Annotated in this window: 216 protein-coding genes and 1 pseudogene (2 of these 217 only partly in view); 90 read left to right on the forward strand and 127 right to left on the reverse strand. The window is 50.7% G+C overall.

Annotated elements, in window-relative coordinates:
* Positions 1–620: the 5' portion of a DUF1631 family protein gene (locus QWY82_RS17870; protein WP_290265095.1), read on the reverse strand. 1081 nt of this gene lie to the left of the window's left edge; only the first 620 of its 1701 coding nucleotides appear in the window; it begins with the start codon at positions 618–620; its stop codon lies beyond the left edge, outside the window.
* 428 nt (positions 621–1048) lie between these two features.
* On the opposite strand from QWY82_RS17870, the gene QWY82_RS17875 reads away from it, so the two are divergent.
* The 4 genes from QWY82_RS17875 (at position 1049) to QWY82_RS17890 (ending at position 4320) form a co-directional block, all read left to right on the forward strand.
* On the forward strand, positions 1049–1510 hold the full coding sequence (locus QWY82_RS17875; RefSeq protein WP_290265098.1) for a DUF4389 domain-containing protein: 462 nt from the start codon (positions 1049–1051) through the stop codon (positions 1508–1510).
* A gap of 62 nt (positions 1511–1572) precedes the next feature.
* Entirely contained in the window at positions 1573–2379 is an 807-nt protein-coding gene (locus tag QWY82_RS17880) for a LiaF transmembrane domain-containing protein (RefSeq protein WP_290265100.1), read from the forward strand.
* A 46-nt stretch (positions 2380–2425) separates the two neighbouring features.
* Positions 2426–3511: a sensor histidine kinase gene (locus tag QWY82_RS17885; protein ID WP_290265102.1), complete on the forward strand. Its 1086-nt coding sequence runs from the start codon at positions 2426–2428 to the stop codon at positions 3509–3511.
* Positions 3512–3519: 8 nt separating this feature from the next.
* On the forward strand, positions 3520–4320 hold the full coding sequence (locus QWY82_RS17890; RefSeq protein ID WP_290265104.1) for a LytR/AlgR family response regulator transcription factor: 801 nt from the start codon (positions 3520–3522) through the stop codon (positions 4318–4320).
* A 20-nt stretch (positions 4321–4340) separates the two neighbouring features.
* On the opposite strand, the gene QWY82_RS17895 is transcribed toward QWY82_RS17890, so the two are convergent.
* On the reverse strand, positions 4341–4682 hold the full coding sequence (locus tag QWY82_RS17895; protein WP_290265105.1) for an FKBP-type peptidyl-prolyl cis-trans isomerase: 342 nt from the start codon (positions 4680–4682) through the stop codon (positions 4341–4343).
* Positions 4683–4992: 310 nt separating this feature from the next.
* On the opposite strand from QWY82_RS17895, the gene QWY82_RS17900 reads away from it, so the two are divergent.
* Positions 4993–6552, forward strand: coding sequence for an FG-GAP repeat domain-containing protein (locus QWY82_RS17900; protein ID WP_290265106.1), 1560 nt, complete (start codon positions 4993–4995; stop codon positions 6550–6552).
* A gap of 37 nt (positions 6553–6589) precedes the next feature.
* On the opposite strand, the gene QWY82_RS17905 is transcribed toward QWY82_RS17900, so the two are convergent.
* From QWY82_RS17905 to QWY82_RS17930, 6 genes are all read right to left on the reverse strand, one after another.
* Positions 6590–7114, reverse strand: a complete 525-nt coding sequence (locus tag QWY82_RS17905; RefSeq protein WP_290265109.1) for a YgjP-like metallopeptidase domain-containing protein — start codon at positions 7112–7114, stop codon at positions 6590–6592.
* A 43-nt stretch (positions 7115–7157) separates the two neighbouring features.
* On the reverse strand, positions 7158–8354 hold the full coding sequence (locus QWY82_RS17910; RefSeq protein ID WP_290265111.1) for an Nramp family divalent metal transporter: 1197 nt from the start codon (positions 8352–8354) through the stop codon (positions 7158–7160).
* 484 nt (positions 8355–8838) lie between these two features.
* Entirely contained in the window at positions 8839–11961 is a 3123-nt protein-coding gene (locus QWY82_RS17915; RefSeq protein ID WP_290265113.1) for an efflux RND transporter permease subunit, read from the reverse strand.
* A 12-nt stretch (positions 11962–11973) separates the two neighbouring features.
* Positions 11974–13215: an efflux RND transporter periplasmic adaptor subunit gene (locus tag QWY82_RS17920; protein WP_290265115.1), complete on the reverse strand. Its 1242-nt coding sequence runs from the start codon at positions 13213–13215 to the stop codon at positions 11974–11976.
* A 20-nt stretch (positions 13216–13235) separates the two neighbouring features.
* Positions 13236–14459 carry a TolC family protein gene (locus QWY82_RS17925; protein ID WP_290265116.1) on the reverse strand — a complete coding sequence of 408 codons (1224 nt, stop codon included), beginning with the start codon at positions 14457–14459 and terminating at the stop codon, positions 13236–13238.
* A gap of 770 nt (positions 14460–15229) precedes the next feature.
* The gene (locus QWY82_RS17930; protein ID WP_290265119.1) at positions 15230–15505 is read right to left on the reverse strand and encodes a metal/formaldehyde-sensitive transcriptional repressor; all 276 of its coding nucleotides are present in this window, start codon (positions 15503–15505) and stop codon (positions 15230–15232) included.
* Between the two features lie 66 nt (positions 15506–15571).
* On the opposite strand from QWY82_RS17930, the gene dmeF reads away from it, so the two are divergent.
* Positions 15572–16510, forward strand: coding sequence for a CDF family Co(II)/Ni(II) efflux transporter DmeF (gene dmeF / locus QWY82_RS17935; RefSeq protein ID WP_290265122.1), 939 nt, complete (start codon positions 15572–15574; stop codon positions 16508–16510).
* Positions 16511–16634: 124 nt separating this feature from the next.
* Here the strand turns inward: dmeF and hrpB are convergent, their stop codons facing one another.
* From hrpB to QWY82_RS17970, 7 genes are all read right to left on the reverse strand, one after another.
* A complete protein-coding gene (hrpB, locus tag QWY82_RS17940) occupies positions 16635–19187 on the reverse strand; it encodes an ATP-dependent helicase HrpB (RefSeq protein ID WP_290265124.1) in 2553 nt (850 codons plus the stop codon).
* A 97-nt stretch (positions 19188–19284) separates the two neighbouring features.
* Complete coding sequence (locus tag QWY82_RS17945) at positions 19285–20694, reverse strand: alpha-amylase family protein (protein WP_290265125.1); 1410 nt, start codon at positions 20692–20694, stop codon at positions 19285–19287.
* A gap of 467 nt (positions 20695–21161) precedes the next feature.
* The gene (locus tag QWY82_RS17950; protein ID WP_290265127.1) at positions 21162–21650 is read right to left on the reverse strand and encodes an NUDIX hydrolase; all 489 of its coding nucleotides are present in this window, start codon (positions 21648–21650) and stop codon (positions 21162–21164) included.
* Positions 21650–22018 (reverse strand): hypothetical protein, encoded by a 369-nt coding sequence (locus QWY82_RS17955; RefSeq protein ID WP_290265128.1) that lies wholly within the window; start codon positions 22016–22018, stop codon positions 21650–21652. Before QWY82_RS17955 ends, QWY82_RS17950 begins: the two co-directional genes overlap by 1 nt.
* A gap of 55 nt (positions 22019–22073) precedes the next feature.
* Complete coding sequence (locus QWY82_RS17960; RefSeq protein WP_290265131.1) at positions 22074–22676, reverse strand: IMPACT family protein; 603 nt, start codon at positions 22674–22676, stop codon at positions 22074–22076.
* A complete protein-coding gene (locus QWY82_RS17965; protein ID WP_290265132.1) occupies positions 22666–23241 on the reverse strand; it encodes a DUF6942 family protein in 576 nt (191 codons plus the stop codon). The genes QWY82_RS17960 and QWY82_RS17965 overlap by 11 nt, the downstream gene beginning before the upstream one ends.
* Positions 23232–24446: a methyltransferase gene (locus QWY82_RS17970; RefSeq protein WP_290265134.1), complete on the reverse strand. Its 1215-nt coding sequence runs from the start codon at positions 24444–24446 to the stop codon at positions 23232–23234. The genes QWY82_RS17965 and QWY82_RS17970 overlap by 10 nt, the downstream gene beginning before the upstream one ends.
* 207 nt (positions 24447–24653) lie before the next feature.
* Here QWY82_RS17970 and QWY82_RS17975 point away from each other — a divergent pair, with 207 nt between their 5' ends.
* Both QWY82_RS17975 and QWY82_RS17980 read left to right on the forward strand, forming a co-directional pair.
* A complete protein-coding gene (locus QWY82_RS17975) occupies positions 24654–28268 on the forward strand; it encodes an EAL domain-containing protein (protein WP_290265136.1) in 3615 nt (1204 codons plus the stop codon).
* Positions 28269–28271: 3 nt separating this feature from the next.
* Positions 28272–28964, forward strand: coding sequence for a DUF5020 family protein (locus QWY82_RS17980; protein WP_290265138.1), 693 nt, complete (start codon positions 28272–28274; stop codon positions 28962–28964).
* Between the two features lie 61 nt (positions 28965–29025).
* Here QWY82_RS17980 and QWY82_RS17985 read toward each other — a convergent pair whose 3' ends face one another.
* Positions 29026–29517 carry an FKBP-type peptidyl-prolyl cis-trans isomerase gene (locus tag QWY82_RS17985; protein WP_290265141.1) on the reverse strand — a complete coding sequence of 164 codons (492 nt, stop codon included), beginning with the start codon at positions 29515–29517 and terminating at the stop codon, positions 29026–29028.
* Positions 29518–29667: 150 nt separating this feature from the next.
* Here QWY82_RS17985 and QWY82_RS17990 point away from each other — a divergent pair, with 150 nt between their 5' ends.
* Both QWY82_RS17990 and QWY82_RS17995 read left to right on the forward strand, forming a co-directional pair.
* Positions 29668–30561 carry a VOC family protein gene (locus QWY82_RS17990; RefSeq protein WP_290265143.1) on the forward strand — a complete coding sequence of 298 codons (894 nt, stop codon included), beginning with the start codon at positions 29668–29670 and terminating at the stop codon, positions 30559–30561.
* A complete protein-coding gene (locus QWY82_RS17995; protein WP_290265144.1) occupies positions 30558–30755 on the forward strand; it encodes a hypothetical protein in 198 nt (65 codons plus the stop codon). The genes QWY82_RS17990 and QWY82_RS17995 overlap by 4 nt, the downstream gene beginning before the upstream one ends.
* Here QWY82_RS17995 and QWY82_RS18000 read toward each other — a convergent pair.
* Positions 30730–31083, reverse strand: coding sequence for a DUF6122 family protein (locus QWY82_RS18000; RefSeq protein WP_290265146.1), 354 nt, complete (start codon positions 31081–31083; stop codon positions 30730–30732). The two genes, QWY82_RS17995 and QWY82_RS18000, sit on opposite strands and share 26 nt — an antisense overlap.
* Before the next feature lie 217 nt (positions 31084–31300).
* Here QWY82_RS18000 and speA point away from each other — a divergent pair, with 217 nt between their 5' ends.
* The gene (gene speA, locus QWY82_RS18005; RefSeq protein ID WP_290265148.1) at positions 31301–33190 is read left to right on the forward strand and encodes a biosynthetic arginine decarboxylase; all 1890 of its coding nucleotides are present in this window, start codon (positions 31301–31303) and stop codon (positions 33188–33190) included.
* A 310-nt stretch (positions 33191–33500) separates the two neighbouring features.
* On the opposite strand, the gene QWY82_RS18010 is transcribed toward speA, so the two are convergent.
* From QWY82_RS18010 to QWY82_RS18030, 5 genes are all read right to left on the reverse strand, one after another.
* Entirely contained in the window at positions 33501–34097 is a 597-nt protein-coding gene (locus QWY82_RS18010; protein ID WP_290265151.1) for a DUF3313 family protein, read from the reverse strand.
* A gap of 123 nt (positions 34098–34220) precedes the next feature.
* The gene (locus QWY82_RS18015) at positions 34221–35051 is read right to left on the reverse strand and encodes a universal stress protein (protein ID WP_290265735.1); all 831 of its coding nucleotides are present in this window, start codon (positions 35049–35051) and stop codon (positions 34221–34223) included.
* A gap of 188 nt (positions 35052–35239) precedes the next feature.
* Positions 35240–36019 (reverse strand): co-chaperone DjlA, encoded by a 780-nt coding sequence (gene djlA / locus QWY82_RS18020; protein WP_290265153.1) that lies wholly within the window; start codon positions 36017–36019, stop codon positions 35240–35242.
* Between the two features lie 19 nt (positions 36020–36038).
* Positions 36039–37118 (reverse strand): hypothetical protein, encoded by a 1080-nt coding sequence (locus tag QWY82_RS18025; protein WP_290265154.1) that lies wholly within the window; start codon positions 37116–37118, stop codon positions 36039–36041.
* A gap of 95 nt (positions 37119–37213) precedes the next feature.
* The gene (locus QWY82_RS18030) at positions 37214–37921 is read right to left on the reverse strand and encodes a YbgA family protein (RefSeq protein ID WP_290265157.1); all 708 of its coding nucleotides are present in this window, start codon (positions 37919–37921) and stop codon (positions 37214–37216) included.
* Between the two features lie 390 nt (positions 37922–38311).
* Between QWY82_RS18030 and QWY82_RS18035 the strand changes: the two genes are divergently transcribed.
* Positions 38312–39295: a response regulator transcription factor gene (locus QWY82_RS18035; protein ID WP_290265160.1), complete on the forward strand. Its 984-nt coding sequence runs from the start codon at positions 38312–38314 to the stop codon at positions 39293–39295.
* Between the two features lie 44 nt (positions 39296–39339).
* Here the strand turns inward: QWY82_RS18035 and QWY82_RS18040 are convergent, their stop codons facing one another.
* The gene (locus tag QWY82_RS18040) at positions 39340–40713 is read right to left on the reverse strand and encodes a glutamine synthetase family protein (RefSeq protein ID WP_290265162.1); all 1374 of its coding nucleotides are present in this window, start codon (positions 40711–40713) and stop codon (positions 39340–39342) included.
* Positions 40714–40847: 134 nt separating this feature from the next.
* Positions 40848–41678: a helix-turn-helix transcriptional regulator gene (locus QWY82_RS18045; protein ID WP_290265164.1), complete on the reverse strand. Its 831-nt coding sequence runs from the start codon at positions 41676–41678 to the stop codon at positions 40848–40850.
* Between the two features lie 289 nt (positions 41679–41967).
* Here QWY82_RS18045 and QWY82_RS18050 point away from each other — a divergent pair, with 289 nt between their 5' ends.
* The 3 genes from QWY82_RS18050 (at position 41968) to QWY82_RS18060 (ending at position 45274) form a co-directional block, all read left to right on the forward strand.
* Complete coding sequence (locus QWY82_RS18050; RefSeq protein WP_290265166.1) at positions 41968–42654, forward strand: GntR family transcriptional regulator; 687 nt, start codon at positions 41968–41970, stop codon at positions 42652–42654.
* Between the two features lie 185 nt (positions 42655–42839).
* Complete coding sequence (locus tag QWY82_RS18055; protein WP_290265168.1) at positions 42840–44213, forward strand: aspartate aminotransferase family protein; 1374 nt, start codon at positions 42840–42842, stop codon at positions 44211–44213.
* A 500-nt stretch (positions 44214–44713) separates the two neighbouring features.
* Complete coding sequence (locus tag QWY82_RS18060) at positions 44714–45274, forward strand: aminoacyl-tRNA deacylase (RefSeq protein ID WP_290265170.1); 561 nt, start codon at positions 44714–44716, stop codon at positions 45272–45274.
* A gap of 8 nt (positions 45275–45282) precedes the next feature.
* Here QWY82_RS18060 and arfB read toward each other — a convergent pair whose 3' ends face one another.
* Positions 45283–45696, reverse strand: coding sequence for an alternative ribosome rescue aminoacyl-tRNA hydrolase ArfB (gene arfB / locus QWY82_RS18065; protein WP_290265171.1), 414 nt, complete (start codon positions 45694–45696; stop codon positions 45283–45285).
* 142 nt (positions 45697–45838) lie between these two features.
* On the opposite strand from arfB, the gene QWY82_RS18070 reads away from it, so the two are divergent.
* Genes QWY82_RS18070 through QWY82_RS18080 form a run of 3 tightly spaced genes read left to right on the forward strand, consistent with a single transcriptional unit; the run spans position 45839 to position 48822 of the window.
* Positions 45839–46783 carry an HlyD family secretion protein gene (locus QWY82_RS18070; protein ID WP_290265174.1) on the forward strand — a complete coding sequence of 315 codons (945 nt, stop codon included), beginning with the start codon at positions 45839–45841 and terminating at the stop codon, positions 46781–46783.
* Positions 46784–46786: 3 nt separating this feature from the next.
* Positions 46787–47731: an ABC transporter ATP-binding protein gene (locus tag QWY82_RS18075; RefSeq protein WP_290265175.1), complete on the forward strand. Its 945-nt coding sequence runs from the start codon at positions 46787–46789 to the stop codon at positions 47729–47731.
* Positions 47731–48822, forward strand: a complete 1092-nt coding sequence (locus tag QWY82_RS18080) for an ABC transporter permease (protein WP_290265177.1) — start codon at positions 47731–47733, stop codon at positions 48820–48822. Before QWY82_RS18075 ends, QWY82_RS18080 begins: the two co-directional genes overlap by 1 nt.
* A gap of 120 nt (positions 48823–48942) precedes the next feature.
* Here the strand turns inward: QWY82_RS18080 and dcd are convergent, their stop codons facing one another.
* Positions 48943–49512, reverse strand: coding sequence for a dCTP deaminase (dcd, locus tag QWY82_RS18085; protein ID WP_290265179.1), 570 nt, complete (start codon positions 49510–49512; stop codon positions 48943–48945).
* Positions 49513–49680: 168 nt separating this feature from the next.
* On the opposite strand from dcd, the gene QWY82_RS18090 reads away from it, so the two are divergent.
* The 5 genes from QWY82_RS18090 to QWY82_RS18110 all read left to right on the forward strand — a co-directional run bounded on the left by QWY82_RS18090 (position 49681) and on the right by QWY82_RS18110 (position 54007).
* Positions 49681–51504 carry a DUF885 domain-containing protein gene (locus tag QWY82_RS18090; protein ID WP_290265181.1) on the forward strand — a complete coding sequence of 608 codons (1824 nt, stop codon included), beginning with the start codon at positions 49681–49683 and terminating at the stop codon, positions 51502–51504.
* Between the two features lie 81 nt (positions 51505–51585).
* Positions 51586–52275 (forward strand): VIT1/CCC1 transporter family protein, encoded by a 690-nt coding sequence (locus QWY82_RS18095; protein ID WP_290265183.1) that lies wholly within the window; start codon positions 51586–51588, stop codon positions 52273–52275.
* A gap of 27 nt (positions 52276–52302) precedes the next feature.
* Entirely contained in the window at positions 52303–52617 is a 315-nt protein-coding gene (locus QWY82_RS18100) for a YbjQ family protein (protein WP_290265185.1), read from the forward strand.
* 3 nt (positions 52618–52620) lie between these two features.
* Complete coding sequence (locus tag QWY82_RS18105; RefSeq protein WP_290265187.1) at positions 52621–53070, forward strand: YbjQ family protein; 450 nt, start codon at positions 52621–52623, stop codon at positions 53068–53070.
* A gap of 58 nt (positions 53071–53128) precedes the next feature.
* Positions 53129–54007, forward strand: a complete 879-nt coding sequence (locus QWY82_RS18110; RefSeq protein ID WP_290265189.1) for a M48 family metallopeptidase — start codon at positions 53129–53131, stop codon at positions 54005–54007.
* A gap of 19 nt (positions 54008–54026) precedes the next feature.
* On the opposite strand, the gene dbpA is transcribed toward QWY82_RS18110, so the two are convergent.
* The 8 genes from dbpA to QWY82_RS18150 all read right to left on the reverse strand — a co-directional run bounded on the left by dbpA (position 54027) and on the right by QWY82_RS18150 (position 64766).
* Positions 54027–55418: an ATP-dependent RNA helicase DbpA gene (gene dbpA, locus QWY82_RS18115; protein ID WP_290265191.1), complete on the reverse strand. Its 1392-nt coding sequence runs from the start codon at positions 55416–55418 to the stop codon at positions 54027–54029.
* Between the two features lie 122 nt (positions 55419–55540).
* On the reverse strand, positions 55541–57025 hold the full coding sequence (locus tag QWY82_RS18120) for a sugar porter family MFS transporter (protein WP_290265193.1): 1485 nt from the start codon (positions 57023–57025) through the stop codon (positions 55541–55543).
* A gap of 6 nt (positions 57026–57031) precedes the next feature.
* Complete coding sequence (locus QWY82_RS18125) at positions 57032–57790, reverse strand: DUF6445 family protein (RefSeq protein WP_290265195.1); 759 nt, start codon at positions 57788–57790, stop codon at positions 57032–57034.
* On the reverse strand, positions 57790–58500 hold the full coding sequence (locus QWY82_RS18130; protein WP_290265197.1) for a SapC family protein: 711 nt from the start codon (positions 58498–58500) through the stop codon (positions 57790–57792). The genes QWY82_RS18125 and QWY82_RS18130 overlap by 1 nt, the downstream gene beginning before the upstream one ends.
* A 63-nt stretch (positions 58501–58563) precedes the next feature.
* On the reverse strand, positions 58564–60108 hold the full coding sequence (locus tag QWY82_RS18135; protein WP_290265199.1) for a tryptophan halogenase family protein: 1545 nt from the start codon (positions 60106–60108) through the stop codon (positions 58564–58566).
* A 68-nt stretch (positions 60109–60176) separates the two neighbouring features.
* Entirely contained in the window at positions 60177–62972 is a 2796-nt protein-coding gene (locus QWY82_RS18140) for a TonB-dependent receptor (protein WP_290265201.1), read from the reverse strand.
* Positions 62973–63172: 200 nt separating this feature from the next.
* Positions 63173–64177, reverse strand: coding sequence for a FecR family protein (locus QWY82_RS18145; protein WP_290265202.1), 1005 nt, complete (start codon positions 64175–64177; stop codon positions 63173–63175).
* A 1-nt stretch (position 64178) separates the two neighbouring features.
* Positions 64179–64766 carry an RNA polymerase sigma factor gene (locus tag QWY82_RS18150; protein WP_290265203.1) on the reverse strand — a complete coding sequence of 196 codons (588 nt, stop codon included), beginning with the start codon at positions 64764–64766 and terminating at the stop codon, positions 64179–64181.
* A gap of 438 nt (positions 64767–65204) precedes the next feature.
* Here QWY82_RS18150 and QWY82_RS18155 point away from each other — a divergent pair, with 438 nt between their 5' ends.
* Entirely contained in the window at positions 65205–68000 is a 2796-nt protein-coding gene (locus tag QWY82_RS18155) for a TonB-dependent receptor (protein ID WP_290265204.1), read from the forward strand.
* Here the strand turns inward: QWY82_RS18155 and QWY82_RS18160 are convergent.
* Positions 67997–68236 (reverse strand): hypothetical protein, encoded by a 240-nt coding sequence (locus tag QWY82_RS18160; protein WP_290265205.1) that lies wholly within the window; start codon positions 68234–68236, stop codon positions 67997–67999. The genes QWY82_RS18155 and QWY82_RS18160 overlap by 4 nt on opposite strands.
* A 282-nt stretch (positions 68237–68518) precedes the next feature.
* Between QWY82_RS18160 and QWY82_RS18165 the strand changes: the two genes are divergently transcribed.
* Positions 68519–69907, forward strand: a complete 1389-nt coding sequence (locus QWY82_RS18165; protein ID WP_290265208.1) for a DEAD/DEAH box helicase — start codon at positions 68519–68521, stop codon at positions 69905–69907.
* An 83-nt stretch (positions 69908–69990) separates the two neighbouring features.
* On the opposite strand, the gene QWY82_RS18170 is transcribed toward QWY82_RS18165, so the two are convergent.
* Together QWY82_RS18170 and QWY82_RS18175 are read right to left on the reverse strand one after the other, a co-directional pair.
* Complete coding sequence (locus QWY82_RS18170; protein WP_290265210.1) at positions 69991–70713, reverse strand: diguanylate cyclase domain-containing protein; 723 nt, start codon at positions 70711–70713, stop codon at positions 69991–69993.
* Positions 70714–70948: 235 nt separating this feature from the next.
* Positions 70949–71734 (reverse strand): hypothetical protein, encoded by a 786-nt coding sequence (locus QWY82_RS18175; RefSeq protein ID WP_290265212.1) that lies wholly within the window; start codon positions 71732–71734, stop codon positions 70949–70951.
* Between the two features lie 273 nt (positions 71735–72007).
* Here QWY82_RS18175 and QWY82_RS18180 point away from each other — a divergent pair, with 273 nt between their 5' ends.
* Complete coding sequence (locus QWY82_RS18180) at positions 72008–73825, forward strand: ExeA family protein (protein ID WP_290265213.1); 1818 nt, start codon at positions 72008–72010, stop codon at positions 73823–73825.
* A gap of 4 nt (positions 73826–73829) precedes the next feature.
* Complete coding sequence (locus QWY82_RS18185) at positions 73830–74660, forward strand: general secretion pathway protein GspB (RefSeq protein WP_290265215.1); 831 nt, start codon at positions 73830–73832, stop codon at positions 74658–74660.
* Between the two features lie 26 nt (positions 74661–74686).
* Here the strand turns inward: QWY82_RS18185 and QWY82_RS18190 are convergent, their stop codons facing one another.
* The 3 genes from QWY82_RS18190 to hisC form a co-directional block, all read right to left on the reverse strand.
* Entirely contained in the window at positions 74687–76069 is a 1383-nt protein-coding gene (locus tag QWY82_RS18190) for an SLC13 family permease (protein ID WP_290265217.1), read from the reverse strand.
* Positions 76070–76225: 156 nt separating this feature from the next.
* A complete protein-coding gene (locus QWY82_RS18195) occupies positions 76226–76990 on the reverse strand; it encodes an ATP-binding protein (protein ID WP_290265218.1) in 765 nt (254 codons plus the stop codon).
* Positions 76987–78060 (reverse strand): histidinol-phosphate transaminase, encoded by a 1074-nt coding sequence (gene hisC, locus QWY82_RS18200; protein ID WP_290265220.1) that lies wholly within the window; start codon positions 78058–78060, stop codon positions 76987–76989. Before hisC ends, QWY82_RS18195 begins: the two co-directional genes overlap by 4 nt.
* Positions 78061–78223: 163 nt before the next feature.
* Here hisC and QWY82_RS18205 point away from each other — a divergent pair, with 163 nt between their 5' ends.
* Entirely contained in the window at positions 78224–78976 is a 753-nt protein-coding gene (locus tag QWY82_RS18205; RefSeq protein WP_290265222.1) for a hypothetical protein, read from the forward strand.
* A 180-nt stretch (positions 78977–79156) separates the two neighbouring features.
* The gene (locus QWY82_RS18210; RefSeq protein ID WP_290265224.1) at positions 79157–80671 is read left to right on the forward strand and encodes a PilT/PilU family type 4a pilus ATPase; all 1515 of its coding nucleotides are present in this window, start codon (positions 79157–79159) and stop codon (positions 80669–80671) included.
* 320 nt (positions 80672–80991) lie between these two features.
* On the opposite strand, the gene QWY82_RS18215 is transcribed toward QWY82_RS18210, so the two are convergent.
* Positions 80992–81138: a hypothetical protein gene (locus QWY82_RS18215; protein ID WP_290265226.1), complete on the reverse strand. Its 147-nt coding sequence runs from the start codon at positions 81136–81138 to the stop codon at positions 80992–80994.
* Between the two features lie 61 nt (positions 81139–81199).
* On the opposite strand from QWY82_RS18215, the gene QWY82_RS18220 reads away from it, so the two are divergent.
* The 3 genes from QWY82_RS18220 (at position 81200) to QWY82_RS18230 (ending at position 86583) form a co-directional block, all read left to right on the forward strand.
* Positions 81200–82570 carry a polysaccharide lyase family 7 protein gene (locus QWY82_RS18220; protein WP_290265228.1) on the forward strand — a complete coding sequence of 457 codons (1371 nt, stop codon included), beginning with the start codon at positions 81200–81202 and terminating at the stop codon, positions 82568–82570.
* 66 nt (positions 82571–82636) lie between these two features.
* A complete protein-coding gene (locus QWY82_RS18225) occupies positions 82637–85612 on the forward strand; it encodes a chondroitinase-B domain-containing protein (protein ID WP_290265230.1) in 2976 nt (991 codons plus the stop codon).
* A 251-nt stretch (positions 85613–85863) separates the two neighbouring features.
* The gene (locus QWY82_RS18230) at positions 85864–86583 is read left to right on the forward strand and encodes a substrate-binding periplasmic protein (protein ID WP_290265232.1); all 720 of its coding nucleotides are present in this window, start codon (positions 85864–85866) and stop codon (positions 86581–86583) included.
* A 158-nt stretch (positions 86584–86741) separates the two neighbouring features.
* On the opposite strand, the gene QWY82_RS18235 is transcribed toward QWY82_RS18230, so the two are convergent.
* Entirely contained in the window at positions 86742–87917 is a 1176-nt protein-coding gene (locus QWY82_RS18235; protein ID WP_290265233.1) for a saccharopine dehydrogenase family protein, read from the reverse strand.
* A 435-nt stretch (positions 87918–88352) separates the two neighbouring features.
* Between QWY82_RS18235 and QWY82_RS18240 the strand changes: the two genes are divergently transcribed.
* Together QWY82_RS18240 and QWY82_RS18245 are read left to right on the forward strand one after the other, a co-directional pair.
* Positions 88353–89786, forward strand: coding sequence for a carbohydrate-binding protein (locus QWY82_RS18240; RefSeq protein ID WP_290265235.1), 1434 nt, complete (start codon positions 88353–88355; stop codon positions 89784–89786).
* Positions 89787–90262: 476 nt separating this feature from the next.
* Positions 90263–92806: a choice-of-anchor D domain-containing protein gene (locus QWY82_RS18245; protein WP_290265236.1), complete on the forward strand. Its 2544-nt coding sequence runs from the start codon at positions 90263–90265 to the stop codon at positions 92804–92806.
* A 447-nt stretch (positions 92807–93253) separates the two neighbouring features.
* On the opposite strand, the gene QWY82_RS18250 is transcribed toward QWY82_RS18245, so the two are convergent.
* Positions 93254–94210 carry an esterase/lipase family protein gene (locus QWY82_RS18250; RefSeq protein ID WP_290265238.1) on the reverse strand — a complete coding sequence of 319 codons (957 nt, stop codon included), beginning with the start codon at positions 94208–94210 and terminating at the stop codon, positions 93254–93256.
* A gap of 663 nt (positions 94211–94873) precedes the next feature.
* On the opposite strand from QWY82_RS18250, the gene QWY82_RS18255 reads away from it, so the two are divergent.
* Positions 94874–97831, forward strand: coding sequence for a TonB-dependent receptor (locus QWY82_RS18255; RefSeq protein ID WP_290265240.1), 2958 nt, complete (start codon positions 94874–94876; stop codon positions 97829–97831).
* A 106-nt stretch (positions 97832–97937) separates the two neighbouring features.
* Here the strand turns inward: QWY82_RS18255 and QWY82_RS18260 are convergent, their stop codons facing one another.
* Positions 97938–98615 carry a type 1 glutamine amidotransferase domain-containing protein gene (locus tag QWY82_RS18260; protein ID WP_290265242.1) on the reverse strand — a complete coding sequence of 226 codons (678 nt, stop codon included), beginning with the start codon at positions 98613–98615 and terminating at the stop codon, positions 97938–97940.
* Between the two features lie 142 nt (positions 98616–98757).
* Here QWY82_RS18260 and QWY82_RS18265 point away from each other — a divergent pair, with 142 nt between their 5' ends.
* Together QWY82_RS18265 and QWY82_RS18270 are read left to right on the forward strand one after the other, a co-directional pair.
* On the forward strand, positions 98758–99639 hold the full coding sequence (locus QWY82_RS18265; RefSeq protein WP_290265244.1) for a LysR family transcriptional regulator: 882 nt from the start codon (positions 98758–98760) through the stop codon (positions 99637–99639).
* 177 nt (positions 99640–99816) lie between these two features.
* Positions 99817–100398: a hypothetical protein gene (locus QWY82_RS18270; protein ID WP_290265246.1), complete on the forward strand. Its 582-nt coding sequence runs from the start codon at positions 99817–99819 to the stop codon at positions 100396–100398.
* A gap of 108 nt (positions 100399–100506) precedes the next feature.
* On the opposite strand, the gene QWY82_RS18275 is transcribed toward QWY82_RS18270, so the two are convergent.
* The gene (locus QWY82_RS18275; RefSeq protein ID WP_290265248.1) at positions 100507–101172 is read right to left on the reverse strand and encodes an START domain-containing protein; all 666 of its coding nucleotides are present in this window, start codon (positions 101170–101172) and stop codon (positions 100507–100509) included.
* Positions 101173–101519: 347 nt separating this feature from the next.
* Here QWY82_RS18275 and QWY82_RS18280 point away from each other — a divergent pair, with 347 nt between their 5' ends.
* The 4 genes from QWY82_RS18280 to QWY82_RS18295 are packed head-to-tail and all read left to right on the forward strand — an operon-like array spanning position 101520 to position 104738.
* Positions 101520–102095 carry an RNA polymerase sigma factor gene (locus QWY82_RS18280; RefSeq protein ID WP_290265250.1) on the forward strand — a complete coding sequence of 192 codons (576 nt, stop codon included), beginning with the start codon at positions 101520–101522 and terminating at the stop codon, positions 102093–102095.
* The gene (locus QWY82_RS18285; RefSeq protein WP_290265252.1) at positions 102092–102835 is read left to right on the forward strand and encodes an anti-sigma factor; all 744 of its coding nucleotides are present in this window, start codon (positions 102092–102094) and stop codon (positions 102833–102835) included. Before QWY82_RS18280 ends, QWY82_RS18285 begins: the two co-directional genes overlap by 4 nt.
* Positions 102836–102841: 6 nt before the next feature.
* Complete coding sequence (locus tag QWY82_RS18290; protein WP_290265253.1) at positions 102842–103504, forward strand: leucine-rich repeat domain-containing protein; 663 nt, start codon at positions 102842–102844, stop codon at positions 103502–103504.
* A 4-nt stretch (positions 103505–103508) separates the two neighbouring features.
* A complete protein-coding gene (locus QWY82_RS18295) occupies positions 103509–104738 on the forward strand; it encodes a hypothetical protein (RefSeq protein WP_290265255.1) in 1230 nt (409 codons plus the stop codon).
* A gap of 142 nt (positions 104739–104880) precedes the next feature.
* Here QWY82_RS18295 and QWY82_RS18300 read toward each other — a convergent pair whose 3' ends face one another.
* From QWY82_RS18300 to QWY82_RS18315, 4 genes are all read right to left on the reverse strand, one after another.
* Positions 104881–105519 (reverse strand): YopT-type cysteine protease domain-containing protein, encoded by a 639-nt coding sequence (locus QWY82_RS18300; protein ID WP_290265276.1) that lies wholly within the window; start codon positions 105517–105519, stop codon positions 104881–104883.
* A 350-nt stretch (positions 105520–105869) separates the two neighbouring features.
* Positions 105870–107252 carry a class II fumarate hydratase gene (locus tag QWY82_RS18305; RefSeq protein WP_290265279.1) on the reverse strand — a complete coding sequence of 461 codons (1383 nt, stop codon included), beginning with the start codon at positions 107250–107252 and terminating at the stop codon, positions 105870–105872.
* 141 nt (positions 107253–107393) lie between these two features.
* Positions 107394–107681, reverse strand: a complete 288-nt coding sequence (locus QWY82_RS18310) for an encapsulin-associated ferritin-like protein (protein ID WP_290265281.1) — start codon at positions 107679–107681, stop codon at positions 107394–107396.
* A gap of 331 nt (positions 107682–108012) precedes the next feature.
* Positions 108013–110577 (reverse strand): ExeM/NucH family extracellular endonuclease, encoded by a 2565-nt coding sequence (locus QWY82_RS18315; RefSeq protein ID WP_290265282.1) that lies wholly within the window; start codon positions 110575–110577, stop codon positions 108013–108015.
* 432 nt (positions 110578–111009) lie between these two features.
* On the opposite strand from QWY82_RS18315, the gene QWY82_RS18320 reads away from it, so the two are divergent.
* Positions 111010–112632: a methyl-accepting chemotaxis protein gene (locus QWY82_RS18320; RefSeq protein ID WP_290265283.1), complete on the forward strand. Its 1623-nt coding sequence runs from the start codon at positions 111010–111012 to the stop codon at positions 112630–112632.
* A 72-nt stretch (positions 112633–112704) separates the two neighbouring features.
* On the opposite strand, the gene QWY82_RS18325 is transcribed toward QWY82_RS18320, so the two are convergent.
* The 9 genes from QWY82_RS18325 to QWY82_RS18365 form a co-directional block, all read right to left on the reverse strand.
* Positions 112705–114018 carry a sensor histidine kinase gene (locus tag QWY82_RS18325; protein ID WP_290265284.1) on the reverse strand — a complete coding sequence of 438 codons (1314 nt, stop codon included), beginning with the start codon at positions 114016–114018 and terminating at the stop codon, positions 112705–112707.
* Between the two features lie 77 nt (positions 114019–114095).
* Complete coding sequence (locus QWY82_RS18330; protein ID WP_290265285.1) at positions 114096–115496, reverse strand: sigma-54-dependent transcriptional regulator; 1401 nt, start codon at positions 115494–115496, stop codon at positions 114096–114098.
* A 104-nt stretch (positions 115497–115600) separates the two neighbouring features.
* A complete protein-coding gene (locus tag QWY82_RS18335) occupies positions 115601–116812 on the reverse strand; it encodes an ABC transporter permease (protein WP_290265286.1) in 1212 nt (403 codons plus the stop codon).
* 12 nt (positions 116813–116824) lie between these two features.
* Positions 116825–118126 (reverse strand): ABC transporter permease, encoded by a 1302-nt coding sequence (locus QWY82_RS18340; RefSeq protein ID WP_290265289.1) that lies wholly within the window; start codon positions 118124–118126, stop codon positions 116825–116827.
* 11 nt (positions 118127–118137) lie between these two features.
* Positions 118138–118869 (reverse strand): ABC transporter ATP-binding protein, encoded by a 732-nt coding sequence (locus tag QWY82_RS18345; RefSeq protein ID WP_290265290.1) that lies wholly within the window; start codon positions 118867–118869, stop codon positions 118138–118140.
* A gap of 84 nt (positions 118870–118953) precedes the next feature.
* A complete protein-coding gene (locus tag QWY82_RS18350; protein ID WP_290265293.1) occupies positions 118954–119139 on the reverse strand; it encodes a hypothetical protein in 186 nt (61 codons plus the stop codon).
* A complete protein-coding gene (locus tag QWY82_RS18355; RefSeq protein ID WP_290265295.1) occupies positions 119139–120401 on the reverse strand; it encodes an efflux RND transporter periplasmic adaptor subunit in 1263 nt (420 codons plus the stop codon). The genes QWY82_RS18350 and QWY82_RS18355 overlap by 1 nt, the downstream gene beginning before the upstream one ends.
* Before the next feature lie 323 nt (positions 120402–120724).
* Positions 120725–121063: a hypothetical protein gene (locus tag QWY82_RS18360; RefSeq protein ID WP_290265296.1), complete on the reverse strand. Its 339-nt coding sequence runs from the start codon at positions 121061–121063 to the stop codon at positions 120725–120727.
* Positions 121064–121190: 127 nt separating this feature from the next.
* Positions 121191–121832 (reverse strand): hypothetical protein, encoded by a 642-nt coding sequence (locus QWY82_RS18365; protein WP_290265297.1) that lies wholly within the window; start codon positions 121830–121832, stop codon positions 121191–121193.
* 182 nt (positions 121833–122014) lie between these two features.
* Here QWY82_RS18365 and QWY82_RS18370 point away from each other — a divergent pair, with 182 nt between their 5' ends.
* A complete protein-coding gene (locus tag QWY82_RS18370) occupies positions 122015–122260 on the forward strand; it encodes a type II toxin-antitoxin system CcdA family antitoxin (RefSeq protein ID WP_290265298.1) in 246 nt (81 codons plus the stop codon).
* Positions 122260–122577, forward strand: coding sequence for a CcdB family protein (locus QWY82_RS18375; protein WP_290265299.1), 318 nt, complete (start codon positions 122260–122262; stop codon positions 122575–122577). Before QWY82_RS18370 ends, QWY82_RS18375 begins: the two co-directional genes overlap by 1 nt.
* A gap of 169 nt (positions 122578–122746) precedes the next feature.
* Here QWY82_RS18375 and QWY82_RS19980 read toward each other — a convergent pair whose 3' ends face one another.
* The 14 genes and pseudogenes from QWY82_RS19980 to QWY82_RS18435 all read right to left on the reverse strand — a co-directional run bounded on the left by QWY82_RS19980 (position 122747) and on the right by QWY82_RS18435 (position 132670).
* Positions 122747–122965 (reverse strand): transposase, encoded by a 219-nt coding sequence (locus QWY82_RS19980; protein WP_353958714.1) that lies wholly within the window; start codon positions 122963–122965, stop codon positions 122747–122749.
* Between the two features lie 9 nt (positions 122966–122974).
* Positions 122975–123952 carry a transposase gene (locus QWY82_RS18380; RefSeq protein WP_494338154.1) on the reverse strand — a complete coding sequence of 326 codons (978 nt, stop codon included), beginning with the start codon at positions 123950–123952 and terminating at the stop codon, positions 122975–122977.
* A gap of 30 nt (positions 123953–123982) precedes the next feature.
* Positions 123983–124114: pseudogene (locus tag QWY82_RS20030) on the reverse strand (transposase); the annotation flags it as partial.
* Between the two features lie 9 nt (positions 124115–124123).
* On the reverse strand, positions 124124–124300 hold the full coding sequence (locus tag QWY82_RS18385; RefSeq protein ID WP_290265302.1) for a hypothetical protein: 177 nt from the start codon (positions 124298–124300) through the stop codon (positions 124124–124126).
* Between the two features lie 176 nt (positions 124301–124476).
* Positions 124477–125322 carry a trypsin-like serine protease gene (locus QWY82_RS18390; RefSeq protein WP_290265303.1) on the reverse strand — a complete coding sequence of 282 codons (846 nt, stop codon included), beginning with the start codon at positions 125320–125322 and terminating at the stop codon, positions 124477–124479.
* A 99-nt stretch (positions 125323–125421) separates the two neighbouring features.
* Positions 125422–125883: a hypothetical protein gene (locus tag QWY82_RS18395; RefSeq protein WP_290265304.1), complete on the reverse strand. Its 462-nt coding sequence runs from the start codon at positions 125881–125883 to the stop codon at positions 125422–125424.
* Between the two features lie 87 nt (positions 125884–125970).
* Entirely contained in the window at positions 125971–126351 is a 381-nt protein-coding gene (locus QWY82_RS18400; protein WP_290265305.1) for a DUF6331 family protein, read from the reverse strand.
* Between the two features lie 107 nt (positions 126352–126458).
* Positions 126459–126764 (reverse strand): hypothetical protein, encoded by a 306-nt coding sequence (locus QWY82_RS18405; protein ID WP_290265306.1) that lies wholly within the window; start codon positions 126762–126764, stop codon positions 126459–126461.
* Positions 126765–126899: 135 nt separating this feature from the next.
* Positions 126900–127640 carry a hypothetical protein gene (locus tag QWY82_RS18410; RefSeq protein ID WP_290265307.1) on the reverse strand — a complete coding sequence of 247 codons (741 nt, stop codon included), beginning with the start codon at positions 127638–127640 and terminating at the stop codon, positions 126900–126902.
* 98 nt (positions 127641–127738) lie between these two features.
* The gene (locus QWY82_RS18415) at positions 127739–128146 is read right to left on the reverse strand and encodes a hypothetical protein (RefSeq protein WP_290265308.1); all 408 of its coding nucleotides are present in this window, start codon (positions 128144–128146) and stop codon (positions 127739–127741) included.
* 522 nt (positions 128147–128668) lie between these two features.
* Positions 128669–129223: a hypothetical protein gene (locus QWY82_RS18420; protein ID WP_290264351.1), complete on the reverse strand. Its 555-nt coding sequence runs from the start codon at positions 129221–129223 to the stop codon at positions 128669–128671.
* A 592-nt stretch (positions 129224–129815) separates the two neighbouring features.
* Positions 129816–131006: an aminotransferase class V-fold PLP-dependent enzyme gene (locus QWY82_RS18425; RefSeq protein WP_290265310.1), complete on the reverse strand. Its 1191-nt coding sequence runs from the start codon at positions 131004–131006 to the stop codon at positions 129816–129818.
* Positions 131007–131187: 181 nt separating this feature from the next.
* Positions 131188–131979, reverse strand: a complete 792-nt coding sequence (locus tag QWY82_RS18430; protein WP_290265311.1) for a tryptophan 2,3-dioxygenase — start codon at positions 131977–131979, stop codon at positions 131188–131190.
* Between the two features lie 25 nt (positions 131980–132004).
* Positions 132005–132670, reverse strand: a complete 666-nt coding sequence (locus QWY82_RS18435; protein ID WP_290265312.1) for a nitroreductase family protein — start codon at positions 132668–132670, stop codon at positions 132005–132007.
* A 238-nt stretch (positions 132671–132908) separates the two neighbouring features.
* Here QWY82_RS18435 and QWY82_RS18440 point away from each other — a divergent pair, with 238 nt between their 5' ends.
* The 5 genes from QWY82_RS18440 (at position 132909) to QWY82_RS18460 (ending at position 137506) form a co-directional block, all read left to right on the forward strand.
* Positions 132909–133415 carry a MarR family winged helix-turn-helix transcriptional regulator gene (locus tag QWY82_RS18440; protein ID WP_290265313.1) on the forward strand — a complete coding sequence of 169 codons (507 nt, stop codon included), beginning with the start codon at positions 132909–132911 and terminating at the stop codon, positions 133413–133415.
* A complete protein-coding gene (locus QWY82_RS18445; protein WP_290265314.1) occupies positions 133408–134610 on the forward strand; it encodes an amino acid aminotransferase in 1203 nt (400 codons plus the stop codon). Before QWY82_RS18440 ends, QWY82_RS18445 begins: the two co-directional genes overlap by 8 nt.
* A gap of 85 nt (positions 134611–134695) precedes the next feature.
* Entirely contained in the window at positions 134696–136036 is a 1341-nt protein-coding gene (locus QWY82_RS18450) for a class II 3-deoxy-7-phosphoheptulonate synthase (protein ID WP_290265316.1), read from the forward strand.
* Positions 136037–136220: 184 nt separating this feature from the next.
* Positions 136221–137150: a metallophosphoesterase gene (locus tag QWY82_RS18455; protein WP_290265317.1), complete on the forward strand. Its 930-nt coding sequence runs from the start codon at positions 136221–136223 to the stop codon at positions 137148–137150.
* Positions 137151–137152: 2 nt separating this feature from the next.
* Positions 137153–137506 (forward strand): hypothetical protein, encoded by a 354-nt coding sequence (locus tag QWY82_RS18460; RefSeq protein WP_290265318.1) that lies wholly within the window; start codon positions 137153–137155, stop codon positions 137504–137506.
* A 109-nt stretch (positions 137507–137615) separates the two neighbouring features.
* Here QWY82_RS18460 and QWY82_RS18465 read toward each other — a convergent pair whose 3' ends face one another.
* The 20 genes from QWY82_RS18465 to QWY82_RS18560 all read right to left on the reverse strand — a co-directional run bounded on the left by QWY82_RS18465 (position 137616) and on the right by QWY82_RS18560 (position 154724).
* Entirely contained in the window at positions 137616–138200 is a 585-nt protein-coding gene (locus QWY82_RS18465) for a YceI family protein (protein WP_290265320.1), read from the reverse strand.
* A gap of 111 nt (positions 138201–138311) precedes the next feature.
* Positions 138312–139535 (reverse strand): beta-ketoacyl-ACP synthase, encoded by a 1224-nt coding sequence (locus QWY82_RS18470; RefSeq protein WP_290265321.1) that lies wholly within the window; start codon positions 139533–139535, stop codon positions 138312–138314.
* Positions 139535–140260 carry a 3-oxoacyl-ACP reductase FabG gene (gene fabG, locus QWY82_RS18475; protein ID WP_290265322.1) on the reverse strand — a complete coding sequence of 242 codons (726 nt, stop codon included), beginning with the start codon at positions 140258–140260 and terminating at the stop codon, positions 139535–139537. The genes QWY82_RS18470 and fabG overlap by 1 nt, the downstream gene beginning before the upstream one ends.
* 28 nt (positions 140261–140288) lie before the next feature.
* Positions 140289–140795 (reverse strand): hotdog family protein, encoded by a 507-nt coding sequence (locus QWY82_RS18480; RefSeq protein WP_290265324.1) that lies wholly within the window; start codon positions 140793–140795, stop codon positions 140289–140291.
* Between the two features lie 72 nt (positions 140796–140867).
* On the reverse strand, positions 140868–142022 hold the full coding sequence (locus QWY82_RS18485) for a beta-ketoacyl-ACP synthase (RefSeq protein WP_290265326.1): 1155 nt from the start codon (positions 142020–142022) through the stop codon (positions 140868–140870).
* Positions 142019–142600: a DUF3261 domain-containing protein gene (locus tag QWY82_RS18490; RefSeq protein WP_290265328.1), complete on the reverse strand. Its 582-nt coding sequence runs from the start codon at positions 142598–142600 to the stop codon at positions 142019–142021. The genes QWY82_RS18485 and QWY82_RS18490 overlap by 4 nt, the downstream gene beginning before the upstream one ends.
* A gap of 74 nt (positions 142601–142674) precedes the next feature.
* Positions 142675–143766, reverse strand: a complete 1092-nt coding sequence (locus tag QWY82_RS18495) for a class I SAM-dependent methyltransferase (RefSeq protein ID WP_290265330.1) — start codon at positions 143764–143766, stop codon at positions 142675–142677.
* A 2-nt stretch (positions 143767–143768) separates the two neighbouring features.
* Positions 143769–145976: an MMPL family transporter gene (locus QWY82_RS18500; protein WP_290265333.1), complete on the reverse strand. Its 2208-nt coding sequence runs from the start codon at positions 145974–145976 to the stop codon at positions 143769–143771.
* Positions 145977–146046: 70 nt separating this feature from the next.
* Positions 146047–146619, reverse strand: coding sequence for an outer membrane lipoprotein carrier protein LolA (locus QWY82_RS18505; protein ID WP_290265335.1), 573 nt, complete (start codon positions 146617–146619; stop codon positions 146047–146049).
* The gene (locus tag QWY82_RS18510; RefSeq protein WP_290265336.1) at positions 146616–147059 is read right to left on the reverse strand and encodes an acyl-CoA thioesterase; all 444 of its coding nucleotides are present in this window, start codon (positions 147057–147059) and stop codon (positions 146616–146618) included. The genes QWY82_RS18505 and QWY82_RS18510 overlap by 4 nt, the downstream gene beginning before the upstream one ends.
* A gap of 43 nt (positions 147060–147102) precedes the next feature.
* Positions 147103–148632 carry an HAL/PAL/TAL family ammonia-lyase gene (locus QWY82_RS18515; RefSeq protein WP_290265339.1) on the reverse strand — a complete coding sequence of 510 codons (1530 nt, stop codon included), beginning with the start codon at positions 148630–148632 and terminating at the stop codon, positions 147103–147105.
* A 27-nt stretch (positions 148633–148659) separates the two neighbouring features.
* Positions 148660–149610, reverse strand: a complete 951-nt coding sequence (locus tag QWY82_RS18520; protein WP_290265341.1) for a lysophospholipid acyltransferase family protein — start codon at positions 149608–149610, stop codon at positions 148660–148662.
* The gene (locus tag QWY82_RS18525; protein WP_290265343.1) at positions 149607–150398 is read right to left on the reverse strand and encodes a glycosyltransferase family 2 protein; all 792 of its coding nucleotides are present in this window, start codon (positions 150396–150398) and stop codon (positions 149607–149609) included. Before QWY82_RS18525 ends, QWY82_RS18520 begins: the two co-directional genes overlap by 4 nt.
* Positions 150395–150772, reverse strand: a complete 378-nt coding sequence (locus QWY82_RS18530; RefSeq protein WP_290265344.1) for an ApeI family dehydratase — start codon at positions 150770–150772, stop codon at positions 150395–150397. Before QWY82_RS18530 ends, QWY82_RS18525 begins: the two co-directional genes overlap by 4 nt.
* A gap of 10 nt (positions 150773–150782) precedes the next feature.
* On the reverse strand, positions 150783–152153 hold the full coding sequence (locus QWY82_RS18535; protein ID WP_290265345.1) for an AMP-binding protein: 1371 nt from the start codon (positions 152151–152153) through the stop codon (positions 150783–150785).
* Positions 152150–152719: a COG4648 family protein gene (locus tag QWY82_RS18540; protein WP_290265346.1), complete on the reverse strand. Its 570-nt coding sequence runs from the start codon at positions 152717–152719 to the stop codon at positions 152150–152152. Before QWY82_RS18540 ends, QWY82_RS18535 begins: the two co-directional genes overlap by 4 nt.
* A gap of 3 nt (positions 152720–152722) precedes the next feature.
* The gene (locus tag QWY82_RS18545; RefSeq protein ID WP_290265347.1) at positions 152723–152968 is read right to left on the reverse strand and encodes an acyl carrier protein; all 246 of its coding nucleotides are present in this window, start codon (positions 152966–152968) and stop codon (positions 152723–152725) included.
* Position 152969: 1 nt separating this feature from the next.
* Positions 152970–153230, reverse strand: coding sequence for a phosphopantetheine-binding protein (locus QWY82_RS18550; RefSeq protein WP_290265348.1), 261 nt, complete (start codon positions 153228–153230; stop codon positions 152970–152972).
* Complete coding sequence (locus QWY82_RS18555; RefSeq protein ID WP_290265350.1) at positions 153205–153978, reverse strand: lysophospholipid acyltransferase family protein; 774 nt, start codon at positions 153976–153978, stop codon at positions 153205–153207. The genes QWY82_RS18550 and QWY82_RS18555 overlap by 26 nt, the downstream gene beginning before the upstream one ends.
* 8 nt (positions 153979–153986) lie before the next feature.
* The gene (locus tag QWY82_RS18560; protein WP_290265352.1) at positions 153987–154724 is read right to left on the reverse strand and encodes a beta-ketoacyl synthase chain length factor; all 738 of its coding nucleotides are present in this window, start codon (positions 154722–154724) and stop codon (positions 153987–153989) included.
* A gap of 138 nt (positions 154725–154862) precedes the next feature.
* Between QWY82_RS18560 and QWY82_RS18565 the strand changes: the two genes are divergently transcribed.
* Both QWY82_RS18565 and QWY82_RS18570 read left to right on the forward strand, forming a co-directional pair.
* Positions 154863–155297 carry an excinuclease ATPase subunit gene (locus QWY82_RS18565; protein ID WP_290265354.1) on the forward strand — a complete coding sequence of 145 codons (435 nt, stop codon included), beginning with the start codon at positions 154863–154865 and terminating at the stop codon, positions 155295–155297.
* A gap of 85 nt (positions 155298–155382) precedes the next feature.
* The gene (locus QWY82_RS18570) at positions 155383–156066 is read left to right on the forward strand and encodes a 4'-phosphopantetheinyl transferase family protein (protein WP_290265356.1); all 684 of its coding nucleotides are present in this window, start codon (positions 155383–155385) and stop codon (positions 156064–156066) included.
* A gap of 23 nt (positions 156067–156089) precedes the next feature.
* On the opposite strand, the gene QWY82_RS18575 is transcribed toward QWY82_RS18570, so the two are convergent.
* Positions 156090–156455, reverse strand: a complete 366-nt coding sequence (locus QWY82_RS18575; protein ID WP_290265736.1) for a DMT family protein — start codon at positions 156453–156455, stop codon at positions 156090–156092.
* On the reverse strand, positions 156448–156948 hold the full coding sequence (locus QWY82_RS18580; RefSeq protein ID WP_290265358.1) for an MgtC/SapB family protein: 501 nt from the start codon (positions 156946–156948) through the stop codon (positions 156448–156450). Before QWY82_RS18580 ends, QWY82_RS18575 begins: the two co-directional genes overlap by 8 nt.
* A gap of 602 nt (positions 156949–157550) precedes the next feature.
* Here QWY82_RS18580 and QWY82_RS18585 point away from each other — a divergent pair.
* Both QWY82_RS18585 and QWY82_RS18590 read left to right on the forward strand, forming a co-directional pair.
* On the forward strand, positions 157551–158720 hold the full coding sequence (locus tag QWY82_RS18585; protein WP_290265359.1) for a type III PLP-dependent enzyme: 1170 nt from the start codon (positions 157551–157553) through the stop codon (positions 158718–158720).
* 175 nt (positions 158721–158895) lie between these two features.
* Positions 158896–160914 carry an alkyl/aryl-sulfatase gene (locus QWY82_RS18590; protein ID WP_290265361.1) on the forward strand — a complete coding sequence of 673 codons (2019 nt, stop codon included), beginning with the start codon at positions 158896–158898 and terminating at the stop codon, positions 160912–160914.
* 74 nt (positions 160915–160988) lie between these two features.
* Here QWY82_RS18590 and rimO read toward each other — a convergent pair whose 3' ends face one another.
* Entirely contained in the window at positions 160989–162320 is a 1332-nt protein-coding gene (gene rimO / locus QWY82_RS18595; protein WP_290265364.1) for a 30S ribosomal protein S12 methylthiotransferase RimO, read from the reverse strand.
* Between the two features lie 154 nt (positions 162321–162474).
* On the opposite strand from rimO, the gene QWY82_RS18600 reads away from it, so the two are divergent.
* Complete coding sequence (locus tag QWY82_RS18600) at positions 162475–163185, forward strand: glycerophosphodiester phosphodiesterase (protein WP_290265366.1); 711 nt, start codon at positions 162475–162477, stop codon at positions 163183–163185.
* A 16-nt stretch (positions 163186–163201) separates the two neighbouring features.
* Here the strand turns inward: QWY82_RS18600 and QWY82_RS18605 are convergent, their stop codons facing one another.
* From QWY82_RS18605 to QWY82_RS18695, 19 genes are all read right to left on the reverse strand, one after another.
* Entirely contained in the window at positions 163202–163531 is a 330-nt protein-coding gene (locus tag QWY82_RS18605) for a hypothetical protein (RefSeq protein ID WP_290265367.1), read from the reverse strand.
* Positions 163528–165600 carry a thioredoxin domain-containing protein gene (locus QWY82_RS18610; protein ID WP_290265369.1) on the reverse strand — a complete coding sequence of 691 codons (2073 nt, stop codon included), beginning with the start codon at positions 165598–165600 and terminating at the stop codon, positions 163528–163530. Before QWY82_RS18610 ends, QWY82_RS18605 begins: the two co-directional genes overlap by 4 nt.
* A gap of 158 nt (positions 165601–165758) precedes the next feature.
* Positions 165759–166520 carry a substrate-binding periplasmic protein gene (locus QWY82_RS18615; RefSeq protein ID WP_290265371.1) on the reverse strand — a complete coding sequence of 254 codons (762 nt, stop codon included), beginning with the start codon at positions 166518–166520 and terminating at the stop codon, positions 165759–165761.
* A gap of 467 nt (positions 166521–166987) precedes the next feature.
* Entirely contained in the window at positions 166988–168004 is a 1017-nt protein-coding gene (locus QWY82_RS18620; RefSeq protein WP_290259239.1) for an IS110 family RNA-guided transposase, read from the reverse strand.
* A 202-nt stretch (positions 168005–168206) separates the two neighbouring features.
* Positions 168207–168692 (reverse strand): GNAT family N-acetyltransferase, encoded by a 486-nt coding sequence (locus QWY82_RS18625; RefSeq protein WP_290265373.1) that lies wholly within the window; start codon positions 168690–168692, stop codon positions 168207–168209.
* A gap of 9 nt (positions 168693–168701) precedes the next feature.
* On the reverse strand, positions 168702–169718 hold the full coding sequence (lipA, locus tag QWY82_RS18630) for a lipoyl synthase (RefSeq protein WP_290265374.1): 1017 nt from the start codon (positions 169716–169718) through the stop codon (positions 168702–168704).
* A 40-nt stretch (positions 169719–169758) separates the two neighbouring features.
* Positions 169759–170457, reverse strand: coding sequence for a lipoyl(octanoyl) transferase LipB (gene lipB / locus QWY82_RS18635; RefSeq protein ID WP_290265376.1), 699 nt, complete (start codon positions 170455–170457; stop codon positions 169759–169761).
* A complete protein-coding gene (locus tag QWY82_RS18640; protein WP_290265378.1) occupies positions 170447–170731 on the reverse strand; it encodes a YbeD family protein in 285 nt (94 codons plus the stop codon). Before QWY82_RS18640 ends, lipB begins: the two co-directional genes overlap by 11 nt.
* Positions 170732–170957: 226 nt before the next feature.
* Positions 170958–172139 carry a D-alanyl-D-alanine carboxypeptidase family protein gene (locus QWY82_RS18645; protein ID WP_290265380.1) on the reverse strand — a complete coding sequence of 394 codons (1182 nt, stop codon included), beginning with the start codon at positions 172137–172139 and terminating at the stop codon, positions 170958–170960.
* A gap of 124 nt (positions 172140–172263) precedes the next feature.
* A complete protein-coding gene (locus QWY82_RS18650; RefSeq protein ID WP_290265382.1) occupies positions 172264–173214 on the reverse strand; it encodes a septal ring lytic transglycosylase RlpA family protein in 951 nt (316 codons plus the stop codon).
* A complete protein-coding gene (gene mltB, locus QWY82_RS18655) occupies positions 173211–174191 on the reverse strand; it encodes a lytic murein transglycosylase B (RefSeq protein ID WP_290265384.1) in 981 nt (326 codons plus the stop codon). The genes QWY82_RS18650 and mltB overlap by 4 nt, the downstream gene beginning before the upstream one ends.
* A gap of 118 nt (positions 174192–174309) precedes the next feature.
* A complete protein-coding gene (rodA, locus tag QWY82_RS18660) occupies positions 174310–175458 on the reverse strand; it encodes a rod shape-determining protein RodA (protein ID WP_290265386.1) in 1149 nt (382 codons plus the stop codon).
* Positions 175455–177338: a penicillin-binding protein 2 gene (mrdA, locus tag QWY82_RS18665; protein ID WP_290265388.1), complete on the reverse strand. Its 1884-nt coding sequence runs from the start codon at positions 177336–177338 to the stop codon at positions 175455–175457. Before mrdA ends, rodA begins: the two co-directional genes overlap by 4 nt.
* Before the next feature lie 97 nt (positions 177339–177435).
* Positions 177436–177903 (reverse strand): 23S rRNA (pseudouridine(1915)-N(3))-methyltransferase RlmH, encoded by a 468-nt coding sequence (gene rlmH, locus QWY82_RS18670; protein ID WP_290265390.1) that lies wholly within the window; start codon positions 177901–177903, stop codon positions 177436–177438.
* Positions 177903–178241, reverse strand: coding sequence for a ribosome silencing factor (gene rsfS / locus QWY82_RS18675; RefSeq protein ID WP_290265392.1), 339 nt, complete (start codon positions 178239–178241; stop codon positions 177903–177905). Before rsfS ends, rlmH begins: the two co-directional genes overlap by 1 nt.
* A gap of 105 nt (positions 178242–178346) precedes the next feature.
* Positions 178347–178991, reverse strand: coding sequence for a nicotinate-nucleotide adenylyltransferase (gene nadD, locus QWY82_RS18680; protein ID WP_290265395.1), 645 nt, complete (start codon positions 178989–178991; stop codon positions 178347–178349).
* 3 nt (positions 178992–178994) lie between these two features.
* The gene (locus tag QWY82_RS18685; RefSeq protein ID WP_290265398.1) at positions 178995–180248 is read right to left on the reverse strand and encodes a glutamate-5-semialdehyde dehydrogenase; all 1254 of its coding nucleotides are present in this window, start codon (positions 180246–180248) and stop codon (positions 178995–178997) included.
* A gap of 103 nt (positions 180249–180351) precedes the next feature.
* Positions 180352–180957, reverse strand: coding sequence for an LON peptidase substrate-binding domain-containing protein (locus tag QWY82_RS18690; protein ID WP_290265399.1), 606 nt, complete (start codon positions 180955–180957; stop codon positions 180352–180354).
* Positions 180958–180963: 6 nt separating this feature from the next.
* On the reverse strand, positions 180964–183546 hold the full coding sequence (locus tag QWY82_RS18695; RefSeq protein WP_290265400.1) for an efflux RND transporter permease subunit: 2583 nt from the start codon (positions 183544–183546) through the stop codon (positions 180964–180966).
* Positions 183547–183892: 346 nt separating this feature from the next.
* Between QWY82_RS18695 and QWY82_RS18700 the strand changes: the two genes are divergently transcribed.
* Complete coding sequence (locus QWY82_RS18700) at positions 183893–184729, forward strand: FHA domain-containing protein (protein WP_290265401.1); 837 nt, start codon at positions 183893–183895, stop codon at positions 184727–184729.
* Positions 184730–184841: 112 nt separating this feature from the next.
* On the forward strand, positions 184842–185822 hold the full coding sequence (locus QWY82_RS18705; RefSeq protein WP_290265402.1) for a D-2-hydroxyacid dehydrogenase: 981 nt from the start codon (positions 184842–184844) through the stop codon (positions 185820–185822).
* Positions 185823–185892: 70 nt separating this feature from the next.
* Here QWY82_RS18705 and QWY82_RS18710 read toward each other — a convergent pair whose 3' ends face one another.
* On the reverse strand, positions 185893–186627 hold the full coding sequence (locus QWY82_RS18710; protein WP_290265403.1) for a PP2C family protein-serine/threonine phosphatase: 735 nt from the start codon (positions 186625–186627) through the stop codon (positions 185893–185895).
* Positions 186628–186681: 54 nt separating this feature from the next.
* Positions 186682–188061: a UDP-N-acetylmuramate:L-alanyl-gamma-D-glutamyl-meso-diaminopimelate ligase gene (gene mpl / locus QWY82_RS18715; RefSeq protein ID WP_290265405.1), complete on the reverse strand. Its 1380-nt coding sequence runs from the start codon at positions 188059–188061 to the stop codon at positions 186682–186684.
* Positions 188062–188333: 272 nt separating this feature from the next.
* On the opposite strand from mpl, the gene QWY82_RS18720 reads away from it, so the two are divergent.
* Positions 188334–189596, forward strand: a complete 1263-nt coding sequence (locus QWY82_RS18720; protein WP_290265406.1) for a 6-phosphofructokinase — start codon at positions 188334–188336, stop codon at positions 189594–189596.
* Positions 189597–189953: 357 nt separating this feature from the next.
* Here QWY82_RS18720 and msrA read toward each other — a convergent pair whose 3' ends face one another.
* Positions 189954–190538 carry a peptide-methionine (S)-S-oxide reductase MsrA gene (gene msrA, locus QWY82_RS18725; RefSeq protein ID WP_290265407.1) on the reverse strand — a complete coding sequence of 195 codons (585 nt, stop codon included), beginning with the start codon at positions 190536–190538 and terminating at the stop codon, positions 189954–189956.
* A 208-nt stretch (positions 190539–190746) separates the two neighbouring features.
* Positions 190747–192768, reverse strand: coding sequence for a sodium-translocating pyrophosphatase (locus QWY82_RS18730; protein WP_290265409.1), 2022 nt, complete (start codon positions 192766–192768; stop codon positions 190747–190749).
* A 300-nt stretch (positions 192769–193068) separates the two neighbouring features.
* Here QWY82_RS18730 and ppa point away from each other — a divergent pair, with 300 nt between their 5' ends.
* Positions 193069–193617: an inorganic diphosphatase gene (gene ppa / locus QWY82_RS18735; protein ID WP_290265410.1), complete on the forward strand. Its 549-nt coding sequence runs from the start codon at positions 193069–193071 to the stop codon at positions 193615–193617.
* Positions 193618–193745: 128 nt separating this feature from the next.
* Here the strand turns inward: ppa and QWY82_RS18740 are convergent, their stop codons facing one another.
* Positions 193746–194429 (reverse strand): hypothetical protein, encoded by a 684-nt coding sequence (locus tag QWY82_RS18740; RefSeq protein WP_290265412.1) that lies wholly within the window; start codon positions 194427–194429, stop codon positions 193746–193748.
* 169 nt (positions 194430–194598) lie between these two features.
* On the opposite strand from QWY82_RS18740, the gene QWY82_RS18745 reads away from it, so the two are divergent.
* The 4 genes from QWY82_RS18745 to QWY82_RS18760 all read left to right on the forward strand — a co-directional run bounded on the left by QWY82_RS18745 (position 194599) and on the right by QWY82_RS18760 (position 198155).
* Positions 194599–194802 (forward strand): hypothetical protein, encoded by a 204-nt coding sequence (locus QWY82_RS18745; RefSeq protein ID WP_290265413.1) that lies wholly within the window; start codon positions 194599–194601, stop codon positions 194800–194802.
* Between the two features lie 122 nt (positions 194803–194924).
* Complete coding sequence (locus QWY82_RS18750; protein WP_290265414.1) at positions 194925–195593, forward strand: ATP-dependent zinc protease family protein; 669 nt, start codon at positions 194925–194927, stop codon at positions 195591–195593.
* 58 nt (positions 195594–195651) lie between these two features.
* A complete protein-coding gene (locus QWY82_RS18755) occupies positions 195652–197196 on the forward strand; it encodes an inactive transglutaminase family protein (protein ID WP_290265416.1) in 1545 nt (514 codons plus the stop codon).
* 2 nt (positions 197197–197198) lie between these two features.
* Positions 197199–198155 carry an alpha-L-glutamate ligase-like protein gene (locus QWY82_RS18760; protein ID WP_290265417.1) on the forward strand — a complete coding sequence of 319 codons (957 nt, stop codon included), beginning with the start codon at positions 197199–197201 and terminating at the stop codon, positions 198153–198155.
* On the opposite strand, the gene cysE is transcribed toward QWY82_RS18760, so the two are convergent.
* Genes cysE through QWY82_RS18775 form a run of 3 tightly spaced genes read right to left on the reverse strand, consistent with a single transcriptional unit; the run spans position 198156 to position 200345 of the window.
* Positions 198156–198938, reverse strand: a complete 783-nt coding sequence (gene cysE, locus QWY82_RS18765; protein WP_290265418.1) for a serine O-acetyltransferase — start codon at positions 198936–198938, stop codon at positions 198156–198158.
* Positions 198935–199657 carry an HAD family hydrolase gene (locus QWY82_RS18770; protein WP_290265419.1) on the reverse strand — a complete coding sequence of 241 codons (723 nt, stop codon included), beginning with the start codon at positions 199655–199657 and terminating at the stop codon, positions 198935–198937. Before QWY82_RS18770 ends, cysE begins: the two co-directional genes overlap by 4 nt.
* Before the next feature lie 19 nt (positions 199658–199676).
* Entirely contained in the window at positions 199677–200345 is a 669-nt protein-coding gene (locus QWY82_RS18775) for a M15 family metallopeptidase (protein WP_290265420.1), read from the reverse strand.
* A 116-nt stretch (positions 200346–200461) separates the two neighbouring features.
* Here QWY82_RS18775 and QWY82_RS18780 point away from each other — a divergent pair, with 116 nt between their 5' ends.
* The 4 genes from QWY82_RS18780 to QWY82_RS18795 all read left to right on the forward strand — a co-directional run bounded on the left by QWY82_RS18780 (position 200462) and on the right by QWY82_RS18795 (position 203088).
* A complete protein-coding gene (locus QWY82_RS18780) occupies positions 200462–200737 on the forward strand; it encodes a TfoX/Sxy family protein (protein ID WP_290265421.1) in 276 nt (91 codons plus the stop codon).
* 86 nt (positions 200738–200823) lie between these two features.
* Positions 200824–201600, forward strand: a complete 777-nt coding sequence (locus tag QWY82_RS18785; protein ID WP_290265422.1) for a Crp/Fnr family transcriptional regulator — start codon at positions 200824–200826, stop codon at positions 201598–201600.
* An 88-nt stretch (positions 201601–201688) separates the two neighbouring features.
* Positions 201689–202582, forward strand: a complete 894-nt coding sequence (gene htpX / locus QWY82_RS18790) for a protease HtpX (RefSeq protein ID WP_290265423.1) — start codon at positions 201689–201691, stop codon at positions 202580–202582.
* A 155-nt stretch (positions 202583–202737) separates the two neighbouring features.
* Positions 202738–203088: a Rieske (2Fe-2S) protein gene (locus tag QWY82_RS18795; protein WP_290265424.1), complete on the forward strand. Its 351-nt coding sequence runs from the start codon at positions 202738–202740 to the stop codon at positions 203086–203088.
* Positions 203089–203170: 82 nt separating this feature from the next.
* Here the strand turns inward: QWY82_RS18795 and sfsA are convergent, their stop codons facing one another.
* Entirely contained in the window at positions 203171–203881 is a 711-nt protein-coding gene (sfsA, locus tag QWY82_RS18800; RefSeq protein WP_290265425.1) for a DNA/RNA nuclease SfsA, read from the reverse strand.
* A 203-nt stretch (positions 203882–204084) separates the two neighbouring features.
* On the opposite strand from sfsA, the gene dksA reads away from it, so the two are divergent.
* The 13 genes from dksA (at position 204085) to QWY82_RS18865 (ending at position 217271) form a co-directional block, all read left to right on the forward strand.
* Positions 204085–204528, forward strand: coding sequence for an RNA polymerase-binding protein DksA (dksA, locus tag QWY82_RS18805; protein ID WP_290265426.1), 444 nt, complete (start codon positions 204085–204087; stop codon positions 204526–204528).
* A 122-nt stretch (positions 204529–204650) separates the two neighbouring features.
* On the forward strand, positions 204651–205562 hold the full coding sequence (gene gluQRS / locus QWY82_RS18810) for a tRNA glutamyl-Q(34) synthetase GluQRS (RefSeq protein WP_290265427.1): 912 nt from the start codon (positions 204651–204653) through the stop codon (positions 205560–205562).
* Between the two features lie 98 nt (positions 205563–205660).
* Complete coding sequence (locus tag QWY82_RS18815; protein WP_290265428.1) at positions 205661–205843, forward strand: hypothetical protein; 183 nt, start codon at positions 205661–205663, stop codon at positions 205841–205843.
* Entirely contained in the window at positions 205833–208793 is a 2961-nt protein-coding gene (locus tag QWY82_RS18820) for an ATP-binding protein (RefSeq protein WP_290265429.1), read from the forward strand. The genes QWY82_RS18815 and QWY82_RS18820 overlap by 11 nt, the downstream gene beginning before the upstream one ends.
* Positions 208794–208845: 52 nt before the next feature.
* Positions 208846–210234 carry a sigma-54-dependent transcriptional regulator gene (locus QWY82_RS18825; protein ID WP_290265431.1) on the forward strand — a complete coding sequence of 463 codons (1389 nt, stop codon included), beginning with the start codon at positions 208846–208848 and terminating at the stop codon, positions 210232–210234.
* An 842-nt stretch (positions 210235–211076) separates the two neighbouring features.
* Positions 211077–212450: a polynucleotide adenylyltransferase PcnB gene (gene pcnB / locus QWY82_RS18830; RefSeq protein ID WP_290265433.1), complete on the forward strand. Its 1374-nt coding sequence runs from the start codon at positions 211077–211079 to the stop codon at positions 212448–212450.
* Positions 212447–212959 carry a 2-amino-4-hydroxy-6-hydroxymethyldihydropteridine diphosphokinase gene (gene folK, locus QWY82_RS18835; protein ID WP_290265435.1) on the forward strand — a complete coding sequence of 171 codons (513 nt, stop codon included), beginning with the start codon at positions 212447–212449 and terminating at the stop codon, positions 212957–212959. Before pcnB ends, folK begins: the two co-directional genes overlap by 4 nt.
* A 3-nt stretch (positions 212960–212962) precedes the next feature.
* Complete coding sequence (locus QWY82_RS18840; protein WP_290265437.1) at positions 212963–213643, forward strand: deoxynucleoside kinase; 681 nt, start codon at positions 212963–212965, stop codon at positions 213641–213643.
* Between the two features lie 12 nt (positions 213644–213655).
* On the forward strand, positions 213656–214483 hold the full coding sequence (panB, locus tag QWY82_RS18845; protein ID WP_290265439.1) for a 3-methyl-2-oxobutanoate hydroxymethyltransferase: 828 nt from the start codon (positions 213656–213658) through the stop codon (positions 214481–214483).
* Between the two features lie 46 nt (positions 214484–214529).
* Positions 214530–214787: a CBU_0592 family membrane protein gene (locus QWY82_RS18850; RefSeq protein ID WP_290265440.1), complete on the forward strand. Its 258-nt coding sequence runs from the start codon at positions 214530–214532 to the stop codon at positions 214785–214787.
* A gap of 764 nt (positions 214788–215551) precedes the next feature.
* A complete protein-coding gene (locus QWY82_RS18855; RefSeq protein ID WP_290265442.1) occupies positions 215552–215980 on the forward strand; it encodes a GTP pyrophosphokinase in 429 nt (142 codons plus the stop codon).
* A 61-nt stretch (positions 215981–216041) separates the two neighbouring features.
* A complete protein-coding gene (locus tag QWY82_RS18860) occupies positions 216042–216308 on the forward strand; it encodes a hypothetical protein (protein ID WP_290265445.1) in 267 nt (88 codons plus the stop codon).
* 651 nt (positions 216309–216959) lie between these two features.
* Entirely contained in the window at positions 216960–217271 is a 312-nt protein-coding gene (locus tag QWY82_RS18865) for a hypothetical protein (RefSeq protein ID WP_290265447.1), read from the forward strand.
* Positions 217272–218056: 785 nt separating this feature from the next.
* Here the strand turns inward: QWY82_RS18865 and QWY82_RS18870 are convergent.
* The 3 genes from QWY82_RS18870 to QWY82_RS18880 form a co-directional block, all read right to left on the reverse strand.
* A complete protein-coding gene (locus tag QWY82_RS18870) occupies positions 218057–218434 on the reverse strand; it encodes a hypothetical protein (protein ID WP_290265449.1) in 378 nt (125 codons plus the stop codon).
* 492 nt (positions 218435–218926) lie between these two features.
* Positions 218927–219301, reverse strand: coding sequence for a hypothetical protein (locus tag QWY82_RS18875; RefSeq protein WP_290265451.1), 375 nt, complete (start codon positions 219299–219301; stop codon positions 218927–218929).
* Positions 219298–220275 (reverse strand): hypothetical protein, encoded by a 978-nt coding sequence (locus QWY82_RS18880; RefSeq protein ID WP_290265453.1) that lies wholly within the window; start codon positions 220273–220275, stop codon positions 219298–219300. Before QWY82_RS18880 ends, QWY82_RS18875 begins: the two co-directional genes overlap by 4 nt.
* A gap of 233 nt (positions 220276–220508) precedes the next feature.
* On the opposite strand from QWY82_RS18880, the gene QWY82_RS18885 reads away from it, so the two are divergent.
* The 10 genes from QWY82_RS18885 to QWY82_RS18930 all read left to right on the forward strand — a co-directional run bounded on the left by QWY82_RS18885 (position 220509) and on the right by QWY82_RS18930 (position 228187).
* On the forward strand, positions 220509–221186 hold the full coding sequence (locus tag QWY82_RS18885) for a class I SAM-dependent methyltransferase (RefSeq protein ID WP_290265455.1): 678 nt from the start codon (positions 220509–220511) through the stop codon (positions 221184–221186).
* A gap of 122 nt (positions 221187–221308) precedes the next feature.
* Positions 221309–221887 carry a DUF6151 family protein gene (locus QWY82_RS18890; protein ID WP_290265457.1) on the forward strand — a complete coding sequence of 193 codons (579 nt, stop codon included), beginning with the start codon at positions 221309–221311 and terminating at the stop codon, positions 221885–221887.
* 51 nt (positions 221888–221938) lie between these two features.
* Positions 221939–222325: a hypothetical protein gene (locus QWY82_RS18895; RefSeq protein WP_290265459.1), complete on the forward strand. Its 387-nt coding sequence runs from the start codon at positions 221939–221941 to the stop codon at positions 222323–222325.
* A 184-nt stretch (positions 222326–222509) separates the two neighbouring features.
* On the forward strand, positions 222510–222875 hold the full coding sequence (locus QWY82_RS18900) for a hypothetical protein (RefSeq protein ID WP_290265461.1): 366 nt from the start codon (positions 222510–222512) through the stop codon (positions 222873–222875).
* A gap of 167 nt (positions 222876–223042) precedes the next feature.
* Positions 223043–223582 (forward strand): YdeI/OmpD-associated family protein, encoded by a 540-nt coding sequence (locus QWY82_RS18905; RefSeq protein WP_290265463.1) that lies wholly within the window; start codon positions 223043–223045, stop codon positions 223580–223582.
* Between the two features lie 326 nt (positions 223583–223908).
* Positions 223909–225639: a hypothetical protein gene (locus tag QWY82_RS18910; protein ID WP_290265465.1), complete on the forward strand. Its 1731-nt coding sequence runs from the start codon at positions 223909–223911 to the stop codon at positions 225637–225639.
* Positions 225639–226241 carry a hypothetical protein gene (locus QWY82_RS18915; RefSeq protein WP_290265466.1) on the forward strand — a complete coding sequence of 201 codons (603 nt, stop codon included), beginning with the start codon at positions 225639–225641 and terminating at the stop codon, positions 226239–226241. The genes QWY82_RS18910 and QWY82_RS18915 overlap by 1 nt, the downstream gene beginning before the upstream one ends.
* Positions 226242–226641: 400 nt before the next feature.
* Positions 226642–227235: a hypothetical protein gene (locus QWY82_RS18920; protein ID WP_290265467.1), complete on the forward strand. Its 594-nt coding sequence runs from the start codon at positions 226642–226644 to the stop codon at positions 227233–227235.
* Between the two features lie 127 nt (positions 227236–227362).
* A complete protein-coding gene (locus QWY82_RS18925; RefSeq protein ID WP_290265468.1) occupies positions 227363–227728 on the forward strand; it encodes a hypothetical protein in 366 nt (121 codons plus the stop codon).
* A gap of 174 nt (positions 227729–227902) precedes the next feature.
* Positions 227903–228187 (forward strand): immunity protein Tsi6 family protein, encoded by a 285-nt coding sequence (locus QWY82_RS18930; RefSeq protein ID WP_290265469.1) that lies wholly within the window; start codon positions 227903–227905, stop codon positions 228185–228187.
* A 432-nt stretch (positions 228188–228619) separates the two neighbouring features.
* Here the strand turns inward: QWY82_RS18930 and QWY82_RS18935 are convergent, their stop codons facing one another.
* A complete protein-coding gene (locus tag QWY82_RS18935) occupies positions 228620–229330 on the reverse strand; it encodes a pseudouridine synthase (protein WP_290265470.1) in 711 nt (236 codons plus the stop codon).
* A gap of 380 nt (positions 229331–229710) precedes the next feature.
* Here QWY82_RS18935 and QWY82_RS18940 point away from each other — a divergent pair, with 380 nt between their 5' ends.
* On the forward strand, positions 229711–230686 hold the 5' portion of the coding sequence (locus QWY82_RS18940; RefSeq protein WP_290265471.1) for a 2-hydroxyacid dehydrogenase. It continues 11 nt past the right edge of the window; 976 of the gene's 987 nt are visible here — the first part of the coding sequence; the start codon lies at positions 229711–229713; its stop codon lies beyond the right edge, outside the window.

The raw sequence follows: 230686 nt of genomic DNA on the forward strand, positions 1-230686 counted from the left end.
TTAAGGCTATCTTTTAGCGTGCTCAGTAATCCCTGCTGCACGGACTCGGGCAAGAAGCACTGGCCTAATTGCTGATTGAACAGATCCAATACCGCACACTCTGCCGCTAAGGTGCGGTATTCGCTTTCGGTAGTTTCGCACAGGCGGGCTTCGGCAATGCCGGCTCTGCGGGCTTCGCTAAGCAGCTTTTTATCCATGTCTTTTAACCCCAAGGCCACCGCATCCCAAGCAGATAGGGTCAGGGTTTTACAGTTGGCGAGCGCCGTTATCACGCCATCACATTGGGCCAAGTAGGTCTGGCTGGCGCGGCTATCGGATGGATACCATAAAATCGCTTTACTTAACCAATGGGTTAAAAACGCATTAAAGGGATGAGTGGGGTTGGCGACCAGTTGCTCTATCTGGGCGGCCTGCGAGGTGAGTAACTGAGAGACCGCGGCAAATTTTTCACCAAGGCATTGATGATGCTTCTGCGGCCCCAGGGCGATTAATGTATCGGCCACAAAGCGGGCTCGAATCTTATCTTCGCCTTGCCCCATAGCCTGCGCAAGTTGAGCGAACAGGGCCGCCAACTGCGCAACGTCGCCATCAACAATGGCCTTCGGGTCGAATACCTGCATAGGGTTCAGTGTTTAAAATCAACTTTCGCAAACAAGCTGTCACTATAGTAAACACTCACAACCCGCACCGAACTTTCAGCGCAATTAACCATTTTTCCAAAACCACCCATAGGAGCGCCAGAACTTGCTGCCCTCCACGACCACCGCGCGCTGATGCCCATACAAGCATCGGCCCCAACCCCTTCAGCGGCTGCAATTACCCCGTGAACCTTTTGCCTTGTAGGTCGCCGCCCCCCGCCTTGCGCATTGCGGCTTTCGGCTTGCGGCTTGCGGCTTGCAGCCCAATCACCCCCCCCCATTCACCGATGAGCACTCGCCATTGACCGATTTAAGCGCCAAATACCCGCTCCTAGGCACTAATCTACAAACGTACCAACACCAAACCCCAGAGCGGGCACTAACACTACTGAGTACTCAAGGAGAGCCTCATGAACCAGTCGACAATCAGCCAAGAACAAGTGATCGAAAACCTCAGCAATAAACGCAACTGGGTTCGCCTCGTGTATATGCTGATCTACGGCCTAGCCCTGCACATAGCCGGCATTATCATGTGGCTGCTTTGCACCGTTCAATTTGTCATTACCATGATATTCGGCCAAGACAACGAAAACCTGCGCAAAATGGCGGCCAGCATCAGCGACTATATCCACGAGGCCCTCGCCTTCGTTAGCTACAACAGCGAGGAAAAACCTTTTCCCTTCGCCAAAGATGACAGCAAAAATACGGGAGAAGGCGCCAACAAGGACGAACCACAGGAGACGCCTGCCCACGAGGCGCAAGAAAACAACACGGCCAAGGTAAAAGATGAGCCCGTAACTATTGATGTAGAAGCCCAAGCCGTGGAAGATGGCCCTACAGATTTACCCGATGAACCAAAGTCGGAAAAATAAACCTAGGCTTGCAGTAATCAACACCGGCAAACCACGACCAAACTATTCGCGAGATAGACGCTATGAACAATCATAAAGGTAATTTCACCCCGCGCACAGCCTTTGGCTTAGGCCTGATTGCGTTTGCCGTACTGCTGTTTCTTAGCAATATCGGCATCCCCTTTCTGGGCGTGGTGTTGCGCAACTGGCCGGTGGTGTTAATCGTGGTGGGCGCGGTGATGTTTCAACATGCAAAAAAGCAAAAAATCAAAAGCGGCAAAGCCCAGTACCTACCGCACACCTTAATTGCCGTGGGCATATTATTTCAGCTCGCCAACATGCACATCTTGAACTTCGGTATTGGCGCCATCGTCGTGCCTGTGGTACTCGCCTTTGTTGGCATTAACTTACTGAAAAGTAAATCAGACAGCGCTAAACAGCGCGATAGCGAAGCGAGCGATTCAAAAGGCGAAATCATCGACGGCGAATGGATCGATGACTTTACCAATGAGCAAGCGAGCGCAGCGCAAGCCAACAGCGGCACCGACGACACAAAAATTGATGTATTTACCGTGTTGGGCGGCGGCAATTTTTCCACCCGCTCCAAGCGTTTAACCGATGGCAATATCATTGCCATTTTAGGGGGTGCTGAAGTGGATATTCGGGAGGCCGATAGCCTAAAAAACACCTTAGAGATTGATATCATCGCGCTCATGGGCGGCGTAGAAATAAAAGTGCCGCCTCACTTCAATGTCACCGTAAAGCTATTGCCGTTGCTGGGCGGTGTGACCAACAAAACCACCTGCTTAGCCGACAAGATGGGCGTACCACCCAAGCACCTGGTGTTAACCGGTATGGCGCTGATGGGCGGCGTGGAAATAACGAATTAGTTTTCCACGTAAAATATAGACATAGCACTCAACCTTAGCGCCTATTATGCATCCCATTTTCAGCTCCAACCGCACTCTACTCAGCGTGGCCATACTCTGGAGCCTTCTGTGTTGCCTGATCGCGTTTTTATTAGTCAAGCTGGATCAGCAGAGCCATGGCGCACTGCTGATTATTTTTCAAACCCTACCGCTCTATGGTTTGCTACTGTTTTTCGGCGCCTCCAATTACTACTTATGCTTGCGCCTACCACTGGCGAACACACCGATGCCCCTCATCTTAGTGGCGCAAAGTCTGGCCGCCGCGATAACCATTGGTTTGTGGTTATTGGTGGCGCTAGGTTGGAATTGGCTATTGGATCAAATGAGTTTCCACCGAGCCGAAGCCATGTACTTCGACTTACTTATTGCCAATATTCTTATCTCACTCGTGCTCTACGTGGTTTGGATTTTAGTGCACTACGCCTATTTAGGCGCAAAAGGCGACGAGCAAACGAGCGCCCGCTCGCTCGAACATCAACTGTTAATTAAAAGTATTGAACTTGAGGCGATTAAACTTACCGTACACCCACACTTCATGTACAACAGCCTGACCATGGTGGCTAACTTATCCTTAGCAGCACCGGAAAAAATTCACGACATCTGCGTAAAGATGTCCGACTTTTTACGCTACAGTGTCACTTACGGCAAACAAGACAAGGTGACATTTGGCGACGAAATCACCCACATCGAGAATTACCTCAGCATCGAGAAAGAGCGTTTCGGCGAACGCTTGCGGGTTGATATGGCGGTTGCGCCCGAGGCGCGCGATAAACCTACCATCGCGCTGGTGCTATTTCCGCTAATAGAAAACTGTATAAAACACGGCATCGGTTCGCAGTTCGAACCGGGCTTTATCAATATTGCCATTAGCCAACAAGACAATTTCACCCATATCTGCATTGAAAATAGTTTTGACCCCAGCGGGATAAAACCACGCAGCACAAAGCTGGGATTATCGTCACTGGAAAAACGCCTTGCGTATAGCTTCGGCCCCGCCGCGCAGATGAAAATACAAAAAAAGACAGGGCTATTCACGGTCGAACTCATGCTACCCGCGCTGATTCAAAACAGCATCAGCCTAACAGGAGGTTAAGTGCCCTTATGACTACCGATAGCAATGCCGATACCAATACCGAGAAGGCCAAAACGATTACCGCCATCGTTATCGATGATGAAGCGCACGCGCGGCAAGCGCTAATCCACCAGCTAAATGCCCACCCGCACATTGAGATTATTGCGCAATGTGAAAACGGCCTAGCTGCCGTTAAGGCCATCAATGACCTTCAGCCACAGTTGATTTTTCTCGACGTGCACATGCCAAAGCTCGACGGCTTTGAAGTGTTAGAGCTATTGGGTGACAGCGCACCGATCACCGTGTTTGCCACGGCCCACGACGAGTACGCTATCCAAGCCTTTGAAAATAATGCCTTAGACTACCTGCTCAAACCCATCAACAGCGCCAGGTTAGAAAAAACCATCGAGCGAATCGCGCAGCGTTTAAACCTACGGGATACCGACACCAGCGCAACCAAAGCGCTCATTCAAGACATCCGACAACAGCAAGCACCACTGCAGCGGGTGCTCATTCGAGATAAGGGCGACGTTCATGTTGTTGCCGCTAATGACATTATCGCGATCGAGGCGGCCGACGATTATGTGGTTATTCACACCAGCGCGGCCACGCACATTAAACAAGATAGAATCAATAACTTCGAGCAGCTCTTAGACCCAAGCCAATTTTGCAGAATTCATCGTTCCACCATTATTAACCTCGATTATCTAAAAGGCATAGAAACAGAGGGCAAAGATAATCGCTACGCCAATATGAAATTAACCGATGACAAGGCGAAACAATTTTCCATTAGCCGAAGTGGCTACACCAAACTTTTAGCGGTACTGTAAACATGCCGAACAATAAGCGACTATTCATCGCGGGTCAGTACCTCAAGCAACTCTATCTCAAACAGCAGATTCGAATTGGGCGCAATATGTTGACCGACTTGACGCTCGCCATAGGCCAAATGTGCAGGCACAAAGAGCTTTCGCTTTCCACCCACGCGCATCCCTTCTAGCCCCAAGTCCCAGCCTTTGATCACACGTCCGGTGCCAAAGACACACTGAAAGGGCCGACCCTTCAATGCGCTTGAATCAAACACGGTGCCATCTTCTAGCCGGCCGGTATAATGGGTTTTGATCAACGCGCCTTTGCTGATGAGTTTACCCTCACCAAGCACAATATCTTCGGCCTGCAAATCCTTGTTCATATATTTTATGCCCCAAGCAATAGGTAAATAGCTCGCCAAGATTACTCACCACGCATCGAAATGTCTAAACTAGAGCTGCGGTGAATGTACAGCTCTAGTGCTTAAATTGAGGCGATGATTACATATAACCGCTATTGAACCCAAACATCGCCGGTTCGCATCCCACACACCGTCACCTAGGCCGAATTCCATCTATCTGACGCCAACCACAACTCATCCCCGATCAGTTAAAGGGCGATTGTTCTCACTCCCCGCCTTGTGCACAATAGGCCGCAGACGAAATCCGCTACTATTTGGCTAAGGAATGAGCATGACGCAACTCAAGGCAGGAATGATCAACAGGTATTTGTCGATCGCAACGCTGTCATTGGGCTTTACCGCCTTAACACAAGCCGCTAGCTTCGACTTTGAAGAACACGAGATCGACACCAAATTGCCGCTTGTCAGCGCACCTTTCGCGGCTGATCTCATCCCAGGCCATGGTAAGGAAATCGCAGTTATTGTTAACGATGAAAAATCTGGCCGGCTGCTGCTAATCTACCAATACGAGCCAAACACTAGCACCTATATCGAGCGAGACCGCGTTGCCGTGGGCAGAGAGTTTCACACATTTGACCTGAGTAAGCCTGCTGCGATCCAGCAAGACACCTCAGAGCACGCCAAAGCCACACTGCAATCGCTATATTTTCTAAGCAGCCATAAGCTTTATAAGTACGCACCGGCGGACATAGATAAACCGAGTGCGTTAACCCCGGCGCTGACGTTAAACACGCTCATTCTTAAAGCCGAAGCCGATTTTCTAGCGCGCGGGCAATTCATCAAAGACATTAATCAAGATAACTATCCCGATCTTTTAGTAGCTGACTTTGAATCCACGCAGGTTTTTATTGGCACACAAAACGGTTTTGAATCGCAATCACTGCCCATAAAAGCCGATGTGATTGTCGACAACCGCGGCGCCACCTACGCTAGCCCGAAGCTTTTTTTGGCAGATATGAATCTAGATCAACGCTTGGATATCGTAAAAGCTGAAACCGGCTTGCTACTTGTTTATCTGCAAGACCAGCAGGAGCGCTTCGCTGAACAGCCAACCCAGGTGGTCACCGACCCGAGCATCAATGGTACAGATTGGTGGTACAAGCGCGACAACAACGGTGAAGAATTAGACCAAAGTGACTTAAGCTATCGAAAAGTTGATGAAATTAAAGACATTAACAACGATGGCCTATCTGACATGGTCGTGCGTTTCACCCAGAGCGCTGGCGTATTGGATAGAACCAATGATTACGAAATTTACCTAGGCCAGCTCATTGAAGGGAAGTACGCACTTCCCCTCAAACCCAACAGTAGTATTCAGGCCGAAGGCACCCTATCGGGCATAGAACTGGTTGATATTAATGGCGATGATATATTCGAAGTGATGCTGTCGGGTTTCGACATCGGCCTGACCCAAATTATCGGCGCCCTGATTTCGGGCAGCATCAATCAAGATGTCTACATCTTCGCCCAAGATCAGGCCTCTAACTTCAATGATACGCCGCTAATAAAGGAGAACGTAAATTTGAATTTCAGTTTGAGCTCTGGGCGCTCTGGCAGCGCCGTGGTTGAGCTCGCCGATCTCGATGGCGATGGCCATAAGGAGCTACTGCTGTCGAAAAACAATAAAGCTTTATCCATACACGCAGGGCTTGCAAAAACAGCGCAGTTTGAGCGCAAGGCAATTCGCTACAAAACGTTGTTACCCGAAGACAACAGCAAAATCAGCGTAATAGATATCAACCATGACAACAAAGAGGATATTATTTTTCACTACGGCAGGCTCGATAGAAAACAGCTATCGAATACCATTAAGGTTCTTATTTCGAAATAGGCTTTTCAAACTAGCAGGCTATAAAAAATTGCTGAAGCTACTCCTGGGGCTCGGCCCCTGTATAGACAGGGCCAATCAATTCCAAGTGGGTTAAGTAGACGCGGGTATCGAACTCAACTTGATGATAGTTCGGCAGCATATGGCAACACAGCTGGTAGAACGCCTTATTGTGTTCACTTTCTTTTAGGTGTGCCAATTCGTGCACGCAAATCATTTCCAGAAATTCCTCTGGTACTTGCTTGAACATACTGCTGATACGGATATCCCTTTTTGTTTTTATCTTATTACCTTGAATTCGCCCTTGGCTGCGATGCACGCCTAAGGCGTTGTGAACAACGTGCAGTTTATTGTCAAAAACAACGTTACTCAGCGGCGAGGATTGTTTTAAATAGCGGTTTTTTAACGCCAACACATAATCGCGCAGCTGCTTGTCATTGCCAACACTATGGGTAACGGGGTACCTTTCTCGCAAGAAACGGGTCAGATTTTTACCGTCAATTAACGCCTGCACCTGTTGCTGCAATCCAGTCGGATAATGAGCGAGGTATCTAGACACGGTCATTGATGGCAACCTACAGCGACATAATCATCAGCAGTGGCAATACTCATAGCACACCAAAAATTTTCCAAGCACCTAAACCCAGCACGGTTAACACCACCAAAGCGCCACAGGCATTGGCCCAGGGGCCATTCACATAAGCGCCTAAGATTTTCTTTTGGTTCATGATATAGAGTAGAAAAATGGCAACAACGGGTAGCAGAAAACCGTTGAATACTTGGGCAAAAACAATAGCCACCAATGGCTTAGTACCGAGTGCTGAAAACAAGGTACCCACAGCAACGATGGCAAGCGCCACCGCGCGGTACAAACGCGCTTGGCCAAGCACTGTTAATGAAAAAGCGCCACTCACCGCAAAAGCCGCCGCCATAGGTGCGGCAATGGCGCTGGTTAAACCGGCGGCAAACAATCCGAGTGCAAAAAACAGTTTTGCGCTGGCACCTAATAAGGGCTCTAACTGATGGGCCATGGTTAAGGCTGAATACACAAGGTCGGTCGAGAAAAAGGCGGTGGCCGCCGTGCCCATGATGGCAATGCTAATTAACCCACCCAAGGAAATAGACAGGCCGGTATCCCAGCGCGACAGCCTAAGCGCCTCGTCTTTATTGGCAGCACCGGCCCATTGCTTAGCACTGCTACTGGCGTGTAAAAATAAATTGTAAGGCACCACCGTTGTGCCGATTAAGGCGATTGCTACCAATAAACCGCCGTCCGGCAATGTGGGTTGCAACAGTGCATTTGCCATCGCCCCCCAGTTTGGCGATACCAATAAAAAAGTCAGTAAAAAAACCAAGCTCATCAGCACAACCAGCGCGATCAATACGCCTTCGAGCAAACGATATTTATTGATCCACAACAACATGGCCGCCAACAGACCAATGGCAATGGCCAGTACACTTTGCTCAATTTGCACAATGCTTGAAATGCCGAGTGACGCACCGGCAATATTGCCCGCCTCATAGGCAGCGTTGCCAAAGCCGATGGCACCAAGCACCAACAATATAGCCGCGCGCGACAACCAAACTGAGCGGATGTGCCGCTTCAAAGCTTCTGTGAGGCCATAGCCGGTAACCAAACCTAAACGCGCGGCCATTTCCTGCAGCACCCAGGTGGCGAAAATCGAAAAAACTAAAGCCCACAAGAGCGTAAAGCCAAAATTGGCCCCAGCCTGACTCGCCGTGGCGATAGTGCCTGGGCCGATAAACGCCGCGGCAACCAATAAACCGGGTCCAAATTTTTTCATCTGTTTACGCTTTCCAATAAAGAAGAAATATTTGCCAGCATTAGTATCGCTTAGAATACCAAAAACTAATACCGCTGCTCAGACCAAACCAGGTACCCACTTCTAATAACGTAAAATTGGTATTCTGAGCTATCCAATAGCGAGACATTGGCTATTCAAAGCTAATTTAAGGCTAACGTAATTTTACTAAGTAAAAGCTAGCAGCAATCGAAATCTTCCCGAATCCCCTACATTTAGCTGTGCCAATAGAGCCTTCAAGAGCATGATCAATTCTATCTGCCATGTGAAACCTCAATATGCCTCAGCAAGAGATTTATACTCAATAGAAGTGTACGTCAGATTAAAATTCGCTCATACGCTAATAATACCGTGTTTAAAAATTCAAAAATCAACCTAATATTCAGCAGTCGCAATCAATTGAATGCTAAGTACAGTAGCAGCTCAAAAAGTCGGTGGTGTTGAACTTATTCAACACCACCATTTACTAGGCGGATGCCCGTTCTTTATCCCTACGATGCACCCACTGATACAGTATGGGTAACACGAATAAGGTCAAAAGGGTTGAGGAAATAATGCCCCCGATAACCACGGTGGCAAGTGGCCGTTGTACTTCCGCACCGGTACCGGTATTGAGAGCCATAGGGATAAAGCCAAGACTTGCGACCAAGGCTGTCATTAACACCGGACGCAACCGAATCAGCGCCCCGTCAATCACAGACCTAGCCAGATCACCGGTTTCGTGCCAAAGGTCTCGAATAAAGGCCAACATGACTAAGCCGTTCAATACAGCCACACCAGACAGGGCAATAAACCCCACGCCAGCCGAAATCGACAGTGGCATATCCCTGAACCAAAGCGCTAACACCCCGCCCGTTAATGCCAGCGGTACACCCGTGAAGATAATCAACGAATCTTTCAATGAGCCGAAGGCCATGACCAATAAGCCAATGATGATCAACAGCGTTACTGGCACCACAATAGCCAAGCGCTGGCTGGCTGACTCCATTTGCTCGAAGGTGCCACCGTAAGCCAGCCAATAGCCGCTGGGCAATTCCAACTGCTCGTTGATTTTCAGCTTGACCTCATCGACAAAGCCGCCAAGATCCCGTTCGCGGACATTGGCGGTGACCACCACCCGACGTTTGCCGTTTTCGCGACTAATTTGCGCCGGTGCCGGTTTCAACTCCATGTCTGCCACTTCACTCAAGGGAACAAAATCGCCATTGGGTAAAGCAATTGGCAAGAAAGCCAAACTGTCGATATCCGTGCGCAATAGCTCGGGCAGCCGGACCATCAGCTTGAAACGACGGTCGCCCTCATAGATCAAACCAGCCTCTTCTCCGCCAACACCTGCAGCCACAAAATCCTGCAACTCATCTAGGCTCAAACCATAGCGCGCCAAGGTCATTCGCTTGGGCACAATGGACAGCATAGGCAAGCCTGTGACCTGCTCGACACGAGCATCCGCCGCCCCGTCAATTGCTTCAACAATTTCTAAAATATCGTTAGCCGTCGCAACTAATTGATCAAGATCATCGCCAAAAACTTTGATACCCAGATCCGTGCGCACACCAGAAATCAATTCGTTGAAACGCATTTGAATAGGCTGGGTAAATTCATAGTTGTTGCCAGGCAACTGGGTAACGGCCGCTTCCATCGCGGTAACTAAATCGGCTTTTGAGCGATCGGGATTCGGCCACTCACTGCGCGGTTTTAGAATAACAAAATTATCCGCGACGCTGGGTGGCATGGGGTCGGTTGCCACCTCCGGCGTGCCGATTTTCGCGTACACTTTATCCACCTCGGGAAATTCTTTAATCCGGCTCTCAAGAATTTCCTGCATTTTAACGGACTGCTCCAAGCCAGTACCGGGAATACGCAGTGCATGCAGCGCGATATCGCCTTCGCCTAGTTGCGGAATAAACTCCGAGCCCAGCGTTGTTAGCAACCATGCACAGAGCAACATTAGCGCAGATGCGCTGCCCAGTACTAACCAGCGCAATCGAAACGCGGCTTCTAGTACAGGACGATACAGCGATTTGCTAACAACAATGATACGACTTTCCGTTTCACTGATCTTGCCCCCCATAAACAACGCAACCGCGGCGGGTACGAAGGTGAGAGACAGTAGCATCGCCGACAGCAAGGCCATCACTACCGTTGCCGCCATGGGGTGGAACATCTTGCCTTCCACACCAGTGAGCGAGAATATCGGGATATACACCACGGTGATGATCGCCACGCCGAATAAACTTGGCCGAATCACTTCACCTGTCGCTGAGTAGACCAAATGCAAGCGCTCGCGCAAGTCCAGCTGCTTGCCGTTTTGATGCTGGGATTCCGATAGCCGTCGAATGCAGTTTTCAACGATGATGACAGCGCCATCCACAATCAAACCAAAATCCAGAGCCCCTAAACTCATCAAGTTAGCGGATACACCTGTGCGCACCATGCCCGTTAAGGTCGCCAACATCGACAGCGGAATCACAGCGGCAGTAATAAGCGCCGCACGGATATTGCCTAGCAAAACAAACAGTACAAGGATCACCAGCAAAGCGCCTTCCACCAGATTTTTTTGCACGGTGGCGATGGTTTTATCAACTAGCGTGGTTCTGTCGTAAACCGCCTCAACCTTGACGCCGCTTGGTAGTGATGGCCGAATAGCTTCCAGCTTGCGCGCCACATCTTGCGCTACAATGCGCGGGTTTTCGCCGACCAACATCATCGCCGTACCCATAACGGTTTCGCGGCCATCCCGCGTGGCCGCACCCGTGCGCAGCTCTTTGCCAATGGCCACGTCCGCCACATCTTTAACGGTGATAGGTACGTTGCCGAGCAGCCCTACCACTACGTTTTCGATCTCCGTAATGCTGGCCAATTGACCGGGCGAACGCACCAGTAGTTGCTGCCCATTGCGTTCGATGTAGCCAGCACCGCGATTACTGTTATTGCGGCGCAGCGCGTTGGCTACTTGATCCAAGGTCGCACCCATTTCCAACAAACGCTGAGGATCTGGTAGCACATGATATTGTTTGTCGTATCCACCAATAGTGTTTATCTCAACCACGCCAGGTACTTGAGCTAATTGCGGTTTAATAACCCAATCCTGAACTTCTCGCAGCGCCATGGCGTCGTAGGGTTCGCCGTTTTTCTGCGTCGCACTCGGCGAAGCCTCAATGGTATAGACAAAAATTTCGCCGAGGCCGGTCGCAATCGGACCCATCTCTGGCTCCAGCCCCAGCGGCAGGGCACCTTTAATCGCGGACAATCGTTCGTCGATCAGATTGCGAGCGTGATAGATGTCCGTGCCCTCTTTAAACACCACGGTAACTTGTGACAGTCCGTAGCGCGACAAGGAGCGAGTGTAATCCAGTGCCGGCAACCCATAGAGCGCGGTTTCTACCGGAAAGGTAATCCGCTGCTCCGCTTCCAAGGGCGAAAACCCAGGTGCTTCGGTATTGATTTGCACTTGCACATTGGTGATGTCTGGCACGGCATCGATGGGCAGGTGTTGATAACTCCAGACCCCGATGCCAATCAAAACCAGCATCAGACTCATAACGAGGTAGCGCCGCTCGATGGAGAGGCGCACGATTGCATTGATCATGTCTATCTCCAATTAATGATCGTGTGAGGCGCCGGATTTTTCAATATCGGCTTTGATTAAATAACTGTTGTCCACCACATAGTCGTCGCCAGCGTTCAATCCACCGATGACTTCCGTGTAGCGACCATCGCTGCGCCCCAATTCCAGCGGGCGTATCTCATAGCTGTCGCCAACCTTGATAAACACCACGGTCCAATCGCGAAACGTTTGTAAGGCGCGGTTGTCCACCACAAGCGGCACCTCTACTTCTTCTACATCTATCGTGCCGTTCACCAAATCTCCCGGTGCCATATCCCCTTCCGTATTAGTTAACAAGGCTCTGGCCAATACGAAGGGCGCGCCATTGGCGCTGGCTGTCATGTGGCTAATCTGGCTGTCATGTAGATGTTTATTGTGTTGTATATGAACACTTTGCCCGGCCAAAACTTGCTCGCGCTGGCTAGGAAAAACTTTGAGTTCAGCCCAGAGCGTTTCATTATTGACCAGTGTAAACAGGCGGGCATCGGACACGGATTCGCCCCGGTTAGCCGAACGCTCTTGAATAACGCCAGCCATGGGCGCACGCAGCTCATAGCTTTGTAAACTTTCGTTCGATTCAATAACCGCCAAAAGCGCGTCCTTTTTTACCGATTTACCCACGTTCACATACACCGCTTTCACCACGCCAGGAAAGCGGGCACGCAGCTCTGCCTTTTGATCGGGTGGTGTTGCCAAGCGACCAAAAACTTGTAAGTGGCGCTCGATCTTGCCAGCGCCTGCAACCGCGGTAGCAATACCCACTTTTTTCGCGATATCAGCGCTAATTTCAACCCGACCCTCGTGAGATTCCCATTGCCATTGGTGAGTTTTGCCTGCCAAGCGCAAATTCACCAACACATCAAAAGAATGAGGTTCAGTAACAACGCCAGCGCCTAACCAATACGCGTCTCGCGGGCGCTTGCTAAAGCTGAACACATCCTGCTGCCCGCCCAAGCGGGTCAGCGTCACGGTCAGTTCCGCATCGTCAACGGGTTTGCCATCAAGGCTAATCCAAGCGCGATATTCGGGCGGAACACCGCGTTCAAAAATAGCCAATTCCAATTTAATGCGGCCGTCTTGCATTAACTTTCCACCATTCGGGCCTTTTTGTCCTTCCTGCGGTGCATTTGCATTACTGGCTTGACCCGCGCTGTATGCATTCAGCGCTAAACCCAAAAACGGAATCAGCAACACTAGGGCCCAGCGTTTAAAAAATTGTGTCTTTTTTACGTTCATATCAACATCCTAAAATTGGTTTAGCGCAGCGATGACTCAGTCTGCTGATCATTGTTTTGTCCGCGCCCTGAAGCCAAAGACTCGGCCGTTAGCTGTTCAATTTCAGCGCCAAAGGTTAAGGCCGCTGCAGCGGCTTCAATTTGAGTATTTCGAGCGTTCAATAATTCCTGTCGGGCACTGACATAGTCGAGATACCCGTAGCGGCCACGCTGATAGGCAGCCTGAGTTTCTGTTAGCGCTTGCTCGAGTGCAGGAATGATGGTGCTACCTAGCGCCTTAACCGTAACAATCGCTTGTTTGCGGTTATGAAAAGCTCGAAACAGCTGCGTATGCAGATCGAGCAGCATCACCTCGCGCTGCGCAAATACTTGATTTTTTTCCGCTAGAGCTGTGGTCACCGCGCCTGAATTTCGCTGGCCGGAAAACAGCGGCATGCTGAAACCTGCCACCAATGCTGTGTCATCGGTTTCCTGCATTTGACGCACGCCCAAAGACCAACGGATGTCGGCGCGGGATTGGGTTTGTGCAAGCCGCAGCTCAGCGTCTTTTAGCCGCGACTCGGCCGCGAATATTTCGATTACCGGATTTTTTTCAACTTTGGCAAACAAGCTATCGAATGCCACGTCCTCGCCAAACTCAAATAGATTCCCTTCTACCTTGTCAAAGTCAGGCGTAGTCGAACCCCACAAAGCAGCGAGTGCTACTTTCATATAGATAAATCGTTGCTGCTGCGCAAGTAAAGCGAGTTTTGCTTGCTCAGCCGCGGCCTGTGCTCGCCTCACTTCAGCCTCGGGTGTTGCACCCGCAGCCGCTCGCTTTGTCACAATGCGCAAACTCTCGCCCGCCAAATCGCTGGCCTCGCCGGCTAATGCCAACTGCTCCTGCGCGGCAAGCACTTCGACGTAGCGGCGCGTCACTTCACCAAGCAAGGCTAGAGACGCCACCTGAAGCTTGGCATCAAGAACCGACCGACTATAAGAAACAACGCCCTGCCGAGCCTCCCGCTTATCGCCCATTTCGATCACAGAAGACAGGGCAATGGTTAGCTCACCGCTATCCACACCACTGAAATTTCCCGTGCCTGCAATATTTTCTGCCTCAAAACTCAACTCATATGCCGGCCGCAGCTGAGCAATTTCTGCTTGCCCTGTTAAGGCCGCATAACGATAGGGGAAAACCTTTAAAGACGGGTTTTGTGAGAGAGAGCGCTGTACGGCTTCTGTCAATGTAACGGTGGGTTTCACAGCGGTCGCGTTAATGACTGAAGAATACGTTAGAAACAATAAACCGAAGAGTGCGCAGCGAATTTTCAATGGTCGCCGCGCCAACGCGCAAAATATGGCCGTCGTATATGTTGAAAACATAGACTAGATCCTACTTATTTAAGATGATTTAAACCGCGCATGGCAGATAACTGCGACACGGAAAAACTTAATGAGTAAGATCAGGCTATCGGAGGGCGGTAAAGTGTCGACGCGGGGGCTTCGGGGAAAACAGAAGGATAATCATTGGGCAATAAACGTTTATGCAGCTCATTTATTTGCGTCAGATTACTGAACAAATAAATATGAAAATGGCAACTATGGTGATGGCAATCTGCTAGTGGATCGACAGGCAGGTTTTGATCCGAGCTTACGCTCGATTTTGTGGGTAATTCCGTTGAGCTAGGCTCCGAATGACTCTCTAGGTGGCGATGGGAATGGGACTCCAAGCCAACATGATCAGTGGGGTGCACGTCCGCCATAGCTTCCAAGGATTGGAAAACAATCAGTAATAGAAGCAGAAAGGACACGGCTTTTCGAATCATTGGTGGACTATACACTCAGCGGAATGAAATTGCTTGAGGGACTTTGCATTTTTGCCAATAGCATCAACCATCAACCTCGCCCTCTCATTTCTAACTCAATTTTAGTTAATTCACAGACACTGGAACACAATATTATTTCAATTCGGCGACGACGCATACAGTAGGAAGTTTGCAAAATGGCACTGGTAAAAAGATACTCAGCCAAGGTTATTTGAGGTAAGAGCGCAACACGCTTACAACTTCTTCAACATCGGCTTCGCGCGCTTCGGGTGTAATATCATGAACGCCTAAGTGCTCGCGAATATGGCTTTCCAATACTTCAGCCATCAAGCCATTCACGGCGCCTCGAACGGCAGCGATTTGCTGCAACACCTTGCTGCAATCACCGTCTTGCGCAAGTAACTTTTCCAACCCCTCGGCTTGGCCTTTAATCCGGCGAACCCGTGCGAGCAATTTTTGGCGCTGTTTGGCTGTGTGTGACATTGATTAGCTTCATCCTTATCATATACTGGGGTATAGTATATTCGTCACAAACCTGAGGAGCAACCCATGCCAACAGAACCAGCACAGCGCTATCACGATCATGTTTTTGACCAAGGCAACCCCTTGGCCGAGCGCAACACCCGCTGGGCAGTAATGCTGACTGTTGTCATGATGGTGGTAGAAATTACCTGTGGTTGGCTGTTCAACTCCATGGCGTTACTGGCCGATGGTTGGCACATGAGTTCGCACGCGTTAGCCTTGGGCCTATCGGTAGCGGCCTATGCAGCAGCGCGGCGGTTTGCGCAACACCCACGCTTCGCCTTTGGCACCTGGAAAATCGAAGTGCTGGGCGGATATACCAGTGCAATAATTCTGGTGGGCATTGCCGGGCTCATGTTTTTTCAATCGGTAGCACGGCTCTTAGCGCCCACCCCAATTCAGTATGATCAGGCAATTTTGGTAGCCATCCTAGGCTTGCTGGTCAACCTTATATGTGCCTGGCTGTTAAAGGGCGGGCATCATCACCATCACGACAGTGAAGATCATGACCATGACCATGACCATCATCACGACTTAAACTTGCGCGCGGCTTACCTACACGTAATAACGGATGCACTAACCTCATTGCTCGCCATCATTGCACTGTTCGGCGGCAAACTGTGGGGGGCAAGTTGGCTCGACCCGGTAATGGGTATTGTGGGCGCCATACTGGTAAGCATTTGGGCTGTTGGGCTCATTAAGAATACCGCCAAGATATTACTGGATGCAGAAATGGATAAACCCATCGCGGCCCAAGTAAAAGACCGCGTGCACGCGCAAAGACCAGCAACTGAAATTACTGATTTTCACCTATGGCGCGTTGGGAAAAAACATTATGCCTGTATTTTATCGGTGACTACGAGCTCGGCAGTGACAGCTGATTTGGTGAAGGAGTGGCTGAACAGCATCGAAGAATTAGTGCATGTGACGGTTGAGGTAAACCATGGCAGATCAAATGTATCCTAGATTCAGAAAAGCCAACGGCATTACATGAAACAAAAAATGCCAGCATTTTAATTTTACCAGTCCCGTTTGCGCCTGCGGCCGACAGAAAGGTAGGTTCTATTGCGCCGGTTGAAATGAGCCGCTGCTACATTTTATTTTTTACTTTTGCCGTTGCTATCGCCTGCAGTGGATCATCTGGCCATGGGTGTTTCGAATAGCGGCCCTTCATGTCTTTTTTCACCGCTTGGTAACTGCCGCGCCAGAAGCCCGCGATATCCTGGGTAATTTGTATCGGCCTGCGCGCTGGCGACAACAAATGTAACAACAAAGTGACCTTGCCGTTAACCAACGCAGGGGTTTCTTCGCAACCAAACATTTCCTGCAATTTGACCGCCAGCACCGGCGGGCTTTGATCATAGTCGATAGCAATAGCATTGCCAGACGGCACCAACCAGTGGCTCGGCGCTAATTGATTCAACGCTTGTTGTTGATGCCAATCGAGCTGGTTGCACAACAAACCGTGGAGATCGAGTGCTTTAAAATCCTGCAACTTATTAATTTTGTCGACATAGGGCGCCAACCAAAGATTCAGGTTATTTAACAGACCGGTATCGGAAAAATCTGGCCAGCTTAGCTCAGACTGGTTGATGGGTTGCTGTGTGTGCTCGCGCACTAACATAACCCGCGCCCGCAGTTGACGCGCGGCTTCACTCCACTCGAATAACCCTAAACCTCTATCGCGCACCAACTGCAGCAATGCCTGTTGCTTGGCCTCGCCGGTCAGGGGCGGCAATTGTTTACTGGCAAGGATGAGTGCGCCAACACAGCGGCGCTGCTCTGCAACAAAGCGCTCGGCGTTGTTGTCCCAGCCCAGTGACTGCTCAACGCGCACCAGTGTTTTTAACGGCCCGTCGAACAAGCTTGGCGCCAGTGCGGCGGCTAAAAAAATGCGCTCACCCGTGTGCCCGCCGGTTTCCGCAACCACTAGCCAGGGCTGACTGCGCAAACTATCGGTTTCGGCTAACACGGCACTTCTACCATTACTCAAGCGATAGTGATGCCCCTGCTCGGAGCGCCGCTGGGCGATGCGATCGGGGAAGGCAAAGGCTAACAACAAGCCGGCGATTTGATCTGGTGGCACCGATAACTCGCCTCGGCTCACCCTAGTCGCTTCGGCCCGCTGGCCCAAGGCGCGCTCAAATTGACTGGCCAGTTGGCGCAAGCGCTTTGCCACACCGCCAGGCCCTTGGCGATCGCCCTTAAGCCAATCGAGGCGCAACTGTACATCTGCGCCACCGGCGTTGACATCGCGCTCACTGAGTAAAGCCGCAATCAATGCCGCTTGAGGTAACTGGCCCAGCGCTTGCGCGCACACGAGCATGTGTGCCAAGCGCGGATGAGCAGGCACATCGCTCATCATGCGACCTTGCTCGGTAATCTGTTGCACGCCGCGCTCATCCACAGCGACGGCTTGTAAACGCAACAGTAAATCGACGGCCTGCTGCCAAGCCCCCGTGGGTGGCGGGGTTAGCCAACGCAGTTCCGCTGGGCTTGTTACACCCCAGCGAAACAACTGCAAGGCCAGGGGCGATAGGTCCGACTGCTCAATTTCCGGCGGCGTGAATGCCGCCAACTCTTGCTGCTGCGTCTCGCTCCAGAGGCGATAACAAACGCCCGGCGCTAAACGACCCGCGCGACCCGCGCGCTGGGTACTCGACGCCTTAGAGATTCGCTTGGTCACTAGGTGGGTCAAACCGGTATTCGGGTTAAAGCTGGCTTGGCGATACAAGCCACTATCAATCACAACATCGACGCCATCGATGGTCAAACTGGTTTCGGCAATATTGGTTGCCAGCACAATTTTGCGAAAGCCCGGCGCGCAGGGCTCGATCGCTTGGCGCTGCTGATCGAGACTTAAATCACCAAATAAGGGCGCCAACATTACATTATTCAACGCACAAGAATCACTGCCCAAGCGATGGCTTAAGGTATCGGCAACGCGACGAATTTCGCTTTGCCCAGGCAGAAATACCAACACACTGGCATCGTGATGTTGCAGTGCAATAAAAATAGCGGCCACGATTCGCGCCACCAGATCTTGATTAAATTGCCAGGGTTCACTGTAGTGAATTTGAATGGGGTAACTTCGCCCCTCGCTGCGAATAATGGGCGCGCTATCGAGTAAACGGCTAATGTCTTGACCGTCTAGGGTGGCCGACATCAGCAAAAGTTTCAGTGGCTGCTGACGTAAATCGCCATAGAGATCGCGCGCCATTAAGGCTAGAGCTAAACCTAAATCGCCATCCAAACTGCGCTCGTGAAATTCATCAAACACAACGATGCCATAACCCTCGAGGCTTGGATCATCCTGCAGCATGCGGGTCAAAATACCTTCGGTAACCACCTCGATTCGGGTGCGGCGGCTGATTTTTGATTCCATACGCACGCGAAAACCCACCTGCTCGCCCACCGCTTCATTGAGTAAGCTCGCCATACGGCTCGCCGCAGCGCGCGCCGCTAAACGGCGCGGCTCCAATAGCAGAATTTTCTGACCCTTGAGCCAAGCTTCGGTTAACAGTGCAAGCGGTACATAGGTGGTTTTACCGGCGCCGGGCGGCGCCTCCAGAATGCAGTCATCGCTCTGGCGCAAAGCGGCGAGTAAGTCGGGTAACACGGCGTTGATAGGTAAAACGTGCATCTTGGGCATCGCGCTAAAAATGCCAGTTTACCGGAAACTGAAAAGGGTGCCAAAGCACCCTTTACATACGTTGATCACCAACGTCCCGCATAGAAAATTAACTCGCCGCCCAGAGCCTCGCACTGCGCGCGGGGATGCGAATCCATTTGACACTGGCGTCGATGGAGAAGGTATCGCCCGTCAAGGTATCGACATAATTGCGATACCAATAATACTTGTCGTTGGTGTTGAGTTTTATCCAGCGCTCTTCACCGCACTTATTGATCCCCACAACGCCCTCTTTACCACGGCGGAAAGCCACCACGCAATTGTCGGCCCACACACTTTCTTGGGCCTGGCCTTTAACGCGGTTGTGAAATTTCACCATGGCTTTGATGTCCGACTGTTTATAGTCATCCACCCAGCGATTATTGTCGGTGCCGGTTTTATCGCTAAATACCATGGGCGCGCCGTCTCTGCGACCCAACACATAGGCATAGGCCAAATGTTCGTCGGTGCTGTTCATGATTAGATAGCGAAAACCACTGTTGGTGGGAATATCGTGGGTAATTGGCATAGTCACTGCGCGATCACCCGCCAAGGCATTGCCGTTTGCATAGGGGTTATCCAAGGCCGCCATGGAGCCACTGGGTTGCAGGGCATTGCGCATAGCATTCAACAAGGGAAAGTCATAGGCATCGTGATCGGTGCCGTTGAGGTAGGGACCTAAATAATTTTGATAGTCGCTGGTGTTGGTGCCGCCACTGGTGATCACCTCGCCAAAAACATGCATGCCTTGTTTAATACTGGCGGTAAATATTTGATTAATGTGCCAGTTGGTCATGTGTTTTGCAGCATCGACGCGAAAGCCTTTTACGCCTAAGTTTTTTAAGCCCTGCAAATAAGATCGTTGCGATTCGACAACATAGCTATTGGGGTTCAGATCCGGCAGGCCTTTATCGGGGTAAGCGCCGCATAAACGCCAATTCTGCACCTGCCATACGTTGTTGTAATCGCTTATACATTTAGCCTCGTGAAAATCCCAGCTACTCAGCAAGCCGTTATCGAGATTGCCAAATAATTTTTGCTTGTTCCAATAGGTTGGGTTACTGGCATAGTCGGTAAGCGCCGCGCTGCCGGGGAAATCGGTGGCGCCATTGCGCTCGTTGGCCATGTGATTCAGCACTATGTCTGCATACACCACAACGCCTTTGGCTTTTAAAGCATTGACCATCGCCACAAAAGATTCTTTATTGCCAAGGCAATGATCGATCACACGCCAGTCCTGCGGCTGGTAGCGTTGCCACCATTGGCAACCGGTTTTTGACGACTTCAATGGCGGTGCAACCAATACGGCTTTATAGCCGAGATTGGAAATTTCCGTGGCTTTATTCTTAACGTCCGTATAGGTCCAATTAAAGGCGTGTAAAATAACATCGGCCTTGGCTGGGCCGGCCAAGCAGAAAAACAATAACAGGGTACACAAGTGGAACAGGCGCGGGGATAAATTAACCAGACTCTTATTCATTATTTTCTCCTAGTTAGCTGTGTGAAAAAACACCATCGCAGTTAAAGAGAAATATCTATAAACAACAATGTTTATGCATACGTATTCAATTTACGAACTCTGATCCTGTTTAAATACAAAAATCAATTTGAAGAAAATCAAGGTGTTAGTCGATGGCGGCTCAGTAGTCCGACAGCCACACGGCTCGCATGTGTTCGAAATTATGAAACACAACACACAATTACGCCGCCACCAACTGGCACGGCTGTCCATATGACTACGCAGTCTCACTGGTGCAACTTACAGCTATTAGCTAAAACAGTGCCGTAACAGAGATAGAGTCAGAGTCAGAGATAGAGTCAGAAAAAGACGACGAAAGGTAAGTCAAACAACGTACCAGTCTAGGAGGAGAAAACCGATGCGGGTTGATTAGCTCTATTAAACGACGAGATCATAGCCCGCGCCTGTAGAGATGATCTCAAGTCTTGCTAGGGCTGCGCTGTCAACCAATCTTCAATGACTTGACGCTGATTGCTAAAACGCCAATTCAAGCCATCAAATTTTTCTACACCCACCCAAGCAACATCTAAAACCTCAACCGTAAACGGCCGCTTTTCATTTAACTTAGGCTGGTCAGCTCGGCGTTCGCAACGGAACAAATGAAAGCCGTTTTCGTAGATGTGAATTAGCCCACCTACGTTCACTTTCAAACCCGTCTCTTCCCAGGTTTCACGCAACGCGGTGCACTGCGCCGCCTCACCCGCCTCTGCCGTGCCGCCCGGCAGCGCCCACTTTGCGTTCCACTGCTTCAGCATCAAGACTTCTTGGTTTTCAACAATTAAACAACCGGCATTTGCCGATGCCATGGGCGTTTCGAAAGCGGGGCAGGCCTCGGCCATAACAGCCACAGAAAACATTGGGGTAAAAACGGCAAGCCAGAAAATCGCTGCGTTTGGTGCTAGAGACTTAAACAGCATTATTTCAATGCCGCGCCGGCTAGCGGGTTACAATCTTTAATGACCACCTTACCCTCTAAAACATTGCCCTTGGAATATTCATAAAAATAACAGGTATTGGTTTTAGGGTCGTAATTTTCAACCCACAGGTTGTCATCTTTCCATGTGGTTGCAATATGTAGCTGACCACTCGGGATAGTAATAGACATAACCCCGCCAAAGCGTTTGACGAAAACCTGCTCAAAATGAAACACATAACTAGCCCAGCCAACCAACAGAATACCGGCTGCACAGCCCGCGGCAGCGCGCCAATAGGTTCGCTTTGCTAGGAGAAAGAAAGCGCCAAAGGCGAGCCCTAAAACAACAATCCAATACAGGTAAGTAATCATAACAAGGTCCTTTTAGATAAAATCGTACGCGCGACTATTCTACCAGCTACAGCGCTCACTCGGATGCCAACTTAGCGCCCTGGGCGGATACAAAATCGAACAGCTCTTGTTCACATTCCGCCGGCACCTGTAGGTCGAGTGTTACGCAATCACTGTAACGCACCTGCCGTACAGCGCCACCGTGGGTTTCCAGCCAATGCCGGATCGGCTGTTCAAACTTAAAATCACCCGCAACGGTGTAATCACTCAGGGCGACAATAGCCCTCGTGCGGAGGCCATCTATGGCCAATTGCGCGGCATGACCGTAGGCCCGCACTAGCCCGCCGGCACCGAGTTTCACGCCGCCAAAATAGCGGATTACTATTAACATCAGGTCGCCAATATTTTTATGTTGCAGCACATTTAAGATTGGCTTACCCGCCGTACCCGATGGCTCGCCGTCGTCGGAAAATGCGACTAGGCTGGGCGCTTGCGGGTGGCCGATATAATAAGCCCAACAATGGTGGCGGGCATCTGGATAGGCGAGCCTGGCCTGCGCTAACAACGCCAGTGCCTGCTCGCGCGAACTGGCAAAGTGTGCTTGGGCAATAAAGCGGCTTTTTTTCACTTGGTATTCAATTTCAACCCCGTCAGCCGGCACTCGGTATTCAGCTGACATGTCGAGCACCGAAAGATTGCACCAAGGCGACAAGCTGATCGATGCGCGCATTGCTCAGTTGGCGATAATCCAAATAGGGGCAAACAATTATGCGTCTTATGGGGTCTACCGCAAAGTGCGCATCGAGCCAGGTGAGATTATCCACCGATAAGGTTTGCGCCCAGGTCTTTCCCGCGATGATGTGAATACACGGATCAGAAAAATGGGGCCGCGAAAATACCAGCGCCTGATCGCAGCCCGCCTGCAATAAATAATCGTCGCGGAAGGCCTGCCAAGAGCTAGCGCCGCGCGCGCAAAAACGCGAGTCCGATTGGCACAAAGCGAACCAAAACTTGGCAAATACATTAAACACTTTGCGCCAATGGTTACTGGTATTAAATCCGATATGAGCCAGTTCACCCGCAACCACCGGGAAGCAACCTTGGCGGTTTAGGTAGGGCGCGATGGGTGGGCGGTTGGCAATATAAATGGCGAGTTTGGGTGATACACTGCCCAGGCTGGACACATTTTCTATCTGCGCTGGCGCGAACATCATCGGCTCTAGCGGCATAGGGGCTAACGGCATAGGGTCACGGCTCGAGGGTTATTGGCCCTGATCATAAAGTTGCGCGGGGTGAGTTGGTAATCACAAAAGGTAAACACATCAACCTCTGCGCCCTGCTCTTGCAGATACAGTGCGCGATCTAACACCAACCACAGCTCTATGGCGCGCCGAAAAAGCTTGCTCACTAACTCGGTGCGCCGCACCTCAAGCAAGCGCCGTTGGCCGCGCAGCAAACAAGCCGCAATGTCTAAGCCCGCCGGTAATGGCACCGCTTTTTGGGTCGCGGCCCAGGCCAGAAACGCGTCGAAAGGCCCTGCCAACATCGCCTTCTTGATGCTGGGCAAGGGCAGATATTCATCCACGCCTCGGATCTGGCGCTGCAACATATCAAAGCTGAGGCGCCAATTGGCCTCTAGGTCACGCAGGCGTTGCACGCGCTTGCCGCCGGTGACGGTGGATTGCAGCGGCAAACTCAAATCAGCTTTGCTTAACCGGATAGCGCTGGCTTTAGCCGCTTGGCTAAGCGGCAGATAACGCGCGTCTTTGGTCAAATGGTAACAACAAGGTGCCAGCAGCAATTGTTCGCCCTTCCGCACCACCCAGGCTTTTAATAACTGTGTGTGTAAGTCGCCACAGGCGTGTAGCGCAATGCTCATGCCGCCTCGAGGAATATGCTCCTTGGTTTCGGCCATTAATGCATCGGCACACAGGAAGGTTTGATCTACTCGGTATTTATCTCGGTATTTCGCGGCCAATTGCTCGCCCTCGTGGCACAAGCCTCTATCCCACTCTAGGCTCTGTACCTCACAGCCGTGTACCGAGGAAACCACGCGGCCTAAATGGCCTTTGCCGGCACACCACTCCAACACGGTGCCTGCGGGCTTGGGCATAGATTCGACGAAGGCCGCAATTTGGCGCCATTTGCGCCCTGGAATACCCACCCCCAAGCGCGCTTCCACGTCCTTGTGATCGTTCGACTCAGGCCGTTGAAACTGCTCAAGCAACTGATTTAGCGCTTCGCCCACGGGTAACCAAGGGGAAAAAAGCGCCACTAGCTCGTCTTCCGCGCCATCCAACTGCCAAATTTGCTCAATACTCAGGCTATCGACGCACTGCTTAAGCCCTTCGGGCCAGAGCCTATCAAAGGTGGCAAAGGCCCGTACCTGCCAATACTGACGGTGTTCGGTCAACAACCGATCGAGATGGTGAAATTGTTCAGTTAGCACAGAGGGTATCTTTTCTAGGCAAAGGCGCATTTTAGCCAGATAGACCGGCTTCGTCATAGCGGATAACAGTTGCCCGCCGCGCGCTGGCTAAATGTCAAATCCTAGGTACAAACTAAGTTATTGAAAAACGGCAGTAAATGACGCCTGTGCTAGGCTCCTATAATACATATTCCGGTTATCTTTCCCTTAGGTCTAGGATCTACAGCTTTGACTAACGCCCTCTTTCGCCTCTTTCTTATGCTACTCGCTGGGTTCTGTTCCACCACCGCGAGTGCCGAGCAACAGGTCAGGTTACAACTCAACTGGGATCACGAGTTTCAGTTTGCAGGCTACTACGCCGCAAAAGATTGGGGGCTCTATCAAGCCAATGACCTAGACGTAAAAATTCAAAGTGGTTTTACCCGCGACGGCCACAGAATTAACGCTATCGAGCGCGTGCTTAGCGGCGAAGCTGAACTCGGCATTGCAGGCATTAACCTGCTGGTTCACCCTAAATTTGAGTCAGATCTTCTGATTCTAGCGCCTATATTCCAACAAAGCGCCGCGACGTTATTTAGTTTAAAGAAACAACGGCTGACCAGTCTGAAGGACCTTCTGGACAAGAAAGTCGCCTACCAAGAAAATAGCAGCCTTATTTTTGAACTCAAGTCCGCGCTAAAGCAATTAGGCATAGATGAAGAGCGCATTCACTTTGTAAAAAACACCATCGATATTAAAAACCTCGTCGCACAAGATGTCGATTTCGCGCTCACCTACGGCCCATCTCTGCGCTACCAAGCAAAAGCTGAAAACATGCAAGTCAATGAGTTAGCGCTCAATAAACTGCATAAACGCTACTATGGCGACATTCTGTTCACGCGGAAAAATTTTGCCAACAGGCACCCAGATATCGTCAGGCATTTCGTTCAGGCCAGCCAACAAGGTTGGCAACACGCGCTGGGCAAACCCAATGATGTTATTAATACTATTTTGAAAAGTTACCCAAGAAATTACTTAATGCTAAGTAATGTGACCGCCTACAACCAATTTTTCGCCAATGAGATAGGACAATATATACAGTACCCAACCGTACCCATTGGTTACTCAGACAATATCCGCTGGCAGCAAATCGCCGATCGCCTTGTCACTGTGGGCGCCATTAGCCAGCCCCTAGTCATGCATCGATCCATCTGGCAGCCACACCACTCGCCCGACATTTCGAAGAGCCTACTGCCGTTTATCACCGCCATTAGCCTGTGCTTTCTACTCATACTCCTACTGGTAGCAAAAGGCTTTTACCAACCGCTACTCGTCGTTCTAGGCGTCACTATTTTAATCACTGCAGTGGCCGTAGAGCGCTGGTTAACCATTCAGTTAAACGATCGGCTTTACATTTCACAATTAGAGTCCAACATGCAGCTGCGCGCGCAGCTAGAAGGCACACTAAACAATATACTGACTGGAGTTTATGGTATTGCGGTGCATATCAGCGGCACACCCGATATCACCCAGCGACAATTTGCCAAATTCTCTGCAGCAATTATGCGGCACGACCCAACCATTAGAAATCTAGCGGCAGCACCAGATCTTGTCGTAAAATTTGTATACCCTTTGGAGCCCAACAAATCCGTCTTAGGCCTCGACTACACCACAAATGCCGATCAAAGAGACGCCGCGCTGGCCGTACGAGACCGTGGCGAACTGGTACTTGCCGGCCCACTCAATTTAATTCAAGGCGGCCTAGGCTTCGTCGCAAGAGCGCCGGTATTTACCACCTCAGATTCTGGTGAGGACAGCTTTTGGGGCCTAGTTGCCGCGCCTATTGATGCCGAAAAGCTCATGCTGCGCGCAGGCCTCGACCCCCAAGGCTTTATTACGCCGGAAAATCCCACACCAAATACCAACATTGCCTTACGCGGTAAAGACGGCAAAGGTAGCATTGGTGATATATTCTACGGCAACCCGGCGCTGTTTGAAGATCCGAGAGCCTTAACCGTACCCATCAGCATCGGCGGCGACAGCTGGATACTGGCGTCAGTACCTCCCATTGACGAAGGGCTTTCCTACGCCACACTGGCGGCGACTCGCACCACTGCGCTGCTCGCCTTCTTTCTTTTCGCCGTTATCATTCGAGTGCTGCAACAACAAAATATAAAGCGTAAAAAATCCGAAGTTCAATTGCAGCAAAACCAAGGTTTACTCACCGAGATTGGCGATATTGCCCAAGTTGCAGGCTTGCGTATCTCCGGCGCCAAACTGATTACCCAAATAAACCCGCAAGCATTTTCCATTCTGCGCATTCCACCGCGCGAAGCACCTTTCTCAACCGACGATTTAACCCACGCCTTGAGTCGAGTAGCCGCGTTAAAACTACTATTTATTATTCGAAAATGCCAAGAATCTGGCGAGCGGCAACAGACTGAAATTGAGGTCATCCGAGACAACGATGAGTCACAGTGGATTAAAATTATCTTTAGCGCGGTGAATGGAACGGAAATAATCGGCGCTATTCAAGATATTACCCGGCAAAAAAACAACGAGATAACAATCCGTGAACAAGCCACTATGGATCGGGTTACACAGCTACCAAACCGCTGGTTCTTCACTGAACAAACGGCTATCGAGCTAAGTAAGGCCAAGCGCGAGAATGCCAAAATCGCGCTACTATTTATTGATGTAGACAATTTCAAATCCATCAACGACAGTCTTGGCCACGCCACCGGCGATGAATTTTTGCGCGCCATTGCCAGCCGTTTAAAGGCCTGTACCCGCGACTCTGATCTCGTGGCTCGCTTAGGAGGCGATGAATTCACCGTATTACTCACTAACATAGACGATTATAAAAATGCCTTTAAAGTTGCCGAGCAAATTATCCGCTCGATGAACCAAGCCTTTATGCTTATGGGGCACCAAATATTTTCTAGCGTCAGCATCGGCATATCTATCTTTCCCGATGATGCAACAAACTCCGATGTGTTGCTCAGTCACGCCGACCAGGCCATGTACGCAAGCAAGCAAAACGGCAAAAACAACGCAAGCTTTTTCACACTTGCCATGCAGGAGCAATCGGAGCGTCAACACTGGATATACAATGAGCTGGTGCGCGCTATCGATCAGGACGAGATCTCCGTTGCCTATCAACCCATTTTTAGGCTATCCGATGAGTCTATCGCCGATTGCGAAGCCTTGGCCCGATGGACCAAAGCCGACGGCCAAAAAATCTCTCCCGCCGAATTCATTCCTGTTGCGGAGAGTTCAGGCCTTATCAGCAGGTTAGATCTTTTAGTATTGAAGAAGAGTTTGAATTTATTGAGCAAGGCGAAAGGCATAGGCGTTTCCGTTAATATTTCACCGAGATTATTTCACGAAACCGAAAATGGTTTCGCTATATGGCGCAGCCTCGTGTTATCCCATGAGAAAAAATCGCAAATTACAGTTGAAATAACCGAGCGACTGCTGGTTGATGACCGTATTAATGCCGAGGCACAACTGTCAGACCTACAGCAGGAAGGCCTGTCAATTTCTCTCGATGATTTTGGCACCGGTTACTCATCACTGAGCTATCTATCGCGCTTCAATGTCAACAAGTTAAAAATAGATCGATCTTTTGTGATGGCTATTGGCCGTAACAAAACCCAGGAAACGCTTATTGAAACCATTCTCAGCATGGGCGAAAAGCTGGGCATTGACGTGGTTGCCGAAGGGATTGAAACCCAAGAACAGCTTGAGTTTTTAAGGGCAAGAGGCTGCCAATATGGTCAGGGTTTCCTACTTGCAAAACCCATGAGTGAAACTCAGCTGCTGACACTGATGGCATCCGATCTCACCACATCAGGTTCTTAATCATTGAAACTACCTAGCACTGCCTCACTCTCTGCCCTCATGCTCTTATCAAGCACAACACAAGCCGGTGATGCCAGTCTTAGTCTGCTCTATGGTGATAACTACGTGGTCGAGCCGGCACTGCAATCAACAGCCACCATTGAATACGCAGCTGGTTGGGCGAAAGGAGATGTATTTGCTTTCATCGACCTGAAAAATTATCACCAGAGCGATGCTGAGAATAGCTGGTATGGTGAATTTTCACCGCGCGTTAAAATAATCGATAGTCGATATCCACTGTTTGCCGCGTTTACTTGGGAGCGCGGCAAAAATGATACCGAGGCCTACCTTGCGGGGCTGGGCACGAATTTAACGTTACCGGGCTTTACCTTTAGCAAGGTGAATGTTTACTACCGCGACTCACCGAACAAAGATGGCAGTAGCTGGCAGTCCACCTTATCTTGGTCCATCCCCTTCATTAACGGTGCGTTCATTTTCGATGGCTATATTGACTGGGTATTTAGCTCGCAGGAAGGCGCGAAAAATATACACGTGAACCCACAGTTGAAATGGGATATGCAAAAGCAGCTCAACACCTCAATGCGTTGGTATTTGGGTTTCGAGTACGATTATTGGGACAAGAAATACGGTATTGATGTGGATAGCATCGACAGCGCGCAAAACACGGCGAGCTTTTTACTCAAAATACATTTTTAAAACGACATAAAAAGCCAACCCATTGGTTGGCCTTTTATGGCCGAGCCGGTACGGCAAGCAATTAATGATGATGACCGCCAACGCCGTGGGCGTGGCCATGCTCCAACTCTTCTGCCGTAGCGGCACGAACATCCAGTACTTCAATTTCGAAGGTCAAAGTCTTACCCGCGAAAGGATGATTAGCATCGACGTCGACATTGAACTTACCCACTTTTAATACCACAGCATCCTGCGCGCCATGCTCGGTATTAATGGCAACGGTCATGCCCACGCGTAACTTATTTTTCAATTTTGCGTGATCAACCAAATGCTTGATCGGAATTCGCTGTGTTGCCCCTTCGCGCTTTTTTCCATAGGCTTCTTCAGGTGCGAGGGTTAAGCTAACCTTGGCACCGGCTTCCAAGCCATCAATGCCTTTTTCCATGGCAGGTAACAGGTTATCGTGACCATGCAAATATAAAACTGGCTCGCCATCCCGTGAGCTTTCTAGGGCCGTTTCGCCCTCTTTTAGGTCGTAGTGAAAGCTCACTACGCTGTCATTACTGATTTTCATGGTCTTGGCCTTAGTGGAAATGGGAAAAAGGTGGATATTGGAAAAAGGCGCAAGTATGGCCAGCTCGGCCGGTGTTGGCAATGGCGACTTTGCCGGTAAGCTTTGCTAGGCTTGAGCGCAAATATCGGACGTTTTACCACAGGGATAACTATGCACAAGCTCCGTTTAATAACGTTTACCGTGACCTTTTTCACCCTCTGCAGCCTCTACCTTAGCGGCTGCAGCCAATTAACCATTAACCTGCCGGCCATCGCCGATAGCCAAAAGCGGCACCCAGGTCAGGTGGTTTGGCGCGATCTACTAACCCACGACATGAAGGCTACCAAACAATTTTATAGTGGGCTGTTTGGCTGGACATTCACCGAAATACCCAATGCTTTTGGCGCTAGCGCCTACCATTTGATTTCATTTGAAGGCCAAACCATTGGCGGTGCCGTAGACACGGCCGGCTTGAAAAAAGGCCAAGAGTTAAGCCAGTGGGTATCCGTATTCTCCAGTACAGACCTCGCCGCTAGTGTGAAAAGTGTGACCGCTCTAGGCGGTAGTATCGAAGGCGGCCCTCAGTCGGTGGGCGACAGAGGTCAGCTCGCGGTGGTTAGAGATAGCCAAGGCGCAGTCTTTGCCCTGTTGCAAACAGCCAAGGGCGACCCGGTTAAAACGCCAACCAAAGCCGGTTACTTTCTCTGGCAAGAACTCTGGAACACCGATGGCGACGGCCAGTTTTATACCACATTGTTCGGCGCCCAAGCCCAGACCAGTAAGCTCGGAAGCGCCCATTTCACCTACTTTACTGTGCGCGAGCAACCGGCATTCTCCGTGACCCGCTCGCCTATCGAAGGCTTGGCGCCAACTTGGGTTACCTACGTTCACGTGGACGACGTACAAGCGACAGTTAAAAAGGCGCAAGCCTTAGGCGGCGTTATTGCGGTAGCGCCACAGCGCAACCCCATCGGCGGCGAATTAGCGGTGATACTCGATCCCAGCGGTGCTGGTTTTATCGTGCAGACCTGGCAAGCCAATCAAGACAAAGGTGCGAATAAATGAAACGGATAATAAACAAAACTCTCTTGCTCACCTGCATTGCCGGCGCCAGCCTATGTCTAAGCGGCTGCGACAATGTCGCCGTTTATGGCAGCATGTCTGTGGGCAGTAGCTGGGGCTCCTATTACGGGCCCAGTTACGGCCGTGGCGGCCCACACATGGGCAGCAGCGTCACCATATCGGGTCGAATCCGTTAATAAACCCATCCACTCCGCGCTGACGGACGCAGTCACTTGCGTCCAGCAACATATGCACGATGAGCCCGACGCCTACCCAGCGGGTTTTTGGCAACGCCGCCAATAGCGCGTAGAGAAACCACACCGGCCAGCGGTGTAGTGGGTGGAAGTTGATACTACAGCGCTCAGGGTCGTATAGGGGCGTTGCCAGCAGGTGGTCAATGTCGACCAGCATTGTCAGCAACATCAGATAAAACGGGGCCCGCCAAGCCTTACCGCACACCAGCCTAGCAAGCACCAAAGGCACCAGGAGGTGCAAAACCAAATGGATAGATCCGGCAATGGTCACAAAAAGCCCTTTATTAGCCAATAATTACCCAACAGTACTGCTACCTGTATAGGCTCAACATAAAAAAGATTGCAGAGTTGCGTTAAACTCTAGCTATTCGCGTTTCAACCCTTGTGTTGTACGCGCCTTGCCATAGAATTCGCCAATTTACGTTAGCTGTCGCAGGCCAACACTCTGATCCACCCTACCGAGCAAAAATGAGGGCTTCCACATCAACATGAACTGGTCTATCGATGATTCACGGGAACTATATAACATCACCCATTGGAGTGATGGTTACTTTGACGTAAACACGGCCGGTGAACTCATTGCCAAACCCGACCCAGATCAACCGACGCACCAAGTTAGCCTGATGGAGCTGGTCAACAAAGCCCGCGCCATGGGTATGACAGCGCCACTGTTGGTTCGCTTTAACGACATTTTGCACGACCGTGTCGACCGGCTTTGCGGCGCATTTACTAAAGCGCGAGATAACATTGGCTACACCGGTCAATACCGGGCAGTTTACCCAATTAAAGTCAATCAGCAGCACGATGTGGTAGAGCAGCTGTTACTGCACGGCGGTCAGGAACGCTTCGGTTTAGAAGCTGGCTCCAAACCCGAGCTGATGGCCGTTATCGGTCTGGCAAAGCCCAATTCTGTGATCGTGTGCAACGGCTATAAAGATCGCGAATACATTCGCACGGCACTCATTGCCGAACACCTAGGCCACCAAGTTTATATCGTGGTGGAAAAAATGTCGGAAATGACCTTGGTGCTGGAAGAGGCCGAGAAAATGGGCGTAGATCCACGGGTTGGCGTGCGCGTGCGCCTTGCCTCACAAGGCAAGGGCAAATGGCAAAGCAGCGGTGGCGAGAAATCTAAATTCGGCCTTTCACCCACGCAAATTCTCAGCATGGTGGAAACACTGCGCGCGCAAAATAAATTGGGCGCACTCCAACTCGTGCACTATCACTTGGGCTCACAGCTTGCCAATATTCGCGATATTCAACACGCACTGCGCGAAGCCGCCCGCTATTTTGCCGAGTTACACAATTTAGGTGCCGCCATTAAATGGGTCGATGTAGGTGGTGGTTTAGGCGTGGACTACGAGGGCACCACCAGCTCGCAATCCAGCTGCTCAACCAACTATTCCATGCAAGAATACGCCAATAAAGTGGTCAATGCGCTGTACGACATCTGCACGGAAATGAATATCGAACATCCGAATATTATTTCCGAATCCGGTCGTGCCATGACCGCGCACCACGCAGTGTTAATCACCGACGTGATTGGCGTCGAAGAAACCGTGGGCTACAAATTACCCGCGCCCGTGGGCGAAAATGAACCGGTTATTTTACAAGACCTCTGGCACGGTTTTAATAACATTTCACGGCGCACGGCCTTAGAAATCTATCACGATGCGGTTTACGCCATTGGCGAGGCCCACAGCCTGTACGTACACGGCGCATTAAATTTACAAGAATGGGCCAGGGCCAGCGAGCTCTACGCAGCCAGCTGCGTGAAAGTGCGGGACATTCTGCAAAACAACCCAGGCGTGCACGCGGAAATTTTAGATGAGCTCAATGAAAAGTTAGCTGATAAAGTATTTTGTAACTTCTCACTGTTCCAATCCCTACCCGACGCTTGGGCTATTGGCCAAATTTTCCCCGTACTGCCGCTGCACTATTTAGACAGAAGACCCGAGCGCCGCGCCATCCTGCAAGACATTACCTGCGATTCAGATGGCAAGATCGATAAGTATGTTGAAGGCGAAGGTATTGAACCGACCATGCCAATGCCGATTGTGGATGAAGACAAACCGCTTTATTTAGGCATGTTTATGGTGGGCGCTTATCAAGAAATCTTAGGTGACTTGCACAACCTGTTTGGCGACACCCACTCACTACACGTCGAGTTTAATGCCGATGGTAGCTATGAGATCCTCAACCCATTAATGGGTGACACAGTAGCCGACATGTTGTCTTGCGTTGACTTCGACGTGGATCATCTCATCAAAACCTATCGCGAAAAACTTGCCGCCAGCGATTTACCCAAGGCTACCCAAGAGGGCTACCTAGCTGAGCTGGAAACAGGCATGACGGGATATTCTTACTTAGAAGAGTAAAACCCTAGCGCTGTAACAGCCGAAAAATAAAGCAGAAAAAAGGAGAGCTAGGCTCCACTGCTGTCCCACAGTTATGTCGCGGGAGAGTTTGGTGCCCGTACTAGCGACCGTCACCCGCATGGATGCGGGTGTTGAGACTACATGGATGTATTCACGTCGTGTCGCTAGTGCGGGCACCAAGCTCATGTCCAAGTATACGCCGAGATGTCGCATCTATTATGAGACTTAAAGCCTAACGATGGTCATATCGTTTTTGTGGGACAGCAGTGGCTACGCTCTCCTTTTTTATGGGTACGAAATCTAACTCAGTTTATTTTTGCGACGCTTGCAGTTGCGCCAATAAACGCTCGCCCCACACCTTAAACAGAGCAGCAATATTAGCTCGATCGGTATCTATGCTCGCCTGCTGAAATTTCTCACCTACTTGTTGATCGCCGGCAATAATTGCCAATAGATCGCCTGTAGCACCGTCAATCATTTCCACTTGTACAGCAATTTCGCCGCTGCCACGGGTCATGACTTTTTCATCTTTAGCTGCAAAGGGGGTGAGCGAGGTGATTTTAACTTCCACTTCCAAAATACCGGGGCCGGTAAAAGGAACCACTTTAAAGCGCGCATCCTTCTCTACTTCGGCTTTTATGGCATCGTGGTACAAAGCTTGAACAGCGGCGATATCACGGCCTTCCAAGTTCCACACTTTTGGGCTTTTATCTTCCGCCCAAGCCGGTGGCACAACCTTGGCCTTTGATAAATCTAACGGATGCAAAACCACTTGGGTGTAAGCTGAAAAATCCACCCCTGGGCGCACATACTGAATATCCATTGGTTTTTGGGCAAAGCTCAATTGCGCCGCTAATATCAGACTAATCGCACCTAAAATCTTCATGGTCCGGTGAAAATGTAACATACCTGCTCCTCTTAATTCGTTCCGTTGAAGTATCGAGTCTAGACGAAGCTGAACATTAATCGATTTGGCGGGCAAAAAAAGCTAAGATGCGACGCATCTTAGCTTTCAATAAATCGAAAAGGTCTATTTGGTGGTGGTAAATTCGTTACACACCATCACATCGATATCTAACCCGCCGATGACCCGCTCAGCCGTGTTACCGCGCAGCAAGGTACCGGTTGAACCCAACTGATTCAGCGTGCCCATAATCACCAAGTCGGCATCGATAGCGCTAGCCACAGCTGCGACAACCTCGGCGGTATAACCTTGCTTCACATGAATTCGATCGGCCGGTAATCCAGTTTCATTGGCCAGGGCGCCACGGTCGGGATACAGCATCGAATCCAAGTAGCCGTTAACAAAATGCAGTTCGGCATCATAGTTGCCAGCAATATACTTAGCGCGCTGAACGATTTCGCGGTTTAAGGCTTTCTGCTTGTCTTTATCGGCTTGGAAGTTAACCGCCGCCAAAACCACCTTGCGCTTGTCGTGGGCACCTGGGCGAATCAGTACAACTGGGCACTTGGCTTGCTTTAAAACCTGCCACTTAGATTCCGCAAAGGTAAAGCGACGGCTATTTTTGGCGTGCACTGGCAGGTAAATCATTTCTGCATCACAGCGCTTAGATTCTTGGATAATTGAACCCTGCCAATCGCTCGACCAGCAAACTTGTATTTCACACTCTAGGCCGGCCTCTTCTACCGGCTTGCGGATTTGATCGCGGAACCAGTACTCGTCGCGGAACAAGTGATCGTTGGTGGCGCGGGTATCTACCGCTTCGCCATCAACAGCCACGAAAACAATTAATTTAGGGCTTGGAGAACGGAATTTCGACGTGATCAATGCGCGCTCTAGTGCGATATGACGGTCATTGTTAGGGTCTACGACCACGAATACTTTCTTTTCAGCTTGCATCATCAAACCTCTATTGCCATAAGCCCTAAGGCTTCCTTATGTTTATAATTGCGGATCTTCCAACCTGCGCTCCTAGCCGGCAGGTTCCAGCCCAGAGCAACCGACACCTTACCACAGCCCGCTCCTGTCTTAGCTAATGTGTAGTCACTAAGTTAGCATTTCAAGTGCCGCCGCGGCCTTGCGCCAAATCAGCTTTTGCGCGATTTGCGCACCAAATCATAGGCGCGCTGGACCTCTTGCGCGCGCTCGGTGGCCATCCTAACCATATCGTCTGGCACGCCCTGCCCCATCAACTTATCTGGGTGATTTTCACTCATTAATTTGCGATAAGCCTTTTTCAGTTCGGCATCCGTCGCGGTTTTATCGACACCAAGTGCCGCGTAGGCAGTAGCTAGTTCGCTGCCACTGGGTGGCGCCGTGTGACCGCGAAACTGATCCTGAGCGCGCAACATGGCTAACAGCTGATCGAAGGCCGCGCCGGCAAAGCCCAAGCCCGCCGCTATCTCGCGCAGCGCTTCGGCTTCTTTTGGGTGCAGTTCGCCATCGGCCATGGCGATACCGATCAGATAGGTCAGCAACACCCGACGTAAATCGGGAAAGGTCTGCGTGGCGCTATAAAACTCCCTTACCACGGTGGTCGGCGTGAAAATAGATTCCGTACCAACTTTGAATAGATTAATGGCTTGCGAGCGATGTTCCTCGGTCATGCCATATTTAGACATCAAGTTTTCCGTGTGATCGATTTCCTCTTGCGAAATGCGGCCATCGGCCTTAGCCATGTGCCCCAACAAGGGAAACAAGGTATTGATAAAGCGCTGCTCCAACTCGCGCTTTTGCTCTGGGCTCAAGCCCATGCCCACTTGGCGTAAACCCTTATCAAAAAAGTGGCCAACAATGATACCGAGAATTAACCCCGGTACATTGAGCGTGAGCAGGCCGATGATGCCGCCAATTATTTTTCCAATCATGTTATCCGTCCTAAAGGGCCTAAAGCGGCCGTAATACTTGTAGCCAATCCCCTGATTGCGCAATAGCCAAAAACTCAGCACCTAGAGATTCACTCTTATCCTTAACCTGTCGCCAGCGCCGCTGCCGCTCTGCCTCATTGCCTTTGAAGCGTTGAAAATCTTTTCGATCTGGTATTTGCCCGCCTGGTAATTGCGCCACATAGGCATCCGTGGGCACCACCATAATAACGTTATTTAGCGCCTGCGCTTTGGCACGGCGCGACGGCAAGTACTTGTCGTACCAGCCCGGCAGCAACCAACGGTAAAAATGTGGGTAGAGGATCAAGCCCGGCTCAGCCCAAAAATTGCTCGGCACCGGATGATAATCAATCAAACCACCGTCGCGATAAACGCCGCTGGGCGCGCCGGAAATTGCCGTTTTTGCTGCCATCACGTAGGGAATCGACCCAGACGCAATCACCGCGTCGCGCAAATTATTGCGGTTGAGTGTTTGCGTTTCTGTGGCAATCCCGTCCAGTGAGCGCACATCGGGCTGAGCCCGAGCATCGGTAAAGATAACCCGCTCAAATTGACCATTCAAACCCGAGCGCCCGCGCAAGTTGCGGGCAAACGCCGAGGCCATGCCGCGCGCCAATGGCCAACCTGTGTCACCCGACAGCGCGCCGTGGCAACGTGCCACACCGCAGTGATAATGGAAACGGTTTTGCGTTAACAGGTCGTCCACCTGCGGCTGCTGGAGGAAGCGATCGAGGATGGCAATCAGTTCGCGGTGGACAATCTGTTTGGTAATACCCTCTTCGTAACTCTGCAAGATATAACCTTCAGCCAATTCATTCAGTGCCCAGCCGGGTTGGGATTGGCCCGCGGCCGCCAACTTCCAGGCGCCAATGGAGGTGCCTAGAAGGTGCAGGGATTTATCAGCTTTGGGCAACCAAGATTCAAATATTGCGCGATCCAAGCCGTAAATGGTTAACCATTTAGCCGCCCCCGAGGCACCAAATATCGTTGCGAGTTGCTGCGGCTCTAAGCCATTTTTCAAAATGTGTCGATAAGCCGCTGGCCCTGCCAAGAGCTCAAATGAGGGAATAGGTTGTGTCATGAAGCCTTAAACACCGAATGTTTCAAACGGGCGTAAGGTTACCTTTGCCGCAACCTAGGTGCAAATGCTAGACCAAGAGCCAAGCGGGAGCGGCGCTAGAATTCAGCGCCGCCTGGACCCTCTAGCCAAACACTCAGCTCAGAGAGGGCGGTGGAGGTCAGTAGATAGTGATTTGCCTGCACCGAAGTGCGCTTTTGAATTTCGGCAAAAAGTGCCGGAAAATCATCAAATAGGCGCGATTGCACCGCGCCGGCCGCCGCCACATAGCCCCACATCTGCATTAACGCATCGCGCAGGCTCTCGCGGCTAGGTCGAACACGCAGCTGCCCCATAACTTCTGCAGCCACCCAATCGAAATTGTCTCGGCCTTTACCGGTGGCGACTTTTACACTGATAGCTCGATAGGCATCCATAGAGCGTGCCGCTACCGAGTACTTATGATGAGTCCATAAACCTTTCGTGGTTTGTGGCAAGGGAATTCGGCCCGGGGCTCTATCCGCTACATTTGCCAGCTCCACTAACTGTGCACCAGGCGCCATCAACTTGGGCCAAACCAAATTCAAGGGCGCCAACTGAGTACTTTGCGCGTCCATCGATACCGCCAACTCGCGCAGCCTACACTCAGCGTTTATCCACGCCTCGACGCAACGCAATGCATTCAAGCAATGAGACCAATGACGCGCCTGTGCCGCACCATCGCCCTCCGGCTTGCCGCGGTTGGCTAACAACGAGATAACCCAGTGGCGCTGCGTCAATAACTCTTCGTCATTCAGGTAACCGGGCGATAAATCCCACACTTGCATTGTTGTGCCTCAAAAGTAGCTGCTGAAGGCAATATCGTCCGGGAGGTTGCACACGCAGTGGCGCTGTAGCTGGCCGACTGCATGAATTCAGCGAGATAAGTATCAATTCTAGCGCAAATTGTAGGGAGGTTCGGTGCACAAGAAAAGACCCCAGCACTCGACAGAGACAAGGGTACCAATAAGTAACACGAAATAAGCCCACTAAGCTCCGCCACAGCCTGCGTTTCATACCGTTGCTGGCTAACCGTAAAAAGACACCCGTCCTATGAATAGCCGCCTTCTCAAGCGCTACTTGGTATTGTAAATCAAGCATCTCGCGTATGATTCAACGCTAGCGTCACACTTACGCAAGCTAAGTGCTACTGAACTAAACGGTCGTAGACTTTACCCATGCCAGCCATCGACAAACTTATCGCGCGCCTGTATCGAGCCACGGCAGATGTGCCCGCCGCAAAATTCAGAGCTTGGGCGCTGGAAGCTGTGCGCTCCGAGTTGCCGTTTGATGCGGCAATTTGGGCAACGGGGCATCATTCCACACTAAAATTTCACACCAAAACCTGTCTCGATGTGGATGCCAATATTCTCGACGACTTACTTGCCTGGCGAGACATCAACCCCATAGGCCATTACTTTTTTGTCGATAAAATGCAGGCTGGTGCAAACTTGGACCTGTCTGGCTTAAATTCGCGCTTTGGCCAAGCCGTTACCATGGCTGAGCTGGTTAGTGACGAGGTTTTTTACAAGTCGCCACTCTACACAAGGTGCTTTAAACCGAGATCCATCGAACGCATATTAAGTTCACTGCACTTACACGAACGCAGCGGAACATTTTCCTTATTGAGCCTGTATCGATTCGATCGCGACCACCCATTCAGCGACGCGGAAAAAGCACTACAACAACAATTACTTTTCCACCTGCTAGAAAGCGAACGCCACGCCTTTTATCTGCGCCTGCAATCGCTTCAACCCCAGCCGGGCGAGTGTTTCGCGCTCACCGACTCAGAGGGAATTTACTACCAAGTTGATCACGGGTTTTTAGATTTAATTCAACACTACAACCCTAACGCCGAATCCCAACAATTGCCTAAACAGCTGTTGACGTCAGATCAGAAAATTAACGGGTTAACCACAAAATGTGTGCGCGAAGGTGAATTATGGGTTGTGAGCGCGCGCCCCACCCATCGCTTAGATCAACTGACCGAGCGAGAGTGGCAAGTGGTAGACGGTGTGCGCTCGGGCAAATCCTTCAAGACGATTGCCAAGGAGCTCGAGCTCTCGGCCTCGACGGTGTCCAACCACCTGTACCGAATCTACCGAAAACTCGGTATTAATCATCGAAACGAATTATTGCAATTGTGCGCCGAACGGAAATAAAAAACGGCGCCAAAAGGCGCCGTCTGTTAACCAACAACAAGCTGTTAAAAGGCTAACAAATACGCGTCGTATTCCATCCGCGTCACAGTGTGACGGAACTCGTCTAACTCTTGACGCTTGGCCGCTAAATAGGAGCGCTGGAACACTTCGCCTAAATGGGTGCGGACAAATTTCGAACGCTCAAACGCGTTGAGCGAATCGGGCCAGTACACAGGCAAAGAAGATTGCGCCTGACTGTAAGCATCGCCTTCCATTGCCGCGGTGGGCTGCAATTTCTTGGTCAAGCCTTCGTAAGCACCCGCTAAAATTGACGCCAAGACTAAATAGGGGTTGGCATCGGCGCCACTGACGCGGTGTTCAATACGGGTAGCGGCAAAATCATCGGAAGGAATACGCAACGCCACGGTACGATTTTCATAACCCCAGGTCGGCGCCATGGGCGCATAAGAACCCGGCTGAAAGCGACGGTAAGAGTTAAAGTTGGGCGCGTAGATGGCCATGGTTTCCACCATGGTCGACTGCACACCGGCAATCGCGTGCAACAGTGCTTCACTGCCTTCTTCAGTTTCGTTGTTAAAGATATTGTGCCCGGCTTCATCCAGAATACTGAAATGAACGTGCATGCCGTTACCCGCCATATCGCCGAACGGCTTCGCCATAAACGATGCGTTTAAATCGTGCCGACGAGCGACGCTCTTAATCACACGCTTCAACATCATGGCGTGATCGGCGGCACTACACGGGTCATCTTCGTGGTGAAGATTGATCTCATACTGAGCCGGTGCAAATTCTTTAACCAAGGTATCCACGGGCACACCAAGGGTTTCACAAGCTTCGCGCATTTCGTGAAATGCTTCCTGATACTCTTGCATCAAATCCAAACTGTAGGGCTGGCCACCAATCGGATAGTCGGCGTTTGCATCGCAACCAGCATGTACTGGGCGACCCGTGTTATCGCGCTTTTCCTCAAGCAGGTAGAATTCCAACTCGATAGCTACAACCGGTTTCAAACCGAGCGCCTTAAACTTTTCCACGATGCTGTCTAACACAACGCGCGGATCGCCAATAAAGGGCTGTTCGTCGAGGTCAGCCATATGCACAAACATCTGCCCCATGGGGCGATCAGTCCAAGGCACTCGGCTTAAGCTTGAGGCCACGGGAATACAAATACCATCGGCATCGCCATCGTCGAAAGCAACGCCGGGCGCATCGCGACCCCAAATATCGAAATTCAAGGTGGTCACCGGCAGTTTTAAACCGCCCTTGAAGGCCTTTAATAAATTGTCGCGGGGCAACCACTTGCCGCGCAAAACGCCGTTAATATCCGGTAGCAACACCTCGATAGTTTCAATATCGGGGTTTGCTTCTAAAAATTGTTTTGCTAGCTCTAAATCATTAATACTGCTTGGGCCAAGCATGACCATCTCCATCACGCGCATACCAAAAAATGGTGCGCTGTTTAAGGGTTTTAACGTACATCGTAGAATTTAGTCGTTATCGCCGACAAAGGCACTTTTTTTCAATTAAAAGGCATAGTTAAAATCTGCTTTATTCAGTCTGGCTGCTGGCGACCAAAATACCCACGCAGGGGATCTTGTTCAGGCGCTGCATCAAAACAGCCAAGGGAACTGATAAACAGTGAAAACACCTCCGATTGCGAGCTCACATCGAGCTTTTGATAAATGTTCTTTCTGTGTCGACGCAGGGTTTCGGTCGAAATGCCGAGTTTATCGGCGGCGAAGCGGGTAGAGTAACCACTCAACATCAAACCTAAAACATCCTGCTCACGCGCGGTCAGTACGGATTTGCCAAACAGTGCCACGGCCTGTTTTACCCCGGCTTCTATGCCGGGGTTTAGGGTTTGTAGCTGCACACAATGCTGCCGAATCAACTGCACAACCATAGGTGAGCAGGCGCTGAGCAGCTCGAGTTCCGCGGCGCTAAAACGCCGAGATTGACGCGCCCGCATCAGGCACAGGTGGACACTTGTTTTCGCGTCTATTTGCGCAACAAAGACCACTTCGTCACACACATCCAAGCCGTCGTGAAAAGGTTGACGGTTATCGTCTACAGCCACGCGCCAGTGACTAAAACCGGTATTTAGCTCACCAGTATGACTCAACTGATAAAAAGGGTCTTGGTGATAGAGTCCGGCTTGGTAATCATCCACTTGCTGCTTGCGCTGCGCGCCGGTGAGACGGTGGAACAGTACGCTCGGCTCTGGGCTGTCTTCTATATAGCGCCAAACTTGAGGGTAATCGACAGGTAGGGTAGCGGACAGCGCATCGACTAATGCCGCATAAAAATCGGATTTGCCTAGGTAGGCTACCGCTGTGGATATTTCGCGATTCCAGACTTCCAGAGCCTGCGTATGCAACGTCATGATTAAACTGAGCCTAAGCCCATGCCTCTAATTGTGCTATTTGCTGCCCGCTTAAACGAATAATTATTCGATTTGTCGCGATAAAAAAGGCCGCAAAGGGCTAATGTAGGGCCAGCTTGCCACATCACTGTAGCAAATGCCCGTTAATTGCGATCGGTTGAACCCGAAGGAAGCACCGTTTGGTCTAGATAAAGTGAACAAATTAGACCAACACATTAAAAATAATGTGATCACAAAATCAAAGTATGGGATAATCTAACCTTGCCCAACTGCAAAGTCAAACACAGACATGCTACAAACCCCCACTGAATTCAAAACCCAACAAGAGCGCGTCTACTTTCAGCTGCGCGAAGCGATTTTATGCGGCCGCTTCGTGCCCGGCAGAGACGTAACCCTGCGCGGTCTGGCCGAGATGCTCAATGTCAGTCCCATGCCCATCCGCGAAGCACTGCGCAGATTAACCGCCGAAAACGCCTTGGCGCTGAAAGATAATCGCCGCGTCACTGTGCCCCACATGACCGCAACCCGGCTTGAGCAGATTGTCGAGGCGCGGGTGGCGCTAGAGACCCAGGCCGCCATGCGGGCCCTGCCTCATATCGACGCGGCGCAGCTTGAAGCCCTTAAAACGCTCGACGACAGCGTCACCAAAGCGATCGAAATCCAAGACGCAGAAGCCTATATTCGCACTAACCTCGAGTTCCACTGCCAACTCTATAGCCACGGGCCAAACGACGTGATCATGCCCTTGATTGAAAGTTTATGGCTGCAAAGCGCGCCTTTTATGCGGCTTGTGCTAAACAGAATAGGCTTAGGCTACATCACCGATCGCCATGTCCAAGCCACGGATGCCATCGCTAATCGCGACACCTTGGCGCTAAAACTCGCCATAGCCAGCGACATTCGCGAAGGCATCGGCGCGCTGGGGCAAGAGGAGCTAGAGGCCGCCATCGCCGCCGGCCGAGCGGCGCAAACCTAGTCATTGGCGCGCCGACATTAGACCGATCGAAAAATTTAACCTTTTAGGGGTGTTGCATTACCCCCCAATAATGTGATCACATTATCACCTGAATACTGAGCGAGTGTTTCCCTTGGCGCAAGCCTCCGGGGAACATTCGCCACCACTGACATCAATGCGCCCTCAAAGGCGCCAGAGGAGGTTCCATGAGCCAAATTTATCAGAAGCGCTCCACAACTGAGTGGCAATCACTGGATGCCGGCCACTACATGCACCCATTCACCGACTTTAAAGATCAGATGGAGCGCGGCAGCCGCATTATTGTGAAGGCTGATGGCCCCTACATTTACACCTCTGAGGGCCAGCAAATTCTCGACGGCATGTCGGGCCTATGGTGTTGCAACCTAGGTTACGGCCAGCAGGAGATTGTCGATGCAGTGACCCACCAGTTGCAGGAACTACCCTTTTACAACAGCTTCTTCCAGTGCGCTCACCCACCATCAATCGAACTGTCGGCCAAACTAGCCGAAGTCGCCGCGCCGCACATGAACAACGTGTTCTACACAGGTTCAGGCAGCGAAGCGAATGACACGGTGATTCGCATGGTGCACCGCTACTGGGATCTACTCGGTCAACCAGAGCGCAAAATCTTCATTAGCCGCAACAACGCTTACCACGGCTCCACCATCGGCGGTGCCAGCCTCGGCGGCATGGGCGGCATGCACGGCCAATTTACCCGTTTACCCTACGTGCATCACGTAGACCAGCCTTATTGGTTCGGCGAAGGCGGCGATATGAGCCCAGAGGAGTTCGGTCTTAAAGCCGCGCGCTCTATCGAAGCCAAGATCAAAGAGCTGGGCGCCAATAAGGTGGCCGCCTTCATCGCCGAGCCCATTCAAGGTGCTGGCGGCGTGATTGTGCCACCGTCCACCTACTGGCCCGAAGTGAAGCGCATTTGCGACGAATACGGCATTCTGTTGATTACCGATGAAGTGATTTGTGGCTTTGGTCGCACCGGCCACTGGTTCGGCGCCGACTACTTCAATGTGCAGTCAGACCTTATGCCCTTCGCCAAAGGCGTGACCAACGGCTACCAGCCCTTAGGCGGCGTTATGGTTGGCGATCGCGTTGCCGGTGTGCTGAAGAGCCAGGGCGGCGAATTCGCCCACGGCTTTACCTACTCGGGCCACCCGGCGTCTTGCGCCGCAGCCCTCGCCACCATCAAAATTTTGCAACGCGATAAAATTTTGGAGCAAGTACGCGACACCAAAGGCGCTTACCTGCAGCAAAAACTCGGCGCCCTAGCAGATCACCCCATTGTGGGCGAAGTGCGCGGTGTTGGTTTTGTCGGCGCCATTGAATTAGTTGGCGACAAAGCCAAGCGTACACGCTTTGACGATAACAGCAGCGCTGGTGCCATTTGCCGCGCCGCCTGTATCGAAAGCGGCTTGGTTATGCGCGCGGTTGGCGACACCATGATCTTCGCGCCACCATTAACCATGACCAACGCACAAATTGACGAAATGGCAGAAAAGGCGCGTAAAGCACTAGACCTCACCGAACAACGCTTAAAAAAATAAGCGCTGCTCGAACCTAGTCGTGAAAAGGGCGCTGCGGCGCACTGCTGTCCCATAGTTATATTGCGGGAGAGTTTGGTGCCCGTACTAGCGACCGTCACCCGCATGGATGCGGGTGTTGAGACTACACGGATGTATTCACGTCGTGTCGCTAGCGCGGGTACCAAACTCATGTCCAAATATACGCCCAGATGTCGCATCTATTGTGAGGCTTAAAGACTAACGATGATCGCGTCGTTTTTGTGGGACAGTAGTGGCTGCGGCGCCCTTTTTGTTTGCCTCAACAACAGAACGACAATCTGCCTAAGCATAAAAAACCGCAAAGCTATAACACCTTGACATTATTTCGTCACAGATACGTCTTATACTAAAAATAGCTTCCACAGCTTGTTATCTTTTGATAATACTGGGAGCGACATGTGTAGGACCTGCTGGCGCGGTGTCTTTAAGCTCCAGTAGCGAATACCCAGTTAGCCACTATGATCGGTATTTGGAGGCGTTTTATGGGAGTTGCCAGCAATCTTGCGCGTTTTTTGACGCAGAAAAAGGTACCTTTTGAGTTAGTTCCTCATCAGTATGCTGAAGGTAGTGTCAACACTGCCATCAGCGCGCAGATACCCACCAACCAGCTTGCCAAGGCGGTGGTGTTTCGCGACGAAGATATGTACTACACAGTCGCCGTTTTACCCGCCAGCTACAAAGTTAAGCGTCACACCTTAAATTTAATTTTTGACCGCCATCTCGAACTTGCCGGCGAAGATGAACTCGAAGTGCTATTTGAAGATTGCGCGCCGGGCGCCATCCCCATTTTGGGCCAAGCCTACGGCTTGCGTGTGATTTGGGACGATGCATTATCCGAGCAAGAGGCCGTGTATATGGAGGCTGGCGACCACATGCATTTGCTCAAGGTAAAACGTGAAGACTTTTTGGCGCTGATGGAAAACCATTTGCACGAGCGTTTTTCTGGCGAAAGGCAAAGAGCAAAAACCGCTCGCCTGTTACAGTATATTCGCTCAAAAGGTTACGACTGGACGGATTCCGAACCCGTCTACGCGCAAAACTAACGGCGCACTTAAAACTCTACCTTTCCGCGACCCTGCTTAATGGTCGCGCGAACGGTTTTTTGCTTTAAACGCCGCTCTTTTGCTCCGCGGCTGGGGCGAGTAGGCCGACGTTTTTTCCGAACTTCACTCGCACTGTCGATCAGCTCTTTTAAACGCTCTAATGCCGCCACCTTATTCTTCACTTGGGTTCTAAACTCTTGCGCACGCAATACCAACACGCCTTCCTTAGTTAGACGCGAATCACCACTGGCTAAAATTGTTGCGCGCGCATGCTCCGACAATAAGGCGGAGTTAACCACATCAAAACGCAACTGCACGGCCGTGGCTACTTTATTAACATTCTGACCGCCATTGCCCTGCGCAAGGGTGAAACTAATCTCGACTTCGAGCTCCAATTTTTGCATAAAACTTAACGGTATCATTGAGCATCCTGGCAGCTACAAATGGAAAATCATCAGCGGCTTTTAACAAGTGGTATCGCTCAAGTGCATGATCTGGAACACTAGAACGGAGGTTGGCATTTGACATAGTATACAGGCACAAGAACTCAGGACGCTAAAACCCATGTCCCTAAAACTGATTTGGCCGCTATTCTTGCTCGCACTGATAGGCTGCAGCGCAAAAACGCCCTCGGCCCTCGGTACGCTGGAAAGAGACAGGGTGCTGCTCACCGCCACCGCAAATGAAATTATTGTTGAGTTGACGTCGAAAGAAGGCCAATTCATCAACGCCGGTGAAGTGCTGGTGAAACTCGATGCCAAACGTCAAACCGCTATGGTCGCCCGAGCGCAAGCCGAGCAGGCGCGTGCAGAAGCCTACCTATTAAAACTCACCAATGGCGAAAGGCCTGAGGACATCGCCTCGGCCCAAGCGGATGTCGAACGCACGACATCAGCCTTCGAAGAGGCGCGCACCAATTTTCACAGGCTCGATAAACTCGTGGTTGAAAAGCTGGTCAGCGTTGCCGCTCGGGACACCGCAAAAGCCCGTAAAGACGAAACCGAAGCCATGCTCAACAGCAGCATAGAGCAATTGAACAAGCTTATAAAAGGCGTGCGCCATGAAGATATTGTGCAGGCCCAAGCCGCACTCGCCGCCACCAAGGCCGAGTTACAACTGCAACAGCAAATTCTAAATGATCTAACGGTCGTCGCTACCCGCAGCGGCATTCTCGATAGCCTGCCCTACAACCTCGGCGAGCGGGTCAACACGGGTGCGATTTTAGCGGCGATACAAGCCGACAACGCGCCCTTTGCCCGCGTTTATATTCCGGAACCCTATCGCGCCAATTTAGTAATAGGTGATAAAAGGCCCGTGCGAATCGACGGCATAGAAGAATCGCTCACCGGAAAGTTGCGCTGGATTGCCACCGAGCCATCTTTTACACCCTATTACGCGCTCAATGAAACCGATAGAGCGAGGCTGATGTACCTCGCTGAATTTGATCTGATTGACACTGACAGGCCGCTGCCAACCGGTTTACCGGTTAGCGTCGAGTTGAGTCATTAACTGATGAGTGCCGCCACAAACGCAAAGCCCAATGTCATAGAAACCCAAGCCATGAGTCGTCACTTCGGCGAGTTGATTGCTGTCAATCAAGTGGATTTACACATACAGCAAGGCACCATTTACGGTTTTTTAGGTCCCAACGGTTGCGGCAAATCCACTGCTATTAGAATGCTCACCGGCCTACTCGCCCCCAGTAGCGGCGCAATTAAAGTACTCGGTTTAGATATACCAAAAGAGAGTGAGGCGCTGCGTCAACGCATCGGCTACATGACACAAAAATTTTCCCTTTATGACGATCTCAGCGTCATAGAAAACTTAGATTTCATGGCTGCCATCTACGGCCTCAGCCGCGCCGCAGCGCGCCACCGGGTTGAAGCTTTGCTCAACGAATACGATTTAGAAGCACAGGCAAAGCAGCGCGCCGGCAGCATGAGCGGCGGCCAAAAACAGCGCCTAGCCCTGGCGGCCGCCACGGTACACGAACCCGAACTCCTGTTTCTCGACGAACCCACCTCGGCCGTCGACCCGGAAAACCGTCGCGCCTTTTGGGAAAAACTGTTCGATTTGTGCGAAGCGAAAACCACCATACTGGTATCAACCCACTACATGGACGAGGCAGAGCGCTGCCACCAACTCGCTATTCTCGAGCGCGGCAAATTAAAAACCGCGGGGCGCCCCGAAACACTCATGCAAAACATGGGCGTCACCCCCATTGAAATCGAAGCTTCCAACCTACGCGCATTGAAGTCTCAGCTAGTAGCGAACCCCGCAGTTAAATCAGCAGCACAACTAGGCTTGCGCTTACGCGTACTGGTCGATCAGTCCATCGCAGAACCCGAGCAGTGGTTAAAGCAATTTCTTCCGCCCGAAACCCACGCACAATTAAACACGGTTAGGCCTAACCTAGAAGATGTTTTCGTGATGGCTACGCGAGGCGCGGGAGACTGATGTTTTTACGCCGAATATTCGCCATAGCACAAAAAGAAGCCAAGCAATTACTGCGCGATCGCATCACCTTTGGCATGGTGGTCATGATTCCACTTATCCAGCTTTTACTTTTTGGCTACGCTATTAACACCGACGTCCGAGAAATCCCAGTGGCCATTGTCGATCAAAGCAATTCGACCATTGGCCGCATTATTGTTGAGGATATTAAAGCCACTGAAGTGGTCGAGGTCGTCGATTTTTACAGCTCAGTGCAACAGGCTGAGCAGGCTATTACAGAAGGGCGAGTGCGAGCGGTATTGATTTTACCAGGTGATTTAGCCCATCGCATTGCCCATAAACAAGTCGTCGGTCAATGGCTAGTAGACGGCTCAGACACCATGGTCAGTAGCGCTTTGTTGCAACTGCGCAACATGCCGCTGCCATCCCCCAAAAATCAGGCCATTAAATCGAAACCAAATTTTGAAGTGGCCTTGTACTTTAATCCCGAGCGTCGCTCTGCGGTCAATATTGTGCCCGGCTTATTGGGCATTATTCTCACCATGACCATGATTCTCTTCACCTCTGCCGCCATTGTGCGCGAGCGCGAGCGGGGTAATTTAGAATTACTCATCACCACCCCAGTGAAACCACTGGAACTGATGGTGGCTAAAATATTGCCCTATATCTTGGTAGGTTTTATACAAGTGGCGATTATTTTAGGCTTGGGCCACGCAATATTTCAGGTGCCCATTAACGGCTCAATATTACAAATTGCTTTAGGTACTCTGGTATTTATTTGCGCAAGCCTAACCCTCGGCCTATTGATATCCACAATCGCCAACACTCAATTGCAAGCCATGCAGCTCACGGTGTTTGTCTTGCTTCCGTCTATATTATTATCGGGCTTTATGTTCCCCTACGAAGCCATGCCGGTGGCCGCCCAGTGGATAGCCGAAGCCCTACCAGCCACTCATTTCATGCGCATGATACGCGGCATTGTGCTGCGCGGCGGCGATTTACTAGACTTATGGCGTGATACAGCTTGGTTATTAGGCTTTACGGTGGCGGGGGTAATTCTGGCGTCGCTGCGCTTTAAGAAAAATTTGGATTGAGAGCAGCAAACAGGAAAAGGAGCTTACGGTTTACAGGACAAGCAAAAGCGTACAAACGATGCGAGCTGTTGATGTTATCTTTCCTGTAAACTGTAAACTCCTTTTCCTGATGTCCTTTTATCAAGTCTTCGGCAGTGTCACGCCGCGCTGACCCTGGTATTTACCACCGCGATCCTTATAAGAGGTTTCGCACACTTCGTCGGATTCAAAGAACAACATCTGCGCCACGCCTTCGTTGGCGTAAATTTTTGCCGGCAGTGGTGTGGTGTTGGAAAATTCGAGGGTTACATGGCCTTCCCATTCGGGCTCGAGCGGTGTGACGTTAACAATAATGCCGCAGCGTGCATAAGTAGATTTACCCAAGCACACCGTCAACACGTTACGCGGGATGCGGAAGTACTCCACGGTGCGCGCCAGAGCGAATGAATTTGGCGGAATAATACACACGTCGCTGGTGATATCGACAAAACTATTTTCATCGAAATTCTTTGGGTCGACGATAGTCGAATGCACATTGGTAAAAATTTTAAACTCGTTGGCGCAACGCACGTCGTAGCCGTAAGACGAGGTGCCGTAGGAAACGATGCGATTACCGTCGGCCGAGTGGCGAACTTGACCGGGCTCAAAAGGTTCAATCATGCCCTGTTCTGCGGCCATGCGGCGCATCCACTTATCTGACTTAATGCTCATGCTGTTGTTTGCCTTGTGTCTTGCGTGATGGGTGGGCGACGGGCGTCGCACGGGGTGGGTATGATAGCGGTTTTCAGTGAAAATGGGGAGCCGATAGGACAGACATGGGGACAAGGCGACCCCACACGTCCTATAACCAAACCCCATTCCACCGAGAGGCTTAACCCTATGCGCCCTTCATTGCCCAAGCAATTACTCATTGCCCTATTTAGCCTGCTGCTACTGGCCGGCTGCGATAAAGCGCCCACCGCCGCGCAACCGGCGCCCAGCGCCAACCCTGGAGCGGAATTACAGCAAATATTCCACGCTTACCAAGAGGCCAACTTCGAGCTCAACCCCCTGGCGGCGACCTACCAGAGCGACCCACGTTATAACCACATCTTGGGCGACTACTTGAGTAACGACTACCTCAAGCGCTCTGAAGCACTGGAGGCACGCACCCTATCGGCCCTGGAGCAGCTGGATCGCGCCCAGCTCTCCGAACAAGACCAGCTCAGCTATGACATATTCAGCTACGACCGCAAGCTGGCACTAAATGACTACCAACGGGGCTTCGCCAAGCTGGCCACCTATCTGCCCATCAGCCAGTTCTACAGCTTTCACAGTACTGTCGCTAAACTCGGCTCGGGCGCCTCCGCACAGCCCTTCAACACCCCGGCCGACTATGATATCTGGCTGCAAAGAGTCGCCGGCTTCACAGCCTGGGTAGACACGGCCATTGCCCGCATGCGCGAAGGAATGGAAAAAGGCGTGGTACAACCTCGCATTGTTGTCGAGCGCATGATCCCGCAACTGGCTGCCATGTTGGTTGAAACCCCACAAGAGAGTTTGTTCTACAAACCCATTACCAACCTACCCGCCGAATTCAGTGCCGAAGACAAAGCGCGCCTGACCAAGGCCTACGAAACCGCCATCGCCGAGCAAATCACCCCCGCCTATCGAAAGCTGCACGATTTCGTTGCCGGCGATTATCTGGCCGGCGCGCGCGCAACCGTGGGTTTGGGGCAAGTGCCCGGCGGCCAGGCTTGGTATCAAGCACGGGCCAAATACCACACCACCACTGATCTCAGCACCGATCAAATTCATCAACTCGGTGTGGCCGAAGTGGCGCGCATCCGCGCGGAAATGGAAGCGGTGATGCAAACCCTGAAGTTTCAGGGCTCATTAAAAGATTTCTTTCACTTTCTAAAAACAGACCCACAATTTCAGCCGACTTCAGAAACCGAAATTTTAGCGGCCTATGAAGCACTGCGCGTAAAAATTGATGCCGCCTTACCCAAGCTGTTTGATATAGCACCGAAGGCGCCCTACGTGATCAAACCTATTGAAGCCTTCCGCGCCGCGTCGCAGGCCGCTGCCGAGTACAACTCACCGGCACCCGATGGCAGTCGCCCTGGTATTTTTTATGTCAACACCTACGACCTGCCGGCGCGCCCCACCTACATGCGCGAAATGCTATCCATTCACGAGGCAGCGCCCGGTCATCACTTTCAAATAGCGCTGGCGCAAGAGCAAACACAGCTACCGGATTTTCGCCGCTTCGATGGCCCCAACGCCTATGTTGAAGGCTGGGGTTTATACACCGAGAGCCTAGGCAAGGATCTTGGCCTTTATACCGACCCCTACCAATACTTCGGCGCACTAACCGCAGACATGTGGCGCGCCTGTCGCTTAGTGGTCGATACCGGCATGCACGCCCAGGGTTGGAGCCGCGAGCAAGCTATCGCCTTTATGCAAGATAATTTGGCCTTATCCGATACGGATATCGTCGCCGAGGTGGAACGCTACATTGCCTATCACGGGCAAGCACTATCTTACAAAATCGGTCAGCTCAAATTGTTGGAGCTGCGGGCCCGCGCACAGGAAAAGCTGGGCGACAGATTCGATATCAAAGCCTTCCACCGGCAAATTCTCATCGACGGCGCTATGCCACTGGCCATTCTCGAAGCAAAAATTGACCGCTGGATAGCGCAACAATTAGCGACTCGCTAACGGCGCGTTTAGGGGGATCAGGAAAAGCAACAAGCGTTGCTTTTCCTGTAAACTACCGGCTCAATTGTTAGAGCCTATTGCATGCCACTACCAGAGCACCACTTCATCCATCGCGCCAACTGGCTTCGCGCCGCCGTGCTGGGTGCCAACGACGGCATCGTGTCAACGGCGAGCTTATTAATCGGCGTTGCCGCCGCAGGCGCTAATTCCCAAACCCTCGTGATAACGGGCATAGCCGCTACGGTGGCTGGCGCGCTTTCCATGGCGGCGGGGGAATATGTATCGGTGAGTTCGCAAGCCGACACCGAAAAAGCCGACCTCGCACGGGAAAAACTATCGTTGAAAGAACATCGCGACACAGAATTACTCGAACTCGCTGAAATCTACCAAGAGCGCGGCCTTGCCCCCGAGCTAGCTCAAACCGTAGCCGAACAATTGATGGCACACAATGCCTTAGAAGCACACGCGCGCGACGAGCTCGGCATCTCCCATATTACCGACACCAACCCCTTGCAAGCGGCTTGGTCATCGGCCCTCGCATTTAGCGCCGGCAGTGCACTGCCACTAGTAACGGTATGGGCCGCACCAAAAGAAGTGATGGTCTGGCTAGCCCTCGCGTCTCTCACCGCCTTGGCACTACTGGGTTGGTTGGCAGCAAAAAGTGGCGGTGCCAAGCCTTTGCGTGCAGTCACACGAGTCCTGTTCTGGGGTTGCTTTGCCATGGCTGCCACTGCTGCAATCGGGCAACTTTTTAATATCAATCTTTCGTAAACAACGACCTAATAAAAAGGACTCACCATGTTAATCAGCAACATTGAAGTTATACCAGGCAAGCGCATCACCAAACACTTAGGTATGGTGCAAGGCAATACCGTGCGCGCCAAACACGCTGGCCGCGATATCATGGCGGGCTTGAAAAATATTTTTGGCGGCGAACTAAAAGGCTATACCGAACTGCTCACCGAAGCCCGTGAAGAAGCCGTGTCGCGCATGGTGCAACAGGCTGAAGCGGTTGGTGCCAACGCCGTGATCAATGTTCGCTTCTCTACTTCCTCTGTTGCCGCCGGCGCCGCAGAATTATTTGCCTATGGTACTGCGGTATTTATGGAGTAAATCATGGAACAACTTATTGTCTTTTTGTTGCTGCTATTGCTCGGGTATTTTTTTGGCCGCGCCGCAGAAAAAAAGCATTTTGCCTCTATCATCGAGCGGGAAGCGGAGCTGAAGCATGTTCTACTATTTAGCATGCGTCTACCACCTGTCGGCTTTGGCCCATCCAGCACTCAGCTTGTAGGTGGCAACGTGGTTGTTTCCATCGACTATTTCAAACGTATCGCCGCCGCTTTGCGCAACCTATTGGGTGGCCGAGTCACCGCCTATGAATCACTGTTAGAGCGAGCTAGGCGCGAGGCCATTTTACGTATGAAACAACAGGCCCAAGACTTGGGCGCCACCCAAGTCATCAACGTAAAACTTGAAACGGCATCTATCTACCAAGGCCAGCAACAACAAATTGGCTCGGTGGAAGTTTATGCCTATGGCACGGCGCTAGTACCCAACGGCTAATCACTCGCTGTCTGTGTTTAACCGCTTTTAGGATCAATACAATAGGGCCAAGACGATAATGACCGAGTATTCCAACCCGCAAATACCCGAGGGTATCAACGTCAGTAGCGAGCATCCGTTAAAGGAATTTGCCGCTATGGTGCTGGGGGTTGGCTTGATTATATTGGTGATAATTTTACTGCTCGCCTACGCCGCACAGTATGCTGTGCGCTACGTGCCATTTTCCGTCGAGCAAAACCTCACCAAAAATATTGAACAGTGGGATATCAATAAAGCCTTCGAGAGCGATGCCCACACGTTGGATAAAACCCATAAGCAAGCCATGGAAAGCTATTTGCAATCATTGGCCGACCAACTCATTGCCAGCCGCAAGGCGCCCTACCCTGTGGTGGTTCATTACATCGACAGTGATCAAGTGAATGCCTTCGCCACACTCGGTGGGCACTTGTTTTTTACCCGAGCGCTGCTGGAAAAAATGCCCAATGAAAATACCTTAGCCATGGTAATGGCGCACGAAATTGCCCACGTATCCCACCGGGACCCAATGGTAGCGCTCGGCAGGGGCTTAACGCTCGCCATCGCCGCCGCCAGTATCTTGGGTGCAGGTGATGGTGTGTTAGCGCAAAACTTAGTTGGCCAAGTCAATCTCTTAACGCAGTTAAACTTTAGCCGCAGCGCTGAAATGGATGCCGACCAAGAAGCACTGCACACCTTAATGGCTCACTACGGCCACCTCTATGGTGCAGACACACTCTTCAAACTATTGCGAGAATCGCGCGACGGCGAGGAACCCTTCGAGTGGTTTAGCACCCACCCCTTGACAGAAGACAGATTGTTGGCCATTAAGCAATTTTCCGCGCAACACCTATCCTCGCAAAAAAATCCCAAACCCACACCGCTACCGATATTGGTTAGGGAATTAAACGCAACCAAATAAATACCTTCAAACCTACGACTTACACTTTAATACGGCGCACGCGAAACGAACGGCCTTTCAGCTTACCTTGCTCCAACTGAGTCAAGGCTTTTTTCCACTCATTGCGCGCCACGGCTACGTAAGCCCATTGATCATAGACTTGAATTTTACCAATATCTTCAAACGCCAGTTGATCATTGCGGGTGAGCGCGCCAACAATATCGCCGGGGCGCAGCTTTTGCTTCTTGCCACCGTCAATTTGCAACGTCACCATTGCCGGTTCCGGCAGATAGGCGCGCCTAGCCTCGGGCAGAGTTTCAATCGCCGGCAATTCGCCCACCAGTTCCGCGATTTTCTCCAATTTAAAATCTTCTCTATCGCTTAACAAACTAACGGCAACACCACTGGCACCGGCACGGCCCGTGCGACCGATGCGATGCACATGCACTTCGCTATCGCGCGACAAATGGTAGTTGATGACCAAATCCAAGGCTTCGATATCTAACCCGCGCGCCGCCACATCAGTCGCCACCAATACACTCGCACTCTTATTAGAAAAACACACCAATACTTGGTCGCGCTGCTTTTGCTCGAGATCGCCATGAATGGCAAGCGCCTGCATACCTTCATTGCGCAAATACTCGGCAATTTCCTCCGTTTCGCGTTTGGTATTGCAAAACACCACGGCCGATTCCGGGCCAAAATGTAAAATCACCTGCGCCACCGCCGCCAAGCGCTGATCGTTATGAGCAACGCGATAAAAATGCTGCTTAATGCTCGAGGCTTCATGCTTAGCCTCCACTTTAACCAGCAAAGGGCTTTGCATCACCCGCGCGGTCAAGGCTTCGATAGCATCGGGAAAGGTGGCTGAAAACAACAGTGTTTGGCGCGCGCGCGGCACCTGCTCGACGATAGCATCTAGGCTGGCTTGAAAGCCCATGTCCAGCATGCGATCGGCTTCATCGAGCACCAAGGTGTCCACATGCTCCAATACCAGAGTGCCCTTGCGCACATGCTCCTCAATACGCCCTGGTGTACCCACAATAATATGAGCGCCGTGCTCCAATGAACCCAATTGCGGGCCAAAGGGCATGCCGCCACAGAGGGTCAGAATTTTAATGTTGTGAATGGCCCGCGCGAGTTTTCTCAGTTCGCGCGCCACTTGATCGGCTAACTCGCGAGTTGGGCACATCACCAAGGTTTGTACGCGAAAACGCTCTACCTGCAATTTATGCAACACGCCCAAGCCGAAGGCGGCGGTCTTACCTGAACCGGTTTTCGCTTGGGCGATGACATCTCGGCCCTCAATAATGGGCGGCAGCGCCGCCGCCTGAATCTCGGTCAGCTGGCTATAGCCTATATCGGCTAAATTACTTAGCAATGCGGGCGCTAAAGGTAGTGAATCAAATGACAAAGATGGTGCGTTAGACAAAAGATGCCCCCGAGGACTGTAGATAGCTGACGCACTATTCTACAGGAAATTCCCCGGGGGCATGAGCAACAGCTGCTTTCTAGCGCAGATGAGGGCAAATCATCTGTTAACACTGGCAGGAACTAAGGTTTTGGCAGCCATAGAGTCGCCATTTGCTCGAGGCTTCGGCCCTTGGTCTCGGGCACCCAACGCCAAACAAATAGCAGACTCAATAGGCAGAAAAACGCAAACAGTAAGTAGGGTAAAGCGCCACTGAAGACAGTGCTATTGACGGCGTGCTCGTTTATTAAGGGGAAACTGTGGGCGACAAAGGCATTAAATAACCATTGCGCCGCCACGGCGATAGACAAACACTGTGCCCGCACAGCATTGGGAAATATCTCCGACAGCATCACCCATACCACTGGGCCCATAGATACAGCAAAGGCACCAATAAAGGTCAATACACCCACCAGTGACATAACGCCCACTCGCTCAGCCATCAAGGTCGCCGCCAATAGCAATAAACCTAACATCATGCCAAGTGCGCCCAACATCAACAGCGGTTTCCGGCCCAAGCGATCAACGGTAAAAATGGCAACAAAGGTGAAAATTAAATTTACCCCTCCCAGCCACAACTGTTGCTTCAACGCATCTTCAGCGCCATAGCCCAATGCATTGCTAAAGATTTCAGCGCCGTAATATAAAATGGCATTGATGCCTGTCACTTGCTGAAAGATGGACAGGAGCACACCCACAATCAAGGCATAGCGCAGAGGACCCTTGTGCCAACACAAGCTGAAGAGTTGGCGCCAACTTAGCGCCACTGACTTGGCCACATCGGCTTCAATCGCTAAAAGTTCTCGCGCCGCGAGCACCTCGTTGCCACAGAGTTTGTGCAAACCGTCTTTTGCCGCTGTCCGGCGCCCCGCCATCACCAACCAACGGGGGCTTTCCGGTACCGAAAACAACAACAGAAAAAACGCTGCCGCTATAGGAAGCTCAGACCACAACATCCAGCGCCAACCGCTATCAATATTGTAGCGATGAAGTGTTTCAAGCTGCTGCACACTGAGATCGGCCGTTTGCCCGCCGCCAATAAAATAGCTAGCCAAAAAAACCACAAAAAAGCCAATCACCACAGCCAATTGGTATAAAGACACCATGCGACCACGCAAATGCGCCGGCGATATTTCGGCGATATACATGGGCGCCGCCATCGAGGCCATGCCAACACCCAATCCACCTACCCAGCGAAACAGCGCGAGCGCCGTTAAACTATCGGCAGCGCCAGAACCGTAGGCCGAAATAACAAACAACAGCGCCGAGGCCAACAAAGTTAGTTTTCGCCCCCATTGCTTAGTGCAGAAACCAGCCGCCAATGCTCCCACTAGGCAACCGTAGAGCGCACTGCCCACCGCCCAGCCCTGCTCAGCCGGCGTAAACCTAAAATACTCGGTAAAGTACATTTGGCTACCGCTAATCACGCCCGTGTCGTAACCGAATAACAAGCCGGCTAAAGCGACAACCAACGTATTTTTAATCAATTGCCCCATGGGCATAGGCAGCGCTGCAGACCCGACATCGGGCATTGGCGACGACACTATCGGCGTTGAAAAATCGGACATAAAACCTTAAACCTCGTTACAGAGAATGAGCATATTGGCCGTCAGTCGGCCACCGTTGGCACACAGTGAATAATCCACCGCGTTATTCAAAACCCCCGAGTGCAAACAATTGCTGGGGTAAATAACGGCGCGATTAAATGCCGGCTCGACATAGTTCGTAGGCGCGAACAGTGCATTTTCACGGCCCATATAGCGACCTAAAATTTCCCGATGAGCCATAGCTTCGGCCTTAAGCTTGGGCGCGTACTCGGCCAACCTTGGCCGCGTGATTCGTTCGAAACCGGTACTGATATGGCGATAAAAACCTGTTCCGCCTAAATCGCCGTTAAACAAATACAACACCAGCGCTAATTGATCGCTACGAACATCATCAAAATGCGGTAAAGATTGAATCGGCCGCAAGTGTTCTCTTTTTACATCGGCAAGCGACAAATTGGCGACCAACGGTTCAAACTGAACGTCGCGGCCCCGTGCAAAACCATTGCACAGCAGGGGCGCAAGCTGTTGCAATAAGACCAGTCCAAAAGATTCTGGTAGTGGGCAGCGACGACCAGGGTAAAAACTTCCACTCTCTTTTTTGAATACCGGGTGCAAGGTTTCAATCTGGTGCTCGACATTTCGTTTAGTTAACGCCGCAAACTCAACTAAGCTACCCGGGTCAGCCAAACAATCGTCAATCACCATAACCGGAGTAAGTTCCCGACCAACAGCCGTGCACTTGGCACGAAGGCTCGCATTCAAGACTGGCGCTGCGCTGTCGAACACTAAGCGACCTCAGCAGATTGCAGCTGTTGTTTGCGCTGCACCAAGGCATAAATCTGGCCGTGAGAGGCTAACAGTGTGTAAATTAACGATAAATCCCCTGCCCGCTGAAGTGCCATCAATTGTTCGCTGGCAAGCTGATTTAATTTCCGTTCATCAATACCGTACAAGCCAGAAAGCTTGTACGGTTTATTTTCCGCATCCGCAATCTCGAGCTGTAAAGGCGAAAGCAAAGCGAGTGCCTCAAGCCGCTGCAAAAACCCTCGGGTTAACGCCTCGCCATTAACCAATTCGGCCAGGGCAGACTTTGCTTGACCGAGGCATTGGCTATCACGCCCCTGATTAAACAGTAACTCACCTTTTTCGGTACCCAGCGCTTGATGATCGGCATTAAAACAAACCAACCAATTGTCATCCTCTTGTCCAACATGAAAAGGTTGTCGACGAATATTTGCAGGCCAATACAAGCCTTGCCATTGCGCATCATTTAAAAAGAGATTTTCGCCCCTACCCAAGCCCATGAGCACACTACAACCAAAGTGGCCAGTATCAGCTTGCTTGACAATAACAATGGGAAAATGAACCACTAACTTTAAAAACTCGCTAACCACAACGGGTACCAGCGGTTGATTTTTCATCGCCAATGCAGCTTTACTCAAATCAAGCCTTAACTGTTGATGTTTTTTATCATCCAATACGGTGAATGTTGTCATAATTTACTCGCTTATCTATCATTTTATTATTGAGCTATTTAATCTGTTTACCACGGAAAATGTCTAAACGGCAGCGAGGCCATACATTTTTATTTTCTCAATCAAGTCTCTATGTTTGGGTAGTAGCTGGATGGCTTTTTGGGTCGCGCGCTGGTTCTGCGCCATCATTTGGCGTGCAAGATCCAACGTGTTAGACGCTAAATGTTGTTGATCCAGCGCACCAACAAAGCCCATGCCATACAACACGTATTGATAACTGGCAGCCGGAAACACTTCATTGTTACTGTCGAAATCATAGTTTCCAGGCGCACGGTGTCGCCACAACAGTATCAGCTCCTTTAAACGCTCTGGAATAGTTTCTGGCGCCCTGTTATCAAGCCAAAAGGCGCTATCGGTACGTCGGCTCAGCATATAATGCAACTTCAAAAAATCGATCACGCGATCCCAGCGGTATTTGAAGGTGCTATTGAAACGCTTGGCGACAATATCAACCGCTTGGCGATCGTGCGGCAGCTGTTCAGCGAGCATCGTTGCCGACAACTCTACCAACACTAAGGCCGACGCCTCCAAGGGCTCGAGAAAACCGGCCGCCAAACCCACAGCAACGCAATTGTTCTGCCAAAACACCTCGCGGTGGCCGCAGGCAATGGGAATGTGTTTGACATTGAGATTACTGCTACCCAGATATTGGCTCAGGGCATCTTCCGCCGATTGTTTACTGGTGTGACGGCTCGAATAAACATGACCCACACCACGTCGCGTTTGCAAACCGATATCCCAAATCCAGCCGGCTTTCTGCGCGGTGGAAATGGTATGACTGGCGATTGGGGCATCGATATTGTCATAGGGCGATTGCACTGCCAGCGCTTGATCGATGAAAAGCACGTCGCTGTGATCGATAAAAGGCACCTTGAAATGCTTACCTAACAAGAGTGACGAGAAACCCGTACAGTCCACAAAAAGGTCGCCAGCAAGCACAGCTTTATCGGTAATAAGGCTTTCAATATCACCGTTCTGCGCACTGTTCACACCCACAACATTTTCGAGTAAATGCGTCACACCCAACTTTTCGGTGACATGTTGACGTAGAAATTCGGAAAACTTACCTGCATCCAGGTGATAGGCATAATTGGCAATCGAACCGAACTCCGCCGTGCTAATTAATTTTGGCCCAAGGCCCTGTTCACACACCTGCTCTTGAAAACATACGCTATTGGAAAAAGATCGCTGAGGATCTATGGCTCGCCAACCGGCGGCAATATCCACTTTATCAAAACCCTGGGGCAGCATGAGAGGGTGATAATAATAATCATCAGGCGTGCCTGTTAGCCATTGACAGAACTTTGCACCTTGTTTAAAGGTGGCATCACAATGGCGAATAAAATCAGTTTCTGAAATACCTAGTTTCATGAGTGTCGAGCGCAGCGTCGGCCAAGTACCCTCACCCACGCCGATAGGCTTTATATCTGGCGACTCCACCAAGGTAACCTTGATCTGCCGACCAGCACCCTGGGGATATTGCGCAGCGATGCGCCCCGCGGTTAGCCAACCAGCCGTTCCGCCGCCAACGATGACCACATGATGAATAGTATTATGCTGCTGTTGCATGACTAGCTTCCTGAAACGAAAAAGGGGTCACCCTAGGTGACCCAAAAGCGAGAGGACATCACATCAGGTTAAAAACGCGCACTTAATCCAAGCGCCATTCGACGTCCGGCATCTTCTGCCAGCAAGAAATGGTTTTCGAATCGCCCATGTTTGAGCACAACTTCTTCAGTCAAGTTAGTAACTTCTAAACTCAATGTGACATTTTCCACTAGCTCATAACTGGTGCTTAGATCCCATTGACCATATTCATCGACAAATACAACGCCGTCGCCATTGGACTGCGTTAAAGATTGCAGAAATTTATCGCGCCAGTTGTAGGCCAAACGAATTTGAAAGGGACCATTTTCATAAAATCCCACCATATTCATGGAGTCACTCAAGCCCGTCACCGCAAATTTTTGGGTAATATCGGCGGCATTCAACTCAGCGTTGCTATTCACTAAGGTCGCGTTAAATATCGCGCCAAAGCCAGTTTCACTAAAGGTGTGCTGTACCGCAAACTCCAAGCCATCTACCAATGCATCTTCACCATTACTGGGCAAGGTGACGGTAAACTCTGCAACGGCGTCGTTAACATCCGGCGCGTTCACATCGTTACCCGTGGATGGATCGGTGAGCAGGCTGCCATCGCTGGTGACAAAGGTCTGCGCCGAGGTGCCATTGGTAATGAAATTTGCCACGTTCTTTAGGAAATACCCGGCGGAGATATAACTCGCGTCACCGTAATACCACTCGAGCGACAAGTCCAAGTTATCGGATAGGAACGGTTTTAGTTCTGGGTTGCCCGAGGAGGCTGTTAAGTTGCCGCCTTGACGGGTCGTTACAATATTGGTTACCGGCGCCATGCTATCGAGCGTGGGACGCGTTAAGGTACGCGATACGGCGAAGCGCCCAACTAACGACTCACTAATTTCCAAGTTCGAACTCAAACTGGGCAATATCACTAGATAGTCGGTTTCAGCACTTATTGCTTTCGCCGCACCATAGGAGGCCACCATCTCTGTTTGATCGAGGATTGCCAGTGACTCGATAGGCGATTCAGTGCCCTTAACAGTAACATCGGTATTTTCTAAGCGGGCGCCGACTGTGGTGTTTAATCGCATACCGGCAATAGCACCGGCAAAGTCCATCTCCACGAATGCCGCCAAGGTATTTTCTTCCACCTCGAAGGAATTATCCCGTCGCACGGCATCGAAACTCACACCGCTGATCTGCTCAAGATAGGCAAATTGTTGCTCGCCATTATGTTGCAACCAAACCGTTGGCGTGCGGCCACTTCCGCTGACCTTATCTAAGAAATCACTGCCGGCATTGAAAATCGTTTGAAACTCATCCGGTACGTCCGGGCTATTCGGGTAGCCACAAAAGGTGCAGTGAATGCCCACACCTTCGTTGTCCCAGCGCGTTAGTGCCTTGGTTTCATTCGACGCCATGACACCCACGCGCGCTTCTATCAGACCTTCGCTATTGCCTTCATTCCACAAACCATTAATTTTGAATTGCTGAACGTCATCTTCCACCTGCCAACCGCGGCGCAACATCACGTGCGCGCGGCCATTGGCTGGGTCCAGATAATCAGACACAGGGCGTGAAATGCCATCGCCATCGGCAATATCGCTGGCAGGATCTTGGAACTGACTCACCCAAGGCAAGACTTTGCCATCAGACTGAAAGCGCACGCGGTTAGCGTAACCGATCAAGGACAATTGATTGCCGCCACCGTTGTTTGCTTCGCGCTCAGCGCTGGACACAAAGGCATCAACATTGACACTCATGGCATCGCTCAAGCGCCAGTCCACATCAAAACCTAAAGACATGGTTTCGGTTAGGCGGTCAAATTGCTTGGCGTGAAAATCAGTGGCCAAGCCTTCTTCTTGATACAAATCGATAACCGTGCCGTTACTATCCGTCACCGCGTTCTCTACATTCGGGCCGGTAAACCAATGGCCATAGGAGGTTGCATCGGCCTCGATATCGAAATCAGAGTAAAGCGCATCGAGTGTCATTTCGACATTATCACTCGGTGCATATTGCAGCACTAAATTAGCATTGGTGCGCTTGCGATCTTCGAAGGTGACTTTGGTGTCGTAGTTACGGGGTGAAAATACATTGCCGTCAAAACCGGCGCCGCCATTTAACTCGGCGTCGGGAATACCTGCATTCTCTAACCAACCGTCCGTTTGCGCTTGATTCAATCGTGTTTCAGACGCTTTTTGCGACAGCGCAACCAATACGCCAAAACTATCATCGGCAAAGGTATTACTGGCGAGCAAAGAGAATTCGGGCGAGGTGGAATCGCTGTTTTCATCAACTAGCGCTTTTACCGTCCCGACTAACTGCAAGCCACCCAAGTCGAAAGGCCGCGCGGTTTTAATATTGACGGTGGAACCAATACCACCAGATTGCATGGCGGCGCTGGCGGTCTTGTGCACTTCAATACTGCTCACCATGTCTGAAGAAACGGTATCAAAACTAAATGCACGGGTTTCATTTTCCGAAGCAAGCTGCCTGCCATTAACCAATACGGTGTTAAATTGTGGGCCAAAGCCACGCACGGTAATTAGCTGCCCCTCACCACCCGAGCGATCGATAGAAACACCGGTAATACGCTGTAGCGATTCGGCCAAATTTTGATCGGGGAATTTACCAATATCTTCATTGGAGATGGCGTCGACAACACCAGCGCTGTCGCGTTTGATATCCATGGCGCGCTGCCAACTGCCGCGAATACCTTGAACCACAACCTCCTCAATGGCGGCTGCGCTCTCGGCGCCATCGGCTGATTGAGCACTCACAAGTGAAGGGGCAGCCATAGCTGCGATGGCGGCGAATATGGCACGGGATAATTGCTTTTTTGGGTACATGCTTTCTGTTGCTCCTAAAGAAACGCTTATTAATTTTTAGAGATGCTTCTTTAACATCGCCAACAGACTCGTTTTGGCGTGTTGCTAATAAGACGGGAGCAATAGATAAATCCGCTCCTGCAACAGGAATAGATTTTTTGACATAAAAAAACGCCCAAGAAAGGGCGTTAGGTAGCGCTTTAACAATGAGTGAAGAGATCTTACTTATCTTGGGCAGACAAAATAACAGTACGGTTATCTGTATCCCTGTGTATTTCGACAGGCAAGGTGCGGCTCAACAATTCTGGAAATACATCTACTTGATCGGTACGTAACGCTAAGGTCACACGAGTTGATTGCAGCGCAAGGCTTCCTAGAACAATTTCACCCTCGAAGTAGCGATTGGCATCGGCAACAACATCGGCCAAGCGCGCATTGCGGTAGAGCAATTGACCATTGCGCCAATCCCCCGCGGCTTGCGCACTACCAGGAGCGATAGCTTGCAGCTCGCCGTTGCCAACGCGCTCTACCGCTTGCCCGGGTTTTAATTCAAAGCGAGCTGCGCTAGCGGTAACTGATTGCTGTACTCGCTTTATCTGCTCGACATTTACTTGGCCCTCGCGCACGGCCACGCGCACTACAGGACCTTGATTAGACACATCAAACTGGGTACCCACTACTTTAATATGGACACCGGCGGCCGCCACATTAAAAGGCCGCGCTCGATCTTTTGCGACGTCAAAAAAGGCCAAGCCCTGCACCAAATCCACGTGCCGTTCCTTGGCGCTTTGCCAAACTTTTACGTGAGTTTTAGCACCTAAGGTGATGGCGCTACCATCAGCCAACACAACGGTCTTTTGCCCGGCAACGGCGGTTGAGTATTCCTGCACATCAATGGCTGGCTGACTATTTAGAATAAAAACCAAACCGACCAACAGAGCCGCGGCCACTGCAGCAGAGAATCCGAACTGCGGCCAGCCAAACCAATTTGCCGCCCAAGGCTTAGGCGCAACAGATTGACGCAGTGCCGCTAGCTCCGCACCACCCTGCATTGCACCTAAGCTCTGCCACACTAATTCGTATTCACGAAAAGCCTGCGCATGTTCTGCTACCGCATACCAGCGTTCAAAGGCTTGCCGCTGCGCCGCGCTAACGCTACCTGATTGCAAGGTGACAAACCATTCGCGGGCTTGATGATTCATATGTTCCGATCGAGCTGACTGCATGTTAAGTACGACCTTGCTTTACTATTTCTTTAAGGGTTTGACCGGCATTATCGCGAGCGAACAGCGCTTTGTGACAATCCGCCAGTGCGTTGTTCACGTGCTTTCTCACCACCGATTCCGACAGCCCAAGCTGTCGGCCAATTTCAGCATAAGTTAGTCCGTCAAACCGGCTCATCATTAACAGTTGTCGACGTCGCTTGGGCATACCCCAAAGGGCGCGCGATAAAATACCTAACCGCTGTCTTCCCTCGGTTACCTGCTCAGGCCCTGGCACGCTGGCTTCATCGGCGGCAGAAAATAACAGGTATTTATCTTGCACCTGATTGCGGCGCTGGAAATCAATCGCTAAGTTGCTGGCTATTTTGTATAAAAACGCCCGTGGGTTTTCCACATCTTGCGGCCGTTCAAGGGCGCTGAATTTAGCAAAGGCCGATTGGGTAATATCTTCAGCTTCCGCCGCATTGAGACGATTCTTATGCACGAGATACCGGCACAATTCAGTTCTATGCGCCACATACAGATGTTTAATAAAGTCATCGTTATCCGGCTGTTCAGCCATTATAAAAGGTATTTTCTGCGGAGAAACCATACTGCTCCTATTAGCGACCCTCGGCGACCCCGCCTTTTATAGGTCAAACAAAACCAGTAATAAGACGCAGCAACCATTCCAATCCGCTCCTTTATTTCAAAAAAATCGGCATAAATTTAACAAGCCCTAGAATTACTCAATTTTTCCGCGCTTAAAGTCATCGCCACCTAGTCACGGCCCGGCAGCTAGGTTAGTCTTGCTCACCAATGGCCGAAGAGCCACCCTCTGATTCAAAATAATCATTATATTCAAGAGGTCAGAAACTTGTGCAGAGCGAAACACAACACCCTCTCGGCGTGGCGATAAGGCCAGGTTGGGGCAAACATTGCATGTTGATAATAAGGCCAAGCCGCTACTAAGATGGCGCTAGGTCAATGGCTCCCCGTAGGTCAATACCCTTTCACCACTAGCAAACTCAGCCAGTGGTGCCAGCAACTATTGATAACAGTTTTAACCTGCGGCCTACTTTTTCTTGGCTCTAACGCCACGGCAACCTCACTCGACGCCAACACAAAATCACTCAATACCAACCAAGCCCCGGTGCCATCTTGGCAATTTGATTTACCCGAGCAAGCTCTCGACCTATCACTGTTACAGTTTGCCCAAATTACCCAAATAAACTTGCTAGGAACACCGGCGCAACTTTCTGTATTCAATGCACCAGCGTTAAAAGGGCAATTCCAACTGTCCGAGGGCCTTCGCCTGCTGCTGGTAAACAGCGGCGTGGGTTTTCGCATCGACCCGCAAGGCATCACACTGTTTCGAAGCACACCGACGCAAACAATCAAGCAGCCCCGCTCAACCAATCAACCGGAGAGAATACTGGAGGAAGTGATTGTGACCTCGCTCAGACGCGCAACAGACTTGCAAAAAACGCCCATCGCAGTAACCGCTATGGATCAAAACCAAATTGATCAACTTCAGGCCAAAGACATCCGCGATATTAGCTTTATGGTGCCGGGCCTAGAGATGACCAATACCGGCGAACAATCGGCATTACTGGTGCAATTGCGCGGCATAGGTCAAACCAATATCACCGAGATCGCCGATGGCCCAGTCGCCTTTCACGTCGACGGTATTTATTTGCCCCGCTCGCAGGGCGCGGCCTCACTACTACACGATGTCGATATGCTGGAAGTCTTGCGCGGCCCTCAGGGTACGCTGTTTGGCCGCAACGCAACCTCCGGTGGCATCAACATTCAAACTCGCAAAGCAGACTTGAACGATAGCTATGGCTTTTTTAGCGCCGGGCTTGGCAGCTACCAAAAACAAGCCCTGAAGTTAACCCTTAACGCCGCCCTAACCGACAACTTTGCTCTGCGCTTTGCCGGCGCCTCGGATAAGCATGCAGCTTATACCGAATTGGCGCCAAATTATGTCGGTCTCGGGCCTCAGTACCCAACGAGTAGCGACGGCCTAAGTGCGTACAAGCAATCGACCTTCCTACATGCCGACGGCCCAGAAACCGAGGATCAGCAATCCCTGCGCCTAGCCAGCCAATGGCAAATTCACCCGGCACTGAACTGGCAACTTAGCCTCGAGCGCTACCAAGACAGGGGCACCAGTGTCACCGAGCTAGATCCCTTTCTGGTCAACAAGGGCAAGCGCCTAGTGGTTTGGGATACGCCCTCTAATTTAAACATGCAAAACGATACGCTGCGTTCGACCCTGAGTGTAGATATCGGCCAATACCAGATGCGCTATTTGCTCGGCCGAGCACGCATGACCCGCGAACAAAACTTCGATCAAGATATGGGCCGCAGTGGTCACTTCGAACAAAGGCGCACCGACAGCTCTACCTTCGATTTTTCATCCCACGAAATACAACTGGTAAATAGCGATCGCGCTAGGTTGCGCTGGGTGCTGGGGGCGTTTCAATCGAAGGAGCAAAACGCCATCGTTTACGCCATCGATCACGCCAATGACGACGGTAACGGCGACCCCACCAACACCACCAGTTTCATCAGCGATGACCCGGGCGCCGCCGTGGCGTTGTTTGTGCAACCGGATCGGCGCGTAGAAACCCAAGCACTTTATGCCCAGGGCACCTACGATCTGCGCACTCAAACCCGCCTCACCCTCGGTGCGCGCTACACCGAAGACACCAAATCCGACCGAGACGGACGCAGCCTAAACTGCCGGCGCACAGCCGGCTTTCCCTACACGGAGCCAGGCTCCATCGGTACCGGCGCGCCCAAACCCGAGCAAATTTATGCCGACCCGGCGACCCAAGCGGCAATCGACGCAGGCTTGCCCCACGACCAAGGCAGCAACCAAGGTATTGGCGATCAACCCTGTTGGGTCAGGCAAGTGAATGACTACAAAGCCACTTGGACCAATACCAGCGGCCTGCTGCGCCTAGACCACGACCTGCAAGACCAAGTCATGGTCTATGGCTCTCTTGCCAGTGGTTTTAAATCGGGCCACATTCAGGATCGCGGTAATGAGGCAGCGCCTGAAGAGGTCATCAATACCGAGCTCGGCTTAAAATCTTCATGGCTGCAAGAAACCCTGCGCATTAACGCGGCGCTTTACCGCGCCGAGTACACCAACCTGCAGTTTTCCGACCGCGACCAGTTCGATACCGACGACGACGGCATTGTCGACGTGATCACCAGTACCATTGTGCGCAACGCCGCCGAAGCCACGGTTAAAGGCCTAGAAGTTGAACTGAGCTGGACCCCCAATGCCGCCCATTTTGTTCAGCTGGCGGGATCTTTAATGGACGCACAATTTGATAATTTCGAAACCCCCGACACCCTATTCGGCGATCGCTTCAACCCCTACGCAAACAAGCCGAATGCCGCCGAAAATAGTTTGGTCGACCTGTCGGGCAACAGGCCGGTGCGGGCACCGCGCTGGAAGCTGAGTTTTTTATACGAATATCAGTGGCGCTGGCAGGCGCTGCGCTTAACACCGCGCTTAGTGGGCACCTTGTCCGACCGCTATTATTTGGATATTTACAACCGCGATAGCCTGCCCGCCAACACTTACCCGGGCGCACCCGATGGTGTGGACAACCTCGCCATTCAGGAAGCCTACGCTAAATTCGACCTGAGCCTGCGGGCCGAGCCAAGTGCGGGCGAGCACAACTGGTCAGTGGAGGCCTATATCAAAAACGCCACCGACAGCGCGGTAAAAACCGCATCTGGCACTTTCATCACCCCGGCCGGCTTCGATGCCGTTTTTCTGCCGCCGCGCACGGCAGGTTTAACCCTAAACATCGGCTTTTAAGGCCTGGATTGAGTGACCGGAACCTTGTAGGCCATACCCCAGCACATGAGATAGGCCGTACAAGTGGGCACTAGATCTGTGGCGCATTGCTCTACTACAAGCCCATTAGCCCCCTTATTCATGGCCTTAACTTTCAATTCTTTAATCAAGGTATAGCTCGATGGCTTAGCTTCACCGGGCTTGGCCTGACACTCAGACGCCTCAACCAAACCAAGCGCGTCGGCGTTATAGCGCATGATTTCGTCTTTTTCATACTCTCTTACCACCCATGACTTGGCGGTTTTTTTTCATAAGGGCCTACATTGGTGTTTACGTCGATACCGCTACAAGCCGCCACCAAAAACACAACAGCACACACGCTTATCCATTTCATGCCCATCTCCTTAGGGTTCTGACGGCGCATTATGCATCGCACACAAGATCGCAGACAAACATGAACCATGGTACTTAACCTCCGCTTACTGTAAGCTGCACCGCCGCCAGATCTGCTGGCTAATTTTTGATCGATAGAGATAAACATGCGTTTTGCCGATTTGGGCCTTTCAGCCCCCATTCTCGAGGCCGTTGCCGAACAAGGCTACGAGACACCCTCACCCATTCAAGTCCAAGCCATTCCCGCCGTTATCGCGGGCAAAGATGTGATGGCAGCCGCCCAAACCGGAACCGGTAAAACCGCAGGCTTTACCCTGCCGATATTAGAGCGCCTGATAAAGGGCAACCGCGCGCCCGCCAACCACGTGCGCGTACTGGTGTTAACACCTACCCGCGAACTCGCCGCCCAAGTAGGCGAAAGCGTGGCCAACTATGGCAAGCATTTACCCCTGCGTTCAGCCGTGGTATTTGGTGGCGTGAGTATCAATCCACAGATGATGCAATTGCGCAAAGGCGTGGATGTGCTGGTAGCCACCCCCGGCCGTCTGCTCGACCTTTACAGTCAGAATGCGGTGAAATTTAGCCACTTAGAAATGTTGGTGTTGGATGAAGCCGACCGCATGCTCGACATGGGTTTTATTCACGATATTAAGCGCATTTTAAAATTACTGCCGGATCGCCGCCAAAACCTGTTATTTTCGGCCACCTTTTCCGATGAAATTCGCACCCTCGCCAAGGGCCTTGTGCACAACCCAGTCGAAATTGACGTAGCGCCGCGCAATACCACCGTAGAAACCGTCAAGCAGTGGCTCAGCCCGGTGGATAAGGGCAAGAAAACGGCACTGCTGATTCATTTAGTCAAGCAACACAACTGGCATCAAGTGCTGGTGTTTTCCCGCACCAAACATGGCGCCAATAAAATTGCCAAACAGCTCGAAGATGCCGGCATAAACTCTGCCGCTATTCACGGCAACAAAAGTCAAAATGCGCGCACCAAAGCGCTGGCCGAGTTTAAAACCAACAAGGTGCGAGTGCTGGTTGCCACCGACATTGCTGCGCGCGGTATCGACATCGATCAATTGCCACAAGTGGTAAACTTTGACCTGCCCAACGTGCCAGAAGATTACGTACACCGTATCGGCCGCACCGGTCGCGCCGGTGCCAGCGGTCAAGCGGTATCACTGGTGAGCGCCGATGAAATTAAACAACTGCAAGATATCGAGCGTTTAATTCAGCAAGTGATTGAGCGCGAAGTGGTGCCAGGTTTTGAAGCGGCAAATGCCGTGCCGGAAACCAAACTCAACACTCGCCCGTTCAAGCCCAAGAAGCCAAAGGCGCCTAAAACCGAGCATCGCGATGGCTATCGCGCTAGCGGTTCAGCGAAAAAAACCGGTGGCAGAAGCAGCGACAGCGGCCGCAACAACGGCCCAAGTCGCAATGCTAGCAATAAACCAAGTGCAACAAAAACGGCCGCAGGCAAACCCAGTAATGGGCCGCGCAGAAGCCCCAAGCCAACGGCAAGCGGCAATCGCTAACCAAAAAGGCAGGTATATTACCTGCCTTTTTTATACACACCCTTTTTACCCAGCAACCGCCAAAACAATCATCCCATCACAGGCTAATAGCCATGGAACTGGCGCAGGCACAAAAGATCTTCGAGCCGGTCAAATACGCCGTCAATTTCCTCGCGCGCTTTCAAAGTTATGGAAACTGCCTTAAAAGACAGCAAATTCAAGGTTGTTTTGCGTGCATCCAATTCAACATTACAAATTTCTTCACACAGCGCTAGCGCTGCAGGTCGATCCAATTGCGGGCAGAATAACAAACACTGATTAGCATTGCGGTAGCTGATGAGCTGATTCGTCTCCAACAATAAGCTATAGCGATAAAACAGTTCGAGGGTTGCCTGTTCTGCCACTGCGTTGCCTAGGCGCGACTGAATATTCTCTAGGCCGTTGATATCCACCAAAATTAACGACAACGGAAAACTACTTTGGGTGTCGCGCCCTTCTCGAATTTCGCGTAACAACCGGTCTATCACCCTGCGATTGGGCAACAAGGTTATCGGGTCGATCATCGATAACTCTTCGCAATACAAGGATAACTTGCGCACATCCTGCCAGCGTCGATAGGCAAAAATAGCAAATAAAAAGGTCAGCACAATGGTTGAAGTCAGCAGCTCATCGAGCTCGAAATCTTCATAGCGATGAGTGAGCTCAGTCAGATGCTCAAAGGCATCTATATGTGCGAAATAAATGACCGACGATAAATATATAAGGACTGAAGCGACGAGATCGAAAAACATTTTCGATCGCAATTGCGCTTTTAAGGTATCTAACAATTAAGCCTCCACACCCACCTGCAAGCACAGGTGCCTTTACTCATCGCCACGTTACTAATGAAACAACTATCCTGTTGAGGCGACAACAATAAGGGAGGTTCCTGCTCCGCTAACAAGGTGAGCTTCGGCAAGAAGGCTAGACAGGACCGAAACCCGTCAACTATATAGTCTCCGAGACTTTAGTACTAGTCGTATTAACCTATCTTGTTTAGCACTATTGTACAGTATCGAACCCCTAGTCATAGAGCCGTCGAACAAACTCTTGCACATTTATCGCTATATCATCTTCGCCGACTCCATCAAAGGGATTCTCGAGATGATCTTGAATATTTGACAGACTGACCAACACAAGTGAGAAAAGTGCTGGCATCACGTAAGTAACAGAGGGCGAGTACTCCAGCGCCTGAAAGGCAAAATAGGGGCCGTACAAAATGGGTAATAGCGAAATAAAAATATCGCTAAAGGTTTTTAAGGTGCGCGGCGTTCGGTATTGGTAGATATGCTTAGCATCTTCAAAGGATACGAACATTTTACTCAGGTATTGATTGCAACGAGACACCTCTCCTGAAGCTAGGCCATTTCCACGTAAATCTGACTGTATGAATTTTGATAACGCTGAGAAGCGACGATACACTGCTTCTTCATTCTGCCTCACTTGCTCAATGTTATTCGAAAATAAATGTTTAATTTCGGTAAACAAGCCTTCCAACAAGCGCTTCATTTCCGTCCGGCTCGATTCGGGCGAATGGTCTAGCCAATCCCGGGTGGCAAAGTACAGGGCTTTGCCAAAGGCTTTAAGGTCACTGTATTTCGTTAGCGCCTGTTCGCGCCTTTTATAAGCGCCATTGATAGAGAAAACCACGGGAAATACGATGGCGGTAGCAATCAAGGTGAGTGGGAAATCTGCAACCACGCCATAACGCATACACAGATAAGTGGATAGCACCGAGAGCAAACCAACAATCAATGTTTTAAGGTTAATAATCAGGAATATTTTTGCCATCACAACGTTCTCAGTCAATGTACCCGCTCGCATTCAACCATAAACGAGGCCACAAACGGAAGATAGCCTAGGTGTTTCGAGCACCGGCCTTGGTCACACCATTAATTTTACCCCTACCCTATCGGACGAGGGCCGGGGAAGAGCGCTGACAATAATCGAGATGGACGCCAGAAGCTTTCCAGCGGCTGGGAAAAACAGGCATAATCGGCCCTTAACCACCGATAAACAACCAGCACATCCACCCTAAAATTGACTTGAGTTGTATGTCTAGCGCGAGGCTAGCTATTTAGCATGTACATTCATCACTTTGGCCTAAACGACGCGCCTTTTTCCATATCGCCAAACCCGCGCTACTTGTTTATGAGCCAAAAGCACAAGGAGGCCCTAGCCCACCTTTTGTATGGGGTTGGGGTTGGCGGTGGCTTTGTGCTATTAACAGGCGAAGTCGGTACGGGAAAAACCACGATTTGCCGCAGTCTGCTAGAGCAACTACCGGCCAATACCGATGTAGCCTTCATTCTCAACCCCTTGTTAGATGCGACCGAATTACTGGAAAGCATTTGCGATGAGCTGTCTATTGCCTACATCGAAGACAAAACAAGCGTCAGAAAACTCTCCTCCGCGCTCTATCGTTTTCTGCTGGAAAACCACAGCAAGGGCAGAAACACCGTACTGCTTATCGATGAAGCGCAAAATTTACACCCCTCAGTGCTTGAGCTGATTCGTTTGTTGACCAATCTCGAAACCGACACAAAAAAGTTGCTGCAGATCATTTTTATTGGTCAACCCGAACTCAAGGAACTGCTGAACAAACCCGCTTTGAGGCAACTATCCCAGCGTATTACTGCGCGGTTTCATATAGAACCGCTAAATGCCGAAGAGACACAGGCTTATATAAGGCACCGCCTACAGGTTGCCGGGCTAGCCAATAGCCAAAAAATATTCCCGCCGAAACTGATTGCGGACATACACCGTTATAGCGGCGGCATTCCACGCCTTATCAATATTTTATGCGACCGCATGTTGCTTGGCGCCTACGCGGAAAACAGCCGAAATCTCGACACTAAAAAACTAAAGCAAGCGGCCGCAGAAGTTATTGTAAGCGCACCGGAAACACTGTCGAGTAAACCGAACCTCTGGCGCCGTAAATCCTTATCTTTGCTGCAAGCATCTCTGGGGCTAATGGTGCTTGGTCTCGGCACCTATTTTCTATCGAGCCACATCCATCAAGGCGCCGTGCAAGCTCCGTTAGTGCAAGATGCGGCTAAGGCAATTGCAGAAACCGCCGAGTCGGATTCGACGATGCAGACGTTGGCCACGCCCACAGCCACAATAGCTACAGCTACCACCCAGAGAGATGAGACCGACATAGGCAACAGCCCTGTTGAAACCAGCGCAGCGCAAGCCCCAGAATTGACCCTCGCAACACAAACCTACAGCACCGATTCTGCCGCCCTAAGCGCTCTCTTTACCGCCCTTGGCAGCCCACAACTTGGCGGCCCAGCACCGTGCGAAGACACCGCCGGCACGCAATGGCACTGCGCCTCATTAACGGTGAAAAATTGGAAAGGTTTTTTGCAGTACAACCGCCCCGCCGTTCTTGAATTCGTTAACCAGTCTGGGCAGTCTCACTATGGCGTCATACTGTCGGTACAGGGCGTCACAGCCACCTTATTGCACCAAGGTCATACATTTAAGCGGCCACTCATGGCGCTAGGCAATGAGTGGTCGGGTAACTTCACGTTGGTTTGGCAAGGACCAGAGGGCTACGAAAAACCCCTGTCAGTGGGCGACAAAGGCAGGCTGGTCACCTGGATTGCACAGCGCTTTGCCGATATAGATCAACAAGTGAAACCACTGGCATCGACGGTATTCACATCGCAGCTTGCCGCGAGGGTTAAAATATTTCAAACCGAAAACAATATTCAGGCCGATGGCATTGTTGGGCTACAAACACTACTGAAAATTAACGATACCCTTAACATCGGCATTTCTCTCACATCTGAACAGGATACAATTGAACCCGCTGTGGGTACTGACGATTTCAATACAGATCTCGAGCACCGAGACCAATCCAACACCCATACGCCACCGGCCATAGAAGGTTAACGCCGTGTCTTTTATTCTCAACGCCTTACAAAAATCGGAAGCCGAGCGCCGCGAGCAACAGCAAGCGCCGGACTTGTTAGCCATTCAAACACCGAGCACACCAGACAGCAGCGGAAACAGGTTGCCGAGGCGCTGGCAACTCTTGAGCGCGCTATTGCTCATTAGCGTAGTGGTGCTGGGCTACAAACTTTTAGTACAAACTTCACAACCAGCACCTCAAACTGTTCAGTTAACACAAGACACAGCCGCGAGCGCGCGAGCGCAACCAACTAACGCCGCCAAGAATATGGCGAGTACAGTGCCAGCAACGGACAATCAGCCAGCGAAAAGCCAAAGTTCAATTAACGATAACAAAACGCTCGATCATAACAGCGCAGGCAATAGCGAACCGCCTGCAACTAGGGCCTTATCAGACACTCTAAAAACGGTTGAAACTCCAACAACCAATGCACAGGTTATTGATCTCTATCAGCAACCTAGTGATTCAAGTGCCGAGCAAAGGTTAGCCGCGGCGTCGAGCTTGACCAATGAACAGCAGGCATTGGCAGAAAGAGCGCAGCAACTGAAGCGAGAAATGGCTGAACCGCAAATACCAGCCATTCACAATCTACCTCTGGCGCTACAAGATCGCCTACCCAAGATGGTCTACTCTGCGCACATATACTCTTCGGATGCCGATAGCGGCTTTGCCATTATCAATGACCGTAGACGCTACCGCGGCGATCAAATTTCACCGGGGTTAATTGTCGTCAGCGTCATGAGTACCGGTGTGGTGCTAACCTTTGAAGGCCATACCTTTCGGCTGGATGCGATGAAAAACTGGCCGCTGGAATAGCGCCAGAAAAATAATCTCCATTAAATTTAGACAGAGAAAAGTAACACCCCAAGTGTGATAACCACAGCGCCCATCAAATTGATGGCCAGCCCTTCCCTCGCCATACGCACGACCGTCACCTCGCCGGTACCAAACACTATGGCATTCGGCGCCGTGGCAACGGGCAGCATAAATGCGCAACTGGCAGAGAGTGCCGCGGGCAACATCAAAATGAGCGGGTCAACTTGCGCGCCAATAGCAGCGGCGGCAAGGATTGGCATCAACAAGGTAGTGGTAGCGGTATTGCTCGTGATCTCAGTCAGAAAGGTAACCGCCAAAGCAACACACAAAACTAACAGCCAAACCGGCAAATGAACTAGCGCGGTTAAATGTGTGCCAATGGCTGCCGATAAACCAGTCGCCGTAAAGGCCGATGCTAAAGCGATACCGCCGGCGAATAATATTAATACGCCCCAGTGAATTTGATTCGCCATATCCCAATCTAATAGCCGGCCCCCTTTACCATCGGAAATAACCGCTAAGGCAATGACGGCAGTTAACGCAACGGCGGCATAGTTTGCCGTGGGTAGGTCCAGCCATGTTTGCCAACCACCCACAGGTTCGGTTAGCGTCATCCAAGCAATTGCCGTAAAGGCAAACACATACAACACACGTTTTTCATCGGTACGCCACTGGCCAGGCGCAGGAAGCTGTAAAACGGAACGGGCATTAAGCTTGCGGGTTAGCCACCAAGCAGCCAAGGGCAACAACAAAGCGACAACCGGCAAAGCTTTCATCATCCAGCCAATAAAGCTGATACTCTCGCCGGTGGTGTTGGCGTAAACCTGCAAAAAAATTACATTGGGCGGCGTGCCAATGGGCGTGCCTAAGCCACCAATACTGCCCGCATAGGCAATACCTAACAACAGCGGCACGGTTAAACTTTTATCCTCTGCTTTTTCGATAATTGCAAGCGCCACTGGCAACAGCATCAGTACAGTGGCGGTATTTGAAATCCACATGGACAACAAGGCACTGGCAAGCATGAAGCCCCACACTAAACGGCGATAACTGCTACCACCACAGAGCCGCACCATAGCCAACGCTAAACGCCGATGCGCGCCACTTTTTTCCATGGCCTTGGACAACATAGCGCCGCCGGCCAACAATAAAATCAACGGCGAACCGTAGGCAAGCGCTACCTCTTTGCCATCCAAAATACCCAACAATGGGAACAATCCAAGTGGAATAAGCGAGGTGAGCGGAATAGGAATAGGTTCAAACACCCACCAGAGTGCACACACCACCGTTAACCCTGCCGTCATACAGGCGAGATGATTCCAGCCCGCGCTGTACATCCACAGACCTATAACAGCGCCCAGCAAAGGCGCCAGCCAAAGTAAGTGGGATTTGTTATTGGTTAAGGTCATAGGCTTTTTTGATGCTAGTTATTATTAAGAATTGACTACAAGCTACAAGGCGGGGGGCCGCCCCCTACAAGCTACAAGCTACAAGCTACAAGGCGGGGGGCCGCCCCCTACAAGCAAAGCGTAACAATGATTTTTTTACTGGGTTAGAAAACGTACTTAACTTCTCGCCAACCAAAATTGCTTGGCTACACGAGCACTGTGGCTAGCCCTATCCAGGGCAAACTGCCGCGCTTCTCTGTGTAAGGCATCCTGTTGCTCAGCGGTATATGCCATATCTGCAAAAAGATGATCAATCACCGCGAAGTATTCTTCCCAGTTAATCGGGTAAAAACTTAGCCATAGGCCAAAGCGATCGGCCAGCGATAGCTTCTCTTCCACTACATCGCCGTGGTGTAGCTCGCCATTGAAAATCTGCGTGCCGGCATTGTCGCTGTTGTGCTCAGGCATGAGATGACGTCTATTGCTAGTGGCGTAGATCAATACATTCTCAGGCGGTAATTCAATGGAGCCTTCCAGCACACTCTTCAAATGCTTGTAACCGCCCTCGCCAGACTCGAAGGACAAGTCATCACAAAAAATAATAAAGCGCTGTGGCAGTTCGCGAATATCGTCGACTATCTCCGGCAGATCGCCTAGATCGTCTTTATCCACCTCGATCACTCGCAAGCCATCGGCGACAAATTGATTGAGCAGCGCCTTGATCAAACTGGATTTTCCGGTGCCGCGCGCGCCCCACAGTAAAACGTTATTGGCTTTTTTGCCGCTCACGAAGCGCTGAGTATTTTCCACCACCGCTGCCTTTTGCCGATCTATACCTAAAAGATCATCGAGCACGATGTTATCCAAACAGGACACAGGCCGCAGCGCCGCGCGCTTAGCGCGCCAGATCGCCGCCTGAGTAGATAGCCAATCTATGCTCATTGCTGCATGATCTCCTGAATCGCTTCAACCAATGCTGTCATATTATCTTGCGAGCCAATACTGATACGTAAAAACTCACTAATTTTTGGCTTATTAAAATAGCGCACCAAAATATTTTTCTCGCGCAGCGCTTCGAACACTGTCTTCGCCGGTTTACTATTCGGTCGCGCAAATACGAAATTGGCCTGAGACGGCAATACAGTAAAACCCAACTGCTCAAGCTCGCGCACCGTATAATCTCGCGCCTGCATCACTTGTTGGCGCCCCCACTGAAAGTAGTCTTCATCGGCAAAGGAGGCCGCACCGGCAAGTTCTGCCAAGCGATCAATTGGGTAGGAGTTAAAACTGTTTTTAACCCGCGTTAACGCGTCAATTAAACCTGCAGACCCCACTGCATAACCGATACGCATACCGGCCAAGGCGCGCGATTTCGACGTGGTGTGCACAACCAATAAATTGTCAAATTCATTGACCAACGCTATGGCACTTTCACCGCCGAAGTCCACATAGGCTTCGTCGACTAACACCACGGAATCGCGGTTGTGATTTAACAGCTCGCGAATATCGCTTAGGGGAAGGCCCATTGCCGTTGGCGCATTGGGGTTGGGGAAGATAATGCCGCCGTTGGGACGCTGATAATCCGACAAGTGCAAACTGAAATCTTCGCGCAGCGGGATTTGCTCCGCTTTGATATCGTACAGGTCGCAATACACAGGATAAAAGCTGTAGCTAATATCCGGGTAAAGCAGCGGTAGCGCCTGTTGAAAGAAAGCAAAAAAAGCATGGGCCAGAACTTCATCGGAGCCGTTACCGACGAAGACTTGCGACGCGTCCACCTTGTAATAATGAGCGATCGCCGCGCGCAACAGCTGCGAGTTTGGATCGGGATAGAGGCGCAGCTTGTTAATTTCCGCAGCGGTGATCGCCTGTGCCACTTTGGGCGAGGGCGGAAAAGCGCTTTCATTAGTATTGAGTTTTATTAAGTTAGCCACTTGCGGCTGCTCACCCGGCACATAGGGTTCTAGCCGACTGACGGCAGGGCTCCACAACTTACTTCTATCCAGTGTCATAGTTTGGGTTTCTTAGGGTTAAGCCAAAATAAGGCTGAAAAGCGGCAGTATATCCCATGCAGGGTGCTTATTTAATGGCCGCAGCGGTAAAAGCCATCAGTTCTCACAGTCGTGCCAGGCGGCTATACTCCGAGGCCAAACTCATCGACAGGAAACCAGCAGGATGCCCCTCTTTATTATCATTATGCTATTACAAGTGCTCTTAATTGTGCACGCCATGAAAACTGGCCGTAATACGCTATGGATATGGGTGCTACTGATGGCACCCATGATTGGCGGCCTAGCCTACCTTATTGTCGAACTGTTGCCGGCTTGGAGCAGCAGTAATAGCGCCCAAAAAGCGCGCAAAAAAGTGCGCGACATCACCGATCCGCACCGCGATTTCCGCTTGGCCCAGGACAACTTAAAGCGCAATGAAACTATTCAAAACTTAGTTAATATGGCCAAGGAGTGCGCAGGTAAAGGCCTGTATAAAGATGCCGAAATGTTTTATGAACGGGCACTCAAGGGTATCTACCAAACTGATCCGATTTTGCTGGAAGGTTTGGCTGGCGTACAGCTTTTAGACCAGCGCTACGAAGATTGTAAACGCACCCTCAACAGCCTCATTCAACACAACCCCAACTTTCGCTCCAAAACTGGCCACGTGATGTACGCTCAATGCCTCTACCATTTAAAGGATATTGATGGCGCCAGCGAAGAGTTCGAGGCATTGAAAAAGTACCACGCCACGGCGCTGGTAAAATACCATTTGGGTGAGATTCGCCATCGGCAAAATCGCCCCACCGATGCCCTCAACGAATTTCGCAGCATCATCGAACAAGAAAACGCCTGGGACCCAAGCGGTAATGGCGATGAACAATGGCTGACAAAGGCGCAGGCGCGCATTGCAGAAATCACTAAAACAGTGCATTAGCTCGCTGAGTTGTTCCCCCCATCGCGCAGGCAAAGAAATGCCCGCGCGAGCACAGTAAAAGGAAAGGTGAGCGCGGCATAGGCGCGATGTTTTTCAATAACACGCTAGATATGCCATAGTAAAACCGCTGTCGAGCCTGCGACTTCAACCATTTGAACCAGCACGGAAAGGGAGATAGACGTGAATCAACTGACCGGTTTGCTTTCAGTCATGGTGGCGAGGGATGCATCAGACCTCTATATCAATGCCGACGCCCCACCCACTATCAAGGTTCACGGTAGCTTTCATACGGTATCTGGCCCGAGCTTAGATGTAACGCAAACCCAAGAGTTGATTAGCTCGGTACTCACCGAAACGCAGACAGAACAGCTGTATCGAGATAAAGGTTTAGATTTTGGCCTGAGCTTTGACCACATCGGGCGCTTTCGCATTAACGTGTATTTTCAGCGCGGCACCATGGCCATGGTGGTGCGTTACATCAAAGATGCAATTCCAAGCATCACAGACCTAGGCCTACCGGACATATTGCACGATCTCGCCATGGAAGAGCGGGGCCTGTTTTTTGTGGTGGGCGCAACCGGAACCGGCAAATCGACAACGCTAGCGGCGATGATCGACTATCGAAACGCCCATCGTCGCGGCCACATACTCACCATTGAAGACCCCATCGAGTTCACCCACCACTATAAACAGTCGGTGGTAAGCCAGCGCGAAATTGGCACAGACACCCACAGCTATGCCGATGCCCTGCGCTTCGGCCTGCGGGAAGCACCCGATGTCATTATGATCGGGGAAATTCGCGACACTGAAACGGCGCGGCAAGCGCTGCGCTACGCCGAAACCGGTCACCTCTGCCTGTCGACAATGCACGCCAACAACGCCAACCAAGCACTGGATCGCTTTTTAAATTTTTTCCCCGTGTCAGAGCAGTTTCGCATTCGCCAGGATTTGGCGCAGCACCTGCTCGGCATCATTAGTCAACGGGTTGCCATTAACCCTGAAGGCGAACGCGTCACGCCGGTGGAAATGATGATGAACACGCCGTTTATCGCCGGCCTGATCGAAAAAGGCGAAACCGAAAAAATAAAAGAGGCCATGGGCTCCAGCGACAGCAAAGATTGCCAAACCTTCGACGACTCACTGTATCAACTGATCAGCGCCAACAAAATAACCAAAGCAGAGGGCATGCGCATCGCCGATTCGCGCATCAATTTAGCGTTGCGCTTTAAGATGGGCGACAGCAAGAATGACAATCAATATCTCACGCCGCAAAAACATTGGCTGTCAAAATCTGCCGACTTTACTAAATATAAACGCGTCGCCATTCTCGCCAATCAAGCCAGCCTAAAGCGCAGGCCCGACATGGAAGCCGTACTGACCGAAGCCATCAAGCAAGGGATAAAAGAGCGCGGCTATAACTTGGTGACCAGCAAACCAGACCTGCTGATAAAATATGCCTTTGGATTACACCATGAAAAAGCATTGCGGCTACCCATAAATGAGCTGGAAGCGGACGAGACGGAGAGCTCTCACTTGGAGGGCGGCTTAGTCATCCAGGGTTACGATGGTAAAAGCGGCGAGATCATCTGGCACTTAGCCGCTAAACGCGCCATGGGAAAACAATTACACAGCCAACAGGAGATCAATATTGAAATCGCCAACTTGATGGCCTCACTGCCTTTGGCGCGCAATTAAAAGCTCGCAAAACACACAGTGAGTCTTAGGTCTTGGGTCTTAGGCCTTTGCGCACTCGCCTCATCCATTCACGCCCGACTTACAGCGCCAATCACAATTCGCAGCCAACTTTGCCACACTAAAGACTCACAAGCCTCTACCCCCGCATCATAGGCCAAGCCTTTGCCTAGCGAGTAGAAACCAGCACAACCTATCAGATCAATTTAAAACCATAAACTTAAGAGCCCTATTAAAACCGGTACCTACTTTGTATTTTGTAGTCGACAGCCTGTGCTTATACATTGACACTGTAAATTTTATAACCTTTTAATATCAATCACTTAAAACTGCTGCAGAAATATTTTAGCGGAAACATAGTCAGACCACTTGATCAGACCATAGGGGTTCATGGTATCTTGACCTTGACCTTGTTCACAAATTCGGGAATTCAGTAAATTAGTAGTCATGGCGAAAATATGTACAGCCATCTGACAAGTGCTTATACCTCTGACCCGCCCCTTAGCTAAAGCATGTTGAATAAAAGAAAGAATGAATCGAACAGTTAAAAGACAAGCTCCCGCCCTCTTAGCCTTGGCGCTGGTAACCGGCTCCGCCATTGCTACCGCCTCGAATATTAAAAACGCAGGCTTTGAGGAGGCTTGGCAAGACTGGTCCAAGTCCACCGGCGAGTTGTCGATTTCCAATGACGCGCGTACCGGCGCTCACTCGCTCAAGCTCAGCAGCCAAGGCGCCTTCGCGGCGCAAACCCTAAGCCTCGCGCCAAATACAAAGTACAGACTCAACGCCTATTTATTGGGCGCGGGTACGCTGGGGGTAAAGTCCGACGGCCACATGTACTTCGATCAACCGAAAAAGCGGGTGAAAGAGTGGACGCAGTTAGAAGTCATTTTCCAGTCTTCCGAAGTCGGCAGCGCCACGATTTTTGCCAGCTTTGCCGGCACAGAGGGGCGCTTTGACGACTTTAACCTAACCCCGATCGACGACATTAGCGCCTCTGTCAGCGCCAAAATTTTACCCAGCACCGCCGGTGGCACAGGCCTATCGCCAGATTTACCTCCAGGCAGGAATTTCGACCTGCTAGGTTGGTACCTCAACACCCCAGGTGATGAAAATAACGACGGCATCTGCGATCGCTTCGACGAAGTGGACTTAGCCAAAGGCGCCACGGATGCTCGCTACTTTTATACAGCCGCCGACGGCGGCATGGTGTTCAAGGCCACGGTCGCCGGCGCCAAAACCTCAAAAAACACCAAATTTACCCGCACCGAATTGCGCGAAATGCTACGCCGCGGCGATAAATCTATCAAAACCAAAGCAGACGGCGGCCCCAATAAAAACAACTGGGTGTTTTCATCGACCCCTACTCGTATTCATAAATTAGCTGGCGGTATCGATGGCCGAATGGAGGCGACACTGGCGGTAAACGCGGTCACCAGCACCGGCGATGCGGGCCAGGTAGGTCGCGTAATTATTGGCCAAATCCACGCCGATAAAGATGAGCCCGTGCGAATTTACTACCGCAAGCTACCAAACAATAATCGCGGCTCCATCTATTTCGCACACGAACGCTCGCGCGGACACGGCGAAGAACAATTTATCGAGCTTATTGGCAGCAAATCTAACTCTGCGCCAGATCCAGAGAACGGCTTCGCCCTGAACGAAAAGTTTTCCTATGTGATCGATGTAAAAGGCAACACGCTGTTAGTTGAAATCAGCCAAAACGGCAAAACGCTAGCCAGCAAAACCGTTGACATGACTCACAGTGGCTATGACGTCGCCAGCGATTACATGTACTTCAAAGCGGGCGTGTACAACCAAAACAGCACCGGCAATCCAGACGATTTTGTCCAGGCAACTTTTTACCGATTGAACACATCACACACTGGCTACCAGCCATAACGAAGTCGCGCAGTATCACTTAACTAAAAAGCAACACCACGAGCAATAAAATAGAGGACAATAACAATGTATAAGCAAACACTTTTATCTCTCGCAATCACCGCGATGCTAGCGGGTTGTGGCGGTGGCGATAAAGCACCCAGCAACCAAAGTGGCATGGTTACCGTTACTGGCACCCCGAGCGTGGGGGCAACCTTAACGGCCACCGTGGAAGATCCGGATGGCGTGGTTGAATCGTCCATCATTTACGCTTGGTATGCCAATGGCGCACTGATCGCCGACGCGACAGGGCAAACCTACGTAGTTACCGCCAGCGACATTGGCAAGGAAATTACCGTTATTGTCGGCTACCAAGGCAACAATGGCGTACGCGAATCGCAAACCTCTGCACCGGTAGCGGAAATTCCCGTAACGGTAACCGTTGCAGCTACCTTTATTCACGGCTTGGTGACTGGCGGTGATTGTAGCGTTTTTGCAGTGACCGAGGCTGGCGCAAAAGGCGCAGAACTGGCATCGGCAACCACCGCAAACGGTGCTGTCTCCTTTGGTAACGTAGAACATGACGGCTACGGCTTAATCGAGTGCAGCGGCGGCACTTACGTCGACGAAGCCTCTGGCAGTACCTTAACTGCGCCCTTAACCCGCGCCGTGGTTGATATGAGTGAAGGCGGTGATTTCGTCGTGTCACCCTTGACCGAAATGGCGGTGCAATTGGCTGAAGCCGATGCAGCCGGCTTAAGCTCGGCATTAACAACCTACAACGATTTAGTAGCGGAAAAGTTTGGCCTGGCCTCGATCGACATCACCACCGTACAGCCAACCAACCTGCAAACAACCGCTGCTGCAAATGATGCAGCCGGCAAATACGCCACCGTGATCGCGCTGATTTCTCAAGTGGACGAAAACGAAGCCGGTACTGCCGCAGATGTGGTTGATGACTTTGCCACTGATCTTTCTGATGGCGAACTTTCAAGCACGTCTATTCAGCTTCTCGCAGCCGCTGAAGCGGACTTACCAACATCATCAGTTTCTGCAAATCTTAATCAAGCAGCGCTTGATGCTATTTCTGTTGACGTTGGCATGACTAACACACCCGGTACTGTAGCGATTCAAGGCTCTGCCAGTGTTGGTTCTACTTTAACGGGGGTTGTTACCGATGCTAACGGTTTCGGTACTGTTAGCTACCAGTGGTCGGCCAATGGCGTACCGATCGATTCTGCCATCGAGTCGGCGTTAATTCTTGATGGCTCGGTATTGGGCGATACGATTACGCTATCTGTGACCTATACCGATAATTCAGGATTTAGCGAGCAAGCAACGTCTGCTGGGGTTGGACCAGTAACAACAGTTGCAACCAACACGCCTGGAGTAGCGGGGAGTATTACGGGTGTGCTGACTGTGGGCCAAGCTCTCAGTGTTGCAGTTCCCACCGATGCCAATGGTATTAGCGGCTCAGTCACCTATCAATGGCAAGCAAACGGTCAGGATATTGCCGATGCTAACGCTCAATCTTATATGCTATCGCCCGCAGAGGTAGGTGCAGCTATTTCGGTTTCAGCGTCCTATAGCGATGACGACGGCTTCGATGAAGAGGTTACCTCTACTGCTTCAGGCATCGTTTATAGCGCTCGCGTTAGCAACCAAGCTGAACTGGCCACTGCTGTGGCTGCTGCTGCCTCAGGTGATTTAATTGGCTTACAAGTAGGTAACTACACCGATATGGCCGCGCTTACCGTAGGTTCAGGAGTTACGCTGCAGGCAATAAGCGGGCAAGTGCCTGTTATTTCTGGAAACACCTGTATTGAGTTAGCATCAGAAGCAAAAATTGATGGCCTTACTTTCTCAGCCTTAAATACTGTTGCAGGCAGCAGCTGTGCGGGTAATGGTCCATCTTCAGTTTATATGAATGGTAATGGCGCGCAGTTAGTTAACAGCACCTTCACCGGCGAAGCGACAGCCGCAGCGAGTGGTAATCACTTCGTGTCGGTTAAAGGCTTCCAAGCATTGATTGAACGCAACAGCTTTGCTGCTAAAGACCAAGCCAAAGAGGGTTCTTTCATTTCTATTTACGCCAACAGTACGGCCAATAGTAATGAAGGGCATACCATCCAATACAACATTTTCAAAGATTCAGTACCCGTGTCAGCTGGTTCTAACAACTCCTCTGGCTACGCCATTCAAGTTGGCCGCTCAACCGGTAGCGATGGTAAGGAAGACGGTTTAAACATAATTCAGTACAACCTGTTTAGTAACATTCTAACAGATCGCCGAATAATTAAAGTGCAGTCCACTGGCAATACGATTCACGGCAATACGATTCTTGGCTCCTCTGGCATGATTGCCTTTGAGGATGGTTATAACAATACCGCGTCCAGCAACATCATTATTTCCGACGGTGATGACACTGAGGATGGTGGTATTTCTTTTGCGCAACTCGGACATACTATTGTTGATAATTACATTAACAACCTCCGTACCACATCGAGTGATCGCGCGGCCTTGCACATCAATGCTGATCCATTGAGCGGCAGTGGTAACGGCGCATTACTTGCGACAGCTGGGCTAGACTTCACCCTAACAGTTGCTCGCAATACGATAGTGAATGCACAACGTGCAATCCAGTTTAAGGACACAGATTGTGGATTGGGCGCAACAATACTGGATTTTGATAGTAACCTCGTTGCTAACCAAACATCGGGTAACTCTATCAACGGCAATACCAATGGTTCAGGTCGCACAGTGGTTTACGATGAGCTATTCGTTACAGCAGGTTGCGCATTGGATGCCACATCGGACTTTGATAACAACCATTTCTATTCACAGACGCTTGCACAAAGTACGTTTAACTTTAACGGCAAGCTAAATCTGGATGGCAACTTATTCGATGTGCAGGACGGTGCAACACTTACCGCACCAAATGCCAACAACATGGTGGAAGGTAGCGGCGTTGATGCCAATATTGGTGCAGACATTGATGCACTAACGTTCATTACGTCAGACATGGTTGGTCCTGGCAGTACCTGGACAGCTACACAGCCTTAATCTGCTCGTTAGTAGATGAGAAGGCGCCCAATCTCATTGGGCGCCTTTTTTATTGCCCTCTGTTCTAACCACTCCCTCTGTGTACTTTATTTCACCGGTAAATACCTATACCCTCCTTTTTGGGGCTTGGGCCTTTTTCGGCCAGCGGGCATACCTATCAATCACGCCTATCAATTTAGTAAAGTGAACCGGGGCCATCAGTACTCATGCGGAAAAAAGCCGGGCGATATTCCCTTGGTTGGCCATTTAGGATGGCACTACTTATTTTCGCCTCCACTTCCGCTCTGTCCAGCGAGCTAGAGCTCAATCAACTGCGCTATATCACCGAACATAGCCCGCCTTTTAACTATGTCGAGGCAGGTCAACTTAAGGGCCCTGCGGTAGACTTATTATTGCTGGCAAGCCAAAAAGCCGGCAGCCCAGTGGCGCGTAAAGATATCTTGCTCCAACCTTGGGCTAGGGCTTACCGCAATGCGCTTGAAGGTCCAAATACGGTACTTTTCAACACTATTCGCACAGACGCGCGCGACAAACTCTTCAAATGGGCGGGGCCGACGGGATCGGAAAAATATGTACTGATTGCAGAGAAAGCGCGAAACATTGTTATTCGTACCCGTGCAGACCTAACCCAATATCGTCTAGGTGCGGTGCGAGATGATGCCGGTGAATCCTATTTACGCGAACTACACATACCGTCAAAAAATATTACCCTTGCAACAAATGTCAACAACCTCGGTAAAATGCTGAAAGCCGGCCGCATTGACATGTGGGCCTTCGGCGAAGATGGCTGGCGGCAGAGCCTTGAAGACTCCGCGATAAAGCCCGCCAACTATGAAGCGGTGTATATGCTTAAAAAAAATGATTACTACTTTGCCTTCAGCCTCGATGTAGAAGATCGGCTGGTGCAACAAATGCAAGACGCCATTGATATGGTCAAGCGAGAACAGGCCAAAAAGTCTTTTACCAACTAAGCTTCTAGGCCACTTATTGCAGTGTGAACGCCCAGCCGAAGCGTTTTCCGATCCAAAAAGTCCTCACGCCAGAAACGTTAGCGTTTAATGTCTTTTATCCGCCTTAGAAAATAAAAAATTACATTTTTTCTAATTTCTAGACGACTTCTCCCAAAGCATTAATTCTCCAACGAAAATGTCAACCCAGCGTGAGCTTCCAATCGCTCTATCAATCGTTCTCCAAGAGCCGATGCCGGTGTCCAAAGGCCGCCCGGCACGGACGCCGGATTTTTTAGCAGTGCAATAGCACATTCACTGATCATCTTACTGGTGGAGCCATAGCCAGGATCTTTATCGCCTTTCACGCAGGCTTTTAGCACCTGACCTTCCTCGCCGCGGCCGACAAAGAGCAGGTCATAAAAGCCAGTCTCCCGCTCTTCTTTAGTGGGTCCTTCACCAGGTTGCATGGGACTTTTAGCCATGGATTTATCTGCCGCAACGGCTTTAGCCGTCATCTCGCCCTTTTCACCTGGGCCAGTCAATAACATCTCATCGTAAACAAAATTTTCACCATAGCGATGAGCCAATAACAAATTCGAGCGATGAATATTTTTGGTATTAATTGTCGCCATCACAAAGGGCGCCGACCAGCTGTTTAAATCCGGCTCAAATATTGGCGCCATACCCGTGGGCTGTTCTGGGCCAATGAATCTTTCTGTTAGCGCAAAGGGGTCGGTTAACACCTTGACCAACTCCGGCTTCTGCGCCGCCGCTTTCATTGTCAATCGAAAACTTTCTAGCGTGCCGCCCGAGAATGTTCCCTTCATGGCGCGCACCCTTCCCTTCACTCGAGCCAAGGGCTTACCCCACTTTTTCAGTGCTGCCAACTGCAGAAATAAAACGCCAAGATCAAAGGGCACAGAGTCGAAACCACAGGAAAATACAATGCGCGCACCGCTCGCCTTGGCTGCGGCGCCATATTGGGCAATCATCTCGTGCATCCACGCCGGCTCGCCACATAAATCGACGTAATCAGTTCCCACCTCACAACAGAGCCCAACCAGCTCCGAACCATACTTTTGATAGGGCCCCACCGTAGTTAGGATCACTTGCGTTTGCGCCACTAAAGATTTTACTGATTCAACATTGCCAGCATCTGCCACAACCAAAGGTATGCCTTTAGGAATACCCATTTCATCTCTTACCTGCTCTAGCTTTGCTCGGCTACGGCCAGCCATAGCCCATTTAACATCACCATTCACGCCGTAGCGCTGATTTAAATACTCACACACGAGGCGACCGGTATAACCGGTTGCACCGTATACCACCAAACCAAATTCGCGTTTTCCTGTCATACAGTCACCTACTATTTAAAATGTTAATGTTATAAATGAGTTAACCAAAAAACCCGATTCTTCTATCAACAGACAAGGTCAAATAAAGTAGCTAGGGTAAAAACAATTTATGCATCATCGCATAGGCCAAAACCAATAAGAAATAATGAAATAAAATGGGCTGTTATCAATCTACGTGATAGTTAATCATTCTAGGGCGGCCCACTACTGGCGCTTGAGCAAGCGTACCAATCTGTATCGAGGCTACGCGCCTGAAATACAAAATAAAGCCCATTTTGTGATTTGGTAGGTAGGCGGAACGAGCACCTGAGCACATCTCCTATCATTGCTCAAAAAAAACACACTCACGCCTTAAGTTCATAATTACCATATCGATCTACTTTTAACGTTTTGGGTCAATCTAGATTAACGCCCCATTTCAGATAAGGATTTACTATGAAACCCACTCGCGACCTTCTCTCTGGTTTATTTGTTGGCAGCCTTATTATGCTGGCCGCCAATTACAGTTATGCCGTTGACCAATGCAACTTCACCAGCCAATGCAAAACACAGTATGGACCGATAGCAACCGACTGTGCCGATAGCTACTCTGATCACAGTGTATGTATGTGCGGCTCTCAACCCTGCGACAGCATCGAGCCCAGCGCGCCTACCTTCGCAGTACCGGGCCAAATTGAAGCGGAAGATTACCACCGTTACTTTGATACAAGCACAGGAAACAATGGCGGACAATACCGCACCGACAATGTCGATATAGAAAAAACAACCGACCTAAACGCAGGCTTTAATGTGGGCTGGGTAGACGGCAATGAATGGCTAGAGTACGACATAAATGTACTCAACAGTGGCGCTCATAAAGCGACCATTCGCGCAGCATCCAAGCCTGGCAATGGTATGTTTACCTTAGCGATAGATGGTACTAACCGCACCAATGCGATCGCAGTGGCAGCTACTGGGGGCTGGCAACAATGGCAAAACCTACAGGCTGAATTAGGCGAATTGACAGCCGGTAAGCACACCTTACGACTCAACGTCTTAGCGGGTGGCTTTAACATCAACTGGATTGATGTTCAAAAAACAACAGACACAGACAATGGTTCGGTCATGCTCGGAAAATTTAATACATCGAAAGATTTATTACTGGGCCACTTTGACAGCAAACCAGATCCTGATGATATCCATGCAGTAGCAGGCCTTGGAACTATGTTAAAAGACCCACGTTTTTCAAAGGTAAAGTACCATGCGGTATCCGGCGCCTATGGCATACAGGGCGGCAACTATATTGAGGCCAACAACTTATTTAACTTGGCTTTTGGCGCTAACAACTGGTCGAATGCCCACCTAAATTGGAGTAAAGCGCTGGATGAAACCACCAGCAAAGTCAAAGCAACACTCACAGCTAACGGTGACATCTGGATTCAAGAAGCGGGTCAATCTGATTTTACTGCAGATCTGGTCAAACGTATTAAAGCGCAAATGCCCAGCATCAACACTAAAACCCGTATTCACGTGATTCAACATAGCCAATGGAACGAAGATAAAACAACCCCTGAAGACCTCAGTTATGTAAAACAAAACACTGACTACCAAAAAATTGACGATGGCAATTCAACCAATAATGCAACGCCCGGCTTTAACACAAAGGACGGGAGCTATTGGGTCTCGGCCACATCCAATGTATCCGTTGGCAAGCTTTGGACTGAAGCGAAAAAAGTGGCGGATGCCAGTATAGAAAACCACGTCGGCTGGGTTAACCCCACCATACGAGATGGCGGCTTTGATTTTTCAGATGTAGTGGAAGACACATGGATATTCGGCTTCAACAACCTGAAAAATACTGAAGGCTTCTTTAATGAATTTTTAAACTAATATCTTTATTAGTCACTACTGCACAATGCCTATCACGCCAATTGCTCGCCCTGACTTTTGGCGTGATTTTCTTAACCAGCCAAGACTAATATATCTATTTATCGCCCATCCACGCTAAATATAAACAGCTTCTCACGCCAACACTACAATTTCATTTTGCTCTGGCTCTATCGCGCCAACAGAACTGGCTCTATATCGACTCCCGCTTTACCGTATTATTTTAAGTATCTGCCCAGCTCGGCTATGCCTTATCAGCCGCTGGTCTATTGTTTGGCACTAAGGTTTAGAACTAAGGTTTAGAGCTAAGACGCCAGTGATATAGCTGCTGCATTCATCGCAACTAGATCTTAACTCCAAACTTGCCCATTTCAATAGGCTGGCAGATAAACATCATAGCTTTTAGCAGCGGAATAGGTTGTACCCACGCTCAGCTACCCGACAAAGCGCAAAATAATTTTAATTAGCGAGAGATCCAGATGAAAAAATTAGCCTTACTGGCGAGTGGGGTGATGCTTTTAGCCACCAGCCTCGTTCATGCCGATACAATCTTTTCCGATAATTTTCAGGACGCCAACATCGACGGCTGGGCAACTAGCGGTAGCGGTGTAGCAGTCGCCAGTTTGTACGGTTCGAATTATTCTCTACGGGTATCCTATCGAAAAAGCGCCACCGCTGCGATTTCAACCGCTGGCTACAGCGGCGTCACATTAGCTGCAGACTTAGCTGCCTATTCGTTAGAATATAACGATTATTGTTATGCCGAAGTGTCCGTCGATGGCGGCTCGAATTGGACTAACTTGATTACCGTCGCCAACGGCAGTGACGACTCCGCTTTCAGATCCTACGACGGCTCGCCTGTCGGCGCCGACAACAACAGCGCCATGCAGGTGCGCGTGCGCGCCTATGGCAATGCTTACAACGATTACTGCTACCTAGACAACGTCCTTGTACAAGGCACCCCAAGTGGAAGCAGCGGTGCGCCAGACATAGACGTCACCGGTAACGGCGCACTGGGTTCGGTGAATGTGGGGGCAAGTAATGACAGCGTCATCACAGTGACCAATACCGGCAATGCCGACCTTCTCATCGGCACCACTATCGGCCTTGCCGCCCCCTTTAGCATCAGCCAAAATAATTGCGCCAACACCACCCTCGCCCCCGCCGCCAGCTGCACACTAACCACAAGTTTCTCACCCACCAGCGCTGGCTCCTTTAGCGACGCCCTGTTAATTAACTCTAACGATAGCGATGAGCCAGTGGTCTCTGTCGCCCTTACCGGAACCGGTATCGACAACAGCTCGACCTGCGCCTATGACTGCCTCACCGGTAATGGCAGCGTTAGCCGAAGCACGGTAACTTATGCCAACCTTACCGGCTCACCCGGTAACGGCAGCCTGGTCAATTACAGCGGCTTTGCGCTGCCAGCGAACGCTGCCAACCCAAGCAACACCTTTGAGGGCAGCTTGGTTTTCACCGGCACTCAAAGAGGCTGGAGCAGCATCACCGATCCCTACGCCTACGCCACGCTGAGCGGTGTTAAGCAACTGCCCAACTTCAACTACCAGTTCGTACAACACGGCACCCATATCATTCCGGTACAGCGCGGCCTCATTCAAAATGGTACGGCACTCGGCCAGTGGGATTTAATCTTAGAACCCGGCCGCGTGTGGGACGAAACCAGCGACAATGGCTATAGCCGCGCCGCCATTCCCTTTGCGCTGACCGAATACAATCAGAACTGTACCCACAACGGCGTATTAACTTTCCTGTTTAACGACAGCGGCAGCATCTCCAATGTTCAATATCAAATAGCCGCTGAAACCTGTAACTACTACCAATTCAATATGTACGGCCGGCTCGCCGCCAGCTACAACAAAACAACGGTTAGTAATGCCAGCGCCATTAAAGCGGCCTATGAAACTGAAGTTGCCAACCGCATGCCGATGAAAGCGATCAGCGCCTTGGCAACGGATTATCCCAGCGCGGGAATCACGGTGAGCAATATTGGCAGTGATCAAACCGCAAGCGCCATGACACTCTACGGCGTGTCCTACAATGGCGTTCACTATGTGGGCGGCTGTGCTACCCGCTACGGCGACTTCCCCTTCTGCGACGTTATGAGCGTGCCATCCTACTCGACCGCCAAATCAGTGGTCGGTGGTATCGGGTTGATGCGCCTTGAACAAAAATATGCAGGCACTCAGCGGGCCGCGCTAGTAAAAGACTATGTGCCAGAGTGCAGCAACACCACTAAGTGGGGCAGCGTTACGCTCGAAGATGTGCTCGACATGGCCACCGGTAACTACACCTCATCTAGCTACGAATCCGATGAAAGTAATTACGCGGTCGACTGGCTTTACAGCAATACTCACAGCGGCAAGATAGACATTTCGTGTAACTATTACAGCCACAAGACCAATCCCGGCACCACTTGGGTCTACCATTCATCCGACACTTACATTCTTGGGCGCGCACTTAACGATTATGTGCAAGATCAAGAGGGGTCGAGCAAAGAATTTTTCGCCGACATGTTAGTGCCCGATGTATTCGAACCGCTCGGTGTTAGCCCATCACTCTCCAAGAGCATCCGCACCCGCGATACCACCGCCGCCGCCGTCACCGCATTAGGTTTGTTTTATCATCGCGACGACGTGGTAAAAATTGCCAACATGCTCAATAACGACAACGGGAAAATTAACGGCGTGCAGGTTTTAGATGCGACCATGGTTAACGCCAGCCTACAACGCAGTGCCGGCGATCGAGGCCTGCCCACAGACCCATCGCAGCCCACCTCTACCAGCCAATACAACAACAGTTTCTGGGCCTACGATTTGAATGCTTCCACCACGGTCACTAACTGTACGTCAGAAACATGGATTCCCTATATGTCTGGCTACGGCGGTGTGGGCATTCAAATGCTGCCCAACGGCATGACCTACTATTTCTTTAGCGACGGCCTTGAATACGGTTTTACAAAAACGCTCAAAGAATTGGATAAAATTAGCCCGATATGTAATTAATCCTCCCGCACAAAAAAGCCTACACTATGTGCGATGCTGTCCCACAGTTATGTCGCGGGGGAGTTTGGTGCCCGCACTAGCGACCGTCACCCGCATGGGTTGATATCGCTAATAGGCAAAGCATGCTTTGCAGCGATAGCAACGCCCACAATGTGTCATTGTGGGCCGGTCCCAAAGGGCGGGTGTTGAGACTACATGGATGTATTCACGTCGTGTCGCTAGTGCGGGCACCAAGCTCATGTCCAAGTATACGCCGAGATGTCGCATCTATTGTGAGACTTAAAGCCTAACGATGGTCATATCGTTTTTGTGGGACAGCAGTGACACAATGTGGGCTTTTTTGCGCCTGTACTGTAACAAGTAAAAAAATGGATACCAAAAGTCCCTACGAACTGCAGCTACACCTACAATATGTAATAGACTTGAAAATAAATAATATGTTTGCTTTCAATAGAGCTCAGCGAGTAACTGCTCAAATGCCTCTGCGCGCTCAGGAGGTGTAGTAGAAAGCACGCCGTGTGCCTGGAGTATCGCGAGTAATTTTCTGGGCACTAGGTTTTTATTTCCCACTATTTCTACATGACCAGCATCAACCTGAACACCGGTGGTATTTACATCACTATCAATTTTAGGATGATACTGTTCTGCCAAATCAAAAACATAGTCACTCTCAATACATTTACCGTCAGCATCCGCTCTTCGGCAGGCATCTTTTTCATTGGTAACTATTTTTAAGTAGCGTTCTACTGATGGTACTAGGGGCTTAGGGTTGCGAATGAAATCTGACGAAGAAGTAATCTCGAACCAATTATCACCCGTCACCAACCAGCAAATACCCGGCACTATTCCAATACTCAACCAATGCAGCGGCTCAATACCACACTGTCCAGCCACTGCGATCCCCGATACTGGTGCCGATACAGTAACCAAGTCTAATGTTTTATTATTTACATCGCCTGACTTGGTATAAGTTTCCTCCAACGCCTTGCGCGCAATAAGGCCGCCCATGCTATGACCAACAATGGAGATGCTATTGTTATCCATGACTTGGGTTAATTCGTTAAGGGCAGTGGCCAACTGTTCGGCATTGGACACTAAACTCTTTCTATCATCGTAACTAAAACATATCGCCTGCTGGCCGTGAAATGCATAAAGCTGTGCGAGAGACCTAAACCGACCGGCAGACCCATTGCAGCCATGCACTAAAACCGTGATCGGCGAATGCGAATCAATACGTATAGAGGCGTCCACGGCATCTGTGCATGAACTGAGACCGGCTATCGATACGGTTTTATTTGGCGAAGATAAACGCGAGCTATCAAGTGGCTGCGCATCGGGAACATACAGCGCGGAAGACGTACACCCAACCAACAGCATCACCGAAAAAAAGTAGCACCACCTCATCAATCAAATTCTCCTATCCGAACACAATCAGCTCTGTTATTCCGACAAATTCTATAGCAAACGCTGCGCGATAAACACACAACCCACGCCCGGGGCCCAAATAGGGAAAACAAGCTAACGCCAAAAGGTGATGAGCGATGAAAGAAAGCCAGAACCTTAAACACACGCCCATTAATGCTTACCTGAGAGAAACAACGGGACCACCGATAAAAAACCGCAGCTTGGCGAAAGTGACCTCTTTGTAGGCACAAGAACTAAACTCGCCTAACACCAAGGCAATACCAATGCTGAACTCGCGCAAGGCCCAACTTCATGCACAGGGCCAGGCTGATTCCACAGACATCACCGGCGGATGGCGATGTGTCAGACCAATTACTCAACCATGCACACCGATAGCCAAACGAAGCACAATCCGTTTTAGCTGGAAAAATTGATCAGACCACTACCTTTAAAAGCCTAAGATTTGTAGGCCAATATATTTTTACCTAACCTAACATCGCTAACCTATTAAATTGCATAGAAAAAGCATAAAAGTGTCAGATAGATTTCAAATTCTTAATCAGATTAATTGGTTGACACGATCGTCTGAAAAGAGTCTACTCGCTATGACCATCAAGTCCGATATTTAAACTTGAGGCAACAACAAAGGAGAGGAATGCAAGAATGATAAATAACAATAAACGTCATCTGGCGATGGCTATCAGAGCAATCAACACACTGGCAATTTCAGCCGCCACTTTGGCCTTTGCGCCAAATGTACTGGCGCAAGAAGAAGGTCTAGACCAGCTAGAAGAAGTGGTGGTTACCGGTATTCGTGCAGCACTAGCCGGTGCACTGGATCAAAAGCGCGACGCCAACAACCTGGTTGAAGTTATTCAAGCCGAAGATATCGGTAAGCTGCCAGACCAAAACTTGGCAGAAGTACTGGAGAATATTCCCGGCGTCCAAATTACTCGAACGGCCGGTGTCGGCACTGGTGTTCAAATTCGTGGTACCAGCTCCAACCGCACCGAAATTAACGGCGTATCTACCGTGGGCTCGGGCGCTGGCCGTACCGGCATCGCATTTGAAGACGTATCAGCTTCGATGATCGCAGCCGTTGAAGTGGTTAAAGCGCCGCAAGCTAAAACTATCGAAGGTTCTGTTGGTGGCACTATCAACCTAAGAACCATCCGTCCGCTCGAACTGAAAGAGATGTTAGCAGCAGTGCGAGTACAGGGTGAAGACAGCAGCCTGTCAACCGATGGCATCAAACCCAGATTATCGGGCACCTGGGGCGACATGTGGGAAACAGACGCCGGCGAATTCGGTGTGGTCGTCAGCGCTAGTTATGCAGAATCAGATGTGACCGCCTTCCGCCCACGCGCTGATCGAGACAACTTGGTAACCTCTGATGGCGGCGCAGCCAGTGCTCAATCATTTGATTTTTTACCTATTCAGTTTTTTGTTCAGGATTACGACAACCTCGAGTTCAAAACCACCAACTTTGCCGGTTCGTTTGAGTGGGCACCTAACGAGAATGTAAAACTGTATTTCGATACTGTCCTGAATGACCAAGAGCGTTTACAAGAGAGCTCTAGGGTACAGGCATCAGGGGTGAGCAGACTTATTAATGAATCTATTCCCACAGACTTTGAAACCGTCGACTTTGGATCACTAGATGGCCAACACATAGGTACAATCCAAGCGGCAACTAAGGGTATTATTCAGACGACTGCAGACGGTAGATACCCTAACCTACGCATGTCAACAGATACCGGCTCGCGTAAAACAGATAGCCAAATTTTTAGATTGGGCACAGACTGGAACAAAGATAGATTCTCAGGTCGCGTTGAGGTGTCAACCTCATCTTCCGATACGCTGAACCCTACCTTTGACACCACGATTAACTTTTTAAATCCGAACGAGCCACTTAACTCCTCCAATGAAAACGGTACCCCATTCCAGTACGACTTGACTGGCAACTCGCTAGCCTTTGGTATTGCCTCTGGTGAAGCTAACGCGCCATCCAAGGCCCAACTACTCGATCCAGCAAACTATATCCTACGCGATGTTAACCAAGCACAAGACAAAGTAGAAAACCGCGAAGACGCATTTAAGGTTGATTTTTCTTACGATTTAACCGATTCAATGCCCTTCATTACCTCTGTCGATGCGGGCTACCGCTATAACGTGTCGTCAAGCCTCAATGATGAGTACTCATCTAACGTTGGCCTAAGAACCTTAGCGGAAAGTCCAACGGGTGATCTATTCGCGGGTATCCTCACGGCTGGCCCAGACAACTTTGATGCAGCTGACGGCAGAGACCTATTCGTTAAAGATTTTCTTGTTATTGACCCAGAGCAGGTAAATTCTGATCCAGAAGGTGTTTTGGCGGTAATCAATGCGGCAATTGTGGCAAACAATGCCATCACTGGTGCAAATCGTGCACCCATTAGCTCGCCAACATCAACCACCACCGCCTACTTTGATATTGAAGAGAAAACAAACGCTCTTTATGCGCAGGCGAACTTTGAGCATGGTATTTTCCGCGGCGATTTCGGTTTACGCTATTTGGAAACTGACGTTAACTCAACTGGTAACTCCGTGGTCAACGGATCAGTGACGCAAGCCACAACTAAGAGCAGCTATGACTTTTTGTTGCCAAGGCTCAACGTAGTAGCAAATGTGCGTGAAGACGTGCTTGTTCGCGCAGGCTGGTCTAAGGACATCCGTCGTCCTGACTTTAACGACTTGTCGACCTCGGCCTCCTTCTCCACCAGCCCCAACCCACCAGTTGTTATCGGTAACCCAGATTTAGTGCCGGAAGAGGTCACGTCTTGGGATCTCGGTGTTGAATGGTATTTTGCGCCTGCAGCGGTAGTTAGCGTGGGTTATTTCCAGAAAGACCGCACTAATCTACACGTTAAAACCCAAGAAGATCCTGCATCAGCCCCTGGTACTGGTTATCGGGATACCACTGCACCTTGCGAAGGCGGCGGTGTATTCAACCCCATTGCAGACATCAACGTGTTCGGCCCAACACCGGGTGTAGGTGTGTGTGTTCCAAGACAGACAACCATCAATGGCGCAGGTAAAACCACCCAAACAGGTTGGGAGTTCGCGGCTCAATACGATCTATCGAACTTCGAAGACGAGCTTGGCTGGGCATCAGGGTTCGGTATTGCAGCCAACTACACCATCCAGAAATTTTCCGGTGGCGACGAGTACCTTACTGCATCAGGCCGGTCAGTAGATGTGTTTACTGCATTAGGTGCTACTGATGTGAGACTGCAATATCCCCTGTTTGACAACTCTGAGGATGCCTACAACATCACCATGTATTACGAGAAATATGGCCTCTCAGCCCGAGCTCGTTACACATGGCGCTCAGCTTATTACACAGAAGATTTTGGCAGCACCTCTAGCTACCCTTGGAGCTTTCCCGCTATTCAGGAAGCCCGTGGTCAGCTTAATGCCAGCGTCAACTATGATGTAACCGATAATTTAGCGCTGGGACTCGAGGCGGTAAATATCACTGAATCTTCGGTACGCCAATCGTGCGTGAATGAAGGCGCTCTCCTGTGCTTCGAAGGTCTCACTGATCGCCGCGTTACTTTTGGTGTGAGCTATAAGTACTAATTAACTTTTTAGTACGCTTCTAGAAGGCCGGGAATTTATTCCCGGCCTTTTTTTTGCGTTAGAACTTTAACGCCAATTAAAGATACAGCGTCTCCATCTAATCAACTCAGCGTGCAAGCAAGTGCTTTACCATCGCCTCGCCAACGCCATGAGCACTGGCAGGATTTTGACCCGTGATCACGCGCTCATCCTCAATGACAAATGCACGCCACGGCTGCACCTTGTTATATCGGGCAGCATGTCGCGCCAAGGATTCTTCCAGTAAAAATGGAATCTTACTAATAGTACCGAAATCCACTTCTTCTTCGCGGGTAAAGCCCGTCACTGATTTATTCGCCAATAGTTTTTCACCGTTACTTAAGATAATCGGCAATAGTGCTGCTGGGCCATGGCAAACAGCGGCTAAAAGACCGCCAGCTTCATAGTGCTTCGCACTCAGTGCAGCAAACGCCTCATTCGTCGCCAAGTCAGACAGCAAGCCAAAACCACCTGGGTAAAAAATCGCAGCGTAATCGTCAACATTTATTTGAGAAACAGGCAGGGTATTGTTGATACGGTTTTGGAATTCATCGTCCAACAAAACCCGGCTGTTTACCGCATCGTCCTCAATGTCGGTGCCATACAAAGGGGCTTTACCGCCTTTAATCGACGCCAACTCATAGTCAAACCCAGCGCCCAAGAGCACGTCCAGCGCGTGGGTAAGTTCAGGCGCATAGGTACCGTTGGCCTCATCGGTGTCGCCTAGGGTTGCGTGATTCGTTAATGGGATAAGAATTTTCTTCATACGTCACTCCAATATTGGCCAAGGCTTAATCACACACCCTGACGTTTAATTACCGTGCAAGTAGGATAATTACATACACATCGAACGTTAATACATTAAAATGGCAAATCATTATTGCTATTTAGCAACAATAGGGGATGCGATGGACAGTTTTGATGGTGTTATCGAGTTTGTCGCCGTGGCTGAATGCCACGGATTCGCTGCCGCTGCCAAGCAGTTAGGCTGCAGCACAAGCCACGTTAGCCGCCAGATATCAAGACTTGAGCAGCGCCTAGGTAGCGCCTTGCTGGCCAGAACAACGCGCTTAGTCAGCTTGACCCAGTCGGGTGCGGTCTACTACCAACAGTGCAAAGAGCTAGTCGTGGGCTTGCAGCAAGCCAACGAACAAATCAGCCAGCAGCAATTTCAGCTAAATGGCACATTGCGGGTCAGCGGCGCCGGCCCATTTGCCGAACAATTTGTTGCGCCGGCCTTAATGGCCTTTGCCCAAGACCACCCAGAACTGACTATCGATATGGATTTTAATAGCCGTATCGTCAATTTCGTTGAAGACAACTTTGATTTCGCCATCCGCTACGGCAAGCTAGCCGATTCAGGGCTCATCGCCAGAAAGCTAGCCAGCCGTTCCATGATGGCTGTAGCCAGCCCTGGATATTTGCAACGACATGGCATACCTACACACCCCAAGCAACTCACTATCCACAGCTGTTTAATTTCAAATAATGACCACTGGCAATTTGAGCACGAGGGCGTCAGCCAGAGTATTAAAATCAGCGGACGCTGGCGCAGTAATAACGCCCATGCCGTCGTTCAGGCCTGCCAGCAAGGCTTAGGTATTGCCTACATGCCCAAAAGTAGTTTTAAAACATTGGTGGAACACGGATTGTTAACACCGGTGTTAGAACCCTATTGGAGCAAAGGCGCAAGCAGTTGGATTGTGTATCAAAATCGCCGCTTTCTGCCCTTGCGAGCCAGGCTTGCCATTGATTATTTGATAGCGTACTTTTCCGAATGGCGGGAATAAGATCGAATTCCACAAGCCACAGGCGTCGCCAAATCCATACCGGCAAAGGCTCATCCGTTAATACCACAGCGGGCTCAAAAGCCTTTGTCTCCAACCAATAAAAATGGCGGCTCGGCTATATCATCGCTGAAACATCTAACGACAGTCACCGCTAAAATTTTTCAATAGGAAATAAAAATGCGCATTTCACCAGTTTTTATCGTTGCAATATTAGTCAGCGTCAATGCCTACGTCCGCGCTGCGCCAGCACCTGCTCAAGAAGCCTTTTTCAACAATCTAAAGCATTTATGCGGTAAAGCCTTTGCCGGTAAAGTGTCTGTGGACAACGCCCCAGGCGGTGGCTTTGATAACAAATTACTGGTCATGCATATTCGCCAATGCGACGACAACAAATTACTTATACCCTTTCATGTAGGCGATGATGCCTCCCGCACTTGGGTAATCACTAAAACCGACACAGGCCTACAACTCAAGCACGACCATCGCCATAAAGATGGCAGCGAGGATGCGCTCACACAATACGGCGGTCACACCCTTGAATCGGGCTGGGCACAGGTTCAATCCTTCCCGGCCGATCACGAAACGAAAGAACTGTTTGTGCGCGAGGGTATTCCCCAATCAAACGGTAACACATGGCAGATGTATATTTACCCAAAAGTCTTCACCTATCGAATGGTGCGCGAAGGCCGGGAGTTTAAAGTGGATTTCGATTTAACCAAACCAACCAAAGCGCCAGGTGCACCTTGGGGTTGGGAATAACCACCATCAAGAAACGAGACGTGCCATCTGCAGCTTGGCAACATTGAGATGGCAACAACACCGACGTCACCAACGTCACTGAAACTAAAGGCATTTATATTTACGGGTTTAGCTATCGCCAGACTCCATAATTTCCTTTAGGTTGCGCAGCGACTTTACCGGCACCTGCGATAAATTAGCCCTAACCAGCCAATCGGGTAACGCACCGGCGGGGTCGATAAACTGGGTCCATTCAATTCGTGTTTGAGCACCCCTAGGTGTTAACAGAAAAGTTCCGGTGGCCCGCTCTACTCGAACATAGCGGGTGTTTTGGGTTTGGGCACAATGGCCATCGGGATTATTGTCACAATAACTGGGCATAGCTGTCAGATTAATCGCAACCTGCTTGCTCTGATCATCCCGCGTAATTTTGGCTAACATGATCATATCGCGCCCACTCACCACCGGCAGCTTGGTCACCTGATAAATATAGGCTGTACTGAAATCATCCATAGCAATAACGCTACTCTGCACACAGCCATGCACCCATTCTGCGTGCCGACCAAAATCCATCAGGAAATTCATCACCTTATCCACCGGTGCATCCACCTCAACAGTGGCTCTGAATTCAGGCAGCGAGGCCACAGGCCCCATGCGCGTGTAGTACTTTAACTCGCCTTGCTCTTTTTGTAGCTGCCAATCCTTGCTAACCGTTGCGCAAGCGCTAAGGGTAATCACCAATAAAACTAGGCAAAACAATCTAGGTCGCAATCTTCTAATAGATGGACGGGTCACGATAAGTCATCCTGAAATTAATGAATTGTACGCCAACTGCTGTAGTTCAACGACGCAAAAAGGCGCCGTTATGAATAGATACGGGGCAGCAAAGAATTAAGTTGCAACAAGTTTCACACCATAAGCGCAGCTAAGCTCATGCTGCTACAGCAGATAGAGCGTCGTCTACCTTTGCACTTCTGTATCATCACGAATCACCCAGCCTGCCCTTTTCTGTGTATTTTGAAGTTACTGCCATAGAATCAACACTTTAGGTATACCCTATTTGCTTGTAGCATATTCAACACTTAAAATGCACTGCAACTTTTTCCTGATCCGCGCCGTATAGATTTGTAAGGACTACTCCCTTGGATAATGAAGAATTGGTGAACCTTTTGGCTCGCTGCGCGCTGCGGGATCAAAAAGCCCTGGCGCTACTCTACCAAAAGACGGCCGCCTATCTAAATGCGGTAGCCTATCGCATGTTGGGCTCAAGCGATGCTAGCAACGACGTGCTGCAAGAAGCCTTTGTTCAGATATGGGACAACGCGACAAGCTACATGCCAAGCCAGGCCAAGCCCCTAACCTGGATGAGCAGCATTGTCCGCTATCGAGCTATAGATAAGATCAGGCATGAGCGGCGCCATCAGAATCGGCCGCCAGCAGAAGAAGAGGCCAATATACTTCTAACTACACCCGATACCGACACACAAGAGGACATCCACCAACGCTTTCGTCTAAACGAACAATTACAGAAGTGTTTCGAGGTGATGAATGAAAATTTTAAACGCAGTGTACAACTCGCCTATCTTCAGGGTTATTCACGTGAAGAGATTGCAGAAACACTTGGTGCCAACGTCAATACTGTAAAATCCTGGTTACGGCGCGGCGCTGCCAATCTAAAGGCATGCTTAGAAGGCACACATGGGGGTAAAACCCAATGAATAACTCAGACGACAACAAGGCTCTGGCATTTGAATATGTGCTGGGAACCTTAAGAGGCGAAGAGCGAGACGCTTTTGCTAAGCAATTGCGCTCGGATGACGTAATAGCCAACGAAGTACGCTATTGGGAGGCTGCGCTGCTACCGGCGCCGGAAAGTGTCGCGCCACTGGCACCTAAACCGGATACCTTTAAAAACATCCAAGCATTGTTAGACGTCCGCCAATCCCGCGCCTCGCCGCTGCAACCCGTGAGCTTCTGGGAAAAGCTTCTACCCTGGAAAATGGCAACTGCCTTGGCTTTTTCTATGCTGCTGGTGGTTAGCGGGCTACTCGTTAACAACACAATACAGCAACAGACAATCAGTGATGCACCCAATGCCGACTATGTCGCCGTTCTATTGAATGACGCGAACGAACCGGTATTAACAGCATTAACCGCCAATGACGGTAGCAAGTTATGGTTGAAGTGGGAAAACTGGCAAACACCGAAAGATCATAGCTTGCAGCTGTGGTCGCAATCGCGAAGGGACGGTGAAATTCGCCCGCTGTTGGTTTTCGATAGCGCGGAGCAACTTGAGGAAGTGGAACTAGATCAAGCAACCTGGCGCCTGATCAAAGACTCCTCACACTTGATTATCACGCAAGAAGACATAGGTGGATCACCGATTGATGAACCTAGCCAGCAGATTATCGCAAAGGGTATTTGCATTCGGATCGCCAACAAAGATGGTCGAGCATAGAGCATCATGATGAGAATCAAAACGTCGAACTGGCGAACCTACTTTTTATCCTTATGCCTTTCCTGTTTGGCAAACATCTCGCAGGCCACAAACATTCAGGTAGTAGATACCGCGCTACAAGCGTGCCTGAACAAACAGGCGAAGGCGAATAACTGGTCTCAACCGGCCCAGTTCACAGAGATCTCCTGCCACGGTGAAGGAGTAAAATCTCTCGAAGGTTTACTGCAGTTTAAAAACCTTGAAACCTTGTCGCTATACAATAATAAATTGGCACAGATTGATATCGACTTGAGAAACTTATCCAAGTTAAAAACACTTAACCTTGCACGCAACCATTTAACCACGGTCGATATTTCAGCCTTAAACCAGCTAGAAAATCTATACTTGTTTGCCAATCAACTTACAACGCTCGATCTTTCTGGCCTGCCAAAATTAGCAGTTTTAAAAGCCAATAATAATGCGCTTACCCACTTCAGCTACGCCAACACGCCCAAGCTCAAAAAAATCTATATTTTCAACAACCAGCTAGAAACGATAAATATTTATGACCTACCAGCGTTACAGTACATGGACTGCCGAGAAAATCCGATGCCCGACGAACTTTATGACCAAATGGATCAGACAGACAATGTCACCTTCCTTCACGACGGCAATGCCGACGATTGGTAGATGTATGAACGCGCTGCCGTTGTTGATGGTAACACTGGTGGCGTCTCAGCCCGCTACATCGCTCGAATACACCCTAGATAAGCATCGGTTCGAACTAGGGTTCCGGCCACGTGTCGCCTCGGTTGAAGGTGCTGAAGATGCGCGGGCAGCATCGGTACTGTTACGGGCAGGGGCCAGGAGCCATTGGAGCGATACCCTTTCCACACTGCTTGAAATCGACACTGTCGCCTTGGGCTGGGAAGATGAATTTAGTAACGGTGAAAACTTCAATGGAAAACCCGTTATACCAGACGTTGGAGGCATAGACCTCAATCAAGCGCTAGTGCGCTATTCACCCACCAATAGATTACAACTAAGTATCGGCCGGGAAGCGGTAAATCTTGGTAACGAGCGCTTTGTCGGCACAAACAGTTTTTGGCAAAATGAACAAACGCTGGATATGGCAGGGTTTAAAGTCGATTTTGCATCGGCATCCAATGTTAGCTACCGCTATGTCACGAATGCCAATAGAATTTCTGGCGATGAAGCAGGTAAGTACCTCAGCCCTTCAGATTCAAATTTCGAGCAAAACAATGGACTTAGGCCAGCACAATTTCTCGGCGATCACGGTCATAATACACACTTACTTTTCGCTGAGTTCAAAGAGTGGGACTACTCACGCCTACAAGCCTATTACTTAGCTATCGATATCGAAGACGCGCCAGCACTGTCTAATGACACCCTTGGCCTGCGTTACGAGTTCAAAGGTAGGCTGAATAACCTACGTACACTCGCTCACGCAGAGTACGCATTTCAAGAACGACCGGACGTCGATAGAAACAACATGATCCGCTACTACAATATCGGCGCCGGTTTAGGTTATCGTTCAAGTGAAATCAGCTTGAATATTGAAACACTGGGGGAAAACTCTGGCACCAGCTTCGCCACACCCCTGGCCTCATTGCATGATTTTAATGGCTGGTCTGATCAATTTTTAATTACCCCCGATGGCGGCTTGCGAGACTATTCAATTCAATATATCTGGCGTAAAAACCCCTGGAAAATTGACGCCCGTTATCATGTCTTTCACGCCGACGATAATAACGCCCGTTATGGCCAAGAATTTGACCTCGACCTTTCAATGAATATGAGTCGCAATGGCACCTTACTACTTCGCTATGCAGACTTCATCGCTGACGACGATAACTATGCGAATGAACGACGCATATTTTTGATGTACATTTATAACTTATAACCCTACAACCTCGCCTAAGGCCTCTTAGCCGAGCACTGCTCGGCTAAATATCACTGCTGAAAAAAACACTAAGGTAAATGCCTAAACACTAGATGTATGAAAGAGCCTGCTATTTGCGCCCTAAAATGCACTGTCTATGCCATTAGTCCTTGCGCCAAAAGCGCTTAAACTCATATTGATTAAGGCCCAACTGGGAAAAATAGTAGGTATAAAATAAGTACCGAAGAAACTCATAGCACTTGTGCCTATCGTTAAACCAAAACTCACCAAAGTTCGGATCAAATACGAGAGCACCCTCGTTGCCACCGCCAACGTAGGCTGAAATGGCATGCCCTGGCCTACCTCTTTCCTGTGAATGCGTTAACGCAATTAACGCATAGGCACCATTGATATGCTCAAGAGACGAGGTAATTGCCGCAACACTCAGGTCACCCCTGCCATGACCCAACTCCTTCAAATTATTCTGACGCCACCAGGTTTTCTGGTAGGGATTCGTCAAGTTCTTCATACGCCCTTGCTCGAAGGCCATAAATCGTAGAATGTCGACTTGGATAGGCGCGACGCGCATAACACTGGTGTTATATCCACCTACATAGTTAGCAAGATGATCATCTAACGCATGATATAAAATCCAGTAATTTGTTAACGCCAAACAAATGCCATCGCCCGTTATATGCCCGTAAGCGGCGTTTGATTGGGTGAAGCGCCACGTCAATATGCCTCCAAAGTTGTTGGTTGCTTTATCGTGGATTATCTTCATAAATCGATAAGTGTCTGACATAAATCATATCTCCAATTCCGTTGGTATAAATTCGCCGCAAGGCTTGCTTGCAAGAGAGATACGGAACCAGCTGCAAAAAAGTTGCAGGCTAAACCTTTAGGGCTTTAAATCGACCACTAAAATGCCAAAAGCCCACCTGAGCACCACTTTCGCCAATGAAACAACCGCAAAAATTGCGTCCATTGTCACTGATAGCGCTGACGTATAGGAGTACACCACTTCATTGCCTACTTCGTAGGCTTGGCAGTGGCATGCAGAAAGGCAGAAGGTGCTGAGTCTCTAGAAAGATCGCAGCGTCAGGGGCGCCGAATCATAGATTGGCTTAATCTCGGATGTTGAGTAGGCGTTACTCAGGACTTCACCCCACCCTTCGTTAGGTCACTAGGGTTTAAAATTCGCTCAAGTTCTGAGCGACTGAGATTTGTCTCCTCCACCGCCACATCAATAATCGTGCGACCCGATGCGTAAGCTTTCTTAGCAATAGCAGCCGCCTTTTGATAACCAATAAGCGGATTCAACGCAGTCACCAAAATAGGATTTCTAGCCAAGGCTCGCTCAATATTATTTTTATTAACGGTAAACCCGCTAACGGCTTTATCCGCGAGTAATCGCGTGCTATTGGCCAATAATTCAATGCTTTGCAGCAGGTTGTAAGCAATCACCGGCAACATAGCATTTAACTGAAAATTACCCGACTGCCCCGCTACCGTTATAGTAGTATCATTACCCATAACCTGTGCCGCCACCATGGTAATCGCTTCGGGAATAACGGGGTTTACTTTGCCAGGCATAATTGATGAACCCGGCTGTACAGCTTCTAATTGAATTTCACCTAACCCCGACAGCGGGCCCGAGTTCATCCAACGCAAGTCATTACCTATTTTCATTAAGCTTACAGCCAAGGTTTTTAGTTGGCCCGACAGCGCAACGGCCGTATCTTGGCTGCTTATACTGACAAAAAAATTCTCGCTAACGGTAAATTCAACAGCGCAAAAATCACTGAGCTCTTTAACAAAACCAGCGGCAAACTCAGGGGACGTATTAATGCCGGTACCCACCGCCGTGCCACCTTGAGCAAGAGATTTTAGCTCGGGTAATATGGCTTGGAGCCGGTGCTTACTCTGCTGTATCTGCCCCGCCCAAGCACTAAGCTCTTGGTCAAATCGAATAGGCATGGCATCCATTAGATGGGTGCGCCCCGTTTTTACATAACTCTCCAGCGTTTTTGCCTTTTCTATCAAGCTTCGATATAAAATATCGAGCGCTGGCAGCAATTCTTGCTCAACGGCCAAAACAGCACTCACATGAATAGCGGTAGGTATCACATCGTTACTACTCTGCCCACTGTTAACATGATCGTTCGGGTCGACTTTTTGATTCAAGATTCTACTGGCTAAGGTTGCAATCACTTCATTGATGTTCATATTAGTGCTAGTACCGGAACCCGTTTGAAATACATCCACTGGGAACTGCTCACCATGCTGACCGGAAAGCATTTTATCGCACGCGTCGACAATAGCATCGGCAATAGCAGCATCTAATAACGTAAGCTTTTTATTAGCAAGCGCGGCACAACGCTTGATCTTCGCTAAGGCGTGAATAAAACGGCTTGGCATCTCCAAGCCGCTAATGGGAAAGTTATTAACTGCGCGTTGTGTTTGGGCACCGAATAGCGCACCGGCCGGAACCTCTACCTCGCCCATGCTATCCGTTTCAATTCTGAATTTACCCATAACACCTCCTAAAAAAATCCCCACCAATGCAATACATCACCAACTTTATAAACTTAGTATTCACACAACTCGCGACTCATTGATGCCAAGCATCATTAACTGGGGATGCCACTGAGCTTGGCCAAACTAAAACCGCTAACGCTATTCATGCGCAATAGGTTTATCGGTGAATAAATAGTCTTTCAGCTCCTTATCAAAGCGAGCATCTTTTCGCCTGATCCACTCGAGCACCATTGCTGCATGTTCTTTCTCCTCGTCGCGATTATGGGCAAGAATCGCCTTCAAGGCTTCGTCTTTACAAGCATCTACTCGCTGATTATACCAATCCACGGCCTCGAGCTCTTCCATTAGCGATGTGATGGCTCGATGCATATCTCTTGTTTCGTCGCTGAGCTCGTCTATAGGCTCGTGATAACCTTCATTTGACATAACTTACCTCGGTAACTGTTGTTTTAGCGTACTAAAATAAATGGAAATAAATACCTAGATCGCGCAAGTAGCGTCCTAATACTAGCAGATTTACAGCCTCGTCAATTTCAAACTAACAATCAGCTTACCCATGCTAACCAATAGCCGGATTAGCGACGACTAAGGCACATAGCTAGAAGGTTACTAAACCGCTCTAAGCTGGAGAGGCTTCTAGGCACTATCTTAGAGTAATAGCTTTTCATTTTATTGAGGTAAATCACAGACACTCCTCACGCCGCAAAAAAAAGGGGGCTCATTTGAGCCCCCTTGTGGGTTTCAGTAAAACCGGGCATTAGTGCCTAGTATGACAGCGCCCGCGTTTGTCATGGTTATGATGACCGCGATGGCGACACCGATTTTTCTCCATAGATAAGGTCACAAGTACCGGATCATGATCTGAACTGCGATAGTGGCCAACACCGGTAAAATCGATTTGATCACCGTTAGCAGCGTTGTAATAGCTCAACGCTTGATCGTATTGCAATTGATAAAGCTCAACACCATTGATATTCCAATGGCTGACATCTACCACACGCTCAGCCGCAGCCGGTGATGCCAATACATGGTCAAGTGAACCCACCTGATCTGAACCGTAAAAGAAGTAGGAAAAGCCCTGCGGGTCATACACATCCTTGAGCGAAACCAAGCCATAGGTTTTAGTAACTTCGGCAGCCAGCGTATTGCCAGCTTGCGTATTCACCGCACCTTTTATGGTATAACCGCGCGCCTCGGCTGAGTAATCCGTTAACACCGCAATGGGGTCTTCCTGGCTGTAGCTATTGAGATCACCAATGACCAAGCGCTTTTCTGGCAATGGCATCTGCTCCAATGCCTCACCCAAGGCCACCGCAGCGGACACGCGCAGCGCGTTACAGCTGCCTTGCGCTAAGGTGAGATCAGTCGGGCTATTCTCATCTTCATAACAGGCCGAGCCTTTCGATTTAAAGTGATTGACCACAACGGCAAAGGTATCGCCCGTGTCGCGATGCACGAAGCGCTGCACCAAACTATTGCGCATGGCAACCACGGCGCCATTGCTCTCTTGCCGTGGCAATTCAATACCCTCCATCAAACCCAGTGCCCTCACTTTTTTGTGTTTATAGATAATGGCATTGCTGATGGCATCCGTGCCCGTTGCGCTCTCATCAACACTAAAGGCATAACGATACACTGACCGGCCAACTTCCCGATTCAACGCCGTAACCAAGGAGCGAATGGCACTTGACCTACCGAAGCCATCATTTTCTATTTCAATTAAACCGACAACGTCGGCGTCCAACACGGCCAGCGCTTTGACAATCCGGGCTTCCTGTAATGCAAACTCTTCTGCATTTCCAGCGCCGCGGTTCTCTGGATAGCTAAAGGTGACACTGCCATCGTCGAGCACTTTGCCATTGAAATAGTTGAGTACATTGAAACTCGCCACCGATAAATTACCATGGCGAATATCCGGTGCCTCTTGGCGACTCGACACAATAGCAAAGCTATCTTTACTGGGGTTGATACGGTAAGCGCCGAATGAAAAATTCAGCGGGCCAGTGGCCGATACGACATCGCCAACACGTGGCGCGTTGGCATAGTTAAGGCCATCAACATTTTCTGTCGAATAGAAATCAATGCTATCTGGGTAGCTAGCGTCAACACTATCTTCAACAAGAAGAATGTTAGCCGTAGCATTCGCAACCGCCTGTTGATATTCAGCACTTAAAGGTACCGCCACATCCGTTGGCGACCACTTCAGATCATCACTGATAAACATTTCACCGTACTTGGTGAAATTGTCCAAGCTGAATATCTTAGCGTTATTAACACTGGCAACCATACCCTCAAGACTTTCCAAATTTACTAGCCCCTCATAGGGCATAGGAACAACTACTGCGGCAACCATTTCATCCGCTAGGCCGCAGTCAAGCACCTCGCTCGCTTTAATCTGGCTATTGCCATAATACTCACCAGCCTCGCCTAGAACGCGAACAATATGTTGCTTAATAACTTGGCCTGGAAAACTGCCAAAGATAAAAATACCTTCCGAGCTGGCACTGTTGTCATCATAATCGGCTGCCTCCTCTTGCAGGAAAAAGCCATTGCTGCGCAACCCGGTCACGATACCTTCAACCACCACCTGCTCACCGGCATTCGTCACCGAGTCAGCAGTACCCTGCACACCACTAATCAACGTGGCAGGCTCTGAACAGGCGCCAATTTCGAGTGTTTCTCCATTGCCAGTACCGTCACCATTGCCGCCACCTGAATCACCAATATCGCTAAAACTGGCAATGGGCATGGCACTCACAGCGCCGGCATTATCTAACTCACCGTCCCAGGCATCCGCTCCGCTAAAGCGCCATTCACTCGCAGCGAAAACGCCATGATTGGCAGCACTGCCATTGTTGCGATAGGCCCAGCCGTCTTGATGATCCCAAGCCGTGCCAGTGCCATCCACATTAATGTCGCCGAACTGATCGATAACAATACCGTCTTTAAAAATTTCGATGGCATCATCGCCGTTTATGTTGGCGGTAGAGTCATTAAATAGGTAAGTAGGCGTGAAGCCAAAATAGTCGGTAAACCCGTCAGAACCGTAACTCGAAGAATAGCTGGTGACATACAAGTAATTCCCTGCCCCCACTTCAATAGCTGGAAAGGTCATCTCTTGGCCGTCTGAACCGCCGCCATTATTCGCCGAGCCCGCGCCATAAATACTCAGGTCCGCTATATACGCATCGGTATACAACTCGAAACCTTTCGGCAGGCCGCCCGGCAAGGGGCCGTCAAACACACCGGTAATAACAAGATCAGCTTGCGTCTGCAGCGATAGCGCCGCCAACACAGCGGCAAGAATGCCATGATTTTTCATTAACAATATCCTTATTCGCGTTATAAGTGGGCAGGCTTAAAGGTAAGCCAAAACATGAGATAAAACGGTTAACGGGCGCATTTGAGCAAAAGCAAATGACGAACGAATAGCATTTACATGACGCTTATAAGAAACATTTATGACGAATAAAATATCTGCAAATATACGCCTAAAAAGCCATTCTTTTCGCTGAGAAAAGTGTGACAAATTTACTTAATACGCCGTCAAAAACACGTGATCTTGCTGAGAACAAAGATCTATAAATATATCGCTACCCATCGAATCGCTAGTCTCGCCGAAGAAACACACAGGCTTAGCGTGCCGTCTAACTGGCAACACCCATTTCCTGTCACATAAGTGCAACAAAAAATTCATTTAATGACAGCTAAGTCGTGCCGATAGCACCTTAATATCCTTGGTTAAATGACCCCTATGCTCAATCTCAGTGTGCGAACCAAACTTATATTACTGATCTTATTGCCTTTGATAGTCACCTTTACCTTAGCGCTTTTTGCTCAGGCTCAATTGAAGGCGGTTGGCAATGCCAGTCAGCAGATAGCCAAGCAACGGTTGATGCCGCTGTGGCAGCTCAGCCAGCTGTCGCAGATGTATACCAATGGGGTTATCGATACAGCGCACAAAGCCCGTGCGCAGATGCTGTTGTGGTCCGAAGCCGAAATGAAAATTAAGACAAGCCGCACGGATATTCAACGCGCTTGGGCAACCTATTTAGGCAATACATTAAGTGCGGAGGAAACTGACATTTTACGTCGGGCCGAGCCATCGATAAAAACGGCGGATCTAACAATCGCTAAATTGGAACAATTGATCAGCGACCAATCATCCTATGAACTGGGCAACTATATCGATTTAGAGATGTATAGCGGCCTAGAGCCACTGCTTAACAATCTAGACCAACTTATCCTGATTCAAGGCGAGCTAGGGGCGAAAGCCGCAGAAAATGCCTTACTCATGTCCAACCAAGCCAGCGCAACATTTTTTTCCTGGGTTGCCGGCCTTGCTCTCCTCTTACTCATAGCTGGCTTTTGGGTATTCCGCAGTATCAGAAGACCCATGACACAACTACTAACAACTATCACCAAAATAGAAAGGGACAAAGATCTGACGCTACGCACTCACATTGCCGATGGCAATGAGTTTGGCGACATGGGGCGCCGCTTTGATCGCATGATGACGACTATTGGTAGGTTAGTTAATGACATTCAAACAGTAGGCGATCAATTAAGCGGCGCGGCGGGTACGCTTTTAGACACCAATCAAAACAGCGGCCAAAGAATTAATCAGCAACAGCTTGAAATTGATCACGTATCTGAATCGACACAGGCACTCAATGCCTCAGCATCCGTTGTCTTAGAACAAGTTCAAGAAACCGAAACAGCAACAGATGCCGCCGATAAGGTTGCCGGAAAGGGGGCATTTATTATTAAAGACGCGATAACGGCCATCACCGAGCTATCGAATACCGTTACCCTAGCAGCGGCCAGTATTCAAACCCTGCAAGTAGATAGCGATAGCATCGGTGGCGTACTGGAAGTCATCAAATCTATTGCCGAGCAGACCAATCTTTTGGCGTTAAACGCAGCCATTGAGGCCGCACGAGCCGGAGAACAAGGAAGGGGGTTTGCCGTAGTGGCGGATGAGGTTAGGCAGTTAGCGAGTCGCACCCAGATATCCACCAGCGAGATTCAAACCATTATCGAAAAGCTGCAACTGGGCACTCAACAGGTCACACGGCAAATGCAAGCAAGTGAAACGGCGGCACAAGATAGCGTACAAAAGGCACGCGCCGCCGGCGAAGCCATTGTTGAAATTGAGCGCGCCTTTAGCACTATCAGTAAAGCCAGCCAACAGATATCAACCACCGCCAACGAACAAAGAGCACTAGCGGAAAAGGCATCAAAGCGTACGCAAAATGCCAAACAGTTGGCAGCCGGCAGTGTTGCATACGCAGACGACTCAGTTCGAGCCAGTCACCAAGTCGCGGACATGGTGGCTAAGTTAAAAATTGAATTGAGCCAATTTAAAGCTGAATAATACGAGTAACTTTGAACAACCGGCGCCTAATAATCTAGCGTGAACGCTATTCAAACCCAATAAATTCAGCGCCTAGTGCACAGGTGCCTGAGGTAGCCACACACTCACACGCAGTCCACCCTGCTGGCGATTTTGCAGGCTCATATGGCCGCCATGAGCTTCGACTATTTCACGACACAATGGCAAACCTAAACCCGTACCCGACTGTTTGGTGGAATAAAAAGGCAATAGGGCTTGATCTAACACGGTGGCAGACATGCCGCTACCGCGATCGTCAATATGCAGGCAGAAGCCACGCACCTCGGCCCGCACCTGTTCGGCAATAGTTAAACAGATCGCATCACGGGGCGAGCCAGACTCGTGGCTGTTTTTCAATAAATTAAGCAAGACCTGCTCGAGTTGCACCAAATCAAAATAACCCACGTTGCTCGGCAGTGGCGCACCTAAGGTAAAGGGGTAGTGTTGAGCTAACTGCTCCGTTAATCGGCTCCAATCAACTTCGCTGGGCCGCGGCAAGGGTAATTTAGCAAAGCGCGCATAGTTATCGATAAACTGGCTTAGGTGTGCGGTTCTATCTTCGATGGTGTCGAAGATCAACTGCAATTTTTCATTATTCAAATCGCGGGTGAGCATGCGCCCTGAGTTAACCATCGACGCGATAGGCGCCACCGAATTATTGAGTTCGTGGCTGACAATGCGAATCACTTTTTTCCAAACGGCAACCTCTTGGCGATTTAGTTCGCGCGTCATATGTTTAAGTAATATTAGATTGTGACGCTGATTATTTAACTGAAAACGGCCACGGCTTAAATGCCAGGTTTCCAACTCTTCGCCCATGGAAAAGAGTACGTCTTCCTTACTCGTCAACGCCTGCGCCAGTTCGGCCGGCACGTCCTTAAGCAGTACTTGAAGCGGTAAGCCTTCCATCTTGCTACTTTGATAAAACAAATGGCGCGCCGCAGCATTGGCGTAAATGATACGATCTTCGGCGTCCAACAGGAGCATCACATTGGGAGAGCTTTGAATAACCTTATCGAGCAGGAGCTCGCGCTGATAAATATACTGCCGCTCTTTACGCAAAATATCGGCGGATTCATTGAACAATTGTGCCAGTGCCTTTATCTGGCTATCGCCTTTAACGGGTAAGTTAACGCTGAAGTCATTGTCTTTAAAGTTCAGCAGGCCAATCTCTAACGCAGACAAACCTTCGGCCAAATTACGCGTCACCCAAGCGAGGCCAATCCAGCACACAGCTAAACTCAGCGGTAACGCCAACCATCCTAAAACGCCGTTCAACCAGGGCTGACTGAATAGCCATTGCCCGAGTCCGATACCCGCTGCGCAAGCAATAAGACCACATCCAATTATTTTTGTTCGGAGTTGCACGTTTAATCTGCATCCATTTTTTGAGTAGCCCTTAGCTGTCATCAAACAAGCTCGACTCGGTAAAAATTAAACAGCCATCAATGTCTCTCAATGCCCAATTTATCCATGCGCCGATAGAGTGACTGCCGACTCATACCAAACGCTTTAGCCACTCTAGCGATCACGCCGTCGTGCGCTTGTAACGCAGCCTCTAGCTCGGGCTTCGTTATTTCCACGTCTTTTAGATGGCCAAGCTCGGTAGCATCTTGGCTTTCTAGCTCTGATGATGGAACCTCGACGGATGAAACAAAATTAGCCTCACTGCCAGTAGCCACAACACCAAAATCAGCGGCACACAATTCAGATGAGCTCGCCAATAAAACCGCACGTTTACACGCATTTTCAAGCTCCCGCACATTACCTGGCCAAACATGGTTAACCAGCGCCCTTTGTGCAGGCTTACCAATCGTGTGTGTAGTGCCAATAAAGTGTGATGCCAAAGGTAAAATATCATCGGGTCGCTGGGCTAAGGGGGGCAACGCCAGCTCTACCACATTGAGCCGATAGTAGAGATCTTCTCGAAAACTACCCCGCGCAATCGCCTCGGTTAAATTGGCATTGGTTGCGCTTAATACCCGCACCTTAACTTTGCGGGTTTTGTGGCTGCCCAAGCGTTCAAATTCACCGGTTTGTAAAACCCGCAGTAATTTAACCTGGCCAGAGAGGGGTAAATTGCCAATTTCATCTAAAAATAAGGTTCCGCCATCAGCCGCTTCGAAACGGCCGATTCTTGCTTTCGTCGCACCGGTAAATGCACCGGCTTCGGCACCAAATAACTCGGCCTCCATCAAATCCATCGGCAAGGCACCCACGTTAACCTTAATAAATGGCTGGTTCTTTAACGGTGAATTGGCATGTAAGATATCGGCAATTTTTTCCTTACCTGCGCCGTTCGGCCCGGTAATAAGTACAGAGACATCCGAGCGCGCTAACTGTAATGCCAAATCAACACAGCGCTGCATGGCGCCACTACCGAACACTAAGCCGCACAAATCGGCGCCAGCTATCGCTTGCATCCGCTCCGTATCCACGCGCCTAAGCTTGCGGTTGGCGCGCGACATTTTATGCAGTGCCACTAAGTTGCCAATACTGGTAAGCAGCTTGCTGTCGTCCCAGGGCTTACCCATATAATCTGCGGCACCGGCTTTAACCAGTTCTACAGCGGTTTCTAATTGGGTCCAGGCCGTTATCAAAATAATGGGAATATCGGGCTGAATTTCTCGCAAACCATAAAACAAAATTTTGCCATCTTCACCCGACGTGGTATCGCGGGTGAAATTCATGTCTTGTATCACCAAATCAATATCTTGCGCAGCAACCCATTCGAGCGCGGTAGCGGCATTATCGCAACTTATTGCCCTATAACCATGCAGCTCTAACATCAAGGTAAGTGCACTGCAGACCGCTTTGTTATCGTCGACGACGAGAATAGTATCCATAGAGTGTAATCAACATTGACACGAGCAAGTAAACTAGAGGACAACGTTAACCCAAAGCACAACAGATTTCTAACGCTATTGTGCTTGGGCTAATGTCAAAGCGGTTAAACGCTACGGGTTGCAATAGAAGGCGAAATATTCGCTGCAATTCGGGCCGGCAATATAACCGCCAAGGTGGTAACGATAAAGAGACCTGCAAGTGTAGCCACTGGGTACACGGGAGCTAACATGGGCAGATCATAAAGCTTCATTAACTGCTGCCCGAGCTGAAACGCAAGCAATACGCCCAAAACCCCACCCACCAAGCAGATGATATAGTTTTCCACCAGAAAGAAACTGACGATATCGCGCTTGCGCGCACCCAATGCTCTACGGGTGCCGATTTGCTTGGTGCGTCGCTGAATATTGAACATCACCATGCCAGCCAAACCCAAAGACGTAATCAGCAACAACAGAACCACCATGAGGGAAAGCACAGTCGCCATCAACTCGTGATTGCGATACACCTTGGTGCGGTGCTCGCTGATGGTGGTAAAGCCGCGAACAACGCGATTGCGATTATCCTTATGCAAGGCCAGGGGAATGCTTTCCTTAAGTTGAGCTATGGCACTTGGCTGTGCACGCACCAAAAACTTGGTAAATGGAAATTCCAACTCTACGTTCAAGATAATGCTGTTATTCAAATTATTACTGTCAACCCAGGCTCCTTGCAGGTGCTCAACCACGCCAATAATCTCGACCGGTTGCTGACCGAACTCGCCCATATAAATATGTTGCCCGAGTGCACTTTCCTCACCCCATGTGGCCTTGGCAAATGCAGCGCTGACAATAGCGCGGTTGGCAAGATCTGGACTACCGGAAAAAACCTCTTCTTCATAGAAATTTCGCCCCGCAATCAATTTCAAGCCCAGTGTGGAAATCATATGCTCATCGCCGTAATAGGCGGCGGCTCCCTCGGTATCTTTGGCCGTGGCCTCATCGTCGCCCATCGTAAACGACGTCATCCAACCACCACCGCTGAGCGGCGTCATGCTGGTACTAACAGCATCGATGACACCAGGCAGCGCGCGAAGCGTTTCTACGTCGCGCTGGTTTTGTTTGCCGAACGCTACGCTTTTATCAAAATTGTAAACATTGAAATCAAACACCTCAGACTCGGCAATACCCGATTCCCGCGCCATCAACGACAGCCGCTCGCTGATAATAAAGCTCGCATTGGCAACAATGGTCACCGAGAGCACAATTTGAATAAGCAATAACAAAGGACCACTTTTACTGCGCAACAAGGTACTAACGATCGGTTTAATATGTAGCATCACGCGCTCCTTTTATTGGCTCTTCAAATAAACACTGGGGTTGGTTGTGCAAATGCGCCAAGCTGGGTAAATACCGGCTACCAGCGACGCGGTTACCGCAATAGCGGGGGCGACAAACCACATACTGTAATCTAGCTGTGTAAGAGATGCTTCCAGCTCGAAGCGGGCAGACAAGGTAGATAATGCAGCCCAAGCCCAGAGCAGGCCAAGCACGCCGCCGCCCAAGCCAATCAAGCCAACTTCAATCATATGCTGGGAAAATATTTGTCCGCGGCTAGCACCTATAGCACGCCTCACCCCAACCTCAGACGCGCGCTTGAGGAACTTGGCTAACAACAGGCCGAGCATATTCACCAAGCACACCAGCAGAAACAAAACACTCAAGCCAACCAGGATTTTGTTATCTTCCGGCACTACTTTATTAATATCTAGCCACTCAGCCACATCGGAAATTTCGCCACGGGCATCGTCTCTCTCAAAGCGGCCTATGAGCTTCTGCTGCTCAACATATCGCGCGAGCCACTGTTTGTAATCTTCAATTTGCGCCGGGCTATTGAGCTCCACCCAATACTGAACCCAATGCATTTCAGATTGCAGCCGTTCCGCGTAAGTATTAATACTCTCATTTTTCCAGCTTTGGTTATTGCCCCAACTCTGGTACTCCTCTATCGGTGCCAAGGAAAAGGGCACAAAAATATTTTCCGACTCGTCAAACGCACCATTATTAACATCGTAATACTTTGGGCTTGGGTTCCACGTTTTTGTTACACCTACAATTTGATAGGGTTTGCGATCTAGGTACAAGGTATTGCCAACACTATTCTTACCCTCAAACAGTTTTAGGTTAAGGGTTTCACTGATCACTAGCTGATGCCTAGGGTTAACATCCACGTCTGCATCCCAAGTGCCGCCATACAAAAAAGCAACGGAAAATAAGCTGAAGAAACTGCTATCAGCCACCCGAATCTTCTCCAATAGGGGCACAAACTCAGGATCGTCCGTTTGCACGGCGGCGCCCGAAGCAAACATTGCCGTCTGCCGCGTTGGCACCTCGCTGCTGCGCAAGTTAAATGCGTCTTGGTAGGTGATTTGTTCGTTTATTTTTTCCCAGGTGTCGTTGGCCTGACTCATCAACCGAACCTCAAACAGTTCGCTTGAACGCTCGCCCGCCGGGTTGATAGAGGCCATCTGATAAACGTTGAGCGTGGTGATAGTAATGCCGATTCCGATGGAAATAGCTAACACCATCAAGGTCGACAAAAACGGGGTGCGCTTGATACTGCGCCAGCCTAAATCTAAGTAATAGAAAAACATCGATCTTCTCCTTAAGCTTGTACAGCGTCGGCAGATTCGGGCTCAGCGGCGCGCTTAGCGGCCTGCTGATGGAACATAGTGAAGTCACACACTTGGCCATCCACTATCTGAATATTGCGCTGCGCACGGCGCGCTAGCTCTACGTCGTGCGTTACCATGATGATGGTCGTACCTGCCTGATTAATGTTTTCCAGCAGCTCCATCACCTGCCGCGCCATCAAGCTGTCTAAGTTACCGGTGGGTTCATCCGCCAGTAAAAAGCGCGGCTCGCCGGCCAAGGCTCTGGCGATGGCCACGCGCTGCTGCTGACCGCCGGACAATTGCGACGGCAGGTGTTGCATCCTGGCGGCCAAACCCACCTGCTCTAGCGCTTGGGTCATGCGGCGCTTGCGCTCTTGGCTGGAAAAACCCCGGTAGCGCAGTGGCACTTCCACATTTTCCGCTAAATTTAGATCGGGAATGAGGTTGAAGCCTTGGAAGATGAAGCCAATTTTTTCATTGCGAATAGCCGCACTTTTATTATCACTCAGGTTGGAAATGTTAACGCCGTCGAGAAAATAGTCGCCGAGGCTAAAGCCTTCGAGTAAACCGGCAATGTTTAAGAAGGTGGTTTTACCCGAGCCCGATGGCCCAGTTACCGCCACGAACTCGCCTTCGTTAACCGATAAATTAAAGTCCCGAAGGGCATGGGTTTCCACTAGATCCGTTTTATAAACCTTACTGATGTTTTTCATGAGTAGCATAATTTTGCCCCTTTCAATGTCGTAGTATTTATTCAAGTTATTTATTCAAGTTATTTATTCAAGTTTTTTATTAACAATTCTGGTCTAGAAGATAAATCGTCGAGCGGTGCACATAGCGGTTCGCTTGGCGCCGCTAAGCCCATCATTCACTTCCGCTTTTAGCGCGTAGCGATCAGCATTAACGCCCGTGTTTTTAATGCCATATGCCAACAGCAAACACATGAGCAGCACAATTGAGCCAATCAAACTGATTCGATTAAACGCATCCATTACCGCACCCTCACTTGCTCCGCATTCTGCAGCGCTTCAAAACTGGATATCACCCAAACATCGCCGGCTTTGCCGCCATCCAGCACTTCCACATCGCTCATGCTGCGCGCACCTAGTTTTACCGGAATTTTTTCTGCCAGATCACCCTTCACAACATAGGCCAATTGCGCACCACCGCTGCCGAGGAACGCACCGCGCTTCACCATCAAAACATTGGTCCGGTTTTCCAATAGAACGCGGGCAGAAAGGCGCTGATTTTGCCGCAGTTTTAGACCTTGATTTTGCTCAAACCGCACGCGGGCCGTCACTTCGCGATTGCGAACCTCGGGCGAAATGGAGGCTATTTGACCAATCACGGTCAGATCGCCAAAACTGAGCTCAACATCCATACCCAAACCCAACTCGTCGGCATAGGATTCAGATACCGCAAGCTCAGCCTCAAAGGCGCTCAAATCTACCACCGTTAATACCGGCTGGCCGGCGCTGATTCTGGCTTTTTGCTCGATCAACCAATTGCCAATAATACCTTCTACCGGCGCCTTTATTTGCAGGGCTTCAACTTGGCGCTGCAACTCCGTTACTACTAACGCCTGGCGATTAACCTCAAGCATTTTGTTTTTTATTTCAAACGTGAGTGTGTCTTTGGTTAAATTGGTTTCCTTTTCGGCATGGGCAAACATCAGCTGTGCTTTATGAAGATCGTCTTTGGCTTTTTCATAATCAATCTTGCTGATTAAACCATTCTCAATCAGCTGATCGCCGCGCCGGCTCTCGCGGTCTGCCGCGGCGAGATCAACGCCGGCCATATCGAGTGCTTTATTGGCCTGCAATTGATCGCGCCGTGCATCCAAGCGCGCGCGCTCCAAACTACTCTGCAAACCTTCTAATACCGCCTGCTGTTGCTGCAGATTGCTGGCAAGCTTCGGGCTTTCGATGCTCGCCAACACCGCGCCTTTTTCAACTTTATCGCCGGGTTGGCTAAGCAACGTGACTGTGCCCTCCTCGGTGGCATAAAGAATGGGCGCGTTAGCCGCAACAATTTTTCCGGTGGTGGCAATATCGCGGGTCAAGGTGCCTATTTTTAGCGTTGCCATTTGTAGCTCATCGCCATTGACCGACACACTGGCGCCGTCGCCACCAAAGCTGGCCCAAACCAAGGCCGTCACCAATAACCCAGCCCCGCCCAACAACAAAGGCAGCTTCAATTTGCGCACTAGCGGCGGTGCTAATACGGTGTCTTGGGCACTGGTATCCTTAATCATGACCTCAACTCTCTCTTCATTCTTGCAACCTAAGAAACTGTCCGCGCGGCCAAAAACATCTTTGTTACCGCCCTTTGCCACGATACTGCAGAGACTGTGCCAGAAATAAAAAACCGTTATTTTACAGATGGTTATAGATTTTAAAGGCACGAGACAGAGAGAAAAAGTGTCCGCGGACACAGGAAAAGTGTCCGGTTAGATGGGGTGCGTACACTTTTTTGGAGGGGAGGTTTGGGCTACAGGCTACAGGCTACAGGCTACAGGCTACAGGCTTAAAAAGCCTAGCTAATGCTGACTGGGTAGAGTAGCCATCAATTAGGAATTTAAATGGCAGTACCAGAAAACATGATGTGAAGCGGGTACATAGCATAAAGCATGACTAAAAAAGAGAGCGCAGAACTCGCCGCAATGGCTAACAGCGCTGGCTTTGATTTCTGATCATATAACGCAAGCGCCACTAAAATGATGAGAAGTGCAGAAACCAAATACCAAGACCTACCAAAAGAAAAAGCCACTTTACTCCAGTCAGGAATGCCGTTTGGGTAGAGCCCTTGGAAAACTTGCGTAAATTGCTCAATGATGTCTGTTTCAGTCCACAAGTAGGTAACAACTATTTGCAGCATAATAAATGCGATAGCGATGATTACTAAAAAAATTCTCATTTTTATCCTTGAGATACTTGATGCCCGCAGCACACGCGAGCGTAGCGAGTCGAGGCCGATAGGCCGATTTGGTTGCGTTGTTAACTCTTTGTGTGGATATGTGGAATATAGCTTTTAAACTTGTCAGCTAGGCCGTTGTCGAAGAACACGAAGTAACATTGACATTTGGATAGATCTTCGGGACTGCACTGGCATTTTTGTAGCATTCGTACATTTTACCCCGATGATTCAAATCTGTTTTTTCATCAAACGGAAAGAAAACGGCAACCCGGTATTCATCTTCATCCCTAAACACAGCCGGCTTCATAAATGCACTGCTTTCTGGGTCGGTCTGATTCGGCAATGGATTCGTATCATAGTGGGTAACCGATTTATTTACGATTGAGCATCCTTGGCTAGGCGTAAATACAAACTCTAGAAATTCAACGAGCTTATCTATGTCAAATTCAATGCAGATATCTGCATTGAATTTGTCGTAATTTTCCGGCGCATCTTTTTTGTTGCTGAAACATATGCAGTAGCAAAGCCTAGCAGGAAGATCTAGCTTTATATTTGAGGCAAATTCTTCGGCCTTAATTTCATGGCCATTTATCGTTAGAACAATCTTCCCTGGCTCATACTCATACTGCTTTCTTTCTTCTAGATCCCTAATCTTTTCATTTTCTAAACGACCATAATGCCGAATATCACATAGGCGGATACCACCAGTTCCTTCTACCAAGGGGCCAAGTATGGATTTTTTACCGTAAAGATACTTTATAGTGCTCAATCTTAGTGCTCCCTGCTTGTAGAGTTAACGCAGAGTGTAACCTGCACCCGAAGTGGAGCTGGTTTTATGCAAAAATAGCCATAGGCCATGCAACAAAACCAGCGTAGCTTCGGGCGTCAGGTTGACACCCTTATTAAATGCTTTACTATGCGCACAGATATACGCATAAACGAGGTGTTTATATGGACCCCCTGTACGATACCGAAGCCCCCAAAAAGCCAACAAACCTCAGTGTAAACAGCGACTTGCTGGCAAAAACGCGCGCCTTAAACATAAACCTTTCAGCCACATTAGAACAAGCCTTAAAGCATCAGTTGGCTCAAGCCGAAGCCACAAAATGGGCAAAAAAGAACAAAGCGGCCATTAAAGCCTACAACTCCTTCGTAGAGGAGAATGGCTGCTTTGCTGACGAATACAGGGCTTTTTAATGGCTCAATTTGACGTATACCCTAACCCCAGCAAGCAGAGCAAAAAGCACTACCCGTACCTGCTTGATATTCAAAGCCCCTACATTTCGGAAATTGCAACTCGGATAGTTATTCCCTTGGGGAATGCTGCTTCATTTAAAAATGAGGCAATGACATACCTTACACCAGAAGTTTCCTTTGAAGACGAACAGCTTCTTCTATTAACACCACAAATTTCTTCCATTCCAGTAAATATCTTAGGCAATCCCGTTGGCTCTCTTTCGCATTTTAGAGAACAAATTATCAATGCCTTGGACTTCGCAATTACGGGCATTTAACCAAGCTGTAGAAAAATTGGCTTTAAAGCGGACCAAATTAGTAACAACTTAGATTTTCCTTGTTTAATTAAAATCCGATGTTATCAGCGTCATTTTTCCATGTCAGTCGATTTTATCGGCCCTTTTCCCCAAAAACTGCCTTAAGGTGGCCTTAAACACGCTTTTTCGCCTATTTGGCGTATGTTGCCAAATCCCCGTACCGCCATAGTTTCTCGATGTTGTGGATCATGCAGCATATCGCCCACTGGCACGATAATTTGGCCTTACCTCGTAGCGTCAGCTTATTGATTCCCTTATTGCTCGTGATATTTCCAAACACAGGTTCGATCGTCCACATGCGCCGTGCGTAATCCTTTCGACCTCGGTCGCTATCCACCTTATGCTTCATAAGATCCAATTAATTTTTGTTGCTTTCTCCCTTAACCACAAACGATACCTGTCGACCGGGCTCCTTTAAGGGACGCTTCATGCATTTACTTTGCAGCGGGTATCCTCGGCAGTTTTTCAGCATAGATTTAAAGCGATGATAGCGCTTGTTGTTAATCTCAAAGTGATCGCCGTGATACATCATCTCGTATCCACCTGGGCATACGCAGCTCAACGCAGCTTCATTAAAACAAAACTCCGAGGCAGGAATTTTTGCGGTGTCATTGCGTTGGTCGTGGCGTGTAAGCTGTCGATGCTTCTTGTGCTTGGCAACGGTCTCAGAACCCGCTATACGCGGGTCTCGTTTTCGAAAAAGTGTGTCGGGAATAATGGCATCAATATTCGCTTCATAAATATACTTCATGTTTTCTTCGCTGGAGTAGCCTGTATCGGCGGTAAGTAATGCCCCCCTAGAAAACACATCTGCTCCTAAGCTCTCTCGAATATTCTCTATCATTGGCTGCAGTAGTGATTGATCTTGGCCAACACCATACACTTCAGAAGCAACAATAATCTGATTCTGCTCATCGGCCGCCGCTTGACAATTAACACCTTGTATCGTGCCATTTGACGTGGTCATTTTGCAGGATTCGTTGTCGGTAATATTACTTTGCACTTCCTGCTTTCGCTTGCCACTGCCTAAGCGTTTATCGTTCTCAGCCAAAAACGTTTCAATTTTTTCTGCGTTCTTTAATAGCGTATTTGCGGTCTGTCGTTCTTTGGCGTTTTCGCCATCACCACTCTTGCCGTCATTTAGAAGATGATGATCAATAATCTTTTGGGCAGCCAGCCTAAGTTTATCGGACTTCTTTTTAAGCTGTGCATGAGTACCGCTCCATTGCTTGGATGCATCGGAAGGAAGTTTGCATCCGTCAATTGCAAAGTGCTTCTTGCCTACCAAGCCGCTTTTGCAGCAAATCATGAGCACTTTATGGAAAATTGACTTCATTTCATCGCAGTTAGTACTTACAAAATCCGCTATCGTCGTAAAGTGTGGCGTTGTACCTGCCGCGAGCGCCATAAACTTCAAGTCTGTTTTACAGTTTCGCTCAATGGATCGACTGGACGTGATGCCGCGATAGTACGCATAGAAAATAACCCGCAGTAGCAATGCTGGAGGTTAAGCCTTGCGACCAACGTTTTTGTTTCTATAGCGGCGCTCGAATTCTTCTAAAGTGAGAACATGGGTCAGCAGGGTGTAGAGGCAAGACTCAAAGGTATTCTCGCCGAGTACATCAAGGTAATTGATATCGAGGAGTACCGTTTGATTTAAATTATCGTCGAGGTAATTTGACATCCACACAGCCCATCAGCGGTTAATGGGATGATTTTACAGGATTGAACGAGAGAGGGTGCGGGTTCAAGCTAATTTTCTACAGCCTGAACGCTTTGCTAATTGGCTGCCGCAGCGCAGCGTAGGCAGTCCAGTGGAGGCCACGTTTTTTTGTGGCTGGAACGAAATTAAGCAATTTGTTAAATTACATTTGGTTTTAACCCGATATCAGAACACACTTCAGGTAAAATCTGTTCTGTGAGACCTGCAGGAAGGCGCTCTAATTTGGGAAATGCCAATTGCCGTTGCAAAGTTTCTTCACCAGTGGTGATTTTTTCAATCCAAGGCTTAAAAAATGAAACTCTTGAATAAACTTCCACTACACCGTACTTCCCGATATCCCCGCCTTCAACTCTGGAGCTAATGCCGAGTAAGTGGCTCGTACCGTCAATAGTCAGATAGGCTGGGCCGCCACTATCGCCCCCACCAGAAACACCTTCGTGTGGTAAAGCTGCATCATCTCTGTCAAATTTGAATTTTAATAGCGGCCCTTCTGCTTGTTCGATTCGATTCTCGGCTTTTCGTAAAACTCCGCCATTTTCATAATTATCAACCGTTTGTCCGGTTAGCCCATTTCCAGTGCCGCCAACACCGATAAACCATATTATCTTGCCAACTTCATCTGTTTTTTCATACAAACTCGCTGGTTCTACATCCTTTATTGGGTTTACTAATTTTATTAACGCAATGTCGTGACTTTTACCTGGCTGATAATCTTTATGAACAAAGACACTTTCCACCTTGTGGTAGCCATTATTTAGGCCGATGTAGCTACCAGAATTAATACAGAACGTTGCGTGAGCAGCAGTCACAATCCAATCAGGCTTAATTAATGTGCCATGAGCCCCATCAACATAAAGTGTTGCCAAAGGTGCAAAATCTGTAGTGTCCGCAAGATATTTTTTGTCATCCACATCATGACGAACAACAATTGCTGAAGCTGCTAAGCTTAAAATTATTAATGAAAAGAACAGAAATATACGCATGACTTCCCTATGCAATTTAACGCCCGCCACAAACGCGAGCAACTTGTTGCGAGTCGAGCGCCCAAAGGGCGCGTTTTTGATGGCGCTTGTTAGACTCACTTACCATAATTCTTTTACTAACGATATTTTTCCTTCAGTAAAACCGAATAAAACGAGCAATGGTTTTTTCTGCTGCCAAGTTCCGTCTTTCTGTATCACTCCGTGGGAGTATTCAACCGCAACATGATTTTTCCCGAGAATTGCTTTTAAAACTCGCTGTTCATTTTCATTAGTATTTTGATAAGCATCACGTTCCAGGTTTCGAACAAAAGCTTTACGCCATGACTCTTTGTCAAAACTAGCTTCATATTCCACGTGAATATATTTGACATCAGCATGCATCAACGACAAAAAATAATCGATATCTTTGATGCTCGAACCTCTGATGCTGACTTTGTCTAGTGCTTTGAAATAACTGTTGATTTGGCCCATCTGACAACTGGAGTCACAATCGTTTGCGAGGGCTTTATTTGAAAGACACAGCCATATTACTAGTAAAAAAAGTGCATAAATAGACTTCATTACGATTCCTTGTTAAATATGTCTAACGCCTCAAACAGGGGCGCGCGTTAGCGCGTCCCGGCCGCAGGCCCTTGCTGCTTTGACTTGTTAAGCATTTTTATACACCTTTAAGAGATGTTCTATTACCTGCAAGAAAGTACCTTTAGTGAAATAATTATTTAGCGAGGTACTTACCAATACATTATTTCCCAAACCGGTAATTTCATTTTTAAGATTCGCTAACCTTTCTACTAACTCTCCACGACTAAACTCAGCAGTATTTTTTAAAATATCTTCTTCCCAAAGATCGTAAGCATCGATGCCACAACATGCGGAAACACACTGAGTTTCAAGAGCGCTCCACATCGGAAGCAAACCTTCCATTAATGTGTCAATTTCCACTGCATTTTCTTGATCATTCTGCAGATCTTCAAAGATGATCCACTGATCCTTTCCAATGCTGATGTCTTGTGCGTGCGCTTTGCTCATATGATGCTTAACGCTTTGCTAATTGGCTGCCGCAGCGTAGCGTAGGCAGTCCAGTGGAGGCCACGCTGTTTGTGGCCGGAACGAAATTAAGCAATTTGTTAAATGCTTTACTCACCGAATGCCTCGCTGGTATTTCCAAATGCGTAGTCATGTAAAGACGTTTCTTCATCGGTTGTGAGTAATTTTCCTTGAAAGTCGGAAAATGAAATACGGGGGCTGTAAGAATTACCTTCGAATTTAATTTCGCCTTGGTCATGGAGCATTGCGAAGTCAAAGGCAAAATCACCAATAATGTCTTTTGCTTTATCTCCATCAATTCCTTTCTTTGCGAGGACCTCTTTAAGAATAAGGATCATTTGGTATTGCCATTCGGCAGAAAGATCTTCGTATTCTTCTGAAATTTGGATTTCCATGCTCGATTCCTTTTTGGCATTTAACGCCTTGCTCACCAGCACATACTGCTGCGTTCGTTTTTGTGTGAGGTGGAGCGCAGCGACACACAAAAACGAACGCAGCAGTATGTGTCGGTGTGCAGCAATTTGTTATGTTTATTCATCTATATACCAAGACATGTTATCTTTCGGCTGAATTTCCTTCTTGTACAGGGAGTTGCTCTTCTTATTGAGCAGTTCATTTAGCCTTTCATCGACTGTTGTCACTAGGTCTAGAAATTCACCGAAATCTTTTTTCCCAAACCCATCGACGTGAAATGACTCTGTCATTAGGGTAGGCGTTAAATTTCTCTCTTTATCCAGATGTAGAACGAGAATAGTGTTAACTTTTTCATATCTTGTTTTTCCTCCATGAGCCACGTATTGGTGCCTCTGATCCATAAGCTCTAAATGTAGTTTGCGAAGTTCTTTTTCGTCTTCTCTGAATATCTCTTTGTACTCTAGCTTCACCCGCCGCCCGTCGGCTTTTGCAAAGCATTTTCCGTAAGTGACTATTCCAGATATATAAAATGCTTTTAGAATATCCGCATCTGCATCTATCTCAGTTCTGTAATAAAAGGAATCGCCGTCTTCTTCCGTTTCAACTTCATCCTGCGCAATAGACATGGCATATTTAAAAGCTTTTAATACATATTTTAGATCTTTCTTGATGAGAGCGTAGGCAGCGAAATTTTTTGCTTGCTCGCTCAATAAGATAACTTTTTGGCATTCTTTGCCGTCACGAAAGTACTGATGTTTAATCTCATACGTATTTGGATCAACCTCGATTTTTGCCGTGACCCCCTTTATCTTCTCCCCGTTCGGAAGGCGTACTTCTCTGTACTGTTTATCGCTCATTGTTTAATTCTCGATAAAAACATAACGCCGGTGGCAAGGGCGAGCGTCAGCGAGTCCAGCAGCGATTAGCTGCGCTCTTGGCCACCCTTGTTATGTGTTTATTCAATTTCAGAAAGCACCTCTTCGACGCTTATAAAATCTAAAACCTTTGCCAGGCTGTACTGCCCATTAAGTGAAGCGTGTATAGCGTAATATGCTTTAAGTTGGCTCAGATCCTTTGGAATTCTCGATACAGCGTCTTGCAGAGCTTGTTTGTACTTAGACTCAAATTTGCTAGGGACTATAGGACTGGCTCCATTGTTGCGCGCAACCTCAATTGCAGCAACTAAATCCAATACTTCATTTTCGACTAGTTGCGGCACTGCAGCATAGGAAGCTGTATCTACGTCACCTTGGTGATATAAGTTTTCCCAAAGCTCATCCAAAGCAGCCTCTCGATCTGACTTCAACCTTTCCAGTGCAGCCCAAGGTTCGTATGGTATTTTGTAACCAGATATTAATTCCAAAATTATGTCCTAGGTTCAATTCTCATGATCACATAACGCCGTGGTTTGGGGCGGCTGGAGCGTAGCGTAAGCCGTCCCGCACCGCGTTTTTTGCGGTGTTTACAACACCACCTTGTTATTTGCCGCCGGTTTGCACTTGCTACTACGCGCATAGCGGAGCAACGCGAAGCCAGAGGCCATTAATTTGGGTAAGAATACCTTACTTGAAACCTTTTGGAACCCACTTAGGGCAACCCACGATGTAGGCATGCAACACGCCTTGCGCGGCGAACCAACTATTAGCACAGGGAACGAAACTGCGGATTTGGAGCAGCACATTCCTTGATGCTGGCATGCCGACTTACAGGCACACTTTTGAATTACAAACTAAAACCGAAACAAACTTAAAAAAGGTAAGGCTCAATAACGCCCGGCTAAGCCGCCGGAACGGAGTTGGTTGTTTTGTGCTATTTAAGCACAAAACAAGCGACGCAGTGGAGGTCGGATTGAGCCGCTTGTTATGGCTGTATTTTTACTACTTGCTCAAGTTTTCCTAAAGAAAGAGCTAACAATTGAGAGCAGGCTTTCTTTTTGATACTTAACTTCAAATGCTTGAAAATATGTAGAAATTAGATCTCCAGCTATCTCATCTACCTTTTCCCAGTGACTCTTTGGCAGTATTGCGTAACAACTAGTGTCATTTTGGCCATTGTGGACGGAGGATCTAACTTCTAGGTCTGAAGGCAGTACCTTTGAAATACTCAGCATAGCGTTATCAAAACACCCATCGTCGTCATTTGGTTCATATTTAATATTACTTTCTTTGTCTCCAATCCTAACTAGGCCGGCATTACCATCGCCATTAAGAGAAAATTCTAGACGTGCGCCTAGTTTTAAAAGTATTTTAGATATCACCTCGAGCTCATCTTGTAACCATGCCCTCCAATCTATTGATACAATGAACGGCCCTTCCTCCAATAGTTCAAGCACATCATCTTCCTCAAATCCATCATCTTTAACCCGTCTTTCATAAAGATTGCTGGGACTAGTAATTCCAAAATTAGGTAAGAGTTCGTGGACTAAGTCTATGGGTATCATCTAACTTCATGCCTTGGATGTAGGGAAGCCATAACAGCCTTATTCAATGCCTCGGAGGCGCAATATAATACGCCTCCGAGGCATATATCCAGAGCGGAACTGGGGTACCAGTTCCAACTCCCCCTTTAATTTCAAGAAGTTACCACAATTTTTATAATCGGGCGCAAAATAATGCGCCTCTGAGGCATATATCACATTGACGAAAGTCTCCATGGCACTACACTGTATAAAAATACAGCAAAATAGGTATTCAGGGATGAAGTCAGCCTTTATGCAGGAATTGCGCGACGCCATTCGCGCCAAGTAATACAGCATCCAAACCGAGCACATCTATCTTTATTGGATAGGCAGTTACTTGCGGTTTTCTAAGTGCCGGTCGCGTGCAGAAATAGGCGCTGCCGATGCTATCTTGATAGTTTGAGGTTGACGCACACTGTGAACCCTAATACGCAGAAAACGGCGCTCAATGCCACTGTGTTTATGTACCGAGCGGTTTTGGTTATCGAGCGCGATGGTTTCTCTATTTTCACAAAGCCAAATGCCCAGTAAAACTACCCATCTAACCTGCGAAACACATCAGCCCGTAAGCTATTTACAGCGCCCGATAGGCATCACCCAATGCCAACATAGCCGCACGCAATTGTGTGTCGGTTAGATAGGGGGCGGGGCCGAAGCGTAGGCTGTCGCCGCGGGCGTCGGTATATACGCCTTGGCTATGTAAAATTTCACTTAGCTTGGCCGCTTGTGGTGTGTGCAACACTAAAAAACCTGCACGATCACTCAAGGCCAGCGAGTGGTCTAAAGAAATATCATTAGGTAAATTGAGTGCATCAAAACGGGTAGCCAGCACGGCGATTTGATGCTGGCTAATGGTGCGCAATAATTCTGGCGTGAGACCCTGCTGTTGAAAAAATTCAAACACAGCCGCAGCGCGGTAGTGGCTGGTGGGGTCGTAGGTGGAGCCGGCGAAGCGCGCTGCTCCTTCGCCGTAGTGCACCAGCTTGCCCGGCTGCTCGTGCAACAAAGAAAACTCTGCATACCAACCGGTGTTTACCGGCCTAAGCGTGCAACCCGGCGGCACACGGAGAAAACAATTGCCCTCGCCCAGCTGACAATATTTATAACCGCCACCCACGAGGTAGGCATTGGCCAAATCCAGCTTGTGCAAATCAATTGGCAACACATTCAGCGAGTGATACATGTCCACCAGCAATTCCGCGCCCTGCATTTCACAGGCTTGCACAATGGGTGTGAAGTCATCAAAAATATAACTCGAATTATAAAACACATGGGACAACATAACCGCTGAAGTTCGGCTATCCACTTCGCGCGCAATGCGCTCAGCCAAACTCGTGTGCGGCTTCTGTTCCACTATCACCAATTCAATGTCCACTTCTGCCATGCGGTTTAGCTGCCGGCGCAGGGTGTGAAATTCGCTGTCGGTGGTAATGATTTTTGGCTTGCTGGCCAGATCTAACGCCGACAAAAAACGCAGTACTAGCTCGTGGGTATTTTGCCCCAAGGCGATGTCGGCATGTTCATCGCCAAGCAAACGGGCGAAACCTTCTTTCACCAGATCCGCCTGGTGGCCGGCTTTTGCCCACTTGTCATCCACATGCTCGGCCGCATCTAACCAGGCTTGTTGTTGACCCCGAAAACTGCAATCGGGCCAGGCTTGGTGTGAATGGCCGGTAAGCAGCAAGCGCTCGCCCACGCGAAATTGGCTGTAATGTTTCGCCAAGGGATTAGAAGATAAAGCGAGATTTTGAATAGTCAGCGTCATAAAGGAAAGCCTCCTCCCATGCTTTGATTATCGAGGCGTCACCGGTCCGTTTGAAGGGGCGGGCCATGCCCCTGGTAATTTACAGTTCATGCTCTTCGCCTTTCCTGTCAACTGCCAACCGCCAAACCGCCAACTGTCAACTTGCCGCCTGCAGCGTGCGGCTGATAGTCTGCAACCCCACTCATAAACGATAGCGGATATTCCACAGGTCTGGGTAAAGCGGCGCAAACAGCGTTGAGCGCAAATACTCGGCGCCACTGGAACCGCCGGTGCCCGGCTTCATGCCGATGGTGCGCTCCACCATTTTCACGTGGCGGTAGCGCCATTCTTGCAAGCCCTCGTCGATATCAACCAGCGCTTCCATAATTTCAGACAGCAAGGGCTCGGTTTGATAAATCATAATCAGAAGGTCTTGTAGCTCTGAGTCTGATTTTATCGGCTCGGATACATCGCGCTTCATCACATCTAGGGGCACGGCAAAACCACGGCGGGATAAGAAGGCCAGGAAAGCATCCCATAAGCTCGGTGCTTTTAAGCGCTTGGTTAAACCGACAAAAGCTTTGCTGCCTTCGGGGTAGGGCTTCATTTTGGCTGGATTTTTTACGCCCAATAAAAATTCTAGTTCGCGAAACTGGAAAGACTGAAAACCAGAGGCTGTGTCTAAAAATTCTCGGAACGAAGAAAATTCCAGCGGCGACAGGGTTTCCAAAATATCCACCTGCTGCACCAAGGTTTTAAAGATAGTGCGGATACGCTTTAGCGTGTGCAAACAGCGAAATTTTTCATCTTCGGCAAACAATACCATCAGGTGATCAATTTCATGCAGCAACTGTTTAAACCACAGTTCGTAGGCTTGGTGAATGGTAATAAACAGTAATTCATCGTGCTCCGGGCCGTTGGGGCCCTTCGACAGAGGCTGCTGCAAGCTTATCAGCTCATCAACTTTTAAATAATCACCGTAGGATAACGCCATAACCGTCTCGCTTATCAATCGTTATTTAGAAAAAGCTGCTGGTGTGCTGCAGCGGAAATTTAGAAATATTGGGTACTTTAACGCCCTCGGCCGGGTAACCAACCACTAATAGAATATAGGGCCGCTCGTCGTCTGGGCGCATCAGAATGCTGTTGAGAAATTTCATCGGGCTTGGCGTGTGAGTTAAGGTGGCGAGGCCTGCCATGTGCAAGGCACTAATCAACAAACCCGTGGCAATCCCCACAGACTCGCTGGTGTAATAATTTTTGTGTTTGCCGCCATCGTCACCCGGGTTGAACTTCTGCAAAAAAATGCCAATTAAACAGGGCGCCGTTTCAAGAAAGGGTTTATCGGCATCGGTACCCAAAGGTGCTAGATCCGCCAGCCATTCTTCACTGGCGCGGCGCTGGTAAAACTCGCGCTCCTCGGCCTCCGCCGCCAGGCGAATCTGCCGCTTCACCGCCGTATCGGTCACCACGGCAAAATGCCAGGGCTGCTTATTGGCGCCGCTAGGCGCTGTGCCGGCGGCTTGCAGGGCAGAGTGAATAACGGCCATTGGCACCGGATCAGAAGAAAACTCACGCACGCTGCGCCGAGTGCGCATCCTCTGATAGAATGCGTCTGCTTGTTGGCACATAGTGCTCTCGGGCAGGCGCTGATACTGCAAAGGAATGAAAGCGTCTTCCGCCATGCTGGCTCCTAGAAATTATTATTGGCATCGTTTCACAGAACGTGCGTTTTTATGGCGATCTTGCTGCTTGATCTTTGCCCGAGCAGGCTTGTAGTGTGCATCAGAATGGGGTTTTCGAATAACACCGAAAAAAGCGGCATTAAACGCCGGCTAACGCACCTGAACGCTTGCAAGATAAGGTTACACATGAAACCATTATGCACCTCTGTTGGCAACCTCAATAAGGCTGCTTTTCCACATGACGACACAAAAAAGTGATTCCAACCAGCTACAGCTGGCTGATTTCCTGCCCTACAAGCTCTCGATTTTGGCTAACCGTATCAGTTACGCCATTGCCGAGGCCTATTCGAGCCGCTTCCATCTGACCATTCCAGCGTGGCGAGTCATGGCGGTATTGGGTTTGGAAGATAATTTAACCGCGGCCGATCTAGTGAGCCGTACCGCCATGGACAAAGTGGCGATCAGCCGCGCAGTGGCAAGCTTGCTCGATATGGCCTGCATTCATCGCGAGTTAGATGAAGAAGACCGGCGTCGCTCGCTGCTCACGCTCACGGAAAAGGGCCGCGATATTTACCAGCGCATCATTCCGCTGGCGCGCCGCTATGAGCAGGATCTACTCAGCCAATTGAGCGAGGAAGATCAGCAGGCGCTGAAGAGCATTACCAACAAATTAATGAAACGCGTCAATCAATGGGAAAAGCAAAACGTGAATCCCGCCAGTCTTCAGGAGACCCAAGATGTTTGAAGGTTTAACCGCGCTACCCGCCGACCCAATCTTAGGCTTGTCTGCGGCATATAAGGCCGACACTAACCCCAACAAAGTCGACCTAGGCGTGGGCGTATATAAAGACGAGCAAGGTAACACGCCGGTATTGCGCGCCGTGAAGCAAGCCGAGCAAGCCTACTTCAACACTGAAAACACCAAGGTCTATATAGGCCCGCCGGGTTCGGCCGCGGCCAACACCTTGTTGCAGAACCTCATTTTTGGTGCCGATCACGCCGCCATTAAGGCCAATCGCGTGCGCACCATTCAAACACCGGGCGGCTGCGGCTCGCTGCGCGACGCGGCCGAGCTGATTAAGAAAGCCAACCCAAGCGCCACCGTTTGGGTGTCAGACCCGACTTGGGCGAACCATATTCCGTTGCTCGGCAATGCCGGCCTGGCCATCAAAACCTACCCCTATTACGACCACGCCAGCAAGAGTGTCAATTTTGACGCCATGATGGAAACCTTGTCGAAGGTGGGTAAAGGCGACTTGGTCTTGCTGCACGGCTGCTGTCACAACCCCTGCGGCGCCGACCTCAACCAAACCCAGTGGCAAGCCGTGGCACAACTGGCGTTAAAAAATGGTTTCACACCTTTTATCGACATGGCCTACCAAGGTTTCGGCGAAGGTTTAGAGCAGGATGCCTATGGCGTGCGCTTGATGGCCAATACCGTGCCCGAGTTAATTGTGTCTAGCTCGTGTTCGAAAAACTTCGGTTTATACCGCGAGCGCGCCGGTGCCTTATCCATTGTGTACGCCTCTGCCGCCGACGCCGACAAAGGCCAGAGCAATTTATTCAGCGTTGTGCGTGGCATGTATTCGATGCCGCCCAACCACGGCAGCGCCATCGTCGAAACTATCTTAGGCAGCGCCACGCTAACCGCCGAATGGCATCAAGAACTCGCCGAAATGCGCGACCGCATTAAAGCCTTGCGCGCACTGTTAAACAAAAAGTTGATCGAAAAAGGCGCGCCCGGTGATTTTAATTTTATCGAACAGCAATCGGGTATGTTTTCTTTTTTAGGTATCAACAAAGCTCAGGTACAAAGCTTGGTACAGGATTACAGCATTTACCTAGTAGACTCGAGCCGCATAAACATCGCCGGCATTAGTCTCACCAATGTCGATTACTTAGCGGAATCTATCGTGGCGGTGCTGAAGCAAAAGGATTGAGTTCAGGGCAATTGCGCCGGACACGGCGCAACGCCACTCCTGTCAACTGTACGCTGTTAACTGTCAACTAAATTTAAGGCACTGCATGAAACCCTGGAGCCCCGAAAGCTGGCGCGATTTTCCCATTCGCCAGCAACCCACCTACCCAGACTCGACCGCACTGTTAACGGCCGAAGCCCAGCTGGCAAAAATGCCGCCCTTGGTATTTGCCCAAGAAGCCAGAGATTTGCGCGAGCAACTCGGCCGCGCCTGTGAAGGTAAAGCCTTTTTACTACAAGGTGGCGACTGCGCCGAAAGCTTCGCGGATTTTTCCGCCACCAGCATTCGCGACACCTTTAAAGTGTTGCTGCAGATGGCCGTGGTACTCACCTACTCCGGCCGCAAGCCGGTGATAAAAGTGGCGCGTATGGCGGGGCAATTTGCCAAACCTCGCTCGGCCGATACCGAAACCATTGACGGCGTTACCCTGCCGGCCTATCGCGGCGACATTATCAATCAATTAGATTTTACCGAAAGCGCGCGCCTGCCCGACCCGCAGCGCATGCTGCAGGCCTATCACCAATCCACTGCCACGCTAAATTTGGTGCGCGCCTTTGCTACCGGCGGTTTGGCCGACTTGCATAAAGTGAACCAGTGGAATTTAGATTTCGCCGAAGCCAGCCCACTGCGCAATCGCTATTTGGATATTGCCGAGCGCATTCAAGACGCACTGGCCTTTATGGCCGTGTGCGGTGTGGATTCCAATAACACACCGCCCTTGCACGCAACCCATTTATACACCTCGCACGAAGCCCTGCTGTTAAATTATGAGCAAGCCTTAACGCGCAAAGACAGCCTCACCGGCGACTGGTACAACTGCTCGGCCCACATGCTGTGGATTGGCGAGCGCACGCGTAAACTCGATGAAGCACACATCGAATTTTTCCGTGGCATTCACAACCCCATCGGCGTGAAAGTTGGGCCAAGCATGGATGAAGACGAGCTGATTCATTTAATTGATGCGCTCAACCCAGACAACCAAGCCGGCCGCTTAACCTTGATCACCCGCATGGGCGCCAATACCCTCGGCGATAAATTGCCACGCTTAGCCCGCAGAGTAAAAGCCGAAGGGCGCAAGGTGGTTTGGTCTTCGGACCCCATGCACGGCAATACGGTGAAAGCCAGCAGCGGTTACAAAACCCGCTCCTTCGACGACATACTCACCGAGATCAATCAGTTCTTCGCCGCGCTGCGCGCCGAAGGCCAAGAGCCCGGTGGTATTCATTTGGAAATGACTGGCCAACACGTCACCGAGTGCACTGGCGGCGCTTATAAAATTAGCGACGACGATCTCGCCAATTGTTACCGCACCCAATGCGACCCGCGCTTAAATGGCGATCAAGTTTTGGAAATGGCCTTTTGCATCGCCGAGCGATTGCGCGTTTAGCGATAGCGTAGAAAATTCTACGATAGCTCGTTAAAGACCACGAAAGCCCGGCAACCTGTGGGTCGCCGGGCTTTTTAATTAAACGGTGAAGGACGGCTGTTGCAGCGCTAAAACGCCGCGATTGTTTCTGAGCGCTAGGTCGCGCAACAATTTCGACAGCGCAGCGTACTATTGGATATTAAGATTGTTACCAACGAATACCCTAACAATTAAAACAAAACTTTGCCTTGCTGCTGCGTTGGTATGCAGTCTTCTGGCTAGCTGGGCTTTTTGGTTTGAACCTTCGTCTATTCGCGTGGTAGAGCACGAGCTAAGGCCCACTCAATGGCCAACGCATTGCGATGGCTTACGCGTCGCCGTGCTCGCCGATTTACATCTAGGCTCGCCCTTTAACGGCCTTAATCAGCTGCAATCGATTGTTGAATTAACCAACCAAGCCAAACCGGATATTATTTTACTGGCCGGCGACTATGTGATTCAGGGTGTACTCGGCGGCAGTTTTGTCGCGCCCGAAGACGCTGCCAAGATACTCGCGCACCTGAAGGCCAGTGCCGGCGTTTACGCGGTATTAGGTAATCACGACTGGTGGTTGGAATCAACCCGCGTGGGTGCCGCGTTGCAAAACAAAGGTATCACCCTGTTGGAGGATGCCAACCAACGGGTTAACACAACATTGCGCCATGTCAAAAACCGGACATCACATGAGTGCCAATTTAATCTCGTGGGCATCAGCGATTTTTGGGAAGGTGCGCACGACATTGAAACTGCATTAACCGGCATAGACACACAAATACCGACACTGGCATTCACCCATAATCCCGATATTTTTCCGCTAATTCCCGAACAGGTAACGCTCACCATCGCTGGCCACACCCATGGCGGGCAGGTATATTTACCCTTCATTGGCCGGCCTATTGTACCTTCCGCCTACGGTGAAACCTACGCCATTGGCGCTATTACCGAGCAAAGGTCAGGCACCACGAAACATTTATTTGTCAGCCCCGGCATTGGCACCAGCATTTTACCCGTGCGCTTTCTCGTACCGCCTGAAATCTCGGTATTAACACTGCTGAGCCCAGTGCCGCATACTGCCTCAAAACACCAAGAGAATTGATTGTGAAAAAAACGACGTTATTCGTATCCAGCTTAATTTTATCGGCCTGCGTAAAGCTTGAAATTAAACCCGAGCATGTGGTGAGCGACAGTGTGGAAGCAGGTAAAGATCTCTATCAACTTATTAAACATAAAAAAGATGGCACAGAGGAAAGGAAGTATTCCCACACCTTAATGTTAGAAGAGAATCAGTCTGAACAACAAGCCGGTCAAGCGTGCCTAAGCTATGTAGAGGCACTGGCAACATCGGCCTCTAAAAAGAAGATTTCAATTAAACAGCAAGAAACCAAAACGCTGAAAACGGAGCAAGGGCTATCTCTGTCCTGCAGTCTGCACGCGACCATTAAGCCGCGCTAAACAACGCTACTCAAAACGTTACTCAAAACGCTACTCGCCGATATAGACAACAGGTCGCGCACTTACCAGCTGTTTTTTAGACACAGCTGGCAGGCGGCCCCTGAAAAAATTAGTTAGCTTTAGCGAAACGCAAGTTGAACATCACCGGTACCTGTACCGCGATAGAGTTCAATTTGGCGATATCCTGTAACGCCTGCGCGCCCTGAATCAATTCAAAATCCGCTAGCGCAAGAACGACGGGCTTGATCGACGCCACCTGAAGCTGCCCCTGCGCTAAGGCAACCACGCTAACCGCAACTTCCAAGGTTTTCTCTTTGCCATGTAACTGCACCACACAAGGCAGTACCATAGCCATAGACTCGCCAAGCTTCAAAGCATTGACCTTAGCCACATCGACCTTAGTGCTAATTTTCGCCATGGCAAAATTCGCCGTATCAAACAACATGGTTTGCATGCGCTCATTGCGAATGGGGATTTGTGTTTCAATACTAGCGAGATCGATCAGTACAGATACCTGCCCCTTGGCATCTACCTTGCCATCGAGCTTGGTAAACTGATGCACTTCGGCCATAGCGGCGTTTTTGACAGAAACCACATGTAACTGCGAGTGCTCAGCGTTTAATGTCCAATCCGCTAAACAATTCACGCTGACACTCGCTGCGAGTACAAACAAGGCATTAACAATCCATTTCATAACCGGCCTCCTGACCATTAAAAAAATAACCCATGAGATTTTTCGAGCTACTTGTTATATCACTTACCCCAGTTTAGCGTTAGAACTTTTGGCGTTAGCGAAATACCAGCACTAAACCCAACGCTTAAAAATGAGCGATGTATTAATACCACCGAAGGCAAAATTATTCGACATAACATATTCACACTGCTTCTGGCGCGCCGAAGCTTGAATGTAATCTAAGGGTGCGCACTCCGGGTCTGGATTATCCAAATTTTGGGTGTGATGGAACCAGTTTTCGTTCATCTGTTGAATCGCTGCCCACGCTTCTATGCCACCGCAGGCACCGAGAGTATGACCGGTAAAGCTCTTCATGGAACTTATTGGCACCTGATCCCCAAACACCCGGAAGGTAGCGTGGGACTCGGCAATATCGCCGCGATCTGTGGCCGTGCCGTGGGCAGAGATATAACCAATATCTTGCGGCTTTAGACCCGCGTTATCGAGCGCTAAGCGCATGGCAATTTCCATGGTATCCGAATTTGGCTGGGTTACATGGGTGCCGTCTGAATTGGTGCCGAAGCCAACCACTTCCGCGTAAATTTTTGCACCGCGCGCTTGCGCAGACGCCAGGTCTTCTAAAATTAAGGTGCCCGCTCCTTCACCGATCACCAGGCCATCCCGATCCCGATCAAACGGCCGAGGTGACAGATGCGGTGTTGCGTTTTTCACACTAGTGGCGAATAAGGTATCGAATACCGCCGCCTGGGTGGCACACAACTCTTCCGCGCCACCGGCAACCATATAGCGCTGCTGGCCCGAGCGCACTGCTTCAAAGGCATAACCAATACCTTGGCTACCGGAAGTACAGGCACTGGAGGTGGTATAGACGCGGCCTTTTAAACCGAAATGTACACCGACGTTAACCGGCGCCGTATGGGCCATCATTTTGATGTAAGAGTTTGCGTTCAAACCGCCAGTGTCTTTTTCAATGAGCATGCGACCAAAATCGACAAAGGCGTTAGTGCTACCCGATGATGAACCATAGGCCACGCCCATGCTGCCGGTTTTAATATCTGGGTCGTCCAACAACCCCGCTTGCGCCAGGGCGAGCTCGGTGGCGTAGGTGGCCATCACGGCGATGCGGCCCATACTGCGCAAGGTTTTTCGATTGTAATGACCGGGCGTATCAAAATTAGCGGGGCCGCCTAAGCGCGTATTCAACCCTTGGTATTGATCCCAATCCTGCATGTAGCGAATGCCGGTATTACCCGCTCGTAAATTTTCACTGACGGTTTGCCAGCTATCGCCGATGGGCGTTATAGCCTGTAAACCTGTTACCACTACGCGTTTCATTAACACAATCCACCATTAACAGAAATAACTTGGCGGGTTATGTAGCCCGCATCTTCAGACATCAAAAACGCCACCGCTGCCGCCACTTCTTGCACCTGGCCCAAGCGTTGCGCGGGTATCATTTTTAAGGCGTGTTCGGCCAGTTCATCGCTAACCATTTCGGTTTCAATTAACCCAGGCGCGACGCAATTCACCGTTATTTTTCGCTTCGCTAATTCTAAGGCCAAGGCTTTTGTTGCGCCGATCAAACCCGCCTTTGCGGCCGAATAATTCACCTGACCGCGATTGCCCATCACACCAGATACCGATGACATAACCACAATGCGGCCGGGTTTACGCCGGCGCACAAGAGGCATAGATAAGGGCTGCAGAACGTTGTAGAAGCCGTCTAGGTTGGTGTGAATCACGCTGTCCCAGTCGTCATCAGTCATCGCCGGGAAAGCGGTATCGCGGGTTATGCCCGCATTGCACACCACGCCGTAATAAGTGCCGTGCTGCTCGATATCCGCGAGTAATGCCGCGCGGGTCTGCTCGCGCTCGGCGATATCGAATTGAACAATACGCGCTTTGCGCCCCAGCGCTTCAACTTTCTGTTGCACCTGCTGCGCCGCGTCTAGGCCGGATCGACAATGCAAGACGATGTCGAACCCATCTTTCGCCAAGCGCTCGGCGATGGCGGCGCCAATGCCGCGGCTAGAGCCTGTGACTAAAATTGTATCTGTCATTTTTCCTCACTAGGAAGCCCTGTTGGGTTTAGGCTTGCGCTAAAAATTCTTCCGGGTTCGCGGGTTGAAACACGTTGAGATTGGCGTTCACCGCGACATTTTCACCTTTAATCGTGCATTCAAACACGCTCAAGCCATTATCGCCGCTGACCACTCGCTCAACCCGAACCCAGAGGCTGCTATCGACGGCAAAAAAATCCACATTGGATAGAAATTTTCGCGTGCCAACTAGAAAACCTAGGCTCACTTGCCCGCCCTGGGACAAGGCCTGGAAACCGGCAAAGGCGGCGATCGCCTGCGCCATATATTCAATACCCACTAACGCCGGCACACCCTCGGCTTCGAGAAACAGACTCTGGCTGTGCACACTGACCTTGGCCATCAAGGCATTTTCCGAGACTGAAATCACCTCGTCTAATAAGCTCATAGGTAAGTCATGGGGCACTAAGTCGATAATCGGCCAAGCGGATGCTGTGCCTGCCACCGACGCTATAAAAGCCTGTAGATCAGTACTGAATGATTTACTTTCCACCATCGATGAGTGCCTTACGTCTAGTGCTTTGCATTGAGTGCCTTGGCTTTAGTGCCTTGAATTTGGTGCATCGCGTCAATCAATCTTCGAAACAATTAACGCGATGTTGTTGCCGCCAAACGCAAAAGACGTGCTCAAGGCGTGGCGCGCGTGACTGTCATTCTGGCTAGTGCTGGATACCAGGTTCAAGGGCGCCAAGTCAGCATCGACACAGCCATCCCATAAATGCAGCGGCAGTTTAGCGTCGGTTAGCGCCAGTGCGCAAAGACCAGCCTCTAAGGCCCCAGCCGCACCCAGGGTGTGGCCCATATAGGGCTTGGTTGAACTACAGGGCACCTTATCGAGCAAGCGCAGAATCACAGCGGCTTCCATTTTATCATTGAGCGCCGTCGCGGTGCCATGCAGGTTGACATAACCAATGGCCGAGGGCGCCAACGCCGCATCATCCAAGGCCGCGCGAATGGCGACTTCGGCACCGGCACCGGTGGGTTCTGGCGCGGAAATATGGTGGGCATCGGAACTTTCGCCCGCACCGGTAATAGCCAATTTGGCCGGTTGGTTAGAGAGTAAAAATAGCGCCGCGCCCTCGCCAATATTAATACCGCAGCGGTTTACGCTCATGGGCTGACAAATATCCGTAGAGACGGCATCGAGCGCCGCAAAACCATTGACCGTTAAACCACACAGGGCATCGGCACCACCGGCAATCACCCAATCGACCAAGCCCGATTGCAATAACCGCCGGCCAGTCGCCAGCGCTTTCGCACCCGAGGTACAGGCCGTGGATAAGGTATAGGCCGGGCCCGTGACGCCGAGCTGATCGGCCAAAAAAGCCGCCGGCGCCGCAATCTGTTGGCGCGGATAATCTAAGGGCAGTTCGCTCTCGGGTTGAAAACTCGCTTCACTTTCACGAATACCCGAGGTGGAGGTACCAAGCACGATGGCGACCCGGGCCGGATCAATATCTAGGCGGGACCAGATTGGCAATAATTGCAGCCAGGCAGACCAGAGCAATTGGTTGTTGCGGCTGCGCTGGCTTGGTTCGGCAAAATCCACATTGGGCAGCTCGGCGGTGACCAAACCTAAGGCCAATTCGCGCCCAGGACTAAACTGGTCGGTCTTGGTGAGCGGACTTTCCTTACTTTCCCACAGCACCTGTCGATGCGCGGCAAGGCCAATACCGGTGGCGGAGGTCAAACCAAAACCATGAATATAAACAGGGGCGGTCATTGCGCAATTTCCTCGCTCGGTAGCTCGGCGCCATCCACATGAGGACGGGGTTGCCCTAGCACTTGGGCAGTATTGAGCGCCTGCACATTTAAGGTGGTCACGGTTAAGCTTGGCTGTTTATCGGCCACAATACGCACCGAGGCAAAGGCATCATCCGTATCAAACTCATAGCGTGCGAGCAGGCGATTGGCGCGGCGCACTAGCCGCTGTCGGGCGGCACCCTTGTCCGCGCCAATTGCGCTCGCGACCACATCGAGCTGCAGCTTATTTTTTGTTAGCAACGCCGTAACTTCGGCTTCAGGCCAATAGGCCATCTGAATATGTTGCAGTAATTGTTTCAAATCTAATGACTCCAACTCGGCCACAAACGTCTGCTGGCTAAATTCATCGTGATCCAATTGAGCGCGAAACAAGAGCTGCCCTGTCGCCGTCATACCCAACACTTGGAACAAGCCATCTTGTTGGCTCCACACCACCATTAATTGATGCGTCTTACCTTGCCAAGCGATATCCACTTGCTGGGTGACTTGCACCTGTTGGCCAAGCGCGCTCGGTTCCGCCAAATCTATAGCAGCCATATCTGGCCCTTTAAATTGAGCACAGGCGACAAGCCCGCTAAACCAGAGCGCGAAAAATGCGCGGTAGAAATGACTCACTGCTTGACTCGACATTCCAGCAAGGTATGACTCACACCTACGCCGTCGGTTTGATCAACAATTTCTAACCCGGCCGCGTCAATGCATTTGCTGAAAACCTCGGAGTGATACATTTGGCTATTGCCGTTTGCCAAACAGGTAAAATACAGGGAGGTTTGCTGCAAACAAAATGCGGCTGCTTCGTACTCTTGGCGGTCCCAAAAGGTTTCCATAATAAATATGCGCGTGTGCTCGCCCGCCGCCGCTGCAACTTTCTTTAATATGCTGATAATTTCGGCGTCGGAAAAGCAATCGAGAAACTGACTCATCCACACCACATCAAAGCCGTTCGGAAACGTCGTCTCTGCGGCTAACACATTCACCGGGTAGAAGCTCACACGGCTAGCACCAGGGTGGGTCTTCATTTCAGCGCCGGCCAGTGCAATCTGTTGCGGTAAATCGGCCAAGGTCACTTGCACTTTTTCATCGTGTTCGACGCAGGCGCGCGCCCACTTACCGGTATTGCCGCCCACATCGAGCAAGCGAGCAACCGGCTTGGCAAATACTTTTTTCATCACCAAGCCAAAAGAACCATCGGAGTAGTAGTGATCAAACGCCAGCCAGCTATCGCGCACCTGCTGCGGCAGCGAACTCAAACCTTCGTATATAGTGGCCCAATTTCCAAGCTCCTTAAGGCCGGCTGGGGTGCCGGTTTCAATGGCTTCATCCAAATGAAAAAAACCTTGATAGTTAACGTCGTGGTTAAAATCAAAGTTGGCAATGGTCATTGCATCGCGCATGACAAAAATGCCGGTTTTGGTTAGACGGTATTGGCCTTCATTGAGCGTGCAAAGGCCGATGCCCAAAGAGGCTTCCATTAACACCCGAACACCGTAGGCGCTGATGCTCGCTTGCGCTTGCAAGCTCGCTAAATCAATACCGGCTTTACCGGCCTTAGACACCAGGGCCAACAAGCCAAACTTGCGCAAGCAGCGCGCCGACTGAAAGGCTAAGGCACCAAAGGCCAACTTTTGCGCTTCGTAGCGCGCCTCTAAAGCGGTTAAATTATCTTCTGTAAAAAAAGGCGTGCTAGCCGTATCAGCAGCCATGATTAATTCCTCAATGGTGAATCAGATGAAGTTGCCATAATTGGCACGAGTAACCAAACCAGTAGCAAACCCAAGGCTGCCACGGTTCCAAAACTTTTCAGTACCGGCGTGGTGCAAGCGGCCAATAAACCAAAGGCCAGCAAGCTGGTTAGCACCGATACCGTAGCGCCGCGCCAAGCCACTTGCGCATTTCTCGCAAGTGACAGTATTAAGCTGTTGTCAAAACCTACGCCCAGCACCAACAAGACCGCTAGACAGTGAAATAAATTGACGCCGCCGGCACAGAGGCTGACCAACCAGAGCGCTAAACTGGCGGCTATGACCGGCGCATAAAATAACGATGGCTGAATTTTTTTACTAAAAAGTAATGTCGCGATGCACAGCAGACTCAAGGCAAGCACCAACAAACGCAAGAGCTGTACCCGGTGCGATGCCAACATACCGGTCAGCTCCCGCACCCGATCCACGTAAACCCAGCTGTTACCTGTCAAAACATCGAGCTGGTGTTGCTGCAATGGCTGACCAATATAAACAATGGCCAGAGGTGTTGGTTGCAAGCGCACAAAATGCTGCAATTCAGCCCCGAGTGGCGTGGCTACTAATGCAGTCAAATCCATTGCAGCTGCGGCAGCGCTAAACTGCGCTCGCGCTTGCGCCGTTAATGCCTCGGCACCTAGGTCCGAATACCACTGATGTAATTGATCAGATTGTTGATAGAGGCCTTCGAGCAATTGTCGATCGCGCTGCTGTTGCTCGAGGGCCGGCAGCCAGTGCTGATAGCTGCTGTTTCCAATCGCCAAATCGCTCAGGCGCTGCAGCAGTGCAGTAACGTGCATGTTGAGTTGCTCAGCATCGTTGCCGGTCACGACAAAATAGCGACCCGGCTGTGGCCCCTCTAGTAAGCGGCTTACCTGTTGTTCTTGCTGTATCAATTCAGGCGGCGAAGTCTGCAATTGACCAACACCGTCATCACCGGGCAAAAACAACAGCGACACCACGGCGGCAAAAAATACCGCGGCCTTCAACCGATTGGACCAGTGAACGGCACGAGAAAAATGCAGCCAAGCATCGGCGCAGACATAGAGCGGTAAAATACCGCGCGAAGCTACCGTTGGTTTTGTTTGTTGCGGAAACCAGAGCCATACGCTAACCCAACAGGCAATTAGGCCAACGCAGCTAAACAAGGCCATTTGCCTGAGCCCTGGAAACGGCATAAGACCCTGTAATCCGTAAGCTAAAACACTGGTTAATAGGCCTAGTAATAACGGTTGTTTCAAACTCGCCAAAGGCTCGCCATGATTCAACGCCATGCGCGCGTGAACGGCATAATCGATGCCCACACCAATCAACGAGGCACCAAAAGCCAAGGTGATTAGATGTACGCGATCAAATGCCCATAAACTCGCCGCAAAGGCGACTAACAAGCCGGCACCGAGCGGTAACAACATCGGCAACAGATTCAAACCAAAGGCCAACAATAACACCAACAGCACGCCCATCAACGAGCCAGCGCCAATCACAGTCACTTCTTTACGCGCTTGTGCCGCACCATGGGCCGCATGAAAAATAAGCCCGGAACTCAACAGCGACGCCCCACTCGGCAAAGCGCTGCGCAAGCTGGCAAGTTGACTGGGTAAGTTGGTATCAGCCGCTACAACAAACGCCTCTTGTGCCAGCTCATAGCGCAGCAACCGATAATAGACTGCGGTGTCGGCATCAAATAGCGTGGGCCAACCATCTTGCAATTTTACCGATTGATTGAGCGCCAAACTTTCCGTGTAGTTTTGAAATAAAAACAGTGGATCTGCCACGGGATCATATAAAGCCGCGCCTAGCGGTGAATAGAGACGTTGCCTTGCCTGAGTAAACAGCTGTTCCGGATTGTTGTTCAGTAACTGGCGATCTGACTCGGCTAGTAAAAAATAGCGATAGGGCCAATAACTTTCGTTCAACATCTGAAATTGCGCGGCGGTCTCGATGAACCGCCAGGTCGGCGACACTAATGTTTGCTTAACCTGCTCGGCAAGTTGCACACTTTTTTGTCGATCGCTATGGCCAACCAATAGCAACCACTGCTTATCGGCAACACGGCTTAAGTGACTCTGCGCCTGGGCGCGAGCTTCGGCCATCGCACCCTGCTGCTGTTCCGGCAATAGGCTAAGTAAACTGCTATCGAAATTGTAGTGCGGTAAGCGCAGCAAAAGGTACATCAAACAGCCGCTCAAAAAAGCTAGCCAAAGCCCGCCCGCTACTAGTCGACTGGATGGTTGAAATAACACGCTATGGCTCGCCTTGCACTAATGAAGACAGGCTCAAAGCTGTGACTGTACCTGAGACTTCATGCAGGGCAATGCGGGTCACTCGCTCGCAACCAGCTACGTGTAATTGCTCTACCACACGGCTTAACAGCGCGTCTTTCGATACAACCACTAAAGACCAACACCCACCCTCGCCTTGCTCAAAAGTTTGCACCTGAAAGGCCTGATCTAAGCTACTCCATTGCCCCGCCATCATGGCCAACATCAACTGACTAATAGTGGCAACCACAGGTTGTTGCTGCGCCGTCATCTGCCAGATTTGTTCGCCCTTTTGCCACTGGCTTATACCCTGCGATGAAAAGTGCAGCTCACTCTGCATCGGCGCTTGGGTGAGCCAACGCAATTGATTATCTTGCACATAGAAGGTGCCGGATGAGTGCAGTGGCAAGGGCAAGCCGACAATGGTTTTATGCTGCTCAAATCGCCCTTCTAACCACGCTGCACCTAGCGCTGGCGCGACCTCGGAGAAGCGCATTTCGGCCCACACAGGGGTGCCGGCACAACACATCAGGAGCACAGCAATAAAGCGTATCACGAGCCGAGCTCTTGCAACCAAGGCGCCAGCTTTTGCTTCAAAATCGGCGGCGATGCCAGCGCCATCAGACCCGATTCTATGGCCACGGCCACTTGCACTGTAGAGCCGTAGGTAGTGCGTTTCCCCGCGCTATTGCGCGCCACGTATTTAATGCTCAAACGATTTTCCCACTCGACAATAGCCGCCGAAATCGTAAGTGTTTCACCGAAGGCTATAGGCGCAGGGTAGCGAATATGTAAATCGACAATGGGCCAAGCGTAACCAGAATCGCGCATCTCTGGGTAGTTGTAGGCAATCTTGTCAAATAACGCGCAGCGCGCAATTTCAAAATATTTTGTGTAATGGCCATGCCAAGCCACGGCCATTAAATCCACGTCGTGAAACGGAATTTTCACCTCGGCACTGGCCTCGACAATAACCTGACTACCTAACTTATTCATGCTGTATTTGTCCAATGAATCTATTGGCATTCGCCACCGACAATTAATCGGTGTAAGTGCTAAATTTCTGTTCGCCGATGGCCCGACACATGGCGCGCAACTCGGATTCTAAGGCGCGATCTTCCTCGACAAAGGCGCTTAACTCGCGCACCTGAGCCATGCAATCGACCAGCGCCGGCGCAAGAGTTTCACGCGCCAACTCGCCCTGTAAGATTCGTAAATCGATACCCTGCACCATCGCCAACAGCGTTGCTGCCGTGACCTGCTCGGTGAGTTCGAGCACGCGGATACAGTCGCGCGCGGAAATCGTGCCCATGCTGACTTTATCTTGATTGTGGCATTCGGTAGAGCGGGAAAAAACGCTTGCCGGCATGGTTAACTTCAAAGCTTCGGCGGTCCAGGCACTGGCGCCAATTTGCACGGCTTTAAAACCGTGGTTAATCGGGCGCCGCTCCGCGCTCGCGCCGGATAAATTGGCTGGTAAACCGTGATTAAATTTGGTGTCTACCACCATGGCCAATTGCCTATCTAAAAGATCCGCTAAATTAGCCACGGCATTTTTCAAACTGTCCATGGCAAAGGCGATATGGCCGCCGTAAAAATGCCCGCCGTGCAACACGTGCTCGCCCACGCCATCGATAATCGGGTTGTCATTGGCCGAATTGATTTCATTTTCAATGTACTGGCGCAAAAAGGGCAAGGCATCTTGCAACACACCAATAACATGCGGCGCACAGCGCAACGAGTAACGATCTTGCAAGCGCTGTGGGTTTCTCGGTGGCTCGCCCGCGTGCAAGTCGTCGCGCAACCAAGCGGCAATTTGCTGTTGACCCGGGTGCGGCTTCACACTAAATAAAATTTCATCGAAATGATGTGCATTGCCCTTACTGGCCAAGGTCGCCAAGGCGGTAATACGGGTGGATAACTTGGCGAGATAACGCGCCCGGTCAAAGGCCAAACAGGCGATTGCCGTCATCACGGCGGTGCCATTCATTAACGCCAAACCTTCTTTCGGCCGCAGTTTTAACGGCGTGATATTGAGCTCGGCATAAACGGATTCGGTTGCGCGGCGCTCGCCCTGATAGAAAACTTCGCGCTCGCCACACAATACCGCGGCCACGTAGGACAGCGGGGTTAAATCGCCACTGGCGCCTACCGAGCCCTCGCGTGGAATCACTGGCAAGATATCTTTTTCGAGCAATAACACCATGCGCTGTAACAGCGCCAAGCTGACACCAGACATACCTTGGCAGAGCGACTGCAAGCGCACCGCCATCACCGCGCGCGCCATCACCGGCGATAACACTTCGCCTAGGCCACAGCCGTGAAAGGTGTAGAGATGTGCCGGCAACTCATCGACTAAATTCATCGGGATAGACACGGTGCAAGAGTCGCCATAACCGGTAGTTACACCGTAAATGACACCCTCCTCGCGCAACAGCCGATCCAGAAACTCGGAGCCGGAGTGGATAAGCCGCTCAAATTCTGGCGCGCTTGACAGAGCCACAGACTCGCCCATGGCGATGGCAACGATATCCTCGATGCTGCGTGAATTATTATCAAAAACGATCATGCTATACCTAATAACTGTTGTGCTAAATCATCGAGATGCGATGTCTTCAGCTTGCCAAAAATCGTAAAAATTTCCCCACTGCAAGGGGTAACGCTGTGCAAAATCGCCCAACCTATCGGCGTACTGCTGAACATAGGGCTGTAGACTTGCCTCGCGCGCCTTGCGTTGCATCACTATTTGATCGCTAAATTTTTCTAAGTAAATATCGTAGCGATCTGCCGACTTGACACTGCACAGAAAGAAAACCGGGCGCTTCAGCAGTGCCGACAAGACAAAAGGCCCCATGGGAAAGGGCGCTGGCTTGCCTAAAAAATTGGCGTAGATATTTCTCGGTTTTACCCCCGAGCTGGGGTCGACCACGGCCGTTCTGTCGGCCGCTATGGCCACTACTTCGCCGCGTTGTAGCTTCTCATCCAATAGCATTGCCGTTGCCGGGTTAATTTCTTGCACTTGGATTAAGTTAACGCTGTGCTCGCCAGATACGTCGGCTAACATGGCATTAAACTTTTCGGCGTGTTGGGTGTGTACCATGGCGTTTACTTTGGCAACACCCCAGCGCTCGGCCAACGCCATGCTAATTTCCGTATTGCCGAGGTGGCTAACAAATATTATGCCGCCAGTGCCCTCGGCGATCAGTGCTTTTAAGGCGTCAAAACCATGGGTGTGCACCGGCACATCTAAGCAGCCAAACCACACCGCCAACTTATCCAGCATTAAATCGCCGAAGGTAAAAAACTGTTTCAAGCTCAGGCGCAACATGCCCATTTTGCTCGACACACCTAATGCCTTAGCGCTATCCACTTGCTGTAGAAATGCCAGAGAGGCTTTTCGCGCGCTTATCCCGGTCACAAAAAAGTACACAATCACCGGCCACAGCAAAGAGACAAATACCCAACGGCCCAGCCAACGATAGGTAAAAAATAGGATTTTCATCCCCAACAGAGAACCCGATTCTTTGCGCTTCCACCAAGGCTTCACAGCGCTCGCCCCCGCTTGCGCAGGCCCAAGAGCCAAAGCGGCGCACGCGCCAACATGCCGAAAAATAAGCGCGCGTGCATGCAGGAAATTAACCAATTATCCTTGCCCGGCAAAAAATGCGATACGCCATCGAGGGGGTAATGAACCTTAGTGGACAGGTTCTGAATATTGCCGCCGGCCCATAGCCAATGCACCAATATTTCCGTATCAAAGTCCATGCGGTTACCCGTATCGCACCGCGCTAATTGCTGGCAAATGGATGCCAGTGGGTAAACCCGAAAACCACACATAGAATCTTTAATGGCAAACGACAGTGTGTTTATCCAGACCCAGACATGGGTCAGGTAGCGCGCATAATGTCGAAGCCGCGGTACTGAGTCATCGTATTGCGGCACGCCACAAATAATCATGGTGGGCGATCCAGCGGCCGCGCTAAGAAAGGCTGGAATGTCCGCTAAATTATGTTGGCCATCGGCATCCACCTGCAGGGCATGGGAGTAACCTAGCTCAAGGGCAGATTGTAAACCCAACTTTACCGCAGCACCCTTGCCTTGATTAACCTCGAGCACCTTCAAATGAACGCTCGGATGTTGATCAGCCAATTGCTCCAAAACCGCGGAACAATCGCCATTGCTGCCATCGTTCACTAATATAACCGGCACCGAAAACGGCAAAATATTGGCCAGCGTTTTAACGATGGCGCGCTCGTGGTTATACACAGGGATAACAATGCACGCGTTCATCGCAGCAGACTTAATATCGTTCATATTCATCGCATTAACAGTCATAGCGCCACCAGACGACCGCTGGCAAAAACTTTTTCTTGCGCGCTGTATTTAAAGTTTACGCGCTGACGCTCAGGTTGCAGCTGCAACGACAGTTGCACGCTATCGCCCGGACGAATAATTTGCTGGAATTTTATGGCTTCTAACTGACTCGCCCGGCTCAGCCAGTGCCCGTGCTCGGGCCATTGTTGCGCTGCGCTGATGCGTACCCAGTTGAGTTGAACCACGCCCGGTAAAATAGGCGTGTCGGGAAAATGACCTTGAAACCACACTAACTCAGGCTGAACTTGCAGCGTTAATTCGACACTAACCTCATCGATTGATGCCACGCCTTGCAGCAACGGTAGCTCGGTGGGAGCATGACTAAAGTCAATCATTCATAGGCTCCTATTCCGTTGCCTGCTGCAACTGTTTCACTAACAGCTGCAATTGTTGATACTGTATTTTGCCTTGGGGGTTGCGCGGCAGGCGATCGATATAGCGCCAGCGCCTAGGCACCAAAGGCCGCTCGAGCAATTGCCCCAAAATCCGTTTGAAATGTTTCGCTAAAGTCTGCCGGCCTTCACTTGCCAATGCCGCTACACCTTCGGGTGACAACACCACGAGCGCCATGAGTTCATCGCGGCTAGCGAGAGCACCCGCGCGCACGACCGGCTCAACCCGCACATCGTCTATCCAACTATCGGCCAGTAAAAAGGCTTCTATTTGTTCGAGCGATACGCGCTTTCCCTCCACTTTAGCAACGCGATCGGCGCGTCCAATCAAGCAAAACGTATCACCCTGCATTGCCACAATATCTGAGCTTTCAAACCAGTCATCATCGGGTAGAAACGGTGACTTAACGGCTAGGCACTGCTGCGCATTAACCTTTGCTTGCACTACCTCAAATAAACACCATGCAGCGTCACCTTGATGCTGCCGACGCCAAGCAATACCACCGGTCTCGGTGCTGCCGTACACTTCAACGATATCAGCCTGCAGTTGTTCATGTGCACTCGCACTCGCCGCCGCAGACAAAGGCCCGCCGGAACTGAACACCTGGTTAACACGGTGTTGATGATCGATACTTACCGGCAGTCGGCTCAAGTGCGTGGGACTAGACACTAAACATAAAGGCGTCGCGCGCTGGGTAAATATACGCTCCACATATTCCGTGGTGAATCGCGCAAACGGGCGCCGGCAAGCCAGCGGCCAAAGAATTCGAAATAGCAAGCCATAAATATGCTGATGACTGACCGTGGCGTAAATGCGGCAGTCAGCCAGGGCCGCGCCAAAACATTGTTCCAGTTGTTCGACCTCGGCGGCCAGTTGACGCAAGCTTTTTCTAATGAGTTGCGGTTCACCGGAGCTGCCAGAGGTGAATAAAACTAACACCGCATCACTGGCCAATGGCGTCACAATTGTAGAAACTTCCGCTTCTGCTTCTACTTGCGCCGCGAGAGACAGCGTCGACACCCCAGAAAAATCGCCGATAAAACCATCCACACGCTGGGATAAGTGTTGGGTCGTTTCCGCTAAATTATTCGGCGCCAGCCACGCTTCTTTACCGCACAACCAAAGTGCGACAAGCACTGCCGCTAGCTCCGCACTATCGGGGATAAACAAGGCCAAACGCTGCAGTTCTGGCGCCGCGCTTAGGTGCTTTTGCCAATGGTCAACGCGGCACAACCACTGTGACGAAGTCACTGAGTTGCGATCAAATGCCAGCGTATATTCTGGCGCTGCAGACACAGTGTTTAACAGTTGAAACAATTTCACGTGATTAAATCCGCAGCTATTTTGGCTTTTACCTTGCGCCGCACCAGCCATTCGCCAGCGGCCAACAAACCGATACATAGGTAGGCAATAAAACCATTGTATAAAAGCCACAGTTCCTGATTTCCCAGCCATACGGTATAGAGCGCAATACAGCCGTTGCACAGAAAAAACCATACCCACAAGATCGTCACTTTGCGCGTGTAAACCACTGCCGCTTCAGGTAGATCGGGTTCCTGTAAACGCGCGAGGCGTTCGACCAAAGACTGCGGTTGGCGCAAGCTGAACGCAAACACCAGCAACAAACTAAAGTTTACCGCCACGGGGTAGAGCAGCAAGCCGAGCTCAGTATTGGTCCAGAGCGACATAGCGACTAAACAGGCGATAACCCCGCACCAAACCAAGGCGGACAGACGATCAGCGGCGCGCCAACTGAACAACCTAAACAACGCCAAACAAACCAGCAGCAATAACAAATAGCGCAGCGAAAAGGTTTGCAGGCCAAAATAGATGGCAAAGGGGTAGAGCAGCGTCACGAGTGCAAGGCTAATTTTACCGAGCAAGCGCATAGCTTAGGCAACCAACTCCACAACCACATCAACCACATCGGACACTGTGCGCACGGCCTTAAAATCTTCCGGCTGAATTTTCTTACCGGTTAGTTTTTTCAACTCAACGACCATGTCAACGGCGTCGATGGAATCGATATCGAGGTCGTCGTAAAGATGCGCATCGAGCGTGATCTTGGCTTCGTCTAGCTCAAACATATCGACCATCATGGTGCGGATTGTGGCAAAAACTTCGTCCTTTGTTTGCATGTTATTTCACCCCTTCTTGCGCCACGAAAGCGGCGAGTGTGGCCACCGATTTAAAATGCTGACGCGTTGCTTCCGACTCCGCATCCAACTTCACGCCATACTGCTTTTGCAGCGCAAGGCCGAGCTCTAGTGCATCGATAGAATCCAACCCTAAACCCTCAACAAACAAGGCTTCATTCGAATCAATATCGGCTACCGACATATCCTCAAGATCCAAAGTGTCAATAATAAGCTGCTTAAGCTCTTGCTCTAGTGCCTGCATAATGGGCTAATTCCTCTGTAAAAAAATGTTCTAACTGTTTGGTTAACTGTCGGGCAGCTAAGCTGACTGGCTGGCCCTCAGTACTCGGTAAAGACCTCTCGGGTAATACCCTTAACACCATCTCAAACGGTCCCGACAAGGGGATTTCATACCAAGCAACCTGTTTGGTTAAGGTGGCCGGTTCTACGGTAATAAGCACCGGTCGTATGGCCTGCTCTAGGCGCAGCGCTACATTGGCCGCGCCGCGTTGAAAGCTGATGGCTCGACCCGGCACGGTGCGCGTGCCCTCGGGGAAAATAATTAAGTGGTTGCCACGGGCAAGCGACGCTTTAGCCTCGGCAATGACCTGCTCGGGGTCATCATTGGCGATATAACCTGCCAAGCGAATCACGCCGCGCATGCTAGGGTTTTTCATCAGCGCACTCTTAACCACACAATCGGCCTGAGGCAGCAAACTAATCAGTAGCACCACATCAATCAGCGATGGATGATTCGCTAAAATAAGCTGGCCCGGCTGGCGCAAGCGATCAATATCTTCAACGTAATAATGCAAGATACCGAGCGCTCGCATCATGTTCATAAAAAAACGAAAATTGATGTGCACGAGCCAGCGCGCCTTGCGTTCACGCTTAACGCCCTTTGGCGTTATCAGCAACCATGGAACGGCGTAAAACGGCAGCAATAAGCCACCCAGCCCGAACAAGGTAAAAGAAAAACCCGTGGCGAATAGCCGCCAAAGCCAATTCAAGCGCTGCTTCATTTGCGCCAAACCCGACAACAGCGCTGACCGGGCACCACTAATGCCGCAGCTTGATGCGGGTTTGCAAACCAACGCAACCACTGCACAGCTTCGGGTTCATTCACTGTCGCGTCCGACCCTTTATCGCAGGAACCTAACGCAATCGGGCTGCCCTCTTGTCGCGACAAGACCATGGCAAGCGCATAGGGATAAATCACGTTATCGGTATGCTGGTAGACCTCGGGAAGCGGTAAATCGTAGATAACCAGTAGCACTTCATCGGCGCTTTGCAGCTGCCCCCAAGCTTCGATAAGCCCCATGGACAACAATTGCTCATCGGCGGCCAGTGCGGTCATCGCGCCCTTGGCCTTTTTAGCGATGGAGAGCACACCAGCCACGGCGTTATGAACCGACATACTGAAGGCCGCTGGCGAAAGCGCCTCCTGACGGCCTAGTGCATCGAGTAATTGCAAGGTTCTGTCTTGATCGCCGTGCTGGGAGCAAAACACCATTGGCATAGAGGATGCTTCGGGCACTAAATCCCAGACCACCGCCGCGGCAACACGGCCCACACCGCTTAAACGCCGCCTTAACATGGCCGGCACGGCGGAGACATCAGGCCCTTCGCCCAATACCAGCGCCTTATGGCCTTGCGCCCATTGCGCGCAAGCCTGCTGGCCATAGACACCGGGAAGCCAAGCATTCCAATGCTTGATCTTGACGGTTAAAAAGGGTGAAGTTGCTGATTCGGTCACAGTCGCACTACAGATCGTTATTAAAATAAAGCCGGCTATTTTACGCGCTGTACGGCCGTGCGGCAAAGTAATTGGTTGGCTGTCTCGTGGGTCACCCGTAAAATAGCCACAAAACTTCAAAACCAAAGGAACTGAACGATGAAAAAGCTAGTCATTTGCCTGCTTGCCGCCTTAACACCACTCGCCGCAAGCGCGCGGGATACCGCACACTTCCTACCCATCGAGACGGCATTAGCGGCAGCCAAGGCCTCTGGGAAATTGGACGGAGGCGTGAAATTATACTTTGCAGACCAACCCTATGCCGGCAAAGAAAAAGACTTGGGCACCTTCACCACGTCAAAGAAAACTAACAGCTTCGGCAAGAGCGACGAGGACGCCTGTAAGTGGGCCATGCAATCGGCGCTTATCGAACTGCAGACCCGGGCCATTAAAGAGGGCGGCGACGCGGTCGTCAACATCGAAAGCTTCTATAAGAAGAAGGCACATGCCGACACCGAGACCTACGAATGCCACGCCGGCAACGTGGTTGCAGGCGTCGCCTTGCGCGGTACCGTCATTAAATTAAAACAGTAACTTGCTCACCCTGCTTTTAGCACCCATTCACCGGCTCTGTGAACCGCACAGAGCCGACGCTTTTTGCGACTGGGAACTGGCACGTTTGGCCGCTATAAGCTCGAGCAAGAGACGCCAAGAATACATTGCCGGCCACTCACTGCTCAGGCTGGCCGCAAGGCAGGCGCTCGGCGTCGACGCTAGCTTCGGTGGTACGGATGAAAAACAACACTGGCAACAGCCCGCCAATAGCGCCCCACAATTACCCCAGCACCCCAACCTGACTTTTGGCTTAAGCCATAGCGGCGGCTGGGTGGCCGCTGTGGTTGAATCTACGGGGGAAACCACTAACGTCGACAAGACGGGTGTTGATATTGAGCTTGAGCGCGAGCGAAAAAATCTCACTAGGCTCGCGCGTTATAGTTTTACCGAGGACTGGTTACACCAACACCGCGAGGATTTATTACCGGCTTTTTTTCAGCGCTGGACCCTATGTGAAGCACTGGTCAAAGGCAGCCAGAAAACACTCGGCACCGAGCTGTTGCGGCACCAGCGCTTCGCTAGCGTAGAACCGGATAAGCAACCCCTTAACACTGGCCGCTGGCTGTATCACACTCGCATTGCACCAGAGCACACACCCTATTCGGCGCTAGGGCTCAACAAACCCATGCATATTAGCCTATGCAGTGAGCGGCACTACCCAAGGTGCAAGATGCGCGTACTTTGTCTCACAGATAACAAATTTATGGCTCTGGAGCCAATCGCGTTTTCCACCTTCCAAGCGGTTTGAGTTCAACAGATGGAGCAAGCCATTTAAACGGCAGAAAATTTACTTCTAAAAATAAAAAATACAGCACCCACCAAACACAGCCCCGCCCAAAGATAGTCCAACTTCAATGGCTCCTTCATATAGAACACCACGAAGGGCACAAATACCGAAAGCGTAATCACTTCCTGCAGCACCTTAAGCTGACCAAGGTTCATCACAGTAAAGCCAATGCGATTAGCAGGCACTTGCAGTAGATACTCAAACAAGGCAATGCCCCAGCTCACTAGCGCCGCCACGATCCAAGGCTTATGGTTCATGGATTTTAAGTGCGCATACCATGCGAAGGTCATGAATATATTGCTAAAAATCAGCAAGCCGACGCTGATTAAAGCTGGATGGGTGTTAATCATCACTCAACTTATCGCCATTACCGATAAGGTTTTTCACTTTGCGATAAACTCCTTTCGAAAAGGCTTGCGAATATTCTTCGAGCAAGTCGACGCCAGCGAGCACAAATACCACGATCAAACTAAATTTGAAGGCGACAAATAATTTACCAATGGCAATACACACACCCAGCGAGGCCAGCACCCAAATGGCCGCCGCGGACGTCACACCCACCACCACACCTTTACGCGCGAGCATCACCCCAGCACCCAAAAAGCCTATACCGGTAATCACCTGGCCAATAATGCGCGACGGGTCGGTCATGTGCGAGGACACGCTGATAGACGCGGCAATAAAAATATAGGTGCCCAACACGATCAAAATAGAGGTGCGAATACCCACGGGCTTGCCGCGCAATTGCCGCTCCAAGCCCACCACACCGCCACATAGCAATGCCATGCCAACGGAGTACCAATCAAAAGGGGCTATATCGAAAAACGCTGCCAAATCCATCATATCGCTCGCCTTATAGGAAAGTCATTGGTGATTGCCGAGTGGACGACATCGGCCAAAGGAAGGCTGTTAACCTACATTTTCTGGCTGCCGTCCGCCGCCTTATTAGCCGCTACTAGGCATGGCATTAAGCGAAAAGGCCCCTACCAATGCGACGTTGTTAGCTCCAACAATTGCCGCATTGTAATCGTTAGCTAGTAAGTTAAACACCTCAAAGGTCGCACCCAATAGCCGGTGCACATTCACGCGACCTGCGGCTCGGTGGGTAAAACGCCGGCTGGTAAGTGCATCGCAGCCAAAAAATAGGCGCCGCGGTGAACATAAAAAAGCAACCCTTCTCGCCTTCGCTAGGCCGGCAAGCGGACCGACACCTAGACACCCCAACGCCTCGATAAAACCGAAGTATCATTTTATTTGAACCAGATTCACCTTTCCCCTTGACCCAGCAAGGGTTTGGTCTTAACTTTCGCGGCTCAAACGTCCATGCTGGCACGCTCCACCCATAGCTGCTTTACTGAATAGTTGGCAGGCCTAAGTGAGGATACGGACGGCGTTTCAATTACCTCTCACCCTATTATCGACCTCGAGTTGGAGCGAATTGCAGCATGCAGCAGAAAATTGATATTCATGACTATTTTTCCCCAGAATCCTTCAAGCGCATTAAAGACCTAGCCGACACTCAGGAAACCCCGTTTGTGGTTATCGATAAGGCTATTGTGGCGAAACATTACGACGACCTAGTCAAGGGCTTCCCCATCGCCAAGGTCTACTACGCGGTAAAGGCCAATCCAGCAGACGAATTACTCGCCCTACTCAATGAAAAAGGCTCGAACTTTGATATCGCCTCCATCTATGAGTTAGACAAGGTTATGGCGCACGGCGTATCGCCCGACCGCATTAGCTTCGGCAACACCATCAAGAAAAGCAAAGACATTCGCTACTTCTACGATAAAGGCGTGCGCATGTTTTCCACCGACTCGGAAGCCGACTTGCGCAATATCGCCAAGGCTGCACCCGGCTCAAAAATTTATGTGCGCATTCTGACCGAAGGCTCACAGACCGCCGACTGGCCGCTGTCGCGCAAATTTGGCTGCCAAACCGATATGGCGCTGGATTTGATCATTATGGCCCGTGATTTAGGCTTAATTCCCTATGGCATTTCTTTCCACGTAGGTTCTCAACAGCGCGATATCGGCGTCTGGGATTCGGCCATCGGCAAAGCCAAAGTTATTTTTGAGCGCATGAAGGAAGAAGACGGCATTCAACTGAAGATGATCAACATGGGTGGCGGCTTCCCCGCCAACTACATCACCAAAGCCAACAGCCTGACCACCTACGCCGAAGAGATTACCCGTTTTCTCGAAGAAGATTTTGGCGAAGACATGCCTGAAATTATTCTCGAACCAGGCCGTTCGCTGGTGGGCAATGCCGGCATTCTGGTGAGCGAAGTGGTGCTGATTTCGAAAAAATCCAACACCGCCATGAACCGCTGGGTGTTCACCGACGTGGGTAAATTCTCTGGCCTTATCGAAACCATGGATGAGTCCATTAAATACCCCATCTATGTTGAAAAGAACGGCGAATTGGAAGAGGCGGTAATCGCCGGCCCAACCTGCGATAGCGCCGACATCATGTATGAAAACTACATGTACGGTTTACCGCTGAACTTGGCTATTGGCGATCGCATGTACTGGATCTCTACCGGCGCCTACACTACCAGCTACTCGGCTGTTGAATTCAACGGCTTTCCGCCATTGAAAGACTACTACGTGTAACCGCAACCGCCCGATAAAGAGCCGGCCACTGGGTCGGCTTTTTTGTGCCCGTCGCAACAGCCAACTTTGGCGCCTTATGTCAAACTTTGATCGCCTCACCGACTTTTCAACGCAAGCGCCTGTGCTTTAATAACGCCATTGAACTTTTGTATTAACCCTCAGTGGAAGCTTGCCCATGAATATTGGACGGATAGCGACAGTTGTCTTTTGCACAGGCGCACTTTTCGCCTGCAACCAAGCCCAAAACCCCGAAGCACAGATCTCCAATGCCGTAGTTGCCCCAGAGCATTTTCACCCCAAAGGTAAAGAGCCATCATCCTTCACCAAAGCCAAGCAGGCGCAACTACGCAAAACGTTACCGCTGACCGACGCACGAGATTTTGAAGAACAAAGCCGAGGCCTACTCGCCCGCCCCGACTATGACGAAATCATGGCAGAAGCTGGCCACGTAGCTTGGAGTATGGGTAAGTACGAATTTCTACTCGACGGAAAAGACTTCGATAGCATCCACCCTTCCCTCCAGCGCCAAGCTTTACTCAACATGAACTATGGCTTGTACGAGGTCACCGACGGCATCTACCAGGTGCGCGGCTTTGATTTAGCAAACATCAGTTTTATAAAAGGCGACACCGGCTGGATTGTTTTCGATCCGCTCACGGCCGAAGAAACCGCCCGCGCCGCACTGAAACTGATCAACGATACTTTAGGTGAGAGGCCCGTTGTCGCCGTCATTTATTCGCACTCCCACGGCGATCATTTTGGCGGCGCACGTGGTGTAACGACAACTGAAGCAGCGGCCTCGGGCAAAGTAAAAATTATTGCCCCCGCAGGGTTCATGGAGCACGCGGTTGCCGAAAATGTGCACGCAGGCAATGCCATGAGCCGTCGCATGTTTTACCAATACGGCTCACTCATGCCGGCCAGCCCCTATGGTCATGTCGATCAATCCATTGGCAAGACCGTTGCCAATGGCAAGCTAGGATTAATTGCCCCCAACCTCAGTATCAGCGAACCTTTGGTAGACATGACCATCGATGGCGTGCACATGGTGTTTCAAAACACACCGGGCACTGAAGCGCCGGTAGAAATGAACACTTGGTTTCCCGATAAAAAAGCATTCTGGGCGGCGGAAAATATCAGTGGCACCATCCACAATATTTATACGCTGCGCGGCGCCTTAGTTCGCGACGCTTTAGCTTGGTCAAAATACATCAACATAGCGCTGTACAGTTTTGGCAAACAGGCCGATGTCATGTTTACCGCACACTCATGGCCGCGCTGGGGCAATGATCGCATTCAACAAGTGATGCGCGGACAGCGCGATATGTATGCCCACTTAAACAATCAAGTTCTGCATTTAGCCAACCAAGGCGTCACCATCAATCAAATGCACAATGTGTATCAGGTGCCAAAAAGCCAACAAGAACAATGGTACGCCCGCGGCTATCACGGTTCGTTTGAACACAACTCCCGCGCGGTTATTAACCGTTACCTTGGTTACTGGGACGCTAATCCAGCCACACTCATTCCATTATCGCCCGAAGACTCTGCACCTTTGTATGTAGAGATGATGGGCGGCGCGGAAAAAATAATGAGCAAAGCACAAAGCCTGTACAACAACGGCGAATATCGATTAGCGCAAGAAATTACCAATAAGCTGGTTTACGCAGAACCCAATAACCAAAACGCAAAAGATCTATTAGCAGACATTTTCGAACAGCAAGGTTACCAACAAGAAAGCCCGAGCTTGCGCAACTCTTTTCTCGCCGCCGCATTGGAATTGCGCTCTGGCATTCCCAAAGGCGTGAGCCCAAAAACAGGCCCGGACATTGTTAAAGCCATGAGCACCGAGCTTTGGCTTGAATATTTAGCGATATTAATGAACGCCGATGACATGGAGGGTGTGAGCTATCGCTTCAATTTAATTCAACCCGACATCCAGGAAAATTTTGTGGTGGAGCTTTCCAATGGCGCGCTCACGGCGATTAAAGGTTTTACCGATCCAACAGCAGACCTTACCCTCACCATTAACCGCGCTGATTTAGAGCCGGTGATGATGCAGCAAAAAAACTTACGGGAACAAGTTTTGGCAGGCAAAGCGAGCGTCGAAGGCGACACCGATGGCTTGCGCGATCTGTTAACTTCTATAGCACCCTTTGAATTGGACTTTGAAATTATGCCTGGCACGAAATAAGTTAGCGAGCGTAAAAAAGGCCGAACAAGGATATTGCTCGGCCTTTTAGTTTTTACATCTTGGAAAAGCGCAACTTAGGCTAGTTCTACCACCGAGCCCCATAAATCGTATTCATCGGCGTGCTCAATTTCCACCAGCACAATATCGCCAGGCTCCACATCGAACTCATCGTTTAAATACACGGCGCCATCAATTTCCGGCGCATCGCCCTGGGTGCGGCCAATAGCGCCTTCGTCGTCTACTTCGTCAATGATTACCGGCAATATACGGCCAATTTTTTTCTGCAACCGCGCGGTGCTGATACGCTGCTGGGTTTCCATGAACCTTTCCCAGCGCTCTTGCTGCACCTCTTCGGGCACAGGGTCGGGCAACTCATTGGCGGTGGCGCCATCCACCGGCGAATACTTAAAGCAACCTACGCGATCGAGCTGCGCCTCCTCTAAGAAATCCAATAGCATTTGGAAGTCTTCTTCAGTCTCGCCCGGGAAACCCACAATAAAAGTAGAGCGAATGGTTAAATCGGGGCACTGCTCGCGCCACTTTTTAATGCGTTCCAATACTTTTTCGCTGTGCGCCGGGCGCTTCATCAATTTCAAGATACGCGGGCTGGCATGCTGAAACGGAATATCTAAATAAGGCAAAATTTTACCTTCGGCCATCAACGGAATAATTTTATCCACGTGCGGATAGGGATAAACATAATGCAGGCGCACCCACACACCCATCTCGCCTAAAGCGACCGCTAAATCTTGCATGCGGGTTTCGGCGCCGCTGGCTAAATCCAACTTAAATTTCACGTCAATGCCATAGGCGCTGGTGTCTTGGGAGATCACCAATAACTCCTGCACGCCGCTGCTGACGAGATCGTGGGCCTCTTGAACCACTTCGGGGATGGGCCGGCTGACCAAATCGCCGCGCATGGCGGGAATAATGCAAAAGCTGCAGCGGTGGTTGCAGCCTTCGGAGATTTTTAAATAGGCGTAGTGGCTCGGTGTGAGTTTAATGCCCGCCGGCGGCACTAGTTCGTGGCGGTGCGGGTTGAGCTGCTCGTTGGGCAGGTATTGATGCACGGTGTTCATCACCGTGTCGTAGTCCGCGGGGCCGCTCACACTGAGCACACCGGGGTTGGCCGCCTTGATGGCTTCGGCATCGCTGCCCTTACCCATACAACCGGTCACAATCACCTTGCCATTTTCCGCCATGGCCTCGCGGATGGCGTCCATGGACTCCTGCTTGGCAGAGTCTATAAAGCCACAGGTGTTAACCACAACCAGATCGGCGCCTTGGTACTCGGCGGCAACCTCATAGCCGTCTAAACGCAGCTTGGTCAGAATTCGCTCTGAATCAACGAGTGCCTTTGGACAACCTAAGGAAACGAAGCCGACTGTGGGTTGTTTGGCGCTCATGGCGATACCTCTAGGGTCTGGTGCAGAAAGGGCGCACATTCTACTGTCTTGGCGCGCGCAATGCAGCCTATTGTGCCGACTTTTTAATCAGTTTCGACGCTGGGCAGCCATGTTCCGCAATGCCATACTGCAGCAAACCTAGGGAGACCCATTCATGACACAAGCGTTGTTCAACATCGCCCACCGAGGCGGCACGGGTGTGGGCCCGGAAAACAGCCTAGCCGCTATAGCCCATGCGGTAGCGCTAGGCGTGGATGCCGTTGAGATCGATCTGTGGGCCATAGACGAACAACTTTGGGTTACCCACGACCGCCGCTTAGGCCGCAACTTACCCGGTGACGGCCGCCTAGAGGCCTTAAGCGCACCTGAGCTCGCGACATTAACACTGGCTAACCAGGAATTTTTACCCACCCTCGACAGCGTGTTTGCACTGACCAAGGATAAGCTGTTGCTCAATATCGAGCTCAAGGGTCCCAATACCGCACCGCTCCTGTGCCAATGGCTGATGCACCAATTACAGCAGGGCACCAGCGCCGATAATTTCTTGTTATCGAGCTTTGATCACGTTCAACTTCTGTATTGCCAACAGCGCTTACCGCACATTCGGCGCGGTGTTTTAGTGGAGGGGATACCGCTACAACTCAGCACTTTGTGCCAACGCTTAGAAGCCTACAGCTTTAACCCCTCGATCAATTTTCTCAATAAGGAATTAGTCCGCAGCGCCCAATTGAGCGGGTTGAAAACCTATGTTTACACCGTTAACGCGGCCGATGATTGGCAGTGGATGGTCGACCTCGGCGTAGACGGCGTATTTACCGATCGCCCCGAGCAGTTGCAGATATGGAATGCGAGTGCCCGGCGTTAAGCACCGCGCTGGGTGATTATTTGTTGCGTGCCGCCACGTCGAGGTAACCGCGCTGAATGGCAGTTTCAAAGGATTTTGAGCCCTCCACCAGGTCCATAAAACGACTGCGCAACAAGGCTAAAGCGGTCATTTCTGCATCGCTGGGCAACCCGGCGTCAGCTTGATATTTCAACGCTAGATCGTGCAAGTGCTTTAGGTAAACTGCCCTGGCTCTGGCCACCATTTCCGCTAAAGGCTTTAGCTGATCGATGGACAGCTCCTCGAGAATCGGATTGATAGCGGCGCGATTCGCTTCGCGCAGCAAGCGATCAAACTCCATTAGCAGGCGTGTCGTGTCGGGATTCATGCAAATTTCTCCAATGCTAGCTCTGGGCTCAATACCTGATCGAGCGCCAACACCAATGCTTCATAGGTCTCGTGCGCCTCTTCGTCGGCCTGATCAGCGCGGCAGATAAGCGCTGTATTCTCCTCCATCACCATCACTTCAAGCGGGTGCAATTCAGATTCAGTTGGCACCCGATAGCAATAAATTTGATCTTGATAGCGCAACAATAATTTTTGTTGCCAATCGGCCATCAGCTGCTCGCCTAATAGCAGCACCACAGGCTTAGGCAGTAACGACTCGCGCATCGCCTGCAGCAAAGTGTAGTGCGCCTCCGGCTGCCGGCGCAATAAAGGCATCACGTGCTTAATGGTGTGCTGGGCGGCGGCCACATAGCGAGGCTCGGCGGTTAGATAGCCAAATCGAAACAGCGCCAAGGCGGCAGCGCCGTTGCCAGATGGGGTCATGGTGTCGGCATAAGGTTTAGGCCGATACGGCAGCTCTTCCTGATCATGGGCGGTAAAGTAAAAGCCGCCTTGAACTTGATCGTAGAAGTGGGTAAGCAAACCTTCGGCGAGGTAGCGCGCAATGCGATAGTCGCTATCGCGCCACTCAACTCTCAGCATGTCGAGCAAGGCGAGTAATAGAAATGCGTAGTCGTCTAAAAACGCCGGTAATCGATCGCCATTTTTGTAGGCTAGGCTAAACAAGCGCTTGTTGTACCACAGCTGATCCACCAACTTATCGATCAGTTGTTGCGCTGCGGCATTAGCCTCTGGGTCGTTGAGATAACGCGCCATTTGCGCCAGCGATTTTGCCAACAACGAGTTCCAACTGCCAATTACTTTATCATCGCGCGCCGGTTGCGGTTTTTTAGCTCGGCAAAGCCGTAAAGACTCGCACGCCGATTCAAACAGTGCCTCTGCAGCCTGTAAGTCCATGCCCAAGCGCTCTGCTGCAGCCGCCGGCGACTTCACACAATGCAATAAAAAGGGCGCCTCGGTTTGACGTTCTAAGCCATACAACACATTGAAAAATGCATATTCGGCACCGCTAAGCTGAGCCTTAATTTCGGCCTTGGTAAAATAATAACTGGTGCCATCGCCGCCGCCGGTGCGGGCGTCCAAGCTTGCGCCAAAGCCCTGATCTACCGCAAGACAGCGGTCTAACCATTGTTGCGTTTTGCGCGCCACATAGGCGTACATAGGTTGCTTGAGAATGGTGCTGGCGGCAGAGTACAAACCTAATAGCGCGGCATTATCAAACAACATCTTTTCAAATTGCGGCTGGCGCCAAGCCGCATCGATCGCATAGCGAAAAAAACCGCCCTCTATAGAATCGTGGATCGCCGAGCCACCGATGCGATCGAGAGACAAGGTGAGATGGGCGGAGGCGTCACCTACCAATTCGGTATTTTCTGATACCGCTTCCAGTAAGCGCCACAGGCTAAAGGGCAAGGTGAATTTTGGCGCGCCGAGAAAACCACCATGCTCCTTGTCGGCCTGAGCCAACAAACGCACCGAGGCCTCGTGCAATAGGTATAAGTCGGCATATTCAGCGTCATCCGCATCCGGTAATTCATTCAACGCTTTGAAACTTTTACCCATTTGCTCGCGCAGATTCAGAAAATCCTTTGGCTGACCGCGATAAAAATCCACCACGCGAATCAGTAAATCGCCAAACGGAATGCGACCGTCGCTCGGTTCGCGCGGAAAGTAGGTGCCAACCACGAAGGGCAGTAAGGTCTTTGGGCAGAGGAAAACCGAGAGCGGCCAACCACCGGTTTGGCCATTGAGTAATTGATGGGCGGTTTGAAAAATATCGTCGAGATCGGGCCTCTCCTCTTTATCAACTTTAATATTGATAAAGTGGTCGTTCATGTGGGCGGCTATGCTTGGGTCCGAGAAAGATTCGCTCTGCATGACTTGGCAGGAGTTACAGGCCGAATAACCAATGGACAAAAAAATCGGCTTGTCCTGCGCCCGCGCGAGCGCTAAAGCCTCCGGCGACCACAATTGCCATGCCACTGGGTCACCGGCATGCTGTAGCAGATAGCGGTTCTCTCGACCGCTTAATTGATTACGCAATGTCATGAAAGTCCAAGACCCAAACCCGCCTTATCCCACTGAATTGACGGTTTAGCGCTAGCCTAAACTGCCCCGTTAATTCAAAGCATAGCACCAAAGAAGAAATAAAAAGGGATTGATAATCAAATAGTTAGACAGGGATGTCATATGGCCGACGAACGGAATTAAGGCTTGGAGTTAATTTCGTACCGGCTTTTTATCGCTTCAAAATGCTGCTCTCTCTGCATTTCCAGCGCCTGCCAAAACCGGCTTACCTGCTCCGGATTACTCTGGAAGTAGACCGGCGAGAAAGCAACATACCAAGGTAGCTCGAATAAGGGCGTGGGCAGGGTTTTCAGCTTGGCCTCAAGCCCTAGCTTTTTGGCAACCTGCCAACCTATCTGCTGCTCAATGACATAGCCATCTAAACGCCCCAAACTAACCAGCGTCAGGCCCTGCTCTAAGGTCACCGAGTTAGGTGACAGGGCACCAACTTGCCTAAGCGTCTGCTCAGACACATACCCCAATGGCGTACCGATGCCGAACTTCAGCCCCTTAAATACCGCGCCATCCCATTCAAGTAGCGAATCTTTGTGGCTAAAAATTATAAATTCACTTAACCAAATGCGCTGGTTCTCCCGCAGCAGGCCCTGTTCATTCTTAGGGAATATGAGCGACTCACCCCGCGTTTGGGTCCAGCTAACGGCTAACATGGCATCCAACTCACCTTGCTGCACCATGGCGAGACAGCGTTTCCAGGGGCGGTGTAAATAGCTCACGGCTAATGCCGACTTAGCGGCGGCAAGTTCCACCAAATCTTTTAGGATGCCCTGCCCTTGGGGATTGATATAGGGCGAGTAGTCGGCATCTTCGGCACACACACGCAGCTCTTGTGCGGCGGTTACACAGGCCATGAACACTGAAAAAAAGAGGATTATGCAACGCACACGTCTACCACGCTAAAGTCTACCCGACCGGCCTAAGCCAAAAGTATAGACGCTAGTGCACTACTGTCCCACAAAAACGACGCGATCATCGTTAGTCTTTAAGCCTCACAATAGATGCGACATCTGGGCGTATATTTGGACATGAGTTTGGTACCCGCACTAGCGACACGACGTGAATACATATATGGACCCACCCCGTTTGCAAGACATTTGATTCTGATAATGGATAAAAGTCATTGCTCTCATATATCCGGCCTGTTGGTGGAAGTTTTTGTCCTCCTGGCCCCGATGGATATTTGCGCTCGTCCTCCTCATCATCCCTACGGCTTTATTAAAGCCAATGCACGGAACAGGTTTTGAACGAGCCGGTCTGACCTATCTCACCATCCAATCAATCTATCTTTGCAACTGACGCGACGGGTTAAACTCTTGCAGTACGCTATCGCGTACTGTGATAAAACGCTGCTCTATACCGCAGGGCGATAGCGCTCGCCTTTTGCCATGATCACCCAAGCAATTCTGGCTAACTTATTTGCTACGGCGACGCAGGCTCGGTTGTGGCCTCTTCGCTCCAGTAACGATTGCGCCCAGCGGCTAAAGCGATCTGTTTTCTCCGCAGAATACCGCAGTACTGCGCGTGCCCCATGTATCAGCAAGGTGCGCAAATAACAATTACCTCGCTTACTGATACCCAGTAACACGGGCTTACCACCCGTACTGTGCTGACCCGGTACTAAGCCTAACCACGCGGAGAAGTGTCGGCCATTCACAAAGTCACTACCATCACCAGCCGCTGCATACAGTGCACTTGCGGTAATAGCTCCAATACCGAGCACCTCATCTAAACGCTGGCACTGTTCATTACCCTGATTAACCGCTTTTATACGTTGCTCGCAGCGCTCTAGGCGTTCGTTAATGGCTATGAGCTCATCGAACAGTTCTGCAAACAGTTCCCGAGCACCTACGGTTAAAGCGTTACTCCCGTCTTCGAGTATCAATGGCAATTCTCGTTTCAAGGTAGCAATACCCTTGTGAATCGCTACGCCATACTCCGCTAATAACCCTCTTATCTGGTTCGACAGGGCTGTACGCTCGCCCTTTAAACGCTCTCTTTGTCGATGTATGTTCTGAACATCTTGCTGCTCAATATTCTTAATGGGCACAAAGCGCATAGTAGGGCGTTGAGCTGCTTCAGCAATTGCCTCCGCATCGTTGTAGTCGTTCTTGTTGCCTTTGACATACGGTTTCACGTACTGCGGCGCTATTAGTTTCACATCATGCCCCAAGGCTTGAAGCTCTCTTGCCCAATAGTTGGCACTGCCGCAAGCTTCCATAACAACCAAGCAACTCTCTAGCTTGGCAAAGTAAGCCAAGAGCTGATGCCGTTTTAGTTGTTTCTTCTTTAACGGCTTGCCTCGTAAATTTACAGCCACTAAGTGGAAAACAGACTTTGCGATATCCAGCCCAATCGTTGTAATCTTCATCTCGACCCACTCCTCATTCTGTTAAATGGTATGTTCGTAACTTCCATTTTGGCTCATTGCGAAGCCGCTTTAGAAGTGGAGTGGGTCCATACCATTATCCATGTAGTCTCAACACCCGCATCCATGCGGGTGACGGTCGCTAGTACGGGCACTAAATTCTCCCGCGATATAACTATGGGACAGCAGTGGACGCTAGTGCCGGTTATAGCGCGAAGGCCATGATGGTGCAGCTGCGCCCGGCAATCTTGGCCCTGCGCACAGGAGCCCAACCCATAGCCTGATAGAAAGGCGACTTATCGTAGGTAAATAATTGAATTGTGGAAAACTGTTGATCGCGAGCCAACTCAATGACGCTATGGCACAAAAGCCGACCCAAACCTTTGTTGCGCCACTGCGGATCTACCCATAGGTTTGACAACCAGACGTCGCCCGGCCGAGCTAAAGGGCCATCAAATCGCATCAAGGTTACCGCACCAAGCAATTCGTTATTGCGCACAGCTATGTTGGTGTGAGGCAAGTCACTGGTACCCGTGCATTCAGCCTGAAGCTTGCCCAGACCTTCGACCTCGGTACCTGCCGCACCGAAGCGCTGACGTTCTAGATGTAACCAGTGCGCCAGCGACTGCGCAAATTCCGGTGCCTGACGCAGAGGTCGGACACTAACATTCGGCAGCGTGGCAATATCCATAAGTCAGCACTACTTAAGGCTCGGTAGTGCCTCGCCGTGGGCTTGTTTATCGGCGTGATAGGAAGATCGAACCAAGGGGCCGCATGCCGCATGCTTAAAGCCCATTTGCTCGGCCATCGCCGTGTACTCGGCAAATTCATCCGGGTGCACATAGCGGGCAACGGGCAAGTGATCTTTCGAGGGCTGCAGGTATTGACCGATGGTCAACATATCCACATCGTGCTCGCGCAAATTGCGCATAACCTCGAAAATCTCTTCCTTGGTTTCACCTAGACCAACCATTAAACCAGACTTGGTCAACACGTCGGGGCGGCGCGCCTTATATTGTTGCAACAGTTTTAACGACCAGGCGTAGTTGGCACCAGGCCGCGCCTGCCGATACAAGCGTGGCACGGTTTCTAGGTTGTGGTTGAACACGTCGGGCGCTTCGGCTTCGAGAATATCCAAGGCGATATCCATGCGGCCCCTAAAATCTGGCACCAACACCTCAACTTGTAAGCCCTTACTCAACGCGCGCGCCTCGCGAATACAATCGGCAAAATGCTGCGCGCCACCATCGCGTAGATCGTCGCGATCCACCGAAGTAATGACCACATACTTCAAGCGCATTTCCGCAATCGCTTGGGCCAACTTTAGCGGCTCTTCGGCATCCAGCGGATTGGGCTTGCCATGGCCAACATCGCAAAACGGACAGCGCCGGGTGCAGATATCGCCCATGATCATAAAGGTGGCCGTGCCACCGCTAAAACACTCGCCCAAATTTGGGCAGTTAGCTTCCTCGCACACGGAAGACAATTTGTTCTGCCGCAGAATTTTCTTAATCCGATCTACTTCCGGATTCACCTCCAAGCGCACGCGAATCCAATCGGGTTTGCGCTGGGGGCCATCTGTGGCGATGACCTTAACCGGGATTTTTTCAACCTTGTCGGCGTCGCGTAATTTTTCGCCCTGCTTTAGGCGGGTGCTGCGTTTTACCGGCAATTCTATGGCTAAATCAGCGGCATTTGTGGTGTTTTCGTGGCTCATATCTAATCTCTTGCTGGCGTCAATGGCACAGCGTTAACGACTAATGGCTAGCCTGTGCAGCTAGCAAATTCGGATGAAATTCTTCGGTAAAACTGACCCGCTGGTAACCGAAGGCGTCGGCAAATAACTCGGTCATTTTTTCCGCCACCGCGCGTACATTCACCGGGCTACCGGCGAGGGCCGACAGCTGGGTCATCTGCAGACCTTGATAACCACAGGGGTTAATGCGCTTAAAGGGCTCTAGGTCCATGGCGACATTTAGCGCCAAACCGTGATAACTGCGGTGTTTGCGCACCCGCAAGCCTAAGGATGCTATCTTGGCGCCGGCGTAATCGGGGCTATCGACGTAAACACCGGGCGCCTCGGGCTTGGCATAGGCGCTAACGCCATAGGCGGCGACAGTATCGACCACCAACTGCTCAATGGCGGTGACGAGATCCCGCACACCTAAACCTAGGCGCTTGATATCCAACAGGGGGTAAGCCACCAATTGGCCCGGGCCGTGGTAGGTCACCTGGCCACCGCGATCAACCTTCACCACCGGGATATCGCCCGGCATTAACACATGCTCGGCCTTGCCGGCCTGACCTTGGGTAAACACCGCTGGGTGTTCGAGCAGCCATAGCTCATCCACGGTAGAGTCATCGCGCTCGCTGGTGAATGCCGACATGGTGCGCCACACCGGTTCATAGGGCACTCGGCCCAGCCAGCGCACAATCAATTCGCGCTCAGGCTCCAATTACAGCACCATTTTTACGATGGGGTTTTTTTTTCAGGTCTTCGAATATGGCTTGCAGCTGATCCGTACCCGTGGCGGTAATCATCACCGACAGGGATTGAAAACGGCCCTTGCTGGAGTCGCGCACCGTGATTAGCCCGGGATGGAACTCCTCCACGTGGACAGAGAGCACCTCAACCACGAGCTCGTGCAACTCAGTGCCGGCATCGCCCATGATTTTTACCGGGTAATTAGGGCAGGGAAATTCTATCTTTGGGGTTTTTTGCTCTGACATCAGCGCTTAATCACCTGGGACTTCAAGGGCCAGCGATTATAGCGCTTTGTGTAAAGGGGCTCCACCTATGTCGGCCGCGCCCCGTTAACTATGGCGTAAATCCCTAGGCTCTTAGCCGGAATGGTTAAGCACCCAGGGAATTTTCACCGTGAGTCCGCGGCTGGCCGGGCTTTACACCGCCTGGTAGCGCGCCAATACAGCGGGCGTCCTGCTTAGCTACTAGGGCTTAGCCACCAAATAGACCGGAGAAAAACAGCTTAATGGCATCCCAAATACGGGCCAAGAAACCAGCTTCCTCCACATCGGCCTTAACCACTAAGGGCTTTTCGTACAGCACCTCGCCCTCGAGGGAGATGGTCAACACACCGATTTCCTGCCCCGCCACGAGCGGTGCATGGATCACTTCCGGCAACTTCATTTCGGCTTTAAGGTCTTTTTCTGCACCTCGTGGGATGGTCAGCGCAACCCGCTCGGCAACGCCAATATCCACTTGATCTTGCTTGCCAGACCAGACCCGGTTAGTCGAAAGAACATCGCCAGCCCCATACACTTGGTGGGTTTGAAAGTAACGGAAACCGTAAGCAAGTAACTTTTGCGACTCGGAGGCGCGCGCTTTTTCGCTGGCCGTGCCCATGACCACTGAAATTAAACGCATGCCATCGCGCATGGATGAGGCCACTAGGCAATAGCCGGCCTCTTCCGTATGACCGGTTTTAATGCCATCTACGCTCTCATCGGTAAACAATAATTTATTGCGATTGGCTTGGGTTTTGGGGTTTTCTCCGGGCGCGCCGTAGGTAAAATATTTTTCCGCATAGAGCGCATAGTGTTCGGGGTGATCATTAATCAGCGCGCGCGCCAATAGCGATAAGTCACGCGCCGTCGTCAGGTGCCCTTCCGCAGGCCAACCAGTAGAATTTTCATAGTGGGTGCTGTTCATGCCCAACAGCGCCGCCTGTTGGTTCATCACGTCGACAAAGGCACTCTCGCTGCCCGACACATATTCCGCCAATGCCACGCTGGCATCATTACCCGATTGAATGATGACACCGCGCAGCAAATCGATCACAGGCACTTGGGTGCCCTCGCGAATAAACATCTTTGAGCCGCCCATTTTCCAGGCTGCTACGCTGATATTGACTAAGTCCTGCTCGCCAATTTTGCCTTTCTCGATATCGCCTGAAACGATATAGCCAGTCATCATTTTGGTCAGGCTGGCCGGCGGTAATTGTTCATCGGCATTGTGCTCGACCAACACCTTACCCGTGTCTGCATCGAGCAAAATATAACCGGAAGACGATAGCTGCGGCGGCGCGGGAATAATATTGGGCGCGCTGTAGCTGTTTAGCGGCAACGAGGCAATAGCCACTAATGCGAGCGAGTAGAACCGAGATTTCCAAACCTTCATGACACTAATTTCCGTACTAAATTTATCGTAAAGTCGACCATCACAGTAATTGCACGGCCATCATTTTGAAACACATCCGCAAGAACAAACCCAAAGTTTTCCCTTACGCTAATGGCAACAGAAATTACTGTTGCACCATGTGCGGTCTGACACCACCTTTTCGAAAAACCAAATCGCGCAACTGAACTAAATCAAAATTATTTAAGATAGGACCAATGCGAACCCGATATAAACTGTTCTTATCTGCCTGGGTAACAAAAACCGGGTAATGGGTAAGCCCGCCTAGGGTGTTGCGCATTTCGGTGGCGGACACCTTGGATGAAAAAGCCCCGGCTTGCAAAAACGTATTGCTCGGCAAGGGATAATTATCCGCACTCGCCTCGCGCGCCTGCTCAATCGTTTTACCGCTAACCCGCGTGGGCTCACCTACCGCTAAAGCGTGCGCCTCGGTAGACTCTTGGCCCGGGTGCTGCACCCAAGATTGGACGTTAATTGCCTCCACGCGCACCCGCGCCGTGCCCTTGTCGGCATAGCCCAGCTTGCTCGCAGCGGCATAGGACAGATCGATAATACGCCCGCCATGAAACGGGCCGCGATCGTTCACCCGCACCACCACGGTTTTTAAATTATCGAGATTGGTCACTTTAACGTAGGTGGGAATGCGCAGGGTTTTGTGTGCCGCGGTCATCCCGTACATGTCGTAAATTTCACCGTTAGAGGTTTGATGACCGTGAAATTTGTTGCCGTACCAAGAGGCCATACCCTCCTCCTGATAAGCGACATCGGGCTCGAGTAAAGAATAGGTGGTGCCCAGTACCGTGTACGGATTTTTATTGCCGGCGCTGGTGCGCGGTTCAATTTTTGGAATAGCATCGCGCACATGCGACACATCCACCGCTGAGTCTGGACCAAAATCCTTTTCAACATCGTAGCGCGTGGCCTGGTATTCATCCGAAGACATAGGCGCGCTTGAAGTACTTTTAGGCGCGGGTTGGTTGACACAGGAAACAATCGACAGCCCCACGCACAACACCAGGCCGCGACGGACATTACCGATCACGTTATTTACATTCATTTTGTTTGGTATTTCTGTTCAATGAGTTGGGAGAGTTGATACACAGCTAAGGCATACATGCGGCTGTGATTGTAGCGGGTGATCACGTAATAGTTGTTAGCGCCAGCCCAAAACTCGGCGCCGCTATCGCCCTCTAATTTATACAGCGTTAACATTTCCTCTGGTTCAAACTCAAACACCGGCGTGTAACCGGCCTGTTGCGCGTCGCGCGCAGAGGTGTCGGGTTTAAACGTGGTATTGAGTAAGGCCTCATCAAAATCTTTTGCCACTCTAACCCGCGCGGTTACAGCACCGCCCTTAACCCAACCGTGACCGGCAAAATAATTTGCCACACTGCCTATGGCATCGGTGGGGTTGGCCCAAATATCGGCAATAGCATCGCCATCAAAATCCACCGCATAATTTCGAAAACTAGACGGCATAAATTGACCGTAACCCATGGCGCCCGCATAGGAACCTTTTAGCGCTAAAGGGTCTTGTTTCTGCTCTTGTACCAATTGAATAAAGTTGTGTAACTCTTTTCTAAAGAAAGGCGCTCTGGGTGGATAATCAAACGCTAGGGTGGAGAGTGCATCTATCACGCGATAGGAGCCCATATTTCTACCGTAACGTGTTTCGACGCCGATAATGGCAACGATGATGGATGCCGGAACGCCGTACTGCGCTTCCGCTTTAGCTAAGGTATCGGCGTGTTCGCGCCAAAACGCTATGCCCTTATCGATCCGATCTGTGGTTAAGAAAATTTTGGAATATTCGGCCCACGTCTTGGTTTTTTCAGCCGGCCGAGCAATGGCATCGAGAATGGACTGTTGTTTATTCGCACTGGAAAACCAGGCATCCAATTGCGCACTGGTGGCCACAGATTGCTTAAGCATGTCTGCCATGAATAACTTCGCTTCAGGGTTTTCTCGGTAATCAGCCAGAGCAAAAGACGGGCTGGCAACCAGAGCAACTAGCGCTAACAATTGTTTCATCATAAAACCTTTTAATCCTCGATAAATGAAAAACAGCCTACCATGATCCAATTGCTAGATTTTGATCACTCAACCACATAAGAAAACATTTCCAACTTTGGTGCTAGCTAAGCCAAGCACGCTATAAAACCACGCGCCGGCGCTCGGTACTCACTGCCATCAGTACACCGAAGCTGGCCATCAAGGTCAGTAGCGAGGTGCCGCCATGGCTAACCAACGGCAAGGGCACCCCAACAATAGGCAGTAAACCCGACACCATGCCCATATTGACAAACACATAGACAAACAAGGTAAAGGTGAGCGCACCGGCCAACAAGCGACCAAAGGAATCTTGCGCTTTTAAGGCAATCATAAAGCCGCGCACAATAATAGAAGCGTAAAGTAACATCAATACAATCACACCGATCAAGCCAAATTCCTCAGCCAGTACGGCGATGATAAAATCCGTGTGGCTTTCGGGTAAAAAGTCGAGGTGTGATTGGGTGCCCTCGAGCCAACCTTTGCCGTCTAAACCGCCTGAGCCGATCGCGGTTTTGGACTGAATAATATTCCAGCCAGCGCCAAGCTTATCGGCCTCTGGGTTGAGCAACGTTAACACCCGCTGCTTTTGGTAGGGGTGCATGACGTAATGCCACATGGGGTAAATGGCACTGGCCACCAAAGCCACAGCAGTAACAATATAGCGCCAACCTAGGCCGGCAAAAAACAACACCACTAAACCAGACTGCGCCACCAACAGCGAGGTACCTAAATCCGGTTGTTTTAAAATCAACACCATGGGCACGCCCACCAAGGTTAGCGCCCAAAAAATATGCTTAAAACTCGGCGGCAAGAGTCGACGCGACAGGTAGGAAGCCACCAACACAGGCACGGCGAGCTTTAGAATTTCCGACGGTTGAAAGCGAAAACCGCCCAGCCCCAACCAGCGCTGTGCTCCTTTCGCGCCTGTGCCAACCAGCAACACCAAAATTAATAAGATAACGCCACCGGCATAAACCCACGGCGCCCATCGCTGCATCATGGCCAGCGGTATCTGAGCGACGATAAAAATGCCGATATAGCCCATGGCAAAAAATATCGATTGTCGTTTGACGTAATGAAACTCTGACCCACCGGCGCTATAGAGCACGATTAAGCCATAAGCGGTCAACAAAAGTATAAGAATCAATAGCGGTAAATCGATATGCAGTGTTTGCAATAAACCCGCTTTACGGCGCAGATCGGCGTGCGCCTCGGGCATGCGTCGGCGAAAATCTTGGCCACCATTCATGGCTGTCCACCATTACCCAGCCAAGCGCCATCTTCGGCATCTGGCTGATCCTCTAAATAGGCGTCAAAGACTTTTCTGGCGATAGGCGCCGCCGTTGACGAACCGTGCTCACCGTTTTCGACCAGTATCGCCACTGCCAAACGCGGTGCCTCGGCCGGCGCGAAGGCGACAAAAAGGGCGTGATCCCAATGGCGTTCATCGATGGCCGTGGCGTCGTACTCGCTATCTTGCGCGATACCGATGACCTGCGCAGTGCCAGTTTTACCGGCAATTTTGTATTTCAGACCCTTGCGAATTCCCTGCGCCGTACCGCGTAAACCATGCACCACATTTTGCATCGCCGTTTCGATAATCAACCAATCGGACGCCAACACTTCTTGGTGATCAACCACCTCCGGGGCGCGGTGCGTATCACCGACTCGGCTCACAAGCATCGGCTTTTTGCGCTCGCCTTTGGCCGCGAGAGTGGCGGTCATCACTGCCAATTGTAACGGCGTGGCCAAGACCGCGCCTTGGCCCAAGCCCACATTTAAACTGTCGCCAGGAAACCAGGGCAAGCCGCGGGCTTTGCGCTTCCACGCTTTGGACGGCCAAATACCGGGTTTTTCTTGCGGTACATCGATACCGGTTAAATTGCCCAAACCAAAGTGGCTGCCAAACTCGTGCATGCGATCTATGCCCATGCGAAAGGACAAGTCATAAAAAAACACATCACAAGATTGCTCGATGGCAGTATTGATGGCCACGCGGGCGCCGTGGCCCTGCTTTTTCCAGTCGCGGTAAAAGCGCTCATCATTTTCCAGTTGATAGTAACCAGGGTCTCGAACACTGTAGTTTTGGTCGATAACCTTATAGTACAAACCGGCCAATCCGAGCATGGGTTTTAAGGTTGAACCGGGCGGATACTGGCCCTGCAGGGAGCGATTAAACAAGGGTAAATCGCGGGATTCATTTAGCGCCTTGTAATCGGCATAGCTAATACCCGTGACAAATAAGTTCGGGTCGAATGCCGGCGTCGACACCATGGCCACCACGCCGCCGGTTTCCACTTCGATGGCCACCACCGAACCGCGTCGACCAACTAAGGCGTCGTGGGCAACTTTCTGCACGTAGGAATCTAAATACAAGGTTAGGTTTTTCCCGGCTTCGGGTGGCTGCGAATCCAACACCCGCAAAACCCGGCCGCGGGCATTGATCTCGACGTGCTGGCTGCCAACTTGCCCTAACAATTCAGATTCATAAAATTTTTCTAAGCCTAATTTACCCATGGTATGGGTGCCAGAGTAACGCGCGTAACTCTCTTCGTCGAAGCCCGCCAGCTCGCGCTCATTGATGCGCCCGACAAAGCCAATGCTGTGGGCAAAGAGCTCGCCCATGGGGTAGTTGCGCACTAATTCAGCACTCACCTCAACGCCTTCCAGTCGGTATTCATTCACCGCTAAACGCGCTATCTCCTCCTCGCTCAAACGATAGCGCAAAGGCACAGCCTCAAAGGGCCGACGACGCTGCTTCATGCGCTCGAGAAAGGTGGTTAGCGATTCGTCATCGAGGTCGACCAAGCCGCGCAGAATGTCGAGGGTTTGGTATAAGTCGCCGGCTTGCTCTTTGACGATGGACAAGGTGTAAGAGGGTCGGTTTTCCGCCAGCAACTTGCCCCGGCGATCGTAGATAAGCCCGCGCGTGGGTGGAATGGCTTGCACTTGCACGCGGTTTTGGTCGGAGCGGGTGACGTAATCTTCGTACTCGATGATCTGCAACCGGTAGTAGCGCAAATAAACCACCAGCAAAAGACCCAACATCAGAACGCCAGCGACGCCCACCCGACGGGCAAAAATTCTTGCCTCGCGGTGATGATCTTTTATTTGCAAGTGTTCTGACATGCAACCGCTATTATTGTGTCGTTAATCGCGAGGGCAACATTACCACAATTGACCTCAATCCAAAGACATTGGACAGATGAAAAACAATAAAATTCAATTATTTATGGTAGGGATGGTTGGCGAGAATGGTCCAGGCGCGATAGATTTGCTCAGACAATAAAACCCGCACCAGCGGATGCGGCAAGGTTAATCGCGAGAGCGACCAATGCACGTCGGCACGGGCGCGACACTGGTCGGATAATCCGTCTGGCCCGCCCACCAATAACGAGACATTTTTACTGTCCATTTGCCAGTGTGCGAGCTGCTGTGATAGCTGCTCGGTGCTCCAATCTTTACCCTTAACTTCTAGAGCAATCACCCGATCGCCGTCGCCGATAGCCGCCAAGATGGCCCCCGATTCTTTGGCTATGGCATTGGCCGTGGAGCTGGTTTTACTGCGCGAACCGAGCGGAATTTCCACCAGTTCTAAGGCAAGCTCGCGCGGCAAGCGCTTGACGTATTCGCCATAGGCCTCCTGCACCCAGCCAGGCATGCGCGTGCCCACGGCGATCAGGCGAATACGCATTAGGCGTTGCGATCACTGGGTTTCATGGACCACAATTTTTCCAGATCGTAGAGCTCTCGCGTAGCCGGCAACATCACATGCAAAATGGTGTCGGAAAAATCCACCAGCACCCATTCAGGTGCATCCAAACCTTCGACGCCGATTGGGCGAATGTCGCTTTTCTTGGCCTCTTCAATGGCGTTTTCCGCCACCGAGCGCACGTGACGCGACGAGGTGCCGCTGGCAATGATTAAAGTATCCATCACATCGGTCATACCGCGCACATCGAGGGTCACTATGTCCTTAGCCTTCATGTCCTCAAGCGCTTTGATGATGATGTCGTTCAATGGGGTCGTCATGTTCAGTTGTTTCCAAGTTCAGCAATCAATAAATAACAAGCGACCAGCCTTAACAGCAAGTCGCCAAAGTTTTAGCTTAGTCGCAGACTAAGATTTGCGCGGGCATTAAGTGTCGCGCGGGTAAAGCCGGTGCGTTTGTATATAGTCCGCCACACTCGGCACCAACCAATCGTGGTCGCTAGCGCCTGAGCGCAAGGCAGATCTAATCGCCGTCGCCGACTGCGGAAAATCCGCGTCGAGCCGAATCACCTGGCCGCAGGCCTGAGCGAGCCCTTTCAGATCGCTGCAAACCCGTCCCTCCAGCCACTCACCCACCGCCGAGGTCTCAGCTGGCCAAGCTTGGCCAGGCCGTGCTACCGCCACCAGATGAGCGCAATCGGTCAGCTGCTGCCACTCGCGCCAAGTATTTAAGGCGTTGAGTGAATCCATGCCCAAAATAAAAAACAGCGGTGTTTGCTCGCCCGCCTCGCAACGAATCTCGCGCAGGCTGTCGATGGTATAGCTGGTGCGGTTACGCACTAATTCGCGACTGTCCAAGCTCAAGCTCGGGTAGTCAGCTATCGCCAATTGCACCATGGCCGCGCGCTGTTCGGCGCTGGCCGTTGGGCTAGTGCGATGAGGCGGCAAATGGGTCGGCATTAAGCGCAGTTGCGCTAAATCCAACTGCCGACAAACTTGCAGCGCGAGCGCTACATGCCCTGTGTGAATGGGGTCAAAGGTGCCGCCAAAAATACCCAGCCCGTTCGTCATCGGCTAGTCGCGAATTTGACCGGTACCGAACACTATCCATTTTTGCGACGTTAGCCCCTCGAGACCCACCGGCCCTCGGGCGTGCAGTTTATCGGTAGAAATACCAATTTCAGCGCCCAGCCCGTACTCAAAGCCATCGGCAAAACGGCTTGAGGCATTGACCATTACCGAGCTCGAATCCACCTGGCGCAAAAACTTATGCGCGCGCGAGTAATCCTCGGTGACAATAACTTCCGTGTGGCGCGAAGTGTATTGCTCGATGTGTTCCATCGCCTGATCCATGCCTTCAACCACGCGAATAGACAATACCGGCGCCAAATATTCCGTGCCCCAATCCTCTTCTGTCGCCACCTTGGCATCGATCACGGCGCGGGTCTTTTCGCAACCGCGCAACTCCACGCCCTTTGCCGTGTAGGCCTCGGCCAAGCGCGGCAAAATTTCAAAGGCGACGCCCTCGGCCACCAATAAGGTTTCCATGGCGTTGCACACACCGTAGCGATGGGTCTTGGCATTCAGGGCGATATTAAAGGCCATATCCAAATCGGCGCGATCGTCTATGTAGACGTGGCAAATGCCGTCTAAATGCTTCAACACAGGAACCGTGGCATCGCGGCTAATGCGCTCGATCAGGCCCTTGCCGCCGCGCGGCACTATCACATCGACAAATTCGCTTAGGGTAATCAACTCGCCCACCGCGGCCCGGTCGGCGGTTTCAATAACCTGCACACAGCTGGCTGGCAAGCCGGCCTTTTCTAGACCTTTGGCGATGCAAGTGGCGATGGCTTGGTTGGAGTGAAAGGCCTCGCTGCCACCGCGTAAAATGGTGGCATTGCCCGACTTCAAGCACAGGCTGGCCGCATCCACGGTCACATTCGGGCGGCTCTCGTAAATAATGCCGATAACGCCTAAAGGCACGCGCATCTTGCCCAGCTGGATGCCGGAGGGGCGATAACACATGTCCGATATTTCGCCGCAGGGGTCTGGTAGGGCTGCTACTTGGCGCAGACCCTCAATCATGCCAGCGACGCCGGCCGGGGTAATGGCTAGGCGATCGAGCATGGCCGCGTCTAAGCCGTTGGCCTTACCAGCGGCGAGGTCTTTTTGATTTTCCTCACACAAATAGGCCTCGGACTCTGCCATGGCCTCGGCAATAGCCAAGAGCGCTGCATTCTTAGTGGCGGTGTCTGCACCAACCAATTGACGGCCGGCTGCACGGGCCTGTTTACCCAGGGTGTGCATGTAAGCTTTTATATCCATCAATCTGCTACCTATATTTCGCGGGGCGCGCATTATACCGGCATTTGAGCCATTGGCGGGAAACTTGGTCAAAATAAAATCAATTATCGGCGAAAACGAGGGCTTATTCGCGACTTAGGCGATCCAAGGTCGCGGCCAGCCAGCTTAAGCGCTCTTGCTCGGTTAGACGCAGCGCTTTCTGCCGCTCTGCCGCCGACACGGGCAACAACTGCAACAGCTGCCAGCCCAGTGCTGCCGCAGTGTCGGCCTCGGGTAAGTCGAGCTCGGCAATGCCCGGGTGAGACTTAAATTGATCCAACACCTCGGTTAAGCCATCCCAATGGGCCGACAGCACCGACGATTGATCGGGAGTGTCAGGGTTGGCGCCCTCGGCTTCGTCTCTCTCGTCCTGACGCGCCAGTACCGGCTGGCAGGCGCCAATGATTAAGCCGCTGTCCTCAACCCGGTGCGCCTCTATGTGCACGACCTCAACACCCTGCACCGTGATGCCCAGTAGGCCATCGGGCAACTGATCCCAGTCGACAATAGCCACCTTGACCGCGAGCGGGAAAAAGTCGCCCGTGGGCTGTGCTTGGGCGATGACGAAGCCCTCGTCTTTACGCATCTGCCGGCTGATCATATCCAGATAGCGACGCTCGAAAATGCGCATGGGAAAGCGAATACCCGGCAGCGGCATTTGACCTAGGGGAAAGATAGGAAGCTCGAGCACGGCCAGTTAATCCGGAGCTGGGCCCGCAGCGGCCGGGCCAAAGGGTTTAAACATGAGTATCAACTGCGGCAATAGGGTCAGCGCCGCCAAGATGGCCGCGAGCATGGCCAAGGCGGTCAACAGACCAAAATACACCGACGGAATAAAATTCGACAAAGCCAAGATAGAAAAGCCGAGGGTGATAATCACCGAGGTGTAAAACATCGCGCGCCCAATCGAGGCGTGGGCCCGGTGCATGGCCGGCAGGTATTGCCGATCTATCTCAAACTCGCGCCGAAAGCGATGGATGTAGTGAATGGTATCGTCCACGCCGATACCCACGACTATGGCGGCAATAGTAATGGTCATCATATCGAGCGGGATATTGGCGAGGCCCATCACCCCCAGCACCACGGAGGCGGCCAGGATATTCGGCAAAATGCCGATGAGTGCCAACAGGAGATTGCGAAACAGCAAGCTCATCATTAAGGCGATACCTAAAAACACCACGCCCAAGGTAACGATTTGCGAGTGAAACAAACTCTGCAGCATATTGTTGTACAGCACCAATACGCCGGAAAAGCTCACCTGCTCAGGCTTAAAGCCCAAGTCATTTTGGGTGGCATAGTCGCGAATTTTTTCAACCAGGGCGGCGCGCTGAAGATTGGGATCATTCTCCTTCACCCGCAAGCTTATACGCGCTTGGTTATTTTCCACCGACAGATAGGGCGCCACCAGCAAGTCGCGAATGCTATCTGGCAGCGACTGGCGCAGCACCGCCAGTTCAAAGTCATTTAATGGCGCACCGTTCACATCCCTGGCAACCTTGTAAGCCGTGGCCAGCGACTGCACCTTGCCCACTTCCGGCAGGGATTCGAGGTAGTCGTGTAAAAACTCAATCTGCGCCAGACCGGCACTGGTAAACCAATAGCTTTCGCGCGGCGCGGCGGCCGGGTTCTGCTCAGAGAAGGGGTCGACCTCGCCAAAGGGATCGGCTTCCAACATTGGCTCCGGCGCGTCGAAGGGATCTTGTACATCGAAGGCATCAACCTCGTTAAACGGGTCGTCGTTGGAGCTGTTGAGCTCTACCGATTCGGGCAAGCCATCGAGCAATATATCGAGGCTTACCGTGCCGCCAAGGGAGTCGTCGATCACGGTCATGCCTTGATAAATTTCGGTGCTGGGTCGGAAGTAATCGATAAACCGATTTTCCACTTTTAGCTGGCTAATACCAAGCGCACTCATAGCTGCAATGACTAGCGACAAGATTAACACCGTACCGCCGAAGCGCTCGGTAAAGCGCGAAAAGCGCAAGGTAATGGCCGAGCTTCCATCGCTATCGCCTTTCGGCCTGAGCGCTGCGGGTTGCACTAACATTAAACCAGCCGGAATAATGATAAAAGACAACACCACGGCAACCGTTAAGCCGATAACCATCATCCAGCCAAAATCCATCACCGGACGGATATTGCTCACCACCAGCGAGGCAAAGGCCACCATGGTGGTGAGGGCGGTATAAACCACCGGCTTATACATAAACTGAACTGTTTCTTGCACCAGCTGGGCTTGATCCCACTCTGGCTGCGCCACAACCAACTCTCTATAGCGCACCACCAAATGGATCGTAATTGCCAAGCCGATGATCAACAGCAAGGCGACAAAATTGGAGGAAATGACGGTTAAACGCCAATCAATCCAACTGAGCCAACCCAACACCATCACCACCGACGACACAGCGGTTAACACCGGCAACAGCACCAACACCCAGTGCCGAAAAATAACCGTCATCAACACCAAAATGAACACCAAAATAGCGGCGCCAAACACCACCAGGTCGCTCTTAATAAAGCTGATCATATCGGCGGTGATCATGGTGACACCGCCGAGATAAATCTGGGCTCGATCTTTATAACCGGCCACGATAGCCCGCACCGCGTCAACTCTAGCCGTGGCAGCTTCTGCAGCGGCGGTGCGATAAGCCAAAAACTCGGCGCTAATGGCCTCTAGCTGCGCTTTTTCTTGCGCCGTTAAGCGCGTGGTTTTGGCCCGCGCGCGCAAGCCATCGCGCTCGCGCACCAAGGCGATATAGGTTTCATCAACGGCTAAGTTGAGCAACAGTGCGGTGGTTTGACCGTCTGGCCCTAGCAGCATATCCCGGTAAATCGGGCTCTCGAGAAACTCACGCTTGGCCGCCGCGCGATCGACGCCGGTGCTCAGTAAATTTTTCGGTTCGTTCAAATCGCTCATGGTGATAAGCGGGCTGTACAGCAAGGGCACGGTCAAGATGCTATTGATGCCAATCACGCCCTCAACCTCAGCTAAATCCGCTTGCAGACTTTGCAGCAGCGTTAAGGCTTGATCGGAAAAGAGATCCTGTTCTGGCTTGAAGGTCACCACTAAAAAATCGCCAGACTGATAGCGTTTGCTAACCTCGCGAAAATAGTCGACCGCCGCATCGTTCTCTAGGGTCAAGGAATCAGCGGAAGCGTCCAGCTTAAAATTAGGTAAGCCAAGCGAGAAGGTCACCAATACCAGCGCGACGAGGGCTAAGGCCAAGGCCGGGCTGCCGATAACCAAGCGGCGGTAGAATCTATAGAGTATTTGCGTCATGTCATACGAACTGTCGATGGCCTTCCCTGTGCCACGCATTATGGGGCTTGGCCGATTAAATTAAAACTGCCGTTTAAATCAGCCACTGATACGCAACGGGTTAACGAATGGATGTTTATGCCCCTCTATGTGGGGCCGAGTCGGCAAACTACAAGCTAAAAAGGTTTACTATTTAGCCGTATGAGGCATTAAATAGTCTCTCGGATAAGGCAAAGCGCTCACATGACGCTTTGACATTTGTGCTAACTTCACACGAGAGGATGAGCACAAAAGATCTTTTCAGTTATAATCCCTGTTAACGGCCTCAGTTAACGGCGTCCTTCGAACCACACAGTTACGGCTCTGAATGTACAAAATCCAATTAAAAAGCCAAGCCGGTGAACCCCATTGGATCGCCGAAAAAAATATCGCGCTCGGCTCAGCCGAAGATTGCACGATTATCGTACCCAGCGCCGAAGCCCATCACGCCCGTATCATTAGCCAAAACAACCACGCCATCCTGCGCGATAACCGCAGCCAGTCCGGCACCTTTATCAACGGACAACGCATCACCGAGAAAGAAATTTTTCCCGGCGACGTCATACGCATCGGCAAAGAAGAGCTGGTCATCCTAGGCCCTGGCGACTCGCTAAAAATGAACGCCGTAAGCCAAGACCACCTAGCCAATCGCTGGTGTTTGGTCAGCAACAGCAGTTGGTTGGCGGGCCAAGAATTCGTCATAACTCTCGGTATTTCCGCCATCGGGCGCGGCGCCCAGTGTGAGATAGTCATTCCCGGCACCCACTTATCGCGCCAGCACGCCGAGTTCGAACTGCACGAAGGCCAATTAAGAATTCGGGATTTAGGTTCTGCCAACGGCACCTTCGTCAATGAAAATCGCATTGAAGCCAACCAGCCCATTAGGCTAGTGCCGGGCGATAGGCTGCGCTTCGACGTGTACAGCTTTCAGGTGGTGGGGCCAGGCATGACCACCGGCAGCACCCGGCTGCGCCAACCGCTATCGGAAACCCAGCCGATCAACCGCAAGGCCGTGAGCAGTGACCCAAAAGCCTGGAAAACCAAGCCCACCTCGCCGGGCAATCGAGAAGAGCCGGTGCACAACACCAAAGGGCCGATTGCGGCCGCGGTGGTCTTTCTTATCATTACCGTTGCAGCCGGTTTATATCTCGCTTTTCAGATGTAATGCCTGCCAGTTCATCCTGTAGCTCATCCAGCATGAGGATGACGGCGCGCGAAAAATCATCACGAGCTTTTAGCCAAGCTATCAAACCGCAACTGAGGCGCCTTCTCTTTATATGTCAAGCACGGTCAAACAAGCGCTCAACAGTGGCGTGATACTAGATACCGCCAGCCTAGGCCCAAAGGATTTAAACCTCGAGCCACTGCTGTCGACATTGCCCGCTTGGCAAATGCACGCTGCCAGCGCACCGGACCAAGTGCCGGCGCGCATCGCCGGTCACGATCTTATCGTCACCAACAAAGTGGTGATTGACGCCGAACTCATGGCCGCCAACCCGCAGCTCAAGTTGATCTGCGTGGCCGCCACCGGCACTAACAATGTCGACCTCCAGGCGGCCAAGGCGCAGGGCATCACCGTGTGTAACGTGGTCAACTACGGGCCCAACTCCGTGGCCCAACACGCCTTGATGCTCATGCTCAACTTGGCCACCAATGCGCAGCGCTACCGCACCTCGGCAAACAACGGTGAATGGAGCAAAAGCCCGTTTTTTTGCTTGCTCGACTATCCCATCGTGGAATTGGCGGGTAAAAATTTGGGCATTGTTGGCTACGGCGTTTTAGGCCAACAAGTGGCACAACTGGGCCGCGCCCTCGGCATGAATGTTTTGATAAGCGCGCGACCAAACGCAACAGAGGTACCATCTGGCAGGGTCAGTTTTGCCCAGGTATTGGCGCAATCGGATGTGCTGTCATTGCACTGCCCGTTAACTGCCAGCACGGAAAAAATGATGAATAGCCAAACGCTGGCGCACATGAAACCGAGCGCGTTTTTGATCAATTGCGCGCGCGGCGGCTTGATTGATGAGCCGGCACTGGCGCTAGCACTGCGCGCTGGCCAGCTGGCCGGTGCAGGCCTCGATGTACTCAGCCAAGAGCCACCGCCAGCCAATCACCCGCTGCTGGCCGAAGATATCCCAAACCTAATACTAACGCCGCACACGGCCTGGGCCAGCCGTGAAGCACGGCAAAACTTGGTGGATATTATGACCGACAATATTGCGAATTTTATCGCCGGCAGGCCGCAAAACTGCGTTTAAATCTCGGTCTCATTTGAACCAATGACGGCGCGAGTAAGGTGGGACACACGACAAAAACACAGACACCCGCCTACCCCACCGCCAACACTAAGGCCGTGACATTGTCATCGGCGCCCTTCATTTTAGCGGTATCGATCAGCAAACGGGCAATGGCACCGGTTTCGCCGCCCAGCGCCAAACAGCGCCTCCAGTCCTGCGCGGTCAACACGTTCGATATCCCATCGCTGCAAAACACATAGCGATCCTTGGCCTGGGTTTTGTGCACCGCCAAGGAAAAATCGAAAGCTTGCTTGGCGCCCAGTGCGCGCGTCAACACGTGCTTACTCGACGGCGCGCCAGCCGCCTCGCCGAGATCGGCGTCCTCTAAAAAAGTATGATCTTTAGTTAGCCGCGACAATTCTCCGGTGCGCCAGCGATAGCAGCGGGAATCACCCACATGCAGCAGCGCCAACTGATCTTGCCAGGCAAAACCACACACCAAGGTGGTGCCCATGCGCGCTAACTCAGGTTGCTTGCGCTGCTCTGCTTGTAACCGGGTTTGCACCGCGCGGGCACTGGCCAACAAATGCTCGGCCACCGCCTCGGCGCTGGCGTCGCCGGCATTGGGCAGCCAAGGCTGCAAATGATAGAGAAACACTTCAAGCGCGAGGGTGCTGGCCACCTCGCCGCCGGTATAGCCACCCATGCCATCGGCCACCAAGGCCAGCGCCCAGCGCCGGTTTGTATCGAGTAGCCAATCGACGGCATCTTCATTGTGCTCGCGCCCGCCTCTGTCTGTGTGTCCGGCGATGGCCAGCTTATTCATACCTCGTCCTTCATTGAGTGCCCGAGTTGCCCTAACAATAAACCCCTGTAAGCCTTAAGAAACTGGCTCGGCCGCGTTTAACTGCGCGACCAGCTTCTGATGAATACCGCCAAAACCGCCGTTACTCATGATAACAATATGGCTGCCCGCACGGCGATTTGCCACTAATTGCTGCACCAAGGCATCGACATCGCTAGCCACGCTGGCCGGCTTTGTCGATGCGGCGGCTACGTCGCTGAGCGCCCAATCCGCACCCGCTGGCTGAAACCACACCACTTGATCGGCGGCTTGTGCGGCGGCCGCGAGCACCGCTTTATGCACCCCCATGCGCATGGTATTGGAGCGCGGCTCTATCACCGCAATAATCGGCTGCTCGCCCACCTGCGCGCGCAAGCCCGCCAGCGTGGTCTCAATAGCCGTGGGGTGGTGGGCGAAATCGTCGTACACCTTGACCCCGGCCACTTCGGCCAGCAAATCCATCCGGCGCTTCACCCCGGAAAATTCATTCAATGCCGCCACCGCCGTCTCTGGCCTCACCCCCACATGGTGCGCCGCGGCAATAGCCGAGAGCGCATTGCTGACGTTGTGCGCGCCGGTGTGGCACCAATTAACCGCGCCGGCGCTGACACCGGCACAGCTAACGGAAAAGTGCGAGCCATCCTCATTCAGCAAGGTGGACTGCCAATGGGCCTCCAGCACCTGCTCACTGCCCGTGCTCTGCTGCTCACTCCAGCAACCCATCGCCAACACCCGCTGTAGATTTTGATCCAGTGCCGGGCTAATGATCCGGCCATTGCCCGGTACTGTGCGCACGAGATGGTGAAATTGGCGCTCAATCGCCGCCAAGTCGGGGAAGATATCGGCGTGATCAAACTCTAAATTATTCAACACACAGGTGCGGGCGCGGTAGTGGACAAATTTGGAGCGCTTATCGAAAAACGCGCTGTCGTATTCATCGGCCTCGACCACAAAAAACGGCGTATCGCCCAAGCGCGCCGAGACGCCAAAATTTTTCGGCACACCGCCGATTAAAAAGCCCGGCGCCATGCCGGCATAGTCGAGAATCCAGGCGAGCATGGCACTGGTGGTGGTTTTGCCGTGGGTTCCAGCCACGGCGAGTACCCAGCGCTCATCGAGCAGGTGATCGCGCAGAAACTGTGGCCCGGAAGTAAAGGGAATTTGCGTTTCGAGCAGCGCCTCAACCAGCGAATTGCCGCGGGACATAGCATTGCCCACCACAACTAGATCGGGTGCAGGGCTCAGTTGTGCTGGGTCAAATCCCTGAATTAACTCAATACCCGCCTGTTGCAGCTGATCGCTCATGGGCGGGTAGACATTGGCATCGCAACCGGTCACACGCAGGCCTTTGGCCTTGGCCAACTGCGCGAGGGAGCCCATAAAAGTGCCGCAAATACCTAAGATGTGAATGTGCATAACAGAATTGTGCCTTACTGCTGTTTTGGCGCAGCTTACCATGGGGCCATGAACTAACCTATGGAGGGCCAGTTGATTTTGAGCCCCATCAAAGCCCGCACAAACAGACCGATGAGGCCAGCAAAACCAACCCTATTAAGCCAAAATTCACCTGCATTCTGAGGGCGATTCCAGTATCATGCGCGACCTTAAAAGGCGGCACCGCAACACACCAGATCGCCATTACGATCGCACAGACGATCTCATACAACTAGCGACGAGACGAGTAACCCATGGCTAAGATGAATGCGTTTTACGCGCAATCAGGCGGTGTAACGGCAGTGATAAATGCCAGCGCCTGCGGTGTGATAGAAACAGCACGCCAACACAAAGACAAAATCGGCAAGGTGTACGCCGGCCACAACGGTATCATCGGCGCCCTGCGCGAAGAGCTGATCGATACCAGCAAAGAAACCCCCAGCACCATTGCAGCGCTGCGCCACACGCCCTCCGGCGCCTTTGGCTCCTGCCGCTACAAGCTCAAGAGCCTGGAGCAAAACCGCGCCGAGTACGAGCGCCTGATCGAAGTGTTCAAAGCCCACAACATCGGCTACTTCTTCTACAACGGCGGCGGCGATTCAGCCGACACTTGCTTGAAAGTGTCACAACTGTCGAAGACCTTGGGCTACCCGATTCAAGCCATCCACATTCCCAAAACCGTCGATAACGACCTGCCCTTTACCGACAACTGCCCAGGCTTCGGCTCGGTGGCCAAGTATGTTGCAGTATCGATCAAAGAGGCCGGCCTCGATGTGGCCTCTATGTGCGACTCCTCCACCAAGGTATTTATCTTGGAAGTGATGGGCCGCCACGCTGGCTGGATTGCCGCCGCCGGTGGTTTAGCCGCCGAGCAGGAAGGCGATTCACCGCACATTATTCTGTTCCCAGAAATCGCCTTCGACAAAGCCAAGTTTTTAAAGCGCGTGGACGAGTGCGTGAAAAAATTTGGCTTCTGCGCCATCGTTGCTTCCGAGGGCGCACAATACGCCGACGGCAGTTTCTTAGCCGACTCCGGCACCGTCGATGCCTTCGGCCACAAGCAACTCGGTGGCGTAGCTCCTACCCTGGCCACCATGGTGCGCCAAGAACTGGGCTTAAAATACCACTGGGCGCTAGCAGATTATTTACAGCGCGCCGCGCGCCACATCGCCTCGGGTACCGATGTGGAGCAAGCCTATGCCGTGGGTAAAGCCGCGGTTGAAATGGCTGTGGCAGGCAAAAGCGGTGTGATGCCGGCAATCATTCGCGGCAAGGGCAAGCGCTACAGCTGGAGCATCGGCGAAGCGCCGCTGGATCAAGTGGCCAATGTGGAGCGCAAAATGCCGCGCTCATTCATCAGCAAAGACGGCTTTAGCATTACCGAACAAGCGCGCGAATATTTACTACCGCTGATTCAAGGTGAAGATTACCCACCCTATAAAAACGGCCTACCGGTTTACGCGCGCCTGAAAAAAGTAAAAGCAGAAAAGAAAACCAAAACCGTTTTTAAGGTGTAATTTTTTTCAGCTGCAAGGCGGGGGGCCGCCCCCTACAAGCTACAAGCTACAAGCTACAAGCTACAAGCTACAAGCTACAAGCTACAAGCTACAAGCTACAAGCTACAAGCTACAAGCTACAAGCTACAAGCTACAAGCTACAAGCTACAAGCTACAAGTCAGGATGACGCAAAAAATCAGGCCCGCAAGGGCCTTTTTTCGTTAATTGCAAAGGCCGACTTGCGGGGGCAGGCCATCCTGCTGCGGGGTCCGGCTTGCGGCTTGCGGCTTGCGGCTTGCGGCTTGCGGCTTGCGGCTTGCGGCTTGCGGCTTGCGGCTTGCGGCTTGCGGCTTGCGGCTTGCGGCTTGCGGCTAAGATCATCGCCCCTCCCCCCACAATGCCTCAAGCCTTTTATCCCGACCACACCCGTGCCGGTAATACTTGTAGCGCAGCGGATTGCGTAAGTAATAATCCTGATGGTAATCCTCGGCTGGGTAAAACTCGGTTGCCGCTTCCAGGGTTGTGGCAACGGGTGCCCCCAAGGTTTTGCTCACTTGGGCTTTGGTCTGTTGTGCAAGAGCAAGCTCCTGCTCATTGCGGTAAAAAATCGCCGAGCGGTACTGGCTACCCTTATCGCAAAACTGACCCTTGGCATCGAGCGGATCGATATTGCGCCAGAAAATAGCCAACAACGCTTCATAATTGACCTTGGCCGGATCGTAGGTAATTTGCACCGCCTCGGCATGCCCGGTGACACCCGCCGACACCTGCTCATAGGTGGGGTTAGCGCGCTGCCCGCCGATGTAGCCAGACACGGTTTTACTCACCCCATCGACCTCATCAAACGGCTTTTCCATACACCAAAAGCAACCGCCAGCAAAAATTGCCAGCGCCGTTTCCTGCGCCTTCGCACCCACGGCCACCGCCATCAACATCACGCACACGCCAACACGCGTCAACATAGACTCACTCCTGAACACCATTTTGTCTAACGATTTGATGATGGTGCTCGGAAATTGTTACGGCGGAGAAAGTTTAGAGCGCTACAAGTAGCAAGCAGCAAGCAGCAAGCATAATTATCATTGCGACGCTCGTCGCCACCAGACACGGTAGGTAGCAAATAAAAAAGGAGACAGTATTTCGCCCCCCTTTTTATCTCTGTCGCAAACGCTAGGCCAACAGCGGTGCAATCACCAAGCTGACAATAGCCATAACGTTGATGAGAATATTCATCGCCGGCCCAGAGGTATCTTTGAAGGGATCGCCCACTGTGTCGCCCACTACAACAGCCTTGTGTACATCGGAGCCCTTGCCGCCAAAGTTACCTTTTTCTACGTATTTCTTGGCGTTATCCCAAGCGCCACCGGCATTGGCCATGGTTAAGGCTAACAGCACACAGGAGATCAGCGCGCCGCCCAACATGCCGCCGAGTACCTGCGGCCCCAGCACGAAGCCAACCACCACGGGCGAGGCCACCGCCAGCACGCCGGGCAGAATCATCTTGCGCAGTGCCGCTTGGGTGGCGATATCCACACAGCGGTCGCTGTCCGGCTTAGCCGTGCCCTCCATAAGGCCTGGGATTTCTTTAAACTGTCGACGAATTTCCTTAATCATATCGAAGGCGGCATCGCCCACGGCGCGCATGGTGATGGCCGACACCAAGAAGGGAAACAAGCCGCCGATAAACATCCCGGTGAGCACCCGCGGGTCGTCCAGGCGCAGGGCAAAACCCGGCACATGGCGCTCTACGGTGGCGATGAAGGCGGCGATAATAGCCAGCGCCGCAAGACCGGCGGCGCCGATGGCAAAGCCTTTGCCGATGGCCGCGGTGGTGTTGCCCACCTCGTCTAAGCCATCGGTGATTTTGCGCGTATCCTCGCCTAAGCCAGCCATCTCGGCGATACCACCGGCGTTATCGGCCACTGGGCCATAGGCATCGATGGCCATGGTGATACCGACAGTGGACAGCATACCCACGGCGGCCATACCAACACCGTAAACGCCACAGCCCTCGGGCAGTACCGCGGCGGTGGCGAAAATGATGCCGGCAATCACCAACACTGGTACCACCACCGACTCCATACCGGTCGCGAGCCCCGCAATCATCACCGTCGCGGGCCCAGTTTCACCACCCTTGGCAATTAGACGCACAGGCTTGCCGCCGGTGTAATACTCAGTCACCAAGCCGATAAAGATACCGCCCACAGCACCGAACATCACACACCACCAAACAGCGGCGCTGATGCCCTGCCAGCGCAAGAGAAAATACGCAGCGCCAATGAGAATTAAGGTGGCGCCAATGGTGCCGGAGCGCAACGCCATGGCCGGGGCATTGGCAGACATCAACCTAACAATGATGATGCCTAAAATAGAGCAAATTAAGCCTACGGAAGCCAGCGCCAAGGGTGCAAACATCAGCGCCTCGCGCTCGGGTGCCAGCTGCTGCCATTGGAGCATAGTCATGGTTGCAGCAATGGCGATGGTAGCGATAATCGAGCCACAATAAGACTCGAAGATATCCGAGCCCATACCGGCCACATCGCCGACGTTATCGCCCACGTTATCGGCAATAACGCCAGGGTTTCTCGGGTCGTCCTCGGGAATGCCGGCTTCAATTTTGCCCACCAAATCCGCGCCCACATCGGCGCTCTTGGTGAAGATGCCGCCACCGACACGGGAGAATAACGCCACCGTGGAGGCCCCCATACCGAAGCCATGAATGGCTTCCGCGTGGTGCGGGTCGCCACCAAACCAAAGATACAAGGCGCCTAAACCTAACAGCCCCATCGCCGCCACGGCCAAGCCCATCACCGAGCCGCCGTAGAAAGCGACGTTCAAAGCTGTGGCCGCTCCCTCATTTTTTGCCGCCACGGTGGTTCGCACATTGGCTTTGGTGGCCGTGTGCATACCAATAAGGCCGGCAGTAGCAGAGCACAGTGCACCCACCACAAAAGCCACGGGTGTGCGCCAGCCGCCAAAGCCTATGGCTAATAAAACCGTCACAACCAATAGAAACAAACCTAAGATGGAATACTCGCGGCGCATAAAAACCATGGCGCCCTTGTGAATCAATGCGGCAATTTCGGCAACCTGCCCCTCCCCTGCAGGATACGAAACGATAATGCGGTAAATAATAAATGCGACCACTAATCCAGCCAGCCCGAATAGGGGCGGCAACAGCAGGATATCCATAGAAAACCCTCGTAATTGTTATAGTTGGGGCCCTACCTGATACATCTACCTCTTATCTCTACAATCAACATCAACGTCTTACCGCCCGACAATCAGCTCCTTGCTGTAGATCCCAATGTAAGTGGCCGATTGTCGGGGTACACCGGATTGCACTCAGGTAACTCGGCCACTGAGGAACATAGTAGGGCAGTCCCTAGGCGCCAGCAAATGACTTAGGTTGTTTTATCGACAGCGTTTAAGCCGCGCCGAGGCTGTGGTAGACTCTGCGCCCCAAATTTTAGCTTCCAAGTGGAATGTGTTATGAGCCTGCATCTGGTGCCCTCTGGCAAGAATCTGCCCGACGATCTTAACGTCATCATTGAAATCCCCCTCAACGGCGACCCTATCAAATATGAAGTGGACAAAGACTCTGGCGCGATTTTCGTAGACCGGATGTTAGGCACGGCCATGCACTACCCCTGCAACTACGGCTACGTTCCCCACACCCTGTGTGGCGATGGCGATCCAGTCGATGTACTGGTGATCATGCCCTTGGCCTTAATCCCAGGTTCCGTGGTGCGCTGCCGCCCTATCGGCGTGCTGAAAATGACCGATGAATCCGGCGAAGATGCAAAAATCGTTGCCGTGCCACACGACAAAATCACGCCACTCTACCAAGGCGTAGAATCCGTACGCGATCTGCCGGAAATTACCCTGAACCAAATTGCTCACTTCTTCGAACACTACAAAGATTTAGAGAAGGGCAAGTGGGTCAAAATCGAAGGTTGGGGCGGCCCAGAGGAAGCCCGCAAAGAAATCATGGAATCGGTCAAGCGCTACGAAGAACTGCCAGAGAAGCCACGATTCTAATCATAGGTAGAGAGAAGCCACGCTTCTCAGCACTCGACCTTTCGACATAAAAAAGCCTCCCACGGGAGGCTTTTTTATGTCCAAGTAACGGAATATTCCACTAGCGCAACAGCGCCGCAAGCAACTTTTTAATCTGCCAAGCGAATACCACTGGTATCTGGCGCCGGCGGCGCTGGCTCTTTTGGCAGCTGCCCAAGATCGGACCCAGCAGGCGCTAGATCGACATCTAGGTCAGCAACTACCACCGCCTCGGCGACTTCTTTGTACTGTGCCTCAACCAACTCAACACCTGGCTCGGAGATATCGAATTCAACGTCGGCCACCTGCACCGGCGCCATGCGCTCAATCTCATTCTCATCCACCAAACTCCCTTCGAGTGGGCGCAGTTCAAAATTCACTTGGGCTACAGGCGCACTGGGCTCCACTGCCTGCTTGCGTTCTTCGTCGGTTAACAAAAAGCCACCCACGGGCACCAAACTTAAACCCGCTGGCGCCGGCGGGGCCGGCGCTTCATCGGGTTGCGTTGCAGGTTCCGCCTTTGCCACCGGCCGCGGCCGCGCCGGTGGCGCCTTTAACGTACCCGCCTCGCGTATCTCCACCAAGGCGCCGGCTTGGGCCAATACTTTCTTGTATTTCTCGGCGCTGAGCTGATCCACATCTTTCTTTAATGCCACCGGCGCGCCGGAAAATAACGGTTCAATTTGCGCCAGCTCGCGCTTAAACAGCGCCGCCAAGCGCTGCTTTACCTGCGGTAAAACTTGGCCAGGGGCAATATCTCCGCGAAACACAATATCAAAACGCCCGTCACTCATAATCTTACTTCTCAGCTGCAATACAGTTAGTTTTGCCCAATGTCAGCCATCATGCAATGCCTGTAAGAAATCACTGACACAGATTGCCCCTTTAAGCCACTAGAGGGTTTTAGCCAACCCGTTAGACTTAGCAACATACTAAAAATAGAAGTACCAGGGATGAACTGCCATGCGCCAACCGTTGTTTACAACCAATCAGTCATTGGATGACACGCTATCGCAATCGACCATAGGCGCAGAGATTCGCCGCCTAGAAAAACAAATCCATAGATTGCAACAAGCCACCGAACCCGACACCGCCGGCATTGCTGCATTGGCTAACCAATTGCGCGAAAGAATCATGGTGCTGAACTGGAGCCGCGGGCACCGCTAGAATTATTTGTGATTGCGGTCACAGGCTCCCTTGCAGTCCCCCCTACTTACCTTATAATTCGGCCTCTATAAAAAAGACCCCGCAATACGGCTGAGGTCTTTCATCTCCTTGCGAGGTCCTTTGTGTTACGTTGGCAATTGATTGTTGCTCTACCCCTAGCCCTAAGCGGCTGTCAGCTTTTTCAGACACCGGCACCTGAGGCTCCTGTCGTCGTTGAAGCACCCGTTTGCCCCGCACCGCCAGAACCCGTCGTCTGTCCTGAGCCCGTGGAAATCGTAAAAGAATGCCCTGCCATCGCTGAAGTTGCCCCAGCGCCCGCTCCGGTGATTAAAAAGCCGGCGCCAGCTAAACCCGCGGCACCTAGCCGAATTGGTAACAACCAACTATTGGTCATTGGTGTTGCCGAAAACATTACCCTCGACCCGCCTGGGGTCAAAGTCAAAGCCCGCATCGATACCGGCGCCGAAACCTCGTCACTGCACGCATCGAATATCATTCCCTTCGAGCGCGACGGCGAGCGTTGGGTGCGCTTCGAATTTAGCCCCAACGAAGATGCCGAAACGATAACCATTGAGCGCCCACTCTCGCGCAAAGTAAAAATAAAACGCCACGATGCCGATTCAGCCCGTCGACGGGTTGTGGAAATGCGGGTTCGTCTCGGCGATATTGATGAAGAGATTGAAGTTACCCTCACCGACCGCTCCGAATTTTCCTACCCTATGCTCATCGGTAGAAATTTCCTGACTGACAATGCCGTGGTTGACGTCTCTAAAAGTTTTAGTATTCGTTAAGCTTATGCACAGTTAGCTTTTTCCAAACCTCTATCATTCGACCCACACTGGTCTAACTATGAAAGCACGTTTTCAGCTCTATGTTGTCGCTGCCATTCTCGCCATAGTGGGCTTGAGTGGTGCACTGTACAAAAATCTAAACCTAGGCTTTCCGCTCTGGCCAGGCGAATCTAAAAATGTCTGGACGCTACAATCGAAAATAGATTTCCAACCCTCTGGCGACCCCATTGAAGTTACCCTTGCGCTGCCGGAAAAAAGCAGCAATGGGGTAATCATCGATGAGAATTTTTCCTCGTCTGGCTTTGGCTTCGTTATCTTTGAAGAAGGTGAGCAGCGCTACGCGCGCTGGACCCGTCGCGAAGCGCCGAGCAAAAATGTTATCTCCCTCAATTATAAATTGCAGGTTGTACACGACAACAGCAAACTCAGTCAGCCCAACGCGCCAGAAGGCGAAGTAGAAAAGTTACGCACTTTCCCAAGCGAGCGAGAATCTTTGCGCTTGATGCTAGATCGCTTGTCGCAAGAATCGGCCACCGACGCCAGCTTCACCCAATTAATGCTCGGCCGATTAAATGCCAGAGAAAAAAGTCAAGACGTCGCCTACCTGCTCTCGGTCAATAACGACCAGGTTATGGACGTAGCTTTTAAGCTACTGTCCTATAAAGGCATTCACTTCCAAACCATCAAAGGTTTACAGCTAGAAGACGGGCGGCGCCGAGCCAATTATTCCGAGTTATTAGAAATTTATTCCAACGGTCAATGGATTCAATTCAATCCAACCACCGGTGAAAAGGGCCTACCCAGCGATTTCCTTATCTGGCAGCGCGGCGGCATATCTTTGCTCGACGTGATTGGCGGCATCAACTCCAAAGTAGAATTTTCCATGGTGGTCAATACGGTGCCCGCGCGTACCGTGGCAATGATGCAGGATTTGTCCAATCAAGCCGCGCTGATCGATATGAGTATCTACTCGCTACCGGTGGAACAACAAGGCGTTTTTAAAACCTTGCTGCTAATTCCCATCGGCGCCTTAGTGGTGGTATTCCTGAGAATTATCGTCGGTTTGCCCACCTCGGGCACTTTCATGCCTATATTGATCGCGCTGGCGTTTATCGAAACCGGCTTACTGGCCGGCCTGCCCATGTTTATTCTGGTGGTGGGTGTTGGCCTCTGGATTCGCTACTACCTCAGCCACTTAAATTTATTATTGGTGGCCAGGGTATCGGCGGTCATCATCGTGGTCATTGGTCTGATGGCATTTTTCAGTATCGCCAGTTATAAACTCGGCATCGTCTCGGCCATGAGCGTGACCTTTTTCCCGACTATTATTCTGGCCTGGACCATCGAGCGTATGTCCACCTTGTGGGAGGAGGAAGGCCCGCGCGATGTGGTGAAACAGGGTGGCGGCAGTTTGCTGGTTGCCGTCATTGCTTACGGTTTAATGACCAATAGCATTGCTAAACATTTAACCTTTAACTTCCCAGAATTATCTTTGGTGTTACTGGCGTTAATCTTAGTGATCGGTCAATACAATGGTTATCGCCTAAGCGAGCTGTACCGTTTTAGGCACATGGTGTTCGGCCAAAAAGCGCAGGTTAAATAATCATGGGCTGGTTTGCTTGGCCATCAAAGCTCCGCGAAGCCGGCGTGTTGGGCATGAATCGCCGCAACGTCGAATGCATTCTGCGCTACAACAAGCGCAGCCTCTACCCGTTGGTAGATAACAAACTCAAAACCAAATTAGCGGCCCAACAAGCCGGCATTGCCGTGCCAGAATTAATCGGTGTGATCGAACACCAGTTTCAGGTGAAAGGTGTATTAACACTCATCGGCGAGCGCACCCAGTTTGTAATCAAGCCCGTACAGGGCAGTGGCGGTAAAGGCATATTGGTGATTGTCGGGCGCGAAGGCGATCAGTTTATTAAGCCGTCGGGCCAGCGGGTTACTTATGATTATTTACAGCGGCACATCTCAGATACGCTATCGGGATTATTCAGCCTCGGCGGTCGCCCCGACCAAGCGATGCTGGAAGCGCTGATTAATTTCGACGAGGCGTTAAGCCAATACAGCTACGAAGGTGTGCCCGATGTGCGCGTGGTGGTTTATCGCGGCTATCCCGTCATGGCCATGATTCGCTGCGCCACGCACAGTTCCGACGGCAAGGCAAACCTGCACCAAGGTGCGGTAGGTGTTGGTTTAAATCTGGCCGACGGCAGCGCTATCTGCGCGGTACAAAACGGCGAGCCAGTGGATAAACACCCAGACACCGGCTCGGTGTTTAACGAGCTGAAAGTGCCGCTCTGGCAAGACATTTTGGTACTCGCCGCCGGCGCTCACGAAATGACCGGCCTTGGCTACCTCGGTGCCGACATTGTGCTGGATAAAATTTATGGGCCGCTGGTGTTGGAACTCAATGCACGGCCCGGCTTATCCATACAAGTGGCCAATCAACAGGGGTTATTGAACCGTCTACATAGAATCGACGAGCAATGTTTGCTGGGTCCCATCGCAATTGAAGAGCGCGTTAAATTTTCACAAGACGCGTTTGGCAAACAGCCTTAGCTAGTCATCGTCCGACATGGAGTGATTCATCTCCCGCGCAGGGCTTTCCGATTTAGGTTTACCCACCACCGTTGCCGGCACGCCGGCAACGGTGGTATGCGCGGCCACGTCGCTTAACACAACACTGCCCGCAGCAATTTTTGCGCCCTGGCCGATGCAAATATTGCCGAGCAATTTAGCCCCCGCGCTGATCAACACCCCAGAGCCTATTTTGGGGTGTCTATCGCCCTTGGCATAACCACTGCCGCCCAGTGTGACGCCGTGCAATAGCGACACATCGTCACCCACCACCGCCGTTTCGCCAATCACCACACCGGTGGCGTGATCGATCATGATACCGGTGCCCAATTTAGCGGCTGGGTGAATATCCACACAGAAGGTTTGCGATATTTGGTTTTGAAAAAACAACGCCAAGGCGCGGCGTTTATCGTTCCACAGCGCGTGGGCAATTCGGTAGGCCTGTAGCGCATGAAAGCCTTTGAAGTACAGCAGCGGCATCAAGTGGTGGCTGCAGGCGGGGTCGCGCTCGACACAAGCGAAAATATCTTTTTTAACCGCCATTAAAATCTCGGGTGACTGACTCAATACCTCTTCGATCACTTGGCGCACTAAAATGGCCGGCAAATGAAGACTATCGAGTTTCTGCGCCAAAATAAAACTGAGCGACGCGGAAAAATCGGCGTGGTGTAAAATAGCGCCGTGAAAAAAACTCGCCAAGTTGGGCTCGGCGGCGCTAAAGTATTTGGCCTCCGCCTGAATGGTTTGCCAGAGTTCCGTGGTCAATTGCCTTCCCCTTCGGTTAACCCCAGCAGTGTAACTAAGTCGGCCATTCGGGAAAACTCCGTGACCAAGGATGCATCAAAATTCTCGAGCTGTGCTAACTCGGCCGCCGACATATCGCGCTGGGCCACATACCAAAACACCTGCATTCCGGCCGCGACAGCTGCTTGAACGCCCAATAGCGAATCTTCTATCACCACGCACTGCGCCGGCGCAAAGCCCATCGTCTGTGCCGCCTTAAGAAATAAGTCCGGTGCGGGCTTGCTGCGCTTCACGTCTGTGGCGCTAAATAGCCGAGGCTTAAAATTTTCCAGCACACCGGTTGCACCCAAGGTGGTGTGCATTTTCGTAAAATCACCGGCCGAGGCGACACAAAATGCTTGATCCTGACGCCGCATCAATTCCAACACCAGCGCAACACCCTCGACTGGCTTAACACCCTGCAAGGCCAACAAGGTTTCCGCTTGCATGGCCTGCCAGAACTGCGCGGCCTGATCTGGTGACGTTAACCACTGGCCAATTTTGTCGATGCACATAGCCGCCGAGCAGCCGCGAAACACACGCTGTACCTGAGCCTCCGTCATCTGGATACCGGCGCGGCACAAATGCTCGGTCAAAATTCGATTGCCCACGGGCTCGCTGTCGACCAACACGCCGTCGCAATCAAAAATAACAAGTCGAGGCTGGCTGGCCGACGTTAGCGGCCGCGATAGTTGATGCAAAATGACCAATCCTTAAGCTCTAGGCCTGATAGCGCTGATACAAGTCGGGTAGCCGCGCCATAATCTGTGATTTCAATTCTATATCCGATGCGGCCAGCAAATCCCTAAGCCGGTCGAGTGAGTAATGCTTGGCGTAGTCGGCGGACAGGGGCGCGTAACTTAAATGCCAGGGCTCGGGCGCAACGCCGCCGAGATCCAGCGCGTAGGGCCGAACAAACGCCGCCTGAGCGGCGAGATAACTTTCTAGCCAAGTATAAAAGCCGGCCATGGGGCCCTCGCATTCGGCCACCGTTAACTGCAACTGGTAGCCATCCTGACAAATACTGCGATCGTAGATGTCTATCTCGGTACCCCAGTGATGGCGCGACATGCCGGGCAAGGCGGACCAGCGCAAAATGGCGTGCAGCAAGGCAGACGCCGATAACCGGCTGATATCCAGTACCTGCCCAGCAACATCCAACACCGGCCTCGCGCCCTGCGCCTTGGCGTTAAATATATGCAGTTGCCGCGCAAAGCTCCGGTGGCCGCTGGCAATAGCGAGATCGAACCCAGCCGCAGAAGCCGCCTCAGCCAGCCTTTCTAGCGGCTCAACCAAGGCCGGTTGCACCTGAGCGCCTAGGCAGGTGACTAAGGGCGGCGGGTCTATGCCGTAAAGTATTTGCGGATTCAAAGTGAATTCTGTTTCCATGAGTGATTGCGCTTATCAAATCTCTCGGTATTATAGCGATTGGACATATAAGCTACATGCCCGCCAGCCAACAGGCCAGCAAAAATAAGAATAAGCCCATTTAGGAGAGGAACAGAATGACGGCTAGTCATGGGGATTTACTCCAACTCAAAAACCTCGGCGCCGCCTCGGTCAATATTTTGCGCGCCATTGGGGTCAACTCCTACGAAGATCTAAAAGCGATGGGGCCGGTCAATGCCTACTGTCGAATTAAGGCCCGTGGTATTAATGTCTCCAAGGTAATGCTATATGCTTTACAGGGCGCGCTAACGGATACCCATTGGAATGATCTCGCGCCCGATCTGAAAGCTAGGCTGGTGGAAGAGGCCGAAAACGAGACTGCCCTCACATAGATAACTGTCAGTGAACGGCCAGTTAGCGTGCAACTCAGGCTACACTTAGCCTTGCACCTATCACTGCAAGCAACCGAGCAAAGACCATGTATTTATCCGACAACGATTCAGCCCAACTCACTGACTTGAGCAGTAAGCTGAAGGGGCTCACTGAACTCTTGTTAAAGGATTGCCCGCAGGGCGAAACCATTTCTGTCAGCCACAGCGCCGACCTGTTCGATGCCAGGCCCGTCTCTCAACTGCTTCTAATCACCTCGGGCAGCATCCACTTGGAGCACCAAGGCAACGAAGTAGTACAATACGAAACCGGCGACCTGCTCGGTCTGTCCCGATCGCTGCAATTGCCAGAGGGCAAATTGGTTGCCAACCAAGCTAGCTTTACCAGTATCAACCGCGATGACCTGATCGCGCACGTAAACGCCAGCGCCGAATTGCAAAAACATTGGGCCTATTATCTGATTTGCCTGTGTACCTATTTTAAGGAAGCACTGACCCAAGAAAAGCGCGGCCAGTTTCAACCCAGCACCGGCTTTTTATCCTTTAGCGAGGGCGAGACTATTATTGCCCAGGGCGACTCCGCCGATTGCGTCTACACCCTGCTCGAGGGCACCGCCATGGCCACCCGCGATGGTATCAAGGTTGGCGAAGTGAAAAGAGATGAAATTTTTGGCGCCCTCGCCGTGTTTACCCGCCAAGCCCGCAACGCCAGTGTCATCGCCACATCAGACTGCTCGGTGATGGCGGTGCGCAAGGAAGATTTTATCGATCTGGTTGAACACCAACCGCAAATTTGTATCGGCTTGATCGAAGAAATGGCCGACAAAATCAACCAGTTAAACCAGCAGATCGCCGCTCGACATTAAACCTGCTTCGCTATTGAATTTTTCCAAATCATCGCCATCTAATAGGTCGTTGGGTGCACTATCGCGCCCGTCACTATGAGGATGTATCGTGTTGCGAATCGGTTTGTTTCTACTCACTAACCTAGCCATCATTTTGGTTGCCAGTGTGGTGTTGAGCTTGCTTGGCGTGAATTCTTATTTCGAGGCTAACGGCTCCGGTCTCAACCTCACCTCCCTGCTTATATTCTGCGCCGTGTTCGGCTTCGCTGGCAGCTTTATATCGCTGCTGATCTCGAAGTGGATGGCCAAGCGCGGCACCGGCACCCGTATCATCGAACAACCACGCACCGAACAAGAGCAATGGTTGGTCACCACGGTCAAACGCTTGGCCGATAAAGCTAACATCGGCATGCCCGAAGTGGGCATTTTTCCCGCCAAAGAATCCAATGCCTTTGCCACCGGCTGGAATCGAAACGCGGCGCTAGTCGCCGTTAGCCAGGGCTTGCTCGACCGATTTAGCCGAGACGAAGCCGAGGCCGTATTAGCCCATGAAATTGGCCACGTCGCCAACGGCGATATGATTACCCTAACCCTGATTCAAGGCGTGGTGAACACCTTCGTCATGTTCTTCGCTCGCATCATCGGCAGCACCGTCGACCGCGCGGTATTTAAAAATGAAAACGGCCACGGTATCGCTTTCTATATCACCACCTTCGTGGCGGAAATCGTACTGGGCTTCCTCGCCTCTATGATTGTGATGCGCTTTTCCCGCTGGCGTGAATTTCGCGCCGACGCCGCCGGCGCCCATCTCGCCAGCCGCAACGGTATGATTGGCGCACTGGCACGGTTAAAAGCCGAACAGGATGCACACGTTGCCTCCACCATGCCCGATAGCCTTTACGCTTTTGGTATCAGCAGTGGCTTCAAACAATCCATGAGCGCGTTATTCTCTAGCCACCCACCGCTGGAAGCGCGTATTAGGGCGCTCAAACAAGCGGCTTAAGTTTTCGCTTTCGCGCTACACCAACCTAGCCACTGGGCCGCAACAGGAACCTGTTGCGGCCTTACGCTTTCAACAGACGCTGCACTTGCAACACGCCTAGCGATAACCCTTATACTCACACCACAGACCAACAACTGACACGAAAAGGAATCTGCGTGGCATTCATTCCGCTTTGCCCAACCGATGCCATCGGCGCCAATACCAGCAAGCAGTTTGCCGAGCGCGGCGTTAAATTGTTTGTGGTGAATGAGCGCGGGGTGTTTTACGCCTACCGCAACCGCTGCCCACATTTAGGCATCGAGCTGCAGTGGCAAGAGGATAAGTTTTTAGATTTCGATGGCGAGATGATTCAGTGCTCAACCCACGGTGCACTGTTTTTAATGCACAGCGGCGAATGCGTCGCCGGCCCCTGTCGCGGCAAAAGCCTAGAGGCAATTAGCTGCACCGTGATCAACCAACAGGTGTGTGTCGACTTAGACGAACTGGGCTTAAGCCAACAACAATAAACCTCAGCTCAATAGGTCTAACAACAGCTTTCATAGCCAAGCTAAACAATCGCTGCACAATCGCGAGGCTAGCGCGCCGAACCTAAGCCAAGAGCACAGGTAGAGGTTTCAGCAAGCGAATTTCCTGCGCCGATAAATGCGCGCCATAGGCCAACACCTCAACACCCTTAGCGGCCGCCTCGCGCAGCAATGTGCCGTACACTGGGTCGATATGATCGGCCGGGGCGACGCGAGTAATACCCGTGTGCTGCACGCAAAACAGCAACACCGCTCTATGCCCCTGCTCCACCATCGCCATTAATTCGCGCAAATGTTTTGCGCCGCGGCTACTTACGGCATCGGGGAAGAAACCCAAGCCATCGCCCTCGTGCAAGGTGACATTTTTCACCTCCACATAACACTTGGGTAAGCCCTGCGCCTCCAGTAAAAAATCAATGCGCGAATTTTCCGCGCCGTATTTTACTTCGGCGCTGATGCTATCGTAATCGGCCAAGCTAGCCACCCCCTTATGCGCCAACAACTCGGCCACTAGGGCATTGGCGCGGTGGGTATTAATACCCGCTAAAAAACCATCGGGCGTGGTGGCAATCTCCCAGGTCTCAGGGTACTTGCGCGTCTTGGACGCCGATACCGAATACCAACAGGGGGAATCCGGCGCCAAACAGGCGCGCATTGAGCCAGTATTGGGGCAATGAATCGTTTTCACCTCGCCCGAAGGCAAACGAATATCAGCGAGAAAACGTTTGTAACGCTTTATTAAATGCGCCTGTTGCAGTGCCGGCTCTAATTTCATAGCGTCTATTGATGGTTTTTTAACCAACCTCAAATAAATTACCGCGCCAGTTTAGCATTAACGTAGGCCACCGGCGGCAAGCTAAAACAGTGGCCAGCGCAGATAGAATCTGGTAGTTTGCTGCCTTCCAAACGGGGGGTACTTGAAATTTAATTTCCCACCCCCATTCTGCATAACCCGGAAGTTATAGAAGAGGCGTCAACATGCCCAAACATGCAGCTAAAGAGTCAGCACTAGAAGGCTCAAGCTTCACACCCTACAAGGAGAAGAAGGGTGAGGAGTACATGAATGAATCTCAGCGGGATCACTTCAAAAGCATCCTGCTGAACTGGAAGCGTGAACTCATGGAAGAAGTCGACCGCACCATGAGCCATATGAAAGATGAAGCTGCCAACTTCCCAGACCCAGCCGACCGCGCTAGCCAGGAAGAAGAGTTCAGCCTCGAGTTGCGCACCCGCGATCGCGAGCGCAAGTTGATCAAGAAAATCGACAGCACCATCGAGCTTATCGAGCAAGATGATTACGGTTACTGCGAAACCTGTGGTGTTGAAATTGGTATTCGGCGACTAGAAGCCCGTCCAACAGCGACCCTGTGCGTCGACTGTAAGACGCTGGCGGAAATCAAAGAAAAGCAGATTGGTGGCTAAACGCCTGCCAATACACACAAAGGGCGATCTATCGCCCTTTGTCGTTTCTAGGCACTGGTTCTCAGTCTTAGGCCTCCACTACCTCAACTGCACCGGTGAATTGATCGCCGTCCACGCCCAGCATGTCTTCCCTAGCTAAATTACGCCAGTACCGAGGCCGTTTCGCGCCCTCGCCCACAGGCCCGTTACATTTCGGCAGCCTGCTGGCCGCCTTGGCCAGTTACTTAGATGCGCGCGCCCACCAGGGTACCTGGTTAATTCGCATGGAGGACTTAGACCCGCCGCGCGAGCAAGCCGGTGCCAGCCAAGCCATCTTAGAAGCGCTAGCGACGCACGGGCTCAGGGCCGACGAACCGGTGCTGTTTCAAAGCCAGCGCCTGACCGCCTATGAATCGATTCTGCAAAAACTCGACAGCAAGGGCCTGATCTACCTCTGCAGTTGCAATAGAAACCGGCTCGCCGCACTCGGGCGGGTCTACGATCGGCACTGCTTGCACACGCCACCGGCCGCCGGCGAAACCGTCGCCTGGCGCATAAAGTTGCCGCAACCGGAACAAGCGGTCAGCTTTGAAGACGCCATCCAAGGCCAGCAAAGCCAAACCCCGGCCTCCGATTTCGGCGATTTTATCCTCAAGCGCAAAGACGGCTTGCACGCCTATCAATTAGCCGTCGTGGCCGACGACATCTACCAAGGCATTAGTCACGTGGTACGCGGTTCAGACTTATTGGAAGTGAGCGCTCGCCAACAACTATTGTTCCAACTATTGGGCGAACCAGCGCCAGCCTGGGCCCACATACCGGTGATCAACAACAGCCACGGGCAAAAGCTCAGCAAGCAAAATCACGCCCCAGCGCTGGACCTAAGCACACCGCAATACAACCTCATTCACGCCCTGCGCTTGCTCGGCCAAGCGCCGCCCACATCGCTACTCCACGGCTCAGTGGAGGCACTACTGCACTGGGGCCGAGCCAACTGGTCGCTGGCCAAGGTGCCGAAGACGCTGGCGCAAACCGACCCGCTGTTTAGTCGCTAGGGTCAAATGCGATGATGTCCGCCCCACGCAGAGGGATAAGTTGCCAAGCTCTCAGCCTATCCGTACCATTGGCCGCTTGCCCGCAACGACCCTAACCCATGCCCAATCAACGCCTCATTATCCTGTTACTGCTGGTGGCCTATATTTTCTCCCCAACCTTATTCGGCTGGGTCATTAATGAGAATGGCTCCTGGTACCGCCCTTTTATTATCTGGGTTATCGTAATAGTGATTGCTTACTTCATACAAAGCAGTACCAAGGCTAAACGCAATGACCTTTAGCCTGACCGAAATTGCGTTGCTCTGCGTAAGCTACCTGCTGCTGATTTTTGGCATAGCCTGGATCACCGAAAAGGGCTGGATTCCCGACAAAGTCATTCGCCACCCCATCGTCTACATCCTATCGCTCGGCATCTTTGCCAGCGCCTGGTCCTTTTACGGGGTGGTGGATCTCGCCTTCCAATACGGTTACGGCGCCCTCGCCTACTACCTCGGCACCGGCGCGCTGTTTCTGTTCGCCCCGGTGGCCATTCGGCCCTTGGCCGACTTGGCCCGGCGCTACCAAATACACTCGCTCGCCGATTTGCTGGTGTTTCGCTACCACAGCAACTGGCTCGGCGCGCTCACCACCCTGTGCATGTTCCTCGGCGTACTACCGCTCATCACCCTGCAAATTCAGGCCGTCAGCGACACCTTACGCATCATCACCGTGGACCGGCTACCGGACTTGGGCTTGGCGGAATCGGGCCTGACGCTAAAGCAATTTCTGGCCTTTATGTACTGCGCCCTACTGGCCACCTTCACCATCATGTTCGGCTCCAACCGCGAGCAGCACCGCGGCATGATCACCGCCATGGCGTTCGAATCCCTGCTCAAGGTGTGCGCCATTTGCGCCATCGGCTTGTTTGCCGTGTTCAATGTCTTCGGCGGCGTCGAAGGCTTAGATCAATGGTTATTAGATCACCCGGAAAACTTGGCGCTGCTGCACAGCCCCATGAAAGACTCGGCCAGCTCCACCTTGATGCTGGTATTTTTTGCCACCGCCGTGGCCATGCCCCACATCTTCCACATGAGCGTGGTGGAAAGCTCCATGGATCAAACCACCAGCACCGTCAGCTGGGCCTTTCCGCTGTTTTTGTTACTCATGGCGCTGCCGGTATTCCCCATTCTCTGGGCCGGCTTCGAACTCGGGGTGCCACTGCCAGCGCAATATTTCACCCTCGGCGTGCCGATTTTCGGCGACTCGCCCATCCTAACCCTTGTCGCATTCGTCGGCGGCTTATCGGCTGCCACCGGCGCCATGGTGATTATCGCCTTGGCGCTGGCCACCATGCTGCTCAACCACTGGCTACTGCCGCTGCTGCAGATGAGCTACCAAACCGATATCTACGCGCGCCTGATCTGGCTGCGCCGGGTCTTAATCGCCTTGGTATTCTTAGCCGGCTACGGCTTTTACCTGCTGCTCAATAACGACTACTCGCTGACCCAGCTGGCACTCATGGCCTTTATTGCAACGCTGCAATTTTTGCCCTCCATCTCGGCCGTTGCCTACTGGCCGAGAGGCAACCGGCTGGGCGCCATTTGCGGCTTGAGCGTGGGCGCCTCGGTGTGGGCCATGGGCTTATTTTTCCCCGCGCTGTTCGATATCACCGCCTACCAACTGCCGGTTGAAGGCTGGACCCTTCCCGTGGGCGTCAACTATTGGAGCGAGATCACACTCATCTCCCTCGGCGCCAACAGCTTGATCTTCGCCCTGCTGTCGCTACTCACCCAGCAGGGTGAAGACGAGCGCTTCAGCGCCGACATTTGCGCCGACGACGAACTCAGCCAGCCGCTGCGCCTGTCGCTCGAGCTGCGCTCGGCGCGCGAATTTAGGAGCCAATTAGCCGAAGTGTTGGGGCCCCAATCGGCGCGCGATGAAGTCTATAAGGCGCTCAATCAACTCAACCTGACCATCGACGAGCGCCGGCCCTACGCCTTGCGGCGCCTGCGCGATCAAATTGAAGCCAACCTCTCCGGCCTGATGGGCATAGGTATCGCCAACGACATTCTGGATCGCTGTATCCCCTATTCCGTATCAGAACAGCGCCAAACCACCGATATCAATTTGATGGAAAACCGCCTCGGCCAGCTGCAAATTCACCTCACCGGTATGGCCGCCGAGTTGAACAAATTGCGCATCTACCACCGCCAAACCCTGCAGCTACTGCCCATGTCGGCCTGCTCGCTCGGCCACGACGGCGAAATTCTGATGTGGAACGACGCCATGGAAAATCTCACCGATATCAACACCAGCGAGATTACCGGTTCGCGCATCGAAGACCTGCCCGACCCCTGGGGTAGCCTCATTCGCGACTTCGCCCTGAGCGACGACAACCACCGCTATAAACAAAGCATCGAAATCAACCACCGCACCCACTGGATCAGCCTGCACAAGGCGCTACTCGAACAAGATGGCCCGAAAGAGGCGCACACAGACCTGTTCGATGGCCAGGTGATTCTGCTCGAAGACGTAACCGAGACCCAACTGCTGGAGCAGGAGTTGGTGCACAGCGAGCGCCTGGCCAGCGTCGGCCGGCTGGCCGCCGGGGTGGCACACGAGATTGGCAACCCCATCACTGGTATCGCCTGTCTCGCGCAAAACCTGCACTACGACTCAGACGAAGCCGAAGTGCACGCTACCGCCGATCAGATTCTCAGCCAAACCGAGCGAGTATCGCGCATCGTGCACTCGCTGGTGAGCTTCTCGCACTCGGGTGGCGGCGAAGAGCGCTTGGTAGAACCGATGAATATCCACACCTGTGCGCAAGAGGCGATTGCCCTGATTTCCTTGCAGAAAGACCGCCAGCAGGTGCAGTTCACTAACCATATCGACCCCGGCATCACGCTCCTGGGCGACAGCCAGCGCATGATTCAGGTCTTCGTCAACCTGCTCTCCAACGCCCGCGACGCCAGCCCAGATGGCGCCGACGTTAGCCTGTGGAGCGATGAATCTGAGCACTATGCGGTGATCAGCGTCGAAGACGAGGGCTCGGGTATTCCGCCGGAACTGCTCGACCGCATCATGGAGCCCTTCTTTACCACCAAGGAGCCCGGCAAGGGCACGGGGCTGGGCTTGGCCATGGTTTACTCGATTATCGAAGACCACAAAGGCCTATTAACGGTTACCAGCCCAGCCGATCCAGAAACCGGTAAAGGCACCCGATTTGATATCCAGTTACCCCTTGCATAAGATCCCAAGGTTGGTAACACTAGCCCGTTAACGTGTAGCAAAAAGAAACACTATGAGCCATATCCTGATCGTTGAAGATGAACCCATTATCCGCATGGCACTGCGCAAACTGCTCGAGCGCAACAAATACATCGTCAATGAGGCCGGCTCAGTCAAGGAAGCTACCAGCAAACACAACCTCACCAGTTTCGACCTGGTGATCAGCGATTTACGCCTACCCGGCGCGCCCGGCACCGACCTCATCACCCTGTGCGGCGACGTCCCAGTACTGATCATGACCAGCTACGCCAGCCTGCGCTCGGCGGTGGACTCCATGCGCATGGGTGCGGTCGACTACATCGCCAAGCCCTTCGATCACGACGAGATGCTGGCCGCGGTTAAACGCGTCATCGGCAAGGCCAACCGCGCCGCCCTGCAAGCCCCCACCGAAAACCAAGTGGGCGTGGCCAGCATGATCGGCAGCTCCAATGTAATGAAAGCGCTGTATTCCAAGATTCACCGTGTCGCGCCCACCGGCGCCACGGTGCTGGTGCACGGCGAAACCGGCACCGGTAAAGAGCTGGTGGCCAAGGCCATCCACGCCGAGAGCCCGCGCGCCGACAAACCGCTCATTTCCGTTAACTGTGCGGCCATCCCCGAAACCCTGATTGAATCAGAATTATTCGGCCACGAGAAAGGCGCCTTTACCGGCGCCGCCAGCCAGCGCGAGGGCTTAGTAGCCGCCGCCGACGGCGGCACCCTGTTCCTCGACGAAATTGGCGAACTGCCGCTCGAAGCACAGGCGCGATTGCTGCGCGTGCTACAGGAAGGCGAAGTGCGACCCATTGGCTCGGTGGAGTCGCGCAAAGTGGATGTGCGCCTAGTGGCGGCCACCCACAGAGACCTGCGCAAGTTGGCTCAAGAGGGCAAGTTCCGCGAAGATTTGTTTTACCGCATCAATGTGGTGCAGGTAACACTGCCGCCCCTGCGCGAGCGCGGTCGCGATATTTTGTTACTGGCCGAGCACATGCTGAAACGCTACTGCGTCACCTTCGGCAAACCCTTGCTCACCCTCTCGCCCGAGGCCATCCAGGCGATTACCACCTATATCTGGCCCGGTAACGTGCGGGAAATGGAGAATGCCATTCAGCGCGCCATCATCCTGTGCAACAACGACAAAGAGATAAACCACGAACTGCTCGAAATTGACCTAGACCTCGTGGAGGTCGATGTGGACGATGACGACCAAGACGACTTCCAGCCGCGCAAGCTGTTGGGTAAAGCCAAGGAAGACCCAGAGGAAGACCTGTCTCTAGAAGATTACTTCCAGCGCTTCGTGATCGAACACCAAGACACCATGAGCGAGACCGAACTGGCGAAAAAACTTGGCGTCAGCCGCAAGTGCCTATGGGAGCGGCGCCAGCGCCTCGGCATCCCGCGCAAAAAGGCCACCAACCGCTAAACCAGCCGACGGCCCGGTTATTCCCCCTGCAAGCCCAGAGCGCTAACGCCTCTGGGCTTTTTCGTACTTAATCATCAGCGGTCAACCCGTCTAGCAACAGCCCTAGGCACAAGCGCTGAGGGTTTAGGCGACAAATCCCCCTACTTAACCATTGTCAACAAGCCAATAGACCAGTTTGGCCGAGGCCGCAAATCCACTCATCCATTTTATTTGTTACCTTGTCACAGGAATGTAACAAGTAACGAAACAAACGGTAACGAATATATGAAATCCAACTGACTATGCCAAATGGTAATTAGTCGTAAGCTATTGATTTTTAATGAAATTACAAAGTTGGCACGGGAAATGTATTAGTGGGCTACATAATAAGAACAAAAAATAATAAAAACAGGCTTAGATAACATAATAAAAACTACAAATAATAAGAAAAACAGCAACATCTAATAACAACAAGAAATAATAAGAAACGTAGAAAAGCTCTAATAACAACAAGAAATAATAAAAAGATAGAAAGTGATTTAACTGACTGCACAACTAGGAGAGGGTTTGCCAGTAAGCATTCGCCAGCCCCGGGCAAGGAAGCACCACCTAATAAGCATAACAATGTGGACGTACACAGAATTTGACGGGAAAGCCAAGGCTTTCCCGTTTTGCTTTGTGGCGCCGCTATCTAACCCAATAGCCACACCAACAAGCCCTATCTAGCCCAATCAGCCCGCATCTAGCGCAAAACACGGCTTTAGCGGCCTTATCTTCAGTGATAGACACTAAGTGATTTGCCCAGAGCGTGATAAACTCGCGCCTTTCTGACCATATTGACCATAGGCCAATCGACCTCACCCATGCTGAAGCGACTCTACTCCCTGTTACCCGCATTTATCAAAGGCGACACTCAACGCGCCCCGTCTGCCGGTAACACCCAAATCAAGCGCATTATTCCCCGCGACGAACACAACATCTCCCGCGCTAACATCAGCCGCGGCGCCGTGTCGGCCATGAAGCGTTTAAACGATGAAGGCTTCGAAGCCTATTTAGTCGGCGGCGGCGTGCGCGACCTGCTCTTAGACGGCCACCCGAAAGATTTCGACCTGGCCACCAACGCCACGCCCGAGCAAGTGCGCCAGATCTTTCGCGGCGCGCGCATCATCGGCCGGCGCTTTAAAATTGTGCATGTGCGCATGGGCCGCGAGCTGCTTGAAGTCACTACCTTCCGCGACAACCACACAGAATCCGAAAGCGAGCGCGACTCCCATCAGGCCGACTCGGGCATGCTGCTGCGCGACAACGTCTTCGGCACCCTAGAGACAGACTCGGCCAGGCGCGATTTCACCATCAACGCGCTCTATTACACCTCGAAAGATTTCACCGTGGTGGATTACGAGGGCGGCCTGGAAGACTTGAAGAAGCGCCAAATCCGCATGATTGGCGACCCGCTCACGCGCTACAAGGAAGACCCGGTGCGCATGCTGCGCGCCGTGCGCTTTGCCGCCAAACTAGGCTTTAAAATCGAAGCCAACACCGCCGCACCCATCGCGCCCAATGCCGAGCTCATGGGGCAAGTATCCTCCTCGCGCCTGTTCGACGAGAGCCTGAAGCTGTTTATGGCCGGCTCCGCCACCGCCACCTTCACCCTGCTGCGCGACTACGGCCTGCTGGCCTACTTGTTCCCGCAAACCGAAGCGCTGCTGCAGCGCGGCGACCCAAAAGCCGAAAAACTTATCGAGCACGCACTGGTCAATACCGACAAGCGCATCCGCAACGATCAGCGCGTGACCCCGGCCTTTATCTTTGCCGCCCTCTTGTGGCCAGTGGTTAAAGAGAAGCAGGAAGCGTTAATGGCGAGCGAAAAGCTCACGCCCTTAGTGGCTTTGGGTCAGGCTGCCAGTGCCGTAGTGGGCCAACAGCTCGCCGCCATTGCCATCCCTAAGCGCTTCTTAATTCCCATGCGCGAAATTTGGGACCTGCAACTACGCCTGCCCAACCGAGCTGGCAAGCGCGCCTTTGTCACCTTCAGCCACGAGCGCTTTCGCGCCGCCTACGACTTTTTATTGTTGCGCGAGAGCGCCGGTGAAAACTTCGACGGCCTAGGCCAGTGGTGGACGGACTTCCAAGTCGCCAACGAAGAAGGCCGCGAGGCCATGGTGAAAAACATGACCGGCCCCAAGGGCCGCAGCCGGCGTCGCAGCCCGCGGAAAAAGCCTGCCGATCCCGCATGAGTGATCAGCCACCGGTACGCGTCGCCATTAGCTTAGGCAGTAATCTGTCTGAGCCAATGGTGCAAATTACCCAAGCCTTGATCGAGCTAGGCCAGCTGCCAAGCACCAGGCTGCTGGCGCAATCGCCGCTCTACCAAAGCCGCGCCGTGGGGCCGGAACAACCCGATTACATCAACGCCTGCGCATTACTCGAAACTCAGCTCGCACCACACGACTTACTCGATGCACTGCAAGCGCTGGAGCAACAGCACCAACGCGTTCGGCTCGAACACTGGGGCCCGCGCAGCCTCGATCTCGACCTGCTGTTATATGGCCAAGCGAGCATCAACACCGAGCGCCTAACGGTGCCGCACGCATATCTACGCCAGCGCAATTTTGTCCTCGTGCCACTGCACGATATCTGGCCCGAGGCGCTGCTGCCCAGTGGCGAATCTATTGCATCCCTTCGGGCAAACTGTACGATGGACGGGCTGTCGCCTATCACGCCTCAGGCGAATCACAAGGAGTAAGCGGTGAGCGATTTTTTTGACCTGCAATTGGACTTGAACAACGTAAAGCTGCCCCGTTTCGTGGCCGTTGAAGGCGCCATTGGCGTGGGCAAAACCACCTTGGCCAAACACCTAGCGCAAACCTTCAATTACGACATGCTGCTAGAGCAGCCGCAGGAAAACCCCTTCCTTGAACGCTTCTACCGCGATCCAAAAAACAGCGCCCTACCAACGCAATTATTTTTCCTGTTTCAGCGCGCCCAACAACTGAAAGATTTACGCCAAGACGATATTTTCGAACCAGTGCGAGTGTCAGACTTTTTAATGGAGAAGGATCAACTCTTCGCCCAGGTCACCCTCGACGACGACGAGTTCGACCTCTACCAGCAGGTCTACAACAAACTCACCATCGACAGCCCCAAGCCAGATTTGGTGATTTATTTACAAGCGCCCACTGATGTATTGCTCAACCGCATCAAGAGTCGCGGCATCGCCGCCGAGCAACTGATTCAGGCCGACTACCTCAATAAACTGAACGATGCCTACATGCGCTTTTTTCATTTTTATGATGAAGCCCCGCTACTCATCGTCAACGCGACCGACCTAGACCTGGTGTCCAATGCCGATCACTACCGGCAGCTAGTAGACTACCTGCTCAACATCAAATCCGGTCGCCACTACTACAACCCCACACCCAAGCTGTAACGGGAGGCTCCCATGCCCTACGGAAAATTGTTTACCGAGTCCGCCTTAACCAAATTGGTAACCGTGAACACCCTGCGCAAAATGAAAACCGACGGCGAAAAATTTGTCACCGTGGCACTGTACGACGCACCCATGGCAGCCATGGCGCAAAAATGCGGCGTGCAAGTTTTATTGATCGGCGATTCACTGGGCATGACCGTGTTGGGCTACGACAGCACCGTGCCGGTGACCATGGAACAAATGATTTACCACATTGAAGCGGTGGCGCGTGGCAACAGTAAATCCTTAATCATGGGCGACATGCCGTTCATGACCTACGCCAGCACAGAACTCGCCATGCACAACGCCACCCGCATCATGCAGGCCGGCGCGCACATGGTAAAACTCGAAGGCGGTGCCTGGGTGGCCGACACCGTGCACAAACTCACCGAGCGCGGCATTCCCGTGTGCGGCCACTTAGGCTTAACACCGCAATCAGTCAATAAACTCGGCGGCTACCGCGTCCAAGGCCGGGATGCCGCAAGCGCTAAAATCATGCTGCGCGACGCCAAATTATTAGACGAAGCCGGCGCCGATTTATTGGTGTTAGAGTGCGTACCCTCGTCCTTAGCCGACGACATTAGCGCCGCCGTTTCCATGCCCACCATCGGCATAGGCGCGGGCAAAGATACCGACGGCCAAGTACTGGTGATCAACGACATCCTCGGTCTAACCGAACACCCACCGAAGTTTTCGAAAAACTTCTTAATAGAAGCCGGCGATATTCCCGGCGCCCTGCTGAAATATTCCGACGACGTCAAAAACGGCACCTTCCCCGCCGACGAACACAGCTTTGACTAAGCCGGCTTTAAAAAGCAAACAGCTGAATAAGTACAGAGCTGAATAAATGACCATCAACCTGCTCGCCGACATCATCGGCGTCACCGGCACAGCGCTCGTGGTGGGCGCCTTCACCCTATTGCAACTGGAAAAAATCCAACCCACTAAACTCACCTACAACCTAATGAATTTAGTAGGCGCGATTTTTTTGCTCATTAGCCTGTGCATTAATTTTAATTTGGCGAGTTTTATTATTGAGCTGTTTTGGATTGCGGCGTCGGTGATTGGGTTGGTGAAGTATTTTCGGAGGCGAGGGGAGGTTTAGAAATAAGCTGCAAGCCTCAAGCTGCAAGCTACAAGCTACAAGCTACAAACAGGATGGCCTGCCCCTACAAATCATCTAGACGCAAAAATTGGACCCGCAAGGGCCTTTTTCTGCCTTATTACGCGAGCCAGGCTTGCGGGGGGCGGCCTGCCTTGTGGCTGCGGGGTCCGGCCATCCGGCTTGCGGCTTGCGGCTAAAAAACCCCTTACTCACTTTCGCTATAAAAATTCAAAGTTCATATTCCGCACTATCGCTTAACGTAAATACTGGCGCTGAATTCAACGCACCATAATATTCCCGATTGTCGTTTAGATCATTGTGTGGTTCGATTGAGCTGTTTAAGCAGCTAGAAATTTTGCTCATTGATAGAGCGATATATAAACGCGGGATTGTATTTGGTGTTGTCATCTAGAGAGGCGCGTAAGCCCTCCACCCACCACTCAACCGCTAAAACGTGGCTATCCTGCCCCGATACACTCGCGCGCCGCACCCTCAAGGGGCACCGAGGTCCATGGCGCTTGTTGAGTGGCGGCTTGAGGGCTTTCTGGAGATAGGTGGGTGCGGAAATGTTGGTCAATGGTCTTTACAGCTGCAACTTTGCGGACGATTAATGAAAATTCGCAGGATTTAATTCTTATCTGAGTCAGAATATTTATATTCCTCAAATTTAATTCTTTAAATCAAAAGTTTATCGATTTTCATACAAACACCGCTACGAATAATAAACAGATATACAATTCAAATTTTAACCTTCAAGTGAAAGCATGGATATTATCGAAAAGTCCTTAGAAATTGCGTTAAAAGCATACTCTGGCCAGAAAGACAAAGCAGGGAAAACATATATTCTTCACCCTCTTCGAATAATGTCCAAGATGGAGTCAGAATATGAAATGTCGGCCGCATTATTACATGACGTAATAGAAGATTCAGACTATACGGCAGAAAATTTACTAGCCGAAGGTATCCCGCGCGAGGTTGTAGAGGCGGTTCAGTTACTATCGAAAATTGAGGGCGAAACATACGACCAGTTTATTGATCGAATAGTTGGCAACTCACTGGCATCAAAGATAAAACTCGCCGATATAGAAGATAATATAAACCTATTGCGATTAGATTCAGTAGGCGAAAAAGATCTTGAGAGAGTGGCTAAATATCATAAGGCATGGAAAAAGTTAACGAGGGTATCAATTTAACACCCTTAATCGATTTTTCAGGGTGAAAACCAACCAGAATTTCAAGGCAATAGAAAGCAATATGGACAGCAAAACAGAAAAATATAGCGTTGATGGATGGAATATTTCATTACAGAGAAATGTCCACATGTACTGCCATTCCCTGTCTGTAGAAAATAGCCAATATAGATTCAATATAGAATGTGAAGATCTTCCTACTCACGAAAAAACTATTGGCATCTGGCTCCACAATTCAAAAATTCCAGTAGCAATGATTACAGAGCTAAAAGACATATTACTTAGATGGTCAGAAAGCCTTGAGATAGAAGTTGAAATACGTACAAATTAAAATTAATTCATAAACAGAAAATAAAGCAAACTAAAATAGAACAACGATTTCTCAGTATTATTCAATCTACAGATAACTGTTTATCGCCAACATCCGTGAATTACGAAGCTTGAAGGATAATATTCGAATGGAATTGATCATAGGATTGGGCCTACTACTATTAGTTGGAGCATATTTTGCAACGCCAACCTCCTGCTACGTATGCGGTCAATCAATTAAGAAAACATATTACACATGGAAATTAGAAGGTAAGAAAAGAGTATTGTGCCCTAAGTGTAATACGCAAATGGAGCGAAAGATCAGCAAACAGGCCTTTAACAGAAAGTTCGGCTGACACAGAACTGTAATTAATGAACAATTAAAAATGACCAAAGCTATAATAAACCGGTCAGATGAAAATTATGTCGCGTCAAACGACATTGCTATCATCTGAGACAATTACGCTCCTGGCTTTATTAAAAGTCACTGATGATCAAGGACGCAATCTAAAGCCTAACAATCTTTTAATCACCCAAGATACTAAATGAACCCAAGCTTTGCGATGATCTTTAGCAAGGAGCTCAGTAGACCTCCGCCGCGTCGCCGGGCGTTAGCTTGAGCACCAATTAGATGTATCAACACACACGGAATAGAATTATCAAAGCTGGATTTATGCCTGAACCTGTTGAAACTTTAGCAATTTCACTGGCGTCTGCAAAGAATTTAACTGAAGCAAGTGAGATATATGTCATGTTCGAAACGGAGGCAGAAAAGCTTCCCTGGCCACAAGATAATGATTTCGGAGCATTGGTTTTACAATCTGCATGCTTGAAAGCACCTAATATCGAAGTAAAAAAGTTTATGTTATCTAAGGCGCTATCTAGGGCGCAATGGTGTGCCACATGCTCAACTTCTGGCGGAGAGGGACTCGCAAGAATGCAACATGTAAATGAGCTAAAAGCTGAGCTATCAAGGTGCAACTAACAGATCTGTCAAATATCGTTCCACCTAGATAATTTAAATCGCGGCCTTGCACAATACACCTAGTCAATGACGTTTAATTTTTCAGCCAAATCTAGACCAATCGTCACTACTGAGCAGAATCACTGTTTGATAAAACCGGCTGTGAAAACTGTAGAAATGCTTGGGCCAGCGGCCTGAATAGAGATGCAGTGCTTAAGGTAATTGGCAGAGCCAATTTTGAACGTCAGGCACGCTTAAACCAATGCTCTATATGCAGAACATACTGGGAAGACAACAATGGTAGCTATCCATCAGGATTGTCCGAGCAAGATGCAAAAAAATATTACAACATATAACAAGGCAGCGGCATTAGGAGGTTTTGACTCACAGGGTCAGATCAGAATTATGTCGCGCCAATCGAACTTAATTTCCATCCGGCCTTACCACCAAAATGAATTAGGTTAACCACCCAGAATGAGAAAACAAATAGCAATAAATACCATGATTTATATTTTGGGTTCTTTAGCTACCCTATGCGCAATATATTTAATGTATAAATTTATGCTCAATGCCTGGGATGTGGTAACTTTTGATAATTCTGTAGAAACAGTGGACCAAGGAACGGCAAGAATTCCCAACTTAAATATCGACCCACTGATTTATAGCACTTTGTCGGGTGCATTATCTGCTGGACTATTCTGGATGGGGCATCGGCGGCGTAAAAGGCAAAACGTCGGGGTCAGGCCTTACATTTGACATTTATAATCAGCCCCACAGAACAATACCTAAAAATGCTTTTTCTTACCCTACTCTGGGAAAACACCCATTGAATTTAAAAGCACCAATAATGCACCAGACAAACCGGATAGCATCAACAACCAGTAAAAAAGCGAACCTAGAAAGCGATCAAACGTATTGGTATTTTCGAGCAATAACGTTGCATTGGCATGCATAAAGGACAGTGGGCTGCTTTCAAGCTTTTTACTCCACGACCTAGGAAAAGCCAGCGCTTGTGCAACATTAATAATGTCCCACCCACTGGCATACTCCACTCCCAACGCATCTTTTGTTTTCGGGTTTTTCCTTAGCCTTCTCACTGTGATCTGCCCAAATAAAACATACAGAACACAAGATATGAACATAAATATAAACACTATTCCTAGCATTTTAGAAAACAAGCTCATTTGAGACCTCATGACCTTGGCTAGATTTCTTCACTCGAAAATTACAGCACCGCAAGTGATAGAAGCGAAAGAATAGAAATCGTAAACACCCAATAGAATATAGAGGCTATTATCCTATCGAATTTATTGGTAGACCGAATCAACAGTTCGGTCTTTGCGAATAGAAATGATATAGGACTTTGACTAAGCTTCTTTGTAATGGATTCTGGTAGGGCTAGCGCCTGAGCAACATTAAACACATCCCAACCGTTCGCGATTTCAAGTCCGAGGCTTTCTTTTGTTGCTGGGTTCTCTCTAAGTTTTCTCACAGTCAGCTGCCCAAATAACACATAGAGTATCATGGACAAAAATAGGCCTAGCATGCCGCAATTAAAAATGATGTCGGTATTGATCAATTTGCTACTCTCTTCATGATCTCGTCATGTAGGCCTCCACTTATTGCTTTAACAACGCAGAGTTTCTAGCATTTTTATGCTCAGAGTAAAAGCCTAATCAGTGAAAGTATCCTACAAAATTGAGTAGCGCCAACAGGGCCGATGATAGACCGGTAATAATCAGCAGCCAATAGAATGCTGAACCAAGTAATCGATCAAACTTCGTTGTATTTTCAGCTAATACTTTTTCATTCGCGTAGATGAAAGACAGTGAACTCTTACCAAGTTTTTCGCTCCACTTACTGGGAAATGCAAGCGCTTGGGCGACATTGATAATGTCCCAACCACTTACATACTCTAAACCCAGTAGATCCTTTGTTTTGGGATTCTTTCGAAGTTTTTTCACCGTCAACTGACCAAACGCCAAGTACAGAATACCAACAATGAGTGCAGCGGCTATTAGCAGGCCAACGTATAGAGCTCTATCTGTCATTTGGAGCCAACTTTTTTCATTATCACGTCATATACCTCACCGGCGTCTTCTTTAACCACCTGATTTACACCCATTGAAGTGGCCGCTGCAACACCTGCTACTGCTATGCCACCAACAATTAAACCAACCCAACCTATAGGCGTCGCAAGTACAAGAAACCCAAGAGCCGCACTTCCGATATTGACGGCAGCTACACCAGCCACGGCACTTAGCGCAAAACTGCTCGATTCAATAAACATTTCCCGCTCCCAGTCGCCGCCGGCTTGATAACTGTTATGGATATTACCCACACGACTGCCAAAGTCTATCACTGCAAGGCCGTTGCCCAAAAATTTGGCTTGTTTACTGAGTTTAACCAAGTTGTTTGCCTGAATTTGACTGGTTACATTGAGCTTAACCACGTTGCGGCTGCTATTGGCGATGTTTGTCGCCCTATCGGCGTTGGTCAGCGGGGTGCCACGGCTAGTTTTTACCTGGCTAGAAACAACTTTTAGCTCGTGACGGAATTGGCTTTGCATTTTTTGAAATGCTGCATGTGCTTGCTGCTTTAAGGTGGCTTTCATAGCAGAATTAGAAACCACGGCTTGTCGGTATGCCATTAACGCGGCTTGATAGTCCTTAACTGCACCCGCAAAACCACCCACACGGCTGGCATACACACTTGTTGATGCCCCCATCAAACCGATATTGTAATCCTTGAGCTTTGCTGTCATTTCGGCCAATGCCAGCAAATTATCCTCACCGTAGGATAGCGAGAGCTTGGTCAGCTCTTCCGCAACCGGCGTAGGTGAGAGTTGGCTTAAAATACTTCGATCTGCAGGAGATTGCCCAGCGCTCATAAAGTATGGCGTATTAGCAGCCAGCATTGTGGGTTTTGCACAACTAAAGGAGGCTAGCTGGTCAATATCAATGCCGCATTGTGTTCGCAGATCTTGCGGGCTTAAAGCTCGATTGCACAGTAGAATTTCAGCCATTTTAAAGTCCCTTTTAATTGTCGTGACATGCTGTCATTAGCTGGCCGGATTTTAATGGCGAAGTTTGTACCTTACAAGAAGCCTTTAGGTAAATATGGTGTACGCTAGTTCAGGTGTTGTTAAAAGCAAGCGATAAAGAAGTCGAAGAACATTAGCTTTTTGTGAAGATCTAACATATCTTGGCTTTTCCAATACGCTCGCCGCTATCACTGTAGTTGTAGGATTGGCCTTTAATGGCTTTACACCAGCCACACAGATGCTTGTTTGGACACAACAGGAATATTTTAGCAATGATAGACTCTAAGAAATTTTGGGATAAATCGGCGGAAAAATATATTAAAAGCCCCGTTAAAGATGAAGCTACCTATCAAAAGAAACTGGCGATCACCCGGGAGTACTTGAGGGCAGATTCAACGGTGCTAGAGTTTGGCTGCGGCAGTGGTGCCACCGCCATTTTCCACGCGCCCTTTGTGGAACATGTGGTTGCTACCGACATATCTGGCAAGATGATAGAGGCGACTGAGCAAAAGGCGAAAGAAGCCGGGGTAAAAAATATTTCTTTCCGACAGGGTACGCTAAGCAACCTAAAGCTCCAGCATGAAAGTTTCGACGTGGTTCTGGGTCTAAACGTACTGCACCTTTTGGAGGATGTAGATGGTGCGATTGCTAAGGTTCATCAACTGTTAAAAAACGGCGGCGTATTTGTTTCAAGTACATCGCTAATGGGGGAAATCCATTTTGCCTTTCGGTGGTTGATCTCTGGCATGCAGTTCTTTGGTTTAGCGCCTTACGTCAGTAGCTTTACAAAGGAGCAACTTATCGCCAAATTATTGAAATTAGGCTTTACCATTGAACGAGAATGGCAGACCAGTCATGAATCGGTATTCATAGTCGCCAGAAAGGCTGGTTAGCCTAACAATGGGGTCAAGGTGATTCCGTCGCCCATTGTCTGTTTGCGCCAAAAATAGAAAAGACTTCAAGCCAACTATAAAGATATTCACCAACCAAACGTCAGTTAAAACAAGGAAGCAACGTGGCACATTTAGTTGAATTAAAATGCTTATGCGGTGGAGTGAGAGGAAAGGTTGAAGTCATCTCCGGATCATTCTTTCACGTGCACTGCCTATGTATAGATTGCCAACATTTCGCTGTGTATTTAAATAACGAAGCAAACATTTTGGATGTGCATGGCGGCACTGAGCTTTTTCAAACCTACCCGGCGCACCTGAAAATCACGGAAGGTAAAGATAAGATTGGCTGCGTACAACTAAGCCCGAAAGGCCTGTACCGGTGGCACACCAAGTGCTGCAACATGCCGATAGCCAACACAATGCGCTCACCCAATGTCCCCTTTGTTGGCCTATCCGTAAAGCTAATGAGCTTCTCCAGCAACCAAGAAAAGCTGAATACACTAGGCCCTGTAACCGTAAAGGCTTTCGGGAAATATGCAAAGGGCGACAAGCCAGCAGATACTCATGCTAAATTCCCAATATCAGGACTACCTAAAATATTGGCCTTTATGCTTAGGGGAATGCTTAGAAAAATGAACAGACCACACCCTTTCTTCAATGACAAAATTCCAATAGCCGAGATTGATTTAATTTCGTTGTGAGCTAGCTTCTGGAAAGACTCTAGAAAACACAGAATTCGTTAGGTTTTAGCTATGATAAAACATGAACTAGGTTCAATGAATGAGCTTGAAGCCCTGCTTTCAGGTGCCAACGATAGAGTATTACCAGACGAAAAATTTTACAAAAGGACATATTACATATCCGCCGATAAGTTTAATCAACTTCAATACTATAGGCTAAATTTTAACCCATACAATGAAATAGCTAAAGGTGCGGGCGCCGACCAATTCGGCATTTGGCGGAGCCAGATTAGAACCTACCTCGGTCACATTAACAATGCCGGCCACGCAGCTAGGTTTATGATAAGACCATTAACGATTGAAACTCTGAAAAATGCCGACTTAATAAGAAATCTTGAAAATAATTTCTGTTATGAACTTGAACAAGGTGCAGAGTACGGAATCCCCTATGACATTTAACAGTAACACCGCCGAGGCAACATTCGGTACACCTGAATCAAAAATTGGATGCAGAAAGTAAAAGCACTAGGATTATTGAAACCGCTCATTACGAACGTATTTTTTATTCAATCGGCTACAGTTGAGATAACAAATGCGCCACAGGCCTAATACAGCCAAATAATTTTCGTCAAAGGATAACCACTTGCTCTATCTAGCCGCACTATTATTGATCGCCGTTGGCATTGCTCACTCCTACCTTGGCGAGCGCTATATTCTTATTCGGCTGTTTCGCAGAGACAACTTGCCGAAGATTTTAGGTGGTACTGAATTCACCAAAAATACCCTGCGCTTTGCCTGGCACATCACCACTTTGGCATGGTTTGGCATTGCAGCCATCTTATTGTATTTTGCAAAAGTACAACCCATGCCACAGGCCATAGGGCTGATTATTGGCACTACCTTCATTATCCATGGGGTAATCGCGCTAGTGGGATCTAGAGGCCGCCATCTATCCTGGCCGGTGTTTTTCATCATCGGTTTGGCAAGCTTGTATGGCGCCGGCGCATAACGCATCTATACAAGCGCCACTCACATTAGGCGCCCTTCGCAAGAAAGGTAAAGGCACCAGATCTAGAACGACTCGCTGCTAAGGCCGAGCCAGAGCCAGTGCCAGTGCCAGTGCCAGTGCCAGAGTCACTAATGCTGTGTCAAAAAAGGAACAGGGAACAAAAAGCAATGGGAACCCAATTCACCGCTCGACTACTTAAGCCTCTAGACCTGAGTAAAAATGAACATTGGGCATTCGTGATTTTGCCGAAAGAGATCAGCGCCCTGCTACCTAGGCGCGGCCGCACCACAGTGCAGGCCAGTATTAACGGCTGCGCTTTTACCGTTCTACTCGAACCCGACGGCCAAAAAAGCCACTGGTTGCCTATTGATGCCAAGCTACTGAAAGCCGCGCAAGTAAGCTACGGTGACGACGCGCAGTTTGAGATTACGCCTGTTGAGGCGGAACCAGAACCAGATGTGCCCGATGATTTAAACAAGGCACTAAAAGCCCAGCCAGAGGCATTGGCCGTCTGGCAGGCTACAACAACGATTGCACGGCTCGATTGGATTCATTGGGTAACCACTGCCAAGCAAGCCAAAACTCGCGCCAAGCGCATTAACGACGCCTGCGACCTGCTCGCCTCGGGCAAGAAGCGGGTCTGTTGTTTTGATACCTCGGGTTTCTACAGCAAAGCCTTCAGCGCGCCGAAAGTGGCGGATCAATGACCATCGAGCTCAACCCCACCCGTTAGGATATGGCGGTTGATTGAAGCGTTCAGGCCAGCCACTAGGTAGAACACTCGCGGCCAATGCCAGTCATAATCGCAAGGTGCAAACAGCGGCACACCAGTATCCTCGCCCTAGCTACCCATGCACTGCCCTAGCCCCTACACAACTTAGCCCCTATACAACTTAGCCCCAACACAACTTAGTGCCATCGCACCAATTAGTGTCTAACAATCGACAAAAACTGACGAATAATTCACCAAGGTGTGTACTTTCAGCCAAACCGAAAGATAATACCGGCTCTTCATTTGGGACGAGACAAGGACATGTCAATCATCCTCACGGATTCACAAGGTCAGCGCTATCGACTTACCCACGGCTGGGGCAGCGACATCTGCTCAAACAAAAATCTGTTCCGCGGCCCAGGCCAGGCCCAGGCCTTTATTGGCGAGCTAGCACGCGAGCAAACCACAGAAATCTACCAGACCTTCTTTGGCGGCACAGACCACCTGCCAAGGCACCTGTGCACCCCGCAAGTCAACGTCGGTGTCATTAACGGGCCCAGCATTTTCACCCAGGTGCGCAGCAACAACGACCGCATAGCCGACGCCATCGAGCGCTCGCAGCTGATTATCGAGAAAGACAACAGCCTACAACCCGTCGCCGACGATCGCGCCATACTGCGGGTGAAGATTAAGCAGGCGCTGAATGAAATCTTAATCGCCGAGCGCGCCGAAACGGCGAAGATTGATGAAGAGTTCCAAAAGCTAAGCTATTTCCGCAAAGACCTAGCGCTGCGCTGGGCCAGCCTTAAAGGCTTGGGTGGCGCTGCCTGGGACCTCGCTAAGTGGATCAAGGAAGTAAACGACCTCACTTCCATGCAGCTAAGGCTGTATCGGTACGCCAAAAATGCGGCCACCGCCTCTGGCACAGAAAATTTCTACGACACCTTCACCAGCCTGAATTTAGACGCCGAGCTGCGCGAACTGATAGACGTACTGGGTTTCGACCCAACCAAAGTCAGCCTAGACGACATTAAAAAGGCGCTAGATCTCGCCGATCAAGTCACATCCGACGGCCCGCTAATGCGCGACATAGGGATGTTTATTAAAGATTTTGCACTGAGCCAGCACCGGCTAGAAGTCGCTGAATTCGGCGGTGCGGCAGCGTTCGAAATCATACTCACCGCCATACTCACCGCACTCACCGGCGGGGTTGGCCTAGGCGTCGCCATTGCCAGCAAAGCCAGATTGATCAGACAATTCGAAAAACTCGGCAAACTACTGTCAGAATTCGCCATCGCCAACAAAAAAGTCGGCAAATATCTAGCCGACAAAGCCAAACGCGGCGCGAAGAGCGTTAAGCGTAGTTTTGATGATGTTAAGACGGATGCTAAAGCAACTGAAACGAAAGCAAGACCAAGCAAACAAAATAATAAGCCCCCTGAAAAGAATAACCCTAAGTTAAGTGCTGCAAATAGAGACAGACAAAAAATTAATGAACTTTCTGATGACGCGCACTTAGCTGAGCTTTCCAATAACCTAAAACTCAGAGATGAAAAAATAGCGGCAGCACGCGACATTCTAAGCCCTTATCTTGACGCCGATAACCCAAAGGAGTTACTAGATCGCTTGGATGTCACCTCTCCAAAGGACGGTGCTTTCTTTTGGTCAGGTTACAAAGAGGGAGCTTTGGATGCTGCGGCAAGTTTAGCCCAAAAACAGGGCGGAATATCGCTAGAGACCACAAAAGGCGGTAGAATTGTCAACAACTGGCCTGAGCTAAATAAAAGCCCAATTAGCGGTGACTTTTGGAGTGATTTTTCCGAAAAATATGCTTCTTCGGTAAGTGGCAAAGTGAAGGCTGTACAAAGTGACGTAGCATTTAGTGAAAATGGCGGAAAAGTCTGGAAAACCACAGAGCTACCAACAATGGTTAAGAAAGGGAATGTCTCAGAAGTTGAAATATTGGACTTGAGTGGAAATGTGCGACAGGTCTTAAATAAAAAGGAAATGAAAGCTCTAGCGGAAAGTTTAAACATTGGCGGAGGCTCATAATGTCAATTTTAGAAGAACTTAGAAATGAAATAACATCGCACCCAAGAGAGCGTGAAGGGTTCAATAATATCGAGCTAAATTCACTAAAATCGCCAGAAAGAGAAGACGCTCTAGATCTACTTATCACACATCTTGAAGAAGGCGATGAGAGACTCACTGAGCCAACCAAGAAAATATTGGGTCACGACTACGTGAAGCACCTTCAATCCAGACTGACAGAACTTTCAACGCTCGATCACGGCAGCATTTACATCCCCTATTTTCTATTTAAAGAAACCGGCGAGCAAAAATACATCCAGCTGATGAAATCAGCCATTTTAAAGGGTGATAAAGACTGGGATATGCGCAGAAGCGCACTTGGTCGAAACCTAAGGAATGAACTGTCACCAAAGATGTATGCAGAATTTTGCATAGAAATTGCGAAAAATGATTCAAACAAGTCAGTACTAAAAACAGCTTTACTTGGCATCCAATGCTACACAAGTGGTAGAAATGAATTTGCGCTTAATGATGATTCAGAGGAAGTTCTAAAACTACTAACAAGCGTCGATAAACATGATCGAGACTCAGGCCTAAAAAAGCTGGAATCTATGCATATTTAGTGTTCGACACCTGATATATTACAATCACAGAAATCATTACATCTGTGATCATTATTATAAATCATGATGTCACTCCGTGAGTTTCAACAAAGAAACATGCGTATTACTAGCACACCGCTAAACCTTCTCCGAGGAAATATGAAAAAGCTAAAAATAGGGAAAAACAAAAAACTAGCAAAAAAATTGAAAATCAATTTACGATTACCATCCATTTTCAAAATAAATTGAACTTGTAAAAACAACAGAACTTTGGTTATAAAACAACGAAACGAAAGAGACAGAAAACCTAAAGCTATAAATATAACCAATCAGGACATTGATGTACCAGGTAATTTACTGAAGAAATCATTGACAGTTAAAATAATAGAACCGCAATTAATCTGTCTTATAGCCCATTTTAATGACTACAACATACGACAAATTTCTCGAACAATTTCATGCCCAAGGTCGCCAAAAGGCAGATGGATACGATAAATCGCATTTCGATGGACTCACAACGGACGAAATGGAAAAAGCGTTCGAACTATTAACTGGTGAATGCCTAGCCCCTGGCGTATTTGAATGGTTGAATCTATTAGATAGAGAGCGCGCGATTGCACTAGCAAAACAACAGATTCAGCTACACCCAGCGGGAAAATCCGGTATTCAACGAGCATATAGCTACCTGCATTTTATTGAAAAAGGCAATTCAGATATATTTAATCTAATGCACATTTATCCGAATCTCCCCAACAGAGATAGAGACGAGACTCTCTGGATAATAAAAAAATCAAATATACCACAAACCAAAAAGTCAGATTTTTTTGAGCAGACTTTGGAAACAGAGACCGATATAGATGTAGCCACAACAGCTGCAGATTTTTTCCTAGTTGAAAACGCCGTACCCAGATCAATTCCGGCCGAGCGAAAGGAATTCTACGAATTTAGATCAAAATTGGTTAACGCGAACGCATGCGATAAAAAGATCATTATTAATGCCATAAAAACCCAATAGAATCATTTAAAAGCACAGACACGAATTCGTCACAAATGAACAAGCTCCATGCCAACATCGAGAAAGTGATCACTCTGACACTGCAACACACTTATTCGATACAGCAATGTATTTAAGAAATATCAGAATGAACGCAAGAGAGTTTAATGTAGGCGATTGTATTTATGACGGCATGGAAGAGGGTTATCACGAACTAAAATTTAAACTACATCCCTGCTCTGCAAAGAAGCTGTATACTATTTCTGAGCTTGTAAATTTTAATGAGCTAGAAAATAATCTTGGTGACAGGCTTGCCAGAAATATTGCGGAGAGTGTTCACGGTCTTCCTACAGTATTTAATGGTCACGTATCGTATAAAAGCAATGGCAACGAACTAGCACTCTATTTCGTTATAAACCATGACTTAAATATCGTATATATACTTTCAGCCGGTGAGTTCCAACCTTGTAGATATATGTGTAACTATGAGGGGATTTTTCATTTGCACGAGTGAAGCATTGGCATGAAGGTCTTAGGAATACGCCCAACTGGTCGTTTTATTAACATCGGCAAAGCCCACCGATCTCCCGAAAAAAATTTTCACAAATTCTTAATATTGCCACACATTAAGAAAATCTAAGCAGCAACAAACGCAAAGAAGTTTGGACTAACACGAGGAGCACTCGGGATGAATTTGGATAAAGTAGCGTCATGCGCAGAAAATGCCATTAATGCGTTCAAAACTCAAAACGTGATAGATCCAAAATCGCCAGCTATCGAGTCAATCATCAATCAAATGGAATTTATAAAATCCAAAGCGCTAACCGGTAAAAATCCCCGGCTGGAACTACAAGAAGGTCAATCTTTCTCCTATGGAATAATCGCCTCAAGAGAACTTTCAGCACCAGACGAGCTGGCGCTGAAGAAATTTTTAGATGAAGTTACACACGCTCTTTATCCAGAATATTCTTAAAACCGCCATTAACAGCCTAAAACTAGAAACCACACAGGAAAAGCACTAGCATCAGGAAAATTATTGAAAATAACCAAAATCACTTTCAAACTCAATTTAAATTAAGGTGCTGAAATTAGCAGTCGTAAAAAAGCTATTAAAGCTAACATTAAGCGCATAGTTCAGCTAATTGATAATTCTAGCAGGCTGGACCAACCCTTAATTGATCTGAAAAAATCTCTGGAAAGCCTTGCAATAGAGATCGATACGAACGGCATACCTAGCAATCTCAACACATCAAACATCCCGGGCACAAGGGATTTTCTGGAGGGGAATTTTTGTTCTGTACAACACTTAGAGAAGGCGTATTCTGAACTGCGCATGACTGTTTCAGGGGGCCCAACTGCTGCTACCAATAGCCTTTTAGATAAAATCAGAGACCTCTAGCTATCTTTAAATCACCGACCTAAACACTTCATCCTGACTCAACTCCCGCCACTCGCCTTCAGCCAATTCAGAATCTAAAACCACATTGCCAATAGCCAACCGATGCAAACTCAGCACGGTGATTTGGAAATGGCCAAACATGCGCTTTATTTGATGGTAGCGGCCTTCGTGTAGGAATATATCGACACACAGTGGGTCAGTAAAAGCGGTGCGAACGGGGCGCGTTATAATGTTTTCGAAGCTAAAATACAAACCGCGCTCGAAGGCTTCTACTATCTCTGGCGTGATAGGCTTGTCCAGCGTTACGCGATAGTGTTTTTCAACGCCCGCCGCGGGCTCAGTTAAGCGCCGGGACCAACGGCCGTCAGTGGTGAGTAAAACCAAACCGGTTGAATTGAAGTCCAAGCGCCCTACTAGGTGTAATTGCTCGGCAAAATCTGCGGCAATTAAATCAATAACCGTTTGGTGCTTATCATCGCGTGTGGCGCTGACCACGCCTTGGGGTTTGTGCAACTGAATATAGCGCGGCAACTTGTTTTGTAACACGCGCCCCGCCACAACCACCTGTGTAAATTCCCCCACAAGCTGTTGAATATCCGTTGCGCGTTGGCCGTCTAGAAATATTTCCCCTTTTGCCAATAATTGCTGTGTCTCAACTCTTGATATAGACAGTACCTTTTTAAGGTGCCTATCCAATCGATCACGCTTGGATCTCATGACAGTTTTTTCATCATTTTTTTCATCAGTGCTTTCAAAATGGTTAGTAGCCGTTAACCAACCAGCGATATAGGCAGGTGCTGTATAATCTTCGATATGCCCGTTAAGGCGCTATTCATATCGAAGTTAAACAGGCCTGCTCCCAGACTGCAACGTTATAGTGGTTCAGGAATAGCCGATATAGCAGGAATTTTGTCTGACTCCTAAATGCTCACCTAGACGTATAGTTTTGCGCATTCCTCCTGTTTCTAGACTACCGCTAATCTGTTTACGGAAGATTGCTTGACTCTGATCAATACCGACATCCTGAATAGATCTATGATAAAAACGAAGACTGGGAACCTCTGCCGCTCAAACGCTTAATTACAAGGACGCCGCCAATGGATATTGTATTTTTTAGCGCAAAGAAATATGACCAAGAAAGCTTTGCACACATCAATAGGCAATACGGCTTTGCCTTACGCTTTTTCGAAACCCACTTGTGCGCAGACACCGCACCCATTGCTGCCGGTGCTGATGCGGTTTGCATTTTCGTTAATGATCAACTCGATGACGCTTGTTTAACAGCCTTGGCGACCAATGGTATTCGTTTAGTTCTACTGCGCTGCGCCGGCTTTAATCAAGTGGATACGGCAGCGGCACAACGGCTCGGCATCATCGTTGCGCGGGTACCGGCCTATGCGCCAGAAGGCGTTGCAGAACACGCGGTTGGGTTAATTCTCGCGCTCAATCGAAAGCTTTGTAAAGCTCACTCGCGTGTGCGCGAGGCCAATTTTTCACTGGACGGTTTGCAGGGCTTCAATTTGCACGGCTGCACCGTTGGCGTAATGGGCACAGGGAAAATTGGCAGCGCATTTTGCCGGATCATGCTCGGTTTTGGCTGCGAGGTTTACGCTTATGACCCGGTACCGAACGATGCCCTAAAAGCTTTGGGTGTAATCTATGTGACGCGCGACAAACTATTTACGGTGGCCCGTATCATCAGCTTACACTGCCCCTTAAGTGCCGATACACAACACCTCATCAACCATGAAGCGCTCAACCTTATGCCGCCCGGGGTGATGCTAATCAACACCAGCCGCGGTGCCCTGATTGACACCCCGGCCGTTATTCAACACCTTAAGACGGGGCATCTAGGCTATCTCGGTTTAGATGTGTATGAAGAGGAAGCGCACCTCTTTTTTAATGATGAGTCCGAGCACATTTTGCAAGATGACGTGTTTGCCCGATTGCTCACCTTTCCCAATGTATTAATTACCGGCCATCAAGCCTTTCTGACGCAAGAAGCCCTGCACAACATTGGCGAAACAACCTTAGAAAATGCCAAGCAAGAACATAGCGGTCTCAATTGCGGCA

It is taken from the genome of Simiduia curdlanivorans (assembly GCF_030409605.1).
GTDB classification, from domain to species: Bacteria; Pseudomonadota; Gammaproteobacteria; order Pseudomonadales; family Cellvibrionaceae; genus Simiduia; species Simiduia curdlanivorans.

Excerpts from the sequence above, each read along its gene's own strand:
- QWY82_RS18485 (WP_290265326.1), bottom strand. The coding sequence starts at position 142,022 with ATGACCGCCCCTGTTTATATTCATGGTTTTGGTTTGACCTCCGCCACC.
- QWY82_RS19980 (WP_353958714.1), bottom strand. The coding sequence starts at position 122,965 with ATGAAGCATAAGGTGGATAGCGACCGAGGTCGAAAGGATTACGCACGG.
- nadD (WP_290265395.1), bottom strand. The coding sequence starts at position 178,991 with ATGACGAACGGGCTGGGTATTTTTGGCGGCACCTTTGACCCCATTCAC.
- QWY82_RS18215 (WP_290265226.1), bottom strand. The coding sequence starts at position 81,138 with ATGGCTGTACATATTTTCGCCATGACTACTAATTTACTGAATTCCCGA.
- QWY82_RS18025 (WP_290265154.1), bottom strand. The coding sequence starts at position 37,118 with ATGACACAACCTATTCCCTCATTTGAGCTCTTGGCAGGGCCAGCGGCT.
- QWY82_RS18860 (WP_290265445.1), top strand. The coding sequence starts at position 216,042 with ATGGACAGCAAAACAGAAAAATATAGCGTTGATGGATGGAATATTTCA.
- QWY82_RS18310 (WP_290265281.1), bottom strand. The coding sequence starts at position 107,681 with ATGTCAAATGAAGGTTATCACGAGCCTATAGACGAGCTCAGCGACGAA.
- QWY82_RS18785 (WP_290265422.1), top strand. The coding sequence starts at position 200,824 with ATGTATTTATCCGACAACGATTCAGCCCAACTCACTGACTTGAGCAGT.
- QWY82_RS18445 (WP_290265314.1), top strand. The coding sequence starts at position 133,408 with ATGTTTGAAGGTTTAACCGCGCTACCCGCCGACCCAATCTTAGGCTTG.
- QWY82_RS18865 (WP_290265447.1), top strand. The coding sequence starts at position 216,960 with ATGCCTGAACCTGTTGAAACTTTAGCAATTTCACTGGCGTCTGCAAAG.
- QWY82_RS18780 (WP_290265421.1), top strand. The coding sequence starts at position 200,462 with ATGACGGCTAGTCATGGGGATTTACTCCAACTCAAAAACCTCGGCGCC.
- QWY82_RS18140 (WP_290265201.1), bottom strand. The coding sequence starts at position 62,972 with ATGTACCCAAAAAAGCAATTATCCCGTGCCATATTCGCCGCCATCGCA.
- QWY82_RS18050 (WP_290265166.1), top strand. The coding sequence starts at position 41,968 with ATGCTACAAACCCCCACTGAATTCAAAACCCAACAAGAGCGCGTCTAC.
- hisC (WP_290265220.1), bottom strand. The coding sequence starts at position 78,060 with ATGACACTGGATAGAAGTAAGTTGTGGAGCCCTGCCGTCAGTCGGCTA.
- QWY82_RS18605 (WP_290265367.1), bottom strand. The coding sequence starts at position 163,531 with ATGAATCCCGACACGACACGCCTGCTAATGGAGTTTGATCGCTTGCTG.
- pcnB (WP_290265433.1), top strand. The coding sequence starts at position 211,077 with ATGCTGAAGCGACTCTACTCCCTGTTACCCGCATTTATCAAAGGCGAC.
- mpl (WP_290265405.1), bottom strand. The coding sequence starts at position 188,061 with ATGCACATTCACATCTTAGGTATTTGCGGCACTTTTATGGGCTCCCTC.
- QWY82_RS18250 (WP_290265238.1), bottom strand. The coding sequence starts at position 94,210 with ATGAGGTGGTGCTACTTTTTTTCGGTGATGCTGTTGGTTGGGTGTACG.
- QWY82_RS18370 (WP_290265298.1), top strand. The coding sequence starts at position 122,015 with ATGGACCCCCTGTACGATACCGAAGCCCCCAAAAAGCCAACAAACCTC.
- QWY82_RS18905 (WP_290265463.1), top strand. The coding sequence starts at position 223,043 with ATGGGAACCCAATTCACCGCTCGACTACTTAAGCCTCTAGACCTGAGT.
- QWY82_RS18015 (WP_290265735.1), bottom strand. The coding sequence starts at position 35,051 with ATGCAAGCTGAAAAGAAAGTATTCGTGGTCGTAGACCCTAACAATGAC.
- QWY82_RS18075 (WP_290265175.1), top strand. The coding sequence starts at position 46,787 with ATGAGTGCCGCCACAAACGCAAAGCCCAATGTCATAGAAACCCAAGCC.
- QWY82_RS17885 (WP_290265102.1), top strand. The coding sequence starts at position 2,426 with ATGCATCCCATTTTCAGCTCCAACCGCACTCTACTCAGCGTGGCCATA.
- QWY82_RS18935 (WP_290265470.1), bottom strand. The coding sequence starts at position 229,330 with ATGAGATCCAAGCGTGATCGATTGGATAGGCACCTTAAAAAGGTACTG.
- QWY82_RS18245 (WP_290265236.1), top strand. The coding sequence starts at position 90,263 with ATGAAAAAATTAGCCTTACTGGCGAGTGGGGTGATGCTTTTAGCCACC.
- QWY82_RS18040 (WP_290265162.1), bottom strand. The coding sequence starts at position 40,713 with ATGCTTGGCCCAAGCAGTATTAATGATTTAGAGCTAGCAAAACAATTT.
- QWY82_RS18405 (WP_290265306.1), bottom strand. The coding sequence starts at position 126,764 with ATGGAAATCCAAATTTCAGAAGAATACGAAGATCTTTCTGCCGAATGG.
- QWY82_RS18820 (WP_290265429.1), top strand. The coding sequence starts at position 205,833 with ATGACCTTTAGCCTGACCGAAATTGCGTTGCTCTGCGTAAGCTACCTG.
- QWY82_RS18625 (WP_290265373.1), bottom strand. The coding sequence starts at position 168,692 with ATGGATATTGCCACGCTGCCGAATGTTAGTGTCCGACCTCTGCGTCAG.
- QWY82_RS18410 (WP_290265307.1), bottom strand. The coding sequence starts at position 127,640 with ATGAGCGATAAACAGTACAGAGAAGTACGCCTTCCGAACGGGGAGAAG.
- QWY82_RS17875 (WP_290265098.1), top strand. The coding sequence starts at position 1,049 with ATGAACCAGTCGACAATCAGCCAAGAACAAGTGATCGAAAACCTCAGC.
- QWY82_RS18270 (WP_290265246.1), top strand. The coding sequence starts at position 99,817 with ATGCGCATTTCACCAGTTTTTATCGTTGCAATATTAGTCAGCGTCAAT.
- QWY82_RS18450 (WP_290265316.1), top strand. The coding sequence starts at position 134,696 with ATGAAACCCTGGAGCCCCGAAAGCTGGCGCGATTTTCCCATTCGCCAG.
- QWY82_RS18850 (WP_290265440.1), top strand. The coding sequence starts at position 214,530 with ATGACCATCAACCTGCTCGCCGACATCATCGGCGTCACCGGCACAGCG.
- QWY82_RS18495 (WP_290265330.1), bottom strand. The coding sequence starts at position 143,766 with ATGGCTGCTGATACGGCTAGCACGCCTTTTTTTACAGAAGATAATTTA.
- QWY82_RS18895 (WP_290265459.1), top strand. The coding sequence starts at position 221,939 with ATGATAAAACATGAACTAGGTTCAATGAATGAGCTTGAAGCCCTGCTT.
- dcd (WP_290265179.1), bottom strand. The coding sequence starts at position 49,512 with ATGAGCATTAAGTCAGATAAGTGGATGCGCCGCATGGCCGCAGAACAG.
- QWY82_RS18230 (WP_290265232.1), top strand. The coding sequence starts at position 85,864 with ATGGCACTACTTATTTTCGCCTCCACTTCCGCTCTGTCCAGCGAGCTA.
- rsfS (WP_290265392.1), bottom strand. The coding sequence starts at position 178,241 with ATGACGACCCCATTGAACGACATCATCATCAAAGCGCTTGAGGACATG.
- dksA (WP_290265426.1), top strand. The coding sequence starts at position 204,085 with ATGCCCAAACATGCAGCTAAAGAGTCAGCACTAGAAGGCTCAAGCTTC.
- QWY82_RS18345 (WP_290265290.1), bottom strand. The coding sequence starts at position 118,869 with ATGCTACTCATGAAAAACATCAGTAAGGTTTATAAAACGGATCTAGTG.
- QWY82_RS18295 (WP_290265255.1), top strand. The coding sequence starts at position 103,509 with ATGAACGCGCTGCCGTTGTTGATGGTAACACTGGTGGCGTCTCAGCCC.
- QWY82_RS18430 (WP_290265311.1), bottom strand. The coding sequence starts at position 131,979 with ATGGCGTTATCCTACGGTGATTATTTAAAAGTTGATGAGCTGATAAGC.
- QWY82_RS18565 (WP_290265354.1), top strand. The coding sequence starts at position 154,863 with ATGAAAAAGCTAGTCATTTGCCTGCTTGCCGCCTTAACACCACTCGCC.
- QWY82_RS18180 (WP_290265213.1), top strand. The coding sequence starts at position 72,008 with ATGTACATTCATCACTTTGGCCTAAACGACGCGCCTTTTTCCATATCG.
- QWY82_RS17920 (WP_290265115.1), bottom strand. The coding sequence starts at position 13,215 with ATGAACGTAAAAAAGACACAATTTTTTAAACGCTGGGCCCTAGTGTTG.
- QWY82_RS18190 (WP_290265217.1), bottom strand. The coding sequence starts at position 76,069 with ATGACCTTAACCAATAACAAATCCCACTTACTTTGGCTGGCGCCTTTG.
- QWY82_RS18745 (WP_290265413.1), top strand. The coding sequence starts at position 194,599 with ATGCGCCAACCGTTGTTTACAACCAATCAGTCATTGGATGACACGCTA.
- QWY82_RS18470 (WP_290265321.1), bottom strand. The coding sequence starts at position 139,535 with ATGAAACGCGTAGTGGTAACAGGTTTACAGGCTATAACGCCCATCGGC.
- rimO (WP_290265364.1), bottom strand. The coding sequence starts at position 162,320 with ATGAGCGCCAAACAACCCACAGTCGGCTTCGTTTCCTTAGGTTGTCCA.
- QWY82_RS18610 (WP_290265369.1), bottom strand. The coding sequence starts at position 165,600 with ATGACATTGCGTAATCAATTAAGCGGTCGAGAGAACCGCTATCTGCTA.
- QWY82_RS18315 (WP_290265282.1), bottom strand. The coding sequence starts at position 110,577 with ATGAAAAATCATGGCATTCTTGCCGCTGTGTTGGCGGCGCTATCGCTG.
- QWY82_RS18225 (WP_290265230.1), top strand. The coding sequence starts at position 82,637 with ATGTATAAGCAAACACTTTTATCTCTCGCAATCACCGCGATGCTAGCG.
- QWY82_RS18320 (WP_290265283.1), top strand. The coding sequence starts at position 111,010 with ATGCTCAATCTCAGTGTGCGAACCAAACTTATATTACTGATCTTATTG.
- QWY82_RS18620 (WP_290259239.1), bottom strand. The coding sequence starts at position 168,004 with ATGAAGATTACAACGATTGGGCTGGATATCGCAAAGTCTGTTTTCCAC.
- QWY82_RS17995 (WP_290265144.1), top strand. The coding sequence starts at position 30,558 with ATGAAACGGATAATAAACAAAACTCTCTTGCTCACCTGCATTGCCGGC.
- QWY82_RS18100 (WP_290265185.1), top strand. The coding sequence starts at position 52,303 with ATGTTAATCAGCAACATTGAAGTTATACCAGGCAAGCGCATCACCAAA.
- QWY82_RS18575 (WP_290265736.1), bottom strand. The coding sequence starts at position 156,455 with ATGATTAACACCCATCCAGCTTTAATCAGCGTCGGCTTGCTGATTTTT.
- QWY82_RS18500 (WP_290265333.1), bottom strand. The coding sequence starts at position 145,976 with ATGTACCTTTTGCTGCGCTTACCGCACTACAATTTCGATAGCAGTTTA.
- QWY82_RS18385 (WP_290265302.1), bottom strand. The coding sequence starts at position 124,300 with ATGTCAAATTACCTCGACGATAATTTAAATCAAACGGTACTCCTCGAT.
- QWY82_RS18095 (WP_290265183.1), top strand. The coding sequence starts at position 51,586 with ATGCCACTACCAGAGCACCACTTCATCCATCGCGCCAACTGGCTTCGC.
- QWY82_RS18730 (WP_290265409.1), bottom strand. The coding sequence starts at position 192,768 with ATGGATATCCTGCTGTTGCCGCCCCTATTCGGGCTGGCTGGATTAGTG.
- QWY82_RS17950 (WP_290265127.1), bottom strand. The coding sequence starts at position 21,650 with ATGCTGTTTAAGTCTCTAGCACCAAACGCAGCGATTTTCTGGCTTGCC.
- QWY82_RS18700 (WP_290265401.1), top strand. The coding sequence starts at position 183,893 with ATGTACAAAATCCAATTAAAAAGCCAAGCCGGTGAACCCCATTGGATC.
- QWY82_RS17985 (WP_290265141.1), bottom strand. The coding sequence starts at position 29,517 with ATGAAAATCAGTAATGACAGCGTAGTGAGCTTTCACTACGACCTAAAA.
- QWY82_RS18685 (WP_290265398.1), bottom strand. The coding sequence starts at position 180,248 with ATGGATATAAAAGCTTACATGCACACCCTGGGTAAACAGGCCCGTGCA.
- QWY82_RS18440 (WP_290265313.1), top strand. The coding sequence starts at position 132,909 with ATGACGACACAAAAAAGTGATTCCAACCAGCTACAGCTGGCTGATTTC.
- QWY82_RS18425 (WP_290265310.1), bottom strand. The coding sequence starts at position 131,006 with ATGACGCTGACTATTCAAAATCTCGCTTTATCTTCTAATCCCTTGGCG.
- QWY82_RS18355 (WP_290265295.1), bottom strand. The coding sequence starts at position 120,401 with ATGATTAAGGATACCAGTGCCCAAGACACCGTATTAGCACCGCCGCTA.
- QWY82_RS18255 (WP_290265240.1), top strand. The coding sequence starts at position 94,874 with ATGATAAATAACAATAAACGTCATCTGGCGATGGCTATCAGAGCAATC.
- QWY82_RS17955 (WP_290265128.1), bottom strand. The coding sequence starts at position 22,018 with ATGATTACTTACCTGTATTGGATTGTTGTTTTAGGGCTCGCCTTTGGC.
- QWY82_RS17960 (WP_290265131.1), bottom strand. The coding sequence starts at position 22,676 with ATGTCAGCTGAATACCGAGTGCCGGCTGACGGGGTTGAAATTGAATAC.
- QWY82_RS18640 (WP_290265378.1), bottom strand. The coding sequence starts at position 170,731 with ATGTCAGAGCAAAAAACCCCAAAGATAGAATTTCCCTGCCCTAATTAC.
- QWY82_RS18150 (WP_290265203.1), bottom strand. The coding sequence starts at position 64,766 with ATGGTTTCTCCGCAGAAAATACCTTTTATAATGGCTGAACAGCCGGAT.
- QWY82_RS18585 (WP_290265359.1), top strand. The coding sequence starts at position 157,551 with ATGCAGCAGAAAATTGATATTCATGACTATTTTTCCCCAGAATCCTTC.
- mltB (WP_290265384.1), bottom strand. The coding sequence starts at position 174,191 with ATGATGAAACAATTGTTAGCGCTAGTTGCTCTGGTTGCCAGCCCGTCT.
- QWY82_RS18240 (WP_290265235.1), top strand. The coding sequence starts at position 88,353 with ATGAAACCCACTCGCGACCTTCTCTCTGGTTTATTTGTTGGCAGCCTT.
- dmeF (WP_290265122.1), top strand. The coding sequence starts at position 15,572 with ATGCCAACAGAACCAGCACAGCGCTATCACGATCATGTTTTTGACCAA.
- QWY82_RS18580 (WP_290265358.1), bottom strand. The coding sequence starts at position 156,948 with ATGATGGATTTGGCAGCGTTTTTCGATATAGCCCCTTTTGATTGGTAC.
- QWY82_RS18720 (WP_290265406.1), top strand. The coding sequence starts at position 188,334 with ATGGCTAAGATGAATGCGTTTTACGCGCAATCAGGCGGTGTAACGGCA.
- lipA (WP_290265374.1), bottom strand. The coding sequence starts at position 169,718 with ATGAGCCACGAAAACACCACAAATGCCGCTGATTTAGCCATAGAATTG.
- arfB (WP_290265171.1), bottom strand. The coding sequence starts at position 45,696 with ATGATACCGTTAAGTTTTATGCAAAAATTGGAGCTCGAAGTCGAGATT.
- QWY82_RS18530 (WP_290265344.1), bottom strand. The coding sequence starts at position 150,772 with ATGATTGACTTTAGTCATGCTCCCACCGAGCTACCGTTGCTGCAAGGC.
- QWY82_RS18925 (WP_290265468.1), top strand. The coding sequence starts at position 227,363 with ATGAACGCAAGAGAGTTTAATGTAGGCGATTGTATTTATGACGGCATG.
- panB (WP_290265439.1), top strand. The coding sequence starts at position 213,656 with ATGCCCTACGGAAAATTGTTTACCGAGTCCGCCTTAACCAAATTGGTA.
- QWY82_RS18165 (WP_290265208.1), top strand. The coding sequence starts at position 68,519 with ATGCGTTTTGCCGATTTGGGCCTTTCAGCCCCCATTCTCGAGGCCGTT.
- folK (WP_290265435.1), top strand. The coding sequence starts at position 212,447 with ATGAGTGATCAGCCACCGGTACGCGTCGCCATTAGCTTAGGCAGTAAT.
- QWY82_RS18160 (WP_290265205.1), bottom strand. The coding sequence starts at position 68,236 with ATGCGCTATAACGCCGACGCGCTTGGTTTGGTTGAGGCGTCTGAGTGT.
- QWY82_RS18490 (WP_290265328.1), bottom strand. The coding sequence starts at position 142,600 with ATGGCTGCTATAGATTTGGCGGAACCGAGCGCGCTTGGCCAACAGGTG.
- mrdA (WP_290265388.1), bottom strand. The coding sequence starts at position 177,338 with ATGTCAGAACACTTGCAAATAAAAGATCATCACCGCGAGGCAAGAATT.
- QWY82_RS18205 (WP_290265222.1), top strand. The coding sequence starts at position 78,224 with ATGCCCCTCTTTATTATCATTATGCTATTACAAGTGCTCTTAATTGTG.
- QWY82_RS18550 (WP_290265348.1), bottom strand. The coding sequence starts at position 153,230 with ATGCAGGCACTAGAGCAAGAGCTTAAGCAGCTTATTATTGACACTTTG.
- QWY82_RS18350 (WP_290265293.1), bottom strand. The coding sequence starts at position 119,139 with ATGGATGCGTTTAATCGAATCAGTTTGATTGGCTCAATTGTGCTGCTC.
- QWY82_RS18330 (WP_290265285.1), bottom strand. The coding sequence starts at position 115,496 with ATGGATACTATTCTCGTCGTCGACGATAACAAAGCGGTCTGCAGTGCA.
- QWY82_RS18510 (WP_290265336.1), bottom strand. The coding sequence starts at position 147,059 with ATGAATAAGTTAGGTAGTCAGGTTATTGTCGAGGCCAGTGCCGAGGTG.
- QWY82_RS18755 (WP_290265416.1), top strand. The coding sequence starts at position 195,652 with ATGAAAGCACGTTTTCAGCTCTATGTTGTCGCTGCCATTCTCGCCATA.
- QWY82_RS18465 (WP_290265320.1), bottom strand. The coding sequence starts at position 138,200 with ATGAAATGGATTGTTAATGCCTTGTTTGTACTCGCAGCGAGTGTCAGC.
- QWY82_RS17915 (WP_290265113.1), bottom strand. The coding sequence starts at position 11,961 with ATGATCAATGCAATCGTGCGCCTCTCCATCGAGCGGCGCTACCTCGTT.
- hrpB (WP_290265124.1), bottom strand. The coding sequence starts at position 19,187 with ATGCACGTTTTACCTATCAACGCCGTGTTACCCGACTTACTCGCCGCT.
- QWY82_RS18885 (WP_290265455.1), top strand. The coding sequence starts at position 220,509 with ATGGCTTTACACCAGCCACACAGATGCTTGTTTGGACACAACAGGAAT.
- gluQRS (WP_290265427.1), top strand. The coding sequence starts at position 204,651 with ATGTCTTCCCTAGCTAAATTACGCCAGTACCGAGGCCGTTTCGCGCCC.
- QWY82_RS18870 (WP_290265449.1), bottom strand. The coding sequence starts at position 218,434 with ATGAGCTTGTTTTCTAAAATGCTAGGAATAGTGTTTATATTTATGTTC.
- QWY82_RS18035 (WP_290265160.1), top strand. The coding sequence starts at position 38,312 with ATGCCAGCCATCGACAAACTTATCGCGCGCCTGTATCGAGCCACGGCA.
- QWY82_RS18260 (WP_290265242.1), bottom strand. The coding sequence starts at position 98,615 with ATGAAGAAAATTCTTATCCCATTAACGAATCACGCAACCCTAGGCGAC.
- QWY82_RS18650 (WP_290265382.1), bottom strand. The coding sequence starts at position 173,214 with ATGAATGTAAATAACGTGATCGGTAATGTCCGTCGCGGCCTGGTGTTG.
- QWY82_RS18105 (WP_290265187.1), top strand. The coding sequence starts at position 52,621 with ATGGAACAACTTATTGTCTTTTTGTTGCTGCTATTGCTCGGGTATTTT.
- QWY82_RS18740 (WP_290265412.1), bottom strand. The coding sequence starts at position 194,429 with ATGAGTGACGGGCGTTTTGATATTGTGTTTCGCGGAGATATTGCCCCT.
- QWY82_RS18080 (WP_290265177.1), top strand. The coding sequence starts at position 47,731 with ATGTTTTTACGCCGAATATTCGCCATAGCACAAAAAGAAGCCAAGCAA.
- QWY82_RS18375 (WP_290265299.1), top strand. The coding sequence starts at position 122,260 with ATGGCTCAATTTGACGTATACCCTAACCCCAGCAAGCAGAGCAAAAAG.
- QWY82_RS17910 (WP_290265111.1), bottom strand. The coding sequence starts at position 8,354 with ATGAAAAAATTTGGACCCGGTTTATTGGTTGCCGCGGCGTTTATCGGC.
- QWY82_RS18525 (WP_290265343.1), bottom strand. The coding sequence starts at position 150,398 with ATGACTGTTAATGCGATGAATATGAACGATATTAAGTCTGCTGCGATG.
- QWY82_RS17900 (WP_290265106.1), top strand. The coding sequence starts at position 4,993 with ATGACGCAACTCAAGGCAGGAATGATCAACAGGTATTTGTCGATCGCA.
- QWY82_RS18030 (WP_290265157.1), bottom strand. The coding sequence starts at position 37,921 with ATGCAAGTGTGGGATTTATCGCCCGGTTACCTGAATGACGAAGAGTTA.
- QWY82_RS18915 (WP_290265466.1), top strand. The coding sequence starts at position 225,639 with ATGTCAATTTTAGAAGAACTTAGAAATGAAATAACATCGCACCCAAGA.
- QWY82_RS17990 (WP_290265143.1), top strand. The coding sequence starts at position 29,668 with ATGCACAAGCTCCGTTTAATAACGTTTACCGTGACCTTTTTCACCCTC.
- QWY82_RS18060 (WP_290265170.1), top strand. The coding sequence starts at position 44,714 with ATGGGAGTTGCCAGCAATCTTGCGCGTTTTTTGACGCAGAAAAAGGTA.
- QWY82_RS18480 (WP_290265324.1), bottom strand. The coding sequence starts at position 140,795 with ATGGTGGAAAGTAAATCATTCAGTACTGATCTACAGGCTTTTATAGCG.
- QWY82_RS18545 (WP_290265347.1), bottom strand. The coding sequence starts at position 152,968 with ATGCAAACAAAGGACGAAGTTTTTGCCACAATCCGCACCATGATGGTC.
- QWY82_RS18540 (WP_290265346.1), bottom strand. The coding sequence starts at position 152,719 with ATGCGCTTGCTCGGTAAAATTAGCCTTGCACTCGTGACGCTGCTCTAC.
- QWY82_RS18070 (WP_290265174.1), top strand. The coding sequence starts at position 45,839 with ATGTCCCTAAAACTGATTTGGCCGCTATTCTTGCTCGCACTGATAGGC.
- QWY82_RS18815 (WP_290265428.1), top strand. The coding sequence starts at position 205,661 with ATGCCCAATCAACGCCTCATTATCCTGTTACTGCTGGTGGCCTATATT.
- QWY82_RS18340 (WP_290265289.1), bottom strand. The coding sequence starts at position 118,126 with ATGTTTTTCTATTACTTAGATTTAGGCTGGCGCAGTATCAAGCGCACC.
- QWY82_RS18395 (WP_290265304.1), bottom strand. The coding sequence starts at position 125,883 with ATGAAGTCTATTTATGCACTTTTTTTACTAGTAATATGGCTGTGTCTT.
- QWY82_RS18090 (WP_290265181.1), top strand. The coding sequence starts at position 49,681 with ATGCGCCCTTCATTGCCCAAGCAATTACTCATTGCCCTATTTAGCCTG.
- QWY82_RS18600 (WP_290265366.1), top strand. The coding sequence starts at position 162,475 with ATGACACAAGCGTTGTTCAACATCGCCCACCGAGGCGGCACGGGTGTG.
- QWY82_RS18880 (WP_290265453.1), bottom strand. The coding sequence starts at position 220,275 with ATGGCTGAAATTCTACTGTGCAATCGAGCTTTAAGCCCGCAAGATCTG.
- QWY82_RS18045 (WP_290265164.1), bottom strand. The coding sequence starts at position 41,678 with ATGACGTTGCATACGCAGGCTCTGGAAGTCTGGAATCGCGAAATATCC.
- fabG (WP_290265322.1), bottom strand. The coding sequence starts at position 140,260 with ATGACAGATACAATTTTAGTCACAGGCTCTAGCCGCGGCATTGGCGCC.
- QWY82_RS18590 (WP_290265361.1), top strand. The coding sequence starts at position 158,896 with ATGAATATTGGACGGATAGCGACAGTTGTCTTTTGCACAGGCGCACTT.
- QWY82_RS18130 (WP_290265197.1), bottom strand. The coding sequence starts at position 58,500 with ATGACAACATTCACCGTATTGGATGATAAAAAACATCAACAGTTAAGG.
- QWY82_RS18110 (WP_290265189.1), top strand. The coding sequence starts at position 53,129 with ATGACCGAGTATTCCAACCCGCAAATACCCGAGGGTATCAACGTCAGT.
- QWY82_RS18875 (WP_290265451.1), bottom strand. The coding sequence starts at position 219,301 with ATGACAGATAGAGCTCTATACGTTGGCCTGCTAATAGCCGCTGCACTC.
- QWY82_RS18120 (WP_290265193.1), bottom strand. The coding sequence starts at position 57,025 with ATGTCCGATTTTTCAACGCCGATAGTGTCGTCGCCAATGCCCGATGTC.
- QWY82_RS17905 (WP_290265109.1), bottom strand. The coding sequence starts at position 7,114 with ATGACCGTGTCTAGATACCTCGCTCATTATCCGACTGGATTGCAGCAA.
- QWY82_RS18380 (WP_494338154.1), bottom strand. The coding sequence starts at position 123,952 with ATGAAGTCAATTTTCCATAAAGTGCTCATGATTTGCTGCAAAAGCGGC.
- QWY82_RS18515 (WP_290265339.1), bottom strand. The coding sequence starts at position 148,632 with ATGATCGTTTTTGATAATAATTCACGCAGCATCGAGGATATCGTTGCC.
- QWY82_RS17880 (WP_290265100.1), top strand. The coding sequence starts at position 1,573 with ATGAACAATCATAAAGGTAATTTCACCCCGCGCACAGCCTTTGGCTTA.
- QWY82_RS18305 (WP_290265279.1), bottom strand. The coding sequence starts at position 107,252 with ATGGGTAAATTCAGAATTGAAACGGATAGCATGGGCGAGGTAGAGGTT.
- QWY82_RS17890 (WP_290265104.1), top strand. The coding sequence starts at position 3,520 with ATGACTACCGATAGCAATGCCGATACCAATACCGAGAAGGCCAAAACG.
- QWY82_RS18285 (WP_290265252.1), top strand. The coding sequence starts at position 102,092 with ATGAATAACTCAGACGACAACAAGGCTCTGGCATTTGAATATGTGCTG.
- QWY82_RS18920 (WP_290265467.1), top strand. The coding sequence starts at position 226,642 with ATGACTACAACATACGACAAATTTCTCGAACAATTTCATGCCCAAGGT.
- QWY82_RS18195 (WP_290265218.1), bottom strand. The coding sequence starts at position 76,990 with ATGAGCATAGATTGGCTATCTACTCAGGCGGCGATCTGGCGCGCTAAG.
- QWY82_RS18930 (WP_290265469.1), top strand. The coding sequence starts at position 227,903 with ATGAATTTGGATAAAGTAGCGTCATGCGCAGAAAATGCCATTAATGCG.
- rlmH (WP_290265390.1), bottom strand. The coding sequence starts at position 177,903 with ATGCGTATTCGCCTGATCGCCGTGGGCACGCGCATGCCTGGCTGGGTG.
- QWY82_RS18265 (WP_290265244.1), top strand. The coding sequence starts at position 98,758 with ATGGACAGTTTTGATGGTGTTATCGAGTTTGTCGCCGTGGCTGAATGC.
- QWY82_RS18435 (WP_290265312.1), bottom strand. The coding sequence starts at position 132,670 with ATGGCGGAAGACGCTTTCATTCCTTTGCAGTATCAGCGCCTGCCCGAG.
- ppa (WP_290265410.1), top strand. The coding sequence starts at position 193,069 with ATGAGCCTGCATCTGGTGCCCTCTGGCAAGAATCTGCCCGACGATCTT.
- QWY82_RS18290 (WP_290265253.1), top strand. The coding sequence starts at position 102,842 with ATGATGAGAATCAAAACGTCGAACTGGCGAACCTACTTTTTATCCTTA.
- QWY82_RS18235 (WP_290265233.1), bottom strand. The coding sequence starts at position 87,917 with ATGACAGGAAAACGCGAATTTGGTTTGGTGGTATACGGTGCAACCGGT.
- QWY82_RS17895 (WP_290265105.1), bottom strand. The coding sequence starts at position 4,682 with ATGAACAAGGATTTGCAGGCCGAAGATATTGTGCTTGGTGAGGGTAAA.
- QWY82_RS18390 (WP_290265303.1), bottom strand. The coding sequence starts at position 125,322 with ATGCGTATATTTCTGTTCTTTTCATTAATAATTTTAAGCTTAGCAGCT.
- rodA (WP_290265386.1), bottom strand. The coding sequence starts at position 175,458 with ATGAATGGTGGCCAAGATTTTCGCCGACGCATGCCCGAGGCGCACGCC.
- QWY82_RS18055 (WP_290265168.1), top strand. The coding sequence starts at position 42,840 with ATGAGCCAAATTTATCAGAAGCGCTCCACAACTGAGTGGCAATCACTG.
- QWY82_RS18300 (WP_290265276.1), bottom strand. The coding sequence starts at position 105,519 with ATGTCAGACACTTATCGATTTATGAAGATAATCCACGATAAAGCAACC.
- QWY82_RS18855 (WP_290265442.1), top strand. The coding sequence starts at position 215,552 with ATGGATATTATCGAAAAGTCCTTAGAAATTGCGTTAAAAGCATACTCT.
- msrA (WP_290265407.1), bottom strand. The coding sequence starts at position 190,538 with ATGTTGACGCGTGTTGGCGTGTGCGTGATGTTGATGGCGGTGGCCGTG.
- QWY82_RS18775 (WP_290265420.1), bottom strand. The coding sequence starts at position 200,345 with ATGGAAACAGAATTCACTTTGAATCCGCAAATACTTTACGGCATAGAC.
- djlA (WP_290265153.1), bottom strand. The coding sequence starts at position 36,019 with ATGATTGGAAAAATAATTGGCGGCATCATCGGCCTGCTCACGCTCAAT.
- QWY82_RS18645 (WP_290265380.1), bottom strand. The coding sequence starts at position 172,139 with ATGAAGGTTTGGAAATCTCGGTTCTACTCGCTCGCATTAGTGGCTATT.
- QWY82_RS18910 (WP_290265465.1), top strand. The coding sequence starts at position 223,909 with ATGTCAATCATCCTCACGGATTCACAAGGTCAGCGCTATCGACTTACC.
- QWY82_RS18220 (WP_290265228.1), top strand. The coding sequence starts at position 81,200 with ATGAATCGAACAGTTAAAAGACAAGCTCCCGCCCTCTTAGCCTTGGCG.
- QWY82_RS18705 (WP_290265402.1), top strand. The coding sequence starts at position 184,842 with ATGTCAAGCACGGTCAAACAAGCGCTCAACAGTGGCGTGATACTAGAT.
- QWY82_RS18760 (WP_290265417.1), top strand. The coding sequence starts at position 197,199 with ATGGGCTGGTTTGCTTGGCCATCAAAGCTCCGCGAAGCCGGCGTGTTG.
- QWY82_RS17945 (WP_290265125.1), bottom strand. The coding sequence starts at position 20,694 with ATGAATAAGAGTCTGGTTAATTTATCCCCGCGCCTGTTCCACTTGTGT.
- QWY82_RS18825 (WP_290265431.1), top strand. The coding sequence starts at position 208,846 with ATGAGCCATATCCTGATCGTTGAAGATGAACCCATTATCCGCATGGCA.
- sfsA (WP_290265425.1), bottom strand. The coding sequence starts at position 203,881 with ATGAAATTAGAGCCGGCACTGCAACAGGCGCATTTAATAAAGCGTTAC.
- QWY82_RS17930 (WP_290265119.1), bottom strand. The coding sequence starts at position 15,505 with ATGTCACACACAGCCAAACAGCGCCAAAAATTGCTCGCACGGGTTCGC.
- QWY82_RS18335 (WP_290265286.1), bottom strand. The coding sequence starts at position 116,812 with ATGCTACATATTAAACCGATCGTTAGTACCTTGTTGCGCAGTAAAAGT.
- QWY82_RS18420 (WP_290264351.1), bottom strand. The coding sequence starts at position 129,223 with ATGATACCCATAGACTTAGTCCACGAACTCTTACCTAATTTTGGAATT.
- QWY82_RS18400 (WP_290265305.1), bottom strand. The coding sequence starts at position 126,351 with ATGAGCAAAGCGCACGCACAAGACATCAGCATTGGAAAGGATCAGTGG.
- QWY82_RS18360 (WP_290265296.1), bottom strand. The coding sequence starts at position 121,063 with ATGAGAATTTTTTTAGTAATCATCGCTATCGCATTTATTATGCTGCAA.
- QWY82_RS18710 (WP_290265403.1), bottom strand. The coding sequence starts at position 186,627 with ATGAATAAGCTGGCCATCGCCGGACACACAGACAGAGGCGGGCGCGAG.
- QWY82_RS18010 (WP_290265151.1), bottom strand. The coding sequence starts at position 34,097 with ATGTTACATTTTCACCGGACCATGAAGATTTTAGGTGCGATTAGTCTG.
- QWY82_RS17965 (WP_290265132.1), bottom strand. The coding sequence starts at position 23,241 with ATGCCGTTAGCCCCTATGCCGCTAGAGCCGATGATGTTCGCGCCAGCG.
- speA (WP_290265148.1), top strand. The coding sequence starts at position 31,301 with ATGAACTGGTCTATCGATGATTCACGGGAACTATATAACATCACCCAT.
- QWY82_RS18145 (WP_290265202.1), bottom strand. The coding sequence starts at position 64,177 with ATGCAGTCAGCTCGATCGGAACATATGAATCATCAAGCCCGCGAATGG.
- QWY82_RS18135 (WP_290265199.1), bottom strand. The coding sequence starts at position 60,108 with ATGCAACAGCAGCATAATACTATTCATCATGTGGTCATCGTTGGCGGC.
- QWY82_RS18695 (WP_290265400.1), bottom strand. The coding sequence starts at position 183,546 with ATGACGCAAATACTCTATAGATTCTACCGCCGCTTGGTTATCGGCAGC.